Below are 226,290 nucleotides of genomic sequence, written 5' to 3'. Positions count from 1 at the left end.
GTCAGTTGGTCCCCCTTTGTCGGCATGTTCATAGCGCGCATTTCGCGGGGCCGCACCATTCGGCAATTTTTGACAATCGTCCTCGTCGTGCCTGTTATTGTCGCCATCATCTGGTTCACGACATTCGGCGTTGCGGCCATAGAGCAGATCAAGAACGGTATCGGGCAACTGCCAGCAGGGATTAGCGAAGCGCCATTGGTGCTGTTCCAGATGCTGGAAAATATGCCGATGCCCTACATCGCCTCGTCGCTGGCAATCATTTTGCTGATCGTATTTTTTGTGACTTCATCAGACTCCGGATCGCTGGTCATTGACGCCATAACCGCTGGCGGAAGAACAGACGCACCCGTTGCACAGCGCATCTTCTGGGCGACATTACAAGGCATGGTCGCAGCGGCGCTATTGGTCGGCGGTGGAGCCAGCGCATTGGGTGCGATGCAGGCCGGTACGATTGCCAGCGGCCTGCCTTTCACGCTTGTCCTGCTGGTATGCTGCTACAGCTTGTTCAAAGGATTGATGTCGGAACACATGCTATTGAAGGCCGAACGCGTTGCCACATGATGCCGATTCAATGTCCAAAGCGAAAAAATTTCCCAACAGAACAACAAGAAATCTGGCGGAAATGAAATTTAAAGCCAATCTGTTTCGCTAACCCTTTGCTATCGCCCGATCATTGATGATATAAAAGGGCGAATCTCAACGAAAGGTAAGTCATGAGCCCCCTCAGTAAAATATTTCTCGCCACTGCTGCATTGGCAACAATCACCGCCTGCTCCTCTGAAATGAGCGAGGAAGAACAAGCCATTTATGACGAACGGTTGGAAGAAGAAGCAGGGCCGACCAATCTTACCGCCATTGTTCAGAATAATCCGGACCTGTCCACAGCCAGCACCATGGTTGCTATTTCCGGCATTGCGGTTGACCTGAAAGACGATGGCCCATTCACGGTATTCGTTGCGAATAACGAAGCATTCGACAAAATGGGTCAGGATAAAGTGAACGAACTGATGACGGCGGACGACAAGTCCGAGCTCGCCAGCATCGCCCGATTTGGATTGGTGAAAGGCGATATGAAATCTACCGATATCGCAAAAGCAATCACTGACGGCGGCGGAACCGCCAGTCTGACCACTTTGGAAGGCGGAAATATCACCGCAACGATGGAAGGTGATAGCATTATACTGGAAGACGGCGCTGGCAATAAAGTGAACGTGATCGAAGCCGATATTGAATCAAGCAACGGCACTGTTCATATTATCGATCAGGTGTTGATGCCGAAATAATCGCTATATTTTTGGTTTAAAATTGGGCGTTGCTGATATGTGGAGCTATTCATGGTTTCCATTCATTGGCGTGATAACAGTGCGTATCAGCAACGTCTGGATGACATCTCGAAAGTGAACGTGTCTTGATTGAAGACGCCGGGATGCCAAGAGCTATGTCATGAATTGCGCGTTCCCCAGATAAGAAATCGCACGAGCCAATAACTACAATTGCAACTATATGGCTGCCGATGAACCAAGCGAGGTTTACGCCGGGCCTGCAGATACGCATTGGACCGGTACTTGCGAAGTGCTGTCATTTTCATTTGAATAAAGGAGCCTTTGATTATTATGGTCAGAGGTAATGAGGCCGAGCGACAATGAGCGGGTTCAAATCACTGCTGCTCGGCCTCCGGAGATGCGCTTCTAAAGGGGCATTAGAAGCGCAAGGTCAAACCGCCGAGCACTTGGTTCGAGGCAAGCGATCCTTTATTGTCATTGTGCCGATATTCGACACGAAACGAGGCGTTGCGATTGATCGCATATTCCAGACCGCCGCCGTAGAGCATACCTTTGCCCGTCTCCTTGTCCGTCGCCACAGCCGTGTCGTTTCCTGCGGCAAACCGGCGGACCGTATAGCGGTTTACACCATAGCCAACCCGGCCATAAGCCAGAAGCTTTGGAACAATGGCGATGCCGGCTCTGGCGGAAACGCTTGCGGCCCATTTGGAATCCAGCTCAATCGAACCGCCGCCGGCCAGCGTAGAGCTTAGCGTTTTGCCATTGGGGCTGAAATCGGCTTCGACACCCAACACAAATTCATCAAACTGGGCGTCATATCCAGCAAACCCGCCATAGGATATGCCACTGGTTTTATCATTCAGGCGCGCACTATTGGGGGCCGGTAACAAGGTGTCGTCTATCTTGCGGCGCTCCCAGCCCGCTTGGACGCCAAATTTTACGCCTTCAAAATTTTCATCGTCATTCTGCGCATGCGCAGCCGATGCGCCGCTTAGAACGCCGAAAGCAGCGATAGTGGAAATCAGTAGGGTCTTCTTCATTTTATGTCCTTTCATGACATTTTGGGAAAATTTGGGCGCAAGAATCCTTCTTCGGAAAACAAGGCCCGATGATTGGTTTGTTAAATTTTTGAAATTTCCAGTCGTAACCGACCGGATCAGGTTGCTAGTAAATCTGGTATTTTATCAGCCGACTACAGGGTGTCCGCGGCCACCCATGCAGCGAATGACAATGTTTTTCCGTTCCGTTCGCGTCTCTTCGGTAGCGCCGGCGGCCCCGATCAGTCCGCCCAACAATATGCCGGCTATGGCGCCTTCGACAGAATCATCTTCAATAGCGCCCACTGCACCGCCCACAACTGCACCTGCCAGAGCGGCGGTCTTTGTGTCGCCATTATCATAGCGCTTCGTTTTCGCGAGCGCCTGACAGTCGGCGAGGTCTGCATGATAGACGTCATCCTCATAGCCATCGACGATTGGCCGATATCCGGATGCGGTGTTTGCGCATCCGCCCAGGACAAGGCTGCCACAGGCCATTGCCATGATAGCGCTGGTTTTTTGAATTCTCATTTTTGCGTTCCTCCGTTGAACATTTCGATTGCATATCGCCAGCTACACTCTAAAATCTTTCTGAAACATGAATATTTTTTATTGTTTTACAATATTTTTTATCTGTCATTCAAAAGGTAGTTTCTATGAATCAGAAAGCCAGTATCCAGAACCGGTGGCTTTATCGGACTTTGCGCATTGTTTCCGGGGTGATGACGTCGCTGGTCGGATTGACCATCATCCTGACAGCCATCACGGCTCTAATGGGAGATATGGAGCTATTGCGCGACATGGTTGAGATGGAATCGGACGATCTCAAGCTGGGCTTGGTCTCCCAGATTGCTCTTGTTGTCATATGCAGTCTTGCGGTTTTCACATTTCTGCTGTTGTTCCGATCCATCAATCGGTTTCTAGCGCATGCAGAGAAAGGCGAGCTATTTCTGGACAGTGCGTCCAATGCGCTGTCCAGAATGGGCGTCTCGATGATATTATTATATGTGGTTTTCCTTGGCTTCGACGTGTTGCTGCCGATGCTGATCGAACCCGAGTCGATCCTTCAAAATAGCGTTGATTTCTTTATCTATTTGATCGATCTCAATGCCCTGGGTCTGCTGATCGGCATTGTTCTGATGGCATTGGCGGGGGCGCTGCGCGAAGGACGCGCACTGCAAGATGAGCTGAGGCAGATCGTCTGATGACCATAGAAGTGACCCTTGATGTGATGCTTGCCGTCCGGAAAGTGAAATCCAAAGACCTTGCGGCCCATGTTGGCATTACCGACGCCAATCTCTCCCTGTTAAAATCTGGGAAGGTCAAAGGCATTCGGTTTGAAACGCTTGCCAAAATCTGCGAGTATCTGGATTGCACACCGGGAGACTTATTGCGTTACGTACCCGCCAGTGCTGATGAAGAAAAATAAGTGACGGCTATATGTTTATGCTCGCTTCTGCGCCCCAATCGGACGTTAGCGTTGTTGTAGAGTTACCCTGACCGACGACAAGATAATAGCCGCCACAATCTGCAGTGAATTGAAAAAACTGCAAAAGCCCCAACCGCTTTCCTACATCCGATGCACTTGATATAATGGCCCACGATGACCGGCAATCCCGTCAAAAAGCACGCCTCTACTCACCGTCCCAAACACTCGCTTCAACAGAATTTCAACCCCAAAACGCGTATATTTTGTATAATTTGGTTTGCGATCTTTCCGCCCTTAATCCTTGCCCCTTTATCACTATTACTACTCGACTTTATCGCGACTGGCATGGCATCTATCGTGCTAGGGAGAGACTGATAAGCCAATGTCAATGGAACCAGCCTATGTAGTGCAAATGAAGCGTTTGATGGAGTGGGAAGCTTCACGGACCGCGCCGCCAGAAGGCTTTCCGCATCTGCCCGATCTTCCCGCGGGTCGTTATACATCCCAGGAATATTATGATCTGGAACAGCAGCATATCTGGAAGAAAAGCTGGCTGTTTGCGGCCCATATAGATGAAGTGCCGGAGCCGGGATGCTTTATGAAATGGGAAAATACCGGCACACCAGTGATCATTGTCCACGGTATGGATGGCGAAGTGCGGGCCTTTTATAACACCTGCCGCCATCGCGGAGCGCCAGTCGTGACCGAGGAAAAGGGCCGCTCACCCCGCCTGATGTGCGGCTATCATAACTGGACCTACAAGACCGATGGCGAGCTGGTCGGCGTCCCGGAGAAACAGGATTTCACCGGGCTGGATATGTCGTGCCGCAGCCTCATCCCGGTCAAATGCGAGATGCTGGGCAATATTATTTTTGTCAGTTTTGATGACGACGCGATGCCGCTCAAAGAGTGGCTTGGCCCCGTCTGGAATGACTGGGAGGAGTTTCAGTTTGACAAAATCCGGCTTGCCGCCCGCCACTCATTCGATCTCAACTGCAACTGGAAGGTGGCGATGGAGGCCAATATGGAGGTCTATCATGTGCCCTTCATCCATCCCGAAACCGTGGCGCCTTTGGTCGACAGCAAGCGCAATGTGAACACTATGTTCCCCAATGGCCATGCCCGGATGCTGGCCCCTGCCCCGCAGCAAACCGACCGCGCGCATGTCCGCGCCGTCGACTCGCCGCCGGAATGGCAGGAAATGGATACGGTCGGCGAATTTGGACGTACCTGCACGCAGAGCTACACGATGTTCCCCAACTGGGTGTCGCCGCTATCCAATTATTTTGTACCGCCATTGGTTTTCTGGCCGACCGGATTGAATACAACCCGGTTGGAGCTCGTCACGATGGCGCTGGACTGGGGGAACGGTCCAGCGCCAGACTTGTGGACGGTGCCGGACGAAAGCAAGCCCAATGGCCGCGACATGAGCCCGATCATCCTGGAAGACACGCAATTTGGCGAGATGATCCAAAAATCAATGGAAAGCGATGGGTTCAAGAGTGTGCCGCTGAGCTATCAGGAAGCGCGGATTTACAGCTTTCATCAAAGTTGCGACAAAATGATTGGTCTGGACAATGTTCCCGCGCATCTGGCGGTCGATCAGGTGATTGGCGAAGAATGGGTCTACCCCAATGATCCGCGGGTGGAGCAGATGGAGCAATTGCAAGCGGCGGAATGACTGTGCCCCTGCGCAGGCAGGGGTCCATCTCCTAGGTTATCGACAACAAACAGCGGTTGTGGGATGGATTGGGCCAAAGCCTTGCACATAGTAAATCAACCGTGGTTAGGCGATCCTACAGGAGATGGACCCCTGCCTGCACAGGGGCACAACCTGTTACAAAGGTCGGATATACTAATGTCCCATAACCCCTAGCTATTCGCCGTCCCCTTCCCTAAATGCACAATCATGCATTTCTTAGATCAAGCCAAAATATATGTGAGCTCTGGCCAGGGCGGGCCCGGTGCTGTCAGTTTTCGGCGTGAAAAATATATTCAATATGGCGGCCCGGACGGCGGCAATGGCGGCAAAGGTGGCGATATCATCTTCAAGGCGGTGGAAGGCCTCAATACCCTGATCGACTTTCGTTACGCCCAGCATCTGAAAGCACAGCGCGGCAAAGGCGGCGCTGGCCGCAATCGCACCGGCGCTGGCGGCGAAGACCGAATCATCAAGGTTCCGGTCGGCACGCAGGTTCTGTCTGAGGACAAAGAACATGTGCTGCTCGACTTCACCCGTGAAGGACAGGAAGAATTGTTCCTCGAAGGCGGGATCGGCGGCCGCGGTAACGCCAGCTACAAAAGCTCCACCAATCGTGCCCCACGACAGCACCAACCCGGCGAGCCCGGCGAAGAAGCGGCGGTCTGGTTGCGGCTGAAACTGATTGCCGATGCCGGATTGGTTGGGCTGCCTAATGCCGGCAAGTCGACTTTGATCAACTTCGTCAGCAATTCAAAAGCCAAGGTTGGTGCGTATCCCTTCACCACCATCCATCCACAATTGGGCGTCGTTCAGCATCGAGGGCGTGAATTCGTACTTGCCGATATTCCGGGATTAATTGACGGTGCGGCGGACGGCGCTGGCATTGGGGATCGTTTTCTGGGCCATATCGAACGGTGTAAGGTTTTGCTCCATCTGATCGATGCAACCGGTGATGATCCCGTGGCCGCATGGAAAACTGTGACCAAAGAGCTGGAAGAATATGGTGGCGGCTTGGCTGAGAAGCCCCAGATATTGGCGCTCAACAAAGCCGATCTGCTGGACGATGAACTGATGGATTCCATCGCCGAAGATCTGCGTGCAGCAGGGGCCATCGAAGTTCTGCCGCTATCGGGCGCAACTGGGAAAGGCATGGATGCCGTGCTCGACAAAGTGCTCGAAGCAGTTGGCGGCCACAGCTCGATCGAAAAGAAAGATCAGCTGGCCAGCGGTATTGATGTCGACGGCGACGAAGAAGAAAAAGCAGACTGGTCACCACTGTGACGACTGCGCCTAACGAAGTAATCGTGGTGAAAGTGGGTTCGTCGCTTTTGATCGGCGAAAACGGAAATGTGCGCCGCAAATGGCTTGAAACGCTGGTCTCAGACATTGCCAAGCGCCATCAGGACGGTGCATCCGTCATTATTGTGTCGTCTGGATCAATCGCATTGGGCGCACGCAACCTTGGATTGGAAAAAGGTGGCCGGGCGAGCTTGGCCGATGCGCAAGCGGCAGCCTCTGTAGGACAAATCACGCTAAGCAGCCTGTGGTCAGAGTTGCTTGCCGAGCATGACATCACGGCGGCCCAGATGCTGCTGACGCTTGATGATATGGAAGACCGCAAACGCTATCTCAACGCAACCGCAACGCTGGAGAAGCTTCTCGAAAACCGCGCCATTCCGGTAATCAACGAGAATGACAGCGTCGCGACCGACGAAATCCGTTTTGGCGACAATGACCGCTTAGCAGCCCGGGTTGCCCAAGCGGCTTCAGCGGATCGGGTTCTGCTCTTATCTGATATCGATGGTCTATATGATCGCACTGCTGGCAGCGAGACCGAAGGCCAGTTTATCGGTCTGGTCGAACAAGTGGATGCACGGATCATGGCAATGGCCGACGGTTCATCCTCATCCGGACTGGGCTCTGGCGGGATGACATCCAAACTCGAAGCCGCGCGGATTGCCAATCTTGCCGGTATCGAATTGTCCATTATATCCGGTCAGGAAGACCATCCTCTTGAGCGGTATCAGCTTACTAACGTGGGAACATTGTTCAAGGCCAGCGGTCAGGCTAATGCCCGCAAAAGCTGGCTGGGCGGCCGCCTGACGTCTGCCGGGACCATTACGATTGACGCTGGGGCAGCGGCGGCATTAGCCGAAGGAAACAGCCTGTTAGCCGCTGGCATTATAACCATAGAGGGCCAGTTTGAGCGTAGCGACGTTGTGGATATAGCGGGTGCCGATGGCCAGATCATAGCCCGCGGACTGGCAGAATATGATGCGCTGGATTGTGCGAAGATTATCGGGCGGCGCAGCTCTGAACTGGAAGCCTTGCTGGGGTATTCACCGCGCAGTGCTGTCGTACATCGCAACCAGATGGTGCTGGTGTGAAACGGGGCTTAAGCAGATAGCCGCATGCGGACGAAACAGACATTGGCGATAACCGGCGCGACCGGTTTTGTAGGCGGGCATTTGCTCAACCTGGCTGTGCGGGCTGGTTTTCCTGTGCGTGCCCTCACCCGCCGGACGCAGGATGACAGGCCCAATGTCACATGGGTGCGCGGCGCTTTGGATAATCCAGCGAGCCTCAGCGTGTTGTGCACAGGCGCCGACGTCGTGATCCACATCGCAGGCGTGGTCAACGCGCCCACGCGCGAGGGCTTTGAAGCAGGCAATGTCGCTGGTACGCTAGCGGTTGTGGAGGCAGCCAAAAAGGCGGGATGCAAGCGCTTCATCCATGTCTCATCGCTCGCAGCGACTTTGCCTGATCTGTCCATATATGGGGAAACCAAAGCCAGAGCAGAGAAGATTGTGAAAAGCAGCGGACTGGATTGGACGATCATTCGGCCGCCCGCCATTTACGGCCCCGGTGACGGTGAAATGCTGGAGCTGTTTAAAATGGCCAAAACGGGTTTTGTCACCTTACCTCCAGATGCCGATGGACGCCTTTCGGTCATCCATGTCGATGATCTCTCGCGTGCTTTGATGACCATCATTCCCGAACATGAAGATCTGACTGCGCAAATCTTTGAGGTGGACGACGGAAAAACCGGCGGCTGGACTCAATCGAGCTTCGCCAAAGCCATTGGCTGGGCGATAGGTAGACGGATCAAGCCGGTGGCTACACCGAAATTATTTCTAAAACTGGGTGCTAAGGCGGACCGCCTGATGCGGCGGGATAAAGCAAAGCTGACCGAGGATCGGGTGAGCTACTTTTGCCATGATGACTGGACCGTGGATCCTGCCAAACGTTTGCCGCCCGAAACATGGACAGCACAAATAGAAACCCGGCAAGGTCTGAAAGACACCGCCAAATGGTACCGGCAAAATGACTGGCTTTGACGCCTCTTAAAATCACTAGCTGCTATTACCGTTTAACGAGCGCATAATCCCGCCTTGGGAGACAATATTATGCAGAATGATGCTGCGGTGCGCGATGGTGCACCCACCCACAATTTCGACATTTATGCCGAGCCGGCGATCAAGGTCGATGTCCATGATGCTTTTCTGACTCTAAAACGCGAAGCCCCTCCGCTGTTTTGGACACCGGCTAATGGTGGTCACTGGATCGTGACCGATGGCGATTTGATGATAGAATTACTGCGTAAGCCCAATATCTTCTCCAATCAGAATTTTTCAATTCCGCATGTCGAGAATACACCTAAAACAATCCCACTCTCCCTCGACCCACCAGAACATCGCCCCTACCGCCAAATGATGCGACCATTCTTTGAGAAAAAGGCGATAGCGCCTTTGCAAGAACGGATTCAGCAATGGGCAGATCGGCTCATTGGCGCTGTAAAAGACGATGGGCAATGTGAATTTGTCGACGCAGTCGGTTCCCGCTTTCCGGTATCCGTTTTTATGGAGATGCTCGGCCTGCCATTGGACCGGTTTGATGAATTTCGCGGGCTGGTGAACGAGAATTTTGCTTTAGCTGGAACGCCCGGCGCAATGGAGGTTCAGAAGAAGATTGTCGCAATCCTCGCTGAATTTGTAAAAGAGCGTCAGGCCGACCCCAAAGATGATATGATGAGCCACATCATTCAATCGGATACCGATGGCCGTGCGCTAAGCTTCCAAGAATTGCTCTCTATCGCCCATCTGCTGTTTCTCGCAGGACTGGACACGGTGGTAAACGCGCTCAGCTTTGGGATGAAGCATTTGGCCGGCGACCCAGTTTTGCAACAGCGAATTATCGATGATCCAAGCTGCGTGCCCGACGTCACCGAAGAACTGCTGCGCCGCTACAGCTTCATCAACCTGCCACGCCAGGTAAACGAGAATACCGTATTGGGCGGGCAGGAATTGTCCAAGGGTGACAAGATTATCTGCCCGCTTGCGATGATTGGTTGGGAAGAGAAGCTTAACAAGGATCCGATGACTGTGTCGGTAGATCGCAAACATTATCGACACGGGGCCTTTGGGTCTGGCATTCATACCTGCTTAGGGCTTCACCTGGCACGGATGGAGCTTCATATTTTCTACGAGACCTGGTTTAGGGAAATCGGTCAATTTCAATTGCACCCTAAAAAACCGCAGGGCGCGATGCGCGGCAGCGTCGTTTGGGCCATTGAGGATTTGTGGCTTAGCTGGAAATAGGCGCTTCTCTATAGGAACGGGCCGAAAAATTGCTCTGCCAGATATGTAATGAAAGTCAGTGACAAACCGAGCAGAAATACTCTGTAAGCGAGGCCCAGATAGCGGTATTTTTTTCGCTCTAATACGATACCCATTTGATATATGTCGCGCAGCATTGTGCGGTAGACAGTTTCCTGATCCAGGAAATTCTCTGACAAAAGCCTGTCTTTGAATTCATCTTCTGATATTTTGGAGAAAGCGCCAAAGAACAACATATTGGGATTGGCCCCTGCCCGTATCTTGGTCGCTGGCATAACGGCAATCGCAGCGAGACCAGCCGCACAAAATGCCGAAACCGCCAATATCAACAAGGGTAAAGAGAAGGTGCTGGCATGGCTTTGTCCAATCGCCAGCGTGAAAACCACAAATGTTGCGCCAATCAACATATTAGCCTTGTGATCGGCCATTAAACTCAATTGAACATGATGTTGTTGGGTTGTGCGTAGCAATTGGATGACCTCATCCGGCCATTTTCGTTCTTCGGTCATGCTCCACTCTCCACAACGGCGCGACCCGATGGAACGTGAGAGTGGCATAATCGGCGCAATTGGGCAAGTTAGGGCGCATATCCCCATCCTTGTGCCCTGTTTCGGCCTTATTCGCTTGCCAATGGGGGCTTCACGTTGGCAAAGGTTGCTCAGAGTGAAACAGACCGGAATATTGGGGAATTAAGCATGGCAAGTCGTGAAGAAATTATGACCAAGGTTGAGGCCCTGATCGGACCATTCAACAATAAGGGCGTCGAATTGAAAGAAGCCACCACCTTTGCCGGTGATCTGGAATGGGACAGCTTGACGGTGATGGATTTCGTCGCTGCGGTAGAGGATGAATTTGATATCATCATTACGATGAACATGCAGGCCGAAATCGAGACTGTTGGCCAGCTTGCCGACGCTGTAGCAAAGCTGATGGATAACTAGATTTAGCGTTGTCGTTTTGAACTAAGATCAAAACGACATTGAACAGAGAGCATGATGACCGACCTTTTGAGTAAATTCGATCCGCTGATTCAGGAACGCGAAACCCTTTTGGCAACGGGCGTAAAAGACCCATTTTCGCTTGTGATGGAAGAAGTGAAGTCACCCACTGTGGCCGTTTGCAATGGCAAGGAAACCATTCTGCTCGGCACCTATAATTATATGGGCATGACCTTTGATGATGACGTTCGCGAAGCTGGCCTGACTGCGCTTAAAGAATTTGGCTCTGGCACCACTGGTAGCCGTGTTCTCAACGGCACTTATAGTCCGCATAAAGACTGCGAAGACGCACTTAAAGAATTTTACGCGATGGACCATGCGATGGTCTTTTCCACCGGCTATCAAGCCAATCTGGGCATTATTTCGACGCTCGCTGGCAAAGGCGATTATGTCATCCTCGACATTGATAGCCATGCATCCATTTATGATGGCTGTGCGATGGGCAATGCGGAAATCGTAGCGTTCCGCCATAATGATGTTGAGGCTCTGGAAAAGCGTCTGAAACGTCTGCCTGCTGATGCGGGTAAACTGGTTGTGCTCGAAGGTGTATATTCTATGCTTGGCGATGTCGCCCCGCTCAAAGAAATGATCCGTATTTGTAAAGAAAATGGCGCGATGACTTTGGTAGATGAAGCACATAGCATGGGCTTTATCGGCGAAAATGGCCGCGGTGTGGCCGAGCATCAGGGTGTCATCGACAATGTCGATTTCATCATCGGTACGTTCAGCAAATCGGTAGGAACAGTTGGCGGTTTCTGCGTTTCCAACCATCCCAAATTTGAAATCATGCGGCTGGTTTGTCGCCCCTATGTATTTACCGCCTCGCTACCGCCCAGTGTAATGGCAACCGCTGCAACGTCCATCCGTAAGTTGATGCACTCGGGCAATAAGCGCGCGCATCTTTGGGAAAATAGCAAAAAACTTCATAAAGGCCTCCGCGATTTGGGCTTTGAACTCGGCACGCCGGAAGCACAAAGCGCGATTATCGCAGTGATCATGCCCGATCTTGAACGGGGTGCGATGATGTGGCAAGCGCTCTTGCAAGAAGGGCTCTACGTCAATCTGGCCCGGCCGCCGGCAACGCCTGCCAATATGACCCTGTTACGCTGTTCGCTATGTGCAGAACATACATCGGAACAGGTCGATCAAATCCTCGGTATGTTTGAAGCGGCTGGCAAGGCGGTTGGAGCGATTTAATCCTCCGACGGGAGATAAGAATGACGAACCCCATCCTCATCGAACAACGCGGTGCGATTGAGATCCTGTCGCTCAATCGACCGGACAAACTCAACACAATGAACGAAGACATGATCTTCGCACTGCAGGATTATTTCCGCGGACTTCAGGATCGCCATGATATCCGAGTAGTCCTGTTCCGCGCCGAAGGAAGGGCGTTTTGTGCGGGTCTTGATATCGGCGCCTGGAAAAATGACGGATCACGCGGGCAAGTCCAGCATATCTGGCGGACCCAGCGCAGCATTGCGACGGTCATGCAATTGATGCGGCAATGTCCACAGCCGATTATAGCGCTCGGGCAAGGCGCCGCCTGTGGCGGCGGTTTCTCGCTGCTACTCGCCAGTGACGTCCGCTATGGTGCGCCAAGTCTCAAAATGAACGCGGCCTACATTAAAATCGGCCTTGGCGGCTGCGATATGGGATCGAGCTATTTTCTGCCCCGATTGGTAGGATCATCGCTCGCATCGGAGCTGCTCCTGACTGGCCGTTTCATCCATGCCGAACGCGCCGAGAAGCTCGGCTTGATCAGCGAAGTGGTTGACGAAGACAAATTGCTCACCACCGGCCTATCGCTAGCCGAAGAGATGCTCGACACTGCACCTATGGGTCTGCGCCTGACGAAAGACGCACTAAATCGCAATATCGACGCCCAGAGCTTTGAAGCGGCCATGGCGATCGAAGACCGGCAACAGGCCATGTTGAGCCTGACCGAGGATAGCCGCGAGGCCGCCAAGGCCTTTTTCAGCAAGCGAAAGCCTGACTATAAGGATCGATAGCTAAAACCGAGATCGGATAGGCCCCATACGCTTCAATAGTTCTGGCCTGGCTTCTTCCAAAAAATCATTTATCTCGCCATATGGGCCAATGTTCCACCGGCAGTCTTGGCAAACAACCATCGACTGAGGCTCTTTGTCTTTTGGCATTTCTAGAGCCGTACTGGAACAGTTTGGACAGAATAAAAGACCGTCCCGGCGCCGCCGTTCTTTCCAATGCAAACTATAAGGGTCTACGCCATGGTTCCGCGTTACAAACCTGACATAAATTCGATCCACAATTATGGCCAAGACGAAATATCCAACCACAGCTCCAATCATGACGTAGTTTTTTTGTTCCTGAGAAAGCCAATCCAGACTAGCCAGAAATCCGGCTTTGTGCAAAAACGCGATTGATCCTAGAAAGACAAATCCGGATAAAAGAGGCAGCATATTTCTGGTTTGCAAGAGTGTCATTTTATCGCTCCACCGGCAATTAAACGCGGCAACATCGTGATCGCCCCCAAAATTGGCCATTTGCGTTGCCAAGGCTTGATCTCATAATTAGTTCCAGCATGGCGGTTAATTTTCCAAGCGAGATAGTCGATTCCGCCTGCATAGGTGCCGGATGCCTTTGCGAGCCGCGCCAGTGTTAGAAATTTGCCATTGCGGCGCAGCGTCTTCCAGCGTTTTTGCGCTTCTGCGAACGAAAGTTCCCCAGATTCTGATGGATCCTGATCCTGCAGGGTCGCCATTGTTGCGAGACCGAAGCGTTCGTAGCGGTCGAGATCAGCATCCACGACCGAACCTGAGCGATTTTTTCGTTCGGCCCGCAATTCTGCGCTATAAGTCAGCGCAAAACCACGATGAAATATCCGTATCGGTGTCTGTGGTTGGATACCGAGAACGGGCAATGTCAATTCAAACAAGGTTACTGGCGCACGCGCAATCGCAGCGATAATTTTCTTTCGGGCTGCTTCATCCGCACACCAAACCAGTCGTGATGGCTGTGCAAAGCGTGCCCAGACACTCACTGCGCTGGCTTCCGGTCCGTTCAGTTTATGGAAGTCCGCTTCACTCAAAACCGCGACTTTCGCGATCAGGCCGTCATGTTCGGCTGGAAAAACATTGGGCGGCAATAGCTCGTTTGCGCGGACCAACCAACTTTTGCCATAAGCTGCTTCATAGCTCGACACGATGAGATAGAAGTCGAGCATCTGCCCTTCGAGCTCGGTCGTCCTAAGACACGAACCATAAAAAAGAACGGCACAGGATGCATTGCAATATTGCTCCGCGATAGCCTCGGCAAAGCTAGAAACGCGAAGTTCTACCGGCTCTGCCAGTTCAGCTCCTATAAGAGGTTCAAGGTAACTCACCCGTCGGATGATAGCCTAGGCAGCGAGGCGAAGGAAAGACACCGGTTTGGTAGATTTCAAAATAATCGGACGACCTTCCTTTGCGAGGAACAATTCGCCGTCCATCACTACATTACTATTTTTGCCCTCTATTCGGACCATGTCACCTTGTTCCAGGTGGATGCCTTTTTGTGCGGTTTTACCCAAGCGTCCAAATAGCACGGAGAAGATGAAACGCAGCAATGCAGTAGGTTTTTGATCAATTGCCATAAATTGCAACCGGCCACGCTTTTCACGCGCACGGGAAACGCGCCGCATCAACAGCAATTTTTCGAGCGTAGTCACGATCAAAATCGCAAAATTTCCCTGATATTGACCATTTTTAATAAGTGAAATGCTAATCGGAGATGGCCGGTTCGGTAAAAATTTCGCCCTTATACCAAATAATACCGAAGCCAGAGCCGCGAAAACTGTCAACACATGAGAAGCTGCATTGGGTAGGCCCAAAGGATAAATCTTATGCCGGCAATAAAGGATAAATTCCGATAGGCCCGCGCCGCCCACAAACATACCCAGCACGACTTTGCTATTCTTGCTGCCGTCAGACAAAGCGATCAGTTCGCGATCCACCAGATGTTCATGCAAATCATGTTTTGCCATTTCGACAATACGTTCAAGCGCTTTTAGCGGGTTACCTTCTGCACCGAGATCCAGCGCAATCAAATTTGTTTTGCCATTCGGCAATACGGCGACCGGTGGTGGATTTTTGCCGAAATGTCCGCCTTGATGCAATTCTGTTAGCGCAGCTTGTACAGTGCCATCTCCGCCATTTATCACCAGTACCTTGGGTTTTACTTTTGCAATTGTCTGTAAAGCTTTCGTGATCTCGTCAACATCGTCCACCTCATAATGGAAAACATCACTATTTTTCACACAATAAGAGCGTACTTCCGGTAATATCGCACGATTACCCGTGGAATTTGGATTAGAAAGTAGCGCTACATTGGCCATTATTTAATTGCCCATTTCCCTAAAGTATCTGCCCATCACAAATATTTCATCTTGATGTTGATTGATTTCACTTCGTTTCCGACTGAAAACTTGGTCTTTTTGTAACTTGGTTTCCCCAAGTTAAAGATATTGATGCTTGGATTATTCGACATACCACCGCCATCGGAACTGATATCGGTCTTGCCATTACCATTTACATCATGGCGCACCGCGATCCCGTAAGTTCCGCTGGTCGGGATAGGCACACAAAAAGTCATGTTGTCGCGTTTCGCAGGTGCTTCAATACGGTTGATCCACGCGCCTTTTTTCAGCCATTCCGCTTTCGTTCCGCGATAGCTTTGCACACGAATTTTTCCAGATGACGCTTTAACGCCGCTTAATTTCACCAAAACAGCGGGCCCATCACCGGATCGACATTTGTTCAGATCGTTAGAGATTTTCTGGCCTGCAGTAGCCGCAGACACAGGCATGGCCAAAAGGGCGGTTGAAAGCGCAAAAGACGCTGCAAATTTCAACATGACGAAAATACTCCTAGTCGTTATACCCGCGTTCAACTTGCGCCGGATAAAGAATCAGCCTTCGATATGAATATGGTTATGGAAATGATTTGCGGCAGAAACATGGTGAGAGGGCGACGATAAGTTGAAATTACTAAGTTCCACCGATCGCTACATTGCCCGCTTGATCGCCGTTCCGTTGTTTAGCACATTGGTAATTGCCGCGATGTTGCTCGTGCTTGAGAAGATGTTGCGGCTTTTCGACTTTGTTGCTGCTGAGGGCGGCCCCGTCAGTGTTGTTTGGCGAATGCTCGCAAATCTCATTCCGGAATATCTCTCGTTGGGTATTCCAATCGGCCTTTTATTGGGCATATTACTCGCATTTCGAAAATTATCATTAAGCTCCGAATTGGATGTTTTCCGTGCGGTTGGCCAAGGTTATGCCAGACTGCTGAAAGTGCCTTATATGTTTGCAGTGGCCCTTATGCTGGTTAACTTGGCGCTGGTTGGTTTTATCCAACCGTTATCGCGCTATTATTACGAGGAACTGCGCTTTGAACTACGATCCGGCGCACTCGGAGCCTCGATAAAAGTTGGCGAGTTCACCAATTTAGGCTCACGAATGACAATGCGGATCGAAGAGAGCCGCGAAAATGGAACAAAATTGAGCGGCATGTTCGTCCGGGCAGAGAATAAATCAGGGCAAGTCGTGTCTGTAACCGCTGAACGCGGCCAGTTTCTGGCTACTGATGATCCCGACACCATCATATTGCGCCTGTCGCAAGGTGTCTTGATCCACGACGCACCCAATTACGAAAAGCCCCGGATATTGAGCTTTAGCAGCCATGATCTACCCATCGACCTGCCTGATATCGAGTCTTTTCGATCAAGAGGCGAGGAGGATTTGGAGTATACGATTCCGGAGCTAGTCAAGGTCGGATTGGACTCAGATCGCCCTGTGGCAGAACGTAACCAGAGCAGGGCGAATTTTCATTACCGGGTGGTCGAAGTGGTGATGATGCTGCTTATGCCTCTTTTGGCGCTTGCTTTAGCAATTCCTCCGAAAAGATCGAACTCCGCACTCGGCGTTTTTGTGTCTATCGTGATGATTGTAACATATCACAAGATCAACCAATATGGCGAAGATCTTGGTGCGTTGGGCATCGTGGATCCGATCATTGCATTATGGGTACCATTTTTTCTCTTCGGCGGCTTGATCATATGGATGTACCATATGGTCGCGCATGTTCCCGGCGGACAGCCTATTGGTGCGCTCGAAAAAGCCTTCTCAAAATTTGGCGGCGTATTCAAAGGAATACTCAATTTCAATCGAAAGCGTGCCGATGTCCGGGACTAGAAATACTAACGGAAATCTTGTGAACGGATATGTAGAGCTATGAGTTTCTTTCCCTCACGTACTTTGGCCTTCTACATGGCGAAGATGCTGATGATCCGCACCTTCGCTGTATTGGCCATGCTGGTGCTAGTGTTGCAGGCGCTTGATCTTCTGGGTGAGAGTGGACGCATCATGGCGCAGGAAGGCAATGGCCAAGGAGAGCTTTGGACCTATGTAAGCCTTCGTGCTCCGCAATTAGTGGCGCGTTTCCTTCCTTTCGCAGTCTTGTTGGGAACGATTATCACCGCCGCTACGCTAAACCAAAATAGTGAAGTCGTCTCAATGAAAGCGGGGGGATTATCGGCGCATCAAATTCTAGCACCGCTTATAATCGCCAGCATGTTGGTGGCAGTCGCCTCGTTTCTGTTTAATGAAATTGTCGTAGCGCCTGCAACAGCGCGTCTTTCCGCATGGGAAAAGGTCGACTACGGGCCAATTCCTGCGGCCAGCAACGTCCGCACCAATGTCTGGGTCAGGGACGGGAATAATCTGATCAATGCCAAAACAGTAACGGGCCGTGGAGACAATGTACTGCTTCAGGATATCGTTATCTATGACCGTGCCAATAACGGTCTTCGCAGCCTAATGCAGGGCAAAGAAGCTCGTTTCACTGGTTCCGGCTGGACAATGACTGATGTCACGCAGTTCAACGTGTTGACCGGAGCAGAGGAACAAAAGGCCAGCATCTCCCTGGGCGAATCATTGCGCCCTGACCAATTCACGCTCGCTAACGTCAACGCCGAAGGTTTGTCCTTCCTGGAATTGCGATCCGCTATAGCGGAACTGAAGGAAGCAGGCCGGCCTACTATGGGGCTTGAATCGAGCCTTTGGCACAAGATTTCCGGACCATTATCCTCCATACTTATGCCCTTGCTGGGGGCTGTAGCAGCTTTTGGTCTCGCGCGATCGGGGCAACTCTTCGTCCGCGCTGTGATTGGCATGGCGCTGGGCTTTGCTTATTTCGTTGCAGATAATTTCTCACTGGCCATGGGCACTATCGGTGCCTATCCACCGATCTTAGCGGCATGGGCACCTTTTATGCTGTTTTTCCTAATCGGCGAAACAGTATTGATCCGAACAGAGGAATAAGCTCAGCTAGTAGTTCCGGATTGTGTCGATGACGCTTGGCCTGCGCTGCCACGCACCAGACCGGCTACCAAACCGAAAAGGCTAGTATGATTGGCGCGATAATAAGTCGACCCTTTTGGCAAAGCTTCAGCAATGCGGCGATGCGCTTCACCCAGAGCGTGATAAGGGACGCCAGGTAGCAAATGATGCAAAGCGTGATAACGCAAACCAACCGGTGCCCATAAAGCCGGCAATAGGCCGGGCGGCGGGACGTTCACACTATCGAGATATTGCTCTGTAACGCTCATGACTTCACCGTCATTTTCCCACAGATGGGCAACCAATGTGCGAATCTGGTTGAGCACAACGGAGCCTGCCGCAATTGCAACAGCGATCAAGAATGCTTTCATCGGCAGAAATCCGGTCGCTACCGCTGTTAGCAAAACGATGGCCCAGATACTGGCAGCAATTTCCTGCGCATACCATTGCCGTTTAAACTCGCCTTCGGGCGAACGGCGACGAAATTCAGGGTTTATGACCAAGCCTGAGTAGCGTTCAACCACCAATTTCCGCAGCGGCGGGATGACCATTGATAGAGGAGCGAGCAAAGCGTAGCGGATGAATAAACCTATGGGGGCCAATGCTGAAACCAGAACGAACAGCGGTACCGTGTAAGGCTTCATAAGGGCCAACGGCAGATATTCTGGATCTTCGACTGTGCCATAGCGCTTCCGCATGTGATGAAGATTATGAACACCTTCATACATAAATGATGGCAATAATAGGGGCACGCCGATCAACGCGTTCCATGTAAAATGGAAACCCGGCATAGAGCCGCGGCGGATATGGGTCAGCTCGTGAATGAAACTGCCAGCGCGATAGAGCGCTAACACAGAAATAATACCGGCCAAAATCGCCAATCCTGTGCTTTCGATCATAATTGCAGCTATCATTGCTCCATATCCAATCACAGCTGAAGCGAGCAGATCGGTCCAATAGATCATCGGACGCACAGCGTTGAGGTCCCGCGTGACCTTAGCTGCTGTGCGGATCAGTTCATTGTCATCAAAGGCTGGTACTTTTGGAGCATCAGCAGCGACAGTATTCGGCAACAAAGTGCCATCCGTAGCCTGGGGGAGAGAATGTTTCATAAATACCTGTCTTACTATTTTTGGTGCCTACAGCAGGACATCATGGCGAGATGATGGCATTGCTATGGTTTCTCACGCTGACCTATGACACCGCTGAGGTGCGGCCAAGCGCTTGACATATCAACCTGATTAGCGCCACAGCTTGGCAAAGCTAAGTGCAAATAACCGCTAAAAAGGTGCAAATAACTACAGTGTCATCGCATATAGTCATAAAACCGGTAACGACCAAGGCCCAGCTCAAGGAATTTGTCGAGCTGGTCTATCGTTTATACGCTCACGATCCCCACTGGGTACCGCCATTAAAATCAGAAGCTTATGCGCTACTTAACCCGAAGAAAAACCCATTTTTTGAGCATGCTACGGTGCAGCTTTTTCTGGCTGAAGAAGATGGTCAGACCATAGGCAGAATTAGCGCGCATGTAGATCATCTGGCGTTAGAACAGCCCGTGGAGAAGGGCTTGGGCCCTGGCACCGGCAACTGGGGTTTATTGGAGGCCGCTAATGAAGCGGCTGCGAAGGCATTGATAATTGAAGCTGAAAACTGGCTGAAAAAACAAGGCATGCACCGTGTCATCGCGCCGCTAAGTTTATCTGTTTGGGACGAACCCGGTTTGCTAACTACCGGCCATGATCACAGCCCAACCGTAATGATGGGTCATCACAAGCAGGAGTATCAAGGCTGGATTGAACGCGGCGGCTATAAAAGCGTCAAAGAGCTTATCACCTATGATCTTCCTATTGATAAGGACCTGCCACCGTTGATAGACCGGATCGTCAAATCAGGAGAACGCAGCAGCAAGCTGAAGCTGCGAAAAGTCGACAAGTCTCATTTTGATCGCGATGCCAAAATTATCATGAATATCCTCAATGATGCATGGTCGGACAATTGGGGATTTGTTCCGTTGACTGACCACGAGATTGATCATGTTGGCATAAAACTAAAACCGATCGTATATGAAGATTTGATCATGATTGCTGAATTGGAAGGCAAGCCGGTGGCCTTCATGATGACGCTGCCTGACCTCAATGACCGAACCAAGGATATGAACGGCAACCTGCTTCCGTTTAACTGGGCCAAATTGCTCTGGTGGTTGAAATTTCCAAAATCCCCGACGATGCGCGTACCGTTAATGGGTGTGATCAAGGAATTGCAGGGCAGCCGGATGGCCAGCCAGATGGCCTTTATGATGATCGAATATATCCGCCGCGAAGCCGTCGCAAAATATGGCGCCACCCGCGGTGAATTGGGTTGGGTGTTGGATGATAACCAAGGGATGGTGGCAATTGCCGATGCCATCGAGTCCAAAATCAACCGGGTCTATACCCTTTACGAAAAAGCTATTTGAACCATACTGTTCATATCCCTTTCACTCTGACATTATTAACTCTCGAATACCTTGTCACTGAGCTTATTTGCGAGAAAATGATATGACTGTCGGTAACTCCCTTTTCCGCTTTGTCTTTGTCTTCGCCTTGATGGCACTGCCCATTCACGGGGCAGAGGCCGTATCCCAAAAAAGATGCGCCGCGGGAGTACCCTACTTCGGACCGACGCCAATTTCGGTTACTGTCTCGGACGACGCTTCGTCGGCAATAAAGCAACAAACATCATCGACGGGTGACCTGTCCGCACTATTCGCGGATATGTATGAGAAATCCAAAGCCGTCAGCTTGACCGTTGCTTTGGCTAATCAAGACGGCTTAATCTGGACAGAAACTCAAGGCTTAGAGGACGCCGAAAAGCTTCACTATTGGGCAAGCGTCGGCAAAAGCTTTACTGCGGTAGTGATCATGCAGCTGATCGAAAAAGGGGACCTATCGCTTGATGACACAATATCGAAATGGACCAAAAACATACCCAATGGCGATTTGATCACGGTCAGAATGTTGCTGAACCACACTTCGGGCCTGTACAACACTAGCGAAGATCCGACTGTCATCAAAAACAATCAGCATACATTGAGCTTGAAAGATAATATCAAAATCCTCAACGCGCGCGGGCCGCTTTTTTGTCCGGGAAAACGTTGGCGATATTCAAATACAGGATACCTATTGTTAGGCGAAATTGCAGAACAGGTTTATGGGCAGCCTTTGCAGCAAATTTTTAAGGCCCAGATTTTTGACAGGATCGGGTTAAAGAGCAGCCGCATGCTAGAGATTGATGGCGATATATCGGATGTTGCCACACCACGGCCGAGCGACGATCAGAAATCCGATATCCGGACTCCCGGCCCTGCTGGCCCAATCGCTGCGACATCATCGGATATGATTCGGTTCTGGCGGGCCTTTTTGAACGGTGATTTGGTTATGAAAGAGACACGCGACCAAATGCTGAAAACGCTTTATCCGATGTTCGATAAAAAGACATATTACGGCCTCGGGATCATGGCTATGGAAGCGCCAGGACCGGATGGCAAACCTGCGATATGGATTGGTCATGCAGGCGGCATGCCTGGAATCAAGGCGTTTGTGATGATAGACCCGGTGTCTCGTCAATATGCGTCTGTCGCACTAACCGGCGATGGACCAGCCAGCGCTATTGCCTATAATATGCTACGCAAATGGCAGGAAAGTCCAGCTCCTTAACAAAATCACTTTTCAGAGGATATAAAGCGTTGTGCATCGGTTCTTACTAACGCACCAACCCCGCGCATCCAAAGATCGTTATGTCCGCCATTTTCCACCGGATGCGCTATTTTTGGCTCTGTTGCTGCGTCAAATAGCTTCTGCCCCATGGCAAAAGGTATCAATTCATCATTGGTACCATGAATCCAACTTAACGGCATATTGATCTGATCAATCCGTTCAATTGACCGGTAACGATCCTTGATGAGGCTCTTAGCTGGCAAGATCGGAAATTGCCGCTGCGCCATGTCATCCATTCCCGTGTAAGCGGCTTCCAGTATTAAACCTGCTGCGTCATTATGCGAAGCGAGCCAAGTGGCAACACCTGTTCCAAGCGACTGTGCTACGATCACAATGCGGCCAGGCCTATGGCCCGACGCGGTCAACCAATCGTAATTGGCCTGTGCCGCCTCATAAAATACTTCCTCACTCGGTGATCCAGGGTTTCCGCCATATCCAGGGTAGCCGACGGCCAGCACACCTGCGCCATCTTGTGCCATGGCTTCATAGATGGGTAGCCGGACAGCCAACGAGCCGCCATTGCCGTGGAAATGAATGATTATGGGTTTTGTTGGATCGGCCGGTGCACGCCATAAAGACGTGAGCTTGCCCGAATTCTGCGTGATAATTTTGATCGGTTTGAAACCGGCACTAGCCAGTTCTTCATCGGACGATATATGTTGATCAGGGAAATAGAGTAGACTGCGCTGAAAACTATACGCAAGCGCAACGAGTAAAATATAAAGTCCAGCGGCAAAAACCAGACTTAGCAATATAGATCGCATCAGAAGTTTAGCTCAACCCATGTCGGAGCGTGATCACTCGCTTTTTCGCGCCCGCGATGCTCTTTATCGACACCGCAGCGGTTTAACTGGTCGGCCGCCAATGGGCTAAGTAACAAATGGTCTATTCGAAAACCCTGATCCCGCTGCCAACCGCCGCTGCGATAGTCCCAATAGGTCCAGATCTTACCAGCGGGATAACTCACGCCAAGAGCATCGGTCCAACCATCATTAAGAATGCGCTGATAAGCTTGCCGACTTTCCGGTTGCATAAGAGCGTCGCTCTCCATCGCCTTGACCGAAAAAACATCATTATCGCGCGGAATGACGTTATAGTCACCTGCCAATACTGCCGGAACTTCGTTTTGCCAGATTTCTGTCGCCCGATTGCGCAGACGTTTCATCCAACGCAGTTTAAAATCAAATTTGGGTCCAGGCTGTGGATTACCATTAGGCAGATAGATACTCGCCACCCGCACAGTCTTGCCATCCGCACTCTTAACATTGGCTTCCAGATAGCGACTATGTTCATCCTCTGGCTCTCCATCGAGGCCTCGCTTGGTTTCTTCGGGTTCTTGATCCTTTGTCAGGATCGCAACGCCGTTGAAGCTTTTCTGCCCGTGCCAAATCGCGCCATAGCCAATTTTTTCAAATTCAGCGGCAGGGAAGCCCTCATCTTGGGTTTTGATTTCCTGTAGACAGGCGACATCTGGCTTGGTCTCTTCGAGCCATTCCAGCAGACGCGGCAAGCGCGCCTTTATACCGTTAATGTTGAAACTGGCTATTCTCACCAATGCTGCGATCAGACGGAGAAGCTGGAACCGCAACCACAGCCGGATGCGGCGTTGGGATTGGTCACTTGAAATGCACTGCCGCCGAGAGATTCAACGAAATCGACGGCGCTTCCGCGAACAAGATCCAAGCTGATTTCATCGACAACCAACGTTACACCAGATTCCTTCACGGCAATATCATCTGACTCAACCTCTTCGGCCAATCCAAACCGATATTGAAAGCCAGAACATCCCCCACCCTCCACGGCCAAGCGTAATATCGCTGGCTTAGCTTGCTTTTCAGCAATGGCGGCTACACGTTTCGCAGCGTTAGGGGTCAGAATGATATCTTCACCTGAATTATGATCAGCAGTTTGAGCGGACTCGTTCATATATTTAAGATAGGGATTGTATAGCAAAGTGTCAAAAGAAGCTGAGCGAAAAACAGCTAATAATCTAGTCAATCATAAAAAAGGGCTGGTAAGCGTCTCAGCATTACCAGCCCTTTTTTGCACCCTCTCCCAAAGGTATTTCGTTTCTGAGTGCTATTCAGCGGGACCGCCTAATGCAACACCAGGAGTCACTTTTTGAGCTAGAAGAAAATCGTTGGATTGCATGAATGGCACTGGATTGACTGCTTCGCCGGCAATACGCACTTCATAATGAAGATGACTACCCGTTGAGCGGCCAGTGGAGCCCATAAAACCAATCAAGTCGCCACTTTTAACGCGTGCATTAGCTTTTACGTTCAAGCGCGACATGTGACCGTAGCGCGTTTGGATCTCGTTGCCATGGTTGATTTCGATATAATTGCCATAACCACGAACCCATTGAGACCGTCCGACGATGCCGTCTGCGGTTGCGTAAATGGGGGTGCCGACAGGACCAGCCATATCGATACCCTTATGACGGGCGCGGCGGCCTTTAAAAGGATCCGACCGGAAACCGTAAGAGCTGGTCAATCTGTAATTTTCAACGGGTTTGCGAGACGGAATGGTTAGTTTGACTGGGGCTTTCTTTCCCTGTCCAGACCAATTATTAAACAGAAGACGAAAAGCTGGATCAGCTTCACCAAGAATATTCTCGGTATCAGAAGACTTGCTTTTCAATACGTCAACAGGAAGACTGCTGTCCGCTTCTGAAGCCACTGCTGTGCTGGAAAAAGATATTGCTGATCCTAAAATCGCAACTGTTGTGATGTTTTTCACAACCCCTTGAAACAAACCTACTACGCTATCGGTCATAAACTGATCGAGTCCTGCTACTGTGAACCAAAGAACAAATTTGGTTCGATATATTTTGACAGAAAGTCTGCCCCCGTTCTGTGGAGATAGAAGTAGGTTTATTTTAGTTAATTATTCAATACCAAGATAATATTCCTGGGTTAAACCGGCTGCAAGGCGCGCCGAGTCGTTGAAAGGAGGCTTCAACCCGCCTCTAAAGTGGGTTTTTACCAAGTCCTTCCAGTGGCGATAAGGATCGCATTTTCGCTTATTACAACACCATTCAAACCATTTGGTTCCAAAAAATACGTGATTTATTTCGTCGTGATAGATGCGATTGAGCACCTTGGCGGTGAGAGGATCACCCTGTGCTTTAAAGCGCTCGACGGTATCAAGCGTGATGTCCAATCCACGCGCTTCGAGCACCATGGGGACGATCGCCAGCCGGGCGGAGGCGTCATGAGCGGTTGCTTTGGCGGTATCCCACAAGCCGTCATGGGCTGGCAAATCACCGTAAAAGCTCCCCATCTCGCGCAACCGCCGATCCAGGAGCACAAAATGCATCGCTTCCTCTGCACCGACACGGAACCAGTCATCAGCAAATTCACGTGGAAATTCCGCACCAAACCGTCCGATCATGTCAAAGGCCAAATCAATCGCGACGAATTCGATATGCGCCAAAGCGTGGATCAACGCGATGCGTTTGATCACGGATGTACCCTTGCCGCGCCGCGGCATCTGTCCCGGCCGCAACAATTCCGGGCGATCCGGACGCGCCGGAACGTCCGGCATTGCGACCGCAAAATCAGGCTCCAACCGGCCCTTTCGCCATTCTCTGGTCGCATATCGGGCCGCCATAACTTTGGCGGCTGGTTCTGCCGTCATCATGACCGCCCTTACGGCTTCGCCAGCAGAAGGCTTTATTGGTGCTACGACGTTCAAATCAAGAATGCCTCAAGCGGCCTGAACGGCGGCCAGCACTTCTTCAGCATGCCCCTTGACCTTCACTTTTGGCCAAGCCTGTAATACCTTGCCGTCCGGTCCGATCAGAAAAGTGGATCTGATTATGCCCATATAGGTTTTGCCGTACATTTTCTTTTCGGCCCACACACCGATTTTCTCCAGAAATTCCGTGCTTTCATCCGAAGCGATATCAACGGTCAATTCCTGTTTGTTGATAAAATTCTGTTGGCGCTTCGGGCTATCGGCTGACATGCCCAGAACCGCTGCACCGGTCTTTTCAAACTCCGGCAGCAGCGCAGAAAAGTCTTTCGATTCCGTGGTACATCCCGGGGTGCTGGCTTTGGGATAGAAAAACAGCACCAGTTTCTTGCCTTGATAATCAGACAATTTCACCGTGCTGCCATCGGGCGCTGTCAGGTCCATGTCAGGCATCTTCTCGCCAACGTCTATCATAATATGTCTCCTAATATTTCATGGGGGTCTGGCCGCAGGTGCCGATTCCATTCCTCAATAACGCATTGCCGGGCCGTGTCATACCCGTTCAAAAGGGCATCCCAACTTTCTTGGCCAGCCGCCTTGGCGATCAGCTCGCGGCTCGTCTCTGGCGGATAGTCGCAGTCCGGTGACATCAGCCGCAAAGCGACAAGCAAACGCGTCATCAATTCATGGGCTGCCACCATATTTTCGTCCAGATGTCCGCCAGCAACCAGCCCGCGCGCGGCCTCCCCTAATTGCGGGTGCAAGGCTTCGCCGGTTTTAAGTTGCAGGAAGTGGATGATGAATTCCCAATCGACCAGCCCGCCTTCCATCAGCTTTGTATCGAGCGGTCCTTTTGGTGGTTTATGCTCGACAATATCCAGCCGCATTTTTCGCACGGCTTTGCGAAGGATTTCCGGCTCCCGCTGCTTTTTCAATATCGCTTGAATCTGCTCCTGCAATTGCTCGCGCGCCTCAGCTCCGCCATAAACCGGACGCGCCCTGGTTAGTGCCATATGCTCCCAAGTCCAGGCGCTTTCTGCTTGATATTTATAGAAACTTTCTATGGTAACAGCCATCGGACCTTGTGTCCCGGAAGGTCTTAGTCTGGTGTCGACCTCATAAAGCGGCCCCGCGGCCGTGGGCACGGAAAGCGCAGCAACCATACGCTGGGCAAGCCGGTTAAAATATTGCGTACCGCCCAAGGGACGCCGACCATCTGATTCCGCGCCATGATCGCCGGTGAAAAGAAAGATCAAATCAAGATCCGAAGCATGGGTGAGCGCCTCACCGCCCAATCGGCCGAGTGCAAGGATCAACATTTCGCTGCCGGGGACCTTGCCATGAGCCTTTTCAAATTCCGATATCGTCGCGTCCGTCAGCACCTGGATCGCTGCTTCGGCAACCCGCGCGTAGCCGGCCGCGATAGCCAGTGGATCGTGGCGGGACTCGATCAGCTGTGTGCCCAGTGCAAAACGCTTCTCCCCGACACGCGCGCGAACGCGGTCGAGCAGCATCTGATAATCATCGCCATCTTCACACCGCGCAAATTGCTGGGCTAACTCGTCAACCGAAGGCGGCAGGTCCAATGCGGTTGTATCGATCAACCCTTCCAGCAATTCGGTCCTGCGAGACAGCTCCTCTGCCAAGACAGGCGCATGGCTCAATATGTGGCTAAGCATATCCCGCAGGCCCGGACGCGCTTCAAGCATGCGGAAAAAATTAATTGCCGTGGGCAGCTTGTCGATCAGGCTGTCCAGACGGATGAGCGCTTGTTGCGGATTGGGTGAGGCTGCAATGGCTTCGATCATTTCAGGCAGCACGGCTTCGAAGGATTCCACCGCCGCTGCGCTTCTGAGCGCGGTCACCTTGCCGCTGCGCCAGCGTTTGATTTTTTCAGCGACGCTAGCAACTTGTGTAACGCCTCTTTGCTCCAGCGCCGCCTCCAGCGCCTGATCTGCTTGTGGCAGCGCATCGCTGTCATCAGAGGCAATTAACTCGTCATAGATCGCGCCGACGGCTTCTACGACTGGGGCCAGCAGGGCTAGTAAATCAGCCCCCTCGTTCAACCCATGGAGTTGGGCGACCCTGTCCAATGCTGTCTCGTCGCTGGGCAGGCTGTGCGTTTGTTGATCATTGACCATTTGCAGGCGATGTTCGATCACTCTGAACAATTCATAGGATTCAGCTAAAGTCGTCGCTCTATCTGAATCAATCCGGCCCGCATCGGCCAGTTCGCGCAAAGCATCCCGCGTCGCTGGAGCACGCAGCGCCGGCTCCCGACCACCAAAGATCAATTGGTGCATCTGCGCATAAAATTCCGCTTCGCGGATACCGCCACGTCCGCGCTTCAGATCATATCCGGGACCAAATTTCTGCCCCGCAGCATAATGATCGCGGATTTGGACGGATACAGCGCCAATATTGCGAATGGCCCCATAGTCCAGAGAACGTCGCCAGATGAAGGGATTGATTGTCTCCAGAAAATAGCGCCCGAGATCACCGTCCCCTGCCGCAAAGCGCGAGCGTATAAACGCCGCCTGCTCCCATGCCAGCGCACTGGATTCATAATAGCTTATCGCCGCTTCGACCGGCAGCGCCACTGGACTGACTTCTGGTGAAGGCCGCAGCCGCATATCAACCCGAAAAACGTAACCATCCGCGTCGCGCGCGTTAAGAGCGTCTACCAATTGTTGGCCAACGCGCCGCGCCGCATCGCTCGGTTCTTCGCGGCCACGGATCGGTATTTTGTCAGGGTCATAAATGAAGATCGGATCGATGTCGGACGAGTAGTTCAATTCCCGGCTGCCATGCTTGCCCAGACCGATGACCGCCAGGCCCTTGGGATCAGCGTCCGGATAACGGGTTGCGTAAATATCCGCCAAAGCTTCATCCAGCGCGCGATCGGCAAAATCCGAAAGCTGCGTAACAACTTCGGTCAAACTCAGCCGTCCCGCCAAATCGCCCACAGCCAATGTCAGCGCAAGTGCCCGCTTTTCTTGCCTTAGTTTCTGGCGGACATTTTCTGCCCCGGCTCCGGCTTCGTTTACAAATACCAGGGCCGCTTTCAAATTCTCTTCCGCCAGCAATGCTGTCAGCTCCGGCTGAACCTCCATGGCCATGCCCAGGTAAGGCGCATGGTCCTGCGCGCGCTTCATCGCATCTTTCAGGTCAGTTGGTTCAGGGAGCCCCTTTATCATTGCGGCAGATATTTCCCGCGGAAATTGCTGGCAAAGGCAGCAAAAACGCCGCCCGCTATGGCGCCTCGCATCCCGGCCATTAGTGATTGATAAAAAGCAATATTATGCTCGGTCATCAACATCGCCCCCAATATCTCCTTTGACCGGATCAGGTGGTGGAGATAGGCGCGGCTGTAGGTCTGACAAACAGGACAAGCGCAACTTGCGTCCAAAGGCTCCAGATCTTCGGCAAATTTTGCGTTGCGGATATTGATCGGACCGGTCTCGGTAAAAGCCTGACCATTGCGCCCGGATCGACTCGGCAGCACACAATCAAACATATCGACGCCGCGCTCGACAGCCCCGACCAGATCATCCGGCTTGCCAACGCCCATCAGATAGCGCGGTTTGTCAGTCGGCAGTTGATCGGGCGCATAATCAAGCACATCGAACATTGCTTCCTGTCCCTCGCCCACAGCCAATCCGCCAATCGCGTACCCATCAAAACCGATTTCGATCAGCGCTTCAGCAGAAGCGGCGCGGATATCCTTATCCAGAGACCCTTGCTGAATACCAAAAAGCGCCGCCTTTTTAGCATGGTCTTTGCCGCTGTCGAAACCATCCCGGGACCGCTTGGCCCAACGCATTGACCGCTCCATAGACAGGACCGCTTCCTTGCGAGTTGCACCATTTTTGGTGCATTCGTCAAAAGCCATAACGATATCGCTGCCGAGCAGGCGTTGAATTTCCATCGAACGTTCCGGTGTCAGCATGTGGAGTGATCCATCCAAATGGCTTTGAAACTCCACACCATTTTCGCTCATCTTGGTGAGATCCGACAGGCTCATCACCTGATAGCCACCGCTATCGGTCAAGATCGGCCGCTCCCAATTCATGAATTTGTGCAAGCCGCCGAGCTTGGCTACCCGCTCCGCGCCAGGCCGAAGCATAAGATGATATGTGTTGCCCAAGATGATATCCGCGCCGGTTGCACGCACCGTTTCCGGTTTCATTGCCTTGACTGTCGCAGCCGTCCCCACCGGCATAAAGGCTGGTGTGCGAATGTCCCCGCGTTGCATCGCGATTTTTCCGGTGCGCGCCTTGCCATCGGTGGCAGCGATCGAAAAAGAAAAACGGTCATCCATTCAAATTTGTTCCAATCAACGAAGTAAGGCCCGCAAAAACAAAGAATTTTGTGTTTTTTACCTTATGGTGTAACCAAAGGGCCGTCTTGTACGAATCCCTCAGTAACTGTGCAGGATGGTAGCAGTTTTTCAAAGACCAAAATCGGGAGTAGAATATGACAAAGACAATGAAATTAAGTTCAGCCGCAACCGCGCTGATCGCAGCCGCAGCCCTTTCCGCCTGTTCCGGTGGCGCTAGCGAAGCAACCGAAGGCGCAGAAGCGACCGGCGAAGAAGTTACTGAAGTGGCTGCCGCCGAAAAAGAAAAATGTTTTGGTATCGCAAAAGCCGGCGAAAATGACTGCGCCGCTGGCGAAGGTACGAGCTGTGCCGGCACATCCGTTGTCGATTATCAAGGCAATGCCTGGACATATACCGAAGCCGGCGAATGTGAACCGCAGGGTGGTTCGCTGACCGAAGTGGCTGACAATGATCCGCCAGTTCCAGTCGCTGCTGCTGAAGGCTAAGCCGTTAAAATATAAGTCTTTGAAAGGGCGGTTCGATTGAACCGCCCTTTTTTTCCTGATTGATCAATATCTCTTCTGCGCCAATGGCCTTATCGCGCAGCTCTAATCATCGGCGTCATTACCGGCGACTTACCGACTTGAATCTCGCCGACCACTTCAAAACCATGACGTTCATAAAGTGATATATTACGCGGATTGGACGATTCGAGATAGGCTGGCAACCTGTCTTCATCGACTCGTCGCAAGGCATGTTTCATCAATTCACCGCCCAAGCCACACCCGAAATATTGAGGGTCGGCGGCTATGACGGGGAGATACCAATGGGGTTCATCGGGATGATAGTGCCCCATCTGTTTCATCATCATCGCGAAATCCTTGCCCAGTTCAGGGGCAATATGATTTTCAAGCGCCGCATCCATCGCTTCTTCATCGGGTTCGACATCAGGTGGTAACCAAAGCGCTACACCCTGACCGCTATTGGCAACAAAGGCGCTTTGATGGTTAAAGGCCCTGCCGCCAAAACCGTCAAAAAATGCCCCCATGCAGGTCAAGTACGTGTGGGTTTCGGGCAAAACCCATCGGGCGATAGGATCCGCCGCGAAGCCCAGAACCAATGTGTCAATCAATTCGGTTCGATCGGCGGCTTGCGCGACGCTCACTTCTGGTATGCACATATAAAATCCTTATTCTTGTTCAAAGCCTGCCCCGCCACTGGTACAAGCTAGAGCGATCTGTTTGATATGGCGATGGTCGGTTCCGCAGCAGCCGCCCAAAATATTTATCTGGGGAAAGCGCGCCCGCAGCGCGGCATAACGTTGCCCCAAGTCAAAGGGGTCACCCTCATCCAGCGTTTCCGCCTCATCCAACTCAGCATGACTGCATGTTGAGGCATTCGCGCGCAGGCCGCGTAATCGGTCAATCCAGGACCCGCCATCTAGAACCTGATCAAAATGTGTCGGATGCGCACAATTGACCATGTAATAGGCGGGTGCGGCTCCTGTTTTTGCGTCAGTCTCTTCAATCGCTTCTTTAAGTGACTGACCTGTCGGTAATCGACCATCGGTCTCGACCGTAAATGAGATGACGTGCGGTATAGCCAGTGAATCAGCGGCGCGCGCCAATCCGATTGCCTCGTTGACGTTGGTCATCGTTATCGCGGTCACCATGTCCGCCTCTGTGTCGGCAAATACAGAGATTTGTTGTCGATGATAAAACTCAGCCTCAGCCGTACTCATAAGGGCACCCGGATCATAACCATCGCCGCGCGGGCCAACACAGCCGCTGATAAGCATCGGAAAACTTGCTGTTGCAAGCTCCTCTCGCAATTCGACAAGCAACTTGATCGCGTGCCGGTTCGCCTCCGCGAGCGACGACTCATTATATCCAAGCCTGGCCCCCCAGTCGGCACTGGCCCGCCAGGTGGCGCTTTCCAGAATAAAGCCGACGCCATGCGCTTTCGCGATTGCGGCATGGCGGTGAAAATAGCGACACAATGCGTCGCGTCCGGCGGCGTCCTTTAACAGATGAAAGGCCGCAAAATCCGGCAGATCGAGCCCATCTTCGAAAATCAGGGTCGTCTCAATACCGCCATCTGTCAGAAAAATCCCAGCGTCCAATTGCGGCAGGCAATTTCTATATATTGGCATGGTTCTCGTCTCTTCATCAGGTGGCGCGGGTCGCCACTTATCGGTGACCGCCTCTGCCATCGATTCCAGCAATGGATTTGCGATTTCGCAAAAAGTGTTGGCAAATATTCAATCTGGGAAATGAAGCTGGAAATATTTATCCGCAGCGCGCTTGTCGCTATCGAAAATGGAACGAGTAACGATGGGATGCCGTTTCGATATGGGCTCTCGTCACCATTGGTCATCAATACCGCTAACCGGTCACGGCAACAGCAAGCTGGAATCCCCATAGCTGTAAAACCGGTATCCTCCGGCAATGGCATGGGCGTAGGCCGCCTGCATCGTCTCTAGCCCCATCAGCGCGCTGACCAGCATGAACAGGGTGGATTTGGGCAGATGAAAATTCGTCATCAACCCGTCTATCGCCCGGAACTGATAGCCAGGGGTAATGAATATGTCCGTGTCGCCTTCAAATGGCTGGATGATACCATCAGTCCCTGTCGCACTTTCCAGCAGGCGTAGGCTGGTCGTTCCGACTGCAATCACGCGCCCACCTTTTTCGCGCGCCCGATTGAGTCGATCGGCTGTCGCGGACTCGATTCTACCCCATTCGCTATGCATTTGATGGTCATCAGTTTCTTCCACTTTAACCGGCAGAAACGTGCCAGCGCCAACATGCAGGGTCAGGGTTTCACGCCCGATTCTGGCATCATCAAGCGCCGCTATTAACCTGTCGGTAAAGTGCAGCGCGGCTGTTGGCGCAGCTACCGCACCTTTTTCGCGGGCAAACATCGTCTGATAATCCTCAGCGTCGCGCTCATCAATGTCCCGTTTGCTCGCGATATAAGGCGGCAGCGGCATGGTGCCTGCCCTTCCGAGCAGGACTTCAACCGGTTCCTCGCCAAGAAAGTGGAGAAGAAAGCTCCCGTCAGCATATCTCTCTTCAGCCCGCGCAAAGACATCCTGGCCGAAATCCACAACATCATCAATTTTTAGTCGTTTGGCGTTGCGAATAAACGCCTGCCAGCGCCTGAGATCGACCCGTTTATGAAGGGTCGCGCCAATTTTCGCCTCGCCCCGGCTACCTTCAAGCTGTGCGGGAATGACTTTTGTATCGTTAAAAACCAATATGTCATTCTGGGATAAAAGCTGCGGCAAATCGCTTACCACATGATCAGATAACTGTTCTGGTCCCGAGACGCTCAGCAATCGCGCGCTGTCTCTTGGAGCAGAGGGCCTTAAAGCGATATTCTCCTGTGGTAGCGCAAAATCAAAGAGATCGACGCGCACGGAAAAAACCTATGGTTCAATCGGAGCGTTCAGATCGTCGACTGAAATTTCTTTTTCCGGTATCGGTGAAAATGCGCCCGCTGCTGGAGGGGCTTTACCATCGGCTGCGATGGATGCTTGCAAAATGCGACTTGGGTTCGCAGGCGGCTCGCCGCGATTAATCTTATCAACATATTGCATACCCCCGGTCACGCGACCGAAAACCGTATATTTCTTATCAAGCGCAAATCGCGGATAAAATACGATGAAAAACTGGCTATTTGCGCTGTTTTCCCCTTCTGCACGCGCCATCGAGACCACGCCCCGCAAATGTGGAAACGCATGGAACTCGGCTGTCAGGTCGGGAAGCTCGGAACCGCCGGTGCCGGTACCGGTCGGATCACCAGTCTGCGCCATAAAACCTTCAATGACTCTGTGGAAAATTATACCGTCATAAAACCCTTGGCGCGTGAGCGTCTTGATGCGTTCTACGTGATTGGGTGCCATATCCGGATAAAGCTGTATCGTCACTCGGCCACCAGTGGAGAGATCAAGATGCAAAATATTCTCTTCAGCAGGAACAGAGGCCGGAGCCGGTGCAGTCGGAGCGGTCTCTTCCTGAGCCATCGCGCCGCTGCTCATCATTGCGAAAGCAAAGAAGGAAACAATAAATTTGCTTAGCATATATAACTACTCACCTGTTCGTTGGTCATCACTATGTATCGTTTTGATCTCGTGATCTCAATATTGCTGCCTATTGGACGAGATATGCTTTCGCCGCAATGAACTGCTTGTCAAAACCTGATTATTGTTCGCCCTTCAAACCAATCTCGGAAACGCGCGCAATCACTTCTTCACAAACTTTGGGCGATACAAATTTGTGTATCTCACCTCCGTACATCGCGATTTCCTTGACCAGCCGTGATGCAATTGGCTGTAACGACACATCAGCCATCAGAAACACAGTTTCAATCTCGTCATTCAATTGTTGGTTCATGCCCGCCATTTGATATTCATATTCAAAATCGGCAACAGCCCTTAAACCACGAACGATGACGCTTGCCCCTTGTTTTTGAGCAAATTTCATCAGCAACGCGTTGAAAGCAACAACCTCCACCGCATCGCCTAGATCTGCTGTTTCACGGCGGACCATTTCAAGCCGCTCTTCCAAAGAAAACATGGGAGACTTCGAAGGGTTAGTCGTAACGCCAATGACCAGTTTGTCTACCAGCCGTGTGCCGCGCTGAATAATGTCCATATGTCCCAGTGTGACAGGATCAAAAGTCCCAGGATAAATACCTACTCTCATAATATCTCCCCCTTAGGAACCTTAGTTCCTAACAGCGTTTACCGGTCCCGTTGAACCGTAAATTCGGCAATAGCGCGAAGCAAATCAGCTTCCTCGCCATAACCATTTAAATGCGATTTGGCTTGATCGACCAGCATTTGCGCCTGTTCCTTGGCCCGGTCTAATCCCATCAGGCTCAAAAATGTCTGCTTCCCAGCCTTTTCGTCTTTATGCAGTGCTTTACCTGTCAGCACCTCGTCACCCTCAACATCCAAAATGTCATCAGCAATCTGAAAAGCGAGCCCAAGATTATGGGCGTACCCGCGCAGTCCCGTTCTGCCTTCCACCGGGACGCGGCCCAAAATCGAACCAATTTCAATGCAGGCACTAATTAAAGCGCCTGTTTTCAGTTGTTGCAACCGTGTCACGGTCGGCAAATCAAAGGTTGCGGTTTCCGCGACAAGATCCATCATCTGCCCACCGGCCATACCGGATGGCCCCGCTGCTTTTGCCAAACAGGCAACCATTTCAGCGCGAACAAATGGATCGCTATGCGTATTTTCATCTGCCAGCAATTCAAACGCCAAAGCATGTAGTGCGTCGCCGGCAAGAACAGCTTGTGCCTCGCCATAAGCTTTGTGGGCCGTCGGTTTCCCGCGCCGGATATCATCGTCATCCATGCAAGGCAGATCATCATGGATTAACGAATAAACATGTAGCGCTTCTAAAGCCGTTGCAGCGCGCAAGGCACAATTTTCATCGACATTGAACAGGCGTGATGTTGCCATAACCAACAACGGTCGCAATCTTTTTCCGCCACCGATCGCGGCATGGCGCATCGTTTCAAAAAGTTGCGCGCGGGCGTCATCAGGCACCACCAACATTAGGTCAAACTGCTTATCAACCGCGCTCGCGACGCGAGACATTTCCAGCTGCAGGTCCATATTATTATTGGCAGGCATTGTTAATCCGCGTCAAAGGCGGTGACGCCTTGGGCTTTGCCATCGCGGTCGAGTGTGATTTTCTCAATCTTGGCCTGCGCATCTTCCAGGCGTTTCTGGCAAAGTCCGCGCAGCTTTTCGCCTTGTTCATAGAGCGCGATCGATTGATCCAGAGGCACATCGCCACTTTCCAACTTTCTGACAATATCTTCCAGACGCCTCAGCGCATCTTCGAAATTCAAGTTAGCGTCGTCGTCGGATTTATTTTGGGCCGTTTCACTCATGTTCATTCCAATGACGCTGCTTTGGGTTTCGGTCAAGGCCCCGAAACCGCAAATTCATCAGTTTCGATATCCAAGTCCTGATCTAGCTATTTACCAGCATCAAGGTTAGGATCAGTTGCGACGGGGGAGGATTTAATGTTCATCGGGCATTTCGCGCCAGCAATGGTCGCAGCAACTCATCCAAAAGCACCAGGCCTCGGTACATTATTTGTCGCCGGGCAATTGGTGGACTTTGGTTTTTTCGGGCTGGCTCTATTCGGTATCGAGAATTTCCGAATCACACCCGGCATGACAGTTATGAATCCGCTGGATCTCTATGATATGCCCTATACGCATAGCTTGCTGGGCAGCAGTGTCTGGGCTTTGGGCTTTGCGTTACTGATCTGGTTGATCACCCGCAACAAGACCGGCGCGCTAATTGGCGGCGCAGTTGTCTTTTCCCATTGGCTACTTGATTTACTGGTCCACGCACCAGATCTGACGCTGGCAGGATCGCCGCCAAATCTGGGTTTTGGCCTCTGGAACTACCCGGCCATAGCCATGCCGCTGGAGCTGTTTCTCACCTTTGGGGCGCTTGGTTTTTTCGTGTTTCGAACACGATCAACGGCCCCGCGTTCAAAGCTCGCCTTAGTGCTTCTGGTCATATTGCTGCTCGTATTTCAAACATTTAATTGGTTCGCACCGGAACCGGAAGCAGCTGATGAAGTTATGATGGTGACAGCATTGATCGCTTTCACGTTTGCATCAGTTGCAGCTGCATTTGTGGGTCGGACAAGGACCTTGAAACACGCCTGACTAAAAGGGCCCGAAAACAGGAAAAAACATGACCCAATTTGTCATCGCCTATATTATCGCTGCCGTCATCTTTGGTATCCTTGATTTCCTATGGCTTACGAATATGGCGAATAGCTTGTACCGCCCCGTGATCGGCGAGATCATGGCTGATGAGTTCCGCAAATTGCCGGCCTTGGCTTTCTATCTGATCTACTTATTTGGAATCATCTGGTTCGGCGTCAAACCCGCTCTCGTCAGCGGTCAATGGACAACTGCATTGCTAAACGGTGCCCTATTTGGCGGGATTGCTTATGCAACCTATGACCTCACCAGTCAGGCGGTGCTTAAAGTCTGGTCGACTAAAATCACCCTTTATGACATTGCTTGGGGAACTTTTGCGACGGGCGTGACCGCCGCGCTGACAGCCTATCTCGTGCTAAAGTTCGTGAAAGTCTAAGTCAGGAAAGTTTGGGCCTGTCATTTACAGCCACCGATTGTCTCATTTCTCAGTCGTCCCTTCGCCCGAATCATAATTGATTTGCAGATTCAGCAATATCGCTTTGACGGGTGGTAGCAGGACAAGGCAAACGACAGCACAAACCAATATGCCCACGATAAAGGCTGTTATCTTGGCGAATACAGTTTCTACAGATTGAACAAGCACCAATATAATCGGTGCAAAAACAATCATCGTAAAAAACCCAACAAAAAAGGCTGGTCCATCGGCCGTATCAGCAACGGTCAAATCCTGACGGCAATGCGGGCAATTGTCATGAAATTTCAAATAGCTTCTGAACAGCTTACCCTGCCCGCAATGTCCGCATTTCAGCTTCATGCCGGATTTTATCAACGCGACCACTTCGTCTTCCATGCTTTAATTCCTGTACAGCCATCCAAGTCACTTTATTTGATCTGTGTCTCATCGACGAATTGATCGTCAGTAAACTGGCTCGACCGGTGGGGCATTAGGCTGAGCCATCCGCCGCAGCGGAAGAACCGATGTGAAAGTCGATCCTGATATGACCCACTGCCTCTCATCAGCTGGCAAATAGGGGGTTTTACAGCATGAATAAATGGACTTTATGGAAAATTATTATTGACAAAAAATCACTAATTGGATCAATAATTGGCTATGCACTCGACAAATGAAATGTCTGTTTTCACGGAAGTCGTGCAGTCGGGAAGCTTCATTGAAGCAGGACGCCGACTGGGATTGACGCCATCGGGCGTAAGCAAAAAAATCAGCCGATTTGAGGATCGGTTGGGTGTCAGATTATTTAACCGCACGACCCGTACTTTATCGCTGACCGAAGCCGGAAATGCCCTATTTGACCGATGTGAAAATATTTTAGCAGAGATTGAGGATGCCGAAGATACCGCGCGAAACTTGAGCAGCGTACCTAGAGGCGTTCTACGCATCGCTGCATCTGATGCACTGTCGTTGCAAGTCCTGGTTCCGTTTCTCCAGAAATTTGCTCAGGATTATCCGGAAGTATCGGTGTTATTATTGCAAGGCGATGGTGGGATTAACTTGCTGAATGAACGAGTGGATGCTGCGTTGCTATTTGATCGGCCGGCGGAAACCTCATTTATTGCCCGTAAGCTGATTGACGATCCTTGGATAATATGCGCCTCGCCAGAATATCTGGAACAGCATGGAACGCCAAGGGTTCCCGCCGATCTTCGTCACCATCGTTGCCTGACGATCCATGCCAAAGGTAAGACCAATGACCAATGGACGTTCGATGGCGGCGATAAAGGCGAAACAATCCGCATTAACAGCGTGTTTTCTGGAATTGGTCTCACGGTAAAGGCCGCGACGTTGCAAAACATGGGTATTGCTCGTCTTGCCCACTTTTTGGTTTCCTCTGAGATTGCGGCCGGAAAACTGAAACCAATTCTAGAAGACAGGATTGGAAATGATAGTCGAGCAATTTATGCTGTTTATCCCAATCGACAACATCTTCCTTCCAAAACCCGTGTTTTTGTTGATGCACTAAATCAGTATATCAATGTGACTTTGGCCTCTCCATAACAGTCATCATTGCTTTGCAATTTTGCCGATCTTCCGCATTCGCTCTGGCAATTTTGACAATATCTGTCGTTTCCGTTCTGGCGGAGCGGAAGCCCATTCCCCGATTTCAGACAAGGTACGCCCACAACCCACGCAAAGACCTGTCGGACGATCAATCGCGCAGATATTTTTGCAGGGGGAGTCCATACCGCCTTCATCAGCATATTGGCAAGGGCCGAGCAAGCCTATTTCTTCGGTTACGACAGAGAGCGCAGGTGGAATTGCGACAGCTCAGCTAGTCAAAATGTTACTTGTGACACGGCCACTTATCCATACAGACCATGGCGCTTTACAACCAGAGGTAGGAGTTCGGTCATCGCTATACAGAACCGCAGAGTTTTCATAAAACAACGGCCAAATGGCATGCCGACCATAGATGACTTCGGCGTTGAAGACGTCAGTATCGAAGATATTCCCGAAGGTCATATTGTTGCAAAGGTTGATACTCTATCGATGGACGCATGGATTCGCACGACGTTGAACGACGAAGGCATGCACAAGACTGGCGATATAGGAACCACTATTAGAGCACTTGGTGTCGGTCAGGTTGTCGAGACGAATAGTAAAAACCTGGCAATTGGCGATTGGGTTTATGGCCTGATGTCTGCGCAAACGCACGCCCTCTTAACCGATAGTGCAGCCACCAAAGTGGAGCCCGAGCATGGTATAGAACCATCGGCTTTTGCGGGACAGCTAGGTATCACCACCGGGTTGACCGCGTGGGTAGGATTAGTCGCCGTTGGAGAGGTGCAAGAGAGCAATGTGGTTGTCGTATCGGGCGCTGCTGGCGCAGTAGGGTCTGTTGTCGTGCAATTGGCTAAAGCGCGAGGTGCCGTTGTCATTGGCATCGCGGGTGGCCCGGAAAAGTGTAAATATCTCACCGATACGCTGGGTGCGGATATCGCGATTGACTATAAAGGCTCGGATGTGGCCGAAGCATTGGCAAAGGCGGCACCAGATGGCGTGGACGTATTTTTTGATAATGTCGGAGGTGAGATTCTCGACAATGTGCTCGATAATCTGGCGGTGTCGGGCGCCCGTGTTGTGATTTGCGGTGCCATCTCACAATATCAACATCTCGAAGATGTGCGCGGTCCGAAATTATATCTGCGATTGGCGGAGCGCAATGCATCCATGCGCGGCTTTGTGGTCAGTCACTATGCGGCCCAATATCCCGAAGCGATAGCCGAAATTTCGGAACTAATGCGGTCTGGTAAGCTTGTTCTGCCGGAACATGTAGTCGAAGGGATTGACCATTTCCCCGAGGCTTTATTCATGCTGTTCAATGGCAAGCATCTCGGAAATTTGGTCGTCAAACCCTAAGAGTGGCGGGATCAGCTAAGAAGACAACTGTTCGTCCATTTGTCCCAAGCGTTCTTTGCCAAAATACATTTCGCCGTCGATATACATGGTGGGAATACCAAAAGCGCCGCGCTCGACCGCCCCTTCGACATTGTCTATTAGCGCTTGTTTGACCACAGGGTCTTGCGTTTTTGCAAAAAGGTCCTGCGCATCGAAGCCACCTTCCTGAACGATTTTCCCTAGCGCTTCGACATCGGTCACATCTAGCTGTTGTTCCCATATGGGCGGCAACAATGTGTCGATCAGTTGGCCGCGCTTATCAGTGTCAACAGCCACGAGCATGCGCTGCAATGTGATCGAATTAAATGGAAAATATGGGTTCATCTGCCACTTGGTAAGGCCGTGCTTAGCGATAAATCGGGTCATCTCCAACATAGCATAAGCATTTTTGCCTTTTACTTCTGCATCACGGATCATCGGCGGTGCATTTCCAGTCAGCTTGTGCATACCGCCAAGAAACACTGGTGTGATTTCTATGCTGGCGCCGTGTTTTTCGGCCAACGCCTTCAATGGAAACCATATAAGATAGGCATTTGGACTAACGAAATCGAAACATAGCTCTATCGTTTTGGTCATTTGTCTTCCCCTATCACCATTTTTCATTCCACGGCCGGATGTCCATTTCGAAAGTCCAGGCACTGCGTGGCTGCTCGTGTAGCATGACATAATTTTGCGCAAGGTCGTCTGGGTTCACAATGCCATCATTGGCTTTGCGCTCTTCATAATCGGGCAACATGCCTTTGATCCAATCTGTATCAACGGCTGCATCAATGACGACGTGAGCGACATGGATATTTTGCGGCCCCATTTCGCGGGCGAGGCTTTGCACCATATTGCGGAGAGCGCCCTTGGCGCTGGCAAAGGCACCAAAGCCTGCTGCGCCACGCATGCTGGCTGTGGCGCCGGTAAAGATGATCGAGCCCTGTCTGCGCTTTGTCATCACACGTGCGGCTTCCCGTCCTGTCAGGAATCCAGCGAAGGTCGCCATTTCCCAAATTTTGAAAAATTTCCGTGTATCTGTGTCGAGGATGGTCATCGGCACATTCGCACCGACGTTGAAAACCACACAATCGAGCGGCCCAATATTGGCTTCGATTTGAGCAAACAAGTCTTCGATCTGCTCTTCCTTGCGCGCGTCGCATGAAAATCCGTAGGCCTGTTTTCCAGCGGCTCTTAGCTCTTCAACCAATGGTTCCAGTTTTTCTCCGCCGCGCCGCGCACCGCAAACCACATATTCCTTGTCGGCAAAGGCACGCATGATGGCGCTACCGATGGCATCGCCCGCGCCAATGACCAAAACCATTTTTTCCATATTGATATTCCAGCCATTAAACGGTATTTCAGTTTCATTATGAAACCATAACCGCTCGTCGAATGCAATGGGTTCTGCAAAACTGATAATTCGCACTAGGCGGAATCGGGACGGCTCGTTAAAGGGTTTTCATGACACAGACATCCTCGCGCACCGCTGAAAAAATCACACCAGAAATTGTTGCCGAACATGGCCTCAACGAAGAGGAATATCAGCGTATATTAAACGCGCTCGGTCGCGAGCCCAATATCACCGAGCTTGGCATTTTTTCGGTCATGTGGTCCGAGCATTGTTCTTACAAAAGCTCTCGCCTGCATTTGAAAAAGCTGCCCACGACCGGCCCTCAAGTCATTTGCGGTCCGGGTGAGAATGCCGGCGTCATCGACATTGGTGATGGTCAGGCCGCCATCTTCAAGATGGAGAGCCATAACCATCCGTCCTATATAGAGCCCTATCAAGGCGCCGCGACCGGCGTAGGCGGTATCTTGCGCGATGTGTTCACCATGGGCGCGCGGCCGGTGGCGAACCTGAACGCGCTGCGCTTTGGACGGCCCGAACATCCCAAGATGAAGCATCTCGTCAAAGGCGTGGTCGCTGGCATTGGCGGCTATGGCAATTGCGTGGGCGTGCCCACGGTTGGTGGCGAAACCAATTTCCATGAAGCCTATGACGGCAATATCATTGTCAATGCGATGACCGTGGGCGTTGCGGATGCGGACAAGATTTTCTATTCCGCTGCCAGCGGCGTTGGTAACCCCATCGTCTATGTCGGTTCCAAAACCGGCCGCGATGGCATTCATGGCGCGACCATGGCCAGCGCGGAATTTGATGACGACAGCGATGAAAAGCGCCCAACAGTGCAAGTTGGCGATCCGTTTACCGAGAAGCTGCTCATCGAGGCTTGTCTGGAACTTATGGCTTCCGACGCGATTGTCGCGATTCAGGATATGGGCGCGGCTGGCCTGACCAGCTCCAGCGTCGAGATGGCGACCAATGGCGAGGTCGGCATAATTCTCGATATGGACAAAGTGCCCTGCCGCGAAACTGGGATGACCGCTTACGAGATGATGCTGTCCGAAAGTCAGGAGCGCATGCTGATGGTCCTGAAACCCGGCCGCGAGGAAATGGCCGAGGCGATTTTCACTAAATGGGAACTGGATTTTGCCGTGATTGGCGAAGTGACCGATACCCGCCGCATGGTGCTGACCCACAAGGGCGAGACGGTTTGCGACATTCCGCTTGGCCCACTCGCCGACGATGCGCCGCTTTATGACCGGCCGCATCTGACGCAGGAGGAATATAAGGCGCATGTCGCGACCCAACCGCTCGGCGACATTCCCGAAAGCACCGATATCGGCGCAGACCTGCTGAAGATGATGGCAAGCCCTGCCCTCGCCTCGCGCCGCTGGATCTGGGAGCAATATGACAGCCAGGTCGGTGCCGACACCGCACAACGCTCCGGCGGAGACGCAGCCGTTGTCCGCGTCCATGGCACCAACAAAGGCCTAGCGATCACCACCGATTGCACGCCGCGCTATTGCAAGGCCGATCCGGTTGAAGGCGGCAAGCAGGCGATTGCGGAGGCCTATCGCAACCTTTGCTCGGTCGGGGCAAAACCGCTGGCGACAACCGATTGCATGAATTTCGGCAATCCCGAAAAACCGCATATCATGGCACAATTTGTCGGCTGTATCGAAGGCATGGCGGAGGCCTGTGAAGCGCTCGACATGCCAATCGTGTCGGGCAATGTGAGCTTGTATAACGAGACCACTGGCGCAGATGGCGTGAGCCATGCGATCCTGCCGACGCCTGCTATTGGCGCGGTGGGATTGATTGATGATCTCGACAAGATGATGACCATCGGGTTTAAAAATGAGGGAGAAGCTATTTTCGTTGTAGGCAAAAATGCAGGGGAACTTGGCCAATCAACATGGCTGCGTGAAATTCACGGGCGCCAAGACGGCGCTCCTCCGATAATAGATCTTTCCCTGGAGAAAACTAACGGTGACTTCGTAAGAAAAATGATCGGTAGTGACAATGTGACTGCTGTTCATGACATTTCCGATGGCGGCTTGTTCGTAGCGGTTGCTGAGATGGTTCTAGCTGGAGGTGTGAGCGCGCTGTTATCATCACATGATCCCAATCTGACGCTGACACAATGGTTATTCGGTGAGGGCCAAGGCCGGTATTTAGTATCTACAAGCGACCCTGAAGGGCTAACTTCCGAAGCATCATCTTCGGGTGTCGAAATTCAAAGGATTGGAGAGACTAAGGGCGGTTTTGGTCTTGGTATTGATCAAATGTTTGTTTTGGATGCCAATGACCTCCGTGAAGCCAGTGACAGTTTCTTCCGCGACTGGATGAAAGACTAAGCTCTCAAGCGTTCAGCCCTACGTCATCCAGAAACGGCGAGGAGAAAGCATCGCGCTCGGCCGCATCGGGCAGCAGCAGTTTGCGCACCTGATTCCAGCGATCCACGCTGCCGCCATAGCCGCGCCTTACGCGGGCCTTGGTGAGATCGTGCATCTTGCCCCAATGCTGGGTGAAAGGCATGCCCGCCGCCTCTAGGCGCTGACCGGCCAGCGTGATCAACTTGCGCGTTGCGGGCGTGTCGATACCATCAATATCGATAACACAGCTGGGGTCATAGCGGGTGAAAGCCATCATGCCCGGCGATTTTTGCGCATAGCGACAAGTGAACACAACCGGGGCGCTTTTGTGGACTAGAAACGCCTGACGCATGATTTCGAGCGCGGTCGTAACCTGCGCAATCGGCACAGCAAAACCGGAACTCGCAATCCCCTCGCGCGCGCTAGTGAAACTATAGGTCTCACCGGGCAGTCGCCATTCATGCGGCCTGTCCGACCGCACTTTAAGTTCACTCTGGATCAGCAAACTAGTCGCCGTATCTCGTAAGTCGGGAAACATCTTTATCGCCGAGGCAATCAGGCGCGGTAGATCGGTTCCCGGCTCCGCTTCGGACTTCAGGTTATAATCGGCGCCGTATCCGGGCGGGCACAATTCCTTGTAACGCACCGTCGTATAGCCAATATCCATTTTACTGGGATCAAGGATCACCTGAAAGAAATAGGGCCTGCGAGTCTGATCCGGCAATCCGGAGCCCCTAAAGTCGAGCATGTTTAGCGCGCCCTGCAACTGGCCAAAGGGAATATGCAGCATTGAGGAGTTGAGCAGATACCGCCCCGTCCCCCGCAGCATCACCGAATGAACGATACCGAGCGCGCCCAAGCTGACCAGTGCAGCATCAAATTTCGCATCGTCACGCACCAGCGTCGCGCCAAGCTTAGCCGCGAAATTCGCTGTCATTACCGGGGCTCTGGCCGGTTCAATCCATAGATTTTGGGTGGCCGTCAGAAGCTGGATACCCGCGACTTCGCTCTCCATAGCACCAACATCGATAGCCGAGCCATGCACGCCGGTCCCGATGGCACCAGCGATTGTCTGGCCATTGCTCGCACCGGACGTCCGCAACGCGCGACGGCGCGTCTTGGTTTCCAGCCGCTCGTTTATTTTCGAAATATTTGTTCCGCATTGCACCAGATAAAGATCATCCCGCGACGTCGCACTCGCCAGATCAACATCTGACGCCCCTACGTTAAACGTCCAGTCGAGATTGGCGGTTTCCACCACCCAGCCATCCTTGACCGCGGGAATATCGGAAAAGGACCAACGCGATCCACAGGCCCGGATTTGCACGCCGGCCGCTAACGCATCGGCAATAATCCCTTGCAGCCGCGCCGCTGTAGCGCGCATCCCGGACATGGTCGCGCGCGTCGGGTTTTCGTTATGCACTCTCAGGCGCTTGGCAATCGGAACCTTGATATTGAAGTGATGGTTCACCCATTCAATATTATTGTTCACCTGAATCTGATTGGGGGGCATCATGTTTCTCCCGTCCGGCTATGTGTCGCGGACTATTCGTCGGTGCTGCCTTCATCCGAAGGGACCTTGGCGCAAAAATATTCAATAGTGGCCGGCTGATAGAAGCCCAGCGTTAGTACCGATAATAAAGATTGCCCAAAATTCGTTTTTACACGCACCTCGTCGATCAAGTTCGTCTGGCAATCGGCGACGTTGCGGGGCTGACCTTTGGGCAATAGGAAGGCGCTGCTCTGGACAACAGCATGCTCGCCATCGGGATTGGGCCGCTCGACCACTAGCCGATGTTCCGCACAGCTGGAAAGCAGAATCGCGCTGACCAAAACCAGTCCAAATTGCATTTGCATGACAATGCCCTTCTTCAAACCAGCCACATCCTTTCGGAACGCGAAGCCGGGAATTCGGGCGACCCTGTCCTTATATTGCTTAAATATCGAACAATCGCAATGGGGGTTTCCTGCCAGATCGGTGGTATTACCGTCCACATGGATGATCGATCACCCTAGTTTTGCTTAAAACTCACTAAGATGACTGCATAAAATGACGGATCTTCTGGACCAGCTTTGGCTAAAACTGACAATTCGCAAAGAGCTACAGTAAAAGATTGTGTAACATGGATTCTGACAGTTTTCTTAATATCAGGATGGCATCATGACAGAATTGCATTGGACAGAGGTTGGCAAAAACGCGCTTGTGCTCATCCGCGATTTGTTCGTTTTAGGCATAGTGGTTTTTTTCCTATTTTTCCCGATCCAGTTCGGGGAGCAGCTAGGCAAAACAAATATTGGCCGCTTCAGCGCATTTGGCGTTGAGGTTGAATTGCAAGCCAAAGAAGTTCGCGATCAGGCGGAAGCCGCCGAAGCTGAAGTCGCCGCCGCACAGGAAGCAGTCGACCAGACGCTTTCTGATCTCAGAATGTGGTCGCGCTCCAACCCGCAGATCAGACCGCGCGCCAATCAGCTAGAACAAAAAGTAGAGCAATCTTCACAAAAATTGACCAGTGCCAAAAGCGAAATTCAGCAGTCGATCAAGGGATATGATACAATGGTCAGAAAAATCGAAGCGGCCCAGTAGCGATTATCGCCATCCTAAGCGGGCTGACCCAGCAGATTATATGGATCAATGCCTTTGGCCTCATAGGCCACATGTGCCTGTTTGTAATATACTGGCTGACCGATATTCAAAAATGCCCGCGCTTCATCGATCGGCATAGCGAGTATTTTCTCTATGTCATAATAGGCGAGCCTTTTCGCTGCTTTGCCGAGTTTTTGCCCTTCACGGACGGCTCTCAACACAGGGGCATTAGAAGGAGACTGCTTCTTCATTTCCAGTGCACCGGCATAAGCAATAAATAAGATCCCAAGGTTGGGATTCTGGCCATAGGTGAAACCCAATACGCACTGTTCGCCCAACGCGTCGCGGCCATAGCCGGTTAGCACATGCAGCAAATCATGCGTGTCGCGCATCCGATCGCCGAACCATTCCGTAACATCATTGCGCTTTTGATAGTCCGAACCATAGCGATCAAATTCAGCCACTAGCCCGGCGGCGGTGAGCCCCTCCTTTTCCATGAAGCGAACATAAGCTTGCCCCAAGCTATCGGCAGGAAGCTGGCGCAATTTGTTATGATCGTCCAGCATGGTTGGCAAGTCGACATTACGCTCCATCAATTCCTGCGCATGCGGACTTTTCAAAAAGCGCTTGGCATTGCGAATAAATGCCTTGCCCGCGAGCGCCTCGATAATGTGAAACACCTCCGCCGTGTCTTCCTTATCCGCAATCAACTTACGGAAATGACGAAAAGCCTTCACGGGACGGATATTAGGTGTCTTATGATCCGTATTTAACAGCGGCATATCAGCAGGAGAGATTTTCATAAAAGAATCGCTTTATTGTCTATTGTTGGCAACTTGCTACCATTTACTAACACTAATGTCAATAACAGATATTCGCTTTCCTACCCCTCATCCAATGACTATGCGCTATATCTAAAGATCGCACGTTGGTTTGCCCGCTACACCAGCGATGAGAGGTGTGAGACTTGTGTGAACTTTGAAATTTTATTACGCGCAGTGTTGCTGACTAAAATCTGCATAATCCCGAGGAAATCCGCGATGAAGCCACATGACACCCTGCCCTATACCGAGCTTCCCGATTATACCGATGAAGAGCGCATCGCGCGGTCAAAAACCTTTTATGATGCACTAAAAGTCCGCCGCACCTGTCGGTATTTTACCGACGAAGCGGTTCCTCGAGCGGTCATCGAAAATGCGCTGCTCGCAGCCGGGACGGCGCCCAATGGGGCTAATCATCAGCCATGGCATTTTGCAGTCATCGAATCTGCGGATAAGAAAAAGGCGTTGCGCGAAGCCGCGGAAGCGGAAGAGCGGGAATTTTATGATAACAAAGCGAGTGACGAGTGGCTCGAAGCGCTCGGTCCGCTCGGCACCGATGCGGACAAACCTTTCCTTGAAACCGCGCCGTACCTGATTGTCATATTCGGCCAACGTAAGGGCGGTATGATGCCAGGCGAGATAAAGCAGAATTATTACGTCAACGAAAGCGTCGGCATTGCCACCGGTATGTTGATCACTGCACTGCATGACGCAGGCCTCGCCACTCTGACCCACACGCCCAATCCAATGAAGTTTCTCAACGCGCTGTGTGAGCGTCCGACCAATGAAAAACCGATGATGGTGCTGGTCGTTGGGAAGGCCGCACCTGATGCCACCATACCCGTTCATGCCACAATCAAGAAACCGCTGGACGCCATAGCTAGCTGGCTATAAAAGCCTGTATTATATGTGTAATACAGTTAGGATGTGTTGATGAACGCAACGACCACTCAAACCCGCCATATCACCCTTGATGCTCTCCGCGGTTTTGCGGTCATGGGTATTTTGTGGATGAATATAACCACCTTTGGTTTTCCCGAAATGGCGTATATCAGCCCGATTATCAGCACGCCGGGTAGCTTTTCCGATATTGCAGCTTGGACGGGCTCGTTCATCTTTTTTGACGGAAAAATGCGAGCAATATTCTCACTGCTATTTGGTGCCAGCATGATGCTAGTGATTGAGCGCGCTACCGTGAGCGGGCAATCGCCCGCAAAGGTCCATTACTCTCGTATGTTCTGGTTAGCGATATTCGGCCTTTGCCATTTTTATCTGCTCTGGTGGGGCGACATATTATTCCTCTATGCCGTATCCGGCGCAGTCGCATATCTGTTCCGTAACTGGTCGGGCGAGAAACTGATTAAGGGCGGTGTGCTGGCTTATATCATTAGCTCCGTCCTGCTGGCCATAGGCATGGGCACAATGTTTTTTCTACAGAGCGAAGCGGCGCAACCCAATGCCAGCCAGGAAATTATTGATGAATTTGCCACAATGATGGAAGAATTTGGTATTTCAGCTCAGTCTCTCGCTGAGGAAACCGCCTTGTATCAAGGGGCTTTCAGCCAAATTCTCATCGACAAGTTGACCAATCAAGTCCTGACACCGGTGAAAAACTTGTTTCTCGGTCCTTTCGAAACCATCCCGTTGATGATGATTGGTATGGGTCTTTATAAGTCCGGATTTCTTCTTGGCCAAGCTAACCGTCAAACTTATGTTCGCATTGGTGTCTGGGGCACACTTATCGGAGGCTTAACTTTCGCAGCCCTTGCGTGGCTGGCGGCAAATCAAGGTTTTGAAATCATCATTATGATGAATGTTACCCAAGCTTGGTCCAGCTTGCCACGACTATTAATGGCCATAGGGTATATCGGACTGCTGATGCTTCTGATCCAGCGGTTTGCTGCTCACCCGCTACTGCACCGTGTTGCCGCTGCGGGGCGGGTCGCCTTTTCCAACTATCTTGGTGCCAGTGTAGTGATGGCATTCCTGTTTTACGGTTGGGGCTTAGGGCTGTTCGGAACTGTCGGGCGGGCGCAGATGATTTTGCTGGTCCTCAGCAGCTGGATCACCATGCTGCTATGGTCCAAGCCTTGGCTGATGCGGTATCGTTATGGGCCACTGGAATGGACATGGCGCTCCTTAGCGCGGCGAGAAAGACAACCGATGACAATCAGCACTACATGAATAAGATTGGCATTTTTGCTATTGCGATCTATTCTCATTAGCTATATACGATTCGCATAAGGAGCCGATATGGTTGTTTGCGTTTGTAATGCGATTAAAGAAAAAGACCTCCGGGCCGCGGTTCGCAGCGGTTCTGAGAAGCCAAGCCAGGTCTACGCTCAGCTGGGCAGAAAGCCTAAATGTGGTCAGTGTCTGTCGTTTGCGCGAACCATTATCGAAAATGAAGTTGCGACCGCTTAGCATTCTCTTTATCAAGCTACTGAAATAATTGCCTTTTCTCGGGAACTAGCTCTTTCCTACAGTGCTGCGCTCGTGTATAGCGTTAGCCAATAGAATTCCCCACCGAAAAGGATGACACCATGAAGGGTGACGCAAAAGTCATTGATTATCTGAATGAAGCACTGAAAAACGAGCTTACTGCAATCAACCAATATTTCCTACACAGCAAGATGCTGGATAATTGGGGCGTTAGCAAACTCGCCAAATTCGAATATGAAGAATCCATCGATGAGATGAAACATGCGGACAAGTTGGCCGAACGCATTTTGTTTCTCGACGGCCTGCCCAACTTCCAGTTGCTCGGTCGGCTAAAGATCGGTGAGTCCGTAGAAGAGATACTCAAAGCGGATCTCGCGCTGGAGCATGAAGCACTGCCGCCGCTGAAAGATGGTATCGAATATTGCGAAAAAGTGCGCGACTATGTCACACGTGATCTATTCGCCGAAATTCTGGAAAGCGAAGAAGAACATGTCGATACGCTAGAGAAGCAGTTTGATATGATTGAACGCATGGGCATCGAAAATTATGTCCAGCTGCAGTCGGAACCGGCTGAATAAGCAAATCAGCTGTTAGTGATATGATTGCCAAGACTAGATGATCGGCGTCCGAATCCCATAGACTGACGCTGCACAACTGGGCTTGATTCATATTCCAATATCGGCAGTGTTTCTTCAAATAATGGTCGCAAACCAACGACTTGTTCGATTATTTCATCGGGTGCTTCATGATGCTCAACACACTTTCGCGCAGTCATCTCGATTAGTTCGGCCACCGCAGCTAGTCGGATCGCGCCGAATTGCATGGACTCGCCCTTCAACTTATGCGCTGGCATAATGATTTGAGCAGCATCTTTCGATCGCATTGCGGCTTCGATTTTTACGATGGATTGGGTTCCGTCTTCCCGGAAATAGCCCAATATGCGAACGAAATCAGGCCCTAGCGAAGACCGTGTCTCGCTATAAACCGCCCAATCAATCAGTTCACTATCAAGCTGCGCCAAAGATCATGTCCTTAAGAGAAGTAGTTGCGTATTACTCTTAGCTTCAAGTCTAGAACCCAAACTGTAAAGACTTGGTTATCAGTATGGAAAAATAATTAACCATCACGCCCATGCACCTCGGGTAAAGGGGAAGTTGCCTGTGGCGGTCAGTCCTTTTCATGATAGGGATTTTTCGGAGACCGTATAATCAGCCTTATTGGCACACCGCCAAAACCGAGCTTTCTGCGAACACCATTCGTCAGATATCGGCGATAGCTTTCAGGTAAGTCGTCAACCCGGGTTCCGAAAATCACAAAGGATGGCGGCCGGGTTTTGGCCTGGGTAATGTAACGCAGCTTTATGCGCTTCCCACCTGGTGCTGGTGGCGGATTGTCCTCGATCGCATCTTCAAACCAGCGGTTGAGCTTACCGGTAGGAACCCGCTGCGACCAGACACGGCGGGTGTTGAATGCTGCTTTCATCAGCTGATCAATTCCTTTACCGGTAAAGGCGGAGACCGCGATCAGCGGAACATCGCGAACTTGTGCCAAGCCATCGTCCAGAGCCGCGCGAATACCGTTGAACAATTTGCTTGGCCCTTCGGCAACGTCCCATTTGTTGATCGCAATGACCAGGCAGCGCCCTTCCTGAATGGTTTGATCTGCAATCCGCAAGTCTTGCGCTTCAAGGCCTTTGGTCGCATCCAGTAAAAGTACTACGACTTCGGCAAAATCAATCGCCCGCTTAGCATCGGCGACAGATAATTTTTCGAGCTTGTCGTTCACCTTGGCGCGCTTGCGCATGCCGGCTGTGTCGATCAGCCGAACCTTGCGATCCGCTTCAATACCGTCTAGCTTCTCATCTTCCGTCAGCGCATCGTCATGCCAGATCCATTCAACAGCGATGCTATCGCGGGTGATTCCCGCTTCCGGCCCGGTAATCAGACGATCTTCGTCGAGCATCTTGTTGATCAAGGTAGATTTTCCAGCATTGGGCCGACCAACAATCGCTAATTTCAACGGCGCGCTTTCATCCACAGGTTCGTCCTGCGAAGCTGCCTCAAATGCTTCTACATAAGGGCGCACTGCCTGAAACAGATCGGCTATCCCATCGCCATGTTCTGCGCTTAGGGGGATCGGGTCGCCAAAGCCGAGAGCATAGCTCTCCAGAATTCCGGATTCGGCAGCTTTTCCTTCGGCCTTGTTGACGAGCAAAACGACTGGCGTCTTGGAACCCCTTAACCAGCGCGCAATCTCTTCATCCAGCGGCGTCAGGCCAGCACGGCCATCAATAACAAACAGAGCCAGTTCCGCTCCAGCAACTGCCAGTTCCGTTTGATGCCGCATCCGACCTGGCAAGCTTTTGGCATCTTCGTCTTCATAGCCAGCAGTATCGATTATGTTGAACTCAAGCCCCAACAGATTCGCCGCACCTTCACGCCGGTCACGGGTCACACCGGGGCGGTCATCGACCAACGCAAGCTTTTTGCCAACGAGCCGGTTGAACAGCGTGGACTTGCCAACATTGGGCCGCCCGATAATTGCAATATTGGGCAGCATATGGCTGTTCCCGTTCCTTACTTGAGACCTTTACCGGAACGCAGAAATGCGGCCGCTATTGTCCAATATATAGAGCATCTCGCCGGCAACGACGGGCGGCAATGAAACACCCTGTTTCAGGTCAACCAAGGTCGTGCTGCTACCTTCGCCAAGTGAGATCGAGACGACTTCGCCTTCCGTGCTAGCGACGATTAAGCGATTGCCAGCCAACACCGGCCCCGTCCAATTGATCGGATTTTTTTTCTTTTCTTCGTTACGATAGGCCGCCAGTTGGCTAATCCACCGTACCTTTCCGGTTGGTCGTGCGATGCAAAGCAGTTTCGCGTCATCAGTGAGAACAAATACCCATTCTCCCGAAATAACCGGCGTGGCAATACCGGCTATGTTCAATTCCCAGATACGTTGACCGGTTACGAGCTCGTAAGCTGCCATTCGGCCCCCTTGGCCTAGAGCAAATACACGACCACGATCAATCACCGGATCGGCGTCAATGTCGGACAAAGTCGCAACAGATGTGGAGATACTTGTCCGCGCCAAAGCGTCATTCCACAGATTGCGTCCGTTTTCATACCGATAAGCCGTCAGCTCGCCGGATGAATAACCGGCTATCACGGTGCCCTGCGCAGCAGCCGGAGCAGCCACCCCGAAGATACCGGCAAGTCCGACCGTACCAGCTTCGTTCCATTGGACCGATCCATCACTCTGACTCAAAGCATAAATTTGGTTATCCTGCGTCATCACGTAAACATTGCCATTCGAAATCGTCGGGGCACCGCGCAATGGACCGGCAGGCCGGACTTTCCAGAGCTGACTTCCATCGGCCGCGCTCAATGCGACAACGTCACCTACACCATTGGTCGCATAAACCGTTGTTCCTTGGGCACTTACACCGCCGCCAAACCGCGATGGTTTGCCATCGCTTTTGACTTCCATTTGTGTGGACCAAGCCTTTGCACCGGTAGCAGCATCAAATGCGTGCACAGTGGCTTGGGTATCCACCGCAAACAGACGTCCACCAGCTACAACAGGAGCAGCAGCCAGACGTTCGCGTTTGTTGGTCCCGCTGATATCTGCCGTCCAGACCCGGGTCGATGCCGAACCCAAAGCGACATGGCCAACCGATTTACCCGCGTTACCACCAGATTGAGCCCAGTCCGCATTGGCTCGAGGAGCAGGAACGATGACTTGGATGCCCGCAAGAGCAGGATCGACTGCCGCACCGCTTTCGCCGGTCAAAATGTTGGTGCGTTTACCCAATGTTGGAGTGGCTTTTTCATTATCGCCGTCACCGCCCAATATTGAGCAACCGGACAATATGGAAACAGTTATCAGTCCCGCACAAATCTTGGCAAAACACTTATTTTTAGCCGAAAACATTACTCTGCTTCTCCCTCACTGGCCGCTGAGGCAGATATATCTGCAGACGTCGCGGTAGCACTAATTTCTCCGTCGGTATCCAGTTCAACGGCGTCAATTCCTTGTACACCCGCCATTTGCAAAGCGCGGGAACGGATAGTCGGTGGAACGGTATCATCCTTGGCCAGTTGCGCAAATAATGGTCCGGCAAGGTCAGCTTTATTCAAGTTCAAGTAAGACAGCGCTACCATCTCACCAGCACTGCCAAACCAAGGATTGCCGGGCACGGCGAGTGATTTCAAACGATCGATCACTTCTTGCGGCTTTAATGTGTCAAACTCCGCCGTTGTTTGTCGGATCAGAGCCAGATCACGAAAAGGCTCTGGCAGGTCAGCATCCACAACAATCGCTTGATAGCCTGCGATGGCTGCTTTCGCGTCTTGCTTTTCCAAGGCGATATTAGCTTGCATCAACTTTGCCGCAGCTTGGTAGCCTTTTTGATTCGCACCTTCTAGCGATTCCAATGCCTTAGAAGCGCCGTCGAGATTATTACGCTTAACACTATCTATTGCCGCAACATATTCCTCACTGCGCACACCGGATTCTTCGTCGAGACTATTGTTATAAAATATCCAACCGGCAAGCGAAGCCAAGCCAACGACAACAGCTAGACCAATCCAGACGCCATAGCGGCGACCAAAATTCTTCAGGTCATCTTCACGAACGGCATCATCAACCTCACGCATGAACACCTGTTCGCTGCGATCGGATTTGTCTTCTGGTGTATTTTTATCGTCTTTGGCCAACCCGGCCTCCTTCAAAATCTGCGCAAGTCAGGGAGCATCAAAGCTGGCCCCAAAATTTCATCGCATGTCCTTTACCGATGGTGTGCGAAAAGTCCAAGTATATCGTCCATTTCCATATGCTGAACAATTGGTTATATTGCCTCGCCTTTCGGCTATGTTTTCGGTTGATAAAGCTGATCTGGCCCCGGAAAACTGCGACTACGAACCTCATTGGCATAATCGGTAGCGGCCTGCACAATATTTTCCGATATATTATGGTAGCGTTTCACGAATCGTGCCGTGCGTTCGAACATACCCAGCATGTCTTCCGTTACCAATACCTGGCCGTCGCAACGGGCCGACGCACCGATGCCGATAGTTATGGCTTCGACCGATTCAGTAACCTCTATCGCAATGGGTTCCAACACGCCCTCTAAAACGATCGCAAAAGCACCAGCTTCGTCTAGTGCAATTGCGTCACCCACAATTTTCTTGGCCTCAGCTTCGCTGCGGCCGCGGGCTGCATAACCGCCCAGTACATTTATGGCTTGCGGTGTTAGGCCGACATGACCAACCACAGGGATGCCGCGATCCACTAAGAACCGAACGGTTTCTGCCATCACCTTCCCCCCTTCAAGCTTAACCGCAGCGGCACCAGTTTCTTTCAAAATCCGCGCAGCATTCTCATAAGCGACTTGTGGAGATACCTCATAGGATCCGAACGGCATATCGACCACAACAACGCTGTGATAGCTGCCGCGCACGACCGCCGCACCATGATTGCACATCATTTCCAAAGTAACAGGAATTGTGGAAGGCAGACCGTAAATGACTTGGGCAAGAGAATCGCCGACGAGCAACATATCGCAATGTGCATCCAAAAGCTGCGCCGTTCGCGCGGTGTATGCGGTCAGCATCACCACCGGTTCTGCCGTAACACCATCAACCTTGCGGCGCTGAATCTTTGGTACAGAGAGCCGCTTCATTGGCTGCGGCGTGGGATTGGCACGGCTCGTGGACGTGTCGAGTGTGTAAGTAGTGGACATAGCTCGCTTATTAACTCCGGTAAAACAATAAGGCCAGCATGATCAGCCTCACATCGACCTTTGGCCCCATGATGACATTAGTATTCGATGCTTATACTGACGAACAGAGGTATTATTTCCCGGGTGCGCCATTCATTGTCGGCGCTGCCTTAATGGGGGTTGCAGTGACCATCTATGCGGTGACTGTTCGGCGCTACTATTCGGTTCCAAACTGATCCACCGCCAAAGCTGCTTCCCTTGGATTATCACTGAATAGACCGTCGATACCTGTGGCCAAATAGGCTTTGATTTCAGCCTTAACATCGCCGTTGGCAGAATCAGTATAACCGCCTTTAAATTCGGATGGCAGAAACACATTTTCGATCCGAAAGGTCCACGGATGCACAACAAGTCCCGCTTCATGCGCATCAGCAACCAGGCTGCTGGGTTGTCCGAGGCGCTCCTGCGCATCACGACCGATGATCAGCGATTTCGATGGTCCCAAGCCGCTCGCATATTTAGCGATCTCGGCCAGTCCTGCGGGCGTAACCATATTAGCATAAGAGAGATCATTGCGGTCTGGCGGACCGCCTTGATCAGCGACTAATTGCACCAACCGGATTTTTGTTTTTGTAGCCAATTGCTGTAAATTGCCGACTTCAAACGACTGAATGAACACGGGATCATCGGCACCATCAAATCCATATTTGTTCAATAGTTCGAGCAGCGCTCCTTGATGGGCTAAGCCAATAGACGTGAAGTAAGACGGATGCTTGGTCTCAGGATAAACCCCTATTCTTTCTCCCGCCTTGGCTTCGTGCTCTTTCAGTAGCTGTAATATTTCTTCAAAGGTCGGAATTGCAAAATCGCCATCATATTGCGCATTGGCTGGACGCAATTCCGGCAATCGCTCTTTGGCCCGCAGCGTTTTTAGCTCCGCAAGCGTGAAATCTTCGGTAAACCAGCCAGTATAACCCCGGCCATCAATTATCTTGGTCGTTTTACGATCGGCAAATTCGGGCTTTTGAGCTACATTGGTTGTCCCGCTAATTTCATTCTCATGCCGCGCGACCAGAACGCCATCTTTGGTTAGTACCAGATCCGGCTCGATAAAATCAGCACCGTCGTCGATACCGCGTTGATAAGCCTCCAGCGTATGTTCGATCACATTGCCACTGGCACCGCGATGGGCGATTACAATGGGCGTTTCGCCGCTTAGCGTTGGCACAGCTCTGACATTCACTTTACTATCCTTACTATGCTGGATTTCGGTACTGCAGGCGCCGACCGCGGCCAACAACGATAGGGTCAGAAGAATGCGCCTGAACATCAACCGGATATTTCCACGCCATTCCAAAAGGCGATCCGGTCTTTGATCTCGCTCGCAGCGTCTTTCGGTTCGGAATAATACCAAGCCGCATCAGCGTTGGTTTCTCCATCGACAACAAGTGTGTGATAAGATGCAGTGCCTTTCCACGGACAGAAACTGGTTTTATCGCTGCTCGTCAGCATGTCCGCTTTTACAGCATTGCGCGGAAAATAATGATTGCCTTCAACTACTACGGTATCGTCGCTTTCCGCTATTATTGCACCATTCCATTTTGCCGTAACCATCTCATTCTCCATTGTTTCAGACCCAGCACCGCCCCAACCAACACCGCCAGAGGCGTCCAAATCCATATAGCTTCGGATTGTAACACTTTCATGCCACGCGCGGAGATAAAATCCGATATCCCAATCGGCGAAACGGCAATTGGTGTTAATGGCGCGAAATGACGGGCATCGTCCCAAGGCCAGAATAGGGCAGCGCCCAAGCCGCCATTGGTTAGCGTATCGAGCAAACCGTGGGATGCCATGGCCACGAACAGAAACAATCCCGCAATGATATAGCGTTGCGGGCGGATCAGCGCGACCGTAAGCAGGGCCGCCACGGCCGCGAACACGAGCGAATGTGTTGCACCGCGATGGCCCCAGCTATCAGCATAGTCGACGCCCAAACCAAAACCGATGACATCCGCATCTGGCAGCATCGCAAAAACAATGCCCATGGCGATCACTGGAACCGATAACCGACTTCGCCCTAGCAGCAACGCTCCGGCAATCGGGACCGCTGCGTGAGACATGATGGTCGGCACGGCTGCCGCCCTAGCTGTTGCGCGCTGTCAATCCAGCCGCTTCATAGTCCGCTGCTTTGAAGCCGACTACCAATTCATCACCATGTTCTAGCACCGGCCGTTTAATCATGCTTGGATTTTCCGCCATCAGCATGATCGCGCTGTTTTCGTCGATATTTTCTTTCATCATGTCCGGCAATTTCTTGAAGGTCGTGCCGCGCTTGTTGAGCAAGGGCTCCCAGCCAACCTGCATCACCCATAACTCCAGCATATCCTTTGTAATTCCGGATTTTTTATAATCGTGAAAGACATAGTTTATACCGTTCCGTTCCATCCAGTTGCGTGCCTTTTTAATCGTATCGCAGTTGGAAATTCCGTACATTTTCGTTTCGTTAGCCATCATATTCACCCTATTTATTTTGCGCAGCAAACCAGAGACAAATGTCGCTAACGGGACACCGGTCGCACTTCGGACTCCGGGATGTGCAGATTTTCTTGCCGAACTGAATAAGCCAGAAATGTCCATCTTGCAAAGCCCAATCGGGGCTTCGCTCTTCTAATTGTTGCGCGGTCTTATCCGCAACCTTCGCATCGGTCAGACCAATCCGGTTACAGACCCGGTGAACATGGGTGTCCACCGCGATGACATCAGCGCCAAAAGTAAAGCTCATCACGATATCCGCACATTTGCGCCCGATACCTGGAAGCGACAAGAGTCCGTCGCGCGTATTAGGTACTATACCAGCATGTTCGGCAAGCAGATGCTCGCAAAATTTACGGATATTGCGGGTCTTGTTGTTGTAAAGCCCACACGGCTTGATTGCCGCAGCAATGTCGCGATCATCGAGCTCCAGCATGTCTTCCGGTGTTTGGGCCAGCGCGAACAATGCCCGTGATGCTTTAGCAGTGTTGCGGTCGAGCGACTGGGCCGAAAGCATGCAGGATATACAAGACCGAAAAGCATCCGGCTGCCCTTTCGGGCCCTTGGCATTTTTTGTGCGGCCGGGCATCGCTTTGGCAAGACGGCGATAGACGGTTTCGACTTGATCGGTGGCAATCAGCTTTTTAGACATTTTTATATTTCATAAAAAACGGGAAGGAGAAGAAAGACAAGGCCAGCATGGCCCGGTATTTAGCGATTCGTTGTAATGTAGGACAGCACTATTGGAGATTATTTTTTCGGTTCTATGTTAAAATGCAGAACATCCTCTCGGGTTCCAAGACCGCTGTATAAAGCAATGGGAGGATCATCACCCTTATCTGCCTGGACAAATACGACCCCTGCTCCTCGCTCCACTGCGATTGCACGCAAGGCATCAATCAACTGGGTCGCGATATTGCGGCGGCGATGCCTTTCCAGTACCGCCAGATCATAGAGATAGATTTCGGACCGTTCCTGCTCAAGCTTTTCCATTTCATAAGCAGCGATTCCGCCTACTACCTCGCCATCGACAAGTGCGACCAAGACGATGAAATGATTCCGGGTCAGTAATTTTCCCAGATAATACTCACTGGAAGCTTTGGGATCATAGGTTTTTTCATCTTCGAACGCTTTCCCGAAAACATAAAGCAGTTCGCGCGCGAGCTCTGTATCTGCGGGAGACAATTGCCGGATGATGGCGGGGGACGGGTTATCCATCAATCCAGCCGCCGTCCGATGGTCACAACCGGTTGCAATTTATATCCCAACGCCTTGTAAAATCCGATGGCCTGTTCATTGTCATCGCGCACCATCAACTGGATTTTTGGCGCGCCCCGTTCACGCAGCCATGATTCGGCTGCTGCCATCATCAGACGCCCAAGTCCCTGCCGTCTGCCATCTGGCAATACACCGAGATAATAGACCCAGCCGCGATGACCATCATCACCGACCATGACTGTCGCCACCAGTTTTCCGTCCTCCTCAAAGCACAGGATAGCAGAGGTAGCGCCATCCACTGCGCGTTTGAAATCAGCGGCAGCATCATTCCATGGGCGAGTCAAACCACAGGCTTCCCAAAGCGATACTACCGCATCGCGATCATCCGCCCCGGCCTGCCGTGTCGAAGAACAGGTGTTCACGATGCCTGCTTTCCGGAAACCTGCCCAGTCTCGCAATCGCCGCGCACCGGACAGTCGGCACAATTCGGACGGGAGGGCCGACAATGCGTCTGGCCTAGCCTTTTGATTAACAGGTGATGTTCATCAATGTCCGCCGCTGACCAGTCAGGCGGCAGGACCGGCATCAGGATATCATAGGCACGTGTCGTATCAGCCTTGGGCGGCACCAGCCCGATGCGCTGGACCACGCGGCGATGGTGCGTGTCGATCACCAGTGCTTTGCGCTCCAACGTGCTGTTGCTCACGACGCCCGCACTGATCTTGCGTGCAACGCTAGGCAGGGATTCGAGCCACGTCATTGCATCTGCGGTTTTCATTTCCGCCAGAAGGGACAGGTCAACGGCTCCGCATCGATTTATGATTTCCGACAAACAATCCTTTAAGCGACTTGCTGAAAGATCTGGAAAAGTCTGATGGGCGAGATAGTCGGTCAGTATCTCTAGAGGCAGCCCTGCTACCGCTTCCCAAGTGCCGAAATCAGCCAACAATTGATCGGTAGAAGCGTTAGACACAGCCGTTTTCGACCGTGCTCCGATCACCCCCTGTACCACTGTCCAAACCGGATCGCGGCGCTTTTCCGCAGGGCGCACAATCCGCCCGAAACGCGCGATTAATTGCTGCTGGATGCGATCCAGCAAGGCGGGGCGGGAATCGAAATCGAAAGTCACTTGCATGCTTTAAAGATGCCCTGAACTGGCGAACATGACAAGAACATTGCGTCTTTAAAGCTACGGGTTGCCCCAAACGCCCGTTAGATATCGACGATAATCTTTCCAAAATGCGCACCGGATTCCTGATGCCGGAAAGCGTCGGCCAAGTCGGCCAGCGCGAAATGCTTGTCGAGCACCGGCTTGATGCCATTGGCCTCAATGGCCGCGATCATATCGATCTGCTGCGCGCGGCTGCCGACGGTCAGGCCCTGAACACGAAGGTTTTTCGCCATAAGCATAGCTGTTTGAACTGGACCGGCAAAACCGGTTAAGACACCAATTAGCGCGATATGGCCGCCAATACGCGTCGCCATCATCGACTGGTCGAGCGTACCGGGACCGCCAATTTCAACCACGCAATCAACGCCCGCACCACCGGTCAGTTCGAGCACTTTTGGTCCCCAGGCCTCTACCTCTTTGTAATTAATCAGATGGTCCGCGCCCATCGCTTTAAGCCGCTCCAGCTTTTCGTTAGAGGACGACGTTGCGATCACCGTAGCCCCAGCCGCCTTGGCAAATTGCAGCGCAAATATCGACACGCCGCCCGTACCCTGCACCAGCACAGTATCGCCGGGTTTCACGCAGCCATCGACAAACAACGCCCGCCAGGCGGTTAGGCCCGCGCAGGTCAAGGTTGCCGATTCGGCGGCGCTATAGCCCTTTGGTGCATGCGTCCAGGCTGTCGCCGGGCCAACCGTTTGCTCACAGGCATAGCCATCAATCCCGTCACCAGGCACGCGCTGAAACCCGCCTTCGGGCGGAGCGCCGTCTATCCAATCGGGGAAGAAGGTGGAAACCACGGCGTCGCCGGTTTTAAACGCGGTCACGCCCTCTCCCACGGCCGTCACTTCGCCCGCGCCATCGGACATCGGTATGCGGTTTTCGGCGGTTGGCAGCATGCCCTTGACCACTGCATAATCATGATAGTTGAGGCTTGAGGCGCGCAACCGGACAGCGATTTCGCCGGGACCGGGGGCGGCCGGATCGGGGAGATCGACGAGTTTGAGATTGTCGAGCGATGCCGGAGCTTGAAGTTGAATGGCTTTCATGACGATATTTCCTCTTTTATTTATAACCCCTTACCCGTTCGTCCTGAGCCTGTCGAAGGACCGTCAAATAACGAGCTAATCGCAATGAAAAATGCAAACGAAGCCAATGACTTCCATTCACTCCCACTCAATAGTCCCCGGAGGTTTCGAGGTATAATCATAAACCACCCGGTTAATCCCCTTCACCTCATTCACAATCCGCGTCGAAACCCGCGTCAGGAAACTCGCGTCAAAGGGATAGACATCGGCGGTCATACCATCGGTGCTGGTTACAGCACGCAGGCCGCAGACATTGTCATAGGTGCGGCTATCGCCCATCACGCCCACGGTCTTGACCGGGAGCAGCACTGCGAAGGCCTGCCAGATCGCATCATACAAACCAGCATTTCTTATTTCTTCCAGATAGATAGCGTCCGCTTTGCGCAAAATGTCGCAGCGCTCTTTGGTCACTTCGCCAGGAATACGGATGGCTAGACCCGGTCCGGGGAACGGATGGCGACCGACGAAAATTTCCGGCAGGCCGAGTTCGCGGCCCAATGCGCGGACTTCGTCCTTGAACAGTTCGCGCAGCGGTTCGACCAGCTTCATATTCATGCGTTCTGGTAGGCCGCCGACATTATGATGCGATTTGATTGTCACGCTGGGTCCACCGGTAAAGCTCACGCTCTCAATCACATCCGGATAGAGCGTCCCTTGCGCAAGAAAATCTGCGCCACCGACTTTTTTTGCTTCAATCTCAAACACATCGATAAAGGTCTTGCCAATAAATTTGCGCTTCTTTTCCGGGTCCGCCTCGCCTTTCAGGCCGTTGAGGAACAATGTCTCGACATCGAGATGCACCAGCGGAATATTATAATGACCCTTGAACAGGCTCACCACCTGATCCGCCTCACCCATGCGCATCAGGCCGTGATCGACAAACACACAGGTCAGCTGTTCACCAATGGCTTCGTGGATCAACACAGCGGCGACCGCGCTGTCGACACCGCCCGAAAGCCCGCAAATGACTTTGCCATCGCCAACCTGCTCGCGGATTTCCTTGATCTTGGCCGCCTTGAATTCTGCCATCGACCAGTCGCCGGCACAGCCGCAGACATGGCGAACAAAATTGGCAATCAACTTGCCGCCATCGGGCGTGTGCACGACTTCGGGATGGAACTGCATGCCGTAAAAGCGTTTGTCGTCATCCGCGATAATCGCGAAAGGCGCGCCTTCTGTGGTTGCGACGATGCGGAAGCCGGGGGCAAATTCGGTGACTTTATCGCCGTGGCTCATCCAAACCTGGTGCTTCTCCCCGACCTTCCACAGGCCGTCGAACAATACGCAGCTTTCGGCAATCTCGATAAAGGCGCGGCCAAATTCGCCGCTCTCGCCGCCTTCAACCTGACCGCCCAATTGGGTGGTCATAACCTGCTGGCCATAGCATATGCCGAGCACCGGAATATCAGCATCAAGAAACGCTTGCGGGATACGCGGGCTGCCTTCATCTGTAACGCTGGATGGACCGCCCGACAGGATAATTCCTTTGGGTTTCATCCGCTCAAACGCGTCTTCCGCATTGTTAAACGGAGCAATCTCTGAATAGACCCCCGCTTCACGGACCCGGCGGGCTATAAGCTGCGTGACCTGAGAGCCGAAATCGACAATCAATATGGTTTCTTCATGAGCAATAGACATGAAATGCGCTTAATCTGACGCGGGGGAAGAGTCTATAGATTGTAGGGCGGATTATAAAGTTTGTGGTCAGAGTTAAAGCCGGGCGAGCAGCGCGTCAATTTGCGCCTGTTGATCGGAACTTGCAAAGGCTTTCAAGCCGGAAATCAACTGTTTGGCTTCTCCCGCCTGCCCGTTGGCCGCCAGCGCATTCGCAAGATGCCAACGAATTTCCAAATTGCCGGGAGCCCGCGCCGATGCTTGCCGCAGCAGCTTCAATGCTTCGGCCTTGTCTTGCCCGGATTGCAGCAAAGTCCAGCCTAGCGTGTCCAACACATTAGGATCATCGGGCGTCAATGCGGCTGCGGCACGAGCAAATTTGACCGCTTGCGCTTCATTGCCCAGCTCCAGCTGGACCAATGCGCTATTGTTCATGATGATCGCATTATTGATCAAGCCAGAGGCCCTCAGATCGGCATAGATAGCATCGGCTTTTTGCCATTTCTTGTTCGCTATGGCCTCACCAGCCTCCGTCATTTTCAGCGCAATATCCTCGCGAGTGCCTGTTGCCTCAGCGCGCTGGGCGAAACTGGTCGCCGCCGGGTCGTTTTGGATTTTGCCCAATTTTGCTGCCAGTGCCAATAGTTGCGGTGTTGCATTCGCCCGGTTCGCAGCCGGTTTGACCAGCTGATAAGCCTCCGCCTCATTACCGGTCGCTGCCAGGGCATGGCCCAGCACTGTAGTGCCCTGAACATGGCCAGGCATATCCGACAGAAATCTCCGCAATTGGTCGATTGCCTGTTCATGATTACCTTTCAGATAAGCTATTTCGCCTCGCAGCAGCGTCACGCCCGGAACGTCATCAAGCGTTTCTCCAGCTCCCTGAACCAAGTCATGCGCGCGATCAAGATTGCCATCATTAAAGGCCAATCGGGCCATCAGAAAGAGCGCCATGGGATGGCCGGGCGCCAGCTCCAGCACGCGTTTCAGACCGGCCTTAGCGTCCTTGTCATTACCCAGATCAGCGTTAACCGCGGCCACGGAAAAAAGCGGCGTGATGCTATCGGGATAAAGCTTCAGCGCTTTGTCGAAAGCGACTTTTGCGGCAGGCAAATCCTGACGCATCAATGCTAACTGGCCAGATAAAAGCAGCGCATCAAGATTGTCCGGCCCATATTTAAGCGCGAGCGTTGCGGTACGGCGTGCAGCGCTGATATTGCGGCTGTCCATTTCATAATTGCCGCGCAAAGCCAATAAAACAGGATCGTTGGGTACAGCGGCAAGACCCTCTGATAGAGCGGCCACAGCCCCCTCTTTCTGGTCCAGTTGTAACAAAGCCTGCGCCTTTACCCAATAGGCAAGACTGGCATAGTCTGGATCGGGGTTTTCGGTCAGCGCCAACGCGCGCGCTGGCATATCGCGCAAAAACAGCGCGTGTGCCATCAGGATACGTGCTTCCGATCGGTATTCCTTATTATCGGCCAGTTTTTTCAGTGCCGCCTCTGCCGCGACACCATCACCCAGGCGTAGCTGGGTTTTGGCGAACAGCAAGTTGGCTTTTGGATCAGCGCTATTTTCTTTCAGTGCAGACAGCAAATAGATACGGGCGCTGCGATAATCATTGTCAGCAAACGCAGCCTCGGCATCAGTCATCGGATCGCCGCCTCCCATCGCGCAAGCACTTAGCAAGAGTGTTATCGCTGCGAGGGGAACAGTTATAGAGGGTTTAGGCCGATCCAACATCCGTTTCTGTTAACGGAGAAAGCCTTTAAAAAGGCCTAAGCCTGAGCCAAAGTGGAAAAAGGGCAAAAAGAAACCGGGCGCTGATTGGGCCACCCGGTTTCAGTTGAAGATTATGAGGCTGCTCAGGCAGCGAGCGCCTTGCGCCGCCGGGTTCCTGCCCATAAACCGCCAACTGCCAAACCAAGAAGACCCAAAGTGCCAGGCTCTGGAACTTCAGATGCGATTTTGTCGAGATTGAAGTTAATATCCCAATGTTTAACCGCGTGACCATGAGGGTTCAGAATATTTAGCCAAGCCGAACCACCAAATTTCTTGTTCTTATCATTCGCGCCATTGCCGAACTGTAATGTTGTGTTGCCAGCAAAAGGATCATTGGGGTTCACCGTGTAAATCGCCCCATCAATGCTGATTGTTCCTGATCCGCTGGTGAAAAAATCTATATCCGGTGTGTCGGTAGCAGGATTAAAATTGCCGCCACCATTTTTATAGTCAAAATTCGTACCGTCGATGGTTTCCAAAAAATTGCTGAAGTTTAGGTCCAGGGTTGCTACCTGCCCGGCTCCATTGATTGCGGTTCCTGTCAACGTCGCTGTCTGCGCGTCGGTATCGTGGCTGAACGTCGTGCCGTCCTGAAACGAGTATCTGCGATTGCAGCCGCGACCGGTGTTACCGGTATAAAGACCATGCTTACAAGAGCCGCCAGTGTAGTTGGTTGCGGCGTAATCAATAACACCTGCAGATGCCGGCGTCGCATAAGCGGCGGCCAGGCCAATGGCGGTCAAAGTTGCTATAGTAATCTTGCGCATGAATTTTGCCCTGTTGTTATTCATCATTTCATCAGTCGGCTCCGGGACGGATCAGCGTTAATGTCTGAACAGACCAAACCGGTTCACGAGAAACAGAAGCAGGCGTTATGCCATTTTCACACAAGCGTTACTTTTCAATATATTACTTGGTTAAATTAATGTTAACCATGTCATAAATGTAACGATTATCGACAATAAAGCCTTTACAAATGTGGTTAATCGGTGGCCACTGGCGCCGCTTGCTGGGCTATATCGCGCAATTCGGTTTTCAGAATCTTGCCAATATGGCTGCGCGGCAATTCATCGATCAGGTAGAGTTCGGACAGGCGCTGCGTCTTGCCGAGTTCAGCATTGGTCGCCTCTTTCAAGGCTTCCAAATCCAGCGAAATGCCCTCTTCCGTCACAACAAAACCCACTGGTGTCTCACCCCATTGCTTGGAATCGATACCCACAACCGCAGCATCAGCCACATCGGACTGAGCCATCAATGCTTCTTCAAGATCGCGCGGATAAATGTTAAATCCGCCGGAGATAATCATGTCCTTGGAGCGGCCCATCAGGGTGATGAAACCATCTTCGTCGACCCGGCCAATATCACCCATACGCTGCCAGCGATCGCCATTTTCATCATACCAGCTCGCTTCTTCGGTTTTCTCCGGCTGGTTCTGGTACCCACTCATCATCGTCTGGGAGCGCCCGACCAATTCGCCCATCTCGCCAGGCGGCAGGCGATTCAGGTCTTCGTCGACCGTGATCACTTCACTGCCGCCCCAGGCTATACCGACCGTGTGCAGCTTGTCTGGAAAAGCATGTGCCAGAAGGATGCAGACCACCCCGCCCTCCGTCATTGAGTAAATCTCGATCAACCCGCCGGGCATGCGCTGGATCACTTCTGCCTTTAGTTCGGCCGAAAAAGGCGCACTGGTGCAATATTTATGAGTGAAGTGACTGAGATCATAATCGTTAAAGCCTTCAAAATCCATCAACCTCTGATATTGCACAGGGACCAGCATGGTATGTGTCGCGCGGTTTTCCTGCGCCAGTTCCAGCCAGCGCTGGCAATCAAACTTGCGCATAAGAATAGATGTCCCGCCATAGGCAACGGTTGCGACAAAAATACCCAGCGTCGTATTGGAATAAAGCGGCGTGGAGAACAGCGAGACTTGGCCCGGCCCACCATAGCCGGAGTTTTCGCCGACAGCCATTTGGTACCAGCGCATCTGGCGGCTTTGTACTATGCCTTTGGGTGTGCCAGTGGTGCCGCTGGAATAGATGATGTTGAATGGATCTTTGGGGCCAACGTCGGGGTCTTTCGGCTTAGCGCCTTCATTTGCCATCCAGTCGTCCATCGACGGAGCGTCATCTTTTGCCAAATCCATCATGATATGCTGGATCGGCGGCAAGTCTATTCCGCTCTCAAAAAGTTCCGCTCGCTTGGCGCTATCCACAAATAAATGCATCGCTCCACTATCAGCCATCATATTGGCCAGCTGTTTTGGTGTTGCGGAAGTTGTCAATGGGGCCGCGCAACCGCCGGCAACTATGGCAGCCAGATAGGCGATGGCGTAACGGATGGTTGTCGTCCCGAGAATCGAAACGGCCTGCCCCTTTGCCAGACCGTCCGCCTGAAGCTGCGCAGCGACACGGTTGACCAATGCGGCTGTTTCCGCCCAAGTCAGTTTTTCTTCGCCGTCATCCAGGGCAAAACGGTCGGGCTGATTGGCGGCATGCGCATTGATCAGATCGGCAAGATGACCAAATGGTTGTTCAAGATAGGCGATAGGTTCAATTTTTGTCATAGCCCGCCTGTTTCATGCATCATGGCGAAAAATGCAATCCGCCATTTCCTCTTAACGTCTTCTCCTCGTGCATCTTGCTCTGACCATCTTCTCCCGGCCATCAGGGATATTACCTATTGCCCGCCCTCACAGATGGCAGGAGAGCTTGCGCGGTCTCAATTATCGCAAACTCAAAATCTCGCAATGAAAGCAATTCATGCCGATACCCACGCTTCCCGAGTTGCCGCGCATTCATCTCGGCCAGCAATCCGCCAAGATGCGCAGCTGGATCCGGACCCGGCTTTGGGCACAGGTTATCGTTGCACTCATTCTCGGTATTGCCACGGGCCTGTTGCTCGGTCCCGAAGGCGGTCTGGTTTCGGCCGAGACAGCACGCTGGCTTGGCGCTTGGTTAGCGCTTCCCGGGCAGCTGTTCCTCGGCCTCATCGCAATGGTGTTGGTACCACTCGTCTTTGCCTCGATCATCGGCGGGTTGACCGGCAGCGGATCTGGCGAAGCCTTGAAGCGGATTGGCCTGCGCTTCGCAGGCTTCGTTCTGGCGACAACCTTCGCTGCCGCGGCGATCGGCATTACGCTGGCGAGCATTTTACGGCCGGGATCAGGCCTCGTTGGGTCACTCACCACTGCCTCAGATACGGCAATACCGGAAGGCGAGCCAGCGTCCTTTGATCTCGGTAAAGCGCCGGAGATTATTTCCGGTATTCTGCCCAACAATCCAACCGCGTCCATCGTACAGGGTGACCTCATGGCGATTGTGGCTTTTGCGTTGCTGGTGGGCATTGCCGCGACACAAGTCACCCGCGACCGGATCGCGCCGTTCCTCTCGGTTCTGGATGCGCTGCTGTCCATTTGTATGACGATCGTCAAATGGGCGATGTATCTCGCGCCGCTCGCTGTCTTCGGCATGATGGCACAGCTGGTTATGCGGATCGGCCTGAATACGTTGATCGGGGTTTCCGCTTATGTCGGCACTGTCCTTCTTGGCCTGTTCCTGCTGTTTCTTTTATACCTTATTATTCTTACCATTTTCGCCCGGGTCGGACCGATCGCGTTTTTCAAAAATACCGGAGAGACGTTGTTACTCGCTTTTTCCACATCGAGTTCCACTGCGGTCATGCCGAGCACCGTACAATCGGCCAAAAAGCTGGGCGTACCGCGCGAAGTCGCAAATCTGGTCGCGCCGCTGGGTGCAACCATGAACATGGCCGGGACAGCCCTTTATCAAAGCGTTGCAATTCTGTTTTTAGCCCAAATGTCTGGGATCGAATTAAGCGGAGGACAAATCATATTGATGACCGTGACTCTCGTTGCCTCTTCCATCGGCGCACCGGGAACGCCGGGCGTTAGCATTGCCATTCTGGTCAGCGTAGCGGCCGGATTTGGTATCCCTGCGGACGGGATGGTTATCGTCATGGGCGTCGACCGGCTGCTCGACATGAGCCGCACCAGTGTCAATGTTGCCGGCGACCTGACCGCCAGCACCCTGCTCCGCAACGTCGCCATTCCAATGCCGGAACAACCCGCGGAACAAAGCGTATAATCTATGGTGTTTAAAACCTCCGACCACATTCACTCTCCCAAACAAAGGAAATTTAATGTCAAATTCAACCATCCCAACGGATTGTCTGGTCGTTGTTGCGACCGGAGCCGAAGCCAAGCTCTATCGGAATGTCGGCAAAGATGATGAAATCAAATTGCGGGCTGAGGGGACCATCAATCCAAAAAATCTGGCTTCAGAGGGACCATCTGGTTCTTTTGTGCCGGATTCCTCCGCCCGGGAAACAGATGAAGCAACATTTTCGAAACAGCTTGCCCATCATCTTTATGACCTTTCCAATAACGGAAAGTTTGACAGCTTGGTTTTGGCCGCTGACCCCGGCAGCCTTGGCGAAATGCGGCCGCTTTTGCACAAGGAAGTCACCGACAAGATCGTCTTGGAAATGGACAAGACTTTGATCAACTCGTCGATCAAGGATATCGAAAGATCGATACAGAATAACTAGTCTTTAAGAATCAGGGCGCGGCGTCAGACTAACCGGCTACCAGTTTCACAAACGTGCTTTCGACCCAGCCGCTTTTGCAGGGACCGTCATAGTTTCGTTTGGACCGTACCGGAGAGGAGACGCCGCAATCCTGAGATCCATTGGCTGCCGGATTGTCGCCTTCCGCTGGTGCCGTATCGTCATAGACAATCCCCAACCATTGCTGGTCATGACTGCGGGTGCAGATGTGGACCAATTGTCCGGCCGACAATCCTGCCTTACGCTCTGCCGCATCAAATGGCGCAATAAGAACATCCAGATCGGCCTGACGCAGACCCGTCACGCGTCCCATCGCCTGACACGCATCAAAACGCGGGCCGCCTTCGCCAATGCGGACAGGCCGTTCACCGGGATTAGCGCCGACCCGCTCGGTCCGGCCGGTGGGATTGGACGCATCGGTCTGACTTTCCTGCAAGTCATCGCTGACCTGGGTGGTTTCGGAACAGGCACTGGCAGCGAAACAGATTAACGCAGCGGGGAATAGAATTCTCATCATGTCCATGGTCTAGACCATGTTGCGGGCATTTGGAAAGATTCGAATGATCAATTGGCCTACAGAACGATCTGGGTCTGGGTCACCACAGCAACCAATGTCCCGTCTTCAAGCGATAATCGCGACTGCCAGACAGACTGCCGCTTTCCCACTTTCAAAGGCACAGCCTCGCCATAAACAATCTGCCCCTCTGGCGCCGCGTTCAGGAAATTGGTCTTGCTTTCGGATGTGGTCGTACCATTCGCTCCCTCTGGCAGATTCGCAAACCCGCCAAAAGCACCCAATACATCAGCGAACGTCATCACTGCACCGCCATGGATAGATGGCGTTTCGCGGCCATTACCGGCAGTACATATTTCAGGCCGCACTAGCATTTCACCAAGGATTTTTTCCTTGGTCATTTCTGTGATCTTGATGCCCATTGTCTTTGCAAAAGGCACGATATCAGCGGGATTACTCATTTGGTATTCTCCTTATGAAATCAGGCTCTAGGCCAGCATTTCATCGACGAGAATAGATGCTATCAATAGGCATCATCGAAAGCGAATTAAGCACCTGTAAAACAAGGAATATAATATCTCATTTTCTAACAAATCTCTTGGGTTTCAAGGCCTAAAGGTCTAAAAGAAAAATATGAGTGAAAACACAGAAAATGACACCCCGGATAGCCCGGAAACGGCTCCCGATACTTCCAATAAAAACGAATATGGCGCCGATTCCATCAAGGTCCTCAAAGGGCTTGATGCGGTTCGCAAACGGCCTGGAATGTATATTGGTGATACTGATGATGGATCGGGCCTGCACCACATGGTGTTTGAGGTGTCGGATAACGCAATTGACGAGGCTCTCGCTGGTCATTGCGACCTGATTCTGATCACCCTAAACGCCGACGGCAGCGTCTCTGTGGAAGATAATGGCCGCGGCATTCCTGTTGGCATGCACAAAGAAGAAGGCGTCAGTGCGGCAGAGGTCATCATGACCCAGCTCCACGCGGGCGGAAAGTTTGAAAATACGTCAGACGACAACGCCTATAAGGTCTCTGGCGGCCTCCACGGTGTGGGTGTGTCGGTGGTTAATGCCTTGTCCGAATGGCTGGAACTCAATATCTGGCGCGATGGCAAAGAGCATAATATGCGCTTTGAATTTGGCGATGCTGTGCGCAGCCTAGAAGTCATTGGCGATGCCAATGGTAAGAAGGGGACGCGGGTAACTTTCTTCCCGTCTCCCGCCACGTTCAAGATTACCGAATTTGACTTTGAAAAGCTCGAACATCGCTATCGCGAACTCGCTTTTCTGAACAGCGGCGTCCATATCTTGCTGCGTGACGAGCGGAGCGAGGAAGCCAAGGAAATCGATTTGTTCTACGAAGGCGGCATTGCGGCCTTTGTTCAGTATCTTGACCGGAACAAAACCGCTCTGGTTCCTGATCCGATTGCGATTCATGGCGAGCGCGATGATGTTACCATCGACGTCGCGCTGGAATGGAATGACAGCTATTATGAGAATGTGCTGTGTTTCACTAACAATATTCCACAGCGCGACGGCGGCACCCATTTGGCGGCATTCCGCTCGGCGCTAACCCGGACGCTGAATAACTATGCCGAAAGCTCTGGCGCGCTCAAGAAAGAGAAAGTCAAACTGACCGGCGATGACATGCGCGAAGGCCTGACTGCCATTGTCTCGGTCAAATTGCCGGATCCGAAGTTCAGCTCACAGACCAAGGACAAGCTGGTATCCTCCGAAGTGCGTCAGCCGCTGGAAAGTCTGATGGCGGACAAGCTGGCGGAATGGCTGGAAGAAAACCCGCAAAATGCCGCGATGGTGGTGCAAAAAGTGATCGACGCCGCTGCGGCCCGTGAAGCGGCCAAGAAAGCGCGTGAGCTGACGCGGCGTAAGGGTGCGATGGATATTGCTTCCCTGCCCGGCAAACTGGCCGACTGTCAGGAACGCGATCCGGCGAAATCCGAACTCTTCCTGGTCGAGGGTGATTCCGCTGGTGGCTCCGCCAAACAGGGCCGCGACCGGCATTATCAGGCGATCCTGCCGCTCAAAGGTAAGATTTTGAACGTCGAGCGTGCGCGCTTTGACCGGATGCTATCCTCCAAAGAGGTCGGCACGCTAATTCAGGCGATGGGCACGGGTATTGGGCGCGAAGATTTCAACATTGAAAAGCTGCGCTATCACAAGATTGTCATCATGACCGATGCTGACGTCGATGGCGCGCATATCCGGACCTTGCTGCTGACCTTCTTCTATCGGCAAATGCCAGAGATTGTTGAAAACGGGCATCTCTACATCGCCCAGCCACCGCTGTATAAAGTCGGCAAAGGCAAGAGCGAGGTCTATCTGAAAGACGATAATGCGCTGGACCAATATCTGGTTGATGCTGGCCTGCAGAGCATGATTTTGCAGACGAACGAAGGTGCGCGATCGGGCGAAGACCTGCGCAGTCTGGTCGAACATGGCCGGCGCATGCGTTCGCTCATGGCCTATGTTCCGCGCCGTTATGATGGCACCATTGTCGAAGCGATGGCGCTGACCGGCGCACTCAATCCCGCACATGGCCCCTCCGAGCGGCAAGCCGCTGTGGAGGCCGCTGCGGCATGGATGGACGCCGTAGACGAGGAAGGCCGCTGGTCGGGCAGCGTTTCCGAAGAAGGTGGCTATCTTTTCGAGCGGCTATGGCGGGGGGTCACCGACCATCATATCATCGAAGCCAAATTCCTGGAATCCGCGGAGGCGCGCAAATTGCACAGCCTCGCCTCTGAACAGAGTGCGACCTATGCGACCAGCAGCCGTCTGGTGAAAGCGTCAGCGGAAGACGTCGACGATAAAGACGGCATTGGCTCAGAAGGTACGCTGATCACGCGTCCGTCCGAGTTACTGGACTCGGTATTGGTTGCCGGACGCAAAGGCTTATCCTTCCAGCGCTATAAGGGGCTTGGCGAAATGAATGCGGAACAGCTGTGGGAAACCACGCTGGATCCCGAAGTGCGTTCCCTACTGCAGGTGACGGTCGAACAAGCGGACGTAACCGACGAGATATTCACCAAACTGATGGGCGATGTTGTCGAACCTCGGCGGGAATTTATCGTCGACAACGCACTGAATGTGGCGAATCTCGACGTTTAAAGGCCAGCTCTTTCAGCCAACCCACTCATATCATCAACCTTTCGTCCTGAGCCTGTCGAAGGACATCTAGAGATCATCGATAACCGTCCTTCGACAGGCTCAGGACGAAGGGATTATGTCGGACAAAACCCCAAAACGATATCGAGCGAAAACCTACTCGCCAACCTCCAGCCCCACCGCATCGGCCATAAAGCCATAAATATCGGAATATTCCTCGATCAACTTATCGGTTGGCTTCCCGCTGCCATGCCCTGCCCGCGTTTCAATGCGGATCAGATGCGGCTTGTCACCGGTGTTCAGCGCTTGCAAGCGGGCGGTATATTTAAAGCTATGCCCTGGAACCACGCGGTCATCGGTGTCAGCGGTTGAGACCATCAAAGCCGGATAATTCGTGCCATCTTGTATGTTGTGATAGGGCGAATAGCTCAGCAATTTGCGGAAATCCGCTTCCTTGCTGGGATAGCCATAATCATCGACCCAATACCGCCCGGCGGTAAACCGGTCGAAGCGCAGCATATCCATCACGCCAACCGCCGCATGGCCCGTCGTGAACAGGTCCGGCCGCTGGTTCATCACCGCCCCGACAAGCAAACCGCCATTGGAGCGTCCTTCAATCGCCAGACCATCTTTCGGCGTAATGCCCTCTGCGATCAGATATTCGCCGGCGGCAATGAAATCATCGAACACATTCTGCTTGTTCTGCAGACGACCAGCATCATGCCACTCTTTGCCATATTCCCCGCCACCGCGCAGATTGGCCGAGGCATAGACACCGCCCGCCTGTATCCAAGCCATTTTGGGCGCGCTATAACCGGGCAGGACGGAGATGTTGAACCCGCCATAACCATAGAGCAAGGTCGGTGCGCCTTCACTGAGATCGAGATCTTTCTTGTGGACCAAGAACATAGGGATTTTGGTGCCGTCTTTGCTTTCGTAAAAGCGCTGCGTGACTTGGACAGTATCGGGATCAAATGGCAGCTCGGGCTTGGACCAGATTTCGGCGCTGCCAGCATCGCTGAAACTATAAATCGTATTGGGCTGATTAAAGCTGCCAAATGCGAAATAGCCTTTGTCCGATTTCGCAGAACCGTTGAGGCCAGCAACCGTCCCTAGCCCTGGAAGATCGACCAGACCTTTAGGCGTGCCATCCAGCGCAAATGTTTCGAGCCTGCTTTTGGCATCATCGATATAATCGACCACGAGCAAATCACCGACAATTGCCGCGTTATCGATCGTGGCGACATGTTCTGGAACAACTTCGGTCCAAACATATTCCATTTTGCTGCACGTCGTTGTTTCAGCATCCGGACCATCACACATGACATCGCGATCTTCTGGTTTCGAAAGATCCGTCTTCATGATCCGCAACCGCTTGGCGTCATTATTAGTTGCGAAATACAGCGTATCGCCAATCCCGTCGATCAAGGACCAGCTATTGTCGAAGCCTTCCACCAGCTTGCGCGGTTCAATCTCTTTCGCATCGACTTTGACCAGGGTAATTTCATAACGATCATCGGTGCCAGAAGATGATGTAATGACCACCCATTGCTGGTCCGATGTCACCTCGGCCGTATGGCTAAGTTCTGGCTTTTCCGGCGTCGCATAAACCTTGATATCGCTGCTCTGCTTCTTGCCGAGCATATGCATGTAGACCGTGTGATTTTTGTTCAGCGATTGAAACGCTTCGCCCTCTTGGGGTTCCGGGAAACGGGAGTAGAGAAACCCGCTATTTCCGGGCATCCATGCGAGATTGGAGAATTTAACCCATTCGACGGAATCCGGCTTTATCTCACCGGTTGCAACATCCATCACTTTCAACGTACGCCAATCGGATCCGCCGTCCTGTATAGCATAGACCAACAAGCTGCCATCTTCTGATGGTTTCCATTCTGCCAGTGCGGTTGCGCCATCTTCTGACCATTCCGCCGGATCGATCAACACGCGCTCTTCATCATCCTCGCCGTCGCGAACATATAATATCGCCTGGTTCTGTCCGCCACTCTTGCGCTCGTAAAAAAACTTTCCGCCCGCCTCTACCGGCACCTCCAGCTGATCATAGTTAAACAGATTCGTCATCGATGCCGCCAAGGCTTCGCGCCCTTCTACTGTCTTTAGATAACCATCTGTGACAGCATTTTGAGCCGCGACCCAGGCAGCGACGTCGGCATCTTCACGAACATCATTTTCCAACCACCGATAGGGGTCAGCGATTTTCTCGCCAAATTGCTCGTCCACAACATCTACGGTCTTCGTCTCAGGATAGGTCAGGGCATTATCTTTCGTCATTGCATCCGCTTGTGCCAAAACCGGAGTGGAAATAATTGCTGTGCTACTGGCCAGCGCCAGCGCGAAGAGACCCGTGATACGCATAAAATTCCCCATACAATGGAAACAAAAGAAAAGAGGCCGCAAGCCTATCGCTCGCAGCCTCTAATATCAATTGAAACTGTGTCTAAGTGAAGGGGTTTATGCCTCTTCGAAATCTTCCTCAGCATTCTGGTCTGGACCGCTGTCCTGACCTTTTGCTTCTTCGTTACGATCAACCAGTTCGATCACCGCCATCGCAGCAGCATCGGAATCACGGTAGCCGGCTTTGATAATCCGGGTATAACCGCCACTACGGTCGGCATAACGTTCAGCCAGCTCACCGAAGAGTTTCTTTTCTTGGGTCTCGTCCATCAAACGCGAATGCGCGAGACGACGGTTGGACAGGCCACCCTTTTTCGCCAGCGTGATCAGCTTTTCCACATAAGGCCGCATCTCTTTGGCTTTGGGCAGGGTTGTCATGATCTGCTCATGCTTGATCAGTGCCGCAGACAGGTTTTTCAGCAAAGCCTGACGGTGAGCACCGGTCCGCTGCATACGGCGGCCCTTCATTCTATGACGCATATTCTATACTCCGTTCGTTATGAGCCCGTATGAGGTAGCTCGTAGCAGGCCGGTTCAAAGGGTCGGCCAATTTTCCCTTTTTACCCTCGCCCCTTTAGGGGAGAGGATAGTGGCGCTTGACAGCATCGCTGCCTAGCAAAACTTGGAGAGGGGAAAACTCACTGCCCCTCTCCCAGCGCAGACTAGCGAACAAGTTCGCAAGTCTTTGCATCCCTCTCCCCTAAAGGGGCGAGGGAGAAATTAACCCAGCAGCTCTTGCTCAAGCTTCTTGGCCATTTCTTCGATATTTTCGGGCGGCCAGCCAGGAATATCCATTCCCAGACGCAGACCCATGCTGGACAGCACTTCCTTGATTTCGTTCAAGGACTTGCGACCAAAGTTCGGCGTGCGCAGCATTTCGGCTTCGGTCTTCTGCACCAGATCGCCAATATAGATGATATTGTCGTTCTTGAGGCAGTTTGCCGAGCGGACGGACAGTTCCAACTCGTCGACCTTCTTGAGAAGGTAACGGTTGAGCTGGTTGGCATCGCTTTCCTGCTGGCTCTGTGCTGCGGCCATGCCGATGGGCGATGATACGCTTTCCAAAGCTTCTTCGAAATGCACGAACAGCTGCAACTGGTCCTGAAGAATGCGGGCTGCATAGGCAATCGCATCTTCCGGGGTCACGGTGCCGTCGGTGTCGATGGTGAGGTTCAGCTTGTCAAAGTCGAGCTCCTGACCAACGCGGGCATTGTCGACTTTGTAGGAAACCTGACGGATTGGCGAATAAAGCGAGTCAACCGGGATCAAGCCGATTGGCGCGTCTGCGGGACGGTTAGCAACCGCTGGAACATAGCCTTTGCCAACATTGACGGTCAGTTCCATGTTGAACGACGCGCCTTCATCAAGGTGACAGATGACCAGATCCGGGTTCATCACTTCGATGTCGCCGGAAACGGCGATGTCACCTGCGGTGACTTCTGCAGGACCCGTTGCGGAAAGCTGCAGACGCTTGGCATCTTCACCTTCCATCTTCAGAGCAATCTGTTTGACGTTCAAAACAATGTCGGTGACATCTTCACGTACGCCCGGAAGCGACGAAAATTCATGCAGGGCGTTTTCGATTTTGATCGAGGTAACCGCAGCGCCTTGCAGCGATGACAGCAAAACGCGACGTAGTGCGTTACCAATGGTCAAGCCAAAGCCGCGCTCAAGAGGTTCCGCTACGAAAGTAGCTTTGCGCTTGGGATCACCACCGGATTTTATATCGAGAACATTGGGCTTCTTCAGTTCTTGCCAGTTCTTCATATTGACAGTCATGGACTTCCCCTAGTGAGTTCAAAGAGTGGGTTGGACCGTTACCACTCTGAATTACCAAAAATTGGAAACTACCGGCCGGATAGTTCCCGTAAACTTGAGCGGCTTAGACGCGGCGACGTTTGGACGGACGGACACCATTATGCGGGATCGGCGTAACATCGCGGATCGATGTAATGGTGAAACCGACGGCCTGCAGCGCGCGAAGTGCGGATTCACGGCCAGAGCCAGGTCCTTTCACTTCCACTTCCAGGGTGCGGACACCGTGGTCAGCTGCTTTTTTGCCAGCGTCTTCTGCTGCAACCTGCGCCGCGTAAGGCGTAGATTTACGAGAGCCTTTAAAACCCATCATACCCGCAGAGGACCAGCTTATCGCATTGCCCTGTGCATCGGTGATGGTGACCATCGTGTTGTTAAATGTGGCGTTGACGTGCGCGACGCCTGCCGAAATATTTTTGCGCGCGCTTTTCTTAATGCGCTGCGGTTCGCGTGCCATGTGATCAATTCCTACCTAATATCCAGAAGAGACAAGTCCTGAAAGACTGTCCTATTTTTTCTTACCGGCAATAGCCTTGGGCTTGCCTTTACGGGTGCGCGCATTGGTGTGCGTACGCTGTCCGCGAACGGGAAGTCCTTTACGGTGACGAAGACCGCGATAGCAGGCCAGATCCATAAGACGCTTGATGTTCATTGCGGTCTCGCGACGCAAGTCACCTTCAACGGTCAGATCCGCATCAATGGTTTCACGAATTTGCAAAACTTCCTGATCGGTAAGGTCCTGAACCCGGCGGGCAGGATCGATTTTCAATTTTTCGACAATTTCGGCCGCTTTCGTGCGTCCGATACCGTGAATATAGGTAAGCGAGATAATTACGCGCTTATTTGTTGGGATATTTACCCCGGCAATACGTGCCAATATTTTTCTCCTGCTCCACAGAGACCGATTCGCCGGCCCCTATCTCATCGCTAAGCTGTTAAAATCACATCCAAAACGCACAAAACCAGCGGACGCCACGAAAGCGTTGCCGGTTGTGTTGGATTTCGAATACAGTTCAAATAGGGAGAGTCGGCGGTGGTGTCAAGCACCGTAATACTGCCAATTTTCCCATTTTGGCTTTTATCTTGCACTTTGGCAATTGCGGCCCGCATAGCGTTTGACTGCATATGGTTCTTTTTAGGAATTTTCATGACCATCAGAAATAAACACGACCTGTTTGAAATTGCCGGAACAACTGTCGCGCCAGGAAAGATCGGGGACATTGCCATCCCGATCAGCGACCTCTCCGCAGGGATGCAGGCCAATCTCGAAGTTCGTGTTTTTCACGGCAAGCGTAAGGGGCCGACTATTTTCGTCAGTGCAGCCATCCATGGCGACGAAATTATCGGAACAGAGATCATCCGCCGGGTCATGAAAAAGCTGAACGCTTCGCGGATGGCGGGCACCGTTATCTTTGTGCCCGTCGTCAACATGTTCGGCTTCATCACACATAGCCGCTACCTGCCCGACCGGCGCGATCTGAACCGCTCTTTTCCCGGCACCGAAAAAGGATCGCTGGCATCTCAATTGGCGAACATATTCTCTACCGAGATTATCGGGCATTGTTCGCTTGGAATCGACATTCATAGTGCCGCCCTGCACCGCTATAATCTACCGCAAATTCGCGTTGCTTCTGGTAATGCGGAGTTAAAGGCTCTCGCAATGGAATTTGGAGCCCCGGTGGTAATCGAGGCAGAATTGCGTCCCGGGTCATTGCGTGCGCTGGCCCGCGAGGCCGGCGTGGATATGCTATTGATGGAAGCCGGTGAGGCGCTGCGTTTTGATGAATTCTCGGTACTGACCGGCGTAAACGGCGTATTACGGGTCTTACGCGAGCTCGATATCATTCAGACAAAGCGTCTGGGGAAACGGGGCGCTCCATCCGCGCAGGCGACACGCACAGCGTGGCTCCGGTCAACAAGGGGCGGGATTTGCCGATTGACAGCGCCATCCGGCACGCAAGTGCGCAAGGGAGAAATCGTCGCCTATGTCAGCGATATTTTCGGGGATGAAGAAGAAGCCATAGCCTCCCCGGTTGACGGCATCGTAATTGGTCATTCCAACCTGCCCGTGGTCAATCAGGGTGACGCGCTGCTTCATATCGCGCAGGTTCAAAAATTTAGCGAAGTTGGCGACCGGCTTGAGAAAATCGAGGATGCAATTACCAGCGATCAACTTCTCGACGAGGATGAGGTTATCTAACCCTTCCCTTTTGTCTTTGTATTCCCCGAGCTGGCCTTGGCCTGGATAAAGTCGATAATCTGGCCTGCAACATCCTTACCGGTCGCATTTTCGATGCCTTCCAGTCCGGGTGAGCTGTTCACCTCCATGATTACCGGGCCGTGATTGGCACGCAATATATCGACGCCGGCCACGTTCAGCCCCATGACTTTGGCAGCGCGCACCGCGGTCGAGCGTTCCTCCGGCGTAATCTTCACCATCTTGGCGCTACCGCCGCGATGCAGGTTGGACCGGAAATCACCTTCAGCGCCCGTCCGCATCATCGCCGCGACGACCTTCCCACCAACCACGAAAATCCGGATATCACTGGAGCCAGCCTCTTTGATAAATTCCTGAACAAGAATATTGACGTTGAGGCCGCGAAACGCTTCGACAACTGACTTCGCACTATTAGCGGTTTCGCCCAGCACCACCCCGATGCCCTGCGTTCCCTCAAGCAGTTTAATCACGGCGGGCGCACCGCCGACGATCTTCAACACTTCCTCAGTCTGCTTTGGATCATGGGCAAAGGCCGTGACCGGCAGGCCCAGGCCGTGCTTGGCAAAAATCTGCATTGAGCGCAGCTTGTCGCGCGAACGCCCAACTGCGACACTCTCATTGAGCGGCCAAACACCCATCATTTCAAACTGACGCAACACAGCTAGACCATAGTGAGTGATCGAGGCGCCGATACGCGGAATGACCGCGTCGAAACCTTTCATTGTTTCGCCATTATATAAAATCGATGGCCGGTGTGACGTAATGTTCATGGTACAACGCAGGGTGTTTAATATATGCATCTCATGCCCGCGCTCTTCCGCTGCCTCAACCAGGCGCTTGTGGGAATAGAGCTTTGGATTACGGGCGAGCATTGCGATTTTCATTATATTTCCTTTGTTGTTGTCTTCGGCACCGGTCGCCCGAGCAACCAGCGTTTGGCGCTATTGACCAAGAAACCTCTTTTCAGAGCCCGCCGCCCTACCAGCACCGGAAAGGCCATCGACTGGCGGTTCGCCAGTGTCATATGCCCCACCCATGTAAGCGGACCAAGTTGCATAATTGTTTCGATAACATATCTTTGCTGCGTACGCCCGTTAGAACTTTTGATCGCGCGTTTTTCAACGAGCTTGGCTTCACAATCAATCGCTGAAAACTCAGGCGACTTGGGAATGGTGAAGGCTACCCATTGCTCGTCATCACGCTCAAACGGTTTGATGCGGACAGCATGCAGCGATGATGTTGCCGCTCCGCTATCAATTTTAGCATGAATATCTTTGATACCCAGTTCGGGCAGACTTACCAGTTCACACCAGCCTATTTCACAAGGCTCTTTCAGCTTTCGCCGCAATCGCGGTGGCTTGGTCGGTTTTATAGATACCATCGACCAATATCTGGTCGATGGTATCTGGTTAGGCAAGATTATAATGCTCTGCCGTGATTTTGGAAACGCAGCTTAAGCGCCTAAACGACCCCGTAAGCCAGCATAGCATCTGCGACTTTCTTGAAGCCTGCGATATTTGCGCCCTTCACATAGTCGACATAGCCATCACCCTGATCGCCATATTCCACACATTTTTCGTGGATGCCTTCCATCAGATCGGTCAGCATGTTGCCGAGCCGCTCATTATCCCAACTGATGCGTTCCGCGTTCTGACTCATTTCCAGACCCGAAACAGCAACACCGCCAGCATTGGCTGCCTTGCCCGGACCGTACATGATCTTGGCATCGTGGAAGATATGAACCCCTTCCAGCGTGGTCGGCATGTTGGCGCCTTCGGAGACTGCCATCACGCCATTATCAACCAGTTTTTTGGCTTCGTCTTTCTCCAGCTCATTCTGTGTCGCGCAGGGCAACGCAACGTCACAAGCCACACTCCAAGGACGCTCGCCGTCATGATAGGAAGCGCCTGTAAACTCATCGACATATTCACTAATCCGCCCGCGGCGATTATTTTTGAGATCCTTGATCCAGTCAATCTTCTCCTGATTGATCCCATCAGGATCGTGGATAAAGCCGCCGCTGTCAGACAAGGTCAGAACTTTGCCGCCTTGCTTGGTGATCTGCTCGGCAGCATGGGTTGCAACATTGCCGGAACCGGAAATAACCGCTGTCTTACCATCAATGCTGTCATTCTTATGCTTGAGCATATTTTCAAGAAAGTAGACCGCTCCATAACCGGTGGCTTCGGGCCGCATTTGCGAGCCGCCATATTCCAGACCCTTGCCGGTCAGCACGCCCTCCCAACGGTTGGTGATGCGCTTGTACTGGCCAAACATATACCCAATTTCGCGGCCACCAACGCCAATATCGCCTGCCGGGACATCGGTATCAGGACCAATATGACGATAAAGCTCGGTCATAAATGACTGGCAGAACCGCATGACTTCTGCGTCCGACTTGCCTTTCGGGTTGAAATTAGCACCGCCCTTGCCGCCGCCCATAGGCAGGCCGGTTAAGGAGTTTTTAAAAGTCTGCTCAAAAGCGAGAAATTTCAGGACACTTTCGGTTACGCTGGGGTGAAACCGGATGCCGCCCTTATACGGGCCGATGGCATTGTTATTTTGCACCCGCCAACCACGCTGAACACGAATATTATGATTATCATCTTCCCAGCATACGCGGAAAGACACAACCCGGTCAGGCTCGGCCATACGGCGAAGGATCTGGGCGCTATGATAGGCCTCTTTATCTTCCATGAAGCCATAAATATCCTGCGCGACTTCCTGCACAGCTTGAACAAATTCAGGTTGTCCGGGATTGCGCTTTTTTACGCCTTCCATGAATGTTGGAAAATCTACATGATCGGAAACGGCCATCGTCTTACTCCCCTTTGGGTGTTTATCTACGCGCCCGTTATCAGTCACGATGCCCTCGAATCGCAACCGTTTATGCAACCATAATAAGAACAATTTCGCTAAGAGGTAAAGCCTTGATATTCTAAACTATTTATTCAGCTTTTTCGCCTTCCTCCGGATCGCTTTCCGGCTCTGCTTCAGGTTCTTCGGTTTCCGCGAAGAGAGCGGCTAGCCGCGTCAGTTGCTCACCAATGACACCGTCCACAGCGGGTGCGATTTGATCGACCGGAAATTCCATGTAGCCGCCAACTTTGTAGACAAAGGATACGCCCGTCTTTTCGCCATCAGCTTTCAAACCAATGGTGAGCGTCCCCGTCACTGCCTCACCTTGCAACGGACCAAGCGCGCCCGACATCCGAAGTGCCTTGTTGTTTTGCGCGAAGATAACCCGCATGTGCTGTACACTGCCTTCGGCAGATTTTATGTTGTCTGCATCTGTTTTGCGCAACAATTCACAGAAACAGCCACCCGCCTGAGCGACAAGATAGAAATTGTCAGCATTGCCGGAAAAGCTATGCTCCCCGTTCCACCACCGTGCGGGCGCAATGATGGTTTTCCATACTTCTTCCGGCGATCCGTTGACCACCTTCAGATGTTTCACGGTAAAGCCATTTTCAGCTGTGTTGGTGACTTCGGCCTGAGCCGCTGATGTGCCGATAACGGCGGTGAGTAATAAAATGAATCGAAACAAAAAACGTCTCCCCCTGTTGAGCGACAGACTAGTGTTCGACCGTGTGGCTGGCAATGCTTATCAGCCAGTAGACCAGGAGATTAGTCTAGTGCGAGAACAGCCTCAATTGCGTTGCTCACCGCTTCCATGCTGCCCATGCCGTCAACCTTGCTAACGATACCGCGTTCTTCGTAGATTGGCAGAATCGGTTGGGTCTTCGCGCGATATTCGTTCATCCGTGTACGAACAGTTTCCTCATTATCATCGGGGCGACGCTTGAATTCCGTTGAACCGCAAACATCACAAACGCCCTCTTTAGCGGGCTGTTTGAACGTGTCATGATAACCTTCACCGCATTTTCCACAGGTGAAACGACCAGTAATACGTTCGACCAGCGCCTCAACATCCACAGCCAGTTCAATAACATGGTGGAGTTTGCGGTTGCGCGCTGTCAAAATGTCATCCAGCGAATGGACCTGCGCTTCGGTGCGCGGATAACCATCGAAAATGACGCCTTTGTCAGGACCGAGCTCGTCCAGCCTGTCGCCGATTATGCCCGAAACCACATCATCGGGCACCAGCTCGCCAGCGTCCATCAAAGCTTTCGCTTTCAGACCAACTTCGGTACCGGCCTTGACCGCTGCGCGCAGCATGTCACCAGTGGACAGTTGGACCATACCATGTTCGTCTTCGAGAAGCCCAGCTTGCGTACCTTTGCCGGCGCCCGGTGGTCCCAACAGTATGATGTCCATAAGTTACTGTCCCCTATAACTTCAAATATCCGGGAGAAAAATCTTAGCGCTTCCGGCGTCCGCCCTTGAGTTTCGCTTTTTTCAGCAAATCCCCATATTGCAAGGCCAGCAAATGGCTTTGAATCTGGGTCACGGTATCAACAGTCACGTTGACGATAATCAGCAGGCTGGTACCGCCCAGGAAGAAGAGCGGCAGGTTCGTCTGCGCCATGACATATTCTGGCAAAACGCAAACAAAAGCGAGATAGGCAGCGCCAACGACCGTGATGCGGGTCAACACATAATCGAGATAGTCCGATGTATTTTTACCAGGCCGGATACCGGGTACGAAGCCGCCATTTTTCTTGAGATTATCGGCCGTCTCTTCGGGATTGAAAACAACTGCGGTATAGAAGAAGCAGAAGAAGATAATTCCGGCAGCATATAACGCCATATAAAGCGGCTGTCCATGAGCGAGATATTGGTTAAGTGCGATAATGAAATCGCCACCGGTGCTTTCGCCTGCGGCTGTATTGCCTGCAAACTGACTAACCGTCAGTGGCATTAACAAGAGCGAGGATGCGAAAATTGGCGGGATCACACCGGCAGTGTTCACCTTCAAGGGAAGATGGCTGCGGTCCGCCTGCATTACGCCATTTTGCGTGGCGCGCTTGGGATATTGGATGAGCACGCGTCTTTGCGCACGCTCCATGAAACTGATGAACAATACCAAGCCTACTACCATGGCGATCAAACCGACAATGGTCAGCGCGCCGATCGAACCGGTGCGGCTGCCTTCCATCAGGTTGCCGACGAAAGTCGGCATTTGCGCCACAATACCGGCCATGATGATCAGCGAGATACCGTTACCGATACCGCGGCTGGTAATCTGCTCACCAAGCCACATCAGAAACAGCGTACCACCAACAAGACTTATCACCGCGCCGACACGGAAGCCCATGCCGGGATTAACCACCGCTTGCAGACCGGATTGCGAGGCAAAGCTCTCCAGCCCAACGGCAATGAAATAGCCCTGAATCGCGGTCAGACCGACCGTACCATAGCGCGTATATTGGTTGAGTTTTTTGCGGCCCGCTTCGCCGTCTTTCTTGATTGCAGCCAATGTCGGCGACAAGGCTGCAGCCAACTGCACCACAATAGATGCGGTAATATAGGGCATCACGCCCAGTGCGATGAGGCTCATCCGCTCCAGCGAACCGCCGGAAAATGTGTTGAAAATATCGAGAACACCGCCGCGGGTCTGATCATAAAGATCCGCCAATACGACGGGATCGACACCAGGAAGTGGTACGAAGCTGAGCAGGCGGAAAACCACCAGTGCGCCCAGTGTAAACCAGATGCGTTTACGAAGTTCGGTTGCTTCTCCGAATTTTGCCAGGCTCAAATTTGCTGCGACCTGATCGGCTTTTGATGCCATTTTAGTAGTTCCTTGCCCCGCCGTTCATGAAGACAATCCGTCTCCAAATCAATGCATCGATCCCATATCGGATGTTGCTGCCCGAAAAACAAGGCTCTTAGGCACCAAGCGCAACCGATACGGATAAAAAAGAAAGGCCCCGTCCAGGCTCTAATGCCTAGCGGGGCCATTGATTGGGTAAATCAATCTTTCTTTTTGGCTCTATTTGCCGCTTTTTTCTCTTTAGCAGGCTTGGAAGCGACGGCTTTCTTTTCGCCTTTTGGACGATGAGCCGCTGCGCCAGCCAGTATTTCTACTTTGCCGCCTGCTTTTTCGACTGCTTCGACGGCTGCTTTGGAAGCGCCGGCCACCGCAATGGTAATTTTCGCTTTAATTTCACCCTTGGCGAGAAGACGAACGCCGTCTTTGCCGCCGCGAGTCAGGCCCGCTGCATTCAAGGCCGCCTGATCCAACGTGCCTTTATTGGCGAGCTTCTTGGCATCGATATATTTCTGAATCATGCCGAGATTGACTTCAGCATAGTCGGTGCCGAACGGGTTGTTGAAACCACGCTTGGGAAGCCGCATGTGAAGGGGCATCTGACCGCCTTCAAAGCCGTTGATGGAAACACCGGAGCGAGACTTCTGGCCCTTTTGACCCCGTCCGCCGGTTTTGCCTTTGCCGGAGCCAATGCCGCGGCCAATACGGGTACGCAATTTGCGCGCGCCGTCATTATCTTTAATTTCGTTCAGTTTCATGTCGTGTACTCGCTTTCGCTTTTATTCGCACGGTCGTGTCAGGTTTTACCCTTCAACAACCTCTACAAGATGGTGCACCTTACGGATCATGCCGCGCACTTCCGGTGTGTCTTCCAATTCGGAAACACGGTGCATTTTATTGAGGCCCAATCCGATCAGCGTCTTGCGCTGTTCTTCGGGGCGACGGATTGGCGAACCAATCTGCTTGATTTTCACTTTAGCCATTATGCCTTACTCCGTAACTGCTGCAGCATCGGCCTCAGCCTCTGCTTCAGAAGCGCCACCGCGGCCGAGCAGGTCAGCAATTTTCTTGCCGCGCCGCTGGGATACAGCCTTGGGACTGGTCTGTTCACCAAGTGCCACAAAGGTCGCCCGGATCATGTTATAAGGGTTGGATGTTCCGTTGGACTTGGTCACCACATCGGCAACACCAAGGCTTTCGAAAACCGCACGCATAGGACCACCAGCAATGATGCCGGTCCCTGGAGGCGCCGAACGCAAGGTCACATTACCGGCACCAAACTGGCCTTTGCCATCATGGTGAAGGGTGCGGCCTTCGCGCAATGGAACGCGAACCATTTTCTTCTTCGCAGCAGCGGTTGCCTTGGTAATGGCTTCAGGCACTTCGCGCGCTTTACCCTTACCAAAACCGGCACGGCCCTTGCCGTCGCCAACCACAACCAATGCGGCAAAACCAAAGCGTTTACCGCCCTTAACGGTTTTGGAAACACGGTTGATGTGAACCAATTTTTCGATCAGCTCTTCACCGCCATCATTGTCACGTCCACCGCGACCACCACGGCCACGACCGCGTCCGCCATCACGGCCGCCACGGTTGTTACCGCCGCCACGATTTCCGCCGCGTCCCTGACGTTCGTTACCGCCAGTTTTGTTTGCAGGTGCTACAGCAGCTTCGGGCTGATTGCCTTCACCGGTGGTACCGGGCTGCGCTGCACCTTCTGGTGTTTTGTTCTCATCAGCCATATTAAAACTCCAATCCGCCTTCGCGGGCCGCGTCGGCAAGAGCCTTCACACGTCCGTGATAAAGGAAACCGCCGCGGTCAAAAATTACTTCCTTGATGCCAGCTTTTTTCGCCGCTTCTGCAACGCGCTTGCCCACATCGGCTGCCGCTGCACTGTCGGCACCGGTTTTTACCTTCGACGCCTTGTCGATTGTAGAGGCAGCAGCAACAGTTGTGCCCTCTGCATCATCAATGACCTGCGCATAGATATGACGACCTGTGCGGTGCACAGACAAACGAGGCTTTGTGAGCCCGCGCTTCCGCAGCTTAGTGCGAACGCGTTGCTGACGCCGTTTGAATAGAGAAATATTAGCCATGGCTTATTTCTTCTTCCCTTCTTTGCGGAAAACATATTCGCCGCGATATTTAATGCCCTTGCCTTTATAAGGCTCTGGTTTGCGCCAGCGCCGAATTTCTGCGGCGACCTGACCAACCTGCTGCTTATCAATGCCGGAAATTTCGACCGTGGTCTGATCCGGGGTCTTGATGGTGATGCCTTCAGGAATGTCGAAATCGACATCGTGGCTGAAACCAAGCTGCAGGTTCAGGACTTTGCCCTTCACCGCGGCGCGATAACCAACACCGTTAATTTCAAGCACCTTGGTATAGCCTTCGGTCACACCGTCGACGAGGTTCTGAACGAGCGTCCGCTGCATACCCCAATAGGCGCGTGCACGGGTGGTTTTATTTGCTGGAGTCACCAACAAACCGCCATCGCTCAGCTCGTAGCTCAGATCATCAACCATAGGGGTTGAAAGCTCGCCCTTTGGTCCTTTGACCTTGACCAGACCGTCTTCCATCGTGGCGGTGACGCCATCAGGAATGCTTACTGCTTTTTTGCCGATACGAGACATTAGAACACCTCTGCGAGTACTTCGCCGCCGACATTCTGGCTGCGCGCTTCTGCGTCAGACAAAACACCTTTTGGCGTCGAAACGATTGTGATGCCCAGGCCATTGCGTACGGTCGGCAGTTCACTTGAACCGCTGTAGATACGGCGACCAGGCTTTGAAACGCGGGCCACGTGGCGGATAGCCGGCTCGCCTTCAAAATATTTCAGTTCAATACGAAGACCGGGGTGCTTATTCACCTCTTCTTCGCTGTAGCCGCGAATATAGCCTTCGCGCTGGAGAACTTCGAGGACTGCGCCGCGCAATTTGGAAGCAGGTGAAACCACACTGTCTTTACGCGCTTGCTGTCCGTTACGGATACGGGTGAGCATATCACCCAAGGGATCGGTAAAAGCCATATTATCTTCCCTTTACCAGCTGGATTTCGTTACGCCGGGGATAAGGCCTTTATTGGCCATATCACGCAGCTCGATGCGGCAGAGGCGGAATTTGCGGTAATAGCCGCGCGGACGCCCTGTTGTTTCGCAGCGGTTACGCACGCGGGTTGGATTACCGTTGCGCGGAATTTCCGCCATTTTAAGACGCGCCATCAAACGCTCGGTCTCGTCAAGAGACTGATCGTTGGCCATCGCCTTCAACTTCGCATAACGGCCGGCATATTTCTTCACCAGCTTCTTGCGACGTTCGTTTTTATTAATGGAACTCAGTTTCGCCATGACTTAAGTTCTCTTCCTTTCTTGCGTGTTTCCGAAAACCGGAAACTTAAAAAATTATCTCTCGCGGATTATGCCGCTGCTTGCTCTTCTTCTTCCTGCGGGAACGGGAAACCGAATAGTTTCAAAAGCTCGCGAGCTTCGTCATTCGTTTTCGCGCTTGTCGTCACGATAATGTCCATGCCGCGCACCACGTCGATGTCGTCATAAGCAATCTCAGGAAAAATAATCTGCTCTTTAATGCCCATGGCAAAGTTGCCACGGCCATCAAAACTTTTCGGGTTCAGCCCGCGAAAGTCACGAATACGAGGCATAGCCACCGTGATCAGACGATCGAGAAATTCGTACATACGCTCGCGGCGCAATGTCACCTTACAACCGATCGGCATGCCTTCGCGCAGCTTGAACGTCGCGATGGATGTCTTCGCTTTGGTAATGACAGGCTTCTGACCAGCGATCAGTTCCATTTCAGCCGCAGCCGTAGTGGTTTTCTTTTTGTCCTGACTACCTTCGCCAACACCCATGTTCAGTGTGATCTTCGTGATCTTTGGCACTTCCATGGGATTGGAATAGTTGAACTTTTCCTGCATCGCTTTGACGATTTCACCGTCATATTTTTTGCGCATGCGCGGCAAATCTTTATCAGCCATCGACTTTCTCCCCGGATTTCACAGCCACACGGACCATTTTTCCGTCTTTCTCTTCAAAGCGAACGCGCGTTGGTTTGCCATCTTTTGGATCGGCCAAAGCAACCTTGCTGATGTGCATCGGTGCTTCACGGCGTTCCAGACCACCTTGCGGGTTGGCCTGAGTGGGTTTGCGGTGACGCACGGCAACATTGGCGCCTGCGACGATCAACTTGCCGTCTTTTGGCATAACCTTGGTCACTTCACCGGATTTGCCTTTATCCTTGCCGGACAAAACAACAACGGTATCACCTTTTTTAATCTTTGCATTGGCCATGATTATAGTACCTCCGGCGCAAGGCTGATGATTTTCATGTGTTTCTTGGCGCGCAGTTCGCGAACCACAGGGCCAAAAATACGGGTGCCGATTGGCTCTTTCGCATTGTTGACCAACACAGCAGCATTGGTGTCGAAGCGGATAACCGAACCGTCTTTACGGCGGATATCTTTGCGAGTGCGCACGATAACAGCCCGGTGAACATCACCCTTTTTGACCTTACCGCGCGGAGCCGCTTCCTTGATCGACACAACAATAATGTCGCCAACGCCAGCAAACCGGCGCTTGGAACCGCCCAGCACCTTGATACACTGCACGCGTTTGGCTCCGCTATTGTCAGCGACCTCCAAGTTCGATTGCATCTGGATCATGGATCCAATTCCTTCTTTCTGTTCCGGCCAATCCCGGAAGTTCTTAAACTCGTCATCCCGGCGAAAGCTGGGATCAACTTAACTCTTGGTGCCCCCCATCGGGAGATCCCAGCTTTCGCTGGGATGACGGCAAGCCGTCAGCTTTCGGCTTTGACTTCGCCTTCGTCTTCAGCGGTAATTTCAGCAACCTTTGGTGTTGCAGGAGCAGCAGCAGCGCCAACCCGTTCCAACACCTTCCAAGTTTTCAGCTTGGAAATCGGTTTCGTTTCCTCGATGCGCACGGTTTCGCCCGTGCTCATCTCGTTCTTTTCGTCATGCGCGTGGTATTTTTTAGACCGCCGCATAATTTTTCCGTAAAGCGGGTGCTTCACTTTGCGTTCGACGTTGACGACAATAGTCTTGTCGCCTTTGTCTGACACTACCGTGCCGGTGAGAATACGTTTTGGCATATCGGTTCCTTACGCCTTTTCTGCTTGCGTCGCTTTCGCGCGCTCGTTCTGCAGGGTTTTAATCTTCGCAATGGTGCGGCGCACTTCCCGCATCCGACTTGGCTTTTCGAGCTGGTTGGTCGCAGCTTGAAAACGCAGGTTAAATGCCTCGCGCTTCAACTCGCCCAGATCGCTTTCAAGCTGATCGTCGGTTTTGGTCCGCAAATCTTCTGTCTTGCTCATGTCCTTAACCTTCCAAATGTGACGTATCGCCAAGGCGAGCCACAACTTTTGTCTTGATAGGAAGCTTCATCGCCGCACGCTCGAAAGCAACCGCAGCAATGGGGCCGGGAACACCGTCCAGTTCGAACATGATACGGCCCGGTTTTACCCGGCAAGCCCAATATTCAACCGAACCCTTACCTTTACCCTGACGGACTTCAGCAGGCTTCTTGGAAACCGGCACGTCTGGGAAGATACGGATCCACAAACGACCTTGCCGTTTGATGTGACGCGTGATCGCACGGCGAGCCGCCTCGATCTGGCGCGCAGTGATCCGCTCTGGTTCCATAGCTTTCAGACCATAAGAACCGAAGTTCAGCGTCGTGCCGCCTGGCGCCTTTCCTTTAATCCGGCCCTTGTGAGCCTTCCGGAATTTTGTTTTCTTTGGTTGCAGCATGATGCTTTACCTATTCCCTAAAAATCAACGAGAGGGGCGAACGCCGGAAGTTTGTGCTTCCACCATCAACCGATCCTGAGCCATCGGGTCGTGACCCAATATCTCGCCTTTGAAAATCCAGACCTTGATACCGATAATGCCGTAAGCGGTCAGCGCTTCATATTCTGCATAGTCGATATTGGCGCGCAGCGTATGCAGCGGCACGCGGCCTTCACGGTACCATTCAACGCGGGCAATTTCTGCTCCGCCCAAACGGCCACCACAAACAATTTTAATACCTTCAGCACCCAGACGCAGAGCAGACTGAACAGCGCGTTTCATCGCCCGGCGGAAAGCAACACGGCGGATCAACTGATCACCAATGCCCTGTGCCACCAATTGCGCGTCCACTTCTGGCTTGCGAATTTCAACAATGTTCAAAGACACATCGCTGGAAGACATTTCGCTGAGCTTGCGGCGCAGCTTTTCAATATCCGCGCCCTTCTTACCGATGATAACACCGGGACGGGCAGCATAGATAGAAACGCGGCAAGTTTTGGCGGGACGCTCAATCACTACCTTGGAGATCGCAGCCTGCGGCACGGTATCCAGGATATATTTGCGCATCTTGATGTCTTCCATCAAGAGATCGCCATAGTTGGACCCTTCCGCATACCAGCGGCTATCCCAAGTCCGGTTAATCTGCAGGCGAAGCCCGATAGGATTACTCTTTTGACCCATGGTTTACGCCTCTTCTTCTTCATGTTCGCGAACAACGATGCGCACGCGGCTGAAAGGTTTCAGGATTTGCGCCGAACGGCCACGAGCCCGCGCTTTGAACCGCTTCATGGTCAGGCCCTTGCCGACACTGGCTTCGTGCACGATCAATGCGTCAACATCCAGGTTGTGGTTGTTTTCAGCATTGGCGATGGCGGAAGCGAGAACCTTGCTCACATCTTTGGCCATGCTCTTTTTAGAGAAGGACAGGATGTTCAAAGCGTCTTCCGCTTTCTTGCCGCGGATCAGCTGTGCAACAAGGTTCAGCTTTTGAGCAGAACCACGAATGGAATTGCCAACAGCCAAAGCTTCATTGTCGCCAACGCGGCGGGGTGATGATGCCTTACCCATTATTTCTTGCCTTTTTTGTCAGCGCCATGGCCGTAATAGTTACGCGTAGGAGCGAACTCGCCAAGCTTGTGGCCAACCATATCTTCATTCACGGAAACCGGAATGAATTTTTGACCGTTATAAACGCTGAAAGTCAGACCAACAAAATCAGGAAGAACGGTGGAACGACGCGACCAAGTTTTGATCGGCGAACGCCTGCTCTCTTCTTGAGCGGTCTGCGCTTTTTTCAGCAGGTGGAGGTCAACAAATGGACCTTTTTTGATGGAACGAGCCATGCTTACCTCTTCTTCTTAGCGTGACGCGACCGGATGATCATCTTGTCGGTCGTTTTATTCTTACGGGTACGAGCGCCCTTGGTTGGCTTGCCCCATGGTGTCACGGGATGACGACCACCGGAGGTCCGACCTTCACCACCACCATGCGGGTGATCGACAGGGTTTTTCGCAACGCCGCGCGTCAAAGGACGACGGCCCTTCCAACGGGTGCGGCCAGCTTTACCGAAATTCTGGTTCGAGTTGTCGGGGTTAGACACCGCGCCAACCGTACCCATGCAATCGCTGCGGATATAGCGCTGCTCACCGGAGTTCAGGCGAACAATAACCATGCCGCGGTCACGGCCCACAATCTGGACATATGTACCGGCAGAACGAGCAATCTGACCGCCCTTGCCTGGCTTCATTTCCACATTATGGATGATCGTACCGATTGGCATTTGCGACAATTTCATCGCGTTACCAGGCTTGACGTCAACTTTTTCGCCAGCGATGACAGTGTCACCAACGGCCAGGCGTTGCGGTGCCAGGATGTAGCTCAACTCGCCATCGTCATATTTGATCAAGGCAATGAACGCGGTCCGGTTAGGATCATATTCGATCCGCTCAACCGTTGCCGAAACATCGAACTTGCGGCGCTTAAAGTCCACCAGACGATATTTTTGCTTATGACCACCCGCGATACCGCGTGAGGTCACATGCCCTTTATTGTTACGACCGCCGGTCTTGCGCTTGCCTTCGACAAGTTTCTTCACGGGCTTGCCTTTCCACAGGCCGCTCTTGTCGACCAGGATAAGACCACGCCGTGCGGGACTTGTCGGTTTATAGGATTTTAAAGCCATCTTAAATTCCTGTGGTGATGTCGATGGTCTGGCCTTCAGCCAAAGTCACGACAGCTTTCTTAACATCGTTGCGCGTGTAGGGACGACCCTTCCACTTCTTGGTCTTACCCTTTTGCACCATCGTGTTCACGCCTTTGACTTTGACATCAAACAGCGCCTCGATAGCGGCTTTAATCTGCGGCTTGGTCGCGGTGTTGGCGACTTTGAAAACCACAGCATTATGTTCGCTGAGCAAGGTTGTTTTCTCGGTGATGTGCGGGCCGACAATTACGTCATAGTGACGAATGTCTACTGCTTCTTTTTTAGCCATTGAAGCGTGCCTCCAACTTTTCGACTGCGGCGCGGGTCAGCACCAAAGTCTCGTGGTTCAAAATGTCATAAACATTGGCACCAGCGGCTGGCATCACGTTCAGACGCGGAATGTTTGAAGACGCTTTGGTGAAAGCATCATTCACGGCATCACCGTCCATGACCAAAGCTGACTTGCCGAAACCAAGCTTCGCGATATCCGCGATCAGCAATTTGGTTTTGGCTTCTTTGATATCCAGATTTTCGAGGATCACCAGATTGTCGTTCTTGGCTTTGTCAGACAGCGCCATTTTCAGACCCAGCGCACGAACTTTCTTGTTCAGCGATGGGTTGAAATCGCGCTTGCGAGGACCGTGGGCTTTACCGCCACCAACAAAGATCGGCGCGCGGCGAGAACCGTGACGAGCCGTACCACCGCCCTTTTGGTTGCCGAACTTCTTACCAGTGCGGGCGACGTCACCACGCTCACGAACAGCACGGGCCGTGCCGCGTGCGTTTTCACGTTGCCAGTTAACAACACGGTGCAGGATGTCTGCGCGCGCTTCCAGACCAAATACGTCATCGTTCAAATCGATGTCGCCCTTGGCTTTAGCGTCGAGGGTTTTCACTTTTAATTTCATGGCTTAGCCCTCCTTCCCTGCATCATCTTTAGCATCAGCGTCTTTGGCATCAGCGTCTTTGGCATCAGACTTCTCTTCAGCCGGTGTTTCAGCAACGGCTGCTGCGATTTCAGCATCAGTTGGACCGACCGGACGCTCGATCGCTGCATCCGCTTCGATCATGCCAGCTGGCGCATCTTCGGTTGCTGTCTCATCCGCATTACGGCGCATGGCACCCGGAAATGGAACGCCTTCTGGAAGAGCCACTTTCACGGCATCTTTAACCAGCAACCAGCCACCTTTGGAGCCGGGAACGCTGCCGCGTACAAAGATCAAACCGCGAGCGGCATCTGTACGGACGATTTCCAGATTTTGCTGGGTGCGGTTTTTCGCACCCATATGACCGGCCATTTTCTTGCCCTTGAAGACTTTACCTGGATCCTGGTTTTGACCAGTAGAACCATGGGCACGGTGAGAGATGGAAACACCATGGGTTGCGCGCATACCGCCGAAACCCCAACGCTTCATCGCACCAGCAAAACCCTTACCTTGGGTAACGCCTTGAATATCAACCATTTGACCAGCAATAAAGTGGTCGGCTGTGATAGTGGCGCCGACGGGGAGCAAGCCTTCTTCGCTCTCAACCCGGAATTCGGCAACACGAGCCTTCGGCTCAACTTCTGCTTTTGCAAAAGCTTCACGTTGTGGTTTGTTTACATTTTTCGCTTTACGGGCACCTGCACCAAGCTGAACAGCGAAATAGCCATCCGGATCCTGTTTGCGGGCTCCAACAACCTGACACTGCTCCAAGGACAGGACAGTTACCGGCACATGCCGACCATCTTCCTGAAACAAGCGGGTCATCCCCATTTTTTTCGCGATCACGCCAGTACGCACGATCATTTCTCCTTACAGAGGCCCGGTCGCGGAATTGCCAGCGGGCGTGCTACAAAATACTCAGCCCAAATTTTCGAATATCGCCCCGTCCGGGCTAAAGTGTTTCACTGATCCGAAGATCAATCAAACGAGACGGGGGACTCATGACCCAGCATATATACTGGCGGTTTCCCATGTCACCACTGCCTGACTAGCTTTCACCAGGGGGCAGCGTCATCACTCACATTAAGCGAGCTTAATCTCTACATTCACACCAGCTGCAAGGTCGAGCTTCATCAAAGCATCAACGGTTTGCGGCGTAGGCTGCACGATATCGAGCAACCTTTTATAAGTCCGGACCTCAAACTGCTCGCGTGACTTTTTGTCAACGTGCGGGCCGCGGTTTACGGTGAATTTTTCGATGCGCGTCGGCATTGGGATCGGTCCACGGATAAGCGCGCCAGTGCGGCGAGCCGTGTCAGCGATATCGCCAGTTGCCTGATCAAGAACCCGATGATCGAATGCCTTCAAGCGTATGCGAATATTCTGCGTTTCCATATGAACCTATACCAATGTCAAAGAGCCAAAAATAAACCGCCCCGATATTCTCTTTTACAAAAAGAAGCCGGAGCGGCGAAAAACTGGCCGCCCGAATCAATAATCCGGGCGGCGAAGCAGTCCTATATTACTTTGTTACGTTGCTGACAACCCCAGAACCAACTGTCCGGCCGCCTTCGCGAATTGCGAAGCGAAGACCTGGGTCCATAGCGATTGGTGCAATCAACTTAACAGCGATCGTCACGTTATCACCAGGCATCACCATCTCGGTGCCTTCTGGAAGAATAACTTCACCGGTAACGTCCGTTGTGCGGAAGTAGAATTGTGGACGATAGTTAGCGAAGAATGGCGTGTGACGGCCGCCTTCGTCTTTCGACAACACATAAACTTCTGCGTCAAACTCGGTATGCGGTGTGATCGAACCAGGCTTACAAAGAACCTGACCACGCTCAACTTCTTCACGAGCAACACCGCGGATCAATGCACCGATGTTATCGCCAGCTTCACCGCTGTCGAGCAACTTACGGAACATTTCAACACCGGTAACCGTTGTTTTCGAAGTATCTTTGATACCAACGATTTCAACTTCGTCGCCAACATTCACGATGCCGGTTTCAACACGGCCGGTAACAACCGTACCACGACCGGAAATGGAGAACACATCCTCAATTGGCATCAGGAAGTCTTGATCGACTGGACGCTCTGGCTGAGGAATAGCTTCATCAACAGCTTTCATCAGTTCAAGAATTTTTTCTTTACCGATATTGTCGTCACGACCTTCCAATGCTGCAAGAGCAGAACCGGAAACGATAGGAATATCGTCGCCTGGGAAGTCGTAAGAAGACAGCAGTTCACGGATTTCCATTTCAACGAGCTCAAGCAGCTCTTCGTCATCAACCTGATCAACCTTGTTCATGAAAACAACAAGAGCAGGAACACCAACCTGACGGGCAAGCAGGATGTGCTCGCGAGTCTGTGGCATTGGACCGTCAGCAGCGTTCACAACCAGGATAGCGCCATCCATCTGAGCAGCACCGGTGATCATGTTTTTCACATAATCGGCATGGCCTGGGCAATCGACGTGCGCATAGTGACGCGCTTCGGTTTCATATTCAACGTGTGCCGTTGAAATAGTGATGCCGCGCTCACGCTCTTCAGGCGCTTTGTCGATGTTCGCGAAGTCTACGGCTTCCCCGCCGCCAGATTCAGCAAGCACTTTCGTGATCGCTGCAGTCAGCGTGGTTTTACCGTGGTCGACGTGACCGATGGTGCCGATATTGCAATGCGGCTTATTGCGTTCAAACTTTGCTTTTGCCATTTTATATTACCTCTAATTTCTATCGTCTTGATAGTCTGTGCCGCGCTTTGGCGAGACTATCCAAATCTGTCAACACCCTTTTAACCTCTAGGCTTTTTTCTTGAGCCAGAACCAAAAGGTAAGCGCGGTTACTCGTAAAAAGAGCAGCGGCGATTAAGCCATCTTCTCCTTCAATTCTTCTGCGACATTATTCGGCACCTGCTCATAGTGAGAAAATTGCATCGAATATTGTGCACGGCCCTGTGTGAAAGAGCGCAGCTCGTTCACATAGCCAAACATGTTGGCCAGCGGCACCATCGCGTCGACCGCCTGAGCGATACCGCGCGTGTCGGTACCCTGGATCTGGCCACGGCGAGAGTTTAAATCGCCGATCACGTCACCAAGATAATCTTCCGGCGTAATCACTTCGACTTTCATGATCGGCTCAAGCAGCTTGATGCCAGACTTCTGGGCCGCTTCGCGCATCGCAGCACGTGCCGCAATTTCAAAAGCCAGCGCCGAGGAGTCAACGTCATGATAGGCGCCGTCATAAACACGAATGTTAAAGTCGATGATCGGGAAGCCGATCAGCGAACCGGTTTCGGCTGTTTCACGCATGCCTTTTTCAACCGACGGGATATATTCCTTTGGAATGTTACCGCCCTTGATTTCGTCTTCAAAGGTAATGCCTGCACCGCGCTCACCGGGTGTGACTTCAAACTTGATACGCGCGAACTGACCGGAACCACCGGACTGTTTCTTATGCGTATAGTCGGTGTCAACAGCCTTGCCGAGTGACTCGCGATAAGCAACTTGCGGGGCACCAACATTGGCTTCCACTTTAAACTCACGCTTCATACGGTCGACGAGAATGTCGAGGTGAAGTTCGCCCATGCCTTTAATGATGGTCTGACCAGATTCATGGTCAGTCGTCACACGGAATGACGGATCTTCAGCAGCCAGACGATTAAGCGCAACGCCCATCTTCTCTTGGTCAGCCTTGGTTTTTGGTTCAACCGAAAGCTCGATAACCGGCTCTGGGAATTCCATACGTTCCAGAATGATCGGACTTTCCGGAGCACAAAGCGTGTCACCGGTTGTCGTTGTCTTCATGCCAGCCAAAGCGATAATGTCGCCAGCAAACGCCTCTTCAATGTCTTTCCGGTCATTGGAGTGCATTTCCAGGATACGGCCGACTTTCTCTTTCTTGTCCTTAACCGAGTTCAGCACGGTACCTTTTTCCAGTTTACCGGAATAGATACGGCAGAAGGTCAAGGTTCCCACGAACGGATCGTTCATGACTTTAAAGGCAAGCGCAGAAAACGGCTCATCATCGCTGGATGGACGGGTATCTTCGGTTTCACCGTCAAGCTTCACGCCTTTAATAGCAGCAACATCAAGCGGGCTTGGCATATAGTCCACAACCGCGTCGAGCAGGGGCTGAACGCCCTTGTTCTTAAACGCCGAGCCGCAAAGCACAGGAACGAAGCTCTGGTTCAACGTGCCTTTGCGGATGAGCGACTTCAAGGTCGCGGCATCAGGCTCGTTGCCTTCCAGATATTGTTCCATCACGTCATCGTCCTGCTCCACAGCAAGCTCGATAAGCTTCTCGCGATATTCAGCGGCTTCATCAGCCATGTCTTCGGGAATGTCGCCATAAGCATATTCAGCGCCAAGGTCTTCGTTCTTCCAGGTGATCGAACGCTGATTGACGAGGTCAACCAAACCGACAAGGCTCGCTTCGATGCCGATTGGCAAATAGAGCACAGCAGGTGTTGCGCCCAAACGCTCTACGATGGAATCGACACAGAATTTGAAGTTGGCACCGGTCCGGTCGAGCTTGTTGATGAAGCACATCCGCGGCACTTTATATTTATCAGCCTGACGCCATACAGTTTCAGATTGCGGTTCAACGCCGGCAACGCCGTCGAAACAAGCAACCGCGCCATCAAGCACACGCAGTGAACGCTCCACTTCAATGGTGAAGTCAACGTGGCCTGGTGTATCAATAATGTTGATCCGGTGCTCAGGACCCTTGCGGTCTTCCGCATTCCAGAAACAGGTGGTCGCAGCAGAGGTAATGGTAATACCACGCTCTTGCTCTTGCTCCATCCAGTCCATCGTCGCCGCGCCATCATGCACTTCGCCGATTTTATAGGACTTACCCGTATAATACAGGATGCGTTCCGTTGTGGTCGTTTTACCAGCATCAATATGGGCCATAATGCCAATATTGCGATATCGTTCGAGCGGATGGCTGCGTGCCATAGTCTTTACTCCAGAATTAAGGGGCCCCAAATAGCGCCGCCCATATAGTGAAAGGGGCCAGCGATGACCAGCCCTGATTGGTTACAAATACAACAATGTGAAAAGCGCAGGAATTTACAGAGAGTCTGCGACCCCTGCGCTTCTATATAATGCTACCAGCGGTAATGTGCAAATGCGCGGTTGGCTTCGGCCATCTTGTGCGAATCTTCACGCTTCTTCACCGCGTTGCCGCGATTGTTGGAAGCGTCCAGAATTTCACCAGACAGACGCGCCGCCATTGTGGTTTCACTGCGCGAACGCGCCGCACTGATCATCCAGCGAATGGCGAGAGCCTGCGCACGCTCAGGACGCACTTCGACAGGAACCTGATAGGTCGCACCACCAACACGGCGGCTGCGCACTTCGATGCCCGGCTTGATGTTGTTGAGCGCATCATGGAACATCTGCAGCGGATCTTTTTTCGCTTTGGCTTCTACGCTATCCAGCGCGCCATAAACGATACGTTCTGCAACAGATTTCTTACCATCCTGCATCAGATTGTTCATGAATTTCGAAAGGACCTGATCCTTAAACTTTGGATCAGGAAGGATTACCCGTTTCTCGGGACGACGACGACGTGCCATATTATAAAACTCCGTAAATCTTGTAACTCGTCATCCCAGCGGAAGCTGGGATCTCCTTAAATTGGCCACCTGGCCCAAAGCAGATTCCAGCTTTCGCTGGAATGACGGAAAAATACTACTTAGGACGCTTGGCGCCATATTTGGAACGGGATTGCTTCCGGTCCTTAACGCCTTGCGTATCAAGAACACCGCGCAGCACATGGTAACGCACACCGGGAAGGTCGCGAACACGGCCGCCGCGAATAAGAACAACGCTATGCTCCTGAAGGTTATGACCTTCACCGGGAATATAGCTGATGACCTCACGCTGGTTGGTCAGGCGAACCTTGGCAACCTTACGCAGAGCGGAGTTTGGTTTTTTAGGAGTCGTTGTGTAGACCCGGGTACAAACGCCGCGTTTCTGCGGGTTGGCTTCCATGGCCGGCACTTTGGACTTCGTCTTCTGTGGCACCCGCCCTTTACGGACGAGCTGATTAATCGTTGGCATAAAGTCTTCACCTTATTGGATCTAGATAAACTAGGGTTACTCTCGTGGCCAAATCGCCTTGAGTGTTTTGCCTATGTAAGTTTTCTGCGGGATTGGGAGAACCCGACACAACAGAAGCGCGGCCCTTAGCGGGGATTCGGCTGGCGGTCAAGGGTGGCTTGGGGCAGGGTAATGGAGAAATACACGACCATTGCAACCGTCACTGACATCCGTTTTTTAGCCGCATAATCCTATTCGCCTTTGATGAAGCAGGAGGCGAAACGTTATCTGCCTCAAATCCATAAGGCAGAATATGTAACCATTCTGAGTGCGATCGGCCCGTTACTTGATAGTTTCGGTCAATCTTATTGAACGAAATTGATCCTCAGAAATGACATAGTATATCTCGTGACAAATCGATGACATTCATGTTCTTCTGCAAAAATTTGGTGCCTATCCCCCTCCCCCGGAATAGAAGGTCATTGTAATCGCTAGAGACAAATTTGCAGACATTCTGGACAGTGATATCGCGCAGTTTTGGAGCCGATTTGATCCGCCGGTTCGTGCACCACGCATATGCCCCGCCGAAATTGTACAAGCCATGGCACGAAATCCATGAGCTTGTCCAAACCCGCCATTTTTCTGAAAGGCTATGACGATGAAATTCGGATTTTTAACGAAGATTGCGACAGCAATGACCGTCCCTTTTTTGCTTTTCGGACCGGGGACCGCCGCGGCCCCGCCAACGCCGGAACCTGTTCCTGACGATCTGGAATCGCCTGTACGCGGCTATGACACAGCCAGACTTTATCAGGAGTGGAGCCTGTTCGTTGAAAGACGCCAAGGTCTGGCAACAGAGGCAGTGCTGGCCGAATTGGACAAAATACCTGGTAAACGACCGGCTGACGACCCTTTTCTGACTTTCAAAAAAGGGAACGATCTTGGATATTTTTCAATTGGTCAGGTCGTGGTCTATTGTGATGAAAAAGAGCAATGGGCCGAGAGAGAAAACTGTCACTATCTTTATCGCGACGGCTATATTCCTTATTACTCTGTTGCAGAAAATGGCTCCAACTTGTTGTCTAGTTGGATGCAAAATAATTTTGATCCACATCTTCTGACCGAGGGCCTGGAAAAACGTGGTCTCACACCCAAAACTTTTCGCGGGAATATAACCCAGCGCGAGATGTTCGAAGTGCTACCCTCACCTGATCCCATATTGCGCGAGCATGTCAAAATAACCCGGGTGGATTCTCGATATTGTCCTGAATTACGCAAAGCGGTTGAAAAAATCGAAAAGCAAAGGATCAGTTGGCCAATCGATATTTTGGGAGTTGGTTCGGATGTCGACCCCGAGGCGCCAGTACCGCATGCCACATATTATGATCAGACTTTTAAGATACTGACCAAAAAAGGATATGTGACAATAGAAGCGACCCAATTCGCTTTGGACAAGGTTTTGCAACCCATCCAGGATGCCGCCAACAAGTGCTTGGGTAAAATGTCTGACTAGTTGATCTTTGCAAACAGTCGATTATCGAGCAAAAAACTTCCTGCTGTTTCGTGCGCTCTGTTTGCGGCGAATATACACTCACCGCTTTGGTGACAATTTGTCCAAACGCACACCATCGTATCCCATCACTCAATCCCATACCCCACCACCTTCCAACTCGCATCCTCCCGGATCAGCGTCAAGGTCTCGGTGGCATTGGGCTTGTTTTCAAAGCTGGTCCGGAATTTGACCATGTCATATCCGGACGGCGGCGCGGGATAGCTTCCTGGCTGCTGGCTGCCCGCACACCGACTGCGCCCCAGCCCGTTCATCCCGCCGCCAAAGCGACCCAAATAGCGACAAAGAAAGACGCGCCGCCCATCATCACGAAACTATGCCAGATCGAATAGCGAAAGGGCTGCGCCTTGCGGGCATAGAAAATCGTGCCGAGAGAATAGAAGGCACCGCCCGCCAGCATGGCCCATAACGATAATCCGGGTAGTTGCGCCATCATCTCGGGCACGCCGATAATGCCCATCCATCCCAAACCGAGATAGGACGCCAGCGACCAGCGCGAATCCAGATTTTTGCCGAATATCTTGTACAGCATCGCAGGGATAGCCAGCGCCCAGACAATCATTAGCAGGAACAGGCTAAACTGAGTACCGGCAAGCACGAACAGCGGTGTAAAAGTGCCCGCGATAGTCAGATAGATCGCGGCATGGTCTACCCGGCGCAGTGCCAGCCGCCGACCATGAAAAGGCGACAAATGGTAGAACATGGAAATGACGTGAGAAAACGCCACGCCGATCACATATGTGCTGACCGCTGCAATCACCGCCACGCCGTGATCAGCGGCCTGAATGAACAAGGCCGCACCGGCCAACAGGATAAAAACCAATCCTATCCCGTGGACAATAAAATCGGCGCGGCGTTCTTGCATATCGGGGCTGGGGTACATCGGGTCACAATCATTTAGATGGGCATTGGAGATCGGGCCGCAGTGACAGCATATTTATCGCTCTTAGTCACCCACTAACCGACAACCGCACACCCATGGCTCGCAGCACATTCAGCAAAGTCTCCAGCGTCATATTGCCGTTCGGCCCCAGCGCCTTGTAAAGCGCTTGCCGCGTGATCTTGCTCTCCGCCGCCATACTCGTCATGCCTTTGGCACGCGCAACATCGTTCAGCGCGGTGCGGATCAGGGCTGCATCATTTTCTTCAAAGGCGACCTTCAAATACGTCGCAATCATTTCCGGGCTGTCGAGATATTCGGCAGCATCAAATTCTGTTGTGGTCATTCGACCTTCTTGGAACATTAACATGGATATGTAAACTATAGATGACACACCATCCATCGTCATGCTGAACTTGTTTCAGCATCCATCGTGCACCAATCACAGCCTGTGGAAATGGAGAAATGGACCCTGAAACGAGTTCAGGGTGACGGGGGTTGGCAGAAACTGTCACAACAGCTCAAGCCACCAAAGCCACCCACATGGTGACAAAGAAAGACGCGCCGCCCATCATGACGAAACTATGCCAGATCGAATAGCGAAACGGCTGCGCCTTGCGGACATAGAAAATCGTGCCGAGAGAATAGAAGACACCACTCGCCGCATGGCCCATAACGACAATCCGGGTAGCTCCCCCGGTTCAGCCTGACGCTGCGTAGAGGATCACTCGATCCAATAGCCCACCACTTTCCAGCTTGCGTCCTCCCGGATCAGCGTCAGGGTCTCGGTGGCATTGGGCTTGTTTTCAAAGCTGGTCCGGAATTTGACCATTTCATATCCATGGGGCGGTGCGGGAACGGCTTCCTGGCTGCTTGCGGTCCGCGAGAGCACGGCCCCCAAGGTCGGTTGAACCTCACCAGCGGCCGACGCCCATGCCGCGCTGGTGTTTAGCTCCTTGAACGCCTGTCCGGTGGCGTTCCAGCTATCGAGCCACTTGAACTGATCCACCAGCGCCAGCCATTGCCGGGCTGATGTGATAACATCGGAAGTGGCGAGCGCAGAGGATGATGTTTGCGTATCCGGTTCCGTCTGGGCCGCCTCGATGGTGGGCTCCGCATTTTGCGAGAGGGACGAAAAGGCGAGCGTTGCAAGTATGAGGGACATGATGAGTACTCCTGTCAGCATGGCGAGGGGAATCCTCGATCCATGACCGGTATCCGGTGCTTGATGGGCTAACAGGCCATTGGTGCTTTCGGCTTCCCCCAAAATCTTGTCCGCTAGAAAACTGGGGTGATCGCCTTCCTTGTCGAGCAGCAGGCGGGCGGCTTGACGGCTGCTGGAAACGGACATTTTCTGCCGTGCGTTGCGCAACCGTTCGTTGATCGTATGGACCGAAAGGTCCAGGTGGCGGGCGATCGTTTTGGTGTCATGCCCTCTGACAAGCAAACGCAGCGTTGCCTTTTCCTTCTCGGTCAGTGCGTCATAATCTTGTGCCATAGGCCTACCTGTGCTGGCGTCATTTGATCGCCCCAGTCTAGATAGCGGCCCCGCCCTGCACTACCCCAAAAAATTCGTAGGCCCGTGTCGTTCGGGATCGGCTTACCCCGCTTTCCTACACGCCGCGCGCCTGATATGGTCCTGCTATGACGAGAATCATGATCGCTTTCGCCTGCTCCGGACACAGGCCTCCGTTCATCGATGAAAAGAAACGCTTCAACAGAATTTCAACCCCAAAACACGTATAATTTGTAGAATTTCGATGTGCCGAATTTCCGCAATGCCTGATGACCACGTGACGCTCAAAATCGCAAATATCTTCAGTTAATTCTTGCCCGCAAGGCTATCGTAAATTCCGCGGTTGGTTGGGGTCTGGCAAAGACACCTTTGGGGTTGATGCAGATAAAAGTGACGGCCGGATCATAACCGCTGGCCGGTTCATAAGTGCAGTCTGCAAAAGAAATCGGCATGCTGGGTTGATTTGAAAAGGCTACATCATTGGCATAGTTAAAACTAAGGCCGCTGCCATTGTCGACAAAGGCAACGGGATCACTGCCAGGGAAGTTATCTGGTCCACCATCATCGATATCACCGTTAAAAAAGGTGATTTGGGCGGGCAGCTGGTCGATAACGAAAACACTGTCTTCTCCGGCCGGACCGCCGCCGACATTCTGCACGACAATGGTATAGATCATATCTTCAGCGGGAATGGAGAAACCGGTGCTAGAGCCATTGGCTGTATAGACAGAAGAGGTCTTCACAACATTCAACCGTGCCGGGTCTACCGGTGAAGTCTGACCCAGCGCGGAGAAATTACCCTGACAATTGCCCGGACCGCCATCAATAGCGCCCCAATTGGGATCACCCGCATCATTCCCCAGCACGCTGGTCCCGGCGGTACCGCCATTGACCACCGGCGTGATCGCTGCGCAGGTCGCGCCGAATAGCCGGATCGCTCCACCACCGCCGCCGCCGCCGGTACCATGGGCAAACTGGTCATTGGCTTCATCACCGCCCTCGCCGCCGGTGACGCGAAAGACTGGAGAACCAGACAGGCCCGAGATCACGGACACCGCAATCGCGCCGCCGCCGCCGCCGCCATCCGAACCGTTAAAATTATCCTGCAGCGCCGACAGGCCATCGGCGATTATCTGACCGCCCCCGCCGACCAACTGGCCCACTCGAAGAAAAATCAACCCGCCGCCGCTGCGATTACCGCCGCTTGCGGCTTGTGATACTTCCGACCCAGAACCACCGCCGCCGCCCATGAACAAGCGGTTATTGGGAGAATAATCGAGGGTCTGGCCGCCGAGACCGCCAAAGGCGCCATCATCTTCGCAGACGTCCAGTTCACGGCCGCCTAACCCGCCCGCGCCAATATTTCCTCCGCCGCCACCGCCAGCATCGGTGATATTACCGCCGCCGCCGCCATTGCCATTATGCCCGCGGCGGGCGGCGTGAGCGGCTGCGTTTGGGACGATGCCCTCACCCTTGTTGCCTGTGCCGGCTTCAACCGGGCCAGTATAGTTTATCTGGTCCGAGGCACAGCTGTCAAAAGGCGTAGAAGCTGCCAATGCGCCGCCGAGAAAGCCCCGGCCCGTGGCATCAATATTGGCATTAAGCGTCAGGGTTCCCGTCACATCAAAGGCGATCACGCCGCCGGTTTGTCCATTCCACGCTTGCGGGATGATATTCTGGTTCAAAGATCCGCCATCGAATACAGGGACACTGACCATTTGAAGAGATCCGCCAGTATTAAAGGCGACCGAGGGTGCCGCCTCCAACGTGACGGTATTGCCCGAAACGCTGATAATTTTGACATATTCAAAGCGACCGGCACTACCATAGCCGGTTATATCGCCATGGGCTGCGCTGTCGGTGCGTGTGACGGAAGCCCCCTTCATCTGGACGATGAGCGCTCGGCTATTGGCCGTAAATCCGGTGCTGCTAGAAAGTTGGACGGTTGTCGAAGAGATAGAAACAACCCGGGCATAGCTGTTGATCACAGTACCGCTAGGCGCAGACGTGGTTTGCGCCAATGCTGAACCATAAGGATATGCGGCAGCCATCAGCAAACCGACGGCGCATATTTTCCAAATCAATGTCTTGATATTAAACAAGCTTTCCCATCCCCCGACGTGCTTTCAGCCTATGGGAATCAGTTACGGCTGTTACAAACGGGAATTAACCCAAATTGGGTCTATTTTTCCTTTCAGTCACATTGGAGACGCCTGACTTTCATCAATATGTCACACGCATAACCTGATGCCGTAACAGCAATGCTGCACTTGCACAGTCATTCTCCCGCTGCTGCAAGTAAAGGCTCATTTTGATGTTAAAACGCTCCCGCTCCAAGACTTCCCTGCCCGCCCTCGCCCTCTCTCTTGCCTTTGCGGCAAATTCCGTATCCGCCGTCGCTCAAGACAATCTTGATGCAGCAGATGGTGGCGCTGCCGATGACAATGTCATTATCGTTACTGCGCAGAAGATCGAACAGCGCTCGACTGACGTGCCGATCACTATCTCGGCTGCAACCGGTGAACGGCTGCGCGAGCTGGGCGTTTCAGATTTGGACGAGCTTTCCAATTATATCCCCGGCCTGAATATTCAGGAACAAAGCGCTAATAACCCCGGTATTGTTATTCGCGGAATCACCTCTGACAGCGGATCGTCGCAACAAGCGCCCCGGGTCACATTATATTATAACGGCGTGGATATATCCCGCTCGCGCGGCTCTTATCAGGATGCTTATGATATCGAACGGATCGAAGTGATCAAGGGGCCGCAAGCGACATTGTTCGGAACCGCGTCCGCGGTCGGCGCGATCAGCATCGTCTCAAACAAACCGGAAGCCGGCTTTTCAGGAGAGCTGTCCGGCAGCTATGGCAATTTTGATGCCTATACGGTCGCAGGCCATCTCAACGCCGGGTCGGATATCATTGCTGGGCGGGTGGCCTTCGCCTATAAACGGCGGGACGGCTATGTCGAAAATCTGGCGCCCAATCAGGATGATCTCTATGCCCAGAACCAGCTCGGCATCAGGGGATCGCTGCGCTATACCCCCAGCGACGATTTCACCGCCGATCTGATATTCACCTATGATCGCCAACGCAATTCCGGCACGCCTTTCATTTCGGGCTCCCTGCCAACGACAGCAGGTCCAGCCAATCCCTTTGGTCCGGCTTTTCTTGGCGGATCGCCGTTTTTCCCGGAAGTTCTGGGTGACGACGAACTGGGCCTGATCCGGGATGTCTATGATGCGAATTTCACATTCTCGTGGGATTTTGATGATGATTGGACGCTGACAATGGTCAACGGCTATCGCAATTTCGATTCCAATGAAATATTCGATGCGGATGGCTCGGCCGCGGTCTATCTGGAATTTGCCGAGGAAGCGCAGGGGGACCAGTGGAGCCATGAAACCCGCTTTTCCTATAATAATGGCTCGACCTTTCGCGGGTCCTTCGGCTGGAATATTTTCCGCGAAGACAGCAACCAGCGCGTGCCGCTGGCCACCGATGAGGTAAGCTTCCTGCAGTGCTTTCAAGGCCAAGTGGTAGTCGGCGTGCCCTGTGTCAGCGCGGACGGGATACCCGCTGGTCCTGCCATAGAAGCGCTGACAGGAGGCACGGTTACCGCCATTCCCTATACGCTGGAATTTGAAAACCTGGGGAAAAATGACAGCTATTCTGTATTTGCCGATGGTACCTGGATCCCGATCCCAGAACTGGAACTCACCGCCGGTATAAGGGCGATAATTGAAAAGCGCCGCTCGGGCTATCGGGCCTTTGCTCCAAACTCTGTTCTTGCTGGTATTCCGCTGTTTCCGGTAACCGATACAGCCGGACAAACATTCCGCACAGAAGACAGTTTTCAAGCCTTCTTACCGCGTTTCAACATCCTGTATCGCTTTTCGGACGATATTAACGGCTTCGCGACAATCTCCAAAGGCCGTCGCTCCCCTACCGTCGACCTTGATGCAACGGGCAGCGCCAATGGACCGATTGCAGACTTCACCGCCATTCCCGAAGAAACGGTATGGAATTATGAAGTCGGCCTGAAAGGATCGTTTGGCCCTGTCTCTGGTTCGCTGGGCGTCTATTATCAGACTTATGAAGGCTTTCAGGTCAGCGTGGTCAACCCCGAAACCGGACTGGCAGAAACCCAAAGCGCCGGTAGTGCCAAAAACTTTGGTGTGGAGGCAGAAGTCGGCATTCAGGCGGCCGACTGGCTCAATATATTTGCCAATATCGGTTATATTGATGGCGGCATCGACAATTCCGACGACATTGCTGACAATTTTCGCGATGCCCGTTTCCGCCTGCAACCGGAAGTACAAGCCGCTGGTGGCTTCACGATCGACTATCCGATTAATGACAACACACGCTTTTTCATGACCCCCAGCATCACCTATCGCAGCAAGATATTCTTTCAGATTCCGAATGATCCGGCGATTAGCGAGGATGCCGTTACATTGGTCAATCTGCGTGCTGGGATGTCTTTTGCCAATGATCAGTTCGAACTAGCCGGGTTTGCAAGGAACCTGACCAATGAAAATTATCTGCTCGATGCTGGTAACACTGGCGGTGCTTTTGGCATACCCACATTCATTCCGGCCGAACCACGATTTTACGGGGTAGAGCTAACCGCCAGATTTTAACTTGCAGAACGGACCAACCAACTTGCCCGAAAACCCCTTTCCGACTAAACTTTGCCGGAAAGGGGAGTTTCCATGCGCCAAGCCAAAGCTATATTCTTCACCGCTATCGCCGCTATGGTGCTGATCCACGCCCCGACTGCGGCCAGCGCGCAAAAACAGGTGATCATCCCTGAAACACTGAAAGACAGTTACGAGAATTTCCGCTTTGCTCCGGCGGTGCGAGCAGGCGATATGGTTTACTTATCGGGCGTTGTCGCCAGGCTACAAGATGACGAAACCGACGCCGATATCACGCCAGCGGTTGTTCGCGCCTTTGAGGAAATAGAAATGATCCTGAAAGCATCAGGCGGCGACTGGAGAGATGTTGTCGATGTGACATCTTACCTCACCGATCTCGATAAATATATTGGACCGATGTGGGCGGTAAAACAGGAACGGGTTCCAGCACCCTATCCGGCGTGGACAGCCATCGGCGTAAGCCAGCTGTTCGGCGGTGAAAAGGCAATTATCGAGATCAAAGTCACCGCCTACCTACCGCTTGCTGAAGCGGCTCAGTCTGGTACTGATGGGAAAGCCGAGAATTAGGCTGCTAACCGCGGTGGGCGAGCACAGCATTTTCGACGCTAATCCGGTGGCGCAACAGGATCGCGTTCAATATCGAGAAGAGTAACGCCACCCATGGTAATCCCATCAACAGGGGGACAATCGCAATTTCAAGAACGACGACCAAATAATTGGGATGGCTGAAAAACTTGTAGGGTCCGCGCTTGACGCGGTCAAAATGCGGGGCGGAGATAATCCGTGTGGTCCACCAGCGGCCGATGGATGCCAAAGTCCAGACGCGCAAGATTTGGGTGCCAATGAAAAACGCAAGCAGGACTGGATTCAGCGCAAGCAAAGGATCAACCAGCAGGAAAATAACCACCAGCCACGCGCTATGGAGGACAATGAACCAGTGATAATGATCCGCGCCAAATTCCTTGCCGCCTTCTGATAGCAGCCGCTTGGTATTACCGTTCGCATAGACCAGTTCGCCCAACCTCTGTGCGACAATGTAGATCAGAACCCATGTGACGAGGGTCGGAGGAGTGGTAAAAATCGCGCCTAAATCATTCATCAACCTGTTCCTGCGGGTCCAATATCCCCAGTACGGATGTAAAGCCGGGACCAAGCGCCGTCATCAAGATAGGTTTCTTAGGATTATCACTGAGTAGTTTTTCCAGCACGAATAACACGGTCGGCGATGACATATTGCCATGATGTTTCAGCACATCCCGGGTTGCGGGGATGCCGGAAAGCTCTGGCGCGAAATAACCTTCCAAGGCTTCCACAACCCTGCCGCCGCCCGGATGACAAGCAGGTTCGCCAAGATCGCTTTTTTCCAATCCCTGTTCCGCCAGAAAAGCGTCACAAAAGGGCGTGAAATCTTTGGTCACGAATGTCGGGATATCGCGGGCGAGCACGAGATCAAATCCGGTTTCGCCAATGGTCCAACCCATCATATCGCGTGTGTCTGGCCAGGTTTTTTGATCGAACGCCCGAAAAGATGGTCCAGTGCCCCGCCCGCCCTTACCGGTCAGAACGGCAGCGGCGCAGCCATCGGCAAACAGGGCAGTTGCGATCATATTCTTCTTGTCAAACTGACTATAATCGTACGACAGGCTGCACAGTTCCAGCGAGATCATCAGCACATTTTGCCCGCCATTGGCATCCGCCAGATCATTGGCCAACCGTAGCCCCAATATACCGCCCGCGCAGCCATAGCCGAAAACCGGAACGGTCTGCACAGATTGACGAAACCCCATAGACTCGATCAAACGACTCGGAATCGAAGGCGTCATTGTGCCCGTGGTCGAAATCATCATGATGACGTCAATGTCTGTTGGCTGCAGGCCTGCTGCCACCATTGCCGCAGCGGCCGACCGCTCCGCTAATGTCCTGCCCACTTCATCATAGATTTGCGCGCGTTCCGGCCAGCTGCGTTGCTTCAGATAATAGTCGGGGTCCCGGGCGATATATCGATGATCAATCCCGCTATTGCCCAATATCTGCTTCAATCGGGCGGGCAAAGCCGACCCACGCGCCTTTGCCAGCACGGCCAGAACATCCTCTTGGCTGATCTTATGGTCAGGAAGAGCGGTCGCGATGGATGTCAGTTGGGACATAGGAGATGTTCGCACAGCATATTCAAGCTGTTACACATAGCTGTTTCATAAACCAAAGAATAATCTGCACAATGCCCGAACGGACGTATCAATGATATTCCCGTTGCGAACTGAATAAGATGGGCTAGCATAGCACGTAACAGGGAAGGTTATAGCAATCGCCGGAATAGACTTGGCATTGGTCGATATAATATTGCGTTTGCTCACCATAGGTGGGCAGATCATGATCATCGCTGTCTTGATCGCGGGCAGAATACGCACGCGGCTCAAAATTGCTGCTATTGGATTGCTGGTTAGCTCGATGGCCTATATTATTAACTCGTCTGGATTTGCCCCGGATGCAGGTATTCCAGACATGGTGATCGATTTCATATCCGTATCCACTACCATCTGGGCGTGGGTGTTTGGCCACGAACTATTTGAACGCCCGATCAACAAAAAAATTCTGACTGGCGCTTCGCTGATCTTATTTTTGCTATGGGCGAGCGCAAACCTGTCCGCGGATGGCCGATGGCTAACATTTGATGCGATCCGCATTGTCTCGTTGGCCCTGATCGCACATCTATTGGTAATAGCTATTGGAGGAAGAGCGGATGATCTGGTCGAAAAGCGCCGGTTGATAAGCACCTATTTGCCATTGTTGATCGGTTTGCAGGTCGGCGGCGTGCTGCTATTCGAATTGCTATATGGAGGCCATAACATCCTGCCCGCAGCATCAGCCGTAAACGCGTCTTTCATTTTTCTGTTGGTTTTGTGTGCCGGTTCGGCGTTACTTATTGCGGAGCCCGAAGTTTTGGTCGAACGTGGCTACTCGCCAGCCAGAAAATATACAGCTACAAATCTGTCCCCAAGCGAAACCGTTCTCCATGACAAACTTATCGCCGCTATGGATGAAGGACAATATCGTACCCCGTCACTGACCATCGCGACACTGGCGGCGCAGCTTGATGCGCCGGAACACCGGCTCCGCGCGCTGATTAATAAACAACTTGGCCATCGCAATTTTTCGTCGTTCCTCAACGGCTATCGAATCACGGAAGCGAAAGAAAAACTGAGCGACCGCGCCATGGTTGATCTGCCAATCCTGACCATTGCGATGGATTTAGGCTATGGGTCACTTGCCCCGTTCAATCGCGCATTTCGCGCCGAAACTGGCCTAACGCCTAGTGATTTTCGTAAATCAGCGATTGATCAAAACTGAAATAGTCTGATCATTTTCAAAATCGCACAGCATTTTTCAGCATTGCAGCGATACGGATCAGGCTTTCTGCCACTTTGCCTTCATCAAACCAATATCGCTTTTGATGGAGAAAAAGATGCCCGGACTATTTAATGACATAATCGACCATATGATCGGCGCCTTTACTTTCGATCTGGGCCGCTACCTGATCGCTGCGGGCGCCTTGTCTTTCATTCTCTGGGCCTTCGGCAAATGGAGCGAAGCGCGGCGCATTCAATCACGTCAAGCCGGGTTTGCTGATTATAAACGTGAGTTTCTATCTTCCATGCGGACGGTCGTTGTCTTCGGCCTGACAACCATCAGCACCGTCTTGCTGGAAGCGAGTGGCTGGATCACCGTAATGACCGGTGAAATTATCTGGCCGCTATTCGTCGTTCAGCTTTTGGCGATGATCGTGGCCCATGATGCCTATTTCTATTGGATGCACCGCTGGTTGCACACGAAAACCATGTTCCGCTTCTCGCACCTGCATCATCACAAGTCACGCACGCCAACACCTTGGGCTGCTTACAGCTTCTCATCTTTCGAGGCGATGACCGAGGCTGCCTTTGTGCCGATCTATGTCTTTGCTGCCTCTATCCTGTTCGACGGCATGTATCCTTTTGCGATCTTCTTGTTCCTTGCCCATATGATTGTCCGCAACGTCATGGGCCATGCCGGGGTTGAGCTGTTCCCCGCTGGTTGGACGCGTAACAAATTTGTCGGCTGGATCACCACGACAACCCATCATGACCTGCACCATAGTCAGGGTAACAGCAATTTCGGCCTCTATTTTACCTGGTGGGACCGGATGATGGGCACTGAACATTCTGATTATGAAGCGCGCTTTGATGCAGTGGCCAAACCGATCCAGCTATCGGTTGGGGCAGCAGCCAATATCAGCATCGCTGCATTTTCATTGTTGGCGGTGGTGACCACAGCTAATTTGATCTGATATATGCTTTCCTACAGAGCGCGCCTCGTGATATTAACATGACTTTATCACTCGGTTCCAAACACATGACTGATGCTAGCGTCGCCAGCAGACGCAGCTCATAATATTGCAGGGCAGCATAATGGAACTTTTTCGCTCATTCTGCGTATATTATGTATAAACCCGCGAAAGAGGGATAAGATATAGATCCACGCAGACCATTGGCAAAATTAGATTTTATAGGAAAAATTCGCTTTATGTTGCAGTGCAACATTTTTCCTTGACTTTGCCGACCTCCATCCCTATTTGTGCACTGCAACAAACAAATGGAAGCAAAGATGGCTGATACAAATACAACCGACAAACAGGCTGTTCCGGCTGCTAAAAAGCCCGCCAGCCTCTCTGCTGAGGCGGCTTACGCGGCCGCTGCATCTGCAGAACCCGTAACCGCTGAAAAGGCACCTGCTGAAAAAGCAGAGGCCAAGGCAGCACCAAAGACCGTATCGACGACCGCTGCTAAAAAGCCGGTCGCTGCTGCGGCAACCAAAACGGCTTCAAAACCCGCTGCAAAGAAGCCTGCAGCAAAGAAAGCGGCTCCGAAGAAAGCTGTTACGAAGCGCAAAGACGCTCCAAAACGCGCCGCTACCACGACCAAAAAGACTGTTAAGAAAGGAACCAAGACAATGACCACCGCAACAAAACGCACCACCGCAACGAAGCGCGTAGCGAAGAACACCAAAGCCGCTAACACGAAAGCTGCCAACAAAGCGAAAAACGCTGCTGAAACACTCGGTAACCGCTTTGAGAAGCTGACCGCAACGGCTCAGGAACGCGCTAAAGACGTTGCTGATCGTGCTGTTGAAGCATCCAAGAACGCTGTTGAATTCAACCGCGAGAATATCGAGACCCTGATCGAAAGCGGCAAAATCACCGCTAAAGGCGCTCAGGAAATCGGCAAAACCAACCTCAAGTACACCCGTGAAAATTTCGTTGAAGCCAGCCGTGCTCTACAAGGCGTTTTCAGTGTTGCAACACCGAAAGACTTTTTCGACAAGCAGACCGACTATCTGCGTAACGGCATGGACCGGGTTGTTGACCAGACGTCGAACAATGTGGATGCAGTGACCAAATTGGCTGGCAAAGCCTATCAGCCAATCGCTGATCGCGTCAGCACCATCCGCAAGGAAATGAAAAAAGCCGCTTAAGCCGCTTTTAACGTCACGCAAAAAGGCCGCTCCCGAGGGAGCGGCCTTTTTCATTTGTGCAATAATCGGACGGTTTGTCGTAAAATCATCGCCGATTGATCAATCCGCCACTTGCCCTCTGGGGTTAAAATACCATATCTTGTCGAACATGATTAAAGCAGAGATTCTCTCCCTCACACTATTTGACGCCGACCCGCTCCTCTTGCAGGCTAACGAAGCCTCTCGGCCGCTTGAACTTATGGCCGGGGACGACGATGATGGCGCAGATAACAATGGCGCCGGAGATGGCGATGATACCAATATTGGCATCGCAACAAAAACACGGACCAAGACCAAAAAACCCAACCCCTATAAAGTCCTGATCCTCAATGACGACTATACACCCATGGAATTTGTGGTGCTGGTCCTCAAACGCTTTTTCCAAATGGATATTGACGAAGCGACAAGGGTCATGCTGCACGTTCACCAAAAAGGGGTCGGCGTTTGCGGGACATTCAGCTACGAAGTGGCGGAAACTAAGGTTACGCAAGTTATGGACTTCGCGCGTAAGAACCAGCATCCGTTGCAATGTACTTTAGAAAAAGACTGAGCCCATATCCTATTTTTTAAGGAATAAGTCATGTCAGAGACCCCGGTGATTACCGTCGATATTGTCTCCGATGTCGTCTGTCCGTGGTGTATTATCGGTTATAAAAAGCTCGAACAGGCAATGCAGCGCTTTGAAGGCAAAGCGCAATTCGCCCTTGCCTGGCACGCCTTTGAATTAAATCCGTCCATGCCTCCTGAAGGGCAAGATATTGATGAGCATATGGCACAGAAATATGGCGCTACACCGGATCAAAGCAAAGCCAATCGCGAACGGCTGCGCAATGCTGGGAGCGATCTCGATTTCGAATTTAGCTACCATGAAAACATGCGGATGGTGAACACTTTCGATGCGCACCGGGTGCTGCATTGGGCCGGTGAGACAGGCAAGCAAACAGCGTTAAAACTGGCCCTGTTCAAAGCGCATTTTACTGACGGCAAAGATGTCAGCGATCATGAAGTGCTCATTGCAGTCGCAGGCTCTGTAGGCCTTGATGAGAAACGCGTCCGCGATCTGTTGGGAAGCGACATGTTTGCCGCCGAGGTTCGTTCCATTGAAGCCCAATGGCAAGACCGGTTCATCTCCGGCGTTCCCGCCTTCATCTTTAACAAGAAGTTCATGGTGCCCGGCGCTCAAGACAGCGATGTCTTTGCTCAGATTATCGAGAATAAGGTGCTCGCTGCAGCAGCCTGAGACTAAGTCTTTGGCGGCATCGGAAAAAAGCCGGATGTCCGTTCAATATAATCGACATAGTTCGGCCGGTTCTTGCGCAGGGAATGTTCCAACATCGGCGCGCCACTCCACTTTGTCAGCGTAAAGCTCAGAAATAACGGCCCTACAACCGCTAACCAAACTGGCCAACCGACTTGCGCGGCGACCAACCAGATACCCCACCAGGTGCAAAAGTCGCCGAAATAATTGGGATGCCGTGTATAGCGCCAGAGGCCGGTATCAAGCACTTTGCCTTTATTGTCCGGATTGGACTTGAAAGTCCTGAGCTGCGCGTCACCAATAGTTTCAAATGTGATGCCAATCATAGCCAGAACCAGGCCAATAATGGCGACCGGACTCAGATCCTGATTTTCCGCCAAGAATATACCAATTTGTGCTGGCAGGCAAACCATGAACAATAATGGAATCTGCAACACCCAAACCTTGATCAAAGCCGTTTTGGCAAAGCTCCAACCCTTTTTCTTCATCGCTGTGCTAATGATCTTCGCATAGCGAGGGTCTTCTCCTTCCTTACGCCAGCGCAATAGCAAATGTGTGCCCAACCGCACGCCCCACGTCACCGTCAAACCAAATATCGTCCAGCCAAGCCAGCCGGTATTTCCCGCCTGCACAATGGACGCTCCAGCAAGGATCGCCATGCCGTAAGCCCAAAAAGAGTCGATGAAGGATACATCACGGATCCTGACAGAAATCAGCCAGAGGATGATCATAATTCCCACCAGCAGAATGAAATTCTGGCCGAGCGCCAATAGCAGACTCATGATTTATTGCCTGATTTTCCTCCACCCGATGCCGGGTCGGCTGCAGTATGCACAATGTCATCCATCGCCTTGTCAGGATATTTGGGCGTGACGCTGTGATAAAAGCTGCTGATCTTGGCCATATCCGCCTCATAGTCTCCGGTCACTTCGATTTCCGGGCCCAGTCCGCCGGTTTTCTTGGCATAATCCATCATTCCGACGATCAACGGCACTTTGGCTTTTAGCGCAATATAGTAGAAACCGGTTCGCCATTGCCGCACATTGCCGCGCGTCCCTTCTGGCGGAATAGTGAGAATGAAATCATCGCGCTTGTTAAACTCCGCGACCATCGCATCAACCATATTCTGAGATTTGGAACGATCTACCGGAATTCCGCCCATTCGCCGCATCATATCGCCAAAGGGCTTTTTGAAGAGCGTATCCTTCCCGATCCAGTAGGAGTTGATTTTCAAGCTATTGGTCAACCCGAAAAAATAGATAAAGTCCCAGTTGCTGGTATGGGGTGCTGCGATAATTACACATTTTCGCGGTGCTGGGTTTTCCTGAACCGCCTTCCAACCAGTGATCGTATAAACAAATACGGAAAAGCGCCGGACAATTTCCGACAACCAATTGGGTTTAATATTATTGTGCACGCTTCCCCCGTTTGCGATTCTGCTCGCATATGTGAAAGGACCATAGGTTCATTTCACTCAAGTGCAACGCCCGATACAATCCGTAAATTAGTGCAGGTTCAGCTTTTAGCAATCTGAAAAGTCTAGATTTTAGTTGGTTTGTGAAAATGGGGATAAAGATCATGAAATTGTCGACACTCATCGCATCTGCTGCCGTCCTTTCAGCGCTCTCGCTACAACCCGTTATAGCACAACAGCTATCTACTGCTGAAATAAGGACTCTCCCACAGGTTGACTATGCCGGCTTTCTTCAATTGACCGAAGAACTCTCCGAATATCGCCAAGAACGGTTGGTCGATCTAAAAAAATTCAACGCCATCGCGAAGGATCAAAATGCAATAATTCTCGACAGCCGATCTGCGGCCGCTTTTGCGCAGGGCCATATTGAAGGCGCAATCAACATACCTTTTTCGGACTTTACCGAAGAAAAACTTACCAAGTTGTTGGGAGATAAAACGCGGCCGATCCTGATCTACTGCAACAATAATTTCCGTGATGATATCCCGCCCATTCCGCTAAAACGGGCACCGCTCGCGCTGAATATCCCAACATTTATTAATCTCTATGGCTATGGATATGAGAATATCTACGAGCTAAATGGGGTGACCCATATGGCGGATCCGCTTGCGCGTTGGACAGGAATACCTAGAACTCTCACGATAAACCCATCTCAATTGTCTCAGAAACCTATCGAGGATGCGACGCGCGCCAACTAGACGGTGTTTCGAAGCTTCCTTGCCAAATACCGCGCTTCGCCTTTTCGGCGCTAGCTTCTTCGCGACCATAAACTACCTGGTCAAAACTATCAGAGGATATGGCGTGCCCCTGTTCGACCATAGCGGCGCCGAGATCCTGGTTACCGCTTGAACAGGTCACAATCGTTCGGCCATATTTATCACGGGCATGAACTTCACAGCTATATTGGCCTTCGCTTAACCTCTTTTCCAAAGCAGTCCGCGCCGATTTCCCGCAAGGCCAATTGCGATTGTCCGTATCTTTACAGAGCTGGCGATATTCAGGCGCATCAATACCGTAAATGCGATACTCGGTGGCAGCATCTTTGAAGCTATCCCCGTCAATGACTTGCACAGTTTTACCATTCACCGTGATCGTTTCCGGATCAATCGCCCAGCGTCCAAACGCCCATGATCCGCCAACAATCAGCAAAAACAATAGTATTGTCTTGACGTTTCGAAAAAATTTACTGGCCATTGCCAGCCAAGCCTAGCTTGTTATCGGGTCTGCGCAATACCGATATGACGGAGCTCGGTTAACCCGCCTGCTTCAGGGTCGGGTATTTTGAAACAATATGATCAAACACAGCGGGGTGCAGGCTTTGCACAAATTCACAACCAAAAATATCGCCATCTATCCAGCATATTTTGCTCTCAATCGCGGCGAAAGATGGCAACCCCATAAAAATATTTTTTTCACCCGTCAGCCGCGTCATGCATCGCATACGAAATCCGGTCATCGACAAATCCATAATCGTCGCTTCAATGCGTCCAAGACCTGGCTCGCGGACTTCTGCAAGAATTTCTACGCCAGTACGCGTAGATATCCGGTGATCGCCCCGCTTCGACTTTGCCATTATTTCCCGTTGATCAGATTTGCCGCTCATTGCCAATAAAATCCCGACGTTAGTGCCTTAGGATGTTCGACCCTCTGGCGGTTTTCTTGGCCCTTTTGAGCCTCTGGTATCTGGGACTGACAAATACCAACAGATGATTATGCAAAGGTTAACAGCGAACCTGTTTTATCTGGTTAATATGAGAATGCTGAATTTTCATTAAACTATTGTTTTAAAAGAATTTAACTTGTTAACTTCACACATTCCACTTCCTTTATCGCACGGCGTATTAAGCTTCTTCTCGCTTTCCTACACCGAAGCTACCGTGATAAGTTATCCGAAATTTTGTCTCCATTATGATCGGAATCTTCACGGGTCGAACATCGTGAGACTTGTGTGAACTTTGAAGCATCAATGCGGTGCTTCAAACAACCAAATGAACTGCGTGCACTTTGTAAACTTCGTCGGGAATTCTCTGCAAATCCGGTGATTAAGCCCATCATCAAAATTGATCCTTGCCGCTCGTTCCCGACCTCTGCAATAGAATGGTGAAAACAAGGGGTGAAAGCGCAATGATATCAGCAATCGGATTAATCGGCGGGCTCGCGCTGCTCATTTATATGACAGTGAAGGGCGTAAATATTTTGATCGCCGGACCGATTGCTGCCGCCATTGTTGCCGCAACCAGTGGCTTGGCGTGGTTACCACCGCTTGCAGCAGAAGGCGCACCGGATTTTGCCACCGCCTATATGGACGGCTTTGTCAGCTTCTTCAAAAGCTGGTTTTTCATGTTCCTGCTCGGCGCAATATTTGGTGAAATTATGGGCGCATCTGGGGCGGCCGCCAGCGTCGCGCACTGGATCATCGAAAAGATCGGTATCAAACATGCCGTACTCGCCGTGGTTGCTGCCTGTGCGGTCCTAACCTATGGCGGAGTTAGCGTCTTTATCGTTGCCTTTTCAGTCTATTCACTGGCGGTCCACCTTTTCCGAGAAGCTAATTTACCCCGCCGCTTCATTCCTGCTGCTTTGGCGTTCGGGTCTGTTACCTTCACAATGACTACGGCGGGAAGCCCGGAAATCCAGAACTTGATCCCGATGGAATTTCTAGGGACTACCGCTTATGCCGGTTGGGAAGTCAGCCTTGTCGTTGCCGTTTTCATGGCCATAGCCGGACATTTTTGGCTCAACTGGATGGTGAAACGAGCGGTGGCGAATGGTGAAACATTTGTTGGCCGAGAAACTGATGATGCCAATACCGATTATGGCACCCTACCTGCGCCGATCTTGTGTCTCCTACCGCTAGCTGCTGTACTCGGCATCTTCCTGATATTTCAATATCCACAGGACATGGGGCCATTGTCAGCTATTTTGCCGCAAAACTCGCTCGATAAATGGGCCTTGGTCGCGGCATTGGGCTCCGGCGCGATTGTCGCGCTTGCGGTCGGCTACCGCAAGCTCAAGGCAATGCCCGAAGCCTTCTCGCGCGGGGCCACCAGCGCGGTGGTCGCGATTACCAATACTTGTGCCGTCGTCGGTTTTGGCGCGGTTGCCAAACTGTCGCCCGCTTTTCAGGAGGCGTTGGTCATGGTGCAGAATATTCCGGGCAGCCCACTTATCGGGGCAGCGATTGCGGTGACCGTGATCGCCGGTTTAACCGGCTCGGCCTCTGGCGGACAGACCATCGCCCTGCCGCTGATCGCACCGCATTATCTGGATGTCGGCGCACAGCCGGACGAACTGCACCGGGTGGTCGCCATTTCCTCTGGCGCACTCGATAGCCTGCCGCATAATGGTTATGTCGTGACCACCATACGAGCGGTTTGTGGTGAAACCCATAAAGATGCCTATGGCGCTGTCGGCGCACTGACCGTGGTCATACCGGTCATTGGTACGATCATGGCGGTTATGTTATTCACGATGTTCTGATGCCGGGAAAGATATGACCTTAACAACCCGCCGATATACGGCCACAGACAAGCAGGACTATATTGCTCTCAATCTCGACTGGATCGAGGAATCTTTTACCCTGGAGCAAAGCGACCGCGATCAGTTGGAAGATTTGGAAACAACTATCCTTAAACCGGGCGGCCAGATCATCATTGCCGAATGGGATGGCCGTGTAGTTGGCACCGGCGCGATCTTGCCGCCTCATCATGATCCAAAAGATGGCCGCAATTGGCTGGAAATCGTTAAGATGGCGGCTCGTAAAGACTTGCATGGGCAAGGTATTGGTCGGGCGGTGTTGGAAGCGCTAATTGCCGAAGGACGGACAATGGCAGCGGACACTATCTGGCTGGAGACGAATAACGACCTGAAAGCCGCGATACGCCTATACGAGCGATGCGGCTTTCAGCATTTATCTGGCGATGACCTGTGGCCTACCCCTTATGCCCGATGCAATGTACAGATGGCGCTGGAGCTGTGACTCTTATTTCATCCGCTCGATCTTGCTTGCGGCTTCATCAATAATCGCCGCAACGTCGAGGATTTTTTCAGACCCCTTTTCCTCATCAGCAAGCCGGATACGGATCGCGCTTTTCATATTACTCATGGCACGGCGAATAGAGGCGCCATCAGCCGCCTGATCCATTTGCGCGATGCCCTCTAATCTAGCAAGAATATCAGCAATATGTTTCTCTTCTTCGGCCAAAAGAGCTGTCCCGGCATCGGTAATGGAGTAGATTTTTTTGCCGCCATCATCGACTTGTTCGTCAATCAGATCCATCTCGGCCATCAGTGTCAGCGTCGGGTACACAATTCCGGGGCTCGGCGCATAGTGACCGCCGGTGAGTTCCTCAATCTGCTGGATAAGGTCATAACCATGACGCGGCTCCTGCGAAATCAAATGAAGCAGCACCAGCCGCAACTCCCCACGCTGAAAAACCCGCGCACGGCGCTTGGCTTTCGCCCCTTCAAAGGCGGCCGCGGCAAAGGCGCGGGCAAATTTCTGTCCGTTCATAGCGCCCCAACCTCTACCGCGCCAAGAGCCTGATCCACAATCATTATAGTTTGCATATCGCATAATATTTCTTTCTTTTCATGTCTAAGCTGTTTCTAAGATATATCTTAAAGCGAAATATGCAATATCTGGATCAGCCAGAAGAACGAAGCGATTGATCAAAAAGGGAAGTTTTTAGAACTAACTATATGCCATTAGATTAAGCAAATTTGTTCTCTTTAATTGGACGAGAAGACCGATCTGATAATCTCAGTAAAGAGATATTAAATATTTCTATTCTAATTTAGAAATAGATTTCGGAGATTCCTATGAAAAGCAAGCTTACGCAAGTAATAGCGTTCATATTCCTGTTTTCGTTGTCTACTGTTTCTATCTTGAATATCTACCAGTGGTTTAGCGATGGTACCATCCGCACTCGAGGGTCCGATCATACTGCCTTATCAGATAGTCCGCTGGCGTTCATAATGGTCTTGTTTATGTCATTCGTTATTCCAATCATATCGCCTTTGGCTGTACGATCATATTTCCGGTCGAAAAAAGCCCAGAAGGATGACATAAATTCTCTTGTCCGCCGAAGCATTAATCCGGAATTCGACAAAGACGTCTAGATTAGATCACTCAGGCTTCTTTGCCACACCGACAAAGGCGGGACGCAACAACCGGTCCTTGATCATGTAACCAGCCTGCATTTCCTGCACCACGGTTCCCGGTTCCTGTTCGTCGGTCGGAACTTCGACCATCGCCTGATGCTGGTTGGGGTCCAGCGGCAGGCCGACGGAAGCCACCCGTTTGATGCCGTTTTTCTCGAATACGGTTTCCAGCTCCCGCCCGGTAGCTTCGATGCCGCCAATCAAGCCTTTCCATTTTTCTTCGTTCTTAATTTCATTTGGAATGGCAGCAAGAGCCCTTTGAAGATTGTCGGATACGCTCAAGATATCGCGGGCAAAACCGGTCGCCGCATAGGCCTTTGCATCCTGCGCATCTTTCTCCAACCGGCGGCGGACATTCTGGGTTTCCGCCTGCGCATAGAGAACCTGCTGCTTGGCTTCGGCCAGCTCATTTTCAAGAGCCGCGATGCGGTCATCTTGCGATGTTTCGTCGGAGCCCTCGTCTCCGCCTTCTTTCATTGCCTCTGGCACGCCGTCCAGCTCTGCAGCTGCGGCTTCGTCGAGCTTCGCATCTTCATTATCTTGTGGTCTTGTATCACTCATTATTTCGTCACTCATTTCAACAATCTGGACAGCGTTTGCGCCGTGAAATCTACCATGGGTACGACGCGGGCATAGTTCAAGCGGGTGGGTCCAATAACTCCTACCACGCCGACCACTTGTCCCTCGCCATCTTTATAGGGGGCCGCTATCACAGATGAGCCGGAAAGGGAGAATAATTTATTCTCTGCACCGATAAATATTTTCGCGGCGTCTGCATCACGGGCGTTATCCAGCAAACGTGATATTTCCTGTTTACCTTCCAACTCATCAAGCAATTGCCGAACCCGATCGAGATCTTCCAGCGCGCTGTCCTCCAGCAAATTGGCCTGTCCCCGCACTATAAGCATGGGGCGCTCCAGCGGGTCTTTGGTCCAGGTTGCAAAACCGCGTTGCACCAAATCTTTCGATGCCTTGTCTATAGCCATGCGACCAGCTTGAATGTCCTTATCAATACGCGATAGGGCGTCCGAAAGTGTCATCCCGCCAAACTGCGCTGTAAGGTAATTACCAGCCTCAATAAGAGCAGACGCCGATATGTCGATGGGCAAATCAAGTACACGATTCTCAACACCGCCATCCTGGCCTACAAGGATAGCAAGTCCCTGTCCTTCCGACAATTTTACAAAACTGAACTGTTTCAGCAGAGGCTCCCGTTTAGGCACCATGACAAGACCTGCACAGGCCGACAGTCCAGACAGAATCGCCGTCGTCGCCGACAACGCCTCTTCAATCGGACCTTGGTCACTAATTTGTGATTCAATCGCCTCACGCTCTTGTTTTGACGGTTCCGCCGCCTGCATCATGCCATCAACAAAAAGCCGTAATCCCATTTCGGTTGGAACCCGACCGGCGCTAGTATGGGGAGCCGCGAGCAGACCGAATTCTTCGAGGTCCTGCATAACATTGCGGATCGAGGCGGGTGAGAGTTCAAGCCCGGGGGCTTTCGAAATGGTACGCGACCCAACTGGAGCACCATTGTCGAGGTAAGACTCTACCACCACGCGAAAAATATCCTGCGCACGCATCGTCATTTCTGTGATTGGTGTTGTAGTCATAACAATTAGATAGGGTTATTTTTGATTTGATTCCAGCCTTGCAGAATCAGCTACCTGTTCTAAGACATGACCCAAGCAATCCACAGGAGAATCAAACATGCGCCCATCAGGACGCGCGCTCGACGAGATGCGCACTATTTCTATCGAAACCGAATATACCAAACACGCAGAAGGCTCCTGCCTAATTAGCTTTGGCGATACCAAGGTCATTTGCACTGCGAGTATCGAAGAGCGCATTCCGCCTTGGCTCCGCGGGAAGGGTGAAGGCTGGGTTACCGGCGAATATTCGATGTTGCCTCGCGCCACTAATACCCGCAATTCCCGCGAAGCTGCACGCGGCAAGCAATCGGGCAGAACACAAGAAATTCAGCGCCTAATTGGACGTTCTCTGCGCGCCGTCGTCGATATGAAAAAATTGGGCGAGCGTCAGATCACAGTCGATTGCGACGTCATTCAGGCCGATGGCGGTACGCGCACCGCGTCGATTAGCGGAGCATGGGTCGCGCTACGTCTGGCAGTGAATGGTCTGCTCAATGAAAAGTTGATCAGCGAAGATCCAATTGAACAGAAAATCGCTGCAATCAGTTGCGGCATTTATAACGGCAACCCTGTGCTTGACCTCGACTATGACGAAGATAGCAATGCTGGTGCCGACGCCAATTTCGTACTGACTGGCGATGGTAATATTGCTGAAGCGCAGGCGACGGCCGAAGGCGAAACATTTGATGACGAAGGCCTGATGCGGTTGATGCGGCTGGCGAAAATTGGCTGTGGCCAGATTTTCGAGGCGCAGGATAAGGCGGTTTCATAAGCGCGCCCATGACGGAACACCGCAAACTGCAACCCGGAAAGCTTGTCATTGCCAGCCACAATCAAGGCAAGGTGCGTGAAATTCGCGCCCTACTGGCCCCCTTTGGCATCGAGCCTGTATCAGCTGGGGAACTAGGCTTACCGGAGCCGGAAGAAACCGGTACGACTTTTGCTGAGAACGCCCTACTCAAGGCACGAGCGAGTGCGGAGGGTGCAAATTGCGTGGCGCTTGCTGATGATAGCGGTCTTTGCGTTAAGGCTATGAATGGAGCGCCTGGAGTCTATACAGCAGACTGGGCAGAAGCAGCCAACTATGAAGGTGGTCCGGGGCGCGACTGGTATATGGCCATGGGCAAAGTCGAAGGCAAACTGTCCGAGCTTGGGCCAGAAACCGACCGCAGCGCCTATTTTGTCTGCACTTTGGCTCTTGCTTGGCCTGATGGACATTCGGAAGTATTCGAAGGTTCCGTGCAAGGCCATTTAGTTTGGCCGCCGCGCGGGAAGCTGGGCTTTGGCTATGACCCTGTGTTCCGACCCATTGGTTTTGAACAAACTTTTGCGGAATTAGACCCACAGCAAAAGCATGACATGAGCCATCGTGCCAATGCGTTTGAAAAGCTGGTAAAATCTTGCTTTGACTAGTCTGGCCTAGTTAAGGCACTGCCCTACCGATGAAATTTCCTGGCGGACTGTAACGACACACTAACACATCGCGCCTGCTGTCGCTGGCAATACCGCAGCCTATCTTGGTCGTACTCCGCCAGATGATTTGAGTGTAGTGGCCGACATCCTGCCAGCGGCCGGTGCTGCTAACATCCGGGAAAGTTCCTGCAACGAAAAACTGCTTTTCGTTGATCCAGCCATCCACCATGTTTTGGAAAGAAAATGCGCCCGCTGTTCCTGCCCAGAGATTCTCTCCCTGATTGGGGCGCGAAGACCCCGGACTATGTTCGAACCGTCCATTGGAGATGAGTGTTTCTGCATAATCCAGCGCTGCGGCACTCAGCGCGGCGTCGAGCTCTACCGCGGGAACACCGACTTCTGCGCGTGCTGCGTTGTGAGCCGCCAGCATGACCTGCAACATAGAGCCGCTCGGCGGCGTCGGGGTGGGTGTGGGTGTGGGTGTAGGCGTTGGGGCCGGTGTTGGCGTTGGCGTTGGCGTAGGTGTCGGGGTAGGCGTCGGGGCCGGTGTTGGCGTAGGTGTGGGTGCAGGCGTTGGGCTAGGCGCAGAAGATCCGGGTAGCGTTACATCCGGAGGACTGCCGCTTTCGCCACCGCAACCCACCAATAGTGCCAGCATTGCTGCTTGCACGAAATACCGTCCACGCTTAGTGGTTCCCCGATGCTTCATAACCCGTCCTCTCCCGTTTCGGCGAAGCAGACAGACCGTGACGAGATTGCCCTCTATATTCACTGGCCGTTCTGTATCGCCAAATGTCCCTATTGCGACTTTAACAGCCATGTGCGTGATCAAGTTGATCATGATGCATGGCAGAAAGCTCTCTTTTTCGATCTCAGACATGAATATAAAGTTAATCCAAGCCCACGAATAAGCTCGGTTTTTTTTGGTGGTGGCACCCCGTCGCTGATGCGCCCTCAGCTCGTCGCGAAACTGATTTCAGAAGCCGATAAGCTGTGGGGACTGACAGAAGGATGCGAGATCACATTGGAGGCCAATCCCTCTTCGGTCGAGGCCAGTAAATTTGCGGACTTGGCGTCCGCTGGTGTGAACCGTGTTTCCTTGGGATTACAGTCACTTGATGATCAAACGCTGGCGTTTTTAGGCCGTGCACATGATGTCGAGGAAGGTTTGGCTGCGCTTGCGACGGCGCAGCGGAATTTCGGGCGTGTGAACTTTGACCTGATTTATGCACGTCCCGGCCAAAAGCTGGATGAATGGCAGTCGGAATTGCAACAGGCGCTGGGTTTCGGCACCGACCATCTCTCGCTCTATCAGCTCACGATTGAACCTGGCACCCGCTTTGAAACATTGGTGCGCACCGGACAGCTTATTCCCGCCGATGACGATCATTGCGCGGACCTGTTTGATCTGACGCAGGAGATAACCACAGCGGCAGGCCTGCCCGCCTATGAGATTAGCAATCATGCCCGCATTAGTCAGGAAAGCCGTCACAACCTGACCTACTGGCGCTATGGCGACTATATCGGCATCGGTCCCGGCGCGCACGGACGGCGGCTGAACACCGCGACAGAGCGGCATAAGAAGCCGGAGAATTTTCTGTCTGCGGTGGAGCGCAATGGCAATGGGTTGAAAGTGGAACAGGCGCTGTCGCCCGATGTTCAGGCCGCAGAAGCGCTGATGATGGGGCTGCGGCTGGGGGAAGGCGTTGATTTGGCGACGTTGGCCGAGAAAACCGGATTGGCAATGGCCGGGATGGTCGATGAGGCGGAGGTTCAGAAGCTCTGTGGTCTCGGCCTTGTCGAGAGAGACGGTGACCATCTTACGGTCAAACCGAAAGGCATGCCGCTGCTCGACGCGATGCTACCAAAGATTATAGCTGACGTGCTCCGCACTTGATGCGGAGCCTAGGATGGCTGTCACGCTCTCAAACCCTAGGCTCCGCATCAAGTGCGGAGCACAGCATCGGATATTTGGACTTTATCCGCCAGCGCTGCTAGATTCTGCCCATGGATAGCGCCAACACCCTTGTGAAGGACTTTTCCCGCCATTTACGCGAAGGACGGCGTCGTTCGCAGCACACAGTGCGCGCCTATGTGACCACAGCCGAACGGTTCTGTGCTTTTCTGATGGAGCATATCGGCGGCGCCGTTGGTTCGAAGGAAATCAAGGCCCTCAAGCAGACGGATATACGCTCCTATCTCGCCTTTCGCCGCGGCGAGGGATTAACTAACAATAGCGCGGCACGGGAGTTATCCGCCATTCGCTCATTTCTGAAATTTGTCGGCGGCGATGCTGATGATACTGGTGCGCAAATCCCGAAAATCAAAGGGCCCAAAGTGACGCGCGGCGTCCCGCGTCCGGCCTCCCCGATGATATCATCGCGATGGCCGAGGATATTGCCAAAAGCGCCAGCAGCGATTGGGTCGGCGCGCGCGACTGGGCGGTGCTGCTTCTGCTTTATGGATCGGGGCTCCGGATCAGCGAGGCCCTTGACCTGACCGGTGACTCTCTGCCCTTATCCGATACACTGCGTGTAACCGGCAAACGTGGCAAGACGCGGATTGTGCCGTTACTGCCGCAGGTACGCGAAGCGGTTGGCCAATATATCGACCTGTGCCCGCACATCATGGTGCCGGAAAAAGCGATTTTCCGCGGCAAGCGTGGCGGACCGCTATCGCCCAACATTATCCGCCGGGTCGTCCAACAAGCTCGAGGGAAACTGGGCCTGTCGGACAAGACCACACCTCATGCCTTGCGCCACAGCTTTGCGACACACCTATTGGCTGGCGGTGCGGATTTGCGGAGCCTGCAGGAATTGCTCGGCCATGCGAGCTTAAGCAGCACGCAGGTCTACACGGCGGTTGATGCGGCGCATTTGCTGGATGTATATCAGAATGCCCATCCTCGGGCGGGGTGATGATGGGTGAGAATATAGACCCGATAGAGCTAGCGAAGCGCACAACCAAAGACGTTTACGAACGCCAAGCGCGCCACTGGGATGAAATCAGGTCCAATGCACTCCACGAAAAGCCCTGGCTAGACCGCTTTGCATCGGCGCTTCCGGCCAGTGGCAGGCTGCTGGATTTGGGATGTGGTTCGGGCATTCCGGTAGCGGGCTATTTTCTGGAGAAAGGATATGATCTGGTCGGCGTAGATTATTCCCCAACCATGATCGATTTGGCGCGCCAGCACTTCCCGCAAGCGCAATGGAAAGTTCAGGATATCACCAAGCTGAAGTTGAACGGTCAGTTTGATGGTATTTACAGCTGGGATGGCTTTTTTCATCTGTCCGTTGCCCAGCAGCGGGACGTTATTCCTTCTCTGTGCCAGTCGACCAAATCTGGCGGCTCGATCATGCTGACCATTGGCACCGGCGAAGGAGAAGTGACCGGAACAGTTGGCGGCGAGACCGTCTATCACGCCAGTCTTGATCCGAAAGAGTATAAGGAGCTTTTCAAAGAATATGGATTTGCAGACGTGCAATATGTTTCAAAAGACCCAGAGAGTTTGGGGCGTTCGGTATTGTTAGCGTCTGGTAAGCGGGCGCAAATTTACCCTGTCCTATAGCGAGTAGAATTTGGGATATAATCCGTCGCGTATCCTCGGGTCGGTAAATCAACACTGGGCGAAAATTTAAAATGTTCTATCGCCAATAACTTTTCGTCGATTTTACTGCAACCGCCGCTCAATCGCATCCCAAATCATCCCAGAAGTATCGGTGCCATTAAACGCATCTATCGCCACAATCCCCGTCGGCGACGTCACGTTAATCTCGGTCAGCCACTTCCCGCCAATCACATCAATGCCCACGAAAATAAGCCCCAGTCGTTTCAGGTCCGGTCCCATAGCAGCGCAAATTTCTTTTTCGCGATCGGTGAGCTCCGCCGCTTCGGCATAGCCGCCTTGCGCAAGATTAGAGCGGAACTCGCCTTTGCCCGGCTTGCGGTTGATCGCGCCGGCCACTTTGCCGTCGATCAAAACGATTCGCTTGTCGCCTTCCTGCACTTCGGGGAGAAACGGCTGGATCATATGCGGTTCCGGCCATGTCTGGTTAAAGACTTCAATTAAGGCGCTCAAATTGCTGCCATCTTCTGGTACCAGGAAGATCGCCTTGCCACCATTGCCGTGCAACGGCTTGACGACAATGCCGCCATGCTCGTTCTGAAAGGCACGGATTTCATCGATGTTCCGCGATACCAATGTCGGCGGCATAAATTGGGCATAGTCCAATACGTAGACTTTCTCCGGCGCATTGCGGACCGATACCGGATTATTGACAACCAACGTCTCGCCCTCAATCCGCTCCAGCAAATGCGTGGCGGTGATATAGCCGACGTCAAAGGGCGGATCCTGCCGCATCAACACCACATCGATATCGCTGCCAAGGTCCAGTCGTACCTGTTCACCAAATTCATAATGATCACCCTCAACCTGCTGCACTTTCACCGGATGCGCGAGCGTGGTCAGGCGACCTGCGAGATAGGTCAGGTCTTTGACATCATAATGATAGAGCCTATGGCCGCGCTTTTGCGCTGCGATCATCAGCGCAAAGCTGCTGTCTCCGGCAATATTCACGCTTTCCATAGGGTCCATTTGCACGGCGATTTTCAAAGTCATAGAGGCGCTTTCTCAGGTCATCGGGTTAGCACGATCAAAACCCGTGCCACACATTGGCTAAATGGGTCGGCAAGCGGCGCGGCGCAACCAAAATCACATCGATCCGGGCATTTTCGCCATTTTTGCAATATTCCGGGTAGAGAATTTCCACCGCTGCTGCGACGCGTTGCAGGCGACGTTGGTCGATGGATGTTTCCAGATCTTCCGCCTTCGTCCGTGCTTTTACTTCTACAAAGGCGACCAGTCCAGCGCGCTTGGCTATGATATCAACTTCGCCGCGCGGCGTTCGTGCCCGCTGCGCCAATATCCGCCAGCCATGCAACCGCAGCCAACCCGCCGCAATGCTCTCTGCGCGCCGTCCCTGTTGTTCGGCACGTTTGCGATTCATTTTTGCGCGTCCGCTTTCCAGCGGTTAGTCAGATCATAAAGCTCTTTGCGATCAGTATCAAATGCGCGCGCCACTTCACTGGCCGCCTTGGAGGCCGGTAGGCGTTCCAACGCTGAACGCAATGCGGTTTCTATATCTTCGCTGCTCGCCGGTTCTGCAACTCCCGGCGGACCGATGACTACGACAATCTCGCCCTTGGGCTTTTCAGTAGCATAGCGATGTGCAAGGTCGGACAGGCTGCCCGTCACCGTTTCCTCAAATTTTTTCGTGATTTCCCGAATGACGGCTGCTGCCCGATCACCCAAATTATTCTCAGCATCAGCCAGCATCGCACCCAGGCGGGATCCATTTTCATAGAAAACCAGCGTCGCCTTAACCCACTTCAGCTCTTCCAAAACCTCGCCGCGTGCTTTTGCTTTGCTCGGCAAAAAACCCTCAAACAGAAACCGGTCACTGGGCAATCCGGAAAGCGTCAGCGCCGCGATGACAGCACTTGGCCCAGGGATCGTCGTCACATAAGCGCCGGCCGCCTGCGCATCGCGAACCAATTTGTAACCAGGGTCGGAAATAAGCGGCGTGCCAGCGTCACTTACAAGTGCGACAATTTTACATCCCACCATCGCTAAAATATCATGCCGCTCCTGCTCACCCTTATGGTCATTATAGACCATCATTTTCTTCTTTTTACCGATATAGTTCAGAAGTTTACCTGTAACTCTTGAGTCCTCGACCAATATAAGATCAGCAACAGCGAGGATTTCTTCCGCCCTGCGCGATAAATCTCCGAGGTTGCCGATTGGTGTGGCGACGATATACAGGCCATGTTCAATGGGAGCAGACATAATGAAGGCCATGGCAGATAAATCGCAGATAGGACAGAGTGAAACAATGGAACCAACTATCCAAAGCGGACGCCGCAGCCTGTTGAAATATGCCGGGCTAGCCTCCATCATTTTTCTGGCGGGTTGTGAAACAATGGTTCCGCGCGGCGGCGAACGCGCGCCTACCCCAACGCCAACACCGCCACCGGTAACCAGCGGTCTGCCGACGGACCAGACGCATCACCGTATTGCGTTGTTGGTTCCGCTATCCGGTAAAAATGCCGGCGTTGGACAATCGCTGGCCAATGCAACAACCATGGCACTGCTGGATACCAAAGCGGGCAATATCCGCATGACCAACTATGATACGGCAAAAGGCGCGACGGTGGCTGCGCGCAAAGCGATAGCCGATGGCAACAAACTGGTGATCGGACCGCTACTTAGCGATAATGTTGTCGCTGTTGCGAATATCGCGCGTCCTGCTGGCGTACCAATTCTCAGCTTTTCTAACGACGCTGGCGTGGCGGGTAACAACGTGTTCCTGCTCGGTCATATCCCTTCACAATCCATTGATCGCGTGGTCAGCTATGCCAAATCCAAAGGTATGAGCCGATTTGCTGCGCTAGTGCCCAATGGCGTTTACGGCCAACGGGCATCGTCCGCATTGCTACGCTCTGTAAAAGACGTGGGTGGAACCGTTGTCTCAATCCAGAATTTCAGCCGCGACTCCCGATCTGTCGAAGCCGCTACCAAGAAGCTCTCTGAAAATGGCGATTTTGATGCGGTTCTGTTGGCCGACAACGGCACCATGGCAATCAAAGCGGCGCCCTTTATTCGCAAAAATGCGAGCGGCAGCGCGAAGATACTCGGCACCGACTTGTGGAACACCAGCAGCAATCTTGCCGGTTCCCCAGCTATGCGCGGAGCCTGGTTCGCTAGTGTATCAGACGGACTGTATCGGCAATATGCCGGCAAATATCGCAGCCGCTATGGCCGCGCACCTTTCCGGCTTTCCAGCCTGGGTTATGATTCAGTATTGCTGACCGTTAAAGTTGCACAAAATTGGGAAGTCGGTACGCCCTTCCCAATTGAGCAATTGACCGATTCAGGCGGATTTATTGGGCTGGATGGCGTCTTCCGTTTCCGGCGCAACGGCGTCTCTGAACGTGCGTTAGAAGTGCAAGAGATCAAAAGCGGCAGCTTCACAGTCGTGGACGCCGCACCGAAGGGTTTTTGATAGCGCTTCATTAGCGCTCCGCTCTTAATGCTGAGCGCTCACCGATTACCCGATATTCTGACCAGTATCTTTCCAGTCAGCCAAGAAACCTTCAATACCCTTGTCGGTTAGCATGTGCTTGAACAACCCGCGAATAACATTCGGCGGCATTGTCCCGACATCTGCGCCGATACGGGCGGACTCCAACACGTGAATCGGGTGGCGGATGGATGCGACCAAAATCTCGGTATCGAAAGCGTAGTTGTCGTAAATCAAGCGAATGTCATCAATCAGCTTCATACCGTCAAAACCATTATCGTCATGGCGGCCAACAAAGGGCGAGATAAAGCTCGCGCCTGCCTTGGCTGCGAGCAAAGCCTGATTGGCGGAGAAGCACAGCGTGACATTGACCATCGTGCCTTCGCTGGTCAGCGCCTTACAGGTTTTTAGGCCATCAATAGTCAATGGCACTTTGATGCAGACGTTATCCGCAATTTTCCGCAGCACTTCCGCCTCTTTCATCATGGTCTCATGATCCAGTGCAACCACTTCTGCGGAAACCGGGCCATCAGTCAGTCCGCAAATCTCTTTGGTGACTTCCATAATGTCACGCCCCGACTTCTTGATCAGCGACGGATTGGTGGTCACACCATCTACCATTCCCGTTGCTGCCAAGTCGGCAATTTCGGCGGTGTCGGCGGTATCAACAAAGAATTTCATGGGCTTATGCTCCTAAAATGGGTGCGGTGATGAATATTTGCCAAGGCCTAACCTTTTTTCGCGAAAGACGAAACAGATCACGAAAACGGGCTGTGCAAAAAGCTGTGGATAGCTTGGGGGCTTTCAACCCTTAAAATCCATGAGATTATACAGCTTATACACAGAATCGCCTAAAAATCGCGCGTACCTATTCAGATTAAAAATACTATTATCGCTGATAGTTACATAATCTTTTAGGCGAACGACCCGCCTGGTACCAATTAGAGCATGATAATATCGATTGGCAGCCGTGTGGGAAAGTCAAATGATGGTTCCTCGACCGATCCCAATTAAGTCAAACCGAATATTCCAATTAAGACGGGATCATTAGTAGCCTGCGGATTGGCCCTGATTTTCGCTTCCTCGGCACCAATTGCAAGATAGATGGCATCGCTAACCTTTGCCGTGACATCTTCGCTGATATCGGCAAAGTTGATATCGCTGACTTGGGACAGCACCAGATTGATGATTTCATTGTCAAACAGGTTCAAACCTTTGCTCACTCCCGGCAAGATCCGGGTGGCAAGCGACGTCCCCATCTGGTTTTGCAGCAATGTCGTCGCAGCGCGATCTCCGCCTTTGATAATCGCGGCAGCGTCGGATATGCTCATGTTGCGAATGGTCTCGGCAATAATCGGTGCGGCCAAATCTGCGCCGGTTTCGGCCGCACGATTTACCTGTTTCAACAACCGTTTCTGGATGGGCTTTGACCGCAACACCGCCGTCGCGATATTCGTGACGCGCGTCCCGCCCAATCGCTCTGGCACCGATATCCGGGCAACCTGACTGTCGAAAAATCCGTTGGGTTGCATCAATTCAGCAAAGGCATTTTGTGATGACTGGGTCAGCAACCGCCTGATCGCATCGGTCAGGCTAAAGGCTGGAAGGCTCGCACAACCCGGCAATGCGAGCATGGTAGCGGCGGCACCGGCGGCCAAAAATTTACGGCGGTCAATATTTTGCATGATTGTAATCCCCTAATCCCTCTGCACACGCATAGCAGTTGGTGACGCAATACCAAACCATGCTTATATGGCCAGTATGAATCGCGTCGATGCCCCGATCAGAAACAGAGTAAGAGTGGTTTTACTCAATGCCGCTTTAGGCCCGCTTGATTACCGAGTGCCCGAAGACATGGATGTATTCCACGGTTCGATCGTCATGGCACCATTGGGGCCCCGAAAAATGCCCGGTGTAGTTTGGGACGCGGACAGTTTTCCAGTAGATGAAATCGACGCCAAAAAGCTCCGCCCCTTGCTAGAATTGCGAGAAGTTCCGCCGTTATCTGCGCCACTACGGAAGCTGATCGAATGGGTCGCACGCTATTATTTCGCTTCTCCAGCTTCAGTCCTGCGTATGGTTTTATCGAGCGGTGCGGCTTTTGCGGACAATCGCCCAATCACAGAATATCGACTGAACGGTAATATACCGAAGCGGATGACGCCGCAGCGGGAGCAGGCGCTGGAAAAACTTGCCGGTGTGCAAGGCACAATTAGTGAATTGGCCTTTAAAGCCGATGTATCCATCGCGGTCATGAGAGGATTGGAAAAAGCAGGCGCCTTGGATAGCAGTCAAGCATCTCCTTTTGCGGACATCACTCGTCCTGATCCGGATTTTGCCAAGGTTGACCTAAGCGATGATCAGAAACAAGTCAGTGAAAAGCTCGTTCACGCGGTACAAGACTCGGTTTTCCAACCTTATTTGCTGGATGGAGTGACGGGTTCCGGCAAGACAGAAGTTTATTTTGAAGCGGTAGCAGAGGCACTTCGTCAGGATAAGCAAACCTTGGTCCTGCTGCCTGAAATCGCTCTGACCGAGCCATTTCTTGACCGGTTCAAAGCGCGTTTTGGAACCGAACCCATCGCCTGGCATAGCGGGTTGAAACAATCCGACCGTAAAAGAAACTGGCACGCGCTTGCGGACGGTGACGCGAGGGTAATCGTGGGCGCACGATCAGCTCTATTTCTACCCTATAAAAACCTAGGACTGATCATTGTGGATGAAGCCCATGAGGTAAGCTTCAAACAGGAAGACGGTGTGCGCTATCATGCCCGTGATGTCGCAGTAATGCGGGGACTGCATGAAAAAATCCCGATCGTACTGGCCTCTGCCACACCCGCGATTGAAAGCCGTCATCAGGTGGAACAGGGCAATTATGAGCTGCTGGAACTGCCCGCCCGCTTTGGCGCGGCAACCTTGCCAGAGATAGAGGCGCTTGATCTCACCCAAGATATTCCGGAACGCGGGTCCTGGCTCGCGCCGACACTGATTAACGCGCTGGAAGAAAATTTAGCCAAAGGCGAGCAATCCCTGCTTTTTCTTAATCGCCGGGGCTTTGCTCCGCTGACTTTGTGCCGCACTTGTGGTCATCGAATAAATTGCCCCAATTGCACTGCTTGGATGGTGGAACACCGGCTAACCAAGCGCCTTGCTTGCCACCATTGCGGCCATGTCATGCCGCAACCGGAAAAATGCCCAGAATGCGGTGACGAGGACTCGCTGGTCGCTTGTGGTCCGGGGGTCGAACGTATTTGCGACGAGGTACAAATGCTATTCCCGCAAGCGCGAACGGCGATTGTCACCTCTGACACCATCTGGTCGCCGGCCAAAGCTGGTGAATTTGTGGCTCAAATGGAGGCTGGTGCGATTGATATTGTTGTGGGTACACAGCTTGTCACCAAGGGCTATCATTTTCCCAATCTGACTTTGGTTGGTGTTGTCGACGCGGATATCGGGTTGGAAGGCGGCGATCTGCGCGCCGCAGAACGCAGTTTCCAGCAAATAGCACAAGTCGCAGGCCGCGCAGGTCGAGCGGACAAGCCAGGACATGTCTACGTACAGACACGCATGCCTAGCGCGCCTGTGATCCAGGCATTAATTAAAGGCGATCGAGATGGGTTCTATAATGCAGAAACGGAGTCCCGCCGCGCTGCTGCCGCGCCGCCTTTCTCAAGACTAGCCGCGATTATTATTTCGTCTGAGGACAATGCAGAAGCCATTGAAACCGCACGCCTGATTGGTCAGACAGCGCCCAAACTGGACGGGTTTGCGGTCTATGGCCCTGCTCCTGCACCGCTTGCCATGCTGCGTGGCCGCCATCGGCATCGCTTGCTTGTTCATGCACATCGTTCAGTGGAGCTGCAGGCAATCATGCACCAATGGCTCGAAAAACTGGAATGGCCCAGAGCAGTGCGGGTCGGTGTTGACGTAGATCCCTACAGCTTTGTTTGATCCGCGGAAAATGGAACAAAGTTTTGCTCTGCACTTGATGCGGAGCCTCTGGTAGTGTTAGCGCTGCTTTCACTCTGGGCTCCGCATCAAGTGCGGAGCGCGAAACATTGAAGGCTCGTTGATGAACCGTTTCCTCGCCATGTTTACGATCGCCCTTGCGGCCCTATTTGCTAGCCCTGCTCAAGCAGATCCGGCCGATATTAGCGCAGCTAGTCGATCTGTTGTCCGCGTGGTGCTGGCGGCGACCGATGGCGATAAAGTGGCGTTTGTTGGCCATGGCAGCGGCTTTGCTGTCGCACCGGACAAGATTGTCACCAATGCCCATGTCGTCGAAATAGCCCGGCAGGAAAAATCTGTAGTTATCGGCATTGTGCCATCACAGGGCGGCACCAGCTATGGCGGAAAGGTGATCGCTTATTCATCCGGCAATGATCTCGCGCTTATCCAATTACAGGATGGCGGACGACTGCCACCGATGACTATCTTTGGCGGCCCGGTGGCCGATGGGGCAGATGTCGTGGCCATTGGTTATCCCGGTTCCGTTGACCGGGCTCAAGGACTGAACCTTGATGATTTGATTAACCCGATGTCGCCGGTCAAAACCCGTGGATCTGTATCGGGCGGGCGCAGCACAAAGCAATTTGATACGATTTTGCATACCGCCCCCATCGCCAGCGGTAATAGCGGCGGCCCCCTGATCGATAATTGTGGCCGCATATTGGGCGCAAACAGCTTTGGATCACTGTCCGATGGAAATGATGCAGAATTTGGTTTTGCGGTATCCAGTCGCGAAATTCTATCGTTTTTGCGCAAGGCCGGCGTGAAAGTTGGACTGACTGCTACACCATGCCGCTCTTCTGCCGATATCAGCCTGCAAGAACAGCGCCGCGAAGCGGCTGCGCGTGCCAAAATGGAGGCGTTGCAAAGGGCCGAGAAGGCCAAGCGCCAGCAAGCCGAAACCAAATTGCGGACCACCATATCACAGGATATTGTTACAGAGCGGGAAAATCAGATGGCGGTTGCCGCCCTGATGCTGGTGCTGTCGCTAGTTGCAGCTGGCGGCGCAGGTTATCTGATGCTTCGGGACCAACGAACACCCGCGATCGGGACTGCGGGCGGTGCGGCGTTGCTGCTGGTTGGCGCTATCCTGGTATTTCTATCCCGGCCTGCTTTTAGTGAGATTGATGACCGTGTAGCTGTAGCGATGAAGGAACAACTGCCCGATGACAATGGCACTAACGGCGGTCAAAATCTGGCCACTGCTGGTAAATATCAATGCCGCTTAAATCCCGAACGCAGCCGGATCACAGTATCGCAAACCGACTCTCTCGACATTGACTGGACGGAAGGCGGTTGTGTCAACGAACGCACCCAATATGGTCGTGATGGCGCTAAATGGTCACGCATTTTTGTACCCAATGAAGAGCAAACCGTCACAATCAGCAGCTTTGACCCCACGCGCGCGGAGTTTACCACCGAGCGCTATCTCCTGGGCCTTGCCGCGATGACCAAGGCGCGGGAGATCCGCAAGCAATATGGTAATCGAGCTTGTACGACAGACGAACAGGCGCTGTCGGACATTGCGGAAATGGTAAAGGCAATCCGCACCGAATTACCGATGCAGACCAATGAGCGGCTGGTATATGAATGCGAAAAATTGTCGCAATGATTAAAATTTCAATATGATTACGGATCGAGAGCGCAAGTCCGCTACGCGCTTCGTCCTGTTCACCATATTCATTTATTCCGTTGGGTTCGGCATCATCATGCCGGTCTTGCCCGAGTTAATTATTGAGCTTGAAGGCGTCAGCCTATCCGAAGCAACATTAATTGGCGGCTTCATCAGCGCCACTTATGCGCTGTTCCAGTTTCTCATGGGACCATTAGTCGGCAATCTTGGTGATCGATTTGGCCGCCGCCCGGTATTTCTAATCTCGCTGCTAGCCTTCGGGATTGATTTTGCACTGATGGGATTAGCGCCCTCGATCATCTGGCTGTTTATCGGCCGCGCCATTGCCGGCGGCCTTGGCGCGATATTTGGTCCGGCCAATGCCGCGATGGCCGATATGTCGAGCGACGAGGATCGCGCCAAAAGCTTTGGTCTGGTCGGTGCCGCTTTTGGCATTGGATTTATCATTGGACCTGCGCTTGGCGGTTTTTTAGGCGATTATGGAACACGCATTCCGTTTTTCGTCGCTGGCGGCCTTGCTTTTTTGAATTTCATTTACGGCTGGTTTGCTTTTCCGGAGACTATTGCCCCCGAAGAGAAACGGCCCTTTGACTGGAAACGCGCCAATCCACTGGGTGCCTTGCTCAATCTTGGGAAATTACCAAAGCTGCTAGGGGTCGCCGCCATTTATTTCATGTGGATGCTCAGCAATTCCATTTATCCAACAAGCTGGGCCTTTTTCGCGCCAGCACAATATGGCTGGGACAGCAAGATGGTGGGGATATCACTCACTTGCGTAGGGGTATCAACTGCACTGGTGCAAGCCCTGTTAATCGGTCGTTTTGTCGGTACTGTGGGAGAGAGGAAAACCGCCATTTTCAGTATCTCTGTCGCCATTATCATGTTCGCGATCTATGCATTGTTCGATAGCGGCTGGGTTGCGCTACTCCTATGCCTGATCGTCGGACTGCAAGGCATGGCGATGCCCAGTATCAACGCAATGATGTCGCGCCGAACGCCGAGTAATATGCAAGGAGAGTTGCAAGGCTTTAACGGCAGCATGGCTGCCCTCGCTGCAATGATCGCACCGCTTCTATATAATGGTTCGCTGTCCTATTTCACCAGCGACGCGGCGCCCTTCCGCTTTGTCGGAGCCCCTTTTGCCATTGCAGCCATTGTAGCGATCATTCCCCTATTCTTGCTAATGATCATAAAGCCATCACCGGACCACAAAGGGTAAGGCGGCGGTTCTTAACTTTCGAATATTTTGAGTGCCTCTGCCTCGAAGGCTGACATGGCCGCCATCCAGGGGCCGGGACCATAGCTAATGCGAGCAACACCCAGTTCGGCCAGTCGCAATGTTGACGGGCTATCCGGCATCATCATGACGTTGATCGGCAATTTCGCTTTCGCGCATATATCACCAATCAGCTTTTCACTGATCGCGAAGGGGACGAAAAAGCTGCCTGCTCCTGCATCGGCATAGGCCTGACACCGCTCCAGTGCCTTTTGCGCAAGCGCACCATCATGGTCGGGTATTGGCGTCTGGATGAATAGATCGGTTCTGGCGTTGATAAACAGTCCCGTGTCAGCCGCCACCTTGATGCGATCCGCCTGTGCCGAAACATCACGCAACCCGCCTGCCGAAAAATCTTGATCTTCGAGATTCAGGCCGGCGACGCCGACGTCTTTCATTTGCTGCGCATTCGCGCCCACGGCTGCGGCACTATCACCATAACCGGTCTCCAGATCGACAGTGACCGGCACATCGACGGCTGAAACGATATGTCTGGCATTGGTCAGTGCAAAATCAAAGGGCAACTTCTCACCATCGTCGAAGCCTTGCGCTCCTGCCACCGACAAACTGCCCGTGGCCACGGCCTTAGCACCTGCACGAACAGTGGCTTGGGCGCTGCCTGCGTCCCAGATATTATACAGCACCAATGGCTGTCCCGGTTGATGAAGTTCAGTAAACTGTTGGATCCTGCCCGTCATTTCGTGGTTTCCTTTTCGAGCAAACGCTCTTTGATTTCTAAGCCATAGGCATAACCGCCCATGCTACCATCGCTGCGCACCACGCGGTGGCACGGTATCAAAACTGCAACATTATTGGCGCCATTAGCGCTGCCCACTGCCCTTACCGCCTTGGGTTTACCAATCGCCACCGCGATGTCGGCATAGCTCCGGGTTTCGCCGAGCGGGATTTTCTGAAGCTCTTGCCACACCGCCTCCTGAAACGCAGTGCCTTGAACATCCAGCGGTATATGGCTGAAGTCGCCGGGCTTCTCGACAGAGGCGGTGACTTGGCTAACCAAAGCCTGAAACGCGTCATCACCCGGCTGCAAGTCAGCGTTGGGGAAGCGTGCGTTTAATTGTTCTTCGCCTTCGTTAAAAGACAGACAGCAAACGCCTTTATCTGTGGCCGCGACCATCATGGTACCCAGCGATGTTTCGACATTGGTCCATTGGATCGAAACCCCTGCACCACCATTTTTCCAAGCACTGGCTTTCATGCCTAACCTCTTTCCATTGTCTGCGTAAAAACGAGAAGCGGAACCATAGCCCGCGTCATATATAGCCTCTGTCACCGATGCACCGCCGTCTAAGGCTTCCTTTGCTCGTTCGGATCGCAACGCCCGCGCATAAGCCGCCGGAGACAGACCCATCTCGCGTTTAAATATCCGCTGTAAATGGGTTGGCGAATAGCTGGTCATCACACCCAATTCATCCAATGTCGGCGTTGTTTCCGCCATGCGGATGGCATCAATCACCGCTTTGACGGCCGCATCATCGCGTGCGACATCCTTTGGCAAACAACGCAAACAAGCCCTTAATCCTGCAGCTTCTGCTTGCTCTGGCTTGGCAAAAAAGCGCACATTTTCTCTCTTCGGATGGCGCGCGGCGCAGGAGGGGCGGCAATAAATACCAGTAGTCAGCACGCCGGTTACAAATTTACCGTCAAAAGACCGGTCGCGATCCGCCACCGCTTGCCAGGCTCTATTATCATCAATCAAGGATTCGTGCTTGCTCATGTTCTTCTTCTGCCAGCCTTTCCAATCCCCCGCATCCCGTATCTTGCGATCAAAGCAAAAACTTACCTCTGACATAATCAGACAGCTTGAAAATCTGCCTTTTTTGGCATTCTTAAAAAACCGGTCGAGTGCCATCTTGCATCGCAGCAAAATGGTTGCTAGACGCCGCCCAACTAAAGGCAAGATACGATGTATTTCGCCTGCAAACGGGTACCAAATATTATCACGATTTTGGTCAGTTGTCTGACCAGAATTTCAGGCCAATAATTCAGGCACGGAGTAACAAACGCGTGGAGAATTCCAGCGGCATTAGGGCGAGTTTAGCGGGGCGTTACGCCACCGCGCTCTTCGCTTTGGCCACCGAAAATAAAGCCATCGATAAAGTGGAAGTAAGCCTCGCTTCGCTGCACAAAGCGATGAGCGAATCGGACGACCTGAAAGCACTGATCAGCAGTCCAGTGTTATCTCGCGGCGATGCGGGCAAAGCTGTTGCTGGTATTGCTAAGAAAATGAAACTGGACGATCTGACTACTAATGTACTTGGTGTTCTGGCGGCCAATCGCCGTCTCGATCAGATACCATCGGTCATTCGCGCCTTCTCTACCTTGGCCTCCAACCATCGCGGTGAGATTACCGCTGAAGTGACCTCCGCTCATCCGCTGGATGATGTACAGATTGACGCGCTTAAGGCGCAGCTTAAAAAACGTGTGGGAAGCGATGTATCGGTTTCCACCTCCGTCGATCCGTCCATCCTGGGCGGTCTGGTCGTCAAAATTGGCAGCCAAATGATCGACAACTCAATTAAAACCCGTTTGAACACGCTTTCCCAAGCCATGAAAGGCTAATGGCTCAGGCCATAAAGGACTAAAGGAAGAATAATGGATATTCGCGCAGCAGAAATTTCAAAGGTCATCAAGGACCAGATCGCCAATTTTGGCAACGAAGCCCAAGTTTCCGAAGTCGGATCCGTTTTGGCTGTTGGTGACGGCATTGCCCGTATTCACGGTCTTGATCAAGTGCAAGCTGGTGAGATGGTTGAATTCTCAAACGGTACGCAGGGTATGGCGCTGAACCTCGAAGCCGACAATGTCGGTGTCGTGATCTTTGGTTCGGATGCCGATATTAAAGAAGGCGACGTTGTTAAACGGACGGGCACGATTGTGGACGTTCCCATCGGCAAAGAACTGCTCGGACGTGTTGTCGACGGTCTTGGCAATCCCATCGACGGCAAGGGCCCAATCAAAACCACGCAGCGTAGCCGCGTTGAAGTCAAAGCGCCGGGCATTATTCCGCGTAAATCGGTTCATGAGCCTGTTCAGACCGGTCTTAAAGCGCTCGATGCTTTGGTCCCAGTCGGTCGCGGCCAGCGCGAATTGATCATTGGTGACCGCCAAACCGGTAAGACCGCTGTCGCCATCGATACCTTCATCAACCAGAAGACGGTCAATGCCGGTGATGACGAAGGCAAGAAACTCTATTGCATCTATGTTGCTGTGGGCCAGAAGCGCTCCACCGTTGCGCAGATCGTACGTCAGCTCGAAGAAAACGGCGCGATGGAATATTCGATCGTTGTGGCCGCTTCCGCTTCCGAACCCGCTCCGCTGCAATATCTCGCACCTTATACTGGTGTGACAATGGGCGAATATTTCCGCGACAACGGCATGCACGCTTGTATCGTTTATGACGATCTCTCGAAACAGGCTGTGGCTTATCGTCAGATGTCCTTGTTGCTGCGTCGTCCTCCGGGCCGCGAAGCTTATCCTGGTGACGTTTTCTATCTTCACTCACGTTTGCTCGAACGTGCCGCGAAGATGAATGAAGATAACGGTTCTGGTTCACTGACCGCATTGCCGATCATTGAAACGCAGGCTGGTGACGTTTCCGCTTATATTCCAACCAACGTGATTTCGATTACCGATGGTCAGATCTTCCTCGAAACCGACCTGTTCAACCAAGGCATCCGTCCTGCGATTAACGTGGGTCTGTCAGTTTCCCGTGTGGGTTCTGCCGCACAAACGAAAGCGATGAAAAAGGTTTCCGGTTCGATTAAACTCGATCTCGCGCAATATCGCGAAATGGCAGCCTTTGCCCAGTTCGGTTCCGATCTGGATGCCTCCACTCAGAAATTGCTGAATCGCGGTGAACGTTTGACGCAGCTTTTGAAACAGGCACAATTTTCTCCGCTGGCTTTTGAGGAGCAAGTGACTTCGATCTATGCTGGCACCAATGGCCATCTCGACGATGTCGCGGTAACCGATGTTGTGCGCTATGAAGAAGCAATGCTTGCTCATATGCGTTCTGACCATAGCGATTTGTTGAAAACTATCCGTGAAAGTGGCGACCTTTCCGATGACAGCAAGAAAGCAATGGAAGAAGCTCTCGTCGCCTTTGGTAAGAGCTTCGCTTAACGGACTTTGACTATCACTGTGCTCCCGCGAAGGCGGGAGCCTAGATCCCCGCCTTCGCGGGGATACGAATAAGGGGCCAAAATGGCTAGTTTGAAAGAACTCAAAGACAGGATCGGGTCAGTTAAATCGACTCAGAAGATCACCAAGGCCAAAAAGATGGTGGCTGCAGCCAAATTGCGCCGAGCGCAAATGGCAGCAGAGGCTGCACGTCCTTATGCCACGGAAATGGCAAAGGTTATGGCCAGCCTGGCTGGAAAAGTAACGGTGGATGAAAATTCACCTAAATTACTCGCCGGTACGGGCAAGGATCAGGTACACCTCCTGGTTGTCGCCACCTCTGATCGCGGGCTTTGCGGCGCGTTTAACGCAAATATCGTCAAAGAAGCCCGTCTGGCGGCGGAAAAGCTGGTCAACGAAGGTAAAGACGTACTGTTTTACATGGTTGGCCGCAAAGGCTTGCCGGTGATCAAGCGCGTTTATGAAGACAAGATCGTCAAACATTTCGATACGAGCAATGTCAAAGCGCCAGGTTTTGAAGAAGCCAAAGCTATTGCAGAGGACCTCACTGAAATGGTCGAAGATGGTAAATTTGATGTCGCGCATCTCTTCTATTCCAGGTTCAAATCCGCTCTGGTGCAAGAACCAACACAGCAACAGATTATTCCTGTTGCTATCGAAACCGCTGAAGGTGCAGGTTCCGATGCTGCGGTAGAATATGAACCGGATGAGGAAGAAATTCTCACCGAATTGCTTCCGCGCAACCTGACAACCCAGATTTTCGGTGCATTGCTGGAAAATAACGCCGGAGAACAAGGTGCATCGATGACAGCGATGGAAAACGCAACCCGTAACGCTGGCGATCTGATCGATAGCCTGACCATCGAATATAACCGCAGCCGTCAGGCCGCAATTACCACCGAATTGATTGAAATTATCGCTGGCGCTGAAGCGCTCTAAAGCAAGTACGCAAGGAAAGACAAATGGCAAAAACCAACAATGTAGGCCGCATTTCACAGGTTATCGGCGCTGTCGTCGACGTAACCTTTGATACGGACATTCCGGCAATTTTGTCGGCTCTTGAAACCGACAATAACGGTAACCGGCTGGTGCTTGAGGTTGCTCAGCATCTCGGCGAGAACACGGTTCGTACCATCGCAATGGATGCAACTGAAGGTTTGACCCGTGGTCAGGAAGTTACCGACACTGGATCACAGATCATGATGCCGGTTGGCCCAGAAACATTGGGACGCATCATGAACGTTGTGGGCGAGCCGATTGATGAGCTTGGCCCGATTGGCGCAAAAAGCACTGCACCAATCCACGCAGAAGCGCCTGCTTTTGTGGATCAGTCCACCGACAGTGAAATTCTCGTCACCGGTATTAAGGTTGTTGATTTGCTCGCGCCATATGCAAAGGGCGGTAAAATTGGTCTGTTCGGCGGTGCCGGCGTGGGCAAGACCGTGCTTATTCAGGAACTGATCAACAACATCGCAAAAGGTCATGGCGGTACATCCGTTTTCGCCGGTGTTGGTGAACGTACCCGCGAAGGTAATGACCTTTATCACGAATTTCTCGACGCGAACGTTATCGCCAAGGGCGAAGATGGCAACGCAATCTCTGAGGGTTCCAAAGTGGCCCTCGTCTACGGCCAGATGAACGAGCCTCCAGGCGCGCGTGCCCGCGTGGCTCTGTCCGGTCTGACCATCGCGGAATATTTCCGTGATCAGGAAGGCCAGGACGTATTGTTCTTCGTCGATAACATCTTCCGCTTCACGCAGGCCGGTTCAGAAGTGTCCGCGCTGCTTGGCCGTATTCCTTCCGCTGTGGGCTATCAGCCAACCCTGTCCACCGACATGGGCGCGTTGCAGGAGCGGATTACGTCCACCAACAAAGGGTCGATTACATCGGTTCAGGCCATTTATGTTCCTGCCGATGACTTGACCGATCCGGCACCGGCAACGTCTTTTGCCCACTTGGACGCAACCACCGTTTTGAACCGCGCGATTTCTGAGCTGGGTATCTACCCCGCTGTTGACCCGCTCGATTCAACGTCTCGTGTTCTGGAACCACGCGTTGTGGGTCAGGAACATTATGATACGGCCCGTGCTGTTCAGGAAACCCTACAGAAATATAAGTCGCTACAGGATATTATCGCCATTCTTGGCATGGACGAGCTATCGGAAGAGGATAAGCTGGTCGTTGCTCGCGCGCGGAAAATTCAGAAATTCCTGTCACAGCCTTTCCACGTTGCGGAAGTCTTTACTGGCATCAAAGGGAAATTTGTTGATCTGGAAGACACGATCAAGTCGTTCAAAGCAGTTGTTGATGGTGAATATGATCATCTTCCTGAAAATGCCTTCTACATGGTCGGCGGCATTGAAGAAGCGCTTGAAAAAGGCAAGAAACTGGCAGCAGAAGCGGCCTAATCCATTCCCCCTCCCTCATGGGAGGGGAATAGGGACATTGATTGATGGCAAATCTACATTTCGAACTCGTAACCCCTGAAAAGCTCGTCCGGTCGGATGATGTTTATATGGTTGTGGTGCCCGGCACAGAAGGCGACTTTGGCGTGTTGGAAGGTCATGCGCCGTTTATGTCCACCGTTCGTGATGCGGAGCTGACCGTCTACGCCAGCGAAGGCGCTGAGGCAGAAATCATTACTGTTCAGGGTGGTTTTGCCGAAGTGAATGAAAAAGGCCTGACCGTATTGGCCGAGGCCGTTTCCTAAATAAAAGACCGCGCTCATGCTGAGCCTGTCGAAGCATCCTTGCAAATCCTGACCCATCCTTCGACAAGCTCAGGATGAGCGCTGTGAGGCTAAGCTAAGCTTCCAATACCGTCGTGGCTTTGCGCTCACTGCGCCACAGGAACAACCCGCTTAGCAGGATCAACCCGCCACCCACCAGGGCGAGTGGGTCAATCGCATCACCGAATATAAACACGCTGATCAAAGACGCGATGATGAGCTGAATATAGACAATCGGTGCAATCGCCGCCGCTGTCGTCCGCATCGTCGCCATATACAGCAAAAAATGACAGCTGGTCGCTGTTACCGCCACAATCGCACAGCGCAAAATGACATCCCAATCAGGCGCACCGGGAATATGCATGACTGGTAAAACGAAATGTCCAATACCAGATGCAATCGACAAAAAAATGGCGGCCCAGAAAGCGATGTAAAACTGTGCTGCGAATATCGAACGCTGGCTGGATACCATGCGGTTAAGGATTAACATGGCGGCCATCGCCACGGCCGAGAATAGCGGTAAGATCGCAACCCAACCAAAAGCCGCCACGTTGGGGCGCAACATGATCAAAACACCGCCAAAAGCAACGATGGTCGCTATCCAAGTTGCCGGACGCATCTTCTCTTTCAAAAACCAACCGGAAAACAAAGCGGTCAATATCGGGTTAACGAAGGATATGGCCACAGCGTCGGCCAAAGGCATGATATAAATAGCTGAAAAGAAAGTAATTGTTCCGACCGCCAAGGTCATTCCTCGGGCGGCATGCAACCATGGCCGGCTAATCTGAAAACCAGCCCTACCCTCTCGCCAAAAGAGAATGGCAGCCAGAGCGATAGCACCAATAGTGAAACGCAACGCCGCGACCGCAGGTGCGGGCCAATCACCAGCCATCGATTTGATAAAGGCATCGCCGATGGGAAAACCAGAAAAAGCAATCAGTGCCAATAGGATACCGCTACCCGCAACCGTCTTGCCAATATTTTTATCTGCCTGCAAAACTCGTCCGATCTCGATAAGTGCCAGATCACCGATTGCAGGCTATTTGGCAACACACAACCATCATTTCTTCAGTGAAACAAATAACATAAAACCAAAACTGTCCCATCACCATTATCCAAACATTAACCATTTTCCTTGAAAGAGATGTTTGATGATTTGGGAACACACTATTTCCGGCGGAGAGACATGAGCGCATTTGGTAAGAAAAATGGATTGGGTGGCGGCAGACCGTCATTTGGCGTCGCGAAACCAATGTCAGGCGGCGGGAGCAAACCGGCTGATCCTGAAGAGCTCGACAAATCCGGCGGTGGTGATCAATTTCCATCCATAGATGCCGTGCCGCTGCCCGGTGAAGAAAGTGAAGCCGCCAAAGGACCGGATCAAGGCGACGCCATGTCGCGTCTTGCCGAGCGTTCCAATCCTTTGCCTGAAGAAGGTGACAAGGATGAAGGCTTTGGCGCATCCGTCCATAAAATTAAAGAACAGGTGCTTCCGCGCTTGCTGGAACGGGTTGATCCCGAAGCTGCAGCCACGCTCAACAAGGAAGAGCTGACCGAAGAATTCCGTCCGATCATCATGGAAGTGTTGACCGAACTAAAACTAACGCTGAACCGACGCGAGCAATTCGCGCTTGAGAAAGTGCTGGTTGACGAGCTTCTCGGCTTTGGTCCACTTGAAGAATTGCTCCAAAATCCGGATATTTCGGATATCATGGTGAACGGCCCTGAACAGACCTATATCGAGATTAAGGGTAAGCTGGAGATCGCGCCGATTAAGTTTCGCGATGAAGAACATCTTTTCCAGATCGCCCAGCGGATTGTGAACCAGGTCGGCCGGCGTGTCGACCAAACCACGCCGCTTGCCGATGCGCGTCTTGCCGATGGTTCTCGTGTGAACGTCATCGTACCGCCATTGAGCCTTAAAGGCACAGCGATCTCCATTCGTAAATTTTCTGAAAAGCCTATTACCCTCGACATGATGCAGGGCTTCGGCTCGATGTCGACGGCCATGTGTACAGCGCTGAAAATCGCTGGTGCTTGCCGGTTCAACGTGGTGATTTCAGGTGGTACGGGTTCTGGTAAAACGACCATGCTCAACGCCATGTCGAAAATGATCGATCCCGGCGAGCGCGTGCTGACCATCGAGGATGCCGCCGAGCTTCGCTTGCAGCAACCGCACTGGTTGCCGCTCGAAACCCGTCCACCAAACCTTGAGGGCGAAGGGGCTATCACCATCGGCGATCTCGTGAAAAACGCCCTGCGTATGCGTCCTGACCGGATCATCCTGGGTGAGATTCGTGGCGCGGAATGTTTCGATCTTCTCGCTGCCATGAACACGGGCCATGATGGCTCCATGTGTACGCTTCACGCCAACTCTCCGCGCGAGTGTCTTGGCCGTATGGAGAACATGATCTTGATGGGTGACATCAAGATCCCGAAAGAAGCTATTTCACGCCAAATTGCAGAATCCGTTGACCTGATTGTGCAGGTGAAACGTCTGCGCGATGGTTCGCGTCGGACGACCAACATCACCGAGGTGATCGGGATGGAAGGTGACGTGATCGTGACGCAGGAATTGTTCAAATATCAGTATCTCGACGAGGATGCCGACGGCAAGATTATCGGTGAATATCAATCATCCGGCCTGCGTCCCTATACGCTTGAAAAAGCGCGTCAGTACGGGTTTGAGCAGCCCCTGCTTGAGGCTTGCCTCTAGGCACGGCCTATTCGGTTGAGATAAAACCCAATCCGAAGGCCACCGAAATACCGAATGTCAGCAGCGATGCCGCGGAGATAAACTGCCACGGCATGAAACCGACTTTGTCGATATCCTTGCGTTTACTGCGCCGCCGGTTGGCGACCTCGGAAATGACCGTGATAGTCGCTGCGACAGCGCAGACAACCATCCACTGCGGAACCATCTTGGCTCAGCCTTTATCAAGCATCTTGATGATGCCGGAAAAGTCCATGCCGCCCTGCTCTTCGCCTTCTGCATATTGCTCATAAAGCGCGACGGCTTTTTCGCCCATAGGGACCTGAGCACCGGCGCTTTGTGCAGCCTCCATCGCCAGACGCAAATCCTTGAGCATCAGCGCGGCTGCAAAACCGCCCTCATAGCCATTATCCGCCGGGCTTTGCGGGCCAACACCGGGTACCGGACAATAGCTTGTCATCGACCAGTTCTGGCCCGAAGCCTTGGATGAGATATCGTAGAAATTCTGGAGATCAAGCCCAAGCTTTTCGGCCATTTTAAAGGTCTCGCAGGTTGCAATCATCGATGCGCCGAGCAGCATGTTGTTGCATATTTTCGCTGCTTGTCCCGCGCCATTATCCCCGGCGTGAATCACAGCCTTGCCCATATCGGATAAAATTGGCTCAGCGCGATTAAACGCCTCCTCGCTACCACCGACCATAAAAGTCAGTGTGCCGCCATTGGCCGCGGCAATACCGCCCGAAACAGGCGCATCAACTGGCAGAATTCCTTTGGCCTTAGCCATTTCCGCGACATCGCGCGCGCTATCCACGTCAATCGTCGAACAATCGAGAACCAGCATCCCGGGCCCGGCGTTGATCACCACATCATTGGCATAGACGGCGCGGACATGCTTGCCCGCCGGCAGCATGGTGACGACAGCTTCCATGCCTCGTACCGCATCGGCGGCGTCGCTGACAGGATGACAACCGGCTTCTCCCGCTTTAGCGAGCGCTTCACCAGACAAGTCAAAGGCATGCACTTCATGCCCCGCCTTCGCCAGATTGGCAGCCATCCCGCCGCCCATATTGCCGAGACCGATAAATCCGATTTTCATGCTGTTAGCGCCCCTTCCAATTGCCTTCGCGCTTTTCGATAAACGCAGCCATGCCCTCGGCCTTGTCTTCGGTAGCGGTTAGAATCTGGAACAGACGCCGTTCATGCAACAGGCCTTGGTCAAGGTTCGTTTCAAAGGCTGCATTGACCATTTCCTTGTTCACCTGAATAGCCATGGGCGGCATCGAGGCAATTGTGGCAGCCGCCTTGATGGCTTCATCGACAAGTTGGTCATGCGGCACAACCCGCGCCGCCAGGCCCGATCGTTCCGCTTCTTCTGCGTCCATCATTCGGCCGGTCAGGCACATGTCCATAGATTTCGATTTGCCCACAGCGCGGGTCAGGCGCTGTGACCCGCCCATGCCCGGTGCAACGCCCAGTTTGATTTCCGGCTGGCCGAATTTGGCGTTTTCGCTGGCAATGATGAAGTCCGCCATCATGGCCAATTCGCAACCACCTCCCAATGCGAAGCCGTTCACGGCGGCAATCCAAGGCTTGCGCGTCGTCTTGACAATCTGACTGGTCCATTTGGAGAAAAAATCCTCCAGATAGAAATCAGCTGCAGATTTTTCATACATTTCCTTGATATCCGCGCCAGCGGCAAAGGCCTTGTCGCCGGACCCGGTGAGCACGGCACAAAGCTGGGTTTCGTCCGCTTCAAAGGCCGCGAAAGCACCGATTAATTCATCCAGAACCTGGCTATTCAGCGCGTTTAGCGACTTTGGTCGGTTCAGGGTAATCAGCGTTACCTGGCCCTTTTTTTCGGTCAGAATTGTTTCGTAGGTCATAGCGGTTTCCATTCCTCTTCTGCCGGCAAAGGCGCAAAAATACTGTCGATCAATTCATCACTTGTTTCTTCCGGCGTGGCGGGATCCCATTTGGGATCATTATCTTTGTCGACAATCAACGCGCGGACGCCCTCAATAAAATCATGACGAACCAGCACCCGGGAAGCGATGCGATATTCGTTGCGCATTTCATCCGCGAAGGTCGCCATTGCGGCGCCCTCTTTCAGTTGCCGTAGAGCAACCTTGCAGGTTTGCGGGCTTTTCGTGCCCAATGTGCCACGTTCTTTCAGCGCCCAATCACTGCCATCCGCATCAAGGGCGGCAAGGACTTCTTCATAGACATCCGAGGCAAAAAACTTGTCAATCTTGTCGAGATTATCGGCAATGCGCGCAGGCGGAACAATGTCCGACAATTGGCCCAATATCCCGTCAATCCGGTCCGGGTTTTCGCTGATCCGCTGTTTGGCCTCTTCCAGTTGCTCCGCCGGGACATAATGGGTCGCGAGACCCACTTCCTTGCACTCCGCTCCGTCCAGACGCGCACCCGTCAGCGCCAGAAACTGGCCGAGCCGACCGGCCAGTCGCGACAGATACCAGCCTCCGCCGACATCGGGAAATAGCCCGATGCCGGTTTCCGGCATTGCAAAACGGGTATTTTCGGTCGCAACCCGATAAGTCGCGGGTTGCGAAATACCAACGCCGCCGCCCATGGTGATGCCGTCCATGAAGGCAACCACGGGTTTGGGATATTCGAACAGCAGATGGTTGAGTTGATATTCCTTGTAGAAAAACTCACGCCCCTCTTTGCCATCCTTCTTGCCGGACGCTTGCAACATGGCGATATCGCCACCGGCACAGAAACCGCGCCCTTCGCTATGATCAATCAGGACAGCTTCCACGCTATCGTCATCGCGCCATGCGATCAGCGTGTCTCGCATAGCTTCGCACATAGCGAGATTGAGCGAGTGAATAACTTTCGGGCGGTTCAGGCTGATATGCCCAACCCGGCCTGTTTTCCTGATGATGAGATCTTCGGTCATTTTATCTTTCTAATAATTTCGTCATTCCAGCGAAAGCTGGAATCTCTCTAGCTTGGCGACTCCTCCGAGGGAGATCCCAGCTTTCGCTGGGATGACGCACACTCATTGCCTGAGCATTTCGCGTGATACAATCATCCGCATGACTTGGTTGGTGCCTTCGAGGATCGAGTGGACACGCAGATCACGCCAGAAGCGCTCGATTGGATAGTCCTGCAAATAGCCATAGCCGCCAAAAAGCTGCAACGCATCGTTGACAATTTTTGAACCATTATCCGTCGCCAGACGCTTGGCCATGGCGGCAAATTTGGTCTTGTCCGGCGCGCCATGGGTCACCTTTACCGCAGCCATATAGAGCAGCGCGCGCGAGGATTCGAGATCGGTTGCCATATCGGCCAACATGAACTGTGTATTCTGAAAGTCGCTGATGCTTTTGCCAAATTGCTTGCGCTCTTTGGTATAGGCCACCGCTTCATCGAGACAGCGTTGCGCTCCGCCAAGCGAACAGGCTCCGATATTCAGCCGCCCGCCGTCGAGACCCGCCATGGCGATACGAAAGCCCTCGCCTTCGCCGCCAACGCGGTTTTCGACTGGTACGCGAACATTGTCGAAATTCACTTGCGCGGTCGGTTGTGAATGCCAGCCGAGCTTCTTCTCATTCGCGCCGAAACTGACACCCTCCATGTCTTTTTCGATCACCAGACAGGTCACGCCATTCGCACCGTCATCCGATGTCCGTGTCATCGTGACATAGAGTTCGTTCTCGCCGCCGCCAGATATAAACGCTTTCGATCCGCTGACGACATAATGATCGCCATCCCGCACCGCTTTGGTCTTTAGCGAAGCAGCATCGGAACCGGCCCCCGGTTCGGTCAGGCAATAGCTGGAGATTCTCTCCATGCTGATCAGATCAGGGAGATATTTATCCTTCACCGCCTGTGCACCGAAGGTATCAATCATCCATGCTGCCATGTTATGGATCGAGATGAAGGCGCTGGTAGAAGGGCATCCGTACGCCATCGCTTCCATGATGATCGCGCTTTCCAGCCGGCCAAGCCCGATCCCGCCAGATTCTTCCGACACATAAATCCCGCCGAACCCCAGATCAGCACTTTGTTTGATCACATCGCGCGGGAATATATGCTTTTCATCCCATTCACCGGCATGGGGCGTGATGGCATCGGCCGTGAATTTCTGCGCCATATCCTGAATGGCAAGCTGGTCTTCGGTCAGGGAGAATTGATCAGTCATTTCTTGTCGTTCCATTCTTCTTTCAAAACCCGCTCGGCGAAAAGCCGGTTCAAAACATCTTCGTCGGTCCGCTCATACACAAGTTCGCGGGGCGCGATGCCCTTAATATGCGCCATGGCCGCGACCCTGCCGCTGCCTAGAAACCATGTATCGGGTTCTATCTGCGCGATCGGATCGGCATAAGCTTCGTCCATTGTAATGATCGTCCAGCCGTCTGCGATTAGCCCGCGCACCAGATCATCAATGAACAGCGCGGCAATGTCCGTCTCGTGCAGCAGCAGGACGTGAGCCGGGGAGCGACCTGTCGTCCGCACCGCGATATCGTCATAAAAATTGGAGGTATCGACCATCGTTTCAACATAGAGATCGCGCAGCGCGTCCATGTCCATTGTCTTGCCTGCCTTGGCGGCTTGTGACGCCAGATAATCAATGTGCCAGTCATAATTATCGACCGTCACATAGCCGTTGCTCAGGCCGCGCTCGGTCAGTGCCTGGCGTATTGCATAGCGTTTCTCCAGATCGCGGCGGCCTTCATCGAGATAGGGAAAGCGGAACCAGGGTCGATAGCCATCCCGGCCCTTCAGCCATTTTTCGGCCTGATCAATCTCGGCGACATAATCCGCTATATCAGTCTTCCATAGCCAGGGATGGGTATGGGTATGGTTCGCAATCACGTGCCCCGCCGCGACATAGGCGCGAATCCGTTCCTCTCCTCCCTTCCGATCCGGCTTGTCGAGATTGCCGGTGGTCACGAAGAATCCCGCCTGCTCAACACCCGCTTCGGCCAATGCAGCAATAAGCTTTATCGCCCGCTCGTCCGACGTGAAGAACCCCCCGGCATGCCGGGGAATATCATCAAAACTGATCGCAATCCGTTTTTCCGCAACAGCAGGCTGTAGGGCGAGACCAAAGCTCGCGATCAAGATGAATAAGAAGCGCATCATGGTAGGACTGTTCCCTTTCTTGTTAGAAAGGCACCTCCTATCGGCAACTATGGCGCTATGCCAGTTTTTGCATTACGTCGCCGAACAAATCTTCGTCGGAAGGCAGTTCCTTGGATACCGCAAGTGGCTTGGAAACCCAGGTTTCATTGATCAGATCGCGCCAGGTAATGTTGTTATTGGTGCCGTTTCCGCCCCAGCTGCCGCAGCCGAGCGAGAAGGTTTGACGCATGCCATTCCAGAGGTTTCCGCTGTTGGACGCGGATTGTGGTTGATTGACCATCACGCGGGATGTGCGGGTCGCGTTGGCGAGCTTCATGATATTCTCGTCTGACCGCGAGTAGAGACCACAGCTATGCCCCTGCCCCTGATAGGCCTGAATATTGTTGGTGAGTTCAATTGCCTCGTTGATATCAGCAGCACGGTAAAGCGCCATGATGACGGTCAGTTTTTCACCAGAGAAAGGAAAGTCCGGGCCAAAACCGGTTTCCGGAACCATGAAGAAGGTTCGTCCTTCGGGCAGATTGAAACCGGCCATGCCAGCGATTTTTTCAGCCGGTTGCGCAACAATTGCGGTATTGAATTTGCCATCAGGCCACAGCGCATCCTGCAATTTCTGTTTCTCTTCTTCATTGCAGAGATAGCCGCCCTGATGCTTCAGTTTTTCGACCATCTCATCATAAATGGCATCAACCAGGATCACACTATTGTCCGAAGAACAGCTCGCCGCGAGGTCCAGTGTTTTGGAGATACGGATTTTTTCCGCTGCATCGTCGAGATCAGCGCTCTCGTCCACAGTGATCACAGCGTTGCCAACGCCAACACCTAAAGCCGGCGTACCGCTGGAATAAGCCGCGGTAACCATCGCACCGCCGCCAGTGGCGAGCACACGGTCACATTGCCGCATCAGTTCATTGGTTTTCTCGACCGATGGCACATCAATGCTGATCACCAGATCAGCCGGTGCGCCCATTTTCACAATGGCATCGCGCATCAGGTCACAAATCAGTTTGTTTGTCAGTTTGGCGCGGGGATGCGGCGCAACAATGATCGAGTTACGCCCTTTGACCGCCGAGATCGCTTTAATCACTGGCGTGGCTTCCGGATTGGTCGATGGCGACAATGCGCCGATAACGCCAACGGGTTTGGCGATCTTCACGATATTGCGCTCGTGATCTTCCTCGATAATGCCAACCGATTTATCGTCGATAATATCGAACAGAGTTGCGCGGGTTTTGCGGAAAATTTTCAGATATTTGCCGTCATAATTGCCCAGCTGGGTCTCATCGACGGTATGCTGCGCAATTTTCTCGGCCACAGACTCTTCGGCAACCGCCCAGACCATAGCACGGATCAGTTCATCGACTTGTTCCTGCGTGTAGTTTTCAATCTGCTGCTGTGCTGCACGCGACCGCGCAACCAGTTCGGCGACTTCTTCCGCAATCGGATCCTGTGGGTTGGTGGTTGTGTCCAGCATGTAAAGCTCCTGAAATTATGTTTTACCGGGATGATCCACGTAGAGAGACTCGTCGATCCGGCTGTTTTCTTACCCATCTATATAATTGGCCGTGAATAGCCATGCAATGCCTGCGCCGTGCCGGAGCGCAACTAAATTACAAAAGCAATAGTGCTGCGCTGCAATGCGCAATTGCATTGCCTGCGGAATTGCGCCTATCACAAGCTCAATTACAGGGGTTACCACCATCCACAGCGCTACATGACAACTGATGTTTTAGATAAAGAGCCGGCAGAAACGGCGGTTCTCGGCCAGAACCGACCGATTGCCGGGATCGTTATGCGGCTGGCCGCGATGCTGGCGCTTGCTATTATGTTTGCCTTTGTCAAACTGGCCGGGGAACAAGGCGTCCATGTCACCGAAAGCCTGTTTTACCGGCAGCTTACCGCGATGCCGCTGATCTGCTTTCTAATCTGGCGCAGCGCGGCAGGATGGTCAGCGATCAGATCCAATAAGCACGGGCTCCACATTTTGCGCTCGGTGCTCGGGATCTTTGCGATGGGGCTCAATTTCTGGGCGATAACGCTGCTGCCGCTGGCCGATGCGACCACGATCAGCTTTACTGTCCCGATATTCGCTACCCTGTTCGCCGCGCTGTTCCTACGTGAGCAAGTCGGGATCCCGCGCTGGTCTGCCGTCCTGATCGGCTTTGTCGGCGTGCTAGTCGTTATCCAGCCGGGCGGTGATATGATCCCGGCTTTAGGCGCATCAGTAGCTTTGGCTGGCGCACTGGTCACCGCATCGGTAACGCTGGTGATCCGCATGCTCGGGCGAACCGAAACCAGCATCGTGACGATCTTCTGGTTCTCCATCTACACCCTGCCCGGCCTGGCCGTTTGCGCCTATATATATGGTGGCGGACATGATGCGAAGACCTGGGCCTATCTGCTCGGCGTCGGCATTTTTGGCGCCATTGGCCAGCTAACCATCACCCAGTCGCTGCGTTTTGCGCCGGTATCCACCATCATGCCGATGGATTATAGCGCGCTTATCTGGGCCACCATCATCGGTATTGTCGTATTTCATCAGTGGCCCAGCCTGTCGATCTGGTTCGGCGCGCCGATCATCATCGGGTCCGGCCTGTTCATCGCCTGGCGCGAGCATGTGAAGGCTGCCAAAAAGGCTTAGCCGCCAAAACGCTTCCGGATGCTTTCACACTCGGTATAGTGATCACGGACAAAACCGGGCACTTGCCCAGCCTCAATCGCCGCATCATCCTCATCATTCAGGAATTTGCGCTGGTAGACCGTATCACCCTCGCCAAACTCAACTGGGCGGCCATTGCGGTCAGCGCGGACATAGACAGCGCCGTTGATCGAACCCCAAAAGCTCATACCGGGCATCGCGGACTGGTTGATACCGCCAACACCAGCGCCATCTTTCATGATGTAAGATGTTGCACTTAAACAATCGCGTGCGAGCTGCGCCACGCTAGGCCGGTCGCCGCTTTTCAGGGTCATGTCGCCCAACTTTGATACAATATGCTGCGCTCTGCTCTGGGGCATCACGAACGGTTCTGTCACATATTGCATTTGTTCAGCCTGTCCCACAGCCGACAGCCCTGGAAACACGGATGCCGCCACAAGAGTTATCAATGCATATTTCATAGAATCAATCCCCTTACCCGACAGGCTATCATGCAAATAGCGCTTGCCCAAGACGTTATACGCCGCTTAGTCTTTGAAAAAACGGGGAGGTTCTTGTGCAAATTTTCATTCGCGGCCTGATTGCCATGGTGGCAATATTTGGTTTGACCACTTTGGCCAGTGCGTCAGAGCCATCAGACACTGTCACCTATCCCGCCGTCACCGTTTACGAAGCAGCAAAAATCATCACCATGGAACCGGGATATCCCGCGGCCAGATATGTCGCCACGTCAGACGGCATCATCCTTGGCCTGGCGCAGGAGATAGAAGACCTCAGCCCATGGACAGACCGCCGTGATGTGACAATTGACCGGCGCTTTGCCGACAGCATCCTTATGCCCGGTTTTATCGAGCCGCATGTTCACCCCATGCAGACGATTATGATGCTGCCCCTGCCCTTTATCAGTCCCGAAGCATGGGATCTGCCCGGCAAAACCTATCCGGCGGCGCGCGGCAAGGCGGCTTATGAACGGCGCTTGAAAGAGGAGCTAGCGAAAAGCGATGAGAAATTGTTCATCACGTGGGGCCATCACAAGCTGTTCCACGGCGATATGGACCGCGCCGAATTGGACCGCATCGCGCCGGACCGCCCCGTCGTCATCTGGCAACGCAGTTTTCATGAGATAATCGTCAATACGCCGGCGCTCGGATTGCTCGGCATCGGGACCGAAGACGCCTTTGCCGCCGCCTTCAACAAACCTGGCATCGATCCCAGTCACGCCGATTATGCCAGCGGGATTATTCATGAAACGGCGTTGTTCAATGGCATTGAAAAGCTGCGTCCCTATCTCTTTTCACCCGCCAAGGTGCAAGAGGGCCTTGCCGATATGCGGCAGATGATGCTGGAAAACGGCGTCACCACCAGTGCCGATCTTGCTTTTGGCGGTTTTGGCGGGCCGGAAGCGGAGGCGGCGCTGTTCAAAAGCCTGTACGACCAGCCGACCACGCCATCGCGCATCCTCGCCATTCCCGTTGCGCCGCTGGTTACTGGCGACCCCAATGTCTGGCTAAAAGATATGAAAGCCAAATATGACAGCGATAAATTCTTCTTCTCCAAACGGGTGAAACTATTCGCTGACGGCGCTTTCTTTGCTCAATATATGCAGATGAACCCGCCCGGTTATAGCGATGGCCATGACGGCAAATGGCTGACCGAACCCGATGAATTGTTGAAACAGACCGAGCGATTCTGGGATGCGGGCTGGAACCTTCATACGCACGTCAATGGTGATAAAGGATTGGATGTCGTGCTTGGGATCACCGAAAAACTGGCACCGCGAAATGGTCAGGATATTGTGATGGAGCATCTGGGTTATTCGACCGAGGCGCAGAACCGGCGGATCGGCGAGCTGGGCCTCTATGTCTCTGCCCAACCCAATTATATCCGTATCCTTGGCGATGCTTATGCCAAAACCGGTCTTGGCCCTGATCGCGCCGCGCAGATGAACCGGCTTGGCTCACTGGAGCGCAAAGGCGTCCCGCTTGGCCTGCACAGTGACTTTAACATGGCGCCGATTAATCCGTTGTATCTCGCCTGGGTGGCGAGCAACCGGATCACGCTGGATGGCAATGTAAAAGCGCCGCAGGAAAAGCTGTCGCTCGATAAAGCCCTGCGCGCCATCACCATAGAAGCGGCGCAGGTCATCGGCCTCGATGCCATGGTCGGCTCCATAGCCACCGGCAAGAAAGCCGATTTCACCGTGCTGGACCGTGATCCTTACCAGGGCGGGGCGGCAAAATTGCAAGAGATCGAGGTCAAAGGCGTGGTGTTTGAAGGGCGCTGGTTTCCGGCAACAGAATAGCGCCAAGCGTGCTGTTGCGCCGACAGGAGCATGAACCAGAGACTGCGATGCGCACCCAAAAGAGGACACCAAAGGCCTATTTTTATATCCTGTAACCTGCGCCCAAAACCCGCAGATAACCGGGCTTTATGGACCATGGAGGGGTCGGACAGTGTGACCTTTGCTCAGGATAGAAACGGCGTATCCATTCAGTGCCAATGGGCCGCTTTGGTTGGATGTGTTTCAGATGTCAAAGAGCCTGTCCGGTCACGGCCCGGAACGACACAAGCATAGCTGTTCGAGTGGATGTAGGAAAGACCGATAGCATTGCCGGTTAGCGTGTGGGGGGTCGCAATGAGCGGGCTATCGAAGCGGACTCGAATAGATTGCCGAGGCTGCGATGTTCCGAAACCTGAAAATTATCGTCATATTTCTTAAAACCAGAACCTGATGCCGATGACATAGTTGGTGACGCTGGCGTCTTCACCACTGGCGATAGCAAAATCACGGCTGTTTCCGATCTTCCACTCTTGCTCGGCGCCAATATAGGGCGCGAATTCAGGAACGATCTCGTAGCGCAGCCGCAAACCCAGTTCGAGATCATCGATGCCTGCTCCGATACCAAGCTCCGGAATATTTTGTGCTGAGAAATTAGCCTCAGCACGCGGTTGCAGGATAAGTTTCTGTGTCAGCCGCTGGTCATATTCGGCTTCGATCCGGGCGGTCAAATCCCCTTTTTCAGACAAAAAAGCCGCCGCATCAATTTCAAACATATAGGGCGCGAGGCCTTGAATGCCGATCACTGCATGCGTGCGTGTAGGACCTGTAAGGTCTTGCCGGATACCAGCCTGCAAGTCGAAAAAAGGCGCGATGGCGCGGCTGTAAAGCGCCTGAATTTCTGCGTCTTCAATCGGTTCGCCAAAGCTGCCTTCGCCTTCACTCTTGAACCAGAATTTATCGATGTCCCCGCCATAATAGCCCTGAACATCCCATAAATAGCCGTCTTCCCCTTCGCGGGCCCGATATTCCGCGCGGTCACCCTGAAACCAGAATATCTGCATATTGCCATGTTCGGCATAGAGTGCTTCGCGCGACGCTCGCATAGCATCTGCGCCCCATATGGCGTCGGCTGCTTTAATCCGGCCGGTTTCCATATGGGGCGTGGAGCTCATGGACTTGCCGATCTGATGATCAGAATGGTCCATTGAACCGTCGACCTTCGCGTCATCTATTGGCTTTGTTTTGTTGCCACCATGGTCCATCTTGGAATGATCCATAATGCTATGATCTGTAACCGGCGCTTCCTCTGGTGTGGCGGACATCTGATGATCGCCATGACCGACATGCTTGCTATGATCTTGAGCCATCACCGGGGTAGCGGCAGTCAAAGCCGCCAATGAAGCTGCCAAATATTTCACCATCATGCGTCCTTCGGAAAGGCAACGCTGACCGTCTGCATCATACCGGCATGCATGTGATACAGCAGGTGACAGTGGAACGCCCAATCGCCGGGTTCATCCGTGGTGACTTCAAAGGTCGCGCTGCTGCCGGGCTGAACAATGACGGTGTGTTTCTTCGGTTGGTAATGACCTTGGCCATTGACGATTTCAAAGAACATGCCGTGCAGATGGATGGGGTGTGCCATCATCGTATCGTTGACCAGTTTCACCCGCACCCGTTCATTATAGCCAAAGCGGATCGGATCATCGCCGACAGCGCTGAATTTCTGGCCATCGAGCGACCACATATACCGTTCCATATTGCCGGTCAGATGCAATTCCATCTCGCGATCAGGTTCACGTTTATCATGATCCATCTCCACCGATTTGAGCATCCGATAGTTGAGCACGCGGTGGGGGACATTATCGAGGCCTAGCCCCGGATAGCCGGTACGATCTTGAGGGCCCATTGCTACCATGTCGATACCCGGGCCGACTTTGACCGTATCGGGAAGCATGCTGGTATCACGCATCGCCATGCTACCCATCGCGCCCATGTCGTGCCCGGCCATTGCATCATCGCCAATCGCAGGGCCTGGGTCCTTAGCGCCCATATTGTGCCCGCTATGATCCATGTTCGAGGGGTCCATCGCCTGAGACTTGGCAGCACCGTGATCCATTTTACTGTGATCCATCTTACTGTGATCCATTCCGGCGCCGCCATGACCGCCATGGCCGCCTTCAACCATGCCGCCGTGGCCCATATCAGTCATGCTCAACAAGGGCGGATCGCGCAGAGCCGGAAACGCGGCCTTTTGGCCGGGCTGTGAAGTCAGGGAAGCTTGTGCCATCCCGCTGCGATCCATCGATTCCGCAGCTAGGGCGAAACTGCCATTCTCGGTAGGCTGAACGATCACATCATAGGTTTCTGCTACACCGATTTGCAGCTCGTCGACTTCAACCGGTTGAACGTTGACTCCATCCGCTTGGACCACCGTCATCGGCAGACCGGGCAGCCGAATGTTGAAAAACGTCATCGCGCTGCCGTTGATAATCCGGAGCCGCACCCGCTCGCCCGGTTTATAAGGCAGCTCCAGTCCATCATCGGGTCCGTGACCATTTATCAGATAGGTGTAGGTCGGGGCAGAGACATCCGCGATATCGGTTGGCATCATCCGCATCTGCCCCCACATGCGCCGTTCTTCGCCGCTAAACTCATAATCATCAAAAGCCGCCGTCTTCTGCTGGCTGAAATAGCCTTCGGAGACTTTCAACTTTTTCATGATCTGATGCGGGTGCATTGGTGTAAATTCACTCAGCAAAATGATGTGCTCGCGGTCATATTGCACCGGATCAGGACCAGCCGGATCGATGATCAACGGCCCATAATGTCCCATCTGTTCCTGCAAGCCGCTATGGCTGTGCCACCAGTAAGTGCCGGATTGGCGCGGTAAGTATGGCACGTCAAATCGCGCGCCGGGTTTAATACCGGGAAAACTGATCCCGGGAACGCCATCAAACTGAAACGGCAGCAACAGGCCATGCCAGTGGATCGAGCTGTCTTCGGCCAGCATGTTATGGACCGAAAGAGTGACGTCTTGCCCCTCTTTCAGGCGGATCAGCGGGCCAGGGACCGAGCCATTGACGGCAATCGCGTGACCCGATCGCCCGCCCGTTGCAAAACGGCCATCACCAATATGCAGATCAATCTTGGACCCTGACAGCTCATGAATACCCTTGCGCGTCAGGCCTCGCATTTTGCCGCCCATTTTGCCGGTTGCCCAAGCTGGCATGGGAAGTGCCAAGGCACTCGAAACCGCAGCAAGACTGCTAATCACATGGCGGCGGGACATGGGGTGTTTGCTTTTGATCATGGCGGAACCTATATACCCCCTATAGGTATTTGACAACAAGGACGATCGGATGGAAACCAAGCACGCAAAGCTATACCGGATGGTCATGTCAGACCATATCTGTCCCTATGGGCTCAAATCGAAAGACCTGCTGGAACGAGAGGGATATTCGGTTGCCGATCATCATCTCACCACACGCGCGGACACCGATGCTTTCAAAGCGAAACATGGGGTAGAGACGACGCCCCAGACATTTATCGATGGCGAGCGCATAGGTGGTCATGATGATGTGAGAGAATATTTCGGCAAAACTGTACCGGATGCAGATGCGACCAGCTATCAGCCAGTCATCGCGTTATTTGCCATGACGTTTCTCATGGCGCTGGCAGCGGCTTTTGTCGCAGAAGGATCGTGGATTTCCATCCGGACCTTTGAATGGTTTATCGCATTTTCCATGTGTGGACTCGCCTATCTCAAGCTGCGCGATGTGGAGAGCTTTTCGACCATGTTCCTCAACTATGACCTGCTGGCCCGGCGGTGGGTGCGCTATGGCTATATCTATCCGTTCGCGGAGGGCTTGGCCGGGCTATTGATGATTGCTGGCGTGCTGATGTGGCTGGCCGTTCCGATAGCGCTCTTCATTGGAACCGTCGGTGCTTTTTCGGTCTTCAAAGCTGTCTATGTCGACAAGCGTGAGCTCAAATGCGCCTGTGTCGGCGGCGATAGCAATGTACCGCTCGGTTTTGTGTCTTTGACCGAAAATCTGATGATGATCACCATGGCTTTGTGGATGGGCTTAAAGCTGTTAAATGGGTAGCTTGAGGCTGCCAAACTGGGATGCAAGGATAAGTTGAATCATGAGCAAGGGTGAGAATAGCGCGAAGTTAAACCGGCTAAACCGTATAGAAGGACAGGTGCGCGGTATCGCCAAAATGGTTGAAGATGACCGCTATTGCATCGACATCCTGACCCAAATGCAGGCGGTTAAATCAGCCTTGTCAAAAGTGGAGAGCCAAATATTAAAAGACCATGCCGCCTGCTGTGTGGCCGAAGCGATATCCTCGGGCGATGAGGATGAGCAAAAGGAAAAATTTGCCGAGCTGGTCGATCTTTTCGAGAAAATGAAGCGTTGAGCGGATGGCCGCTTTTGCGCGCTACTCAGACGCCAGCCGACAAGATTCTGGGGCGTTTGCCTAATTCACCCCGCGTTCTTTGCCCTCCCAGTAAGGCGCGCGCAACTCGCGGCGCAAAATCTTGCCGCTCGCATTGCGCGGCAATTCCGAGATCACATCCACCGATTTCGGCACTTTGAACCCGGCAATCCGCTCGCGGGCCCATGAAATCACGCTGTCCGCATCAATTTCGCCCGCATCGGGCTTGGGAGAAACAACCGCCTTTACCGCTTCGCCCCATTTCTCATCGGGGATGCCGATAACCGCGACTTCATTGACTTGCGGGTGGCCGAAAATCGCGTTTTCCACTTCCGCCGGATAGACATTTTCGCCGCCGGAGATGATCATGTCCTTCACCCGGTCCTTGATGTAGAAATAGCCATCCTCGTCCATAATCGCCGCATCGCCGGTATAGAGCCAGCCGTCGCTGTCCACGGTCTCAGCGGTCTTTTCCGGATTATTGAAATAATGCAGCATGTTAAGACCGGAACGCGTGGCGATTTCTCCGATGGTACCCGGCGACACTTCATTGTGCTGCTCGTTCACAATGCGCAGCTCCACGCCGGGCAGCGGGATACCAATGCCGCGCATGCGCTCGTTCCCGGCCGGATCATGATCTTCAGGCGGCAGGATGCACACAGTGCCGGTCGTTTCGGTCATGCCATATTGCTGACAGAATAAGGCTTGCGGCATGGTCTGAATACACTGACGCAGCAGTTCCAGCGGGATCGGCGCGGCGCCATAGGTCACGGACCGCACGCTTGAAAAATCCGTGTCCTTGGCGCGCGGCCAGTTGACCAGCATTTGCAGCGCGGTCGGCACAAGGAAAAACTGGTTCAGCCCCTTGTCCACGCAATCGAGCACCGTGTCGGGATGAAATTCCGGAATGACCATCATGGTGGCGCCATTGTAAAAGGCAATCGGGCCAATGCCGGAGCCCGCGATATGCGCGCAAGGCATCACCGCCAGCGTGCTGTCGTCCGGACTGATATCAATCCACGCATGTTCCGGCTTATTCTCCACCAGCGGGCGCATTTTGAACAGATTGTCATTGGTCAGCACCACGCCCTTTGGATTGCCGGTGGTGCCGGATGTGTAGAGTTGCAACACGCCCTCTGCCGGATTGGTTTCGGGCAAGTCGCCGGGCTGAGTCTTGACCAACCACTCATCAAGTGCTTGCAGGCCGTCTGCTTCCCCCGCAACCAATATCATCTTGACCGTTCCCGCTTCGGCCGCCGCCTGCTTCGCGGTTTCGGCAAATTCCGGCTCGCAAATCACCAGCGCTGCCTGAGAGTCCTTCAGGACATAGGCGACTTCCGGTGCGGCTAATCGCCATCCAATTGGTGCGATGACGGCACCTGCCCGGCTAGCGGCAGCAAATAAAGTGAAATAGAGCGCGCTGTTCTTGCCAAGCCAGCAGATGCGGTCGCCCTTTTTGAAGCCAGACCCGGCGAAGGCCCGCGCATAATCGGTGACAATCCGGTCAAGCTCCGCATAGGTGAATACCCCCGCCGCATCGTCCAGCGCGATATTATCTGGCAGGCGCTCTGCCCAATAGGCGATGGAAGATCCCATGCACCGGCGGATTTCTGGTGTTTCGTTTGACATGCCCACTCCTTAATCTCTTTTGCGCGACGTTAAGCGGTCGCTTAAATCAAGGCAAGAGCATTGACGCTGCGGCCGCAAGGTCAGTCGCGCCGATAAATTAGCGACAAGTTATTGGCTGGCATTTCAACGAGGTCGGTGCGGGTAAACCCGTTTTTCGTGGCCAGCGCATCCATGTCATCAACTTCCCGAATGCCCCAGCGCAAATTGCGGCTTTTGAGACTGCGGTCAAAGTCGAGATTGCCCTGCGCCGTGGGCGCATCACCGCGGAAATAAGGGCCGTAGAGAAAGAAAGCGCTGCCCGGTTGCAGCAGGCGCGCCGCCTTCTCAAACAGACCGATGGACGCCTCCCACGGCGCGATATGGACCATGTTGATGCACAAGATCGCTGCAGGCTGCGCAATATCCCAATCGGGCGTGAGCGCATCGAGTTGCAGCGGCGGCAGGACATTGCCCACCCCTGACCGCTTCGTCCACGCGGCGATGGAACGGCAACCATCTGGATCAGGGTCGCTGGGCTGCCATGTCAGGCCAGGGAATTTCTCACCGAAATAGACCGCATGTTCGCCCGTGCCGCTGGCAATTTCCAGCACGGTGCCACTATCGGGCAGAACATCGCGCAACAGCGCCACGATCGCGTCGCGGTTGCGCAGAGTGGCGGGGGCATGCTTTTCATCCTCCGGGCCAGCCTGATCGCGGAACCATGGGGTGGAATCGCCCTCATTTGTCATCAAAGCGCTCCTCGATGGGTTGCCGCCGCCAAATCGCGGCAAGAAAACTGCCAATGACGACATGATAGACCGCTGAGATCGCGCTGGGAACCGGCGCGAGAGCCGCCTGCATCGGTGTTGCAAATTGCGCGGCGAAGGCGGGCGTCGATGCGAGACTGGAACCCAGACCGCTATTTTGCATACCGACCTCAATACTGATTGTCCGTCGTTCTCCGACACCAAAGCCCAAAGCCCGGGTCAGAATATAACCGAGTCCAAAGCCGAAAACATGAAGCAGCAGCACGGCCAACATCAATATACCAAAATGTTCCTGTATCAGGGCTTTGGAATTGGCAATGATGGCGCCAACGATCAACACAATTACGATCACCGATGCGAGCGGAGAGACTATTGCGATTTTTGCCGTCGTTTTGGGAAAATAGCGATTAAGCAGCACACCCGCAATCACCGGCAATAGCACGATCGAGACCATGTTGATAAACAGGTTCCATTGGTCAATCTCGACAAATTTTCCGGCCAGCCAACCAGTGAGTAGCGGCGTGGCGACGACAGCGATCAGTGTCGAAGCCATGGTCATCGTCACGGACAGCGCGAGATTGGCGTTGGCGAGATAAGCCACAACGTTCGATGCCGTGCCGCCCGGACAGCAGGATACAAGGATCAGTCCAACCGCCAGTCCGGTTTCCAAGCCCGCCAGCATCGCAATGGCAATCCCGGCAAGCGGCATGACCGTGAATTGCAAGACAACGCCCGCCGCCACACATTTGGGAATACGGGCGATCCGTTTGAAATCATCAAAGGACAGCGTCAGGCCCATGCCAAGCATGATAAGGCCCAGCATAACGCTGATCAGCGGCTGACCCAATGGTCGGAAACGTCCGTCCACCACCCAGAGAAAATGCTCCGGTATGAACCACGCCCAAGCGGTGCCGAGGACCGTCCACAGCGCAAACAGGTTTGTTAAGCGCTGTATCATATTGCCCCCAAAACCGGCTGTCCGTCAGCCTTTACTCGGCTGCTTCAGCATATTCCTCCGGTTCTTGCCAGACCAAAATCGGTTTGCGGGCCGCCTGCGTCTCGTCAAGCCGCCTGCGCGGAGCGAAATGCGGCGCGGATTTGAGCAGTTCATCGCCCGCCTTGGCCCGCCCAGCAACTGACCGCAGGGCGCCGATAAACTGGTCAATCGCCGCCTTGCTCTCGGTTTCGGTCGGCTCGACCAGCATCGCGCCATGGACAACCAGTGGGAAATACATGGTCATCGGGTGATAGCCCTCGTCAATCAGGCCTTTGGCGAGATCCAGGGTGGTCAGGCCGTTGGTGAAGCCATTGTCCGAGAACAACGCCTCATGCATGCACGGCCCCGATTTCGCGAACGGCGCTTCCAGCAGATCTTCCATGCTGCGCAGGACATAGTTCGCGTTGAGCACCGCGTCCTCGGACACTTGTTTCAGGCCATCGGCACCATGGCTGAGCATATAGGTCAATGCCCGCGTAAACATGCCCATCTGTCCGTGGAAAGCGACCATGCGGCCAAAGCTGCTTTCGTGATGGTCTTCGGCGGTCTCCTCTTCGACGAGATGGAAATGGCCGTCTTCGGTTTTCTCAACAAAAGGCAGAGGTGCGAATGGCTCCAGTGCCTCGGAGAAGACCACCGGGCCGGAACCCGGACCACCGCCACCATGCGGGGTTGAGAAAGTCTTGTGCAGGTTGATATGCATCGCATCAATGCCAAGATCACCTGGACGCACCCGGCCGACAATCGCGTTGAAATTGGCGCCGTCACAATAGACCAGACCGCCCGCGTCATGCACCGCATCGGAAATGGCTTTCATATCCGGTTCAAACAGGCCGCAAGTATTGGGGTTGGTGATCATCACACCGGCCACATCAGGACCGAGGCGTGCTTTCAAAGCATCGAGATCAACTCGGCCGTTAGCATTGGCAGGGATATCCTCGACCTTGTAGCCGGCGAAAGCCGCTGTAGCAGGATTGGTACCATGGGCACTTTCGGGCACCAGGATGACTTCCCGTGCATCACCGCGCGCTTCCAGCGCCGAACGGATCGCGAGAATGCCGCACAGTTCCCCATGCGCGCCTGCTTTCGGGCTCATCGCGACCGCTGGCATGCCGGTCAAGGTCTTGAGCCAATCCGCAAGCTGATAGATGGTTTCCAGCGCGCCCTGTACGCTGTCCACAGGCTGCAACGGATGGATATCCGAAAAGCCTTTCAGGCGCGCCATTTTCTCATTGAGCCGCGGGTTATGCTTCATGGTGCAGCTGCCCAGCGGGAACAGGCCGACATCAATGGCGTAGTTCTGGCGGCTAAGCCGCGTATAGTGCCGCACGGTCTCTGCTTCCGACAGGCCCGGAATGCTGATCGGCTCGTCTCGATCAAGACCGCCTAGACGGCTTTCAACGGTTGGCGCTGCTGGTAAGTCCACACCGCTGCGGTCGGGTGATCCGGTTTCGAAAATCAATGGCTCATCAACCATCAGGGCGCGATTGCCGGTATGGGTCTTCAGTGCACCTGTATCTGGCGCAATGATATTCTCTTCCTGTTTGGTCGGACGGCCTTCGGTCAACATGCTCATGCCAATTCTCCTTCCAGTGCCAGTGCCAGCGTTTCGACATCCTCATCGCTGGTCGTCTCCGTTACAGCGACGACAAGCCCATGCGCCAAATCATTCTCGTCCGGATAGAGCCGGCCAAGAGACACACCAGCCAGGATTTTCTGGTCCGCAAGCTTGCGGACAATCGGCCGTGCATCTTTATCAAGAACCAGAGTGAACTCATTGAAAAAGCTCTCATTCAAAAGCGATATACCGTTTATTTTCGCCAAGCGATCCGCAGCGACGACCGCCTTCTTGTGGTTGAGCATCGCCAGTTCCCGCAATCCCTTTTCACCCAGAAGGGTCATGTGCGCGGTAAAGGCCAGCGCACAAAGTCCGCTGTTGGTGCAGATATTCGATGTCGCTTTTTCGCGGCGAATATGCTGCTCGCGCGTCGACAGGGTCAGCACGAAACCGCGCTTGCCTTCTGCATCGACCGTCTCGCCGCACAGACGTCCCGGCATCTGCCGGACATATTTCTGTTTGCAACCGAACAGACCGACATAAGGTCCACCAAATTGCAGGCCAACGCCAAGCGACTGCCCTTCGCCAACGACGATATCCGCATCCATCTGACCCGGTGCCTTTATCGCGCCCAGGGCGACAGGTTCTGTCACAACAGCGATCAGCAATGCCTTGTGACTATGCGCTTTTTCCGCAAGCGCAGACATGTCAGATACGCGTCCCAATATATCGGGATATTGGACAACGACACAGCTGGTATCGTCATCAATCTGGTCGAGCAGATCCGCGCCATCGGTCGCCGCGTCCAATGTCGGCGCTTCGCTCACCAACTGGTCCTTGGTAAAGCGCGCCATCGTCTTAGCCACCGACACATAATGCGGATGCAGACCGGACGAGAGAACCGCCTTGCCGCGCTTGGTGATCCGCCGCGCCATGACAATCGCTTCCCAGCAGGCGGTGGAGCCATCATACATGGACGCATTGGCAACATCGACGCCGAACAGGCGCGCCACCTGCGTCTGAAACTCGAACAAAGTCTGCAACGTCCCCTGCGCAATTTCCGGTTGATAGGGCGTATAGGCGGTTAGGAACTCCCCGCGCTGGATGATATGGTCGACACTGGCAGGCACATGGTGGCGATAGGCCCCTGCCCCCAGGAAGAACGGCATATCACCGGCGGCCGAATTATTCCTGGCCAGCTTCTTCATATGCGCTTCGACCGCCATTTCCCCGGCGTGCATTGGCAGATCACGGATCGGACCATCTAGCCGCGCTTCTTCTGGCACATCGACGAAAAGCTCGTCGATGCTGCTGGCACCAATTGTCGCCAGCATATCCTGACGGTCATTTGGGGTTAGCGGTAAATAACGCATTTTCTGTTCCTCAGTTTCTAGAGTCCGTCGACAAAGGCCTTGTAGGCTTTCTCATCCATCAGATCGTCAAGTTCGGATTTGTCAGACAGCGTGACCCGGAAAAACCAGCCATCTTCTTCGGCGGAGCTGTTCACCAAAGCCGGCTCGTCTTCCAACGCCTCGTTGACTTCGATGACTTCGCCCGACACGGCGGCATAAACGTCGGATGCCGCCTTTACCGATTCCACCACAGCCGCGTCATCGCCCTGTTCCAGTGCCGCGCCGACTTCCGGCGTTTCGACAAAAACAATGTCGCCCAATTGTTCTTGTGCATAGTCGGTAATACCTACTGTTGCAGTGTCGCCCTCGACGTCTACCCACTCATGCTCATCGGTAAAATATCGGCTCATAATTTCGTCCTTTTCCCTCTTCTAATCGTCTATAATTTCGGTTTGCGGTGATAGTTATGCGGCACAAAGGGCATGTCAGCGACGGTGCAGGATATCGCTTTGCCGCGTTGCTCCACGGTAATTTCGGTGCCCGTTTCGGCTAGCGCTGTCGGCACATAAGCCATGGCGATGGGTTTTTGCAGCGTCGGAGAAAAACCACCGCTGGTGACTGCACCGATGTGGTTGCCATCGGCATCGACCACGCTGGCGCCCTCGCGAATGGGTTGACGGCCATTGACGAGCAGCCCGACACGCTTTTTATCGGTCTTGTTCGGATATTGCGCCAATACCTGCTCCGCACCGGCAAAATTTCCCTCTTCCCGGCGCGCTTTGGATAGCGCAAAGTTCAAATTCGCCTCCACTGGCAGGACATCTGCATCCATATCATGGCCATAAAGCGGTAATCCCGCTTCCAGCCGCAAGCTGTCGCGTGCTCCCAGACCAATCGGTTTGACCTCTTCCAGCGCGCATAAGGCCGCTGCCAGCTTTTCGGCGTGCTCCGCCGGAACGCTGATCTCGAAACCATCTTCACCGGTATAGCCGGAGCGGCTGATGCCCAATGGGATATCACCCCACATGAAGGGACCGGCTTCCATGAAATAAAGATCCGTCGGTACCGGCCAGCCGGGCTGCATCGGGCTAATGTTCAGCTTTGCCAGCGCTTCGGCAGCTTTCGGCCCTTGCAACGCCAGCAACGCGCTATCTTCCATATGACTCAGCGTAACATCGGATGGCAGTTGCGCGTTAAAATAAGCGATATCATCATGCTTGGTTGCACCATTGACCACCAGATAGAGATTACGGCCGGTATTGGTCACCATCAGATCGTCCAATATGCCGCCATCCTGCGCCAGCAGCAGCGTGTAGCGGATTTTGCCGGCACCCAGGGCAGAGATATTGCCGGGAACGATCGCCTCCAGCGCGTCTGCCGCACCCTCCCCTTCCAATTGCACCTGCCCCATATGGCTGACATCAAACAAACCGGCATATTCGCGAGTCCACAGATGCTCGGCCATCACGCCTTCAAACTGCACCGGCATTTCATAGCCCGCAAACGGCACCATGCGCGCACCAAAGCCGCGGTGCCAGCTATCGAGCGGCAGTTTCTTCAATGTCTCGGTTTTATTATCACTCATTAAAAATTCCGCCCATGCATAAGGTACAGCTCACAGCAAAAGCCTGCAAAACTGCCCCCTCTGTCACGGAACCTGAGAGCTTAGTCCGCCTTTGCCAGTCCAACGCGACAGGCCCAATGCAGATTTCCCCTTCGGTGGAGCACGAGACTTCTAATCTTGCGCCCTCTTTCCAGAGTGCTTGTGAAGCCCATGCGGTCCATCGGCCTGAGAGTTTCCGGGGCGGTTGCTCCTTCGGCGGCCAAGCTTTTTATGGAGTTTGGCACTCTCCCGCACAGCTTCGTGATCTATACCTGAAAGGCGGCAACCAAAAGCAAACCAAAGATTGACGGAGCAGCCTCAGGGAGTCAATGATTCGATGATGCACCGCAACATTTTTCAGCGAGACGGTGAAGTAATGCAAAGCGCTGTGCTGAATTTCGTTGGAACCGGCACTGTCATCGCGCGCTGGCCGCTCGCTCCCATATCGCGTCATTTTCGTAGATTGTAGCGCCTGGTTTGTCCTCCGCGAGCAACATTGTAATGGCTGATGCCACTTCTTCTCCATCAATCGAACGATAGCGCCGCAACGACCCGTGTAGCAGCTTGTCCATCACCGGGCTGGCAATGATCGCCAAACTCTCGCCAAAGCGCGCATCACCCGATCGCTCTCCGCGCAGCAAACCAGGACGGATAATATCGAGCCGGTCAAATTTCTCAGCGCGCAACAATTGTTCGGCCTGCCCTTTGACTTTAAGGTAAAACCCGGACGCTTCGGCATTGGCCATGGTCGAGGACACCGTGATAAACTGACGTGCACCGGCGGCTTTAGCCGCTCTTCCAACCGCGCCGACCAAATCCCGATCAATCGCGGCAAAAGCCTCTTTTGATCCCGCCTTTTTCATGGTTGAGCCAAGGCAGGAAACCACGCGCTGCGCCTTTACCGACGCTATAACCTCCGGCCATTTTTCAGCAGGAGCAACATGCACCGTTGCCGCTCCATAGTCACCCTCCAATGGCCTTCGTACCAACAGATGCAGCCCGTTGTCGCACCCTTCCGTAACGAGCTTACGGACCAGCAAATTCCCTATCAGGCCAGTTGCTCCGACTACCAATATTGCTTCTGTCATATTGTTATCCAAAAATCTCGGCGTGGCGCTTGCTAGCATAGCGATCCGTCATGCCCGCCATAAAATCGGCAATATGCCGGATGCGATCCGGTTCCTGAGATGGTAATGTGTCCGTCCAGCTATCAGGCATCAAGCTTGGCTCGTTCCGATAGGCATTGACCAGATCAGCGACAACGACCCGCGCGTTGTCGGCTGCCGCCATCTGCTCCGGATGATTATACAGATTGGCATACATGAATTTTTTCAGTGCCCGCTCTTTTGTCGCCATATCGTCTGAAAAGCCGCCGATCATCAATCCGGCACCACGCACATCATCTGCCAACGCGATTCCAGTATCTTTGATCCGCTGAAGCGTTGTTGCAATAACATCATTGACCATCAGGCCAATTTGATCGCGGATCAACTCCGGTACCAGACGATCTCGCTCAACATCAGGAAAGCGCGTGCAGATATCACTCCAGCGCTCTGCGATAAATGGCAGTATCAAAAGCTGATCTATGCTGAGCAGCCCGGCCCTGATGCCATCATCAATATCGTGATTATCATAGGCAATATCATCCGCGACCGCGGCGATCTGGGCCTCCAGAGAAGGCCAACTACCCAAATCAAGGTCCATCAGCGCGTTGGCCTCGACCATAGCCCAGGTTGGCTGACTCACCGGACCATTATGCTTGGCCAGTCCCTCCAACATTTCCCATGTCAGGTTTAGGCCATCCCAGCGCGGATAGGGACGCTCCAACTTGGTCAATGTCCTTATCGTCTGCGCATTATGATCAAAGCCGCCATGATCAGCCAGCGCTTCCTCCAGCGCGTCTTCGCCCGCATGGCCAAAGGGCGGATGGCCAATATCATGAGCCAAACAAAGCGCTTCGGTCAGATCTTCATTTAGCCCCAAAGAACGCGCAATGGTCCGACCAATTTGCGCCACTTCCAAACTATGGGTCAGGCGCACCCGAAAATGATCACCGTCTGGCGAGACAAAAACCTGCGTTTTGTGGCGCAACCGGCGAAAAGAAATTGAGTGGATGATGCGATCACGGTCGCGTTGAAAGTCATCGCGCGGTCCGCGAATACTGCCATCATGTTCAGAACGCTCTTCATCATGAAGCCGCCCACGACTTTGGCGCGGGTCGCTGGCATAGCGGGCCATACCAGTCATTATTTGGGGTATGCCATTAGTTCAGCTTGTTCACTTTCGTGCCATCAGCACTAACCCAGGCGAAACCATCGCCGCCGTCTTTTCGAAAACCCGCCTCGAACTTTTTCGCGGCGCTAAAATCATCAAAGGGACCGACAACCAGACGCCGCGTCTTCCCCCAAGGAGAGGTCCAACCGCTCTTTCCGGCAAATAAATCAGAATTTTTCTCGGCCATCCGTTCATAGTCATATTTGAGTGCCCTGAGATTAGACCCTGTCGCGATCTGCACCCAGTAGCGTTTGGGGTTTTCCGGTGGCGGCGGTGCAGCTTCGACCTTTTCTGCAGCCGGTTTTTCAGCAGTCGGCTTTGCTCTGGCTGGCGTAATTGCTGCCAAATCAACGGGAACAACAGCCGTCTCTTTCTCTGTTTCAGGGATCGCAATCGCACCGATAATGTCGGACAAAGGTCGGCGCGGTGCAGCCGTTGCCGCAGCATTGTCAGATGATGCCGATCTGTTCGGTGATGATGCCGATGACCCTGCATCGGCCAAATCGAACGTCACGAGCTGCACTGGTTTTTTCGATATTTTTTCATTGGAATCCGCCGGCGCTTTGACGTCACCAATATCCACTTTTCTAGTAACACTCTCCGATACCAGTGGCGAAGTTTTCGCACCGCTGTTCGATGACGATGCACCAGCTTGTGTGCCAGCTTTTTCGGTTGTTCCCCCAATTGCAGTTTCAAAGCCCGGCGATGCGGACTGTGTTTTCGCCGCAGGTGCGGTTTGTGTGACCGGGTCATTCGGTCGATCAACTACAGGTTTGACCAATGGTCTGGCATTTGTTGGCGTGGGTAAAGTACGGCGCGCGAGAGGCATTTTTCCATTTGCCTCTGGACGAGAAGCTATCTGCCGCTTTTTTTCATCACTGCTCTTGGAACCGGGACGACGGCGCGGAGACGTATCCGGCATCGCCAACACCCTTGGCTTCTGGACATCAGCGCCAAGCGGTTCACCGACCGGTATCAGCCCGGCATCGGCGCCATCTCCGCCACGCACGGCGCTATTGGCAGCAAGACGCACCGACGCGACATCGACACCGATATTTTCACTGGCGGGAAAATGACCAAAATGGACAGCAGCAGCCTTTTGAGCCGCAGTGAGTTTTGGCATCCGATCAAAAAATGGTTTGATCGCTTTTGCCATTTTTTTCCGCATTGTCTGACTGGCAATTTTATTGGCCTCTTTCTTTTGACCATTCATCGCCAATATGAAAGCGCGGTTTCGCCAGGCATCGCGATCGCTTTTCAACAAAAGGGGGTTAAGCTGGGCTTCTGCTCCTTCGATATCTCCGCTGATCCCCAGCGAAATCGCATAGCGGCTCAACAACAGATCGCTCTGGCCATGCTGCAGAGCGAGAGCATAGTCTTTTTGTGCATCGGCGTTGCGACCAATAAGATCATAGGCCAAGCCGCGATCTACCGCGATATCCTTTGCCGTCACACCATTGGCGATAGCTTCGTCAAAATAGCGAATTGCTCCGAACGGATTTTGCTCAATCAACAGCGCCCGTGCCAGTCCGGCTTTTACCCGACCGCTTTTCGGATATATGTCGTTAGCTTTGGCGAGAAAACCAATCGCAGCTCTCGTGTCGCCGAGCCCCAACGCTGCCAATCCAGCGTCAGCCAGCGCAGAGGAATCATTGGAATTGCGCGCGATACGGCGTAGCGCATCCTGCAAATCTGCCGTGTTGGTTTTTGCGCTGCTCTGCGCCACAGCTGGCGTGGGCAGACCAGCACTCATTAGCGGCAAAGCCGCTAGAATCAGATATTTTGAGAGCGTTTTCACCATCTCATTAAACGGCTTGATTCATCCAAAATCAAGCGCTCATGAAAGCGAGAGAGGCCAGATGCCCCGATCAGACGACAGGAAACCATTGCAGGTAACTGATCGATAGCGTTGCCCTCACTGGTTGTTTTGACGGTTCAAAAATCTCGGGATATCGAGCGGGTCACTTGCCTTGTCATCGTCTTCATCGCTTTCCTCATCGGCTTTGTTTCCGCCGCGCGTGAGATTGGACATGCGCTCGAACAAGGTACCACCCCCGCTGGCAACGCGCGGGGCGGATTCGCCTGATGCGTCGGCAGCCGTGCCTTCTGAATCCAACGGTTGAATAGTATCACCGCCGAGAACCAGTTCATCTTCCTCAGGCTCGTCGCTCGTCATACCAGGTGTCAACGACGCAAATGAAGGGGCGGCTGCGCTTTCATCTGCCAGATCGTCATCATCAGAATAAATCGCTGCCGGTGCGGGCGCTGGCTGTGGATCAGGCTCAGACTCTACTTCCAGCTCTGGTTCTGGTTCGGGATCAACAACCATTTCAGCTTCTGACGTTTCAAGGCTATCGGCCATATCCAGTACAGGTTCTTCCGCCAGCTCTTCCTCTTCTGGCTCCGCAGGGATCGTTGAAGCAAAGGATGGCTCTGCAGGCGCCGGATTGCTCATCGCAAAGGACGAGCTAACCGCGGGCGCTGCGACCGAACCATCGCTGTCAATGCCCGTGGCAACAACCGACACGCGAATGCGGCCATCGAGATTTTCGTTAAACGCGCTGCCCCAGATGATATTGGCATCGGGATCGACCAGTTCGCGGATATGGTTGGCCGCTTCATCGACTTCCATCAGGCGCATGTCTTCGCCGCCGGTGATCGAAACGATAACGCCTTTCGCGCCCTGCATCGACACGCCGTCGAGCAGAGGATTCGCAATGGCTTTTTCAGCTGCTTCGAGCGCGCGGCCGTCGCCTTCGGCTTCGCCGGTGCCCATCATCGCCTTGCCCATTTCGTGCATTACGGAACGGACGTCAGCGAAATCCAGATTGATAAGGCCAGGCATAACCATCAGATCAGTGATACCACGAACACCTTGCTGCAGTACTTCGTCGGCGAGCAGGAAAGCTTCCTTGAACGTTGTGTTCGGGTTAGCGACGAGAAACAGATTCTGATTGGGGATGATGATCAGAGTATCGACGTTTTTCTGAAGTTCTTCGATACCGGCATTGGCTGACTTCATCCGCCGCGTGCCTTCGAACGTAAACGGCTTGGTCACAACACCCACGGTCAAGATACCTTTGTCGCGCGCCGCTTTGGCAATAACAGGAGCTGCACCGGTGCCCGTTCCGCCGCCCATACCAGCAGCGATGAAACACATATGCGCGCCTTCGAGAGCCTTTTCGACAAGTTCAAGTGTTTCTTCCGCCGCAGCGCGACCGACTTCAGGACGAGAGCCAGCACCAAGACCCTGCGTGATTTCTGGTCCAAGCTGAATACGCTGCTCGGCTGGGGAGCTATTAAGCGATTGGGCATCGGTATTGCTGACGATGAAATCGACGCCTTCGACCTTTGCTGCGATCATATTTGCAATCGCGTTGCCGCCAGCACCGCCAACCCCGATTACGGCGATCCGTGGTTTCAACTCTTCCACTTCAGGTGGGCCAATATTGATGCTCATTTTACTGTCTCCCCAGACATAGTCTGTATGTGTAACATTTGGGTAACGCTTTGCACAAATTTGATGTGGGAATCACCCCAAAAGTTAATTTTTTTCGTAAATTCTTAAAAATTCCCCCGGATTGCCGACATAAGCCGCCCAATTACCGCAGAACCGGCATATTTGTGGACGTTTTGATGGCTGCTGGAAAGCGATCTGAGGTCGACGGGTTCCTGTGCCGCATAAAGCGCAAGCCCGGCCAAACCTGCGAAGCCCGGACCGCTATGCGCTTCGGGCAAAGCGGTCAGGCCGGTTGGGCGTCCGATCCGCACGGTCTGGCCCAGTGCCGACTGCGCATAATCGGCAATACCTTTTAGCTCCGCCCCACCGCCGGTCAACACGACCTGCCGCCCCACCGGTCCAGTAAAGCCGAGCGTTTTTAGGGTTTGACCAATTTCACCGATCAGGTGGTCGAGCCGCTGGCGAATGACACCGATGAGCTGCGCCTTGGTGATACGGCCGTTCTCATCGGTTTCTGGTCCAACTTCATCGAGCTGCAGATCAATCACGTCATGATTGTCGCGCGGGCTGGTTGTAGCGGACCCATGAAAACATTTAATCCGTTCCGCCTGCGCACGGCGCAAACCAAAGGAAGATGCGATATCATCGGTAACATCGGCGGCACCATAAGGCAGTGTCGCCAGCCCAACCAGCATACCGCCTGCGAATAACGAAACGTTGGTCACTTCCGCGCCTAACTCAACCATCGCAACGCCGAGTTCGCGTTCTTCTTTGGATAGGCAAGCCGTGCCCGCAGCAATGGGAGACGCGATGATGGATTTGACGTTAAGATGCGCCCCGCGCACGCTCATATCGATATTGCGCACCGGCGATGCATCAGCCAGAATAACATGAATATCGACGCCAAGCCGATCAGCATGCAAGCCTTTGGGTTTCTTAACACCGGCCAAGCCATCGATCGTATAAAGCGCAGGCTGCGCATGCAGTACCATCTTGCCATGTGGATCGATACTATTACGGCCGGCTTTTAAGAGGTGATCAATATCCTCTTGCTCGATCCGCTGCCCGCCTAATTCCGTTTCGACCGACGTCAGCATGCTGGTGAGACCGCCAGCCGAAAAGCTTACCCAAACATCATCAATATTGGTGCCGGCAATCCGCTCCGCCTGTTCTACGGCATCACGGACATCCAGTTCGGTCCGTTCGGTATCGGCAATATAACCGCGCTTTACGCCTTTGCTGGCACGCTGTCCGGTTCCCAGCACGGTGATATCGCCATTGTCCATGCGGCCAGCGATCATCGCGGTGATCTTGGATGACCCGATATCCAAAGCGGTAAAAATCTTTTCTACCCGTGCTACCATTTACCTATTCCCTTGCTTCCTTCTTGCTGTCTCATGGTGTCCCTGATTTGCCCCCATTTTGATAGCGTATGTTTAACTCTCCGGTGCCGGTGATGTTTTGACCTTCGGCGGCATGCGGAGATAGGCGCGCTCTGAATCGCGCAAATCAAAATGCACCACCCCGCGCCCCAATAAGCGATTGACCCCGTCCATCCGTGCAAAGTTCAGCAACGCCGCGGCGGCTGTTTCCTCGCCTTCGGGGAGCGCTAGGGTTTCGCCACTGTCAAATTCCAGATTCCATCGCCGGTTGCCAATCCAGGTCGCGCCTGTCACCATTGGGCTGAGCGCCGGTGCCACTTCCAGCAACTTAGTCAGTTCGGGCACACGTTCATTCGCTTTTTTCCCAACAATCACGGGCAGGTCAGGAATTTCTTCCTTCTGGATTTGCTGCAGCGGATATCCCGTCTTGTCGATCAGCGACAATTTGCCGTTACGCTGCCAAACAGCGGCAGGCTCACGTTCAATAATCTCGACCACCAACGTGTCAGGCAAACGCCGCGAAATTCGTGCATCCTTAATCCAGCCATTGCCCATCAAATCATCGCGTACCTGATCAATATCGACCAGCATCATGGAACGATCTTTTTGCGCCAATGTAATTTCATAAACTTTCAGTTCGTCAATCCGGTTGACGCCCGTAACTTCAACCCGCTTCACTTCAAATCCCGCAGCACCGACTGTGGTTGCAATCTGGCTGCTGATCCGTTCGTTGATGCCGGTATAATGCGCGACGCTATAGGCACCTAACACAAACACGCCGACCAGCCCCCAGGTCAGACCTTTCTGCACTTGTGCCTCGGTCACCGGCATGGCGCGGAGGATCTTGTCAAAGATCGAGACCTGACGCACTTTTTTCCGTCCGCTTTTGCGCGGCTTGCTCTTGGACTTTTTATTTGTCCGTCTTACTGATGCTGCTGTCATCGTCTTTTCCTCATCCCAGGGCTTCCCTAACGATCATTTCGACCAGCTCTTCATAACTTATACCCATTTGCTTGGCCTGTTCCGGCACCAGACTGAGCGGTGTCATCCCCGGCTGGGTATTGGTTTCCAGCACGTAGAGTCCGTCCGCCCCGAATTCGTCATCCCAGCGATAGTCGGTCCGCGATGTTCCTTTACAACCGAGGATGGTATGAGCACGTAGCGCGTAATCCAGACAGAGTTTTTCAATCTCTGCGGGAATTTCCGCTGGACAAATATGCTCGGTCAGACCTTCGGTATATTTGGCTTCATAATCGTAGAAACCGGCTTTGGGTTTCAACTCGGTCACGCAAAGCGCTTTGCCGCCAACCACAGCCGTCGTCAGCTCGCGGCCTTTTATAAAGGGTTCAGCCAGCAGTTCGTCAAATTCTTGCCAAGGCCCGGTAACATCCCGGCCAATCGGATTGCCATAGTTGCCCTGATCCGTGATAATCGCGACACCCACCGAAGAACCTTCGTTGACCGGTTTCAAGACATAAGGTCGCGGCAACGGATCGGCTTCGAAAATATCCTTGCTCTTGACCATCTTCCCTTCGGGCATCGGAATACCCGCTGGAACCAATTGCTGCTTGGTCAGTTCCTTGTCGATCGCGATCACCGACGTCACCAACCCGCTATGGGTATAGGGAATCTGCATCAGATCGAGCATGCCCTGCACCGTGCCGTCTTCACCGGGACAGCCGTGGAGCGCATTAAATACAACATCGGGCCGCACGCCATCAAGTACCATGGCGAGATTACGGTCCATATCGATGCGGGTCACCTGATGACCGTTTTTCTCCAGCGCGACGGCAATATCGTTACCGCTCATCAATGATACTTCCCGCTCGGCAGACCAGCCGCCCATCAATACGGCTACATGAAGATTTTCCGGGAGTTTATCGGTCATGCTTCATTCCCCACGCGCTGAATCTCCCATTGCAGGTCCACGCCGCTATGCTCCTTCACTCTCCGCCGTACTTCCTCGCCCAAAGCTTCGATATCCGAAGAGGTCGCACCACCGAGATTGAGCAGGAAATTACAATGTTTTTCCGACACCTGCGCCTGTCCGATTTGCAGACCGCGGCAACCGGCTTCATCGACCAGTTGCCATGCCTTGTGGCCTTCGGGATTCTTAAAGGTCGAGCCGCCGGTTTTGGAACGCAGCGGCTGGGACGCTTCACGCTCATCGGCAATGCGTTTCATTTCTGCCGCTATTGCATCTTTGTTCCCGGGCGTACCGCGCAGGGTTGCTTCGACCACAATCGCGTCTTCTGGCAGTCCGGAATAGCGATAGCTATAGTCCATATCGTCGAGCGAAAATGTCTGGAGACTGCCGTCCCGCAGCACGACCTCTGCGCTCACCAATATGTCGCACATCTCCCGGCCATACGCGCCGGCATTCATACGCACCGCGCCGCCAACCGTACCGGGAATACCGCGCAGAAATTCGGTTCCGGCAAGCGCATTGTCACGGGCAAAGCTCGCGGCGGATATCCCCGGCGCACCGGCACCGCAGACAATCATGTTGGGATCGTCGCTGTGAGGCGCCATCCCTGCAAAGGTTTTGCCCAGCCGCACCGTCACACCGGGCTTGCCGCCATCGCGGATGATCAGGTTGGAACCCAGTCCCAATGGCCAGACCGTCATATCGGCGGGCAGACTGCGCAAGAAATTTTGCAGATCGCTGACGTCCTTGGGCGCGAATAACCATTCGGCCGGACCGCCGCTTTTGAACCAGACCAGCGGTGCCAGTGGCGTGTCGGCAGTCAGCTTGCCGCGGGTTTCGGGAAGAGTGACAGCTACCGTCATAACACAGCACCAAAGTCTTGTGCTCCGCACTTGATGCGGAGCCTAGGGCGACCCAACGCAGCGGTTGCGAGAACCACTCTGGGCTCCGCATCAAGTGCGGAATACGGTATCGTGAAACCATAGCTCATGACCGCGCCGTCTTTATGCCGTCGGCCAATCCCGCAGCCCATTTTGTGATATCGCCAGCGCCGAGGCAAACAATCATGTCCTTGTCTTCCGCCACATCCGCAAGCCGTGCAATCAAATCCGCTTCGTCCGCCACGGTTTCGGCCACCCGGTGTCCACGTTTGCGCAGACCGGCGGCAAGGGCTTCGCTGTCCACGCCATCAATGGGTTCTTCGCCTGCGACATAGACCGGCGTCACATAGACCATATCGGCATCGTTAAATGCCTGCTGGAAATCCTCCATGTGGTCGCGCAGACGGGTGAAGCGATGCGGCTGGACCACGGCGATAACACGGCCCTCTGCGCCTTCGCGTGCGGCGGAAAGCACGGCGCGGATTTCGACCGGGTGGTGGCCATAATCGTCAATGATCGACACGCCGCCCACTTCACCCACCTTGGTAAAACGCCGCTTGACGCCGCCAAACTGGTCGAAGCCGCGTGCGATTTGTTCATCGGTCATGCCCATTTCGAGGCCGACCGCCACCGCTGCGATTGCATTTTCAACATTGTGACGCCCCGGCATGGGGAGCTCGATGCCCTCAATGGTGCGGGTTTCACCATCGCGGTCGCGAACCACAACATCAAAGCGGTTGCCGCCAGGGACGGGTGTGACGTTGACACCCTTCACATCGGCTTGGGCAGAAAAACCGTAAGTGATCAGCCGCCGGTCACGAATGCGCGGCAGGATCGCCTGCACTTCGGGATGATCAAGACATAATATCGCGGCGCCATAGAAGGGTACATTTTCGATAAACTCAACGAAGCTGTCCTTGATCTTATCGAAGCTGCCATAATGATCGAGATGCTCGGGATCGATATTGGTGACCACGGCAATGGTGCCATCAAGACGCAGGAAGCTGCCGTCGCTTTCGTCCGCCTCGACGACCATCCATTCGCTGTCGCCCAGCCGAGCGTTGGAGCCGTAATTATTGATGATACCGCCATTGATAACGGTTGGGTCAATACCGCCAGCATCCAGCATGGCCGCAACCATTGACGTGGTCGTGGTCTTGCCATGCGTCCCGGCAATCGCGATGGTTCGTTTCAAACGCATCAGCTCCGCGAGCATTTCTGCGCGCCGGACCAATGGGATGCGATCTTCCAATGCTTTTTCCACTTCGGGATTGCCGCGCTTGACCGCAGTGGATGTGACCACCACCGCGGTGCCGACGACATTCTCGCCATTCTGACCGATCATCACCTTGATGCCCTTGGCGCGCAGTCCTTCGACAATATAGCTTTCCGCGATGTCAGAACCCTGCACCTGATAGCCAAGATTGTGCATGACCTCGGCAATACCGGACATGCCGATGCCGCCAATGCCGACGAAATGGATCGTGCCAATATCGGTGCCGACCCCCTTCATTGCGTGGTTTCTTTCGCCAGAATATCTTTAGCAAGTGCGGGCCGCTGGTTAGGCAAGATTTGCGATGCTTCCTTTTTGACTTTCAAGGTCTTCGATAGCGGCGACGTACCAATACTTTCGACCAAATCCGCCAGATCGCTGACGGCATCGGGTCGGCCACATTTTTTTGCAAAGCGCGCAGCATTTTGCAGTGCATCAGGACCAAGCGCCATTTTCTGCATCTGCTTGGCCAGTTCCTTGGCGGTAAATTGCGGCTGGGCAATGGACCGCGCGCCGCCAGCGGCAACCATCTCGCGGACATTATGCGTCTGATGATCATCGGTTGCAATCGGCAGCGGGATCAGGATCGCTGGACGGCCCGCCGTGGTCAGCTCTGCAATCGTTGAGGCCCCTGCCCGCCCGATCACGACATGTGACCAACCCAGTCGCTGCGGCAGGTCTGGCAGATAGGTGGCGAGTTCAGCGGGAATATCATGCTCAGCATATTTTTCGCGGACCCGTTCGATATCCTGCTCCCGGCATTGCTGCGTCACTTGCAGCCGCCGGCGCAGATGCATCGGCAACAGGGCGAGACCGTCTGGCACAACATCAGACAGGATTGTCGCGCCCTGACTGCCACCAGTCACCAGCACGCGGAAAATGCCTTCTTCGGTCAGCGGCGGATAAGGTTCTTCGCGCAGCGCAATCACTTCTTCGCGCACCGGATTGCCGACGAGGTGAACTTTTTCCTCATATTTCGCTTTAAGCTTCAGGATATCGGGATAGGAGGTCGCAATCGCATTGACCGAGCGCGCCGCCAGACGGTTGACCCGGCCAAGCACGGCATTTTGTTCATGGATAATCGTCGGGATATTTTTCCGGTTCGCCGCCAGCAACGCCGGAAATGCGGGATAGCCGCCAAAGCCAACGACCGCAGAGGGTTCAAAAGAATCATAAAGCTGCATCGCCATCTTGCGGCCCTTCATGATCGCATGCACACCCGATAGCCAGCCGCGCGGGTCCTTGGTGATCCGGCCAGCCGGTAAAACGTGCACTTGCCCGTCATCAACCATACCGGGAATTTTCTGACCGCGTTCGTCAGTGATCAAGGCGACACGGTGCCCGCGTTGGACCAGTTCCCGGCCCAAAGCATAGGCCGGAATCATGTGACCGCCCGTACCGCCGGCGGCAAGGACATAATGTTTCGTAAAGCTCATCTGGTCACCATCCCATTCGTGACATAAAGTGAGCGATCTAAATAGGGGTTTCTGCGCGTGAATGCCAGCAAGAGTCCAACACCCAGCGAGAGGGCCAAGAACGACGAGCCACCGTAACTGATAAGCGGCAGGGTCATGCCTTTGGACGGAAAGAGCTGAAGATTCACCGCCATGTTAATGAGTGCCTGTCCGCCAAATTGCGCGGTCAGCCCGGCCACGGCAAGAATGATAAAATTATCTTCCTCATCCAGCAACCGCAGGAACACCCGTACGATGATCGCGAGATAGACAATCGCGATGGCAACACAGGCGAGCAGTCCGAACTCTTCACCAATGACCGAAAAAATGTAATCGGTATGCGCTTCGGGTAATTTGAACTTCGCGGTTCCAAGACCGGGCCCGGTGCCCAGCAAACCTCCACCTGTCAGCGCTTTATGGGCGAGCATCACCTGATCAAATTCATCGCCGCCGAACAGCCAGGTGTTGATCCGCTGTGTCGCGACAGGATAGAGGAAATAGGCGCTAACCAACCCGCCAACGCCGACCACACCCATGCCCGCAATTAACCGTGCAGACAGGCCCGAGATCATCATCAGCACGAACCAGATACCGCAAAATATAATCGTCTGCCCCAGATTGGGCTGCATCATCAAAAGGAGAGCGACCACGCCGGTTAGCACGAAAGATAGCGAAATTACCGGCAGCGACGGATCCTTGATCCGCAGCGAAAGCAGCCAGGCCAGCGACACTGCATAAAAAGGTTTCAGAAACTCGCCCGGTTGGATCGTCGCAAAGCCATAACCAATCCAGCGTTGCGCGCCATTAACCGTCTTTCCGAATACCGGCACCAGGAACAGCAAAGCAAAAGCCACAACCGCAGCTATGATCGCGAAGCGCCGCGCCTGTTCTTTTGGCAGCATCGAAACCACTAACATGATCGGAATACCGACTATCACCCAACCAAGCTGGCGATAGAAATAATAGAGCGGATCGAGCGAAACCGCCGCCGTGCTATGTTTTAACGCCGTTACTGGCGACGCTGCTGCCACCGCTATCAAACCAATCGCAATGAGAGTAAGCATCAACGCCAGCAACACCCGGTCCAGTTCCCAGAACCAGATAGACAGTGGCGAACGGTCGCTGCGTCCCAGACGTGATTCCAGTTGAAAGCGCTTTTTCTTCAGGCCCGCGGCAATCTCGGGCAGAGCACCTGGTGAGCTTGTCCCATCTGTCATTATGTGTTGCCCCCAACCGCGGTTCCGATAAGATCATTTTCGATGACGCTATTTGCCGCACAGCGGAAACATTCGCCGCGCGCCTCAAAATCTTTGAACTGGTCGAAAGAAGCGCAGGCGGGCGAGAGCAAAATCACTTCTCCTGGCTTGGCATTGCCAGCGGCATGTTGCACGGCGGTCAGCATCATCTCGCACGGATCGACAGGCATATGCGGCGCAAGTAATTCGCCAAACATCGGTCCGGCATCACCAATTGTATAAGCCTGCACGACATTTCCGAAATAGGGCTCACATTCTTTCAAGTCTTTGCTTTTGGGTAGCCCGCCAACAATCCAGTGGATTTTGGGATAGGCGCCCAGCGCCGGGCCGGTGGATGCGGGATTGGTCGCCTTGCTGTCATTCACGAACAACACGCCTTCCGCCTCAACCATACGCTCCATCCGGTGCGGCAAACCTTTGAAACTTTCCAGAGCAGGCCGCCATTGATGCTCTTGCAGGCCCAAAGCTTCCGCTGCCACGACCGCTGCAATGGCATTTTTCAGATTATGCGGACCTTGCAAAGAAGGCCAGTCTGCTTGCCCTTCCAACAGAACCGTGCTGCTATCGACAATATTCTGTACCCGGCCTTCTGACCGGATAAGCTCAAGTGCCAGCTTGGTTTTTTCGTCATCGCCGCCGAGGATCGCAACATGGTCCGATCCCATCATATCGAAAAGCCGTACCTTTGCCGCAGCATAGGCGTCAAAACTGTCGTAACGATCAAGATGGTCCGGGCTGATGTTGAGTAACATCGCGACATCGCAATCAAGGCCGTAGGTTAGATCAATCTGATAGCTGGACAATTCCAGAACATAGATACCGCCCGCCGCCAGCGGAACCTGTGACAGGATGGGCAAGCCTATATTTCCGCCCATATGGGTCGGCAATGCTGCGCTCTGAATGATATGGTGGATCAGCGCGGTGGTGGTAGACTTGCCATTAGTGCCGGTAATTCCAATCACACGATGCGGCGGAAGCGATCGCCGCGCCTGCGCAAACAATTCAATGTCACCGATAATCGGCACACCGTCATCAGACGCTTTATCGCGGATCGGATGCGCGTTGAGCGGCACGCCCGGCGACACGATAACCGCATCATAATCGCTAAGATCCGCCTCCAGCGGGTCAGCGATAATCGCCTTGTCCTTGGCCGCCTCACGCAAATCTTCGCGCGCGTCCCAGGCTAATATTCTGGCGCCACTCGCATGCAGAGCATCAAGCGTCGCCATGCCGGATCGCGCCAAGCCTAAAATGGCATAGCTTTTATTGGCAAAGGCGGAGGACCGTATCATCTCAGTTTAAGTGTCGCCAGGCCAGCCAGTGCCAGAACCAGACTGATGATCCAGAAACGGATCACGACAGTCGATTCAGACCAGCCAAGCTGTTCAAAATGGTGATGGATAGGGGCCATGCGGAACACCCGCTTGCCGGTGCGTTTGAAAAAGAAAACCTGCACGATGACCGAAACGGCTTCCAAAACGAACAACCCGCCAACAATCGCGAGCACAATTTCATGGTGGATCGAAACAGCGATGGCACCGAGTGCCCCGCCAAGGGCAAGGCTGCCGGTATCGCCCATAAACACAGCCGCGGGCGGCGCGTTAAACCACAGGAAAGAGAGGCATGCACCAATGATGCAGGCGCAGAAAATTGCCAATTCACCTGCGCCGGGCACGAAGGGAATACCGAGATATTCTGAAAATACCGCATTGCCGGATAGATAGACGAGGATCAGAAAGGTTGCGCTGGCGATTGCCACTGGCATTGTTGCCAGGCCGTCTAGGCCGTCGGTCAAGTTCACTGCATTGCCGGAACCAACAATGACAAACATGGCGAAAGGAAAATAAAACCAACCGAGATTGATCTGAACATCGTTGAAGAACGGAACATAGAGATTGGTGCCGATCTGTTGGACAATGATCCATGTCGCAAAACCGGCGACGACAAATTCCATCAACAATCTTACACGCCCGGATACACCTTTATGGCTGGCTTTGCTGACCTTGTCATAATCGTCCATGAATCCAATGGCGCCGAAACCCAACGTCACAAAGATACAGGCCCAGACAAAAATGTTGGAAAGGTCCATCCACAGCAACACGGAAATGACGACCGACGTTAAAATCATCAGCCCCCCATAGTCGGCGTGCCTGCTTTTTTCAGATGGGTAATCGGCCCGTCTTCACGGATGGGCTGGCCTTTACCCTGCCGCATCCGCAGCATGTTAATGAACCGTGGGCCGATCAGCATGCCGATAAACAAGGCGGTTGCGATGGCCGCGCCCGAGCGGAAACTCAAATAGCGAAAGACATTGAAAATACCTTCAAATTCAAGCCATTGTGCCAATAGATAAAACATTAATACTCCCCACTCACCAAAGCCGATACGACTTTGGCAAGCCCCAGATAATTTGAACCCTTGATCAGAAGGATGTCTTCGTCGCTGATTTTCTTTGTCACTTCCGCCAATATTGTTTTGGTGACTGCTTCCGAAGAGCCAGCGACATGAGATATTTCGCGAACATGATCAAGCTGTTCTGAAACCAATTCCAATAGCTGGGCTTGCGCATGAACCATCTCGTCGCCGACCAATATGATGACCTCGGCGCCAGAGGCAATGACGTCATCGGCCAGCGCTTCATGATAGGCCTGCGCTTTGTCCCCAAGCTCGCCCATTGCACCGAGCACAACGATTTTCTTGCCGCGACAGCTTTCGTTCGACAGCTGATCCAGAGTGGCTTTCATGGAAACAGGATTGGCGTTGTAACTCTCGTCAATCAGCAGCGCCTCGCCGCCATCCTTAAGTTCAATTTGATGCCTTTTGCCGCGCCCGTCCAAGCCGGTCAATTCTGCTAAAGCCAACCCGGCCGACGCCAAATCCCCGCCAACAGCGCGAACCGCGGCCAATATGGCCAACGCATTGGACACCCAATGCTTGCCAGGCTCGGCAACCGTGAAACACAAACTGCGATCCCCGTCACCGTCATCGCGAAAACTGGCGGTCACCAATGAGCCGCCACCTTGGGCAGGAACAACATCAATAGCGCGGACATCCGCCTGTTCGTCAAAACCGAAACTCACGACCTTTTTGGTGCTTCGCAACGCCGCTTTACGAAGCCGCTCATAATGGGGGCTGTCATAGGGGATGATCGCGGCGCCTTCATGGGTCAGGCCTTGAAAAATCTCTGCTTTGGCATCGGCAATCGCTTCGACACCAGAAAAATGCCCAATATGGGCTGGCGCAATCGCGGTGATAATTGCAACATCAGGGCGCACCAACCGTGTGAGCTGAGCCAACTCCCCGGCATGGTTCATGCCCATTTCAAAAATTCCATATTGGCATTCCGCCGGCATACGCGACAGGCTCAGCGGAACGCCAACATGGTTATTGTAGCTTTTCACCGACCGATGGGCCTTTCCCATGGACGCACGGTTCAAAGCTGCAAAAAGTGCTTCTTTGGTGCCAGTTTTGCCGACAGAGCCGGTCACACCTATAATTTTGGCATCGGTTCGCGCCCGTGATGCGATGGCGAGTTGGTTCAGTGCCTTCGTCGTATCCGATACCAATATATGCGGACCATCGACGGGCTGACTGACCACGGCACCAGCACCGCCGGCAGCATAGATGTTATCAACATAGAGATGCCCGTCGCTCTGTTCACCCTTCAGGGCAAAAAAGAGGTCGCCTGAACCGATTTCCCGTGAATCAAAAGCAACGCCATTGACTTCAAAGTCAGCGCTGACCGCACCCTGCACAGATTGCGCTATAGCGGAAGAGGTCCACAAAGCGGTCATATCGCAGTCTCCGATTGCCGCGCGCCATTGGCGTCGCGTGCACATTCCCGCGCGACTTCGACATCGTCAAACGGAATGACGCGATCACCAATGATCTGGCCTTGCTCATGGCCCTTGCCGGCAAGCAAAATAATATCATCCGCACCCGCAAGGGCAATGGCATGGGCTATGGCCGCCCGCCTATCGCCAACTTCGGTGGCGTCTTTTGCACCCGCCATAATGTCTGCACGAATGGCCGCCGGGTCCTCTCCGCGCGGATTGTCGTCTGTGACGATCGCTATATCCGAAAGCTGCGCGGCCACTTTGCCCATTTCCGGCCGCTTGCCTTTATCGCGATCACCGCCCGCGCCGAAAATCGTAATCAGCTTGCCTTTGACATGGGGCCTCAACGCATCAATCGCAGCGCGCAGGCCATCTGGTGTATGCGCATAGTCCACATAAACAGGCGCGCCGATTTTTGTAATGACCGCGCGTTCAAGGCGACCACGCACCGGCTGTACCCGCTGCATATGGTCAAACACATCCTCTAGCTCTCCACCCGTGGCTAATACGGCACCTGCCGCACAAAGTATGTTTGCGGCCTGATACGCGCCAATGAGCGGTAGAGATATACGATGCGTATTGCCCTGCGCCTTGACCATTAATACCTGGCCCAATTGCGTTGGGGTACGGGACAACAGGCGCAGCGATGTACCCTGTTCTCCGACTGTAAACAGGTTCAATCCGCGATCCATGGCGCGCTTGATAACCGGGCCAGACCAGTCATCATCCGCCCAGACCACGGCTGTACCACCGTCGTCAACGACCTCATCGAACAACCGCATTTTAGCCTCGAAATAGCGGTCCATGTCGCCATGATAATCCAGGTGATCACGGCTGAGATTGGTGAACACACCCACCTGAACCGGCAACCCTTCGGTCCTATATTGGGACAGACCATGGCTGGACGCCTCAAATATTGCGTGACTCACGCCCTCGCGGGCCAGACCGGACATGTTGGACAGAAAAGTAACAATGTCAGGAGTCGTAAGCCCGGTCTTTACCTGCTCGTCCGCCGTCGTGACACCCAGCGTACCGATGGACGCGCTGTTCAAACCAGCCATGCGCCAAAGCTGCCGGGTCATCTCGGCCGTTGATGTCTTGCCATTGGTGCCCGTGACCGCCGCAACATATTGCGGCTTCGGAGTGAAATAGCGCGCGGCCATCAATGCAAATACACGCCGTGGTTCGATATCCGCTATATGAGCAGCGCCTTCAACTTCAGCATTGGGATGCGCAACAATTGCTATCGCACCAGCGCCAATCGCCGCCTCGATAAAATCCTCGCCATTGACCTTAGCGCCTTGAAAAGCGCCAAAAATATTACCCTGTGCGATCTTACGATGGTCAATCGCAAATCCGGTGACATGGGCTTCACCTTCTTCGCTTTCCAATGCCGCATCATTAAGCCCGGCGATAAGAGCGCTTAATTTCATGCTCTATTCCTTCGGCGACCAGAGAAGCGGTGTCAGCTCCGATACATCAACGTCACGGTGTTCATCGGGTACGACCCCCAGCATCGGTCCAACGCGCGGTACAACCTTCCGCACCACTGGCGCAGCGGTCCAACCCGCCGTCCGCTGAAATCCTGTCTCGGCATTGCCTTTGGGTTCATCAAGCATCGCGATGACGACATAGCGGGGATTATCCATTGGAAAGGCCGCCGCAAATGTGGAAACAAGAGAGGTCTTGTTATAACCGCCATTGGAGGGCTTTTCAGCAGATCCCGTCTTGCCGCCAATCCGGTAACCCGGCGCATCTGCTTTGCGTCCTGTACCATTTGACACAATCATCCGCAGCAGCTGCCGCATCCGTGCGCTGGTCGCGGCCTTGAATACACGGCGTCCTTCTGCTTCCTCACCCGGCTCAACCTTTAGCAAAGTGGCCGGACGCCAGATGCCGCCATTCACCAAAGCAGCATAAGCGCTGGCCAAATGAAGCGGCGTAACTGCAATGCCATGACCATAAGCCACGGTCATATTGGTCACCCGACCCCAGCTTTGCGGCCAAAGCGGTCTGCCGCGTTCAGCCAGTTCAATATGCGGCCGCTCGTCAAATCCAAGCCGACGGATCATGTGCTCCATGCCCTCTTTGCCGAGATTGTCTGCTAATCGAGCGGTGACAATATTGGAACTATGGACCAGTGTTTCCGGCACATTGAGATAGCGGTTCTGACCATGATCATCTTTGATCGTAAATTGACCGACCTTGATCGGTTCTGTTGCATTATAGCGCACAGCTAGATCGGTGACGGTCCCGGCATCCAGCGCCGCCGCTACGGTCAACGGCTTAAAAGTGGACCCCAGTTCAAACACGCTTTGCGTGACTTCATTGGTCTGATACTTCATCGTCGCTTTGCGAATTTTATTTGGGTCAAATACCGGAAGTGATGCCAGCGCCATAACTTCACCGGTATGGACATCCAAAATAATGCCGGCGGCACCGCGGGCTTCATGGGCTGTCATGGCCACCATGAGTTCACTTTCAAGCGCAGCTTGCACGCGGCTATCGATCGACAATGCTGTTGGCGCGCCACGCAAGCTCTCATCTTTCAGGCGGTCGTTTAACACCCGCTCCATGCCCATCACACCTTCGCTATCCGCATCGACATAGCCCAGGACATGCGCCGCCAAATCACGTTGCGGGTATAGCCGTTCATTCTCCCTTGGGAATTCAATGCCGATCTCGCCCAATGCATGGACCTGCTTAACTTCATTGGGCAAGGCACGGCGCCTTAGATATGTCGGCCGCGATCCTTTGAGTTTGGCAAGAAACTCGCTCGCCGTAGTATCCGGAAAAAGTTCTGAAAGCTGCCGTGCCAGCAAATCCTTATCGCCCAACACGCGTTCGGGCACAACGCGAACGGCATAACCTTTCATAGTCCGCGCCAGTGGAACGCCATTGCGATCGACAATATCACCGCGCGCAGGCACAAATGCCGAACTGGATATCCGTGTCGGTTTCGCATCTTCCAAAATGCTTAAGCTGATCAGTCGTCCAACGATGACCGTAAAGATAGCCAGAAATACCAGCAACAAAACCATCAAGCGAAAGTGGGCGCTGGCTGCTACTTCCTTATTCTTACCGGAAAACTGCACTTTTCTGCTGCTTGCCAGAAGGGTGGTCATTGAGCACGGCTCCCCGCCTGCTCGGTATCTGCCCTCGCGGCAAGTTGCTTGATAAGCCCGTCATCAAGCAACTTGTCTTCCATGTCAGCGACTCGCGCGGTCTTCGTTTCGCGCAGCTCCTCAGCCGTTGGCTGGTCACCAGCTTTTGCACTGTCCCCGCTTATCGAGATAGACGCGGTGTCACCGGTATCACTATTTCGCACTCTGGCGGAAGCGGTTGGAAAGACTGAGCCGATAATCCCGGCTGGCTGAACTTTATCCATCGTGCTGATCACCGCAACCTTTACCGGTTTGCGCAAATCTTTGCCGCCAAGATTGGCGAGCGCCCGCTCCCCATCCAGATATTGAGAAGCCTTGGGCGATACATAACCATATTCCAGCTTGTTCCAATGCTCCAGTTGCCGCAGATTGGCGCGCGCACTAAATTCTGTTTCCAGATAGCGGATTTCTTTTTTTATCGACACAATTTTGCTGTCTGTCCGCGCCAAATCACTGCGCAAAGTCGCGACACTCAGAGACAGGGGATAGAGCAAGATCGCGACAAGAAAAACCAGCGCGAGCCATCCTATGCCTTCAAGACGCTTGACTGCCAGTTTCATTGCACGCCTCCTGTCGCTGCATTTATGGGCGCGTCGGAACGCACCGCTGATCTGAGGGTGGCGGAGCGGGCTCGGGGATTAGAGACCTGCTCCGCCCCGGCCGGGCGCACCAGTTTGGCTGGTTTATGAAAGGTGGGCGCCGGCCGTGTTTCGGAAACTTGTGGTAAGTGGCGCGAACCAGCGGATTTTTGACCGCTGCGATCACGCAGGAAATTTTTGACAATACGATCTTCGAGACTGTGAAAGGTCACGATGGCAAGACGGCCACCGGGCTTCAGCAGACGTTCTGCTGCAACCAGGCCGTCTTCCAATTCGCCTAGCTCGCGATTGATATGGATACGGATCGCTTGAAATGTCCGCGTTGCCGGGTCTTTTTTTTCACCCGGTTTTTGACCCAATACCTTACGAACCACATTCGCCAGCTCAGATGTGCGGGTTAACGGACGCGCACTGACAATCGCGTTGGCAATTTTACGCGAACGCCGCTCCTCACCATAGCGGTAGATGACATTGGCTATTTCCTCTTCTTCCGCTTCGTTGAGGAAGTCAGCAGCGCTGGGCCCGTTCTGAGACATGCGCATGTCAAGCGGACCGTCTTTCTGGAAAGAAAAACCGCGCTCCGCCTGATCGAGATGCATGGAAGAAACACCAATATCCAGTGCAACCCCATCGATGTCCTCACCATTCAGAACATCCGCCATCCGCGAAAAATATTCATGGTGCAAAACCAGCTGACCATCCGAAGCTTCGACCAGTGCTTCGCCACTGGCGATCGCATCGGGGTCCTGATCAAAGCCGTGCACTGTGGCACCGGCAGCGATCATCGCCATGCTATAGCCGCCTGCTCCGAACGTGCCATCAACATGCGTTTCGCCCGGGTAATGGCGAGCGCATCGATCACTTCATCGAGCAAGACGGGAATATGCGGGCTGTCCGGAGCTGCTGTCGCTTCTTTGGGGGTCATTTCTTTTTCCCCAATTCGCTCAAATGGAATTCCACCAGACGCTTGTCGACTGGAACATCATCGGTCGTATCGAGCAATGCTTGCGGTGCCCAAAGGCAGAAAGTCTTGCCGATACCATGAAAAAGGACATTGTCTTTCAGACCGCCAATCGCCTGCAACATCGGCGGCAGAACAAAGCGGCCACTGGCATCAAAGCTCAGTTCTTGCAGGGTTGAGAATTTGCGGGCACCAGCAGCATCGCGGTCATAAGGCTCTGACCGGGCGATGGCGATTTCTTCTTCCTTGTCGATTTCGACCAGCATGTCGATCTTGCGGCTGAGGCCAAAACCGACGAGACAATCCCATTTTTCATGTTTGCCAAGACACAAGGTGCGTCCATCACTGCTGGCGATCAAGTCTTTACGCAGGAAAGCAGGAACGGACAGGCGACCTTTATCGTCTATCGCGGAAATTCCTGATCCTGAATAAGCGTAATTGCCTGACACAGCCTCAATCCCTCAACTCTATCGAAAGGCAAACTCTCCTGCTTGGAGAAGCGCGCAATGAGCCACTCCCGAAACACCAGAATCCCGGACAGGAAATTTACCCCGATAACGAAATAGGGTTAACAGGGGAAAGCCGGGGATGAAAGGGGATTTTACGGGAATTTAAGGGATTTTAAGGATGGAATCTCGTATCTATCTGATTTATATTGATTTTATTTTAACCCTCTCTCGACGGAACTGGTAATAACTCCGGTTAGTTGTTGGAAACACGGGCAATAACCTGCCTCGACACTGCGGACTCTGGCAAGAATCACTCACCATCGCGCAAATCTGTGATCAGAATATCGATCAACCCTTTGGCATCCCCGACACCGTCTTTATTAGCCCCGCCTTCAATATCAGGCCACAAAGCATCGTTGAGAAAATCCGCATCGGCAAATATAATTGCGCGGCCTTTGCCAACGCTGCAACTCGCCATAACATTTGCGGTGCTTAATACACATTCACTTTGGTCGGATGATTTCTGCGCCGACAGTTTAAACGTGCCAATACCGGCAGTCGATATGGTGGCTCCTGAGAATTCCAGCTCAACGCCGCCGGAGCCAGCCTCGTCAGGCGCTTGCAATTCCAAACCCCAATGCTCCAGAAGCGGGGACAATAAACCGGATGCCAAAGGCCGACGTTGATCACCCAACGGCAAGTGGGTCGGCCATAACAACATCGGGTCCGTCAATATAATCGCCTTGCCCCCTGTACGAACCCACGCATCAACCGCAGCGATATCCGCCGGAGCCATGGCGGGTGGCTGAGCCAGCAGGACAATATCGGTTCCGGATTTTTCCAACGCTTCAAAACTGTCCACGGCAGCGATGTCATAGTTTTGTTGCCAGTGCGCGTAAATCGGGGCTGGAGATGTCTTACCGGACAATATCGATTGCATCGAAGCGCCTTCGCCCCAGATGATCGGTAGGCTTGTCATCAATTGAATTTTAACCGGGGCGCTATGTTGTGCAGAATTTTCAGCGGAAGCATTGGTTGCCGCAGGACTGCATTGCGTGAGCAAGCCAGCGGCCAATAGAAGCAAACCGGAAACAGCGATCCGCGTCAAAGACTACCGTTCCTTATCCATGCGCGCTTCCAGCTTCGGGTCAGGCTCCAGATCAGGAACAACTTGCGCGCGGGTTCCGGGTACGGTGGGCACAGGCTGGACAACTTCGTCCTCTGGCACGGGCGCTGCCGTAATACCAAGCTCTGCCAGCGGTTCAGCCGGTGCAGGCGCTGGTGCAGGCTCAGCTTCAACAGCCAGTCGGCCCGCATTTTCCAATGCTTCGGCCTGAATTTCCTCAATCGCGGATTGTTCATCACTAGCGCGCTGCAACACAAAATTGGCTACGCTGACAACCATCAACACTGCGACCAGCCCGACCACACCGACTTGGATGCGTTGGACGGTATCCTGGCCATCATTGGGTTTTTTGACATTCTGTTTTTTAGGGTCTTCAATCATCATCTATGAGCCAGGGGAAAACTGGCAATCCTTTTTCTTTGAGCCATCCGGCATTGTAGAGCGACGACAAATACCGAAAACCGGTATCACAGAGTATGGTAGCAATCTTGCTGTTTGGCCCCAATTCTTTGCCCAATGCAATAGCACCGGCCACATTAATCCCGGATGAGAGGCCAAGACAAAGCCCTTCTTCCTGCAACAAACGCTCAACCCACTTCATGCCTTCTTCGTCGCCGATGCGATATTGGGTATCAATGGGAGCGTCTTCCAGATTACCGGTGATCCGCCCCTGGCCGATCCCTTCAGCCACGCTGCTGCCCTCGGACTTCAGCTCGCCATGGGCATAATAGTTATAAAGCGCTGCACCATGCGGATCAGCCAGACCGATTTTTACTTTTTCATTTTTCGCCTTCAAGCCCATTCCGACGCCAGCAATCGTTCCGCCCGTGCCGGCTGCACAGACGAAGCCGTCAACCTGGCCATCCAGCTGTTCCCAGATTTCCTCGGCGGTTGTTTCGATATGGGCGCGGCGATTGGCGACATTATCAAATTGGTTGGCCCAAATTGCGCCCTCGGTCTCTTCCGCCATGCGGCGAGAGGTATGCACGAAATGCCCTGGGTTGGCATAAGGGGCGGCGGGAACCAAAACCAGCTTTGCGCCCAGCGCGCGTAACGTATCCATTTTCTCACGGCTTTGGGTTTCGGGCATGACAATGGTCGTCTTATACCCCTTGGCATTGGCGACGAGCGCAATCCCGATACCGGTATTCCCGGCCGTGCCTTCGACAATCATCCCGCCGGGTTTGAGCAGTCCGCGTTCTTCGGCATCCTGCACAATGAAGAGCGCAGCACGATCTTTCACCGAAGCGCCGGGATTGGAAAATTCACATTTGCCATAGATGTCGCAGCCAGCCTCTGCACTGGGGCCAGCAAGATGGACGAGCGGTGTGTTGCCGATTAGATCAAGCGTATTTGGTACTATGTTCATAGTGCCTTCCATAGTCTGGCTGATGATTGACGACAAGCGGGGACAATTTGGGCGGGGCAAAGCGCAGCTTTATGGCTACTCTATCTTTTGCGCTTTTCTATCAGCGATTTGCTCACTAAGTTTACAATGTGTGCAGGGTGTTTTCCGATTTTTTCCGCGACTGTCATGAGATCAAAGTTCACACAAATCACTGCCGACATGGAAGCTAAGTCTATCTTGCTAAGTTTACAATGTTCACAACCCCTTTTTACTCTCTCTATCGGGTCGCTTGATTTCAAAGTTCACACATTTCACACCCGCCTGCTCACGTGATCTGTTTTCCGGCTTCGGGTGTGTATGATGGATTTTGAATGGCAAGTTCATGGCTGACACCATATGTGATCATGGTCGATGTAGGACAGATGTTTCGAACGGCCCCCGACCATTTTCCGTTCCAACCGGCCACTGGCTATCCGTCCTTGCGCCACTCCCCCAGCGGCAAGCCTTCCACGGTCCATTCACCGATCCTCCAGCGCACCAATCGCAATGTCGGATATCCAACCGCCGCCGTCATCCTGCGCACCTGCCGGTTGCGGCCTTCCTTGATCGTCAACCGAAGCCAACTGTCTGGAATATTTTTGCGCACCCGGATCGGCGGATCTCGCGGCCATAGCGAGGGATTATCAATAGGCTCGACTTCTGCTGGACGCGTCATGCCATCTTTCAGGCGAACTCCTTGCCGCAAACTATAAAGGGCCTCTGCATCAGGCTTGCCTTCAACCTGCACCAGATAGGTTTTCGGCATCTTATATTTCGGATCGGCAATCCGCGCCTGCAATTTTCCATCGCTGGTCAGCAGCATCAACCCTTCACTATCCCGGTCCAGTCGGCCCGCTGGATAGACACCGGGCAAGTCGATAAAGTCCGACAATGTCGGCCGCGCAGTCGGGCTGCCGCGATCGGTAAATTGTGGCAGCACGCCAAAAGGTTTGTTGAACAATATGAGTTCCGCCATGCCGTGTCTGTGGCATTGATGACCGGTTGGAGCAATGGAATAGCGCCGATGACCAAACGGAAATTTATTGGATAGGCGAATGAAATCTGTTTCCCTAAGGAGCATCCATGCAATTCAATAATTTCGATATCGCGGCCTTTCTTCAGGACAACTGGCAAAAGAAACCGCTATTCCTGAAAAACCCGTGGACCGCTTGGGACAATCCGCTGGAACCCGATGAGCTAGCCGGACTGGCGGTTGAGGAAGGAATTGAGTCGCGTCTCATCATCCGATCAAAAGGTTCTTGGCAACTGGAACATGGCCCTTTGCCAGCTGATCGTTTTGATACGTTGGGCAACAAACATTGGACGTTGCTGGTGCAGGCGGTTGATCACCATGTGCCAGAGGTTGCTGCTCTGATCGAACCGTTCCGTTTCATACCCAATTGGCGCATCGACGACGTGATGGTGAGTTTTGCCGCGGACAAAGGCGGGGTTGGTCCGCATTTCGATCAATATGATGTGTTTCTGATCCAGGGCGCTGGCAAACGTCGCTGGCAAGTGGGCGGCCATTGTAATGAGAACAGCGCGCTGTTGCCGCATGATGATCTGCGATTACTCGCCAATTTTGAAGCGACAGAGACATTCGTCTGTGAACCCGGCGACATTCTCTATATCCCGCCGGGTGTCTCGCATAATGGCATCGCCATGGGCGATGATTGCATGACCTATTCCATTGGCTTTCGGGCGCCGTCGCGCAGTGATCTTATCGGTCATTGGTGTGATGATCTGCTGGCCGATATGCAGGATGATGATCGCTATAGCGATCCTGGTATTGAGGAGCAGTCCAATCCCGGTGAGATATCATCGCGCGCCGTCGATCGGCTGCACGCAATGATTACCGATAAAATCGGCGACCGCAAAGCCTTTGCGCGCTGGTTCGGACAATATAGCAGCACCCCGAAATATTCGGAAATGGACTGGAAACCGGATGAAAAAATCGAGATGCCAGCGCTGCGCGAACGATTGCAGCAAGGCGAAATACTGAGCCGCAATCCGGCCAGCCGCTTTTCCTTCATTCGCGAGGATACCGGAAATTCGCTGTTATTCGTTGATGGCGAAACCATGATATGCGCCGGCGACACCATATCATTCGCAGAAACATTATGCGCGCAAGACAAAGTGACCATCGACGCGGCACTGGCCGATGCCGACGATGTGATGGACTTAATCTTGAAGCTATTAAATCACGGCTGCCTGGCTTTTGATCTTGAGGATTAGCGATCAGTAACGATTTCGGTCGCCGCCATGATCACGACAAATCAAATTTTTCCGGCACCATCTTGGCCAGCATCTTGTTGCAGGCGGTTAGATTGCGCTGAAAAATATCATGCGCGTTCATCGCTTCCAGAAACGCCGTCAAGGCGGGCCATTGAGCTGGATCGGGTGGTCCAGCGATCAAATCCGTCTGCATCAATTGCGCCGCGATGGAGATATCAGCGATGGAGAGCTTGTCTCCGAGAAAATATTTGCCGCCGTCGAGTTGCCCTTCGAGATAGTCCCAGAGCGGCGGCAATTTTTCATTCCATGTCTTCCGCGCAGTTTCCAAGTCCGGTTCCTTGCCGGTCATGGCGGAAAAGATAATCGGCCGGAACACGCCGCCACCGCCATTCATCGCCAATACGCTGTCGGCATATTCCTCCAGCCACAAAGCGCGGCCATAGAGGAATGGATCATCAGGATAAGCTGACGGTTGCGGACATTTCTTTTCCAGATAGCCGCACATGGCTGAACTATCCGCAATCGTCCCGGCCGTTCCCTCAGTGCCAATCGACATGTCCCGCAAAGCCGGAATCCGTGCCAGCGGACTGATCTCCAGATACCAGTCCGGCATCGCCATGATATTTATCGCTACGCAATCATAGTCCAGCCCCTTGAGCGCGAGCACTGCCTCCGCCTTGCGTTGGAAAGGGGATAGCGGCGATCCGTAGAGAATATAGGGTGCGGTCATTGATAGGGCTTTCCGTTGTTTTTCTGGCTGCTTATGAGCGAGAAGATCAACGAGATGTCAATAACTGATAATTCATCCGGGACATTCAGGCTTTATGAATGCGCCGAAACATAATCCGCAACATAGTCTTCCACCGGCTTAGCCGTGCCCAGAGTGGTCACCATGCCTGTTTCCCGTGCGACAATGAAGGGGGCGTTGCCAGCCAGCATATCACCAATTGCACCGGTTTCCGCAAAACTAGCAGACTGATAAAAATAGAGCCAGCCCCAGTCCTGCTCCTGAACATCTGTGAACACCAACTCTGTTTTTGCAGATTCAGATAATTCGGCCAGATGCTGGTCCGCTATCCTTTGGGCTTCAGTCTTGTCGATCATTAGTTTGTCCGCAGCAAATGTAGGCTATTATAACCCGAGGTTACAGCCTGTTGACCAATTTGGCCATCAAGAAAACGAATGGTGCCGTTTTGATTGACGACATTGAAAACATGGCCAACTTGATTAGGACCGCGATATCCAAACACAATGCCGCGCGCGCCATTTCCGGCGGCTTCCATCGTTGCGGTGATTGACGCCTCTGTCATTGCGCCACTAAATTGGGCCCCGAATCTCGTTTGCAGAACGTCTAGTCCAACTGGTCCCGACGACGGCATCGCCGCTGATGCGCGCCCATCTAATGTGGCATCAGTGGCGATCGAGCAATTAACACAATTTTGTGTTCGTCCTGGCATCGGATGCCCGGGATTGACATTACGAATGGTCCCCGCCGCTTCATCGGAGAGATTTCTTGCTGAAGCGGCCAATTGACTGTCCAGCCGCGCGACATCGCCAATCTCATCAAGCCGGTTGGCCAATCGGGTTGCATCACCGATACCATCCAGAGCCCGGGCGGTATCCGCGACTGTGTCCACCTTGCCGATCTGACCGGCTACCGGAACCAGCGTCGCTGCAACTTCAAAGGTGACACGTCCGATCGTTTGTCCCCACCATTGCGCTTCTGCTTCAGGGCCTTGCGCCGCGGCCGCCGCATGGCTGTCCCGCAAGCTGTCCCATGCGCCGTCAATAGCGTTTAATACATCGCTTGGCAGTTTGCCGGGATCCTGAGCAATTGCCGCCATATAAGTACCAATATTGCTGCCGATCTGGCCAAGCGCAGCCGTGCTTTCCTGGCCCCGTGCGGCCGATGGCAATATGGTTTCGGCAAAATCGGGTAGCGCGCCTGTCACGCCGCGAAGATAATCGCCAGCATGACCGGCAAGACTATTGTCTGCACCATATTGCAGCGTCCGTCCCGCCAGCGTCGCGATGCCTACGACCATATCCTGGGCACCATCAAGCATACCTGCCGATAATCCATTGCGAAACGCGCTCATTGTGCCTGGCGTATCTAATGTCCGCTGCAGGCTCTCACCCCATTCAGTATTTTCCAGACCAGCAGTTCGGCCAAGGTCGGCCAATTGAGGTTGCACAGCATCCAATAGCCGATTGAGCGGATCAAACTGACCCAGCGTGGTCGATATCTGCTCTGTCCAATTCCGTTCTGCCGCGATGCGTTCCGACGCAGTTTCAGCGGTTATCAATGCATGATAGCGCTGCATGACCTGTTTGATCGCGGGATTATCCGTTCGTCCCCCAGCCAGTTGAACAAATGCATCATATTGCGCCCGCACCTCTGGATTATCGCTGATACGGGCTTGATCAATCCATTGGTCTTGCGAGATGCCTTGGCCGGGCTCGGCGAAGGTAAAACCGCTATTTTCAATACGCGCGGCGTCGGCTGGAGGTAAAGTGGTGGTGTTTTGCGCTATGAAACTGTCTGGATTAATCTGGTTCATGGGAGCGACTCCTGATTGTCGCTACGAAACTATCATCAGTAATTGAGGACGTATCTAGTCGAAACGACTAGATACGATGTTAACCTGGCTCTGTTTCACAAATCACAACCCTATCAGCCACCTGCTTCGCCAGCGCCCGCGCTGCATTGCTATCTGCGCCGGTTGCCAGAGCCACAGCCATGCGCCGATAAGGCCGCGTTATCGGCTTTCCGAAAATCCGCACGTCCACTTCCGCGCCTTCGTTGCCCAAAGCCAAGGCATGCTCAACCCCGGTAAAGGCAAAGGCGTCACTGTCGCGATCCGCCAATATGACGGCGCTGGCGCTGGCTGGTGCGGTCAGGGCGATGTGCGGGATCGGCAGCCCCATGATGGCGCGGGCGTGGAGGTCGAATTCACTCAAATTCTGTCCGATCAGGGTAACCATACCCGTATCATGTGGGCGCGGGCTGAGTTCGGAGAAAATAACTTCGCCATCCTTGGTAATGAAAAACTCGACGCCGAATAGGCCCCATCCCTTGCCGCCCCCGGCGAGATTGTCGACCACCTTGCGCGCCATATCCTGTGCCTTGGCCAGCGCATCGCCTGTCATCGCGGCGGGTTGCCAGCTTTCTTGATAGTCGCCGCGTTCTTGTCGATGGCCAATGGGTGGACAAAAGAGCACGCCGTCTTTCGTCCGCACCGTCAACAGGGTGATTTCATAATCAAAGTCGATAAATTGTTCGACAATCACCCGGGCACGGTCGCCGCGCATATTGTCGACGGCATAATTCCAGGCAGTTTCCAGCGCATCAGCCCTATCAACCTTGCTCTGTCCTTTACCGGAAGAGGACATCACCGGCTTGATCACCAGCGGCAGGCCGATATCATCGGCTGCGGCCTGCACTTCGGCAAAGCTCTCGGCGTAATGATAGCGCGAGGTGGTCAAACCTAATTCTTGGGCGGCGACATCGCGAATGGCATCGCGGTTCATTGTCAGCTGCGTAGCCCGTGCAGATGGCACAACATTGAAGCCTTCCGCCTCCACCTCCGATAGGATTTCGGTGCGGATGGCCTCAACTTCCGGAACGATCAGATCAGGCTGATGCTTTGCAATCGCGGCGCGCAGCTTTTCTCCATCGAGCATCGAGAATACTTCATGCGTGTCGGCGACCTGCATCGCCGGCGCGGCGGCATAGGCATCACAGGCGATCACATAGGCGCCGAGACGTTTCGCAGATATGACAAATTCGCGGCCCAGTTCACCCGAACCGAGCAGCAGGATTTTTTTGGTGAAGGTCATTTTCTGGACACTAAACCAGATTTTTTTATTCGTCATGCTGAACTTGATTCAGCGTCCAGAGCGGATCGCGGTGACTATCACTCTGGACCCTGAATCAAGTTCAGGGTGACGATTTCTATGGGCTACTAAGCCCCCTCGGCCATCATCTCTGCCATCCGCCTGTTCAACTCCTCTGGACTGACATCTTCGATATGCGTGGACAAGGTCCATTCATGGCCGAACGGATCTTTCACCCAACCGGAACGATCACCATAGAATTGGTCTTCCACTGGCCGCACCGCAGTCGCGCCCGCTGCAACCGCCTGATCGAAAGCGGCATCAGCATTTTCGACATAGATCATCAGGCTGCTGGTGGCGCCGCCCCTCGCCTTGGGACCAAGCTTGTCCATATCGGGAAACTCGTCGGCCAGCATCACATGACTATCGCCAATTAAAATATCTGCATGGCCAATTTTATCGCCCATCGGCATGCGCATGATTTCCTCTGCGCCAAAGGCCTTTTTGTAAAACTCTATAGCGGCGGCCGCATCATCGACAGTCAAGTAGGTCGTTACGCTGTGATAACCGTCTTCTTTCCATTGAGTCATAATGTCCTCTCCTCGTCAGAAAGCCGATATGTATCAAATTTACATCACCTTGGCGAATATGTTATTTTGGAATTGATATAACATATCATCTGGATTATTCGCTCGTTCAACTATCCCGAAACCAAGAAAAGAGTATTCCGTGTCCCATCATAAATTCCTAACGTCCGCCGCACTATTATTATTGCCGGTTTCCCCGGCATTCGCCCAGTCCGGTCAACAAACCGAAACCGGTGATGATTTTCATAATGACGATGCGATCGTTGTGACGGCGCCTTATCTTGACAGGCTCGACATATTGGCAGGCACATCCGTTCTCACCGGCGATCAGCTAACCAATGATTTGCGCGGCCAGATTGGCGACAGCCTGACCAAATTGCCCGGCGTTTCTTCAACCAGTTTTGCACCGGGATCATCTCGCCCGGTATTGCGCGGTTTTCAAGGGCCACGCATCCGTGTACTGACTGATGGTATTGGTGCGCTGGACGCATCCAATACGTCTGTTGATCACGCCGTCACGATTGATCCGCTCACTGCCCAGCGTATCGAGGTTCTGCGCGGACCGGCTGTATTGCTGTTCGGCGGCGATGCGATTGGCGGCGCGGTCAATGTTATCGACAAACGTATTCCGCGCGATGTCCCCGATGAAGCCTTTCACCTGGATGCCGTTGGTGGTTTCGGCAGCGCGGCCGATGATTATAGCATCGGCGGTTCGCTGGATGTGCCGTTGACCGACACGCTGGTCTTCCACATTAACGGTGCCTATCGCGATACCGATGATGTTGATATTTCCGGTTTTGTACTGGCCCCAGAGCTGCGCGCCGACGTGCTCGCGCAAGCAGCCGAAGAAACCGAGGAAGGTAATCTCGACGAAGCAGAAGAACTTACGGAGACCGCCAATCAGCGCGGTACAATTGCCAACACGGCCAGCCGCACGATCAGTGGGGCGACCGGCCTCGCCTATATTGGCGAAGGCGGCAATATCGGTTTTTCGGTCAGCTATTATGATACTGAATATGGCGTTCCCGGTCGTCCTGGAGCGGAACATGCCCATGGTGATGAAGATGGCGGCGAAGAAGAAGAGGAAGAAGGTCCGGTCACCATCGATCTCGAACAGATTCGCGCGGACCTGAGAGCCGGTGTCAATCTGGGTGACGGGTTCTTTGAATCGCTCAACCTGCGCGCTGGCTATTCCGACTATGAACATACCGAATTTGAAGGTGATGAAGTTGGCACGGTATTTACGGTTGAAGGCATCGAAGCGCGGGCGGAACTGGTTCAGAATGAACGTAACGGCTGGCGCGGTGTCATCGGTACGCAGCTATTGGTGCGCGATTTCAACGCTATTGGCGCAGAAGCCTTTGTACCGAAAAACAGCGTAGAAAGCGTGGCTTTGTTCACTATTCAAGAAATCGACCTGGGTAATTTTGAGGTTGAGGTTGCGGGCCGTTTTGACAATACTGATATCTCATCGAATATCGTCAATTTTGACCGCAGTTTCGACAGCCTTTCTGGTGCCCTCGGCTTTGCTTATGCGCCGGATGACAGCCCACTTAAGATCGGGGTGAATCTCTCTCGCTCTGAACGCGCGCCTTCACCGGAAGAATTGCTTTCCAATGGCCCGCATATTGCAACGCAAGCATTTGAAATCGGTAATCCGAATTTCTCCACCGAGAAAAGCTGGGGTGGCGAGCTTTACGCGCGCTGGAATTCCGAAGATATCCAGCTGAGTGCGACTGTCTATGCCAATATTTTCGATGATTATATTTTTGAGACTGCAACCGGAGAAGAAGAAGACGGTCTGCCTGTTTTCCAGTTTTTCCAAGAAGATGCGACCTATTATGGCGTGGAAGCTTCTGCATCCTTCGTTGTTGCCCGCGCTGGCGGGTTTGAATTCGTCACCGACGGGGTTGCCGACTATGTCCGGGCGAAAATCCGGGATGGTGGCGGCCCCGTTCCGCGAATTCCGCCCTTGCGTTTGCTAGGCGGTATTTCCGCGCAAAGCGATGCTGTGGACTTGCGCGCTGAGCTCGAATGGTCAGATAGCCAGGACCGTGTCTCCACCTTTGAAACCCCAACCGACAGCTTCACCATGGTGAATGCCTCTGCGGCATGGCGGCCTTTGGGCAAAGAAGGCGGTGTAACGCTAATCGCATCAGCCAATAATATTTTCGATGTGAATGCGCGTCGTCATGCCTCGTTCACGAAAGACTTTGTACCGCTGGCAGGTCGTGATATTCGTATCAGCGCAAAATTTAGTTTTTAGCAGGAATCGGGGTAATTTCGTGTTCCTGCTGAAAACGCAGGATCAGGAGTTACCCCTATGCGCAAAATAATCGCTTCTATCGCCCTATCATCGGCGCTCTTGCTGGGCGCCTGCAACACTGTGCAAGGTGTTGGAGATGATATTAAATCCGTTGGCCGTGCTGGCGAACGGGCGATCGATTAATCTATTTCATCAGGAGAATGAACATGCGCAAGATTTTGGCATCATTGATAATTTCATCCACCCTCGTTCTCGCTGCCTGTAATACAGTACAAGGCGTTGGCGAAGATATTGAGTCCGTCGGACGCGCGGGTGAAGACGCAATCAATTAGGGTTTCGTCCGAACGCGAATTTGGCTCCCATCGCCGATATCGGCGGAACAATTGCCTATATTGCGCATTTCCTGATTAGCCGGTGCCTAATGCCCGGCCATCAGGAGAGTAAAATGCGTAAGATTTTTGTGACTATAGTCATTTCGTCCACCATTGTCCTTGCCGGATGCAATACTGTGCAGGGTGCAGGTCAAGACATCGAATCCGTCGGCGATGAGGCTGAAGAAGTTATCAACGAATAGATGACACCGGATCGGCCTGCTATTCCGCCGCTTCTTATTCTGCGACCTGTTGCTTGGCGCGCTTTCGCTCGGTAAACCACATGATTGCTAGCGATACTTCGTAAAGCATGATCAGTGGCAAGCCGAGCAGAAACTGTGACACAACATCCGGCGGGGTCAATATTGCGGCCAATACGAAAGCTCCGACAACCATGTAGCGGCGCAGCCCAATAAGCTGTTCGCGTGTCACCAGTCCGGCGCGGTTGAGCAGCAACAACAACACTGGCAACTGGAAACAAACGCCGAAGGCCAGAATGAACCGCATCACCAGGTCGAGATAATCACCCATGGCGGGCAAGGCTTCTTGCGTCAGACCGCCCACTTCGCCTTCAAAACCCAAGAAAAACCGGAAAGCCGTTGGCATCACGATATAATAAGCCAGCGCTGCTCCGGCGGTGAACAACAGCGGTGTCGCAAAGAGAAACGGCAGAAACGCCTTTTTCTCGTTCGCATAAAGTCCCGGTGCGACAAAAGCCCAGAGCTGGTTGGAAATAATTGGAAAAGCAAGAAAAAACGCAGCGAACATCGCGACCTTTATCTCGACAAAAAAGGCTTCATAGAGCTTGGTGAAAACGAGCTTCCCCTCGCCCGGAGGAAAGGCGTCCGTTAGAGGTACCACCAACAGACCGAATATCTCATCGGCAAAATAGAAGCTGACAGCGAAAGCAATGACCAGAGCAACGACGGCCCAGACCAAACGCTGGCGCAATTCGATCAGATGTTCGATCAGCGGCGCTTTGCTATCGTCTATATTGGCTTCCATATCGGGCGAAGATTGCTCGTTCATGCGCCGGGTTTTTCCGGACTGCTATCGTTACTGTCACCGCTCAATGGAAGATCAGGCTGATCGCCGCTGTCGCTTTTCTTATCAGCTGCTGGCGGGTCATCTAATGGTTCCATCTGCGGCTCATCGGCCTCAACGGTCGGATGCTCCAGCATGATCCGCTCGTTCTCCGATGCCCATTTCTTTTCCATTTCCTGCAATTCCGCCTCACGGACCATAGCGTCAAAGCCGGTACGGAAATTGCCCATCACACCGCGCGCCTTGGCCATCCAGCGACCAGCTGTGGCGAGCGCCCGCGGCAGTTCCTTGGGGCCAATGACCACAATAGCAATGATCACGATAATCGCGATCTCGGATATGGACAGGTCAAACATATTTGTGCGCCGCTAGTTCCGGCCTGGACCCAGCGGGAGAGCCTTAACCAGCGGTCTTGTCCGATGTCGTGGCTTTTTCTGCGCTGATATCAGCGGGCTTGCTGTCAATCTGGGTAGCAGCCTTCACGCTTTCCTCTTCTTCGGTAATGCCCTTTTTGAAGGATTTAATGCCTTTCCCGACATCGCCCATCATTTCCGAAATCCGGCCGCGACCGAACAGGATCAGCACCAACGCTGCTACAATTAAAATCTGCCAAATACTCGGTTGCATCGAAAATCTCCTGATCTATCCCTATTACTTAGGCGCTTTCCGCTGCGTTTTCCAGTGAATCGGCAGTGTCATCCTCATTTTCTTGTGCACCATCTTCGTTAAGTTCCTGTTCCAATGGCAATTCATCTTCTGCTTCCATCTCAAGCCGTTCGAGCGCCAGGTCCACCGGATCCAGCAAACCGGCAGCTTTCAGGTCATCAATGCCCGGCAGTTCCTTGCGACTCTGAAGGCCGAAATGGGTCAGAAACTCGGCCGTCGTGGCGTAAATCAGTGGTCGGCCAGGCACTTCGCGGCGCCCCGCCGGACGGACCCAGCCCGCCTCCATCAGTACATCGAGCGTGCCTTTTGCGACCTGAACGCCCCGAATAGCCTCTATCTCGGCGCGACTGACCGGTTCGTGATAAGCAATAATCGCCAGCGTTTCCATGCCCGCACGGCTGAGTTTGCGCAGTTCGGCCCGTTCCCGGCGGAGGAGATGTGAGAGATCATGAGCGGTTTGAAAATGCCAGCGGTCGCCGGTTTTGATCAGCGAGATACCGCGTCCTGAATAGTCATTCTGCAAATCATTAAGCGCGCCACGAATATCAACCTCCTCGCCGACATAAAGTTTGATGTCCGCAATCGTCATCGGATTTTCGGACGCAAATAACGTCGCCTCAACGGCTCTTGTCCCTTCATCCATTTCGGCATTCATGCCCATGATCAGGCTGCGATCAGTTTTTTCCGGCTCATCCATCATTGCTTGCTTTCAACTTTAGGGGCGCAAAGCTCTCTTCCTGACTGAGCACCAATTTTCCCTGCCGCGCCAGTTCGAGCGCGGCGACGAAGCTCGATGCCAGCGCCGATTTGCGTAATTGCGGTGGAGCGCCGGGGGGCAAAAAGGCCCGGATATCCATCCAGTCAATGGCTTCGCCGAGCATCAAAGACACTCGCGCCAACGCGTCTTCGAGCGTCATCACCATCCGTTGCTTCACGATATGGACCGGCGGAACACTGCGCAGCTTGACCCGACCATAGGCCGAGATCAGATCATAATATTCCGCCTGCCAATGCCGGTTTTTCACAACCCGCAGGCCTTCAGGCGCTCCGCGAGCAAAGACATCCCGGCCAATCCGGTCACGGGCCAGCAATCTGGCGCCAGCCTCTCGCATCGCGTTGAGCCGCTCCAGCCGCATTTGCAGGCGCAGCGCCAATTCTTCCGGCGAGGGATCAATTTCAGGGTCTTTGGGCAGCAGCAAGCCAGATTTGAGATAAGTCAACCATGCCGCCATCACCAGATAATCCGCCGCCAGCTCCAGCTTCAGACTTTGCGCGTCAGCGATATATTTCAGATATTGCTGAACCAGCTCCAGTATCGATATTTCCCGCAGATCGACTTTCTGATTGCGTGCGAGCGCGAGCAAGAGATCAAGCGGACCTTCCCATCCATCAATGTTGAGCGTGAGGGCTGCATCTTCTTCGCTTGCGGCTTTCGTGAAGAAAAAGCCTTCTGCTTCGGGTTCTTCGATAATTTCCGGTCCGTCTGTCATCAGGCCGCCGCCAACAATGCGTCTCGGCGGGATAGCAGTTCGGCCAGTTCCACCTCTTCGCCAGCCTGATCCAATGTGGCCATGGCTTTGTTCAGCCGTTCGCGGGATTTGTCGCTAATCTCACCCAGCAGGTTAGCAATGCCGACCATCTCATCCATCCGGCCCCAGCAATTAAGCGCAATATCACAGCCCGCCGCGACCACATCGCGCGCGCGTTCGGGCACTTCGCCTTTCAATGCCTTCATGTCGAGATCGTCCGAAAACAGCAGCCCGTCAAAGCCGATGGCCCCGCGAATGACATTGTCGATAACCGTTGATGACAGGCTCGCGCAGCGCTCTGCATCCCAGGCGGTATAGACAATATGCGCGGTCATCCCCATCGGTGCATCCGACAGCGATCGAAACGGAGCAATGTCGGTTTCCAGTTCTTCGGCAGAAGCGCTTACTTTCGGCAATTCCATATGGCTATCGACCACAGCGCGGCCATGGCCCGGCATATGTTTGACGACGCTCACCGCGCCGCCCTTGGTCTGCCCGTCGATTACCGCACGACCCAGGGCAGCCACCTGCATCGGATCGCTGCCCATCGCACGGTTGCCAATGGCATCCACCGTGTCCGGTTGCCGGACATCGAGCAGCGGCAGGCAATTGACGGTAATGCCAACTTCACGAAGGCTTTCGGCAATCGCCTGTGCGTTCAGGCGTGCTGCCTCAATCGCGGTCGCTGGCGCGATGTCATAGAGCTTGTCAAAGGTTTCGCCCGGCGGGAATTTGGGCCAGACCGGTTCCTGCATCCGCGCCACGCGTCCGCCTTCCTGATCAATCAGGATCGCTACATCATCGCGGCCATGCAACAGGCGCAATTCGTCGGTCAGCGCGCGCAGCTGGTCCTTGCTTTCGATATTCCGGCCGAAAATAATATATCCGGCGGGATCGCTTTCCTTGAAAAACGCTTTTTCGTCAGCGGTCAGGCTTAATCCCGACATACCAAAAATGACCGGCTTCATGGTCTCACTCTACCCATTCTTGCACATAATATCATAGACATATCATGCGGAAAATTGGCAGACCGGTAAAGCGGAAAGCGCCGTTATCCACAGCGCGTCCCCGATTATTACAGTTTTGGAAGCCCTTATTGCGGGACGACAAGACAGCTTTCACCAGCGGCTTTCAGGCCATTGCAGATTTTTTGAGCCGCCGAAACATTCGGCGCTACGGCGTTGAGGCGATAGATGGTTCCGCCTTCGACCGTTCCCTGCACAATCTTCTTCGGCAGAGCGCCAATATCGGCAAAGCGACGGGAGAAACCCGACCATGCGCTGTCTGCCTGACCCGTCGAACTGAATGCGCCAAGCTGAATCATCGCGCTTCCGGGCGCCGATGGCGCAGTTGGAGCTGCCTTTTTAATCGGTGCTTCCACTGGCGGAGCCGTGCCCAATTTGCCCGGCGTTTCCTGTCCTTCGGAAGCGGCAAAACTCGCATCGCCTTCACCTTCAAACTGTCTGGCCTGTGGATCGTCAGGGCGTACTTTATAGTCGCCTTCTTGTGCCGCGATGAGTGTCCCATCACCGCTCAACCCGCCGCCATCGCGGTTCTGCATCCAGTAAATACCGCCCACAATCGCCGCGAGCAGCGCTATGCCCAGACCAATAAACAAAGCGACGCGAAGAGGAGAATATTCATCCTCGCTATCATAATCTTCTGCTGATTCCAGCCATGGCAGGCGATTATCATCGTCCAGGTCCAGACTATCGCTATTCACATCAGACATATTCTAACCCCACAGTAATTCTCGAACGCTCACATCTTGTCAGCGGCACTGACCCCCATCAGCGCGAGGCCGTTCTTAATTACTTGCCCTAAATATTTAGCTAAGAAAAGCCTAGCAGACGTCATGGCAGGGTCGTTCACCATGATGATCCGCATTTCGGGCCGGTCATTGCCCATATTCCAGAAGGCGTGAAACGCCGCTGCGAGGTCATTGAGGTAGAAGGCGATCCGATGTGGCTCGCGGCTCATGGCAGCTGATTCGACGATTCTCGGGAATTGAGCCGCCTGTTTGATGAGGTCGAGCTCTTCTGCGCCCAGCTTGTCAAGATGGTCCGCCGAACGAGAGATATTTTCTTCGTCCGCCGCTTTGCGCAAGGTCGATTGAATCCGCGCATGGGCATATTGCACATAGAATACCGGATTGTCCTTTGACGCCTCGGTGACCTTTGCAAAATCAAAATCCATCTGCGCATCGGCCTTGCGGGTCAGCATTGTGAAGCGCACGGCGTCCTTGCCGACTTCTTCGACCATATCGGCGATAGTGACGAAATTGCCGGACCGTTTGGACATTTTCTCCGGCTCGCCATCGCGCAACAGCCGCACCATCTGGATCAGCTTCACGTCAAATTTGGTTTTGCCTTCGGTCAGCGCCGCCACAGCTGCCTTGATCCGCTTGACCGTGCCGGAATGATCCGCGCCCCAAATGTCGATGAGTTCATCGGCCTTTTGGGCTTTCTGGAAATGATAAGCGAGGTCGCCGCCAAAATAGGTCCAACTTCCGTTGGACTTCTTGATGGGCCGGTCCTGATCATCACCAAATTGCGTGGAGCGGAACAGCGGCAGTTCGACTGCCTCCCAGTCATCAATCGTCTTGCCTTTGGGCTTTTCCAGGACGCCATCATAAACCAGATCGCGAGACCGCAACACCGCTTCGGCGGCGTCCGCCTTACCGGCTGCATGCAGCTCCGCTTCGGATGAGAACACATCATGTTTGATGCCCAGCAACGCCAGATCGGCCCGGATCATATCCATCATGCCCGCCACAGCCGCCTTGCGGAAAATCGGCAGCCATTTATCAATCGGCGCATCAACATATTTGTCGCCATATTGCTGTGCCAACGCCCAGCCGACGGGTTTCAGATAGTCTCCGGGGTAAAGGCCTTCGGGAATGGCCAAAATCGTTTCGCCCAGCGCTTCCCGATAGCGGATGTGAACGGATTCCGCGAGAATATCGACCTGCGCGCCGGCATCGTTCACATAATATTCGCGGATCACCTTGTGGCCGATAAATTCGAGCAAATCGGCCAGCGCATCACCGACCACCGCGCCGCGACAATGGCCCATATGCATCGGGCCGGTCGGGTTGGCCGAGACATATTCGACATTGACGGTAACACCCTGCCCTTTGGTCGAGCGACCATAATCGGCGCCCAGAGCTTCGATTTCTCTCAATTCCGTCAGGAGCACGGCATCGCTAACCCGCAGATTGATGAAACCCGGGCCTGCCATTTCAGCTGCTTTGACGTCTTCCAGCGCCGCTAGTTTTTCGACGATTTTTTCAGCCAAGTCGCGCGGTTTGGCTCCGGCTGCCTTGGACAATACCATCGCAGCGTTTGTCGATAGATCACCGTGCGAGGGATCGCGCGGCGGCTCCAGAGTGACATTCTTGCGATCCAGATCCGCTGGCAGATCACCGCTGGCGACCAAATCGTCCAGAGCTTTGTTTATGTGGTGCTGAAAAATATCGAACAGCATGGCTTTACCCCAATTTTCAATAGATTATGGAGCCCGGTCGTGCCGAGCCGAATATTACATATAGCCTGAGAGCTCTATCGGCCCAAAACTTTATCGGGTCGCGTTATATTGCAGCTGCTCCGGGGTCAGCTGAAATCCGATCAAAAGCTCAAAGGTTGATCGGGCAACCGCAGCCCGCACGGCTGGATCCGCCAGTGGGTCCAAAGCGGCGTCAGGGTCTCCTGGCTTTCTACGGCGTGTAATCCTCTCGATGACATCTTCGGGCAAACGAGCCGCCGCTGCATCAACATAAGAACCTGCCTTACCTGAAGCAGAAGCCCGATATTGGCCGTCAGCAAAAGTCAACGTCACGTTTTTGACGCGCTTGGCAACCACAGCAGTTCCACCTTGAACCACCGTGGAAAAATAAGGCACGGTAACCGTTCGTGCGCCTTCGGGGCGAGAGCGCAGGGCATAAACGTCGAATGTTGCTTCGGTATATATACGTGCCCCTTCACTGTTACAGGTGGAGCGGACGTTGGTAATATTGGCCACGACATCAATCGCGCTGGCATTGGTGCTGCCAACGGGATCGAAAACAGTAATATCCCCGGTATGATCCGGAACAGCGACAGCAGGACAACCGGTTCGCGTCACGCTAACGCCGACACCCGAGCTTATGTCCAGCGCGCCGTCTTGAGCGCAGCCTGTCAATGCCAAAACCGTTCCACCCGTCAGTAGTAGCTTATTGAAACGCCGTTTGAGTATCATGCTTATTCCTTGCCTTTAGTCCCGTTTCGCGCAGAGTTGACCTGCGTCCTTGTTCAGGGTTTGGAAACCCTTATCTATGCCTTTAAGAGCACGCAACCATCCATAGGATGAACAGACGGGCTTTTCCCCGCGTCTGTTTTTCATTAAGGCTTCGATTATGAAACATGCAGAATCAGGAAAACCCCGTATTAGCTTGCTTGTAGCAGCACCGCGCGGCTTTTGTGCGGGCGTTGACCGGGCCATAAAAATCGTTGAACTGGCAATCGAAAAATATGGCGCACCGGTTTATGTGCGTCATGAAATCGTTCACAATCGCTATGTTGTCGACGAATTGAAAAAACTGGGCGCTATTTTTGTCGAAGAGCTGGACGAAGTGCCGGACGGCGTTCCGGTGGTCTTTTCTGCCCATGGTGTCCCGAAAGCGGTTCCCCATAAAGCGGAGGAACGTGGCCTCGAATATCTCGATGCGACATGTCCTTTGGTATCCAAAGTGCATCGTCAGGCAGAGCGGCAGGTCGAGGCTGGAAGGCATATTATTTTTGTCGGCCATGAAAATCACCCGGAAGTCATCGGCACTTTCGGTCAGGTCGAAGAAGGCATGATGACTTTGGTCGAGACGGTCGAGGATGTTGCCGCGCTTAAACCCGCAGATCCGGACAAATTATCATTTCTGACTCAAACAACGCTCTCGGTCGATGACACCAGAGCAATTGTCGAAGCGCTGCAGGCCCGCTTTCCGTCCATCGTCGGCCCAAAAGGCGAAGATATATGCTACGCGACCTCAAATCGACAGGAAGCCGTCAAGAGCATCGCGAAATCCTGTGACCTCTTGCTCGTGATCGGCGCACCAAACAGTTCCAATAGCCTTCGCCTTGTCGAAGTGGCCGAGCGAGAGGGAACCGACTCCTATTTAATCCAGCGCGCTGAAGAGATTGACATGGCCTGGATGGAAGGCGTTGGTACACTGGGTCTGACCGCCGGGGCGTCTGCACCGGAAATATTGGTACGGGAAGTCGTGAGCCGGCTCGAACAGGATTACATCGTCGACGAGCAGAAAGTGGAAACCACCGACGAACGCATGGTTTTCAAATTGCCGCGCGGGCTCGAAACCGCCTGATGGCCGTTTACACCAAGGTTAGCGCAGAAGAAATTGAAGACTTTCTGACCCGCTTTGATGTCGGCACGCTGGTTTCCGCTAAGGGGATTGCCGAAGGGGTGGAGAATAGTAATTATTTGATTGAAACGACACAAGACCGGTTCATTTTGACACTTTACGAAAAGCGCGTTGACCCCAATGACCTGCCGTTTTTCATAACGATGCTCGACCATCTGGCTGATAAAAATTGCCCGGTGCCGCCGATGATCTCTGATCGTGTCGGCATCAAGATACAGAAACTTTGCGGCAAGTCGGCCTGCCTCATCAAATTCCTGCCTGGCATTTCGGTCACCACGCCAACGCCGCTGCAAGCACGGGCAACCGGCAAGGCCTTGGGCGAGATGCACAATGCCCTAACCGATTTTACCGGCAAACGCGCGAATAGCATGGACCATGATACCTGGCGGGAATTGGCAACAGATTGCGGACCAAATGAGTTGGACGCCATTGCTCCAGGCCTACAGGTAGTTGTCGATGAAGAGCTTGATCATCTGGATCAGAATTGGCCAGGGGAATTGCCGATATCCGTCATCCATGCGGATCTGTTTCCAGATAATGTGTTGATGCTGGATGATCAGGTTACCGGCCTGATCGACTTTTACTTTTCCTGTACCGACATCCGCGCTTATGATGTTGCCGTGACTCATGCCGCTTGGTGTTTCTCTGAAGATGGTGAAAAATTTGATGCAGCTGTCTCTGAAGCTTTGATCACGGGCTATGACGAAATATTTCATTTGAGCGCGGAAGATCGGGCGGCTTTACCTGTCCTGGCGCGCGGCGCATCGCTGCGTTTCATGCTCACGCGTGCTTATGACTGGATCAACACGCCCGCAGATGCACTGGTGACCCGCAAAGATCCGATGGCCTTTCTCAACCGCCTGAAATTTTATCAGGAAAATCCGGATATTTTCCAGATATGAGTGATCTCTCCTACGTCGAAATCGCCACTGATGGCGCATGCAAAGGCAATCCTGGTCCCGGCGGCTGGGGTGCATTGATCCGCTATGGTGATAAGGAAAAGGAGATTTCAGGCGGCGAGCCCGAAACGACCAACAACCGGATGGAGTTACGCGCGGCTATTGAGGCACTCAATACGTTAAAGCGGCCATGCAAGGTTAAGCTGTCGATCGACAGCACCTATGTAAAAGACGGGATCACCCAGTGGGTATTTAACTGGCAAAGAAACGGCTGGCGCACGGCGGCCAAAAAGCCGGTTAAAAATGCGGACCTGTGGCAAGACTTGCTCGAAGCCGTAAAACGTCATGATATTGAATGGCATTGGGTAAAAGGTCATGCCGGTGACGCGGACAATGAACGCGCCGATGTGCTGGCCAGTGATGCCGCGTTGAATGTCGCGGCCAGCCTTTAGAGATTAATATGCGTCATCCCAGCCCAAGCCGGGATAACGCTTGAACTTATTGGCTAGTTCCAGCCCTAGCTATTATCTTCGACCTCGGCACCAGGACCATTTTTAATGATCGAGGCAATCGCGTTTTTGGCACTGGCCTTGCTCGCATAGCCTTCGGTAGAGAACATGATTTCGCTGTTATGTTTGAAACGAACCCGGAATTCGCCTTTTTTATCTTTATAAATTTCAAATTTATGCGCCATATTATCAGTCTCCATTTTAGGCCTATGCTGGCCCTTATCGGTCCCAATCGGACAGCAGATTTATTGCGCGTTACCGTTTGGTAAGCAACGGGAAATTTGTAAAATTACTTAGCGCGCAAAACGGGCGGGGCCATATAGTCCGGCATCAAGCGATTGCACGGATGGTTCCCGTTCGGCATCCAGAAAAATGGATTTCGCTAATTTGGCGGCCGCCGGAGCCGTTTGAATACCAAAGCCGCCTTGCCCCGCGAACCAGAAAAAATCCTGCTGCTGAGGGTCAAACCCGTAAATCGGCAACCGATCAGGCGCAAAGCTACGCAAACCTGCCCATTTGCGATTCACGCTGCGGATCTCGACATCCATGATCGATTGAAACCGATCAATTGCCAGAGCAACATCCCATTCCTCCGGCGCAACATCTCCAGCTGGCACAGGCGTTTCATCATGTGGACTAAGCCAATAGCTCCCGCCTGCCTCGGGCTTAAAATAGAAACTGCCATCCAGCGCCACCACCAAGGGCATATCCGGTGAAGAGAGAGGGTCAGTGTTCAGTTGCACCATCGTCCGCCGCATCGGTTGAATATCGATCGGCAACGCTCCGGCTAATGTCGCGACCTCCGCCGCCCAAGCGCCAGCCGCATTGATAATCTGTTTGGCATGCACGGTTTCGCCACCAGTATCGATCACCCATGCGGCATTCTTGCGGGTGATCTTCTCCGCTCGCGCTCTACATAAGAGTGCTGCTCCCTTGCGCTTCACATCGCGCAGATAAGCCATGTGAAGACCCGCTACATCAATATCGCAGCAATCTGGTTCATAAACCGCATGGTCCCAATTCGTCTTCAGATTGGGCATGACCTCGATGATCTCTTTTCTGGTCCATGGGGTCATAGCGACACCGCTTCCAGCAAATTCAGCGATAAACGCATCGACCAAATGCCGTTCATCGGACCGCGCTATGTTAATCGCCCGGCGCTTCTTCAAAAAGCTCGTTTCGGAAAATGCAGGCTTTGGGTCGTTCAGAAATTGATAAGACGCCGTCGTCAGCGGTTGTACCTGCGGGCCGCCATAAGTTTCTGTCCAGAAGGCGGCTGATCGACCAGTGCTATGATAGCCGGGCTGGTCTTCCGCTTCCAGCATGACTACCGAACACTGATCGGCAATTTCGGAAGCGATGCTCGCTCCCGCTATTCCGGCTCCGATTATCGCGACGTCATATTGGCTCATGCAGGAAAATGCTCATTTTGATGATGCAACCCTATCTAGAAATTCAAAACTAGCCTGCAAGGCCTCATTGCGCACAGGGTCCGCCTCCCGGTAAATCTCATGCGCGCATTCTTTGCCAAATAGTTTCATCTCGGCATGCGGCAAAAGGTGAACTGCGCGCTCTATCGTCGCATGGTCAACCAACTCATCCGTCCTGGTAGCGAGCATCAATATGGGTATATCAACGGCCTCTAACTGCTTTCGATCTCGCAGATGCCGTGTCGAACTATAAGCCCTTTCAACCCAGCGCCAGCTCGCTGGGCCCAGGCGTACAAACGGCCTTTTTCCAAACCAGAAAAACTCATCAGAATAACGATCTGCATCATGAGTCAATAAACCTTGCCGCAAAACTTCCGGCTCAAGAGGCTTTTCGCTTACTTTCCATGCCCGGCGCTTTTCTCTGCCAAGAGCGCAGATGATCTTGGACAGTAAATGAGCGGTCCATTCGGGCATGCCACCGCCCGCCGGTGCGAGCATCGGTGCGCTCAATATAACGGCGTCGGGGTGAATACGCTGTTCAGCAAGGGTGCGCGCAACCAGATGCCCACCCATGCTATGACCGATTACAATATGAGGCGCAGGATGGCTGGCCTGCCAATCTGTATAAAAGGCCCGCAAATCGTCCACCCAGATCGCGAAGTCCTCAATATGCCCGACATGAGGATGCGGGCCACAGCGACCCGAACCACCCTGCCCGCGCCAATCGGGGGAGGTCACATTCCATCCCGCGGCATGAAAATCATTAAATGTTTCAAGATATTTTTCGTAAAAATCCGCCCGGCCCGTCATGAACAAGACCGAACCGCGACTTTCTTTACAGTCCTGTGTCCATTCAAATTGCCGGATCGCCCAACCGTCAGGAGCATGCCATTCCAGCTCCTGCGCATCTCTGGGAATAGTCCGTCGATCAAATAGAGATGGTTTTGATCGATTCAAAAATAGGCTCCGGCCACCATGGTTACTATTTGGTAAGGCATTTTTATTAAAGCTGTTTCCCATGAACGGGGAACAACTCATCTACTTGCTCTGGGGCGGCTTGGCAATTGCGCTGATTGTCGCTGCGATCACTGATATCAAGAGCCGTCATATTTCAAACAAGCTGAATTTGGCCATTGCTTTTGGTGCACCGGTCTTTTGGATTGCCAGTGGCATGGCATTCTGGCCTGACATGGTGTGGCAAATTGGCATCGCTACAATTGTGTTTACCATATTTGCCGGAATGTTTGCGATCGGCGCGATGGGCGGCGGAGACGTCAAACTCCTGACAGCCATTGCGTTGTGGCTCCATTGGCTGACTTTAATTGAGATGCTGGTGATCATGTCGATCGCTGGCGGCGTGCTCACGCTGTTAATGATAACAGCTAAGAAAATCCAAAAAACTGAGGGTCCAGTAAAGGTTCCATACGGAGTCGCCATCTCATTTGCGGGGCTTTGGATAATTAGCGAACGATATTTTAACCATTTTACTTGAAAGAGAAATTTACCGCCGACGGATCGTTTCAGGGTGATCGATCAGGGTGGGGCATTCAGGAGGCGTAAGACGTCATGGACAAAAAGAAGATTATATTGCTAGTTGGTGCATTGGTTGTGGCTGCGGTCACGGCATTGCTCGCCAGAAGCATGTTCACCGGTGCGTCCGCACCTCAGGTAGAAGCGAAAACCGAAGTGCTCGGCGAAGAAGTCCTGGTGGCTTCACGTGCTTTACCGGTCGGTACAATCATTACACCCGAAGCTTTCAGCTTTCAGCCTTGGCCGAAAGATCTGGTCGAGGAAGCCTATTATGGCAGAGAGGGCACCGATGTTGAGGCTCTAAACGGTACAGTGGTGCGCAACGCCATTACGGCCGGTCAACCGCTAACCAAAGGGGCTATTGTGAGCCCAGGTGATCGTGGGTTCCTTGCTGCTGCGCTTGGCCCCGGCATGCGTGCTGTTACCATTCCTGTCTCTGGTTTGACCGGTGTTGCCGGGTTTGTATTTCCAGGCGACCGCGTTGACTTGATGCTGACGCAAAAAGTTGAGGGCGTCGGACCGGAAGTCCAGGTTTCCGAGACAGTTATTCGCAACGTTCGTGTTCTGGCCACAGATAATCGTGTGACCCAGACCGTCAACGAAGCTGGTCAAGCGGTTGCGACCAAGACCAAATTGGTCACACTCGAAGCAACTCCGAAAATTGCCGAGAAAGTGGCAATCGCACAAACCCTCGGTACATTGAGTCTCTCCCTACGTTCGCTGGCAGACAGCACAGCTGAATTGGAAGAAGCCATCGCATCAGGTCAGATCACGCTGCCTAAAACCGATGATCCGGCCGAAGAAGCGGCGATGATCCGGTCTCTGGCCGCACGACCTGACAGCAAGAAATCAACTTTTTCAACGAGCGGTGAAGTTTCACGTTTCGAACCCCGCACACCTCCTCGCGCAGAAGCGCCGATGGTTCGGGTATCGCGCGGTAACGCCGTCGAAGAAGTCAAGTTCGGAGACAAGAAATGACCGTATATCCTATTTCGCGCAGTCGCGCGACCAAAACACCGTCCATAAAAAAGGGCTTCGTATCGGCACTTGCTTTGGCGTTGACCATGACTTTGACGGCCAATGGCACCAGCCCGCTTCAGGCACAATCAGCTAAAGTCTCTTCTCCTAATTCGAGGGTTTCGCTAGCCGTTGGTCGGGGAAAACTGATCACGCTGCCCGCGCCGATTGAAGACATCTTCATCGCCGAGAAAAGCATTGCAGACGTGCAGGTTCGTTCAGCGCGCCAAATCTATATTTTTGGCGTATCTGGCGGGCTGACAAGCTTTTACGCGACCAGCGCGTCCGGTAAGGTTATCTACTCCGCCGAAGTATCTGTTGGCGCTGAAATATCATCAATTGAGCAGATGCTTGCGCTGGCTATGCCTGACGCAAAGATCACGGTGAGCTCTAATAATAATTTTGTTTTGCTAACGGGTACAATTGCTAATCCCGATGATGCAGAAGAAGCCGAAAACCTTGTCAGGGCCTATGTTAATGATGGTCCAGATGGCGGTGGGACAGTTAAAACAACGGTTGTCAGTCGTCTTAAAACGGCCACCCCGATGCAGGTGAACTTGAAAGTTCGATTTGCTGAAGTCAGCCGTTCCTTAGCCAAAAACATCAACGGCAACGTCCTGACACGCGATACCACTAATGGTTTTCAATTTGGTGTCAGCCGAGGTCGTAACTTTGGTTCCATCACCGATTTTGACACGAGCAGCTTCCCAAGCTTGGATGCATCTAGCCTGTTTGGTTTGCCAGCAGGATCACTTTCCTTGCCTTTCAATACTGCAACAGGACAGTTTGTCACCCAAGGCGGCACCGCATTTAACTTTAATCAGGCTACTGGTCTGGATTCTATTCAAGCCGCAGGCCGTCTTTTTGGTCTGGATATTGCAACTGCGCTGGACGTATCCGAACGCATTGGTCTGGTTACAACTTTGGCTTCGCCAAATCTGACTACGATTTCCGGTGAAACAGCCAGTTTCCTGGCTGGTGGGCGTTTTCCAATACCCCAATCATCCGGTTTTGGCGACGTCAGTGTCACCTATCAAAGCTTTGGTGTTGAGCTCTCTTATACACCAACGGTATTATCCAACGGACGGATTTCCATTCGGGTCAGGCCAAGTGTCTCTGATATTTCGGCAAATGGTGCGGTTCGTCTGAACGGTTTTGAAATTCCCGCTATCTCTACGCGAGAAGCCGAAACAACCGTGGAGCTCGGCTCCGGCGAAAGTTTCATGATCGCTGGATTGATGCAGAATAACTACAGCTCGACAATCGACAAGACCCCTGGTCTGGGCGATGTTCCCATTCTGGGCAATTTGTTCAAATCAGATGGTTATCGTAAAAACGAAACCGAACTGATGATCGTTGTAACGCCATATCTGGTTAAACCGGTCAGCGACAGCGAGATTGTCTTGCCAACCGACGGCTTTAAACAAGCCAATGACCTGGAGCGCGTCATTATGAACCGCCACAGTTCAACTGGTACCGGCGATCGCCCGAAACCATCGGTTGCACCGCCAGTAGCACCTGGCCCTGCGCTTGGCAGTCTCTCAGCTCCAGCAACAAGTAAAACCGCCAAGAAATCGAAAAAATCAGGTGGCGCAGCCCCCGGTTTCAGCTTCGATAAATAGTCCGTCTCAGGAGAAAACATCATGCGTTTTGTTTCTACAGCCCTTGTAACAGCCCTCGGACTTTCCGTTGCTGCATGTGGCGCCAATACTGCCAATCGGACCGTTTATAGCGAACGTCAGCCCGTTGTAACGCGCACCAATTTCGTGCTCGATGTCAATACTGCTGGATCGGGATCACTATCTTCCGGCGAACTAGAGCGCCTTGCCGGATGGCTTGATGCACTGGACCTGGGTTATGGCGATCGCATTTCCATCGATGATCCAGGCTATAGAGCCGGCGCATCTGCGCGCGGTGCTGTTGAAGCACTGGCCGCACAAAAAGGACTATTGATCAGTGATCTTGCCCCCGTAACCGAGGGCAGCGTTCCAAGCGGCGCCATGCGAGTTGTTGTTTCACGCTCGACGGCAGCAGTGCCCGGATGCCCCGATTGGAGCAATCGCAGTCACACCGATTTTCAAGCCCGTACCAGTGAAAATTATGGCTGCGGCGTGAACAGCACGATGGCTGCTATGATCGCTGACCCAGAAGATCTCGTCCGCGGCCGGTCCCGGGACGGGGAAGATCAAACGGAGGCTTCGAAAGCTATCCGCGCCTATCGTGATAAAGCCAAACAAGCTGGAGGCCTATAATGAACGCTCCTTGGAAACCCGGTGCTGTGAATGGACGTGATCCTTTTTCAGCCTTTGTATGTGACGACGACACGCTAGATGTCTTGCGCCCTGTCGTCGAAGAAATGGGATGGCCGACAGACAAGTGTCACAAAGGCGGACTGCGCAATGCAGTGCAATCTCTATCGGTTGCAGCAAGCCCGAATATCTTGTTGGTTGATCTTTCCGAATCTGGCGATCCGTTGGCTGATATAAATTCGCTTGCCGAAGTATGCGAGCCTGGAACAGTGGTTATTGCGATGGGTCAGGTGAACGATGTTCGCCTCTATCGCGATTTGATCGTTAGCGGTCTGCAGGACTATTTGCTGAAACCGTTCAGTCCGGAACAATTGCGGGATGTACTCAGTCAGGCTCAAGCTGTTTTGAGCGCGCCTAAAAATGAAGAACCTGGCAGCGAGAGACCACATGTTTCCACGGCAGTTATCGGAACGCGTGGCGGCGTTGGCGCGTCAACAGTTGCGACTTCTCTTGCTTGGCTTCTCAGTCAGGAAAAAGAGCGCCTTACAGCGCTGTTGGATCTGGATGTTCATTTTGGAACGGGCGCACTGGCGCTCGATCTGGAACCCGGCCGCGGTCTGACCGATGCGATTGACAATCCAAGCCGGATTGACGGTCTGTTCATTGAACGGGCAATGATCAAGGCCAATGAAAAACTGTCATTGCTATCGGCCGAGGCACCGATCAACTCTCCGATGATGACAGATGGAACGGCCTTTTTCCAGCTTCAGGAAGAATTTCGGGCCGCTTTTGAGTGTACCGTAATTGATCTGCCGCGTGAAATGCTGATCAGTTATCCGCATCTCTTGGGCGATGTCAATGCGACCGTTATTGTCACGGAATTGACCCTGGCCTCTGCACGTGATGCTATCCGCCTGTTGTCTTGGCTGAAATCACATGCCGCACAAAGCAAAGTGATTGTCGTCGCCAACAAGGTGCACACCAGCAACCAGGAAATTTCGCGGCAAGACTTTGAAAATTCGATTGAACGTAAAATCGATATCATGATCCCTGCTGATCCAAAAGCAGCCGCACATGCAGCCAAATTGGGTCAGGCTTTTGTTGAAGCTGGCAAGTCCAGCAAGGCCGCGGGTAAAATCGTCGCCTTGTCTGAATTTATTCTTGGAACCGTCGAAACCGAGGGCGACGACGGAGAAGAGAATGCAAAAACATCGTTGATGGATAAATTTGGCGGCATGAAATCGCTGCTGTCTTCAAAAAAGAAGAAGAAGGAAGCTGAGCCATCCAAATCGTGATGCCACAACAGTTTCTTTCTAACATGCGAGGACCGACGTAATGGATATGACGCAAACAGCCATAGTTGGCGGCGGGATATTAATATTCCTGATGCTGGTCGTGTTCGCCTTTGCTGGCCCTTCAGAGGCAGCGGCAAAGGCAAAACGCTTAGACAAGGTGCGCTTCCGCCATTCGGACAGCACCGACGCCAAAATGGAAGCACAGATGAAAAAGGCGGTCACGGCTCGCCGCAAAACTCATCGTCCAACCGGCGAAACGCTGTCGAAGATGGATATGCTTGCGATCCGATTGGACCGGACAGGCAATGAGTGGTCGATCAAACAGTTTTTCACGGTTTGTGGAGGTCTTGCCGTAATCGTAGCCGCTGGTCTCTTCATACAGGGCGCTCCTGCACTACTCTGTTTGTTCGGCGGAATGGCAATTGGCATTGGCCTGCCTCATATGATCGTTGGTTTTCTGATCGGTAGGCGCGTGAACAAATTTACCGCCTCCTTTCCCGACGCCATCGAACTTTTGGTTCGCGGCCTCCGCTCTGGTCTTCCGGTAACCGAAACAATTGGCGTGGTTGCAAAAGAAATCGAAGGCCCAGTTGGCGAAGAATTTGCCAAAGTTGTCGACCGGATCAAAATCGGCCGGACGATGGAAGATTCCTTGCAGGAGAGCGCGAAACGGCTTGATACAGCGGAATTCAAATTTTTCTGTATCACTCTTGCGATCCAACGTGAAACGGGTGGTAACCTTGCGGAAACCCTGGCGAACCTGGCGGACGTGCTGCGTAAACGTGGCCAGATGAAATTGAAAATCAAGGCCATGTCATCGGAATCGAAAGCATCGGCCTATATTGTTGGTTCTTTGCCATTTATCGTTTTCGGATTGGTATGGTCGGTCAATCCGACTTACCTTGGAGGATTCTTCTACGAAGAACGTCTGATTATCGCGGGGTTAGGTGGCCTGACCTGGATGAGCATTGGTGTGTTCATCATGGCGAAAATGGTCAACTTTGAAATTTAAGCTGAAGGTATGATGCAATGACCCAAGCTGGCGGTCCAACATTACTGGGAATAGATGTCCTCTGGGTAGCAACCATATTGGCTGCTGTCGCAACAATTGCTGTCATATTTGCAATATATACAGCAGTCACTGTTCGCGATCCCATGGCGAAGCGCGTGAAATCGCTCAACGAACGGCGGGAGCAGCTTAAAGCTGGTATTACCGCTTCTACGACTAAGAAACGCGCCAAACTGATCCGTCAAAATGATACCACCGACCGCTTGAGAGGTGTGCTGTCATCTTTGAAGGTCTTGCAAGAAGACCAGTTGAAGGAATCACAGCAACGTCTCGCGCAAGCTGGAATTCGTTCCAAAGATCTGGCTTACGCCGTTATTTTCAGTCGTATGGTCTTACCGATCGTTCTGGGTGGTGGTGCCGCTCTGGCCATTTACGGTTTCGACTATTTTCCGGCTTGGGGTCCAATGAAGAAATTTGGCGCCTTCGCTATGGCGGCAGGCGTGGGATATAAAGGTGCCGATATCTACCTGAACAACCTGATCGCCAAACGGACGGATTTGGTTCGCAAGGGCCTGCCGGACGCGATTGACCTTCTGGTGATTTGCGCCGAGGCCGGCCTGACAGTCGACGCCGCCTTTGCCCGTGTGGCAAAAGAGCTGGGCGATGCCTATCCAGAACTGGCGGATGAATTTTCGCTAACCTCAATTGAGTTGGGATTCCTCACCGAACGTCGACAAGCTTTTGAAAACCTTGCCTATCGTGTCGCGCTGGAGCATGTCAAAGGCGTGGTCACCACCATGATCCAGACTGAGAAATATGGTACGCCGCTGGCTTCTGCGTTGCGGGTGTTGTCAGCAGAATTCCGGAACGACCGGATGATGCGGGCCGAAGAAAAAGCGGCGCGTCTGCCAGCGATCATGACGATCCCGTTGATTCTGTTCATTCTGCCTACCCTGTTTATCGTGATCCTTGGTCCAGCGGCCTGCTCGATCTCGGATACAATGTTGTAGCGACATTCGCAGACAATCAAAAAAAAAGAGCGGCCTTTAACAGCCGCTCTTTTTTTGTTTGCCATTCTCGCGCCGTATCAACCGGCCGCGATATCGTCCGCTGATTGTTTGATCTTGGCCAGCATGCTGGATAAACGGCGCTGGTCATCAGCGCTCAACACAGTCATGATTTTCTTTTCCATCACTTCTGCGGCGGGCATGATCTGATCATAAAGATCCCGGCCGGTTCCGCTCAACACCAGATGATGGGAGCGGCCATCGGCGTTGTTGGGACTGCGGTCGAGCAATTCCCGGTCGACCAGTGTCTTTACGGCCCGGTTGACCGTCACCTTGTCCATCAGCGTCGCCTCGACAAGATGCCGCTGGGTTGAAGCTCCTCGGCTGCCGAGAACAGCCATGACCCGCCATTCGGGTATTTTCAGCCCAAAGCGGCTTTTATATTCATTGGAAATCAGGTCGCTCACCGCATTGGATGCGGTGGACAACTGATAAGGAATG

At 53.1% G+C, this 226,290-nt stretch carries 242 protein-coding genes, 3 pseudogenes and 1 riboswitch (2 of these 246 only partly in view); of the genes and pseudogenes, 77 read left to right on the top strand and 168 right to left on the bottom strand.

Annotation, left to right across the window (positions count from 1 at the left end):
- Positions 1-561 carry the 3' portion of a BCCT family transporter gene (locus J4G78_RS16380; protein WP_207987570.1) on the top strand. The gene continues 1,062 nt to the left of window position 1, outside the view, so the window shows 561 of its 1,623 coding nt (coding positions 1,063-1,623); its start codon lies off the left edge, out of view; the stop codon is at positions 559-561.
- 152 nt (positions 562-713) lie between these two features.
- On the top strand, positions 714-1,283 hold the full coding sequence (locus J4G78_RS16375) for a fasciclin domain-containing protein (RefSeq protein ID WP_207987569.1): 570 nt from the start codon (positions 714-716) through the stop codon (positions 1,281-1,283).
- 416 nt (positions 1,284-1,699) lie between these two features.
- Here J4G78_RS16375 and J4G78_RS16370 read toward each other — a convergent pair whose 3' ends face one another.
- Positions 1,700-2,323: an outer membrane protein gene (locus tag J4G78_RS16370; protein ID WP_207987568.1), complete on the bottom strand. Its 624-nt coding sequence runs from the start codon at positions 2,321-2,323 to the stop codon at positions 1,700-1,702.
- A gap of 144 nt (positions 2,324-2,467) precedes the next feature.
- Complete coding sequence (locus J4G78_RS16365; protein WP_207987567.1) at positions 2,468-2,851, bottom strand: hypothetical protein; 384 nt, start codon at positions 2,849-2,851, stop codon at positions 2,468-2,470.
- Positions 2,852-2,976: 125 nt separating this feature from the next.
- On the opposite strand from J4G78_RS16365, the gene J4G78_RS16360 reads away from it, so the two are divergent.
- The 7 genes from J4G78_RS16360 to J4G78_RS16330 all read left to right on the top strand — a co-directional run bounded on the left by J4G78_RS16360 (position 2,977) and on the right by J4G78_RS16330 (position 10,049).
- The gene (locus tag J4G78_RS16360; protein ID WP_207987566.1) at positions 2,977-3,525 is read left to right on the top strand and encodes a hypothetical protein; all 549 of its coding nucleotides are present in this window, start codon (positions 2,977-2,979) and stop codon (positions 3,523-3,525) included.
- Entirely contained in the window at positions 3,525-3,749 is a 225-nt protein-coding gene (locus tag J4G78_RS16355) for a helix-turn-helix domain-containing protein (protein ID WP_207987565.1), read from the top strand. Before J4G78_RS16360 ends, J4G78_RS16355 begins: the two co-directional genes overlap by 1 nt.
- Positions 3,750-4,131: 382 nt before the next feature.
- A complete protein-coding gene (locus J4G78_RS16350; RefSeq protein WP_243457135.1) occupies positions 4,132-5,430 on the top strand; it encodes an aromatic ring-hydroxylating oxygenase subunit alpha in 1,299 nt (432 codons plus the stop codon).
- Positions 5,431-5,658: 228 nt separating this feature from the next.
- On the top strand, positions 5,659-6,732 hold the full coding sequence (gene obgE / locus J4G78_RS16345; protein WP_207987564.1) for a GTPase ObgE: 1,074 nt from the start codon (positions 5,659-5,661) through the stop codon (positions 6,730-6,732).
- Positions 6,729-7,838, top strand: coding sequence for a glutamate 5-kinase (gene proB / locus J4G78_RS16340; protein WP_243457134.1), 1,110 nt, complete (start codon positions 6,729-6,731; stop codon positions 7,836-7,838). The genes obgE and proB overlap by 4 nt, the downstream gene beginning before the upstream one ends.
- Positions 7,839-7,862: 24 nt before the next feature.
- Positions 7,863-8,789: an NAD-dependent epimerase/dehydratase family protein gene (locus J4G78_RS16335; RefSeq protein ID WP_207987563.1), complete on the top strand. Its 927-nt coding sequence runs from the start codon at positions 7,863-7,865 to the stop codon at positions 8,787-8,789.
- Between the two features lie 69 nt (positions 8,790-8,858).
- Positions 8,859-10,049: a cytochrome P450 gene (locus tag J4G78_RS16330; RefSeq protein ID WP_207987562.1), complete on the top strand. Its 1,191-nt coding sequence runs from the start codon at positions 8,859-8,861 to the stop codon at positions 10,047-10,049.
- A gap of 8 nt (positions 10,050-10,057) precedes the next feature.
- Here the strand turns inward: J4G78_RS16330 and J4G78_RS16325 are convergent, their stop codons facing one another.
- On the bottom strand, positions 10,058-10,576 hold the full coding sequence (locus J4G78_RS16325) for a Pycsar system effector family protein (protein WP_207987561.1): 519 nt from the start codon (positions 10,574-10,576) through the stop codon (positions 10,058-10,060).
- A gap of 186 nt (positions 10,577-10,762) precedes the next feature.
- Here J4G78_RS16325 and J4G78_RS16320 point away from each other — a divergent pair, with 186 nt between their 5' ends.
- Genes J4G78_RS16320 through J4G78_RS16310 form a run of 3 tightly spaced genes read left to right on the top strand, consistent with a single transcriptional unit; the run spans position 10,763 to position 13,077 of the window.
- Positions 10,763-11,008: an acyl carrier protein gene (locus J4G78_RS16320; protein ID WP_207987560.1), complete on the top strand. Its 246-nt coding sequence runs from the start codon at positions 10,763-10,765 to the stop codon at positions 11,006-11,008.
- A gap of 54 nt (positions 11,009-11,062) precedes the next feature.
- Positions 11,063-12,262, top strand: coding sequence for a serine palmitoyltransferase (spt, locus tag J4G78_RS16315; protein ID WP_207987559.1), 1,200 nt, complete (start codon positions 11,063-11,065; stop codon positions 12,260-12,262).
- Positions 12,263-12,282: 20 nt separating this feature from the next.
- Positions 12,283-13,077, top strand: coding sequence for an enoyl-CoA hydratase/isomerase family protein (locus J4G78_RS16310; RefSeq protein WP_207987558.1), 795 nt, complete (start codon positions 12,283-12,285; stop codon positions 13,075-13,077).
- Between the two features lie 449 nt (positions 13,078-13,526).
- On the opposite strand, the gene J4G78_RS16305 is transcribed toward J4G78_RS16310, so the two are convergent.
- From J4G78_RS16305 to J4G78_RS16295, 3 genes are read right to left on the bottom strand one after another with little or no spacing between them, the layout of a single operon-like run.
- Complete coding sequence (locus J4G78_RS16305; protein WP_207987557.1) at positions 13,527-14,429, bottom strand: hypothetical protein; 903 nt, start codon at positions 14,427-14,429, stop codon at positions 13,527-13,529.
- Between the two features lie 15 nt (positions 14,430-14,444).
- On the bottom strand, positions 14,445-15,419 hold the full coding sequence (locus J4G78_RS16300) for a diacylglycerol/lipid kinase family protein (protein ID WP_207987556.1): 975 nt from the start codon (positions 15,417-15,419) through the stop codon (positions 14,445-14,447).
- A gap of 35 nt (positions 15,420-15,454) precedes the next feature.
- Complete coding sequence (locus J4G78_RS16295; protein WP_207987555.1) at positions 15,455-15,937, bottom strand: DUF2141 domain-containing protein; 483 nt, start codon at positions 15,935-15,937, stop codon at positions 15,455-15,457.
- A 124-nt stretch (positions 15,938-16,061) separates the two neighbouring features.
- On the opposite strand from J4G78_RS16295, the gene lptF reads away from it, so the two are divergent.
- Together lptF and lptG are read left to right on the top strand one after the other, a co-directional pair.
- Positions 16,062-17,273 (top strand): LPS export ABC transporter permease LptF, encoded by a 1,212-nt coding sequence (gene lptF, locus J4G78_RS16290; protein ID WP_207987554.1) that lies wholly within the window; start codon positions 16,062-16,064, stop codon positions 17,271-17,273.
- Positions 17,274-17,312: 39 nt separating this feature from the next.
- Entirely contained in the window at positions 17,313-18,401 is a 1,089-nt protein-coding gene (gene lptG / locus J4G78_RS16285) for an LPS export ABC transporter permease LptG (RefSeq protein ID WP_207987553.1), read from the top strand.
- A gap of 2 nt (positions 18,402-18,403) precedes the next feature.
- On the opposite strand, the gene J4G78_RS16280 is transcribed toward lptG, so the two are convergent.
- Positions 18,404-19,531: a fatty acid desaturase family protein gene (locus tag J4G78_RS16280; protein ID WP_207987552.1), complete on the bottom strand. Its 1,128-nt coding sequence runs from the start codon at positions 19,529-19,531 to the stop codon at positions 18,404-18,406.
- A 191-nt stretch (positions 19,532-19,722) separates the two neighbouring features.
- On the opposite strand from J4G78_RS16280, the gene J4G78_RS16275 reads away from it, so the two are divergent.
- Positions 19,723-20,877, top strand: a complete 1,155-nt coding sequence (locus J4G78_RS16275) for an N-acetyltransferase (protein ID WP_207987551.1) — start codon at positions 19,723-19,725, stop codon at positions 20,875-20,877.
- 82 nt (positions 20,878-20,959) lie between these two features.
- Positions 20,960-22,117, top strand: coding sequence for a serine hydrolase domain-containing protein (locus tag J4G78_RS16270; protein WP_207987550.1), 1,158 nt, complete (start codon positions 20,960-20,962; stop codon positions 22,115-22,117).
- A 5-nt stretch (positions 22,118-22,122) separates the two neighbouring features.
- Here J4G78_RS16270 and J4G78_RS16265 read toward each other — a convergent pair whose 3' ends face one another.
- The 8 genes from J4G78_RS16265 to tgt form a co-directional block, all read right to left on the bottom strand.
- Positions 22,123-22,941: an alpha/beta hydrolase gene (locus J4G78_RS16265; protein WP_207987549.1), complete on the bottom strand. Its 819-nt coding sequence runs from the start codon at positions 22,939-22,941 to the stop codon at positions 22,123-22,125.
- Positions 22,941-23,729: an exodeoxyribonuclease III gene (gene xth, locus J4G78_RS16260; protein WP_207987548.1), complete on the bottom strand. Its 789-nt coding sequence runs from the start codon at positions 23,727-23,729 to the stop codon at positions 22,941-22,943. Before xth ends, J4G78_RS16265 begins: the two co-directional genes overlap by 1 nt.
- Positions 23,730-23,740: 11 nt before the next feature.
- Positions 23,741-24,103 carry an iron-sulfur cluster insertion protein ErpA gene (gene erpA / locus J4G78_RS16255; protein WP_207987547.1) on the bottom strand — a complete coding sequence of 121 codons (363 nt, stop codon included), beginning with the start codon at positions 24,101-24,103 and terminating at the stop codon, positions 23,741-23,743.
- 153 nt (positions 24,104-24,256) lie between these two features.
- Complete coding sequence (locus J4G78_RS16250) at positions 24,257-24,955, bottom strand: M23 family metallopeptidase (RefSeq protein ID WP_207987546.1); 699 nt, start codon at positions 24,953-24,955, stop codon at positions 24,257-24,259.
- Between the two features lie 111 nt (positions 24,956-25,066).
- Entirely contained in the window at positions 25,067-25,822 is a 756-nt protein-coding gene (locus J4G78_RS16245) for a ferritin-like domain-containing protein (RefSeq protein WP_207990807.1), read from the bottom strand.
- A 66-nt stretch (positions 25,823-25,888) separates the two neighbouring features.
- The gene (locus tag J4G78_RS16240; protein ID WP_207987545.1) at positions 25,889-26,350 is read right to left on the bottom strand and encodes a peroxiredoxin; all 462 of its coding nucleotides are present in this window, start codon (positions 26,348-26,350) and stop codon (positions 25,889-25,891) included.
- A complete protein-coding gene (locus J4G78_RS16235) occupies positions 26,347-29,073 on the bottom strand; it encodes a bifunctional [glutamine synthetase] adenylyltransferase/[glutamine synthetase]-adenylyl-L-tyrosine phosphorylase (RefSeq protein ID WP_207987544.1) in 2,727 nt (908 codons plus the stop codon). The genes J4G78_RS16240 and J4G78_RS16235 overlap by 4 nt, the downstream gene beginning before the upstream one ends.
- Positions 29,070-30,197, bottom strand: coding sequence for a tRNA guanosine(34) transglycosylase Tgt (gene tgt / locus J4G78_RS16230; protein WP_207987543.1), 1,128 nt, complete (start codon positions 30,195-30,197; stop codon positions 29,070-29,072). The genes J4G78_RS16235 and tgt overlap by 4 nt, the downstream gene beginning before the upstream one ends.
- Positions 30,198-30,352: 155 nt before the next feature.
- Here tgt and J4G78_RS16225 point away from each other — a divergent pair, with 155 nt between their 5' ends.
- Complete coding sequence (locus tag J4G78_RS16225) at positions 30,353-30,703, top strand: BufA1 family periplasmic bufferin-type metallophore (RefSeq protein ID WP_207987542.1); 351 nt, start codon at positions 30,353-30,355, stop codon at positions 30,701-30,703.
- Positions 30,704-30,792: 89 nt separating this feature from the next.
- Here J4G78_RS16225 and J4G78_RS16220 read toward each other — a convergent pair whose 3' ends face one another.
- The 7 genes from J4G78_RS16220 to J4G78_RS16190 all read right to left on the bottom strand — a co-directional run bounded on the left by J4G78_RS16220 (position 30,793) and on the right by J4G78_RS16190 (position 36,110).
- Positions 30,793-31,377: a GNAT family N-acetyltransferase gene (locus J4G78_RS16220; RefSeq protein WP_207987541.1), complete on the bottom strand. Its 585-nt coding sequence runs from the start codon at positions 31,375-31,377 to the stop codon at positions 30,793-30,795.
- A 9-nt stretch (positions 31,378-31,386) separates the two neighbouring features.
- On the bottom strand, positions 31,387-32,349 hold the full coding sequence (locus J4G78_RS16215) for a homocysteine S-methyltransferase family protein (protein WP_207987540.1): 963 nt from the start codon (positions 32,347-32,349) through the stop codon (positions 31,387-31,389).
- 240 nt (positions 32,350-32,589) lie between these two features.
- A complete protein-coding gene (gene queA / locus J4G78_RS16210) occupies positions 32,590-33,618 on the bottom strand; it encodes a tRNA preQ1(34) S-adenosylmethionine ribosyltransferase-isomerase QueA (RefSeq protein WP_207987539.1) in 1,029 nt (342 codons plus the stop codon).
- A gap of 9 nt (positions 33,619-33,627) precedes the next feature.
- Entirely contained in the window at positions 33,628-34,242 is a 615-nt protein-coding gene (locus J4G78_RS16205; RefSeq protein WP_375140375.1) for a peptidylprolyl isomerase, read from the bottom strand.
- A gap of 160 nt (positions 34,243-34,402) precedes the next feature.
- A complete protein-coding gene (coaD, locus tag J4G78_RS16200; RefSeq protein ID WP_207987537.1) occupies positions 34,403-34,906 on the bottom strand; it encodes a pantetheine-phosphate adenylyltransferase in 504 nt (167 codons plus the stop codon).
- A 38-nt stretch (positions 34,907-34,944) separates the two neighbouring features.
- On the bottom strand, positions 34,945-35,811 hold the full coding sequence (locus tag J4G78_RS16195) for a polyprenyl synthetase family protein (RefSeq protein ID WP_375140374.1): 867 nt from the start codon (positions 35,809-35,811) through the stop codon (positions 34,945-34,947).
- 38 nt (positions 35,812-35,849) lie between these two features.
- Positions 35,850-36,110 (bottom strand): exodeoxyribonuclease VII small subunit, encoded by a 261-nt coding sequence (locus tag J4G78_RS16190; protein ID WP_207987535.1) that lies wholly within the window; start codon positions 36,108-36,110, stop codon positions 35,850-35,852.
- Positions 36,111-36,245: 135 nt separating this feature from the next.
- Here J4G78_RS16190 and J4G78_RS16185 point away from each other — a divergent pair, with 135 nt between their 5' ends.
- Positions 36,246-36,905, top strand: a complete 660-nt coding sequence (locus J4G78_RS16185; RefSeq protein WP_207987534.1) for a metal-dependent hydrolase — start codon at positions 36,246-36,248, stop codon at positions 36,903-36,905.
- 28 nt (positions 36,906-36,933) lie between these two features.
- Positions 36,934-37,341, top strand: coding sequence for a DUF2177 family protein (locus J4G78_RS16180; RefSeq protein ID WP_207987533.1), 408 nt, complete (start codon positions 36,934-36,936; stop codon positions 37,339-37,341).
- Between the two features lie 42 nt (positions 37,342-37,383).
- Here J4G78_RS16180 and J4G78_RS16175 read toward each other — a convergent pair whose 3' ends face one another.
- The gene (locus tag J4G78_RS16175) at positions 37,384-37,755 is read right to left on the bottom strand and encodes a DUF983 domain-containing protein (protein ID WP_207987532.1); all 372 of its coding nucleotides are present in this window, start codon (positions 37,753-37,755) and stop codon (positions 37,384-37,386) included.
- A 261-nt stretch (positions 37,756-38,016) separates the two neighbouring features.
- Between J4G78_RS16175 and J4G78_RS16170 the strand changes: the two genes are divergently transcribed.
- Positions 38,017-38,919 (top strand): LysR family transcriptional regulator, encoded by a 903-nt coding sequence (locus tag J4G78_RS16170; RefSeq protein ID WP_207987531.1) that lies wholly within the window; start codon positions 38,017-38,019, stop codon positions 38,917-38,919.
- 6 nt (positions 38,920-38,925) lie between these two features.
- On the opposite strand, the gene J4G78_RS16165 is transcribed toward J4G78_RS16170, so the two are convergent.
- Positions 38,926-39,105: a DUF1289 domain-containing protein gene (locus J4G78_RS16165; RefSeq protein ID WP_207990805.1), complete on the bottom strand. Its 180-nt coding sequence runs from the start codon at positions 39,103-39,105 to the stop codon at positions 38,926-38,928.
- Positions 39,106-39,123: 18 nt separating this feature from the next.
- Between J4G78_RS16165 and J4G78_RS16160 the strand changes: the two genes are divergently transcribed.
- Positions 39,124-40,281: an NADP-dependent oxidoreductase gene (locus J4G78_RS16160; RefSeq protein WP_259371341.1), complete on the top strand. Its 1,158-nt coding sequence runs from the start codon at positions 39,124-39,126 to the stop codon at positions 40,279-40,281.
- Between the two features lie 15 nt (positions 40,282-40,296).
- Here the strand turns inward: J4G78_RS16160 and J4G78_RS16155 are convergent, their stop codons facing one another.
- A complete protein-coding gene (locus J4G78_RS16155) occupies positions 40,297-40,896 on the bottom strand; it encodes a 2-hydroxychromene-2-carboxylate isomerase (RefSeq protein WP_207987529.1) in 600 nt (199 codons plus the stop codon).
- 13 nt (positions 40,897-40,909) lie between these two features.
- Positions 40,910-41,632, bottom strand: coding sequence for an SDR family NAD(P)-dependent oxidoreductase (locus tag J4G78_RS16150; protein ID WP_207987528.1), 723 nt, complete (start codon positions 41,630-41,632; stop codon positions 40,910-40,912).
- 131 nt (positions 41,633-41,763) lie between these two features.
- Between J4G78_RS16150 and purL the strand changes: the two genes are divergently transcribed.
- Positions 41,764-44,004, top strand: a complete 2,241-nt coding sequence (gene purL, locus J4G78_RS16145; protein WP_207987527.1) for a phosphoribosylformylglycinamidine synthase subunit PurL — start codon at positions 41,764-41,766, stop codon at positions 44,002-44,004.
- A gap of 4 nt (positions 44,005-44,008) precedes the next feature.
- On the opposite strand, the gene J4G78_RS16140 is transcribed toward purL, so the two are convergent.
- Positions 44,009-45,538, bottom strand: coding sequence for an FAD-binding protein (locus J4G78_RS16140; protein WP_207987526.1), 1,530 nt, complete (start codon positions 45,536-45,538; stop codon positions 44,009-44,011).
- Between the two features lie 29 nt (positions 45,539-45,567).
- The gene (locus tag J4G78_RS16135) at positions 45,568-45,879 is read right to left on the bottom strand and encodes a hypothetical protein (RefSeq protein WP_207987525.1); all 312 of its coding nucleotides are present in this window, start codon (positions 45,877-45,879) and stop codon (positions 45,568-45,570) included.
- 304 nt (positions 45,880-46,183) lie between these two features.
- Between J4G78_RS16135 and J4G78_RS16130 the strand changes: the two genes are divergently transcribed.
- Positions 46,184-46,606, top strand: a complete 423-nt coding sequence (locus J4G78_RS16130) for a hypothetical protein (RefSeq protein ID WP_207987524.1) — start codon at positions 46,184-46,186, stop codon at positions 46,604-46,606.
- A gap of 14 nt (positions 46,607-46,620) precedes the next feature.
- On the opposite strand, the gene J4G78_RS16125 is transcribed toward J4G78_RS16130, so the two are convergent.
- Positions 46,621-47,409, bottom strand: coding sequence for a Coq4 family protein (locus J4G78_RS16125; protein ID WP_243457133.1), 789 nt, complete (start codon positions 47,407-47,409; stop codon positions 46,621-46,623).
- Between the two features lie 237 nt (positions 47,410-47,646).
- On the opposite strand from J4G78_RS16125, the gene J4G78_RS16120 reads away from it, so the two are divergent.
- The 4 genes from J4G78_RS16120 (at position 47,647) to bfr (ending at position 50,447) form a co-directional block, all read left to right on the top strand.
- Positions 47,647-48,321, top strand: coding sequence for a nitroreductase family protein (locus J4G78_RS16120; protein WP_207987523.1), 675 nt, complete (start codon positions 47,647-47,649; stop codon positions 48,319-48,321).
- Between the two features lie 39 nt (positions 48,322-48,360).
- Positions 48,361-49,611 carry a DUF418 domain-containing protein gene (locus J4G78_RS16115; RefSeq protein WP_207987522.1) on the top strand — a complete coding sequence of 417 codons (1,251 nt, stop codon included), beginning with the start codon at positions 48,361-48,363 and terminating at the stop codon, positions 49,609-49,611.
- 69 nt (positions 49,612-49,680) lie between these two features.
- On the top strand, positions 49,681-49,851 hold the full coding sequence (locus J4G78_RS16110; RefSeq protein WP_207987521.1) for a (2Fe-2S)-binding protein: 171 nt from the start codon (positions 49,681-49,683) through the stop codon (positions 49,849-49,851).
- Between the two features lie 119 nt (positions 49,852-49,970).
- A complete protein-coding gene (bfr, locus tag J4G78_RS16105) occupies positions 49,971-50,447 on the top strand; it encodes a bacterioferritin (RefSeq protein WP_109356584.1) in 477 nt (158 codons plus the stop codon).
- Between the two features lie 5 nt (positions 50,448-50,452).
- Here bfr and J4G78_RS16100 read toward each other — a convergent pair whose 3' ends face one another.
- The 5 genes from J4G78_RS16100 to panB all read right to left on the bottom strand — a co-directional run bounded on the left by J4G78_RS16100 (position 50,453) and on the right by panB (position 55,615).
- Entirely contained in the window at positions 50,453-50,890 is a 438-nt protein-coding gene (locus J4G78_RS16100; RefSeq protein WP_207987520.1) for an Hpt domain-containing protein, read from the bottom strand.
- A 146-nt stretch (positions 50,891-51,036) separates the two neighbouring features.
- The gene (der, locus tag J4G78_RS16095; protein ID WP_207987519.1) at positions 51,037-52,428 is read right to left on the bottom strand and encodes a ribosome biogenesis GTPase Der; all 1,392 of its coding nucleotides are present in this window, start codon (positions 52,426-52,428) and stop codon (positions 51,037-51,039) included.
- Between the two features lie 30 nt (positions 52,429-52,458).
- Positions 52,459-53,805 carry an outer membrane protein assembly factor BamB family protein gene (locus J4G78_RS16090; RefSeq protein WP_207987518.1) on the bottom strand — a complete coding sequence of 449 codons (1,347 nt, stop codon included), beginning with the start codon at positions 53,803-53,805 and terminating at the stop codon, positions 52,459-52,461.
- A complete protein-coding gene (locus J4G78_RS16085; RefSeq protein WP_243457132.1) occupies positions 53,805-54,590 on the bottom strand; it encodes a tetratricopeptide repeat protein in 786 nt (261 codons plus the stop codon). The genes J4G78_RS16090 and J4G78_RS16085 overlap by 1 nt, the downstream gene beginning before the upstream one ends.
- A gap of 152 nt (positions 54,591-54,742) precedes the next feature.
- Positions 54,743-55,615, bottom strand: coding sequence for a 3-methyl-2-oxobutanoate hydroxymethyltransferase (panB, locus tag J4G78_RS16080; protein ID WP_207987517.1), 873 nt, complete (start codon positions 55,613-55,615; stop codon positions 54,743-54,745).
- 38 nt (positions 55,616-55,653) lie between these two features.
- On the opposite strand from panB, the gene J4G78_RS16075 reads away from it, so the two are divergent.
- On the top strand, positions 55,654-55,830 hold the full coding sequence (locus tag J4G78_RS16075) for a hypothetical protein (RefSeq protein ID WP_207987516.1): 177 nt from the start codon (positions 55,654-55,656) through the stop codon (positions 55,828-55,830).
- Here J4G78_RS16075 and J4G78_RS16070 read toward each other — a convergent pair.
- The 13 genes from J4G78_RS16070 to J4G78_RS16010 all read right to left on the bottom strand — a co-directional run bounded on the left by J4G78_RS16070 (position 55,812) and on the right by J4G78_RS16010 (position 67,568).
- On the bottom strand, positions 55,812-56,837 hold the full coding sequence (locus J4G78_RS16070) for a glycerophosphodiester phosphodiesterase (protein ID WP_243457131.1): 1,026 nt from the start codon (positions 56,835-56,837) through the stop codon (positions 55,812-55,814). The two genes, J4G78_RS16075 and J4G78_RS16070, sit on opposite strands and share 19 nt — an antisense overlap.
- Before the next feature lie 86 nt (positions 56,838-56,923).
- Entirely contained in the window at positions 56,924-57,208 is a 285-nt protein-coding gene (locus tag J4G78_RS16065; protein ID WP_207987514.1) for a DUF427 domain-containing protein, read from the bottom strand.
- Positions 57,178-57,729: a metal-dependent hydrolase gene (locus tag J4G78_RS16060; RefSeq protein ID WP_207987513.1), complete on the bottom strand. Its 552-nt coding sequence runs from the start codon at positions 57,727-57,729 to the stop codon at positions 57,178-57,180. Before J4G78_RS16060 ends, J4G78_RS16065 begins: the two co-directional genes overlap by 31 nt.
- Positions 57,730-57,739: 10 nt before the next feature.
- Entirely contained in the window at positions 57,740-58,108 is a 369-nt protein-coding gene (locus J4G78_RS16055; protein ID WP_243457130.1) for an ArsC family reductase, read from the bottom strand.
- Between the two features lie 10 nt (positions 58,109-58,118).
- Positions 58,119-58,781 (bottom strand): endonuclease III domain-containing protein, encoded by a 663-nt coding sequence (locus J4G78_RS16050; RefSeq protein WP_243457129.1) that lies wholly within the window; start codon positions 58,779-58,781, stop codon positions 58,119-58,121.
- A 98-nt stretch (positions 58,782-58,879) separates the two neighbouring features.
- Positions 58,880-59,347, bottom strand: coding sequence for an AAC(3)-I family aminoglycoside N-acetyltransferase (locus tag J4G78_RS16045; RefSeq protein WP_207987512.1), 468 nt, complete (start codon positions 59,345-59,347; stop codon positions 58,880-58,882).
- On the bottom strand, positions 59,347-59,769 hold the full coding sequence (locus tag J4G78_RS16040; RefSeq protein ID WP_207987511.1) for a GNAT family acetyltransferase: 423 nt from the start codon (positions 59,767-59,769) through the stop codon (positions 59,347-59,349). Before J4G78_RS16040 ends, J4G78_RS16045 begins: the two co-directional genes overlap by 1 nt.
- Positions 59,766-60,482: an endonuclease III domain-containing protein gene (locus J4G78_RS16035; protein WP_207987510.1), complete on the bottom strand. Its 717-nt coding sequence runs from the start codon at positions 60,480-60,482 to the stop codon at positions 59,766-59,768. Before J4G78_RS16035 ends, J4G78_RS16040 begins: the two co-directional genes overlap by 4 nt.
- A 77-nt stretch (positions 60,483-60,559) precedes the next feature.
- Complete coding sequence (locus J4G78_RS16030) at positions 60,560-61,567, bottom strand: zinc-dependent alcohol dehydrogenase family protein (RefSeq protein ID WP_207987509.1); 1,008 nt, start codon at positions 61,565-61,567, stop codon at positions 60,560-60,562.
- Between the two features lie 117 nt (positions 61,568-61,684).
- Positions 61,685-63,244 (bottom strand): glutamine-hydrolyzing GMP synthase, encoded by a 1,560-nt coding sequence (gene guaA / locus J4G78_RS16025; RefSeq protein WP_207987508.1) that lies wholly within the window; start codon positions 63,242-63,244, stop codon positions 61,685-61,687.
- A gap of 72 nt (positions 63,245-63,316) precedes the next feature.
- Positions 63,317-64,873, bottom strand: a complete 1,557-nt coding sequence (locus tag J4G78_RS16020; protein ID WP_207987507.1) for a tetratricopeptide repeat protein — start codon at positions 64,871-64,873, stop codon at positions 63,317-63,319.
- A 212-nt stretch (positions 64,874-65,085) separates the two neighbouring features.
- Positions 65,086-65,769 (bottom strand): SP85-like N-terminal domain-containing protein, encoded by a 684-nt coding sequence (locus J4G78_RS16015; protein ID WP_207987506.1) that lies wholly within the window; start codon positions 65,767-65,769, stop codon positions 65,086-65,088.
- A 215-nt stretch (positions 65,770-65,984) separates the two neighbouring features.
- Positions 65,985-67,568, bottom strand: coding sequence for a class I adenylate-forming enzyme family protein (locus tag J4G78_RS16010; RefSeq protein WP_207987505.1), 1,584 nt, complete (start codon positions 67,566-67,568; stop codon positions 65,985-65,987).
- Between the two features lie 196 nt (positions 67,569-67,764).
- On the opposite strand from J4G78_RS16010, the gene J4G78_RS16005 reads away from it, so the two are divergent.
- Entirely contained in the window at positions 67,765-69,108 is a 1,344-nt protein-coding gene (locus tag J4G78_RS16005) for a dicarboxylate/amino acid:cation symporter (RefSeq protein WP_207987504.1), read from the top strand.
- 55 nt (positions 69,109-69,163) lie between these two features.
- A complete protein-coding gene (locus tag J4G78_RS16000; RefSeq protein ID WP_207987503.1) occupies positions 69,164-69,571 on the top strand; it encodes a host attachment family protein in 408 nt (135 codons plus the stop codon).
- A gap of 28 nt (positions 69,572-69,599) precedes the next feature.
- On the opposite strand, the gene J4G78_RS15995 is transcribed toward J4G78_RS16000, so the two are convergent.
- Both J4G78_RS15995 and J4G78_RS15990 read right to left on the bottom strand, forming a co-directional pair.
- The gene (locus J4G78_RS15995) at positions 69,600-70,106 is read right to left on the bottom strand and encodes a hypothetical protein (protein ID WP_243457128.1); all 507 of its coding nucleotides are present in this window, start codon (positions 70,104-70,106) and stop codon (positions 69,600-69,602) included.
- Positions 70,107-70,162: 56 nt separating this feature from the next.
- On the bottom strand, positions 70,163-70,564 hold the full coding sequence (locus J4G78_RS15990) for a PaaI family thioesterase (protein ID WP_207987502.1): 402 nt from the start codon (positions 70,562-70,564) through the stop codon (positions 70,163-70,165).
- A 172-nt stretch (positions 70,565-70,736) separates the two neighbouring features.
- On the opposite strand from J4G78_RS15990, the gene gyrB reads away from it, so the two are divergent.
- Positions 70,737-73,235: a DNA topoisomerase (ATP-hydrolyzing) subunit B gene (gyrB, locus tag J4G78_RS15985; protein ID WP_207987501.1), complete on the top strand. Its 2,499-nt coding sequence runs from the start codon at positions 70,737-70,739 to the stop codon at positions 73,233-73,235.
- Between the two features lie 153 nt (positions 73,236-73,388).
- Here the strand turns inward: gyrB and J4G78_RS15980 are convergent, their stop codons facing one another.
- The 6 genes from J4G78_RS15980 to J4G78_RS15955 form a co-directional block, all read right to left on the bottom strand.
- The gene (locus J4G78_RS15980; protein ID WP_207987500.1) at positions 73,389-75,605 is read right to left on the bottom strand and encodes a prolyl oligopeptidase family serine peptidase; all 2,217 of its coding nucleotides are present in this window, start codon (positions 75,603-75,605) and stop codon (positions 73,389-73,391) included.
- A 96-nt stretch (positions 75,606-75,701) separates the two neighbouring features.
- Complete coding sequence (rplQ, locus tag J4G78_RS15975) at positions 75,702-76,124, bottom strand: 50S ribosomal protein L17 (protein WP_207987499.1); 423 nt, start codon at positions 76,122-76,124, stop codon at positions 75,702-75,704.
- Between the two features lie 240 nt (positions 76,125-76,364).
- On the bottom strand, positions 76,365-77,423 hold the full coding sequence (locus tag J4G78_RS15970) for a DNA-directed RNA polymerase subunit alpha (protein ID WP_108810491.1): 1,059 nt from the start codon (positions 77,421-77,423) through the stop codon (positions 76,365-76,367).
- 103 nt (positions 77,424-77,526) lie between these two features.
- Positions 77,527-77,916 (bottom strand): 30S ribosomal protein S11, encoded by a 390-nt coding sequence (rpsK, locus tag J4G78_RS15965; RefSeq protein ID WP_067198370.1) that lies wholly within the window; start codon positions 77,914-77,916, stop codon positions 77,527-77,529.
- Between the two features lie 51 nt (positions 77,917-77,967).
- On the bottom strand, positions 77,968-78,336 hold the full coding sequence (gene rpsM, locus J4G78_RS15960; protein ID WP_108810492.1) for a 30S ribosomal protein S13: 369 nt from the start codon (positions 78,334-78,336) through the stop codon (positions 77,968-77,970).
- 50 nt (positions 78,337-78,386) lie between these two features.
- A complete protein-coding gene (locus tag J4G78_RS15955; protein WP_207987498.1) occupies positions 78,387-78,608 on the bottom strand; it encodes a hypothetical protein in 222 nt (73 codons plus the stop codon).
- Here J4G78_RS15955 and J4G78_RS15950 point away from each other — a divergent pair.
- Positions 78,607-79,659, top strand: a complete 1,053-nt coding sequence (locus J4G78_RS15950) for a succinylglutamate desuccinylase/aspartoacylase family protein (RefSeq protein WP_207987497.1) — start codon at positions 78,607-78,609, stop codon at positions 79,657-79,659. The two genes, J4G78_RS15955 and J4G78_RS15950, sit on opposite strands and share 2 nt — an antisense overlap.
- Here the strand turns inward: J4G78_RS15950 and rimK are convergent.
- The 31 genes from rimK to rpsL all read right to left on the bottom strand — a co-directional run bounded on the left by rimK (position 79,656) and on the right by rpsL (position 100,374).
- Positions 79,656-80,561, bottom strand: coding sequence for a 30S ribosomal protein S6--L-glutamate ligase (gene rimK, locus J4G78_RS15945; protein ID WP_207987496.1), 906 nt, complete (start codon positions 80,559-80,561; stop codon positions 79,656-79,658). The two genes, J4G78_RS15950 and rimK, sit on opposite strands and share 4 nt — an antisense overlap.
- Complete coding sequence (locus J4G78_RS15940) at positions 80,561-81,058, bottom strand: ATP-dependent zinc protease family protein (protein WP_207987495.1); 498 nt, start codon at positions 81,056-81,058, stop codon at positions 80,561-80,563. The genes rimK and J4G78_RS15940 overlap by 1 nt, the downstream gene beginning before the upstream one ends.
- An 80-nt stretch (positions 81,059-81,138) precedes the next feature.
- Positions 81,139-82,494 carry an NADP-specific glutamate dehydrogenase gene (gene gdhA, locus J4G78_RS15935; protein ID WP_207987494.1) on the bottom strand — a complete coding sequence of 452 codons (1,356 nt, stop codon included), beginning with the start codon at positions 82,492-82,494 and terminating at the stop codon, positions 81,139-81,141.
- Positions 82,495-82,624: 130 nt separating this feature from the next.
- The gene (locus tag J4G78_RS15930; protein ID WP_207987493.1) at positions 82,625-83,224 is read right to left on the bottom strand and encodes an SRPBCC family protein; all 600 of its coding nucleotides are present in this window, start codon (positions 83,222-83,224) and stop codon (positions 82,625-82,627) included.
- An 80-nt stretch (positions 83,225-83,304) separates the two neighbouring features.
- Positions 83,305-83,955 carry an adenylate kinase gene (locus tag J4G78_RS15925; protein ID WP_207987492.1) on the bottom strand — a complete coding sequence of 217 codons (651 nt, stop codon included), beginning with the start codon at positions 83,953-83,955 and terminating at the stop codon, positions 83,305-83,307.
- A gap of 43 nt (positions 83,956-83,998) precedes the next feature.
- Complete coding sequence (secY, locus tag J4G78_RS15920; RefSeq protein ID WP_207987491.1) at positions 83,999-85,372, bottom strand: preprotein translocase subunit SecY; 1,374 nt, start codon at positions 85,370-85,372, stop codon at positions 83,999-84,001.
- 182 nt (positions 85,373-85,554) lie between these two features.
- Entirely contained in the window at positions 85,555-86,109 is a 555-nt protein-coding gene (gene rplO / locus J4G78_RS15915) for a 50S ribosomal protein L15 (RefSeq protein WP_207987490.1), read from the bottom strand.
- A 45-nt stretch (positions 86,110-86,154) separates the two neighbouring features.
- Entirely contained in the window at positions 86,155-86,334 is a 180-nt protein-coding gene (rpmD, locus tag J4G78_RS15910) for a 50S ribosomal protein L30 (RefSeq protein ID WP_109356556.1), read from the bottom strand.
- A gap of 6 nt (positions 86,335-86,340) precedes the next feature.
- The gene (rpsE, locus tag J4G78_RS15905; RefSeq protein ID WP_207987489.1) at positions 86,341-87,093 is read right to left on the bottom strand and encodes a 30S ribosomal protein S5; all 753 of its coding nucleotides are present in this window, start codon (positions 87,091-87,093) and stop codon (positions 86,341-86,343) included.
- A gap of 1 nt (position 87,094) precedes the next feature.
- Entirely contained in the window at positions 87,095-87,448 is a 354-nt protein-coding gene (rplR, locus tag J4G78_RS15900) for a 50S ribosomal protein L18 (RefSeq protein WP_207987488.1), read from the bottom strand.
- 3 nt (positions 87,449-87,451) lie between these two features.
- Positions 87,452-87,985, bottom strand: coding sequence for a 50S ribosomal protein L6 (gene rplF / locus J4G78_RS15895; protein WP_207987487.1), 534 nt, complete (start codon positions 87,983-87,985; stop codon positions 87,452-87,454).
- Positions 87,985-88,380: a 30S ribosomal protein S8 gene (gene rpsH, locus J4G78_RS15890; protein ID WP_108810505.1), complete on the bottom strand. Its 396-nt coding sequence runs from the start codon at positions 88,378-88,380 to the stop codon at positions 87,985-87,987. Before rpsH ends, rplF begins: the two co-directional genes overlap by 1 nt.
- Before the next feature lie 12 nt (positions 88,381-88,392).
- Entirely contained in the window at positions 88,393-88,698 is a 306-nt protein-coding gene (gene rpsN / locus J4G78_RS15885) for a 30S ribosomal protein S14 (RefSeq protein WP_108810506.1), read from the bottom strand.
- A gap of 68 nt (positions 88,699-88,766) precedes the next feature.
- Positions 88,767-89,345, bottom strand: a complete 579-nt coding sequence (gene rplE, locus J4G78_RS15880) for a 50S ribosomal protein L5 (protein ID WP_207987486.1) — start codon at positions 89,343-89,345, stop codon at positions 88,767-88,769.
- Positions 89,338-89,658: a 50S ribosomal protein L24 gene (gene rplX, locus J4G78_RS15875; RefSeq protein WP_207987485.1), complete on the bottom strand. Its 321-nt coding sequence runs from the start codon at positions 89,656-89,658 to the stop codon at positions 89,338-89,340. The genes rplE and rplX overlap by 8 nt, the downstream gene beginning before the upstream one ends.
- 2 nt (positions 89,659-89,660) lie before the next feature.
- Positions 89,661-90,029, bottom strand: a complete 369-nt coding sequence (rplN, locus tag J4G78_RS15870) for a 50S ribosomal protein L14 (protein ID WP_207987484.1) — start codon at positions 90,027-90,029, stop codon at positions 89,661-89,663.
- Between the two features lie 137 nt (positions 90,030-90,166).
- Positions 90,167-90,478, bottom strand: a complete 312-nt coding sequence (gene rpsQ, locus J4G78_RS15865; protein WP_109356549.1) for a 30S ribosomal protein S17 — start codon at positions 90,476-90,478, stop codon at positions 90,167-90,169.
- Between the two features lie 9 nt (positions 90,479-90,487).
- A complete protein-coding gene (gene rpmC, locus J4G78_RS15860; protein ID WP_207987483.1) occupies positions 90,488-90,700 on the bottom strand; it encodes a 50S ribosomal protein L29 in 213 nt (70 codons plus the stop codon).
- A gap of 4 nt (positions 90,701-90,704) precedes the next feature.
- Positions 90,705-91,136, bottom strand: coding sequence for a 50S ribosomal protein L16 (rplP, locus tag J4G78_RS15855; RefSeq protein ID WP_207987482.1), 432 nt, complete (start codon positions 91,134-91,136; stop codon positions 90,705-90,707).
- Between the two features lie 24 nt (positions 91,137-91,160).
- The gene (gene rpsC, locus J4G78_RS15850) at positions 91,161-91,856 is read right to left on the bottom strand and encodes a 30S ribosomal protein S3 (RefSeq protein WP_207987481.1); all 696 of its coding nucleotides are present in this window, start codon (positions 91,854-91,856) and stop codon (positions 91,161-91,163) included.
- 3 nt (positions 91,857-91,859) lie between these two features.
- A complete protein-coding gene (gene rplV, locus J4G78_RS15845; protein WP_207987480.1) occupies positions 91,860-92,243 on the bottom strand; it encodes a 50S ribosomal protein L22 in 384 nt (127 codons plus the stop codon).
- Positions 92,243-92,518: a 30S ribosomal protein S19 gene (gene rpsS / locus J4G78_RS15840; protein ID WP_207987479.1), complete on the bottom strand. Its 276-nt coding sequence runs from the start codon at positions 92,516-92,518 to the stop codon at positions 92,243-92,245. Before rpsS ends, rplV begins: the two co-directional genes overlap by 1 nt.
- 2 nt (positions 92,519-92,520) lie before the next feature.
- Positions 92,521-93,357 (bottom strand): 50S ribosomal protein L2, encoded by an 837-nt coding sequence (rplB, locus tag J4G78_RS15835; RefSeq protein WP_108810516.1) that lies wholly within the window; start codon positions 93,355-93,357, stop codon positions 92,521-92,523.
- Between the two features lies 1 nt (position 93,358).
- Positions 93,359-93,667, bottom strand: coding sequence for a 50S ribosomal protein L23 (locus J4G78_RS15830; RefSeq protein WP_108810517.1), 309 nt, complete (start codon positions 93,665-93,667; stop codon positions 93,359-93,361).
- Positions 93,660-94,286 (bottom strand): 50S ribosomal protein L4, encoded by a 627-nt coding sequence (gene rplD / locus J4G78_RS15825; RefSeq protein WP_207987478.1) that lies wholly within the window; start codon positions 94,284-94,286, stop codon positions 93,660-93,662. The genes J4G78_RS15830 and rplD overlap by 8 nt, the downstream gene beginning before the upstream one ends.
- Before the next feature lie 3 nt (positions 94,287-94,289).
- A complete protein-coding gene (rplC, locus tag J4G78_RS15820; protein WP_207990793.1) occupies positions 94,290-95,162 on the bottom strand; it encodes a 50S ribosomal protein L3 in 873 nt (290 codons plus the stop codon).
- A 225-nt stretch (positions 95,163-95,387) separates the two neighbouring features.
- Entirely contained in the window at positions 95,388-95,699 is a 312-nt protein-coding gene (gene rpsJ / locus J4G78_RS15815; RefSeq protein WP_108810519.1) for a 30S ribosomal protein S10, read from the bottom strand.
- A 127-nt stretch (positions 95,700-95,826) separates the two neighbouring features.
- Positions 95,827-97,017, bottom strand: a complete 1,191-nt coding sequence (gene tuf, locus J4G78_RS15810; RefSeq protein ID WP_207987477.1) for an elongation factor Tu — start codon at positions 97,015-97,017, stop codon at positions 95,827-95,829.
- A gap of 153 nt (positions 97,018-97,170) precedes the next feature.
- Positions 97,171-99,264 carry an elongation factor G gene (gene fusA, locus J4G78_RS15805; RefSeq protein WP_207987476.1) on the bottom strand — a complete coding sequence of 698 codons (2,094 nt, stop codon included), beginning with the start codon at positions 99,262-99,264 and terminating at the stop codon, positions 97,171-97,173.
- 152 nt (positions 99,265-99,416) lie between these two features.
- A complete protein-coding gene (gene rpsG / locus J4G78_RS15800) occupies positions 99,417-99,887 on the bottom strand; it encodes a 30S ribosomal protein S7 (RefSeq protein WP_207987475.1) in 471 nt (156 codons plus the stop codon).
- A 115-nt stretch (positions 99,888-100,002) separates the two neighbouring features.
- Positions 100,003-100,374 carry a 30S ribosomal protein S12 gene (rpsL, locus tag J4G78_RS15795; protein WP_067198316.1) on the bottom strand — a complete coding sequence of 124 codons (372 nt, stop codon included), beginning with the start codon at positions 100,372-100,374 and terminating at the stop codon, positions 100,003-100,005.
- Positions 100,375-101,011: 637 nt separating this feature from the next.
- On the opposite strand from rpsL, the gene J4G78_RS15790 reads away from it, so the two are divergent.
- Positions 101,012-101,866 carry a hypothetical protein gene (locus J4G78_RS15790; RefSeq protein WP_207987474.1) on the top strand — a complete coding sequence of 285 codons (855 nt, stop codon included), beginning with the start codon at positions 101,012-101,014 and terminating at the stop codon, positions 101,864-101,866.
- A 125-nt stretch (positions 101,867-101,991) separates the two neighbouring features.
- Here the strand turns inward: J4G78_RS15790 and J4G78_RS18425 are convergent, their stop codons facing one another.
- The 6 genes from J4G78_RS18425 to J4G78_RS15760 form a co-directional block, all read right to left on the bottom strand.
- The gene (locus tag J4G78_RS18425) at positions 101,992-102,177 is read right to left on the bottom strand and encodes a DUF4019 domain-containing protein (RefSeq protein WP_207987473.1); all 186 of its coding nucleotides are present in this window, start codon (positions 102,175-102,177) and stop codon (positions 101,992-101,994) included.
- Positions 102,174-102,806 (bottom strand): PAQR family membrane homeostasis protein TrhA, encoded by a 633-nt coding sequence (gene trhA, locus J4G78_RS15780; protein ID WP_207987472.1) that lies wholly within the window; start codon positions 102,804-102,806, stop codon positions 102,174-102,176. The genes J4G78_RS18425 and trhA overlap by 4 nt, the downstream gene beginning before the upstream one ends.
- A gap of 67 nt (positions 102,807-102,873) precedes the next feature.
- On the bottom strand, positions 102,874-103,149 hold the full coding sequence (locus J4G78_RS15775; protein ID WP_207987471.1) for an addiction module antidote protein: 276 nt from the start codon (positions 103,147-103,149) through the stop codon (positions 102,874-102,876).
- A 175-nt stretch (positions 103,150-103,324) separates the two neighbouring features.
- Positions 103,325-103,477: an AdipoR/hemolysin III family protein gene (locus tag J4G78_RS15770; RefSeq protein WP_207987470.1), complete on the bottom strand. Its 153-nt coding sequence runs from the start codon at positions 103,475-103,477 to the stop codon at positions 103,325-103,327.
- Positions 103,478-103,527: 50 nt separating this feature from the next.
- A complete protein-coding gene (locus J4G78_RS15765; protein ID WP_207987469.1) occupies positions 103,528-104,301 on the bottom strand; it encodes a helix-turn-helix domain-containing protein in 774 nt (257 codons plus the stop codon).
- Between the two features lie 320 nt (positions 104,302-104,621).
- The gene (locus J4G78_RS15760; protein ID WP_207987468.1) at positions 104,622-106,370 is read right to left on the bottom strand and encodes a hypothetical protein; all 1,749 of its coding nucleotides are present in this window, start codon (positions 106,368-106,370) and stop codon (positions 104,622-104,624) included.
- Positions 106,371-106,633: 263 nt separating this feature from the next.
- Between J4G78_RS15760 and J4G78_RS15755 the strand changes: the two genes are divergently transcribed.
- Together J4G78_RS15755 and J4G78_RS15750 are read left to right on the top strand one after the other, a co-directional pair.
- Complete coding sequence (locus tag J4G78_RS15755) at positions 106,634-108,961, top strand: TonB-dependent receptor (RefSeq protein ID WP_207987467.1); 2,328 nt, start codon at positions 106,634-106,636, stop codon at positions 108,959-108,961.
- A 72-nt stretch (positions 108,962-109,033) separates the two neighbouring features.
- Entirely contained in the window at positions 109,034-109,546 is a 513-nt protein-coding gene (locus J4G78_RS15750) for a Rid family hydrolase (RefSeq protein ID WP_207987466.1), read from the top strand.
- A 4-nt stretch (positions 109,547-109,550) separates the two neighbouring features.
- Here the strand turns inward: J4G78_RS15750 and J4G78_RS15745 are convergent, their stop codons facing one another.
- Both J4G78_RS15745 and J4G78_RS15740 read right to left on the bottom strand, forming a co-directional pair.
- Entirely contained in the window at positions 109,551-110,078 is a 528-nt protein-coding gene (locus J4G78_RS15745) for an isoprenylcysteine carboxyl methyltransferase family protein (RefSeq protein WP_207987465.1), read from the bottom strand.
- The gene (locus J4G78_RS15740) at positions 110,071-111,141 is read right to left on the bottom strand and encodes a type III polyketide synthase (protein ID WP_310737226.1); all 1,071 of its coding nucleotides are present in this window, start codon (positions 111,139-111,141) and stop codon (positions 110,071-110,073) included. Before J4G78_RS15740 ends, J4G78_RS15745 begins: the two co-directional genes overlap by 8 nt.
- A gap of 157 nt (positions 111,142-111,298) precedes the next feature.
- Between J4G78_RS15740 and J4G78_RS15735 the strand changes: the two genes are divergently transcribed.
- The 5 genes from J4G78_RS15735 to J4G78_RS15715 all read left to right on the top strand — a co-directional run bounded on the left by J4G78_RS15735 (position 111,299) and on the right by J4G78_RS15715 (position 115,763).
- Positions 111,299-112,327, top strand: a complete 1,029-nt coding sequence (locus tag J4G78_RS15735; protein WP_207987463.1) for an AraC family transcriptional regulator — start codon at positions 111,299-111,301, stop codon at positions 112,325-112,327.
- Between the two features lie 115 nt (positions 112,328-112,442).
- On the top strand, positions 112,443-113,300 hold the full coding sequence (locus J4G78_RS15730) for a sterol desaturase family protein (protein WP_207987462.1): 858 nt from the start codon (positions 112,443-112,445) through the stop codon (positions 113,298-113,300).
- A 317-nt stretch (positions 113,301-113,617) separates the two neighbouring features.
- Positions 113,618-114,484 (top strand): phasin family protein, encoded by an 867-nt coding sequence (locus J4G78_RS15725; RefSeq protein ID WP_207987461.1) that lies wholly within the window; start codon positions 113,618-113,620, stop codon positions 114,482-114,484.
- Between the two features lie 238 nt (positions 114,485-114,722).
- Entirely contained in the window at positions 114,723-115,073 is a 351-nt protein-coding gene (gene clpS, locus J4G78_RS15720) for an ATP-dependent Clp protease adapter ClpS (RefSeq protein WP_207990792.1), read from the top strand.
- 30 nt (positions 115,074-115,103) lie between these two features.
- Positions 115,104-115,763: a DsbA family oxidoreductase gene (locus J4G78_RS15715; RefSeq protein WP_207987460.1), complete on the top strand. Its 660-nt coding sequence runs from the start codon at positions 115,104-115,106 to the stop codon at positions 115,761-115,763.
- A 2-nt stretch (positions 115,764-115,765) separates the two neighbouring features.
- On the opposite strand, the gene J4G78_RS15710 is transcribed toward J4G78_RS15715, so the two are convergent.
- A complete protein-coding gene (locus tag J4G78_RS15710; RefSeq protein WP_207987459.1) occupies positions 115,766-116,563 on the bottom strand; it encodes a DUF1295 domain-containing protein in 798 nt (265 codons plus the stop codon).
- Positions 116,560-117,198 (bottom strand): lysophospholipid acyltransferase family protein, encoded by a 639-nt coding sequence (locus J4G78_RS15705; protein ID WP_207987458.1) that lies wholly within the window; start codon positions 117,196-117,198, stop codon positions 116,560-116,562. The genes J4G78_RS15710 and J4G78_RS15705 overlap by 4 nt, the downstream gene beginning before the upstream one ends.
- Before the next feature lie 161 nt (positions 117,199-117,359).
- Between J4G78_RS15705 and J4G78_RS15700 the strand changes: the two genes are divergently transcribed.
- Positions 117,360-117,953 (top strand): rhodanese-like domain-containing protein, encoded by a 594-nt coding sequence (locus J4G78_RS15700; RefSeq protein ID WP_207987457.1) that lies wholly within the window; start codon positions 117,360-117,362, stop codon positions 117,951-117,953.
- Here the strand turns inward: J4G78_RS15700 and J4G78_RS15695 are convergent.
- The gene (locus J4G78_RS15695) at positions 117,925-118,449 is read right to left on the bottom strand and encodes a thermonuclease family protein (RefSeq protein WP_207987456.1); all 525 of its coding nucleotides are present in this window, start codon (positions 118,447-118,449) and stop codon (positions 117,925-117,927) included. The genes J4G78_RS15700 and J4G78_RS15695 overlap by 29 nt on opposite strands.
- A gap of 58 nt (positions 118,450-118,507) precedes the next feature.
- Positions 118,508-118,858 (bottom strand): PilZ domain-containing protein, encoded by a 351-nt coding sequence (locus tag J4G78_RS15690; RefSeq protein WP_207987455.1) that lies wholly within the window; start codon positions 118,856-118,858, stop codon positions 118,508-118,510.
- A 521-nt stretch (positions 118,859-119,379) separates the two neighbouring features.
- Here J4G78_RS15690 and J4G78_RS15685 point away from each other — a divergent pair.
- The gene (locus J4G78_RS15685) at positions 119,380-120,735 is read left to right on the top strand and encodes a GntP family permease (protein WP_207987454.1); all 1,356 of its coding nucleotides are present in this window, start codon (positions 119,380-119,382) and stop codon (positions 120,733-120,735) included.
- A 13-nt stretch (positions 120,736-120,748) separates the two neighbouring features.
- Positions 120,749-121,234 (top strand): GNAT family N-acetyltransferase, encoded by a 486-nt coding sequence (locus J4G78_RS15680; protein ID WP_207987453.1) that lies wholly within the window; start codon positions 120,749-120,751, stop codon positions 121,232-121,234.
- A gap of 3 nt (positions 121,235-121,237) precedes the next feature.
- Here the strand turns inward: J4G78_RS15680 and J4G78_RS15675 are convergent, their stop codons facing one another.
- The 3 genes from J4G78_RS15675 to hrcA form a co-directional block, all read right to left on the bottom strand.
- Complete coding sequence (locus J4G78_RS15675) at positions 121,238-121,768, bottom strand: PadR family transcriptional regulator (protein ID WP_207987452.1); 531 nt, start codon at positions 121,766-121,768, stop codon at positions 121,238-121,240.
- Between the two features lie 614 nt (positions 121,769-122,382).
- Entirely contained in the window at positions 122,383-122,979 is a 597-nt protein-coding gene (gene grpE, locus J4G78_RS15670) for a nucleotide exchange factor GrpE (protein ID WP_207987451.1), read from the bottom strand.
- Positions 122,980-122,990: 11 nt separating this feature from the next.
- On the bottom strand, positions 122,991-124,034 hold the full coding sequence (gene hrcA / locus J4G78_RS15665; RefSeq protein ID WP_207987450.1) for a heat-inducible transcriptional repressor HrcA: 1,044 nt from the start codon (positions 124,032-124,034) through the stop codon (positions 122,991-122,993).
- A gap of 97 nt (positions 124,035-124,131) precedes the next feature.
- Here hrcA and rph point away from each other — a divergent pair, with 97 nt between their 5' ends.
- Both rph and rdgB read left to right on the top strand, forming a co-directional pair.
- Positions 124,132-124,845 (top strand): ribonuclease PH, encoded by a 714-nt coding sequence (gene rph, locus J4G78_RS15660; RefSeq protein ID WP_207987449.1) that lies wholly within the window; start codon positions 124,132-124,134, stop codon positions 124,843-124,845.
- Between the two features lie 8 nt (positions 124,846-124,853).
- Positions 124,854-125,486, top strand: coding sequence for an RdgB/HAM1 family non-canonical purine NTP pyrophosphatase (gene rdgB, locus J4G78_RS15655; protein WP_207987448.1), 633 nt, complete (start codon positions 124,854-124,856; stop codon positions 125,484-125,486).
- 10 nt (positions 125,487-125,496) lie between these two features.
- On the opposite strand, the gene J4G78_RS18220 is transcribed toward rdgB, so the two are convergent.
- Complete coding sequence (locus J4G78_RS18220; RefSeq protein ID WP_243457127.1) at positions 125,497-126,195, bottom strand: CAP domain-containing protein; 699 nt, start codon at positions 126,193-126,195, stop codon at positions 125,497-125,499.
- On the opposite strand from J4G78_RS18220, the gene hemW reads away from it, so the two are divergent.
- The 3 genes and pseudogenes from hemW to J4G78_RS15635 all read left to right on the top strand — a co-directional run bounded on the left by hemW (position 126,187) and on the right by J4G78_RS15635 (position 129,054).
- Entirely contained in the window at positions 126,187-127,383 is a 1,197-nt protein-coding gene (gene hemW, locus J4G78_RS15645) for a radical SAM family heme chaperone HemW (protein ID WP_207987447.1), read from the top strand. The genes J4G78_RS18220 and hemW overlap by 9 nt on opposite strands.
- Before the next feature lie 110 nt (positions 127,384-127,493).
- Positions 127,494-128,404, top strand: a pseudogene (locus J4G78_RS15640) (tyrosine recombinase XerC).
- Positions 128,404-129,054 carry a class I SAM-dependent DNA methyltransferase gene (locus tag J4G78_RS15635; protein ID WP_207987446.1) on the top strand — a complete coding sequence of 217 codons (651 nt, stop codon included), beginning with the start codon at positions 128,404-128,406 and terminating at the stop codon, positions 129,052-129,054. The pseudogene J4G78_RS15640 and the gene J4G78_RS15635 overlap by 1 nt, the downstream one beginning before the upstream one ends.
- Positions 129,055-129,156: 102 nt before the next feature.
- On the opposite strand, the gene gshB is transcribed toward J4G78_RS15635, so the two are convergent.
- Genes gshB through rsmI form a run of 3 tightly spaced genes read right to left on the bottom strand, consistent with a single transcriptional unit; the run spans position 129,157 to position 131,334 of the window.
- Complete coding sequence (gene gshB, locus J4G78_RS15630) at positions 129,157-130,104, bottom strand: glutathione synthase (RefSeq protein ID WP_207987445.1); 948 nt, start codon at positions 130,102-130,104, stop codon at positions 129,157-129,159.
- Positions 130,105-130,138: 34 nt separating this feature from the next.
- On the bottom strand, positions 130,139-130,492 hold the full coding sequence (locus J4G78_RS15625) for a YraN family protein (protein ID WP_207987444.1): 354 nt from the start codon (positions 130,490-130,492) through the stop codon (positions 130,139-130,141).
- A complete protein-coding gene (gene rsmI / locus J4G78_RS15620) occupies positions 130,489-131,334 on the bottom strand; it encodes a 16S rRNA (cytidine(1402)-2'-O)-methyltransferase (protein WP_243457126.1) in 846 nt (281 codons plus the stop codon). Before rsmI ends, J4G78_RS15625 begins: the two co-directional genes overlap by 4 nt.
- 10 nt (positions 131,335-131,344) lie before the next feature.
- Between rsmI and J4G78_RS15615 the strand changes: the two genes are divergently transcribed.
- Entirely contained in the window at positions 131,345-132,550 is a 1,206-nt protein-coding gene (locus J4G78_RS15615) for a penicillin-binding protein activator (protein ID WP_243457339.1), read from the top strand.
- A gap of 45 nt (positions 132,551-132,595) precedes the next feature.
- Here J4G78_RS15615 and fsa read toward each other — a convergent pair whose 3' ends face one another.
- Both fsa and J4G78_RS15605 read right to left on the bottom strand, forming a co-directional pair.
- Positions 132,596-133,249: a fructose-6-phosphate aldolase gene (fsa, locus tag J4G78_RS15610; protein ID WP_207987442.1), complete on the bottom strand. Its 654-nt coding sequence runs from the start codon at positions 133,247-133,249 to the stop codon at positions 132,596-132,598.
- Positions 133,250-133,578: 329 nt separating this feature from the next.
- The gene (locus J4G78_RS15605) at positions 133,579-134,253 is read right to left on the bottom strand and encodes a DUF4197 domain-containing protein (protein WP_207987441.1); all 675 of its coding nucleotides are present in this window, start codon (positions 134,251-134,253) and stop codon (positions 133,579-133,581) included.
- A 67-nt stretch (positions 134,254-134,320) separates the two neighbouring features.
- On the opposite strand from J4G78_RS15605, the gene J4G78_RS15600 reads away from it, so the two are divergent.
- The 3 genes from J4G78_RS15600 to J4G78_RS15590 all read left to right on the top strand — a co-directional run bounded on the left by J4G78_RS15600 (position 134,321) and on the right by J4G78_RS15590 (position 139,428).
- On the top strand, positions 134,321-136,519 hold the full coding sequence (locus J4G78_RS15600) for a primosomal protein N' (protein ID WP_445669901.1): 2,199 nt from the start codon (positions 134,321-134,323) through the stop codon (positions 136,517-136,519).
- 121 nt (positions 136,520-136,640) lie between these two features.
- Positions 136,641-138,188 (top strand): trypsin-like peptidase domain-containing protein, encoded by a 1,548-nt coding sequence (locus J4G78_RS15595; protein WP_207987440.1) that lies wholly within the window; start codon positions 136,641-136,643, stop codon positions 138,186-138,188.
- Positions 138,189-138,201: 13 nt separating this feature from the next.
- Positions 138,202-139,428 carry a TCR/Tet family MFS transporter gene (locus J4G78_RS15590; RefSeq protein WP_207987439.1) on the top strand — a complete coding sequence of 409 codons (1,227 nt, stop codon included), beginning with the start codon at positions 138,202-138,204 and terminating at the stop codon, positions 139,426-139,428.
- 11 nt (positions 139,429-139,439) lie between these two features.
- Here the strand turns inward: J4G78_RS15590 and J4G78_RS15585 are convergent, their stop codons facing one another.
- Both J4G78_RS15585 and ada read right to left on the bottom strand, forming a co-directional pair.
- Entirely contained in the window at positions 139,440-140,183 is a 744-nt protein-coding gene (locus tag J4G78_RS15585) for an isocitrate lyase/PEP mutase family protein (protein WP_207987438.1), read from the bottom strand.
- Positions 140,180-141,220, bottom strand: coding sequence for a bifunctional DNA-binding transcriptional regulator/O6-methylguanine-DNA methyltransferase Ada (gene ada / locus J4G78_RS15580; protein WP_207987437.1), 1,041 nt, complete (start codon positions 141,218-141,220; stop codon positions 140,180-140,182). Before ada ends, J4G78_RS15585 begins: the two co-directional genes overlap by 4 nt.
- A gap of 290 nt (positions 141,221-141,510) precedes the next feature.
- Here ada and J4G78_RS15575 point away from each other — a divergent pair, with 290 nt between their 5' ends.
- The 5 genes from J4G78_RS15575 (at position 141,511) to J4G78_RS15555 (ending at position 146,356) form a co-directional block, all read left to right on the top strand.
- Entirely contained in the window at positions 141,511-142,065 is a 555-nt protein-coding gene (locus tag J4G78_RS15575; RefSeq protein ID WP_207987436.1) for a F0F1 ATP synthase subunit delta, read from the top strand.
- Between the two features lie 33 nt (positions 142,066-142,098).
- Positions 142,099-143,628 carry a F0F1 ATP synthase subunit alpha gene (atpA, locus tag J4G78_RS15570; protein WP_207987435.1) on the top strand — a complete coding sequence of 510 codons (1,530 nt, stop codon included), beginning with the start codon at positions 142,099-142,101 and terminating at the stop codon, positions 143,626-143,628.
- Between the two features lie 81 nt (positions 143,629-143,709).
- The gene (locus tag J4G78_RS15565) at positions 143,710-144,585 is read left to right on the top strand and encodes a F0F1 ATP synthase subunit gamma (RefSeq protein WP_207987434.1); all 876 of its coding nucleotides are present in this window, start codon (positions 143,710-143,712) and stop codon (positions 144,583-144,585) included.
- A 23-nt stretch (positions 144,586-144,608) separates the two neighbouring features.
- Positions 144,609-146,054 (top strand): F0F1 ATP synthase subunit beta, encoded by a 1,446-nt coding sequence (gene atpD / locus J4G78_RS15560; protein WP_207987433.1) that lies wholly within the window; start codon positions 144,609-144,611, stop codon positions 146,052-146,054.
- Positions 146,055-146,098: 44 nt separating this feature from the next.
- Positions 146,099-146,356, top strand: coding sequence for an ATP synthase F1 subunit epsilon (locus J4G78_RS15555; protein WP_207987432.1), 258 nt, complete (start codon positions 146,099-146,101; stop codon positions 146,354-146,356).
- 94 nt (positions 146,357-146,450) lie between these two features.
- Here the strand turns inward: J4G78_RS15555 and J4G78_RS15550 are convergent, their stop codons facing one another.
- Positions 146,451-147,371 (bottom strand): DMT family transporter, encoded by a 921-nt coding sequence (locus tag J4G78_RS15550; RefSeq protein WP_207987431.1) that lies wholly within the window; start codon positions 147,369-147,371, stop codon positions 146,451-146,453.
- Between the two features lie 189 nt (positions 147,372-147,560).
- On the opposite strand from J4G78_RS15550, the gene J4G78_RS15545 reads away from it, so the two are divergent.
- The gene (locus J4G78_RS15545; protein ID WP_207987430.1) at positions 147,561-149,090 is read left to right on the top strand and encodes a TadA family conjugal transfer-associated ATPase; all 1,530 of its coding nucleotides are present in this window, start codon (positions 147,561-147,563) and stop codon (positions 149,088-149,090) included.
- A gap of 7 nt (positions 149,091-149,097) precedes the next feature.
- On the opposite strand, the gene J4G78_RS15540 is transcribed toward J4G78_RS15545, so the two are convergent.
- The 7 genes from J4G78_RS15540 to J4G78_RS15510 form a co-directional block, all read right to left on the bottom strand.
- Entirely contained in the window at positions 149,098-149,295 is a 198-nt protein-coding gene (locus J4G78_RS15540; protein WP_207987429.1) for a hypothetical protein, read from the bottom strand.
- 6 nt (positions 149,296-149,301) lie between these two features.
- Positions 149,302-150,183 carry a 3-hydroxyisobutyrate dehydrogenase gene (gene mmsB, locus J4G78_RS15535; RefSeq protein ID WP_207987428.1) on the bottom strand — a complete coding sequence of 294 codons (882 nt, stop codon included), beginning with the start codon at positions 150,181-150,183 and terminating at the stop codon, positions 149,302-149,304.
- 4 nt (positions 150,184-150,187) lie between these two features.
- A complete protein-coding gene (locus J4G78_RS15530; protein WP_207987427.1) occupies positions 150,188-150,970 on the bottom strand; it encodes an enoyl-CoA hydratase-related protein in 783 nt (260 codons plus the stop codon).
- Positions 150,967-152,010 (bottom strand): enoyl-CoA hydratase/isomerase family protein, encoded by a 1,044-nt coding sequence (locus J4G78_RS15525; RefSeq protein WP_207987426.1) that lies wholly within the window; start codon positions 152,008-152,010, stop codon positions 150,967-150,969. Before J4G78_RS15525 ends, J4G78_RS15530 begins: the two co-directional genes overlap by 4 nt.
- A 102-nt stretch (positions 152,011-152,112) precedes the next feature.
- A complete protein-coding gene (locus J4G78_RS15520) occupies positions 152,113-153,258 on the bottom strand; it encodes an acyl-CoA dehydrogenase family protein (protein ID WP_207987425.1) in 1,146 nt (381 codons plus the stop codon).
- A complete protein-coding gene (locus J4G78_RS15515; RefSeq protein ID WP_243457125.1) occupies positions 153,255-154,202 on the bottom strand; it encodes a polysaccharide deacetylase family protein in 948 nt (315 codons plus the stop codon). The genes J4G78_RS15520 and J4G78_RS15515 overlap by 4 nt, the downstream gene beginning before the upstream one ends.
- A gap of 55 nt (positions 154,203-154,257) precedes the next feature.
- Positions 154,258-155,676, bottom strand: coding sequence for an aldehyde dehydrogenase family protein (locus tag J4G78_RS15510; RefSeq protein WP_207987424.1), 1,419 nt, complete (start codon positions 155,674-155,676; stop codon positions 154,258-154,260).
- Between the two features lie 240 nt (positions 155,677-155,916).
- Between J4G78_RS15510 and J4G78_RS15505 the strand changes: the two genes are divergently transcribed.
- Positions 155,917-156,843 carry a DMT family transporter gene (locus tag J4G78_RS15505; protein ID WP_207987423.1) on the top strand — a complete coding sequence of 309 codons (927 nt, stop codon included), beginning with the start codon at positions 155,917-155,919 and terminating at the stop codon, positions 156,841-156,843.
- Here the strand turns inward: J4G78_RS15505 and J4G78_RS15500 are convergent.
- Positions 156,840-157,322, bottom strand: coding sequence for a hypothetical protein (locus tag J4G78_RS15500; protein ID WP_207987422.1), 483 nt, complete (start codon positions 157,320-157,322; stop codon positions 156,840-156,842). The genes J4G78_RS15505 and J4G78_RS15500 overlap by 4 nt on opposite strands.
- Positions 157,323-157,417: 95 nt before the next feature.
- Here J4G78_RS15500 and J4G78_RS15495 point away from each other — a divergent pair, with 95 nt between their 5' ends.
- Complete coding sequence (locus tag J4G78_RS15495; protein WP_207987421.1) at positions 157,418-159,163, top strand: amidohydrolase; 1,746 nt, start codon at positions 157,418-157,420, stop codon at positions 159,161-159,163.
- Positions 159,164-159,576: 413 nt separating this feature from the next.
- On the opposite strand, the gene J4G78_RS15490 is transcribed toward J4G78_RS15495, so the two are convergent.
- Together J4G78_RS15490 and J4G78_RS15485 are read right to left on the bottom strand one after the other, a co-directional pair.
- Positions 159,577-160,563 (bottom strand): copper resistance protein B, encoded by a 987-nt coding sequence (locus J4G78_RS15490; RefSeq protein ID WP_207990782.1) that lies wholly within the window; start codon positions 160,561-160,563, stop codon positions 159,577-159,579.
- The gene (locus tag J4G78_RS15485; RefSeq protein WP_207987420.1) at positions 160,563-162,455 is read right to left on the bottom strand and encodes a copper resistance system multicopper oxidase; all 1,893 of its coding nucleotides are present in this window, start codon (positions 162,453-162,455) and stop codon (positions 160,563-160,565) included. The genes J4G78_RS15490 and J4G78_RS15485 overlap by 1 nt, the downstream gene beginning before the upstream one ends.
- A gap of 49 nt (positions 162,456-162,504) precedes the next feature.
- On the opposite strand from J4G78_RS15485, the gene J4G78_RS15480 reads away from it, so the two are divergent.
- Both J4G78_RS15480 and J4G78_RS15475 read left to right on the top strand, forming a co-directional pair.
- On the top strand, positions 162,505-163,251 hold the full coding sequence (locus J4G78_RS15480; RefSeq protein WP_207987419.1) for a MauE/DoxX family redox-associated membrane protein: 747 nt from the start codon (positions 162,505-162,507) through the stop codon (positions 163,249-163,251).
- A gap of 40 nt (positions 163,252-163,291) precedes the next feature.
- Entirely contained in the window at positions 163,292-163,567 is a 276-nt protein-coding gene (locus tag J4G78_RS15475) for a metal-sensitive transcriptional regulator (protein ID WP_207987418.1), read from the top strand.
- A gap of 60 nt (positions 163,568-163,627) precedes the next feature.
- Here the strand turns inward: J4G78_RS15475 and J4G78_RS15470 are convergent, their stop codons facing one another.
- The 30 genes and pseudogenes from J4G78_RS15470 to J4G78_RS15325 all read right to left on the bottom strand — a co-directional run bounded on the left by J4G78_RS15470 (position 163,628) and on the right by J4G78_RS15325 (position 197,875).
- Positions 163,628-165,214 carry a long-chain-fatty-acid--CoA ligase gene (locus J4G78_RS15470; RefSeq protein ID WP_207987417.1) on the bottom strand — a complete coding sequence of 529 codons (1,587 nt, stop codon included), beginning with the start codon at positions 165,212-165,214 and terminating at the stop codon, positions 163,628-163,630.
- Between the two features lie 80 nt (positions 165,215-165,294).
- Positions 165,295-165,942 carry a DUF938 domain-containing protein gene (locus J4G78_RS15465; protein ID WP_207987416.1) on the bottom strand — a complete coding sequence of 216 codons (648 nt, stop codon included), beginning with the start codon at positions 165,940-165,942 and terminating at the stop codon, positions 165,295-165,297.
- Entirely contained in the window at positions 165,932-166,918 is a 987-nt protein-coding gene (locus tag J4G78_RS15460) for a bile acid:sodium symporter family protein (RefSeq protein WP_207987415.1), read from the bottom strand. Before J4G78_RS15460 ends, J4G78_RS15465 begins: the two co-directional genes overlap by 11 nt.
- Positions 166,919-166,949: 31 nt before the next feature.
- Entirely contained in the window at positions 166,950-168,533 is a 1,584-nt protein-coding gene (gene gcvPB / locus J4G78_RS15455) for an aminomethyl-transferring glycine dehydrogenase subunit GcvPB (protein WP_207987414.1), read from the bottom strand.
- Positions 168,530-169,888, bottom strand: a complete 1,359-nt coding sequence (gene gcvPA / locus J4G78_RS15450; protein ID WP_207987413.1) for an aminomethyl-transferring glycine dehydrogenase subunit GcvPA — start codon at positions 169,886-169,888, stop codon at positions 168,530-168,532. The genes gcvPB and gcvPA overlap by 4 nt, the downstream gene beginning before the upstream one ends.
- Before the next feature lie 17 nt (positions 169,889-169,905).
- Positions 169,906-170,277 carry a glycine cleavage system protein GcvH gene (gene gcvH / locus J4G78_RS15445; protein ID WP_207987412.1) on the bottom strand — a complete coding sequence of 124 codons (372 nt, stop codon included), beginning with the start codon at positions 170,275-170,277 and terminating at the stop codon, positions 169,906-169,908.
- A 29-nt stretch (positions 170,278-170,306) separates the two neighbouring features.
- Positions 170,307-171,452, bottom strand: a complete 1,146-nt coding sequence (gcvT, locus tag J4G78_RS15440) for a glycine cleavage system aminomethyltransferase GcvT (protein ID WP_207987411.1) — start codon at positions 171,450-171,452, stop codon at positions 170,307-170,309.
- Between the two features lie 182 nt (positions 171,453-171,634).
- Positions 171,635-171,732, bottom strand: a riboswitch (glycine riboswitch).
- Between the two features lie 154 nt (positions 171,733-171,886).
- Entirely contained in the window at positions 171,887-172,558 is a 672-nt protein-coding gene (locus J4G78_RS15435; protein WP_207987410.1) for an NAD(P)H-binding protein, read from the bottom strand.
- A 4-nt stretch (positions 172,559-172,562) separates the two neighbouring features.
- The gene (locus J4G78_RS15430; RefSeq protein WP_207987409.1) at positions 172,563-173,717 is read right to left on the bottom strand and encodes a deoxyguanosinetriphosphate triphosphohydrolase; all 1,155 of its coding nucleotides are present in this window, start codon (positions 173,715-173,717) and stop codon (positions 172,563-172,565) included.
- Between the two features lie 16 nt (positions 173,718-173,733).
- Positions 173,734-175,545, bottom strand: coding sequence for an SPOR domain-containing protein (locus J4G78_RS15425; protein WP_207987408.1), 1,812 nt, complete (start codon positions 175,543-175,545; stop codon positions 173,734-173,736).
- Positions 175,546-175,659: 114 nt separating this feature from the next.
- Positions 175,660-177,204 (bottom strand): cell division protein FtsZ, encoded by a 1,545-nt coding sequence (gene ftsZ, locus J4G78_RS15420; RefSeq protein WP_207987407.1) that lies wholly within the window; start codon positions 177,202-177,204, stop codon positions 175,660-175,662.
- A 104-nt stretch (positions 177,205-177,308) separates the two neighbouring features.
- Positions 177,309-178,568 carry a cell division protein FtsA gene (ftsA, locus tag J4G78_RS15415; protein WP_207987406.1) on the bottom strand — a complete coding sequence of 420 codons (1,260 nt, stop codon included), beginning with the start codon at positions 178,566-178,568 and terminating at the stop codon, positions 177,309-177,311.
- 72 nt (positions 178,569-178,640) lie between these two features.
- Entirely contained in the window at positions 178,641-179,528 is an 888-nt protein-coding gene (locus J4G78_RS15410) for a cell division protein FtsQ/DivIB (protein WP_207987405.1), read from the bottom strand.
- Between the two features lie 10 nt (positions 179,529-179,538).
- Positions 179,539-180,474 (bottom strand): D-alanine--D-alanine ligase, encoded by a 936-nt coding sequence (locus J4G78_RS15405; RefSeq protein ID WP_207987404.1) that lies wholly within the window; start codon positions 180,472-180,474, stop codon positions 179,539-179,541.
- The gene (gene murB / locus J4G78_RS15400; RefSeq protein WP_207987403.1) at positions 180,471-181,376 is read right to left on the bottom strand and encodes a UDP-N-acetylmuramate dehydrogenase; all 906 of its coding nucleotides are present in this window, start codon (positions 181,374-181,376) and stop codon (positions 180,471-180,473) included. The genes J4G78_RS15405 and murB overlap by 4 nt, the downstream gene beginning before the upstream one ends.
- A gap of 124 nt (positions 181,377-181,500) precedes the next feature.
- A complete protein-coding gene (murC, locus tag J4G78_RS15395) occupies positions 181,501-182,907 on the bottom strand; it encodes a UDP-N-acetylmuramate--L-alanine ligase (RefSeq protein WP_207987402.1) in 1,407 nt (468 codons plus the stop codon).
- On the bottom strand, positions 182,904-184,103 hold the full coding sequence (gene murG, locus J4G78_RS15390) for an undecaprenyldiphospho-muramoylpentapeptide beta-N-acetylglucosaminyltransferase (RefSeq protein WP_207987401.1): 1,200 nt from the start codon (positions 184,101-184,103) through the stop codon (positions 182,904-182,906). Before murG ends, murC begins: the two co-directional genes overlap by 4 nt.
- A complete protein-coding gene (locus J4G78_RS15385) occupies positions 184,100-185,338 on the bottom strand; it encodes an FtsW/RodA/SpoVE family cell cycle protein (RefSeq protein WP_207987400.1) in 1,239 nt (412 codons plus the stop codon). The genes murG and J4G78_RS15385 overlap by 4 nt, the downstream gene beginning before the upstream one ends.
- Entirely contained in the window at positions 185,338-186,669 is a 1,332-nt protein-coding gene (murD, locus tag J4G78_RS15380; RefSeq protein ID WP_207987399.1) for a UDP-N-acetylmuramoyl-L-alanine--D-glutamate ligase, read from the bottom strand. Before murD ends, J4G78_RS15385 begins: the two co-directional genes overlap by 1 nt.
- A pseudogene (mraY, locus tag J4G78_RS15375) lies at positions 186,666-187,735 on the bottom strand (phospho-N-acetylmuramoyl-pentapeptide-transferase). The gene murD and the pseudogene mraY overlap by 4 nt, the downstream one beginning before the upstream one ends.
- Positions 187,735-189,171, bottom strand: a complete 1,437-nt coding sequence (locus J4G78_RS15370) for a UDP-N-acetylmuramoyl-tripeptide--D-alanyl-D-alanine ligase (protein ID WP_207987398.1) — start codon at positions 189,169-189,171, stop codon at positions 187,735-187,737. Before J4G78_RS15370 ends, mraY begins: the two are co-directional and overlap by 1 nt.
- Positions 189,168-190,646, bottom strand: coding sequence for a UDP-N-acetylmuramoyl-L-alanyl-D-glutamate--2,6-diaminopimelate ligase (locus J4G78_RS15365; protein WP_207987397.1), 1,479 nt, complete (start codon positions 190,644-190,646; stop codon positions 189,168-189,170). The genes J4G78_RS15370 and J4G78_RS15365 overlap by 4 nt, the downstream gene beginning before the upstream one ends.
- Before the next feature lie 3 nt (positions 190,647-190,649).
- A complete protein-coding gene (locus tag J4G78_RS15360; RefSeq protein ID WP_207987396.1) occupies positions 190,650-192,338 on the bottom strand; it encodes a peptidoglycan D,D-transpeptidase FtsI family protein in 1,689 nt (562 codons plus the stop codon).
- A complete protein-coding gene (locus J4G78_RS15355) occupies positions 192,335-192,937 on the bottom strand; it encodes a hypothetical protein (protein ID WP_207987395.1) in 603 nt (200 codons plus the stop codon). The genes J4G78_RS15360 and J4G78_RS15355 overlap by 4 nt, the downstream gene beginning before the upstream one ends.
- Positions 192,934-193,901: pseudogene (gene rsmH, locus J4G78_RS15350) on the bottom strand (16S rRNA (cytosine(1402)-N(4))-methyltransferase RsmH). Before rsmH ends, J4G78_RS15355 begins: the two are co-directional and overlap by 4 nt.
- Positions 193,898-194,386, bottom strand: a complete 489-nt coding sequence (locus tag J4G78_RS15345) for a division/cell wall cluster transcriptional repressor MraZ (protein WP_207987394.1) — start codon at positions 194,384-194,386, stop codon at positions 193,898-193,900. Before J4G78_RS15345 ends, rsmH begins: the two are co-directional and overlap by 4 nt.
- 310 nt (positions 194,387-194,696) lie before the next feature.
- Positions 194,697-195,494, bottom strand: a complete 798-nt coding sequence (locus tag J4G78_RS15340) for a Gldg family protein (RefSeq protein WP_207987393.1) — start codon at positions 195,492-195,494, stop codon at positions 194,697-194,699.
- A 3-nt stretch (positions 195,495-195,497) separates the two neighbouring features.
- Positions 195,498-195,896: a hypothetical protein gene (locus J4G78_RS15335; protein WP_207987392.1), complete on the bottom strand. Its 399-nt coding sequence runs from the start codon at positions 195,894-195,896 to the stop codon at positions 195,498-195,500.
- Positions 195,886-196,881 carry a cysteine synthase A gene (locus J4G78_RS15330; protein WP_207987391.1) on the bottom strand — a complete coding sequence of 332 codons (996 nt, stop codon included), beginning with the start codon at positions 196,879-196,881 and terminating at the stop codon, positions 195,886-195,888. The genes J4G78_RS15335 and J4G78_RS15330 overlap by 11 nt, the downstream gene beginning before the upstream one ends.
- A gap of 448 nt (positions 196,882-197,329) precedes the next feature.
- Entirely contained in the window at positions 197,330-197,875 is a 546-nt protein-coding gene (locus tag J4G78_RS15325; RefSeq protein ID WP_207987390.1) for a pseudouridine synthase, read from the bottom strand.
- 107 nt (positions 197,876-197,982) lie between these two features.
- Between J4G78_RS15325 and J4G78_RS15320 the strand changes: the two genes are divergently transcribed.
- Positions 197,983-199,134 (top strand): cupin domain-containing protein, encoded by a 1,152-nt coding sequence (locus J4G78_RS15320; protein ID WP_207987389.1) that lies wholly within the window; start codon positions 197,983-197,985, stop codon positions 199,132-199,134.
- 31 nt (positions 199,135-199,165) lie between these two features.
- Here the strand turns inward: J4G78_RS15320 and J4G78_RS15315 are convergent, their stop codons facing one another.
- The 5 genes from J4G78_RS15315 to J4G78_RS15295 all read right to left on the bottom strand — a co-directional run bounded on the left by J4G78_RS15315 (position 199,166) and on the right by J4G78_RS15295 (position 203,561).
- Positions 199,166-199,864 (bottom strand): glutathione S-transferase family protein, encoded by a 699-nt coding sequence (locus tag J4G78_RS15315; RefSeq protein ID WP_207987388.1) that lies wholly within the window; start codon positions 199,862-199,864, stop codon positions 199,166-199,168.
- A 92-nt stretch (positions 199,865-199,956) separates the two neighbouring features.
- Positions 199,957-200,238, bottom strand: a complete 282-nt coding sequence (locus J4G78_RS15310) for a YrhB domain-containing protein (RefSeq protein WP_207987387.1) — start codon at positions 200,236-200,238, stop codon at positions 199,957-199,959.
- Positions 200,238-201,695 carry a toxin glutamine deamidase domain-containing protein gene (locus J4G78_RS15305; protein WP_207987386.1) on the bottom strand — a complete coding sequence of 486 codons (1,458 nt, stop codon included), beginning with the start codon at positions 201,693-201,695 and terminating at the stop codon, positions 200,238-200,240. The genes J4G78_RS15310 and J4G78_RS15305 overlap by 1 nt, the downstream gene beginning before the upstream one ends.
- 79 nt (positions 201,696-201,774) lie before the next feature.
- Positions 201,775-202,974 (bottom strand): formate-dependent phosphoribosylglycinamide formyltransferase, encoded by a 1,200-nt coding sequence (gene purT / locus J4G78_RS15300; protein ID WP_207990780.1) that lies wholly within the window; start codon positions 202,972-202,974, stop codon positions 201,775-201,777.
- A gap of 125 nt (positions 202,975-203,099) precedes the next feature.
- On the bottom strand, positions 203,100-203,561 hold the full coding sequence (locus J4G78_RS15295; protein ID WP_207987385.1) for a VOC family protein: 462 nt from the start codon (positions 203,559-203,561) through the stop codon (positions 203,100-203,102).
- A gap of 139 nt (positions 203,562-203,700) precedes the next feature.
- Here J4G78_RS15295 and J4G78_RS15290 point away from each other — a divergent pair, with 139 nt between their 5' ends.
- From J4G78_RS15290 to J4G78_RS15275, 4 genes are all read left to right on the top strand, one after another.
- Positions 203,701-205,824, top strand: coding sequence for a TonB-dependent receptor (locus J4G78_RS15290; protein ID WP_207987384.1), 2,124 nt, complete (start codon positions 203,701-203,703; stop codon positions 205,822-205,824).
- 57 nt (positions 205,825-205,881) lie between these two features.
- Positions 205,882-206,007 (top strand): entericidin A/B family lipoprotein, encoded by a 126-nt coding sequence (locus J4G78_RS15285; RefSeq protein ID WP_108810735.1) that lies wholly within the window; start codon positions 205,882-205,884, stop codon positions 206,005-206,007.
- Between the two features lie 23 nt (positions 206,008-206,030).
- Positions 206,031-206,156: an entericidin A/B family lipoprotein gene (locus tag J4G78_RS15280; RefSeq protein WP_207987383.1), complete on the top strand. Its 126-nt coding sequence runs from the start codon at positions 206,031-206,033 to the stop codon at positions 206,154-206,156.
- Between the two features lie 113 nt (positions 206,157-206,269).
- Complete coding sequence (locus J4G78_RS15275; RefSeq protein ID WP_207987382.1) at positions 206,270-206,398, top strand: entericidin A/B family lipoprotein; 129 nt, start codon at positions 206,270-206,272, stop codon at positions 206,396-206,398.
- 34 nt (positions 206,399-206,432) lie between these two features.
- Here the strand turns inward: J4G78_RS15275 and tatC are convergent, their stop codons facing one another.
- From tatC to J4G78_RS15230, 9 genes are all read right to left on the bottom strand, one after another.
- Complete coding sequence (gene tatC / locus J4G78_RS15270; protein ID WP_207990778.1) at positions 206,433-207,200, bottom strand: twin-arginine translocase subunit TatC; 768 nt, start codon at positions 207,198-207,200, stop codon at positions 206,433-206,435.
- A gap of 20 nt (positions 207,201-207,220) precedes the next feature.
- Positions 207,221-207,595, bottom strand: a complete 375-nt coding sequence (tatB, locus tag J4G78_RS15265; protein WP_207987381.1) for a Sec-independent protein translocase protein TatB — start codon at positions 207,593-207,595, stop codon at positions 207,221-207,223.
- 43 nt (positions 207,596-207,638) lie between these two features.
- Positions 207,639-207,866, bottom strand: a complete 228-nt coding sequence (locus tag J4G78_RS15260; RefSeq protein WP_207987380.1) for a twin-arginine translocase TatA/TatE family subunit — start codon at positions 207,864-207,866, stop codon at positions 207,639-207,641.
- 28 nt (positions 207,867-207,894) lie between these two features.
- Positions 207,895-208,560: an SMC-Scp complex subunit ScpB gene (scpB, locus tag J4G78_RS15255; RefSeq protein WP_207990776.1), complete on the bottom strand. Its 666-nt coding sequence runs from the start codon at positions 208,558-208,560 to the stop codon at positions 207,895-207,897.
- Between the two features lie 34 nt (positions 208,561-208,594).
- Positions 208,595-209,395: a segregation and condensation protein A gene (locus J4G78_RS15250; protein ID WP_207987379.1), complete on the bottom strand. Its 801-nt coding sequence runs from the start codon at positions 209,393-209,395 to the stop codon at positions 208,595-208,597.
- Positions 209,395-210,402, bottom strand: coding sequence for a beta-N-acetylhexosaminidase (gene nagZ / locus J4G78_RS15245; protein WP_207987378.1), 1,008 nt, complete (start codon positions 210,400-210,402; stop codon positions 209,395-209,397). The genes J4G78_RS15250 and nagZ overlap by 1 nt, the downstream gene beginning before the upstream one ends.
- Positions 210,403-210,527: 125 nt before the next feature.
- Positions 210,528-211,166, bottom strand: a complete 639-nt coding sequence (locus tag J4G78_RS15240; protein WP_207987377.1) for an SPOR domain-containing protein — start codon at positions 211,164-211,166, stop codon at positions 210,528-210,530.
- 29 nt (positions 211,167-211,195) lie between these two features.
- Complete coding sequence (gene argS / locus J4G78_RS15235) at positions 211,196-212,920, bottom strand: arginine--tRNA ligase (protein ID WP_207987376.1); 1,725 nt, start codon at positions 212,918-212,920, stop codon at positions 211,196-211,198.
- A 90-nt stretch (positions 212,921-213,010) separates the two neighbouring features.
- Complete coding sequence (locus tag J4G78_RS15230; protein WP_207987375.1) at positions 213,011-213,670, bottom strand: hypothetical protein; 660 nt, start codon at positions 213,668-213,670, stop codon at positions 213,011-213,013.
- Between the two features lie 157 nt (positions 213,671-213,827).
- Between J4G78_RS15230 and ispH the strand changes: the two genes are divergently transcribed.
- Genes ispH through rnhA form a run of 3 tightly spaced genes read left to right on the top strand, consistent with a single transcriptional unit; the run spans position 213,828 to position 216,195 of the window.
- The gene (gene ispH / locus J4G78_RS15225) at positions 213,828-214,787 is read left to right on the top strand and encodes a 4-hydroxy-3-methylbut-2-enyl diphosphate reductase (RefSeq protein ID WP_207987374.1); all 960 of its coding nucleotides are present in this window, start codon (positions 213,828-213,830) and stop codon (positions 214,785-214,787) included.
- Positions 214,787-215,746, top strand: coding sequence for a homoserine kinase (gene thrB / locus J4G78_RS15220; RefSeq protein ID WP_207987373.1), 960 nt, complete (start codon positions 214,787-214,789; stop codon positions 215,744-215,746). The genes ispH and thrB overlap by 1 nt, the downstream gene beginning before the upstream one ends.
- On the top strand, positions 215,743-216,195 hold the full coding sequence (gene rnhA, locus J4G78_RS15215; RefSeq protein WP_207987372.1) for a ribonuclease HI: 453 nt from the start codon (positions 215,743-215,745) through the stop codon (positions 216,193-216,195). Before thrB ends, rnhA begins: the two co-directional genes overlap by 4 nt.
- 65 nt (positions 216,196-216,260) lie before the next feature.
- Here rnhA and J4G78_RS15210 read toward each other — a convergent pair whose 3' ends face one another.
- From J4G78_RS15210 to J4G78_RS15200, 3 genes are all read right to left on the bottom strand, one after another.
- The gene (locus J4G78_RS15210; protein ID WP_207987371.1) at positions 216,261-216,437 is read right to left on the bottom strand and encodes a YegP family protein; all 177 of its coding nucleotides are present in this window, start codon (positions 216,435-216,437) and stop codon (positions 216,261-216,263) included.
- Between the two features lie 108 nt (positions 216,438-216,545).
- The gene (locus J4G78_RS15205) at positions 216,546-217,664 is read right to left on the bottom strand and encodes an NAD(P)/FAD-dependent oxidoreductase (protein WP_207987370.1); all 1,119 of its coding nucleotides are present in this window, start codon (positions 217,662-217,664) and stop codon (positions 216,546-216,548) included.
- Between the two features lie 12 nt (positions 217,665-217,676).
- Complete coding sequence (locus J4G78_RS15200; RefSeq protein WP_243457124.1) at positions 217,677-218,639, bottom strand: alpha/beta fold hydrolase; 963 nt, start codon at positions 218,637-218,639, stop codon at positions 217,677-217,679.
- Positions 218,640-218,700: 61 nt separating this feature from the next.
- Between J4G78_RS15200 and J4G78_RS15195 the strand changes: the two genes are divergently transcribed.
- The 7 genes from J4G78_RS15195 (at position 218,701) to J4G78_RS15165 (ending at position 225,792) form a co-directional block, all read left to right on the top strand.
- Positions 218,701-219,174, top strand: coding sequence for an A24 family peptidase (locus tag J4G78_RS15195; RefSeq protein WP_207987368.1), 474 nt, complete (start codon positions 218,701-218,703; stop codon positions 219,172-219,174).
- A gap of 74 nt (positions 219,175-219,248) precedes the next feature.
- Positions 219,249-220,190: a Flp pilus assembly protein CpaB gene (cpaB, locus tag J4G78_RS15190; RefSeq protein WP_207987367.1), complete on the top strand. Its 942-nt coding sequence runs from the start codon at positions 219,249-219,251 to the stop codon at positions 220,188-220,190.
- Positions 220,187-221,851, top strand: coding sequence for a type II and III secretion system protein family protein (locus J4G78_RS15185; RefSeq protein WP_207987366.1), 1,665 nt, complete (start codon positions 220,187-220,189; stop codon positions 221,849-221,851). Before cpaB ends, J4G78_RS15185 begins: the two co-directional genes overlap by 4 nt.
- Before the next feature lie 21 nt (positions 221,852-221,872).
- Positions 221,873-222,481, top strand: a complete 609-nt coding sequence (locus J4G78_RS15180) for a CpaD family pilus assembly protein (protein WP_207987365.1) — start codon at positions 221,873-221,875, stop codon at positions 222,479-222,481.
- Positions 222,481-223,773, top strand: a complete 1,293-nt coding sequence (locus J4G78_RS15175; protein ID WP_207987364.1) for a pilus assembly protein CpaE — start codon at positions 222,481-222,483, stop codon at positions 223,771-223,773. The genes J4G78_RS15180 and J4G78_RS15175 overlap by 1 nt, the downstream gene beginning before the upstream one ends.
- 40 nt (positions 223,774-223,813) lie before the next feature.
- Positions 223,814-224,785 carry a type II secretion system F family protein gene (locus J4G78_RS15170; RefSeq protein ID WP_207987363.1) on the top strand — a complete coding sequence of 324 codons (972 nt, stop codon included), beginning with the start codon at positions 223,814-223,816 and terminating at the stop codon, positions 224,783-224,785.
- Positions 224,786-224,802: 17 nt separating this feature from the next.
- Positions 224,803-225,792, top strand: a complete 990-nt coding sequence (locus J4G78_RS15165; RefSeq protein ID WP_207987362.1) for a type II secretion system F family protein — start codon at positions 224,803-224,805, stop codon at positions 225,790-225,792.
- Positions 225,793-225,869: 77 nt separating this feature from the next.
- Here J4G78_RS15165 and J4G78_RS15160 read toward each other — a convergent pair whose 3' ends face one another.
- Positions 225,870-226,290: the 3' portion of a MarR family winged helix-turn-helix transcriptional regulator gene (locus J4G78_RS15160; RefSeq protein WP_207987361.1), read on the bottom strand. Its footprint extends 23 nt past the window's final position; 421 of the gene's 444 nt are visible here — the last part of the coding sequence; its start codon lies off the right edge, out of view; its stop codon occupies positions 225,870-225,872.

It is taken from the genome of Parasphingorhabdus cellanae, from assembly GCF_017498565.1.
GTDB classification, from domain to species: Bacteria; Pseudomonadota; Alphaproteobacteria; order Sphingomonadales; family Sphingomonadaceae; genus Parasphingorhabdus; species Parasphingorhabdus cellanae.
This window is presented reverse-complemented; position numbering and strand designations above follow the sequence as displayed.

Excerpts from the sequence above, each read along its gene's own strand:
- J4G78_RS16375 (WP_207987569.1), top strand. The coding sequence starts at position 714 with ATGAGCCCCCTCAGTAAAATATTTCTCGCCACTGCTGCATTGGCAACA.
- J4G78_RS16370 (WP_207987568.1), bottom strand. The coding sequence starts at position 2,323 with ATGAAGAAGACCCTACTGATTTCCACTATCGCTGCTTTCGGCGTTCTA.
- J4G78_RS16365 (WP_207987567.1), bottom strand. The coding sequence starts at position 2,851 with ATGAGAATTCAAAAAACCAGCGCTATCATGGCAATGGCCTGTGGCAGC.
- J4G78_RS16360 (WP_207987566.1), top strand. The coding sequence starts at position 2,977 with ATGAATCAGAAAGCCAGTATCCAGAACCGGTGGCTTTATCGGACTTTG.
- J4G78_RS16355 (WP_207987565.1), top strand. The coding sequence starts at position 3,525 with ATGACCATAGAAGTGACCCTTGATGTGATGCTTGCCGTCCGGAAAGTG.
- J4G78_RS16350 (WP_243457135.1), top strand. The coding sequence starts at position 4,132 with ATGTCAATGGAACCAGCCTATGTAGTGCAAATGAAGCGTTTGATGGAG.
- obgE (WP_207987564.1), top strand. The coding sequence starts at position 5,659 with ATGCATTTCTTAGATCAAGCCAAAATATATGTGAGCTCTGGCCAGGGC.
- J4G78_RS16335 (WP_207987563.1), top strand. The coding sequence starts at position 7,863 with ATGCGGACGAAACAGACATTGGCGATAACCGGCGCGACCGGTTTTGTA.
- J4G78_RS16330 (WP_207987562.1), top strand. The coding sequence starts at position 8,859 with ATGCAGAATGATGCTGCGGTGCGCGATGGTGCACCCACCCACAATTTC.
- J4G78_RS16325 (WP_207987561.1), bottom strand. The coding sequence starts at position 10,576 with ATGACCGAAGAACGAAAATGGCCGGATGAGGTCATCCAATTGCTACGC.
- J4G78_RS16320 (WP_207987560.1), top strand. The coding sequence starts at position 10,763 with ATGGCAAGTCGTGAAGAAATTATGACCAAGGTTGAGGCCCTGATCGGA.
- spt (WP_207987559.1), top strand. The coding sequence starts at position 11,063 with ATGACCGACCTTTTGAGTAAATTCGATCCGCTGATTCAGGAACGCGAA.
- J4G78_RS16310 (WP_207987558.1), top strand. The coding sequence starts at position 12,283 with ATGACGAACCCCATCCTCATCGAACAACGCGGTGCGATTGAGATCCTG.
- J4G78_RS16300 (WP_207987556.1), bottom strand. The coding sequence starts at position 15,419 with ATGGCCAATGTAGCGCTACTTTCTAATCCAAATTCCACGGGTAATCGT.
- J4G78_RS16295 (WP_207987555.1), bottom strand. The coding sequence starts at position 15,937 with ATGTTGAAATTTGCAGCGTCTTTTGCGCTTTCAACCGCCCTTTTGGCC.
- lptG (WP_207987553.1), top strand. The coding sequence starts at position 17,313 with ATGAGTTTCTTTCCCTCACGTACTTTGGCCTTCTACATGGCGAAGATG.
- J4G78_RS16280 (WP_207987552.1), bottom strand. The coding sequence starts at position 19,531 with ATGAAACATTCTCTCCCCCAGGCTACGGATGGCACTTTGTTGCCGAAT.
- J4G78_RS16270 (WP_207987550.1), top strand. The coding sequence starts at position 20,960 with ATGACTGTCGGTAACTCCCTTTTCCGCTTTGTCTTTGTCTTCGCCTTG.
- J4G78_RS16265 (WP_207987549.1), bottom strand. The coding sequence starts at position 22,941 with ATGCGATCTATATTGCTAAGTCTGGTTTTTGCCGCTGGACTTTATATT.
- erpA (WP_207987547.1), bottom strand. The coding sequence starts at position 24,103 with ATGAACGAGTCCGCTCAAACTGCTGATCATAATTCAGGTGAAGATATC.
- J4G78_RS16250 (WP_207987546.1), bottom strand. The coding sequence starts at position 24,955 with ATGACCGATAGCGTAGTAGGTTTGTTTCAAGGGGTTGTGAAAAACATC.
- J4G78_RS16245 (WP_207990807.1), bottom strand. The coding sequence starts at position 25,822 with ATGATGACGGCAGAACCAGCCGCCAAAGTTATGGCGGCCCGATATGCG.
- J4G78_RS16240 (WP_207987545.1), bottom strand. The coding sequence starts at position 26,350 with ATGATAGACGTTGGCGAGAAGATGCCTGACATGGACCTGACAGCGCCC.
- J4G78_RS16235 (WP_207987544.1), bottom strand. The coding sequence starts at position 29,073 with ATGATAAAGGGGCTCCCTGAACCAACTGACCTGAAAGATGCGATGAAG.
- tgt (WP_207987543.1), bottom strand. The coding sequence starts at position 30,197 with ATGGATGACCGTTTTTCTTTTTCGATCGCTGCCACCGATGGCAAGGCG.
- J4G78_RS16225 (WP_207987542.1), top strand. The coding sequence starts at position 30,353 with ATGACAAAGACAATGAAATTAAGTTCAGCCGCAACCGCGCTGATCGCA.
- J4G78_RS16220 (WP_207987541.1), bottom strand. The coding sequence starts at position 31,377 with ATGTGCATACCAGAAGTGAGCGTCGCGCAAGCCGCCGATCGAACCGAA.
- J4G78_RS16215 (WP_207987540.1), bottom strand. The coding sequence starts at position 32,349 with ATGCCAATATATAGAAATTGCCTGCCGCAATTGGACGCTGGGATTTTT.
- J4G78_RS16205 (WP_375140375.1), bottom strand. The coding sequence starts at position 34,242 with ATGATGAGCAGCGGCGCGATGGCTCAGGAAGAGACCGCTCCGACTGCA.
- coaD (WP_207987537.1), bottom strand. The coding sequence starts at position 34,906 with ATGAGAGTAGGTATTTATCCTGGGACTTTTGATCCTGTCACACTGGGA.
- J4G78_RS16195 (WP_375140374.1), bottom strand. The coding sequence starts at position 35,811 with ATGTCTCGCGTCGCGAGCGCGGTTGATAAGCAGTTTGACCTAATGTTG.
- J4G78_RS16190 (WP_207987535.1), bottom strand. The coding sequence starts at position 36,110 with ATGAGTGAAACGGCCCAAAATAAATCCGACGACGACGCTAACTTGAAT.
- J4G78_RS16185 (WP_207987534.1), top strand. The coding sequence starts at position 36,246 with ATGTTCATCGGGCATTTCGCGCCAGCAATGGTCGCAGCAACTCATCCA.
- J4G78_RS16180 (WP_207987533.1), top strand. The coding sequence starts at position 36,934 with ATGACCCAATTTGTCATCGCCTATATTATCGCTGCCGTCATCTTTGGT.
- J4G78_RS16175 (WP_207987532.1), bottom strand. The coding sequence starts at position 37,755 with ATGGAAGACGAAGTGGTCGCGTTGATAAAATCCGGCATGAAGCTGAAA.
- J4G78_RS16170 (WP_207987531.1), top strand. The coding sequence starts at position 38,017 with ATGCACTCGACAAATGAAATGTCTGTTTTCACGGAAGTCGTGCAGTCG.
- J4G78_RS16165 (WP_207990805.1), bottom strand. The coding sequence starts at position 39,105 with ATGGACTCCCCCTGCAAAAATATCTGCGCGATTGATCGTCCGACAGGT.
- J4G78_RS16155 (WP_207987529.1), bottom strand. The coding sequence starts at position 40,896 with ATGACCAAAACGATAGAGCTATGTTTCGATTTCGTTAGTCCAAATGCC.
- J4G78_RS16150 (WP_207987528.1), bottom strand. The coding sequence starts at position 41,632 with ATGGAAAAAATGGTTTTGGTCATTGGCGCGGGCGATGCCATCGGTAGC.
- purL (WP_207987527.1), top strand. The coding sequence starts at position 41,764 with ATGACACAGACATCCTCGCGCACCGCTGAAAAAATCACACCAGAAATT.
- J4G78_RS16140 (WP_207987526.1), bottom strand. The coding sequence starts at position 45,538 with ATGATGCCCCCCAATCAGATTCAGGTGAACAATAATATTGAATGGGTG.
- J4G78_RS16135 (WP_207987525.1), bottom strand. The coding sequence starts at position 45,879 with ATGCAAATGCAATTTGGACTGGTTTTGGTCAGCGCGATTCTGCTTTCC.
- J4G78_RS16130 (WP_207987524.1), top strand. The coding sequence starts at position 46,184 with ATGACAGAATTGCATTGGACAGAGGTTGGCAAAAACGCGCTTGTGCTC.
- J4G78_RS16125 (WP_243457133.1), bottom strand. The coding sequence starts at position 47,409 with ATGAAAATCTCTCCTGCTGATATGCCGCTGTTAAATACGGATCATAAG.
- J4G78_RS16120 (WP_207987523.1), top strand. The coding sequence starts at position 47,647 with ATGAAGCCACATGACACCCTGCCCTATACCGAGCTTCCCGATTATACC.
- J4G78_RS16115 (WP_207987522.1), top strand. The coding sequence starts at position 48,361 with ATGAACGCAACGACCACTCAAACCCGCCATATCACCCTTGATGCTCTC.
- J4G78_RS16110 (WP_207987521.1), top strand. The coding sequence starts at position 49,681 with ATGGTTGTTTGCGTTTGTAATGCGATTAAAGAAAAAGACCTCCGGGCC.
- bfr (WP_109356584.1), top strand. The coding sequence starts at position 49,971 with ATGAAGGGTGACGCAAAAGTCATTGATTATCTGAATGAAGCACTGAAA.
- der (WP_207987519.1), bottom strand. The coding sequence starts at position 52,428 with ATGCTGCCCAATATTGCAATTATCGGGCGGCCCAATGTTGGCAAGTCC.
- J4G78_RS16090 (WP_207987518.1), bottom strand. The coding sequence starts at position 53,805 with ATGTTTTCGGCTAAAAATAAGTGTTTTGCCAAGATTTGTGCGGGACTG.
- panB (WP_207987517.1), bottom strand. The coding sequence starts at position 55,615 with ATGTCCACTACTTACACACTCGACACGTCCACGAGCCGTGCCAATCCC.
- J4G78_RS16075 (WP_207987516.1), top strand. The coding sequence starts at position 55,654 with ATGATCAGCCTCACATCGACCTTTGGCCCCATGATGACATTAGTATTC.
- J4G78_RS16065 (WP_207987514.1), bottom strand. The coding sequence starts at position 57,208 with ATGGTTACGGCAAAATGGAATGGTGCAATAATAGCGGAAAGCGACGAT.
- J4G78_RS16055 (WP_243457130.1), bottom strand. The coding sequence starts at position 58,108 with ATGGCTAACGAAACGAAAATGTACGGAATTTCCAACTGCGATACGATT.
- J4G78_RS16050 (WP_243457129.1), bottom strand. The coding sequence starts at position 58,781 with ATGTCTAAAAAGCTGATTGCCACCGATCAAGTCGAAACCGTCTATCGC.
- J4G78_RS16045 (WP_207987512.1), bottom strand. The coding sequence starts at position 59,347 with ATGGATAACCCGTCCCCCGCCATCATCCGGCAATTGTCTCCCGCAGAT.
- J4G78_RS16035 (WP_207987510.1), bottom strand. The coding sequence starts at position 60,482 with ATGCAAGTGACTTTCGATTTCGATTCCCGCCCCGCCTTGCTGGATCGC.
- J4G78_RS16030 (WP_207987509.1), bottom strand. The coding sequence starts at position 61,567 with ATGAAAGCCATTCAACTTCAAGCTCCGGCATCGCTCGACAATCTCAAA.
- guaA (WP_207987508.1), bottom strand. The coding sequence starts at position 63,244 with ATGTCTATTGCTCATGAAGAAACCATATTGATTGTCGATTTCGGCTCT.
- J4G78_RS16020 (WP_207987507.1), bottom strand. The coding sequence starts at position 64,873 with ATGACTGATGCCGAGGCTGCGTTTGCTGACAATGATTATCGCAGCGCC.
- J4G78_RS16015 (WP_207987506.1), bottom strand. The coding sequence starts at position 65,769 with ATGCGCAAGATTACTATAGCAACTTTGACCGCCATTGGCCTGGCCGCC.
- J4G78_RS16010 (WP_207987505.1), bottom strand. The coding sequence starts at position 67,568 with ATGACAAAAATTGAACCTATCGCCTATCTTGAACAACCATTTGGTCAT.
- J4G78_RS16005 (WP_207987504.1), top strand. The coding sequence starts at position 67,765 with ATGCCGATACCCACGCTTCCCGAGTTGCCGCGCATTCATCTCGGCCAG.
- J4G78_RS16000 (WP_207987503.1), top strand. The coding sequence starts at position 69,164 with ATGTCAAATTCAACCATCCCAACGGATTGTCTGGTCGTTGTTGCGACC.
- J4G78_RS15995 (WP_243457128.1), bottom strand. The coding sequence starts at position 70,106 with ATGATGAGAATTCTATTCCCCGCTGCGTTAATCTGTTTCGCTGCCAGT.
- J4G78_RS15990 (WP_207987502.1), bottom strand. The coding sequence starts at position 70,564 with ATGAGTAATCCCGCTGATATCGTGCCTTTTGCAAAGACAATGGGCATC.
- gyrB (WP_207987501.1), top strand. The coding sequence starts at position 70,737 with ATGAGTGAAAACACAGAAAATGACACCCCGGATAGCCCGGAAACGGCT.
- J4G78_RS15980 (WP_207987500.1), bottom strand. The coding sequence starts at position 75,605 with ATGCGTATCACGGGTCTCTTCGCGCTGGCGCTGGCCAGTAGCACAGCA.
- rplQ (WP_207987499.1), bottom strand. The coding sequence starts at position 76,124 with ATGCGTCATAGAATGAAGGGCCGCCGTATGCAGCGGACCGGTGCTCAC.
- J4G78_RS15970 (WP_108810491.1), bottom strand. The coding sequence starts at position 77,423 with ATGACTGTCAATATGAAGAACTGGCAAGAACTGAAGAAGCCCAATGTT.
- rpsK (WP_067198370.1), bottom strand. The coding sequence starts at position 77,916 with ATGGCACGCGAACCGCAGCGCATTAAGAAAAGCGCGCGCAAAAATATT.
- J4G78_RS15950 (WP_207987497.1), top strand. The coding sequence starts at position 78,607 with ATGACCATCAGAAATAAACACGACCTGTTTGAAATTGCCGGAACAACT.
- J4G78_RS15955 (WP_207987498.1), bottom strand. The coding sequence starts at position 78,608 with ATGAAAATTCCTAAAAAGAACCATATGCAGTCAAACGCTATGCGGGCC.
- rimK (WP_207987496.1), bottom strand. The coding sequence starts at position 80,561 with ATGAAAATCGCAATGCTCGCCCGTAATCCAAAGCTCTATTCCCACAAG.
- J4G78_RS15940 (WP_207987495.1), bottom strand. The coding sequence starts at position 81,058 with ATGGTATCTATAAAACCGACCAAGCCACCGCGATTGCGGCGAAAGCTG.
- gdhA (WP_207987494.1), bottom strand. The coding sequence starts at position 82,494 with ATGGCCGTTTCCGATCATGTAGATTTTCCAACATTCATGGAAGGCGTA.
- J4G78_RS15925 (WP_207987492.1), bottom strand. The coding sequence starts at position 83,955 with ATGGACATCATACTGTTGGGACCACCGGGCGCCGGCAAAGGTACGCAA.
- secY (WP_207987491.1), bottom strand. The coding sequence starts at position 85,372 with ATGGCATCAAAAGCCGATCAGGTCGCAGCAAATTTGAGCCTGGCAAAA.
- rplO (WP_207987490.1), bottom strand. The coding sequence starts at position 86,109 with ATGAAACTGAACGAAATTAAAGATAATGACGGCGCGCGCAAATTGCGT.
- rpmD (WP_109356556.1), bottom strand. The coding sequence starts at position 86,334 with ATGGCTAAAGTGAAAATCAAGCAGATTGGTTCGCCAATCCGTCGCCCC.
- rpsE (WP_207987489.1), bottom strand. The coding sequence starts at position 87,093 with ATGGCTGATGAGAACAAAACACCAGAAGGTGCAGCGCAGCCCGGTACC.
- rplR (WP_207987488.1), bottom strand. The coding sequence starts at position 87,448 with ATGGCTAATATTTCTCTATTCAAACGGCGTCAGCAACGCGTTCGCACT.
- rplF (WP_207987487.1), bottom strand. The coding sequence starts at position 87,985 with ATGTCTCGTATCGGCAAAAAAGCAGTAAGCATTCCTGATGGCGTCACC.
- rpsH (WP_108810505.1), bottom strand. The coding sequence starts at position 88,380 with ATGGCTTTTACCGATCCCTTGGGTGATATGCTCACCCGTATCCGTAAC.
- rpsN (WP_108810506.1), bottom strand. The coding sequence starts at position 88,698 with ATGGCGAAACTGAGTTCCATTAATAAAAACGAACGTCGCAAGAAGCTG.
- rplE (WP_207987486.1), bottom strand. The coding sequence starts at position 89,345 with ATGGCTGATAAAGATTTGCCGCGCATGCGCAAAAAATATGACGGTGAA.
- rplX (WP_207987485.1), bottom strand. The coding sequence starts at position 89,658 with ATGGCCAATGCAAAGATTAAAAAAGGTGATACCGTTGTTGTTTTGTCC.
- rplN (WP_207987484.1), bottom strand. The coding sequence starts at position 90,029 with ATGATCCAGATGCAATCGAACTTGGAGGTCGCTGACAATAGCGGAGCC.
- rpsQ (WP_109356549.1), bottom strand. The coding sequence starts at position 90,478 with ATGCCAAAACGTATTCTCACCGGCACGGTAGTGTCAGACAAAGGCGAC.
- rpmC (WP_207987483.1), bottom strand. The coding sequence starts at position 90,700 with ATGAGCAAGACAGAAGATTTGCGGACCAAAACCGACGATCAGCTTGAA.
- rplP (WP_207987482.1), bottom strand. The coding sequence starts at position 91,136 with ATGCTGCAACCAAAGAAAACAAAATTCCGGAAGGCTCACAAGGGCCGG.
- rpsC (WP_207987481.1), bottom strand. The coding sequence starts at position 91,856 with ATGGGTCAAAAGAGTAATCCTATCGGGCTTCGCCTGCAGATTAACCGG.
- rplV (WP_207987480.1), bottom strand. The coding sequence starts at position 92,243 with ATGGGTAAGGCATCATCACCCCGCCGCGTTGGCGACAATGAAGCTTTG.
- rpsS (WP_207987479.1), bottom strand. The coding sequence starts at position 92,518 with ATGGCTCGTTCCATCAAAAAAGGTCCATTTGTTGACCTCCACCTGCTG.
- rplB (WP_108810516.1), bottom strand. The coding sequence starts at position 93,357 with ATGGCTTTAAAATCCTATAAACCGACAAGTCCCGCACGGCGTGGTCTT.
- J4G78_RS15830 (WP_108810517.1), bottom strand. The coding sequence starts at position 93,667 with ATGGCTAAAAAAGAAGCAGTAGACATTCGTCACTATGACGTAATTGTC.
- rplD (WP_207987478.1), bottom strand. The coding sequence starts at position 94,286 with ATGAAATTAAAAGTGAAAACCCTCGACGCTAAAGCCAAGGGCGACATC.
- rpsJ (WP_108810519.1), bottom strand. The coding sequence starts at position 95,699 with ATGGAAACGCAGAATATTCGCATACGCTTGAAGGCATTCGATCATCGG.
- tuf (WP_207987477.1), bottom strand. The coding sequence starts at position 97,017 with ATGGCAAAAGCAAAGTTTGAACGCAATAAGCCGCATTGCAATATCGGC.
- fusA (WP_207987476.1), bottom strand. The coding sequence starts at position 99,264 with ATGGCACGCAGCCATCCGCTCGAACGATATCGCAATATTGGCATTATG.
- rpsG (WP_207987475.1), bottom strand. The coding sequence starts at position 99,887 with ATGGCACGTCGTCGTCGTCCCGAGAAACGGGTAATCCTTCCTGATCCA.
- rpsL (WP_067198316.1), bottom strand. The coding sequence starts at position 100,374 with ATGCCAACGATTAATCAGCTCGTCCGTAAAGGGCGGGTGCCACAGAAG.
- J4G78_RS15790 (WP_207987474.1), top strand. The coding sequence starts at position 101,012 with ATGAAATTCGGATTTTTAACGAAGATTGCGACAGCAATGACCGTCCCT.
- J4G78_RS18425 (WP_207987473.1), bottom strand. The coding sequence starts at position 102,177 with ATGAACGGGCTGGGGCGCAGTCGGTGTGCGGGCAGCCAGCAGCCAGGA.
- trhA (WP_207987472.1), bottom strand. The coding sequence starts at position 102,806 with ATGTACCCCAGCCCCGATATGCAAGAACGCCGCGCCGATTTTATTGTC.
- J4G78_RS15775 (WP_207987471.1), bottom strand. The coding sequence starts at position 103,149 with ATGACCACAACAGAATTTGATGCTGCCGAATATCTCGACAGCCCGGAA.
- J4G78_RS15770 (WP_207987470.1), bottom strand. The coding sequence starts at position 103,477 with ATGGGCCATGCGGCGAGTGGTGTCTTCTATTCTCTCGGCACGATTTTC.
- J4G78_RS15765 (WP_207987469.1), bottom strand. The coding sequence starts at position 104,301 with ATGGCACAAGATTATGACGCACTGACCGAGAAGGAAAAGGCAACGCTG.
- J4G78_RS15760 (WP_207987468.1), bottom strand. The coding sequence starts at position 106,370 with ATGGCTGCCGCATATCCTTATGGTTCAGCATTGGCGCAAACCACGTCT.
- J4G78_RS15755 (WP_207987467.1), top strand. The coding sequence starts at position 106,634 with ATGTTAAAACGCTCCCGCTCCAAGACTTCCCTGCCCGCCCTCGCCCTC.
- J4G78_RS15750 (WP_207987466.1), top strand. The coding sequence starts at position 109,034 with ATGCGCCAAGCCAAAGCTATATTCTTCACCGCTATCGCCGCTATGGTG.
- J4G78_RS15745 (WP_207987465.1), bottom strand. The coding sequence starts at position 110,078 with ATGAATGATTTAGGCGCGATTTTTACCACTCCTCCGACCCTCGTCACA.
- J4G78_RS15730 (WP_207987462.1), top strand. The coding sequence starts at position 112,443 with ATGCCCGGACTATTTAATGACATAATCGACCATATGATCGGCGCCTTT.
- J4G78_RS15725 (WP_207987461.1), top strand. The coding sequence starts at position 113,618 with ATGGCTGATACAAATACAACCGACAAACAGGCTGTTCCGGCTGCTAAA.
- clpS (WP_207990792.1), top strand. The coding sequence starts at position 114,723 with ATGGCCGGGGACGACGATGATGGCGCAGATAACAATGGCGCCGGAGAT.
- J4G78_RS15715 (WP_207987460.1), top strand. The coding sequence starts at position 115,104 with ATGTCAGAGACCCCGGTGATTACCGTCGATATTGTCTCCGATGTCGTC.
- J4G78_RS15710 (WP_207987459.1), bottom strand. The coding sequence starts at position 116,563 with ATGAGTCTGCTATTGGCGCTCGGCCAGAATTTCATTCTGCTGGTGGGA.
- J4G78_RS15700 (WP_207987457.1), top strand. The coding sequence starts at position 117,360 with ATGAAATTGTCGACACTCATCGCATCTGCTGCCGTCCTTTCAGCGCTC.
- J4G78_RS15695 (WP_207987456.1), bottom strand. The coding sequence starts at position 118,449 with ATGGCCAGTAAATTTTTTCGAAACGTCAAGACAATACTATTGTTTTTG.
- J4G78_RS15690 (WP_207987455.1), bottom strand. The coding sequence starts at position 118,858 with ATGAGCGGCAAATCTGATCAACGGGAAATAATGGCAAAGTCGAAGCGG.
- J4G78_RS15685 (WP_207987454.1), top strand. The coding sequence starts at position 119,380 with ATGATATCAGCAATCGGATTAATCGGCGGGCTCGCGCTGCTCATTTAT.
- J4G78_RS15680 (WP_207987453.1), top strand. The coding sequence starts at position 120,749 with ATGACCTTAACAACCCGCCGATATACGGCCACAGACAAGCAGGACTAT.
- J4G78_RS15675 (WP_207987452.1), bottom strand. The coding sequence starts at position 121,768 with ATGAACGGACAGAAATTTGCCCGCGCCTTTGCCGCGGCCGCCTTTGAA.
- grpE (WP_207987451.1), bottom strand. The coding sequence starts at position 122,979 with ATGAGTGATACAAGACCACAAGATAATGAAGATGCGAAGCTCGACGAA.
- hrcA (WP_207987450.1), bottom strand. The coding sequence starts at position 124,034 with ATGACTACAACACCAATCACAGAAATGACGATGCGTGCGCAGGATATT.
- rph (WP_207987449.1), top strand. The coding sequence starts at position 124,132 with ATGCGCCCATCAGGACGCGCGCTCGACGAGATGCGCACTATTTCTATC.
- rdgB (WP_207987448.1), top strand. The coding sequence starts at position 124,854 with ATGACGGAACACCGCAAACTGCAACCCGGAAAGCTTGTCATTGCCAGC.
- hemW (WP_207987447.1), top strand. The coding sequence starts at position 126,187 with ATGCTTCATAACCCGTCCTCTCCCGTTTCGGCGAAGCAGACAGACCGT.
- J4G78_RS18220 (WP_243457127.1), bottom strand. The coding sequence starts at position 126,195 with ATGAAGCATCGGGGAACCACTAAGCGTGGACGGTATTTCGTGCAAGCA.
- J4G78_RS15635 (WP_207987446.1), top strand. The coding sequence starts at position 128,404 with ATGATGGGTGAGAATATAGACCCGATAGAGCTAGCGAAGCGCACAACC.
- gshB (WP_207987445.1), bottom strand. The coding sequence starts at position 130,104 with ATGACTTTGAAAATCGCCGTGCAAATGGACCCTATGGAAAGCGTGAAT.
- J4G78_RS15625 (WP_207987444.1), bottom strand. The coding sequence starts at position 130,492 with ATGAATCGCAAACGTGCCGAACAACAGGGACGGCGCGCAGAGAGCATT.
- rsmI (WP_243457126.1), bottom strand. The coding sequence starts at position 131,334 with ATGTCTGCTCCCATTGAACATGGCCTGTATATCGTCGCCACACCAATC.
- J4G78_RS15615 (WP_243457339.1), top strand. The coding sequence starts at position 131,345 with ATGGCAGATAAATCGCAGATAGGACAGAGTGAAACAATGGAACCAACT.
- fsa (WP_207987442.1), bottom strand. The coding sequence starts at position 133,249 with ATGAAATTCTTTGTTGATACCGCCGACACCGCCGAAATTGCCGACTTG.
- J4G78_RS15605 (WP_207987441.1), bottom strand. The coding sequence starts at position 134,253 with ATGCAAAATATTGACCGCCGTAAATTTTTGGCCGCCGGTGCCGCCGCT.
- J4G78_RS15600 (WP_445669901.1), top strand. The coding sequence starts at position 134,321 with ATGGCCAGTATGAATCGCGTCGATGCCCCGATCAGAAACAGAGTAAGA.
- J4G78_RS15595 (WP_207987440.1), top strand. The coding sequence starts at position 136,641 with ATGAACCGTTTCCTCGCCATGTTTACGATCGCCCTTGCGGCCCTATTT.
- J4G78_RS15590 (WP_207987439.1), top strand. The coding sequence starts at position 138,202 with ATGATTACGGATCGAGAGCGCAAGTCCGCTACGCGCTTCGTCCTGTTC.
- J4G78_RS15585 (WP_207987438.1), bottom strand. The coding sequence starts at position 140,183 with ATGACGGGCAGGATCCAACAGTTTACTGAACTTCATCAACCGGGACAG.
- ada (WP_207987437.1), bottom strand. The coding sequence starts at position 141,220 with ATGAGCAAGCACGAATCCTTGATTGATGATAATAGAGCCTGGCAAGCG.
- atpA (WP_207987435.1), top strand. The coding sequence starts at position 142,099 with ATGGATATTCGCGCAGCAGAAATTTCAAAGGTCATCAAGGACCAGATC.
- J4G78_RS15565 (WP_207987434.1), top strand. The coding sequence starts at position 143,710 with ATGGCTAGTTTGAAAGAACTCAAAGACAGGATCGGGTCAGTTAAATCG.
- atpD (WP_207987433.1), top strand. The coding sequence starts at position 144,609 with ATGGCAAAAACCAACAATGTAGGCCGCATTTCACAGGTTATCGGCGCT.
- J4G78_RS15555 (WP_207987432.1), top strand. The coding sequence starts at position 146,099 with ATGGCAAATCTACATTTCGAACTCGTAACCCCTGAAAAGCTCGTCCGG.
- J4G78_RS15545 (WP_207987430.1), top strand. The coding sequence starts at position 147,561 with ATGAGCGCATTTGGTAAGAAAAATGGATTGGGTGGCGGCAGACCGTCA.
- J4G78_RS15540 (WP_207987429.1), bottom strand. The coding sequence starts at position 149,295 with ATGGTTCCGCAGTGGATGGTTGTCTGCGCTGTCGCAGCGACTATCACG.
- mmsB (WP_207987428.1), bottom strand. The coding sequence starts at position 150,183 with ATGAAAATCGGATTTATCGGTCTCGGCAATATGGGCGGCGGGATGGCT.
- J4G78_RS15530 (WP_207987427.1), bottom strand. The coding sequence starts at position 150,970 with ATGACCTACGAAACAATTCTGACCGAAAAAAAGGGCCAGGTAACGCTG.
- J4G78_RS15525 (WP_207987426.1), bottom strand. The coding sequence starts at position 152,010 with ATGACCGAAGATCTCATCATCAGGAAAACAGGCCGGGTTGGGCATATC.
- J4G78_RS15520 (WP_207987425.1), bottom strand. The coding sequence starts at position 153,258 with ATGACTGATCAATTCTCCCTGACCGAAGACCAGCTTGCCATTCAGGAT.
- J4G78_RS15515 (WP_243457125.1), bottom strand. The coding sequence starts at position 154,202 with ATGATGCGCTTCTTATTCATCTTGATCGCGAGCTTTGGTCTCGCCCTA.
- J4G78_RS15510 (WP_207987424.1), bottom strand. The coding sequence starts at position 155,676 with ATGCTGGACACAACCACCAACCCACAGGATCCGATTGCGGAAGAAGTC.
- J4G78_RS15505 (WP_207987423.1), top strand. The coding sequence starts at position 155,917 with ATGACAACTGATGTTTTAGATAAAGAGCCGGCAGAAACGGCGGTTCTC.
- J4G78_RS15500 (WP_207987422.1), bottom strand. The coding sequence starts at position 157,322 with ATGAAATATGCATTGATAACTCTTGTGGCGGCATCCGTGTTTCCAGGG.
- J4G78_RS15490 (WP_207990782.1), bottom strand. The coding sequence starts at position 160,563 with ATGGTGAAATATTTGGCAGCTTCATTGGCGGCTTTGACTGCCGCTACC.
- J4G78_RS15485 (WP_207987420.1), bottom strand. The coding sequence starts at position 162,455 with ATGATCAAAAGCAAACACCCCATGTCCCGCCGCCATGTGATTAGCAGT.
- J4G78_RS15480 (WP_207987419.1), top strand. The coding sequence starts at position 162,505 with ATGGAAACCAAGCACGCAAAGCTATACCGGATGGTCATGTCAGACCAT.
- J4G78_RS15475 (WP_207987418.1), top strand. The coding sequence starts at position 163,292 with ATGAGCAAGGGTGAGAATAGCGCGAAGTTAAACCGGCTAAACCGTATA.
- J4G78_RS15470 (WP_207987417.1), bottom strand. The coding sequence starts at position 165,214 with ATGTCAAACGAAACACCAGAAATCCGCCGGTGCATGGGATCTTCCATC.
- J4G78_RS15465 (WP_207987416.1), bottom strand. The coding sequence starts at position 165,942 with ATGACAAATGAGGGCGATTCCACCCCATGGTTCCGCGATCAGGCTGGC.
- J4G78_RS15460 (WP_207987415.1), bottom strand. The coding sequence starts at position 166,918 with ATGATACAGCGCTTAACAAACCTGTTTGCGCTGTGGACGGTCCTCGGC.
- gcvPB (WP_207987414.1), bottom strand. The coding sequence starts at position 168,533 with ATGAGCATGTTGACCGAAGGCCGTCCGACCAAACAGGAAGAGAATATC.
- gcvPA (WP_207987413.1), bottom strand. The coding sequence starts at position 169,888 with ATGCGTTATTTACCGCTAACCCCAAATGACCGTCAGGATATGCTGGCG.
- gcvH (WP_207987412.1), bottom strand. The coding sequence starts at position 170,277 with ATGAGCCGATATTTTACCGATGAGCATGAGTGGGTAGACGTCGAGGGC.
- gcvT (WP_207987411.1), bottom strand. The coding sequence starts at position 171,452 with ATGAGTGATAATAAAACCGAGACATTGAAGAAACTGCCGCTCGATAGC.
- J4G78_RS15435 (WP_207987410.1), bottom strand. The coding sequence starts at position 172,558 with ATGACAGAAGCAATATTGGTAGTCGGAGCAACTGGCCTGATAGGGAAT.
- J4G78_RS15430 (WP_207987409.1), bottom strand. The coding sequence starts at position 173,717 with ATGACTGGTATGGCCCGCTATGCCAGCGACCCGCGCCAAAGTCGTGGG.
- J4G78_RS15425 (WP_207987408.1), bottom strand. The coding sequence starts at position 175,545 with ATGGTGAAAACGCTCTCAAAATATCTGATTCTAGCGGCTTTGCCGCTA.
- ftsZ (WP_207987407.1), bottom strand. The coding sequence starts at position 177,204 with ATGAGCATCAATATTGGCCCACCTGAAGTGGAAGAGTTGAAACCACGG.
- ftsA (WP_207987406.1), bottom strand. The coding sequence starts at position 178,568 with ATGGTAGCACGGGTAGAAAAGATTTTTACCGCTTTGGATATCGGGTCA.
- J4G78_RS15410 (WP_207987405.1), bottom strand. The coding sequence starts at position 179,528 with ATGACAGCAGCATCAGTAAGACGGACAAATAAAAAGTCCAAGAGCAAG.
- J4G78_RS15405 (WP_207987404.1), bottom strand. The coding sequence starts at position 180,474 with ATGACCGATAAACTCCCGGAAAATCTTCATGTAGCCGTATTGATGGGC.
- murB (WP_207987403.1), bottom strand. The coding sequence starts at position 181,376 with ATGACGGTAGCTGTCACTCTTCCCGAAACCCGCGGCAAGCTGACTGCC.
- murC (WP_207987402.1), bottom strand. The coding sequence starts at position 182,907 with ATGAAGGGGGTCGGCACCGATATTGGCACGATCCATTTCGTCGGCATT.
- murG (WP_207987401.1), bottom strand. The coding sequence starts at position 184,103 with ATGAGCTTTACGAAACATTATGTCCTTGCCGCCGGCGGTACGGGCGGT.
- J4G78_RS15385 (WP_207987400.1), bottom strand. The coding sequence starts at position 185,338 with ATGACAGATGGGACAAGCTCACCAGGTGCTCTGCCCGAGATTGCCGCG.
- murD (WP_207987399.1), bottom strand. The coding sequence starts at position 186,669 with ATGATACGGTCCTCCGCCTTTGCCAATAAAAGCTATGCCATTTTAGGC.
- J4G78_RS15370 (WP_207987398.1), bottom strand. The coding sequence starts at position 189,171 with ATGACCGCTTTGTGGACCTCTTCCGCTATAGCGCAATCTGTGCAGGGT.
- J4G78_RS15365 (WP_207987397.1), bottom strand. The coding sequence starts at position 190,646 with ATGAAATTAAGCGCTCTTATCGCCGGGCTTAATGATGCGGCATTGGAA.
- J4G78_RS15360 (WP_207987396.1), bottom strand. The coding sequence starts at position 192,338 with ATGACCACCCTTCTGGCAAGCAGCAGAAAAGTGCAGTTTTCCGGTAAG.
- J4G78_RS15355 (WP_207987395.1), bottom strand. The coding sequence starts at position 192,937 with ATGAAACTGGCAGTCAAGCGTCTTGAAGGCATAGGATGGCTCGCGCTG.
- J4G78_RS15335 (WP_207987392.1), bottom strand. The coding sequence starts at position 195,896 with ATGATGATTGAAGACCCTAAAAAACAGAATGTCAAAAAACCCAATGAT.
- J4G78_RS15330 (WP_207987391.1), bottom strand. The coding sequence starts at position 196,881 with ATGAACATAGTACCAAATACGCTTGATCTAATCGGCAACACACCGCTC.
- J4G78_RS15325 (WP_207987390.1), bottom strand. The coding sequence starts at position 197,875 with ATGGCGGAACTCATATTGTTCAACAAACCTTTTGGCGTGCTGCCACAA.
- J4G78_RS15320 (WP_207987389.1), top strand. The coding sequence starts at position 197,983 with ATGCAATTCAATAATTTCGATATCGCGGCCTTTCTTCAGGACAACTGG.
- J4G78_RS15315 (WP_207987388.1), bottom strand. The coding sequence starts at position 199,864 with ATGACCGCACCCTATATTCTCTACGGATCGCCGCTATCCCCTTTCCAA.
- J4G78_RS15310 (WP_207987387.1), bottom strand. The coding sequence starts at position 200,238 with ATGATCGACAAGACTGAAGCCCAAAGGATAGCGGACCAGCATCTGGCC.
- J4G78_RS15305 (WP_207987386.1), bottom strand. The coding sequence starts at position 201,695 with ATGAACCAGATTAATCCAGACAGTTTCATAGCGCAAAACACCACCACT.
- purT (WP_207990780.1), bottom strand. The coding sequence starts at position 202,974 with ATGACCTTCACCAAAAAAATCCTGCTGCTCGGTTCGGGTGAACTGGGC.
- J4G78_RS15295 (WP_207987385.1), bottom strand. The coding sequence starts at position 203,561 with ATGACTCAATGGAAAGAAGACGGTTATCACAGCGTAACGACCTACTTG.
- J4G78_RS15285 (WP_108810735.1), top strand. The coding sequence starts at position 205,882 with ATGCGCAAAATAATCGCTTCTATCGCCCTATCATCGGCGCTCTTGCTG.
- J4G78_RS15280 (WP_207987383.1), top strand. The coding sequence starts at position 206,031 with ATGCGCAAGATTTTGGCATCATTGATAATTTCATCCACCCTCGTTCTC.
- J4G78_RS15275 (WP_207987382.1), top strand. The coding sequence starts at position 206,270 with ATGCGTAAGATTTTTGTGACTATAGTCATTTCGTCCACCATTGTCCTT.
- tatC (WP_207990778.1), bottom strand. The coding sequence starts at position 207,200 with ATGGAAGCCAATATAGACGATAGCAAAGCGCCGCTGATCGAACATCTG.
- tatB (WP_207987381.1), bottom strand. The coding sequence starts at position 207,595 with ATGTTTGACCTGTCCATATCCGAGATCGCGATTATCGTGATCATTGCT.
- J4G78_RS15260 (WP_207987380.1), bottom strand. The coding sequence starts at position 207,866 with ATGCAACCGAGTATTTGGCAGATTTTAATTGTAGCAGCGTTGGTGCTG.
- scpB (WP_207990776.1), bottom strand. The coding sequence starts at position 208,560 with ATGAATGCCGAAATGGATGAAGGGACAAGAGCCGTTGAGGCGACGTTA.
- J4G78_RS15250 (WP_207987379.1), bottom strand. The coding sequence starts at position 209,395 with ATGACAGACGGACCGGAAATTATCGAAGAACCCGAAGCAGAAGGCTTT.
- nagZ (WP_207987378.1), bottom strand. The coding sequence starts at position 210,402 with ATGAAGCCGGTCATTTTTGGTATGTCGGGATTAAGCCTGACCGCTGAC.
- J4G78_RS15240 (WP_207987377.1), bottom strand. The coding sequence starts at position 211,166 with ATGTCTGATGTGAATAGCGATAGTCTGGACCTGGACGATGATAATCGC.
- argS (WP_207987376.1), bottom strand. The coding sequence starts at position 212,920 with ATGCTGTTCGATATTTTTCAGCACCACATAAACAAAGCTCTGGACGAT.
- J4G78_RS15230 (WP_207987375.1), bottom strand. The coding sequence starts at position 213,670 with ATGATACTCAAACGGCGTTTCAATAAGCTACTACTGACGGGTGGAACG.
- ispH (WP_207987374.1), top strand. The coding sequence starts at position 213,828 with ATGAAACATGCAGAATCAGGAAAACCCCGTATTAGCTTGCTTGTAGCA.
- thrB (WP_207987373.1), top strand. The coding sequence starts at position 214,787 with ATGGCCGTTTACACCAAGGTTAGCGCAGAAGAAATTGAAGACTTTCTG.
- rnhA (WP_207987372.1), top strand. The coding sequence starts at position 215,743 with ATGAGTGATCTCTCCTACGTCGAAATCGCCACTGATGGCGCATGCAAA.
- J4G78_RS15210 (WP_207987371.1), bottom strand. The coding sequence starts at position 216,437 with ATGGCGCATAAATTTGAAATTTATAAAGATAAAAAAGGCGAATTCCGG.
- J4G78_RS15205 (WP_207987370.1), bottom strand. The coding sequence starts at position 217,664 with ATGAGCCAATATGACGTCGCGATAATCGGAGCCGGAATAGCGGGAGCG.
- J4G78_RS15195 (WP_207987368.1), top strand. The coding sequence starts at position 218,701 with ATGAACGGGGAACAACTCATCTACTTGCTCTGGGGCGGCTTGGCAATT.
- cpaB (WP_207987367.1), top strand. The coding sequence starts at position 219,249 with ATGGACAAAAAGAAGATTATATTGCTAGTTGGTGCATTGGTTGTGGCT.
- J4G78_RS15185 (WP_207987366.1), top strand. The coding sequence starts at position 220,187 with ATGACCGTATATCCTATTTCGCGCAGTCGCGCGACCAAAACACCGTCC.
- J4G78_RS15180 (WP_207987365.1), top strand. The coding sequence starts at position 221,873 with ATGCGTTTTGTTTCTACAGCCCTTGTAACAGCCCTCGGACTTTCCGTT.
- J4G78_RS15175 (WP_207987364.1), top strand. The coding sequence starts at position 222,481 with ATGAACGCTCCTTGGAAACCCGGTGCTGTGAATGGACGTGATCCTTTT.
- J4G78_RS15170 (WP_207987363.1), top strand. The coding sequence starts at position 223,814 with ATGGATATGACGCAAACAGCCATAGTTGGCGGCGGGATATTAATATTC.
- J4G78_RS15165 (WP_207987362.1), top strand. The coding sequence starts at position 224,803 with ATGACCCAAGCTGGCGGTCCAACATTACTGGGAATAGATGTCCTCTGG.